The 230,686-nt window shown below is 61.7% G+C and carries 200 protein-coding genes, 2 tRNA genes and 3 pseudogenes (1 of these 205 running past the window's edge); 97 read left to right on the top strand and 108 right to left on the bottom strand.

Annotated elements, in window-relative coordinates:
- The 3 genes from QMK50_RS26230 to QMK50_RS26220 form a co-directional block, all read left to right on the top strand.
- Positions 1 to 147, top strand: partial view of a hypothetical protein gene (locus QMK50_RS26230; protein ID WP_159995600.1) — the 3' portion only. Its footprint begins 18 nt before the window's first position; only the last 147 of its 165 coding nucleotides appear in the window; the start codon falls outside the window, past its left edge; its stop codon occupies positions 145 to 147.
- Positions 148 to 522: 375 nt separating this feature from the next.
- Positions 523 to 2,112 (top strand): ABC-F family ATPase, encoded by a 1,590-nt coding sequence (locus QMK50_RS26225; RefSeq protein WP_095168355.1) that lies wholly within the window; start codon positions 523 to 525, stop codon positions 2,110 to 2,112.
- A gap of 285 nt (positions 2,113 to 2,397) precedes the next feature.
- Positions 2,398 to 3,600 (top strand): MFS transporter, encoded by a 1,203-nt coding sequence (locus QMK50_RS26220; RefSeq protein WP_095168357.1) that lies wholly within the window; start codon positions 2,398 to 2,400, stop codon positions 3,598 to 3,600.
- Positions 3,601 to 3,603: 3 nt separating this feature from the next.
- On the opposite strand, the gene pssA is transcribed toward QMK50_RS26220, so the two are convergent.
- A complete protein-coding gene (gene pssA, locus QMK50_RS26215) occupies positions 3,604 to 4,947 on the bottom strand; it encodes a CDP-diacylglycerol--serine O-phosphatidyltransferase (protein WP_095168358.1) in 1,344 nt (447 codons plus the stop codon).
- A gap of 115 nt (positions 4,948 to 5,062) precedes the next feature.
- Between pssA and QMK50_RS26210 the strand changes: the two genes are divergently transcribed.
- From QMK50_RS26210 to QMK50_RS26170, 9 genes are all read left to right on the top strand, one after another.
- A complete protein-coding gene (locus QMK50_RS26210; protein WP_095168360.1) occupies positions 5,063 to 5,641 on the top strand; it encodes a TetR/AcrR family transcriptional regulator in 579 nt (192 codons plus the stop codon).
- A 39-nt stretch (positions 5,642 to 5,680) separates the two neighbouring features.
- The gene (locus tag QMK50_RS26205) at positions 5,681 to 6,160 is read left to right on the top strand and encodes a DUF1348 family protein (RefSeq protein ID WP_095168362.1); all 480 of its coding nucleotides are present in this window, start codon (positions 5,681 to 5,683) and stop codon (positions 6,158 to 6,160) included.
- Positions 6,161 to 6,340: 180 nt separating this feature from the next.
- Positions 6,341 to 6,958: a DUF3313 domain-containing protein gene (locus tag QMK50_RS26200; RefSeq protein WP_320334405.1), complete on the top strand. Its 618-nt coding sequence runs from the start codon at positions 6,341 to 6,343 to the stop codon at positions 6,956 to 6,958.
- A gap of 87 nt (positions 6,959 to 7,045) precedes the next feature.
- On the top strand, positions 7,046 to 7,849 hold the full coding sequence (locus tag QMK50_RS26195) for a transcriptional regulator (RefSeq protein ID WP_320334404.1): 804 nt from the start codon (positions 7,046 to 7,048) through the stop codon (positions 7,847 to 7,849).
- Positions 7,846 to 8,328 (top strand): hypothetical protein, encoded by a 483-nt coding sequence (locus tag QMK50_RS26190; RefSeq protein WP_320334403.1) that lies wholly within the window; start codon positions 7,846 to 7,848, stop codon positions 8,326 to 8,328. The genes QMK50_RS26195 and QMK50_RS26190 overlap by 4 nt, the downstream gene beginning before the upstream one ends.
- 240 nt (positions 8,329 to 8,568) lie before the next feature.
- Positions 8,569 to 9,036 carry an EAL domain-containing protein gene (locus tag QMK50_RS26185; protein WP_320334402.1) on the top strand — a complete coding sequence of 156 codons (468 nt, stop codon included), beginning with the start codon at positions 8,569 to 8,571 and terminating at the stop codon, positions 9,034 to 9,036.
- Between the two features lie 109 nt (positions 9,037 to 9,145).
- Positions 9,146 to 9,646 carry an outer membrane beta-barrel protein gene (locus QMK50_RS26180; protein ID WP_095168372.1) on the top strand — a complete coding sequence of 167 codons (501 nt, stop codon included), beginning with the start codon at positions 9,146 to 9,148 and terminating at the stop codon, positions 9,644 to 9,646.
- A gap of 102 nt (positions 9,647 to 9,748) precedes the next feature.
- Positions 9,749 to 10,687, top strand: a complete 939-nt coding sequence (locus QMK50_RS26175) for a helix-turn-helix transcriptional regulator (protein ID WP_159995590.1) — start codon at positions 9,749 to 9,751, stop codon at positions 10,685 to 10,687.
- A 96-nt stretch (positions 10,688 to 10,783) separates the two neighbouring features.
- Positions 10,784 to 11,563 carry a TSUP family transporter gene (locus tag QMK50_RS26170; RefSeq protein WP_095168375.1) on the top strand — a complete coding sequence of 260 codons (780 nt, stop codon included), beginning with the start codon at positions 10,784 to 10,786 and terminating at the stop codon, positions 11,561 to 11,563.
- On the opposite strand, the gene nudC is transcribed toward QMK50_RS26170, so the two are convergent.
- The 3 genes from nudC to QMK50_RS26155 all read right to left on the bottom strand — a co-directional run bounded on the left by nudC (position 11,531) and on the right by QMK50_RS26155 (position 14,381).
- Complete coding sequence (nudC, locus tag QMK50_RS26165) at positions 11,531 to 12,361, bottom strand: NAD(+) diphosphatase (RefSeq protein ID WP_320334401.1); 831 nt, start codon at positions 12,359 to 12,361, stop codon at positions 11,531 to 11,533. The two genes, QMK50_RS26170 and nudC, sit on opposite strands and share 33 nt — an antisense overlap.
- Before the next feature lie 6 nt (positions 12,362 to 12,367).
- Positions 12,368 to 13,180 (bottom strand): crotonase/enoyl-CoA hydratase family protein, encoded by an 813-nt coding sequence (locus tag QMK50_RS26160; protein WP_159995588.1) that lies wholly within the window; start codon positions 13,178 to 13,180, stop codon positions 12,368 to 12,370.
- A 259-nt stretch (positions 13,181 to 13,439) separates the two neighbouring features.
- On the bottom strand, positions 13,440 to 14,381 hold the full coding sequence (locus QMK50_RS26155; protein ID WP_320334400.1) for a hypothetical protein: 942 nt from the start codon (positions 14,379 to 14,381) through the stop codon (positions 13,440 to 13,442).
- A gap of 322 nt (positions 14,382 to 14,703) precedes the next feature.
- Between QMK50_RS26155 and QMK50_RS26150 the strand changes: the two genes are divergently transcribed.
- Positions 14,704 to 15,387 carry a response regulator transcription factor gene (locus QMK50_RS26150; protein ID WP_095168383.1) on the top strand — a complete coding sequence of 228 codons (684 nt, stop codon included), beginning with the start codon at positions 14,704 to 14,706 and terminating at the stop codon, positions 15,385 to 15,387.
- On the top strand, positions 15,365 to 16,762 hold the full coding sequence (locus QMK50_RS26145) for a sensor histidine kinase (protein ID WP_159995584.1): 1,398 nt from the start codon (positions 15,365 to 15,367) through the stop codon (positions 16,760 to 16,762). Before QMK50_RS26150 ends, QMK50_RS26145 begins: the two co-directional genes overlap by 23 nt.
- On the opposite strand, the gene QMK50_RS26140 is transcribed toward QMK50_RS26145, so the two are convergent.
- The 3 genes from QMK50_RS26140 to QMK50_RS26130 form a co-directional block, all read right to left on the bottom strand.
- Entirely contained in the window at positions 16,752 to 16,970 is a 219-nt protein-coding gene (locus QMK50_RS26140) for a hypothetical protein (RefSeq protein WP_320334399.1), read from the bottom strand. The two genes, QMK50_RS26145 and QMK50_RS26140, sit on opposite strands and share 11 nt — an antisense overlap.
- A gap of 126 nt (positions 16,971 to 17,096) precedes the next feature.
- On the bottom strand, positions 17,097 to 17,342 hold the full coding sequence (locus QMK50_RS26135) for a DUF1652 domain-containing protein (protein WP_095168388.1): 246 nt from the start codon (positions 17,340 to 17,342) through the stop codon (positions 17,097 to 17,099).
- 137 nt (positions 17,343 to 17,479) lie between these two features.
- A complete protein-coding gene (locus tag QMK50_RS26130; protein WP_320334398.1) occupies positions 17,480 to 18,976 on the bottom strand; it encodes a helix-turn-helix transcriptional regulator in 1,497 nt (498 codons plus the stop codon).
- Between the two features lie 249 nt (positions 18,977 to 19,225).
- On the opposite strand from QMK50_RS26130, the gene QMK50_RS26125 reads away from it, so the two are divergent.
- Positions 19,226 to 23,851 (top strand): hypothetical protein, encoded by a 4,626-nt coding sequence (locus tag QMK50_RS26125; RefSeq protein WP_320334397.1) that lies wholly within the window; start codon positions 19,226 to 19,228, stop codon positions 23,849 to 23,851.
- Positions 23,845 to 25,062, top strand: a complete 1,218-nt coding sequence (locus tag QMK50_RS26120) for a glycosyltransferase (protein ID WP_320334396.1) — start codon at positions 23,845 to 23,847, stop codon at positions 25,060 to 25,062. The genes QMK50_RS26125 and QMK50_RS26120 overlap by 7 nt, the downstream gene beginning before the upstream one ends.
- Before the next feature lie 53 nt (positions 25,063 to 25,115).
- Here the strand turns inward: QMK50_RS26120 and QMK50_RS26115 are convergent, their stop codons facing one another.
- Both QMK50_RS26115 and QMK50_RS26110 read right to left on the bottom strand, forming a co-directional pair.
- Positions 25,116 to 26,417 carry an ATP-binding protein gene (locus QMK50_RS26115; RefSeq protein ID WP_320334395.1) on the bottom strand — a complete coding sequence of 434 codons (1,302 nt, stop codon included), beginning with the start codon at positions 26,415 to 26,417 and terminating at the stop codon, positions 25,116 to 25,118.
- A 4-nt stretch (positions 26,418 to 26,421) separates the two neighbouring features.
- Positions 26,422 to 27,123: a response regulator transcription factor gene (locus tag QMK50_RS26110; protein WP_095168397.1), complete on the bottom strand. Its 702-nt coding sequence runs from the start codon at positions 27,121 to 27,123 to the stop codon at positions 26,422 to 26,424.
- A gap of 262 nt (positions 27,124 to 27,385) precedes the next feature.
- On the opposite strand from QMK50_RS26110, the gene QMK50_RS26105 reads away from it, so the two are divergent.
- The 3 genes from QMK50_RS26105 to QMK50_RS26095 all read left to right on the top strand — a co-directional run bounded on the left by QMK50_RS26105 (position 27,386) and on the right by QMK50_RS26095 (position 32,423).
- Entirely contained in the window at positions 27,386 to 28,543 is a 1,158-nt protein-coding gene (locus QMK50_RS26105) for an efflux RND transporter periplasmic adaptor subunit (RefSeq protein ID WP_320334394.1), read from the top strand.
- Positions 28,544 to 28,559: 16 nt separating this feature from the next.
- Positions 28,560 to 31,658, top strand: coding sequence for an efflux RND transporter permease subunit (locus tag QMK50_RS26100; RefSeq protein WP_320334393.1), 3,099 nt, complete (start codon positions 28,560 to 28,562; stop codon positions 31,656 to 31,658).
- Between the two features lie 123 nt (positions 31,659 to 31,781).
- On the top strand, positions 31,782 to 32,423 hold the full coding sequence (locus QMK50_RS26095; RefSeq protein WP_320334392.1) for a DUF1345 domain-containing protein: 642 nt from the start codon (positions 31,782 to 31,784) through the stop codon (positions 32,421 to 32,423).
- 4 nt (positions 32,424 to 32,427) lie between these two features.
- Here QMK50_RS26095 and QMK50_RS26090 read toward each other — a convergent pair whose 3' ends face one another.
- Complete coding sequence (locus QMK50_RS26090) at positions 32,428 to 33,489, bottom strand: fibronectin type III domain-containing protein (protein ID WP_320334391.1); 1,062 nt, start codon at positions 33,487 to 33,489, stop codon at positions 32,428 to 32,430.
- Between the two features lie 257 nt (positions 33,490 to 33,746).
- Here QMK50_RS26090 and QMK50_RS26085 point away from each other — a divergent pair, with 257 nt between their 5' ends.
- From QMK50_RS26085 to QMK50_RS26055, 7 genes are all read left to right on the top strand, one after another.
- Positions 33,747 to 34,784 (top strand): LacI family DNA-binding transcriptional regulator, encoded by a 1,038-nt coding sequence (locus QMK50_RS26085; RefSeq protein ID WP_159995564.1) that lies wholly within the window; start codon positions 33,747 to 33,749, stop codon positions 34,782 to 34,784.
- A gap of 106 nt (positions 34,785 to 34,890) precedes the next feature.
- On the top strand, positions 34,891 to 35,673 hold the full coding sequence (locus tag QMK50_RS26080; RefSeq protein ID WP_320334390.1) for a TIM barrel protein: 783 nt from the start codon (positions 34,891 to 34,893) through the stop codon (positions 35,671 to 35,673).
- On the top strand, positions 35,666 to 36,631 hold the full coding sequence (locus QMK50_RS26075; RefSeq protein ID WP_320334389.1) for a sugar kinase: 966 nt from the start codon (positions 35,666 to 35,668) through the stop codon (positions 36,629 to 36,631). The genes QMK50_RS26080 and QMK50_RS26075 overlap by 8 nt, the downstream gene beginning before the upstream one ends.
- Positions 36,632 to 36,680: 49 nt before the next feature.
- Entirely contained in the window at positions 36,681 to 37,982 is a 1,302-nt protein-coding gene (locus tag QMK50_RS26070) for an MFS transporter (protein ID WP_159995558.1), read from the top strand.
- Between the two features lie 20 nt (positions 37,983 to 38,002).
- Positions 38,003 to 38,995 carry a D-glycerate dehydrogenase gene (locus QMK50_RS26065; protein WP_320334388.1) on the top strand — a complete coding sequence of 331 codons (993 nt, stop codon included), beginning with the start codon at positions 38,003 to 38,005 and terminating at the stop codon, positions 38,993 to 38,995.
- 345 nt (positions 38,996 to 39,340) lie between these two features.
- Entirely contained in the window at positions 39,341 to 39,625 is a 285-nt protein-coding gene (locus QMK50_RS26060; protein ID WP_320334387.1) for a helix-turn-helix domain-containing protein, read from the top strand.
- Positions 39,626 to 39,677: 52 nt separating this feature from the next.
- Positions 39,678 to 40,412 (top strand): response regulator transcription factor, encoded by a 735-nt coding sequence (locus QMK50_RS26055; protein ID WP_320334386.1) that lies wholly within the window; start codon positions 39,678 to 39,680, stop codon positions 40,410 to 40,412.
- Positions 40,413 to 40,462: 50 nt separating this feature from the next.
- On the opposite strand, the gene QMK50_RS26050 is transcribed toward QMK50_RS26055, so the two are convergent.
- The 5 genes from QMK50_RS26050 to QMK50_RS26030 all read right to left on the bottom strand — a co-directional run bounded on the left by QMK50_RS26050 (position 40,463) and on the right by QMK50_RS26030 (position 47,473).
- Positions 40,463 to 41,821: an RHS repeat-associated core domain-containing protein gene (locus QMK50_RS26050; protein ID WP_320334385.1), complete on the bottom strand. Its 1,359-nt coding sequence runs from the start codon at positions 41,819 to 41,821 to the stop codon at positions 40,463 to 40,465.
- A 124-nt stretch (positions 41,822 to 41,945) separates the two neighbouring features.
- The gene (locus QMK50_RS26045) at positions 41,946 to 42,440 is read right to left on the bottom strand and encodes a hypothetical protein (RefSeq protein WP_320334384.1); all 495 of its coding nucleotides are present in this window, start codon (positions 42,438 to 42,440) and stop codon (positions 41,946 to 41,948) included.
- 451 nt (positions 42,441 to 42,891) lie between these two features.
- Positions 42,892 to 44,886: a hypothetical protein gene (locus tag QMK50_RS26040; protein ID WP_320334383.1), complete on the bottom strand. Its 1,995-nt coding sequence runs from the start codon at positions 44,884 to 44,886 to the stop codon at positions 42,892 to 42,894.
- A gap of 198 nt (positions 44,887 to 45,084) precedes the next feature.
- On the bottom strand, positions 45,085 to 46,227 hold the full coding sequence (locus QMK50_RS26035; RefSeq protein ID WP_320334382.1) for a glycerate kinase: 1,143 nt from the start codon (positions 46,225 to 46,227) through the stop codon (positions 45,085 to 45,087).
- Positions 46,228 to 46,351: 124 nt separating this feature from the next.
- Positions 46,352 to 47,473, bottom strand: coding sequence for a sugar diacid recognition domain-containing protein (locus QMK50_RS26030; RefSeq protein WP_320334381.1), 1,122 nt, complete (start codon positions 47,471 to 47,473; stop codon positions 46,352 to 46,354).
- A gap of 166 nt (positions 47,474 to 47,639) precedes the next feature.
- On the opposite strand from QMK50_RS26030, the gene QMK50_RS26025 reads away from it, so the two are divergent.
- The 3 genes from QMK50_RS26025 to rarD all read left to right on the top strand — a co-directional run bounded on the left by QMK50_RS26025 (position 47,640) and on the right by rarD (position 51,034).
- A complete protein-coding gene (locus tag QMK50_RS26025) occupies positions 47,640 to 48,950 on the top strand; it encodes an MFS transporter (protein WP_095168434.1) in 1,311 nt (436 codons plus the stop codon).
- 113 nt (positions 48,951 to 49,063) lie between these two features.
- Complete coding sequence (locus tag QMK50_RS26020; RefSeq protein WP_159995534.1) at positions 49,064 to 50,077, top strand: aldo/keto reductase; 1,014 nt, start codon at positions 49,064 to 49,066, stop codon at positions 50,075 to 50,077.
- 75 nt (positions 50,078 to 50,152) lie between these two features.
- On the top strand, positions 50,153 to 51,034 hold the full coding sequence (gene rarD, locus QMK50_RS26015) for an EamA family transporter RarD (protein ID WP_320334380.1): 882 nt from the start codon (positions 50,153 to 50,155) through the stop codon (positions 51,032 to 51,034).
- A gap of 59 nt (positions 51,035 to 51,093) precedes the next feature.
- On the opposite strand, the gene hppD is transcribed toward rarD, so the two are convergent.
- Both hppD and QMK50_RS26005 read right to left on the bottom strand, forming a co-directional pair.
- A complete protein-coding gene (gene hppD / locus QMK50_RS26010; RefSeq protein ID WP_159995530.1) occupies positions 51,094 to 52,170 on the bottom strand; it encodes a 4-hydroxyphenylpyruvate dioxygenase in 1,077 nt (358 codons plus the stop codon).
- A 247-nt stretch (positions 52,171 to 52,417) separates the two neighbouring features.
- Entirely contained in the window at positions 52,418 to 53,359 is a 942-nt protein-coding gene (locus tag QMK50_RS26005) for a DMT family transporter (protein WP_320334379.1), read from the bottom strand.
- Positions 53,360 to 53,437: 78 nt separating this feature from the next.
- On the opposite strand from QMK50_RS26005, the gene QMK50_RS26000 reads away from it, so the two are divergent.
- The 3 genes from QMK50_RS26000 (at position 53,438) to QMK50_RS25990 (ending at position 56,570) form a co-directional block, all read left to right on the top strand.
- On the top strand, positions 53,438 to 54,310 hold the full coding sequence (locus QMK50_RS26000; protein ID WP_320334378.1) for a LysR family transcriptional regulator: 873 nt from the start codon (positions 53,438 to 53,440) through the stop codon (positions 54,308 to 54,310).
- Between the two features lie 115 nt (positions 54,311 to 54,425).
- Entirely contained in the window at positions 54,426 to 55,985 is a 1,560-nt protein-coding gene (locus QMK50_RS25995) for a cyclic diguanylate phosphodiesterase (RefSeq protein WP_320334377.1), read from the top strand.
- A 222-nt stretch (positions 55,986 to 56,207) separates the two neighbouring features.
- Positions 56,208 to 56,570 carry a histone-like nucleoid-structuring protein, MvaT/MvaU family gene (locus QMK50_RS25990; RefSeq protein ID WP_095168446.1) on the top strand — a complete coding sequence of 121 codons (363 nt, stop codon included), beginning with the start codon at positions 56,208 to 56,210 and terminating at the stop codon, positions 56,568 to 56,570.
- Between the two features lie 198 nt (positions 56,571 to 56,768).
- Here the strand turns inward: QMK50_RS25990 and QMK50_RS25985 are convergent, their stop codons facing one another.
- Entirely contained in the window at positions 56,769 to 57,329 is a 561-nt protein-coding gene (locus tag QMK50_RS25985; protein ID WP_320334376.1) for a DUF4946 domain-containing protein, read from the bottom strand.
- Positions 57,330 to 57,528: 199 nt separating this feature from the next.
- Between QMK50_RS25985 and gloA the strand changes: the two genes are divergently transcribed.
- Complete coding sequence (gene gloA / locus QMK50_RS25980; protein ID WP_095168449.1) at positions 57,529 to 58,056, top strand: lactoylglutathione lyase; 528 nt, start codon at positions 57,529 to 57,531, stop codon at positions 58,054 to 58,056.
- An 810-nt stretch (positions 58,057 to 58,866) separates the two neighbouring features.
- Here gloA and ahpF read toward each other — a convergent pair.
- Together ahpF and ahpC are read right to left on the bottom strand one after the other, a co-directional pair.
- Positions 58,867 to 60,429 (bottom strand): alkyl hydroperoxide reductase subunit F, encoded by a 1,563-nt coding sequence (gene ahpF / locus QMK50_RS25975; protein ID WP_320334375.1) that lies wholly within the window; start codon positions 60,427 to 60,429, stop codon positions 58,867 to 58,869.
- 121 nt (positions 60,430 to 60,550) lie between these two features.
- Positions 60,551 to 61,114: an alkyl hydroperoxide reductase subunit C gene (ahpC, locus tag QMK50_RS25970; protein WP_095168453.1), complete on the bottom strand. Its 564-nt coding sequence runs from the start codon at positions 61,112 to 61,114 to the stop codon at positions 60,551 to 60,553.
- 260 nt (positions 61,115 to 61,374) lie between these two features.
- Between ahpC and QMK50_RS25965 the strand changes: the two genes are divergently transcribed.
- Positions 61,375 to 62,427: a DNA-binding protein gene (locus tag QMK50_RS25965; protein WP_320334374.1), complete on the top strand. Its 1,053-nt coding sequence runs from the start codon at positions 61,375 to 61,377 to the stop codon at positions 62,425 to 62,427.
- On the opposite strand, the gene gorA is transcribed toward QMK50_RS25965, so the two are convergent.
- Positions 62,424 to 63,782 carry a glutathione-disulfide reductase gene (gene gorA, locus QMK50_RS25960; RefSeq protein WP_320334373.1) on the bottom strand — a complete coding sequence of 453 codons (1,359 nt, stop codon included), beginning with the start codon at positions 63,780 to 63,782 and terminating at the stop codon, positions 62,424 to 62,426. The two genes, QMK50_RS25965 and gorA, sit on opposite strands and share 4 nt — an antisense overlap.
- A gap of 129 nt (positions 63,783 to 63,911) precedes the next feature.
- On the bottom strand, positions 63,912 to 64,751 hold the full coding sequence (galU, locus tag QMK50_RS25955) for a UTP--glucose-1-phosphate uridylyltransferase GalU (RefSeq protein ID WP_095108460.1): 840 nt from the start codon (positions 64,749 to 64,751) through the stop codon (positions 63,912 to 63,914).
- A gap of 211 nt (positions 64,752 to 64,962) precedes the next feature.
- Between galU and QMK50_RS25950 the strand changes: the two genes are divergently transcribed.
- Together QMK50_RS25950 and QMK50_RS25945 are read left to right on the top strand one after the other, a co-directional pair.
- A complete protein-coding gene (locus QMK50_RS25950; protein WP_159995516.1) occupies positions 64,963 to 65,151 on the top strand; it encodes a hypothetical protein in 189 nt (62 codons plus the stop codon).
- Positions 65,152 to 65,288: 137 nt separating this feature from the next.
- A complete protein-coding gene (locus QMK50_RS25945) occupies positions 65,289 to 65,570 on the top strand; it encodes a hypothetical protein (protein WP_159995514.1) in 282 nt (93 codons plus the stop codon).
- An 11-nt stretch (positions 65,571 to 65,581) separates the two neighbouring features.
- Here QMK50_RS25945 and QMK50_RS25940 read toward each other — a convergent pair whose 3' ends face one another.
- The 4 genes from QMK50_RS25940 to QMK50_RS25925 all read right to left on the bottom strand — a co-directional run bounded on the left by QMK50_RS25940 (position 65,582) and on the right by QMK50_RS25925 (position 68,074).
- Complete coding sequence (locus tag QMK50_RS25940; protein ID WP_095168462.1) at positions 65,582 to 65,812, bottom strand: hypothetical protein; 231 nt, start codon at positions 65,810 to 65,812, stop codon at positions 65,582 to 65,584.
- 103 nt (positions 65,813 to 65,915) lie between these two features.
- Entirely contained in the window at positions 65,916 to 66,839 is a 924-nt protein-coding gene (locus QMK50_RS25935; RefSeq protein ID WP_320334372.1) for a c-type cytochrome, read from the bottom strand.
- Positions 66,836 to 67,483 (bottom strand): c-type cytochrome, encoded by a 648-nt coding sequence (locus QMK50_RS25930; RefSeq protein WP_095168465.1) that lies wholly within the window; start codon positions 67,481 to 67,483, stop codon positions 66,836 to 66,838. The genes QMK50_RS25935 and QMK50_RS25930 overlap by 4 nt, the downstream gene beginning before the upstream one ends.
- A gap of 240 nt (positions 67,484 to 67,723) precedes the next feature.
- On the bottom strand, positions 67,724 to 68,074 hold the full coding sequence (locus QMK50_RS25925) for a hypothetical protein (RefSeq protein WP_095168467.1): 351 nt from the start codon (positions 68,072 to 68,074) through the stop codon (positions 67,724 to 67,726).
- 209 nt (positions 68,075 to 68,283) lie between these two features.
- On the opposite strand from QMK50_RS25925, the gene QMK50_RS25920 reads away from it, so the two are divergent.
- The 5 genes from QMK50_RS25920 to ada all read left to right on the top strand — a co-directional run bounded on the left by QMK50_RS25920 (position 68,284) and on the right by ada (position 71,480).
- Positions 68,284 to 68,586, top strand: a complete 303-nt coding sequence (locus QMK50_RS25920) for a DUF1883 domain-containing protein (RefSeq protein ID WP_095168468.1) — start codon at positions 68,284 to 68,286, stop codon at positions 68,584 to 68,586.
- A 34-nt stretch (positions 68,587 to 68,620) separates the two neighbouring features.
- Positions 68,621 to 68,791, top strand: coding sequence for a hypothetical protein (locus tag QMK50_RS25915; protein WP_095168470.1), 171 nt, complete (start codon positions 68,621 to 68,623; stop codon positions 68,789 to 68,791).
- Positions 68,792 to 68,901: 110 nt separating this feature from the next.
- Positions 68,902 to 69,666: a 2OG-Fe(II) oxygenase gene (locus tag QMK50_RS25910; protein ID WP_413787309.1), complete on the top strand. Its 765-nt coding sequence runs from the start codon at positions 68,902 to 68,904 to the stop codon at positions 69,664 to 69,666.
- Entirely contained in the window at positions 69,656 to 70,333 is a 678-nt protein-coding gene (alkB, locus tag QMK50_RS25905) for a DNA oxidative demethylase AlkB (protein ID WP_320334371.1), read from the top strand. Before QMK50_RS25910 ends, alkB begins: the two co-directional genes overlap by 11 nt.
- Positions 70,334 to 70,418: 85 nt before the next feature.
- Positions 70,419 to 71,480, top strand: a complete 1,062-nt coding sequence (ada, locus tag QMK50_RS25900; protein WP_320334370.1) for a bifunctional DNA-binding transcriptional regulator/O6-methylguanine-DNA methyltransferase Ada — start codon at positions 70,419 to 70,421, stop codon at positions 71,478 to 71,480.
- Here the strand turns inward: ada and QMK50_RS25895 are convergent.
- Entirely contained in the window at positions 71,477 to 71,935 is a 459-nt protein-coding gene (locus tag QMK50_RS25895; RefSeq protein WP_320334369.1) for a GyrI-like domain-containing protein, read from the bottom strand. The two genes, ada and QMK50_RS25895, sit on opposite strands and share 4 nt — an antisense overlap.
- A gap of 165 nt (positions 71,936 to 72,100) precedes the next feature.
- On the opposite strand from QMK50_RS25895, the gene QMK50_RS25890 reads away from it, so the two are divergent.
- From QMK50_RS25890 to QMK50_RS25860, 7 genes are all read left to right on the top strand, one after another.
- Positions 72,101 to 73,165 carry an NAD(P)H-dependent flavin oxidoreductase gene (locus tag QMK50_RS25890; RefSeq protein WP_095168478.1) on the top strand — a complete coding sequence of 355 codons (1,065 nt, stop codon included), beginning with the start codon at positions 72,101 to 72,103 and terminating at the stop codon, positions 73,163 to 73,165.
- A gap of 247 nt (positions 73,166 to 73,412) precedes the next feature.
- Positions 73,413 to 74,180 (top strand): molybdate ABC transporter substrate-binding protein, encoded by a 768-nt coding sequence (gene modA, locus QMK50_RS25885; protein WP_095168480.1) that lies wholly within the window; start codon positions 73,413 to 73,415, stop codon positions 74,178 to 74,180.
- Complete coding sequence (gene modB, locus QMK50_RS25880; protein ID WP_159995503.1) at positions 74,181 to 74,861, top strand: molybdate ABC transporter permease subunit; 681 nt, start codon at positions 74,181 to 74,183, stop codon at positions 74,859 to 74,861. It abuts the gene before it with no gap.
- 3 nt (positions 74,862 to 74,864) lie between these two features.
- The gene (gene modC, locus QMK50_RS25875; protein WP_320334368.1) at positions 74,865 to 75,953 is read left to right on the top strand and encodes a molybdenum ABC transporter ATP-binding protein; all 1,089 of its coding nucleotides are present in this window, start codon (positions 74,865 to 74,867) and stop codon (positions 75,951 to 75,953) included.
- Positions 75,954 to 76,020: 67 nt separating this feature from the next.
- On the top strand, positions 76,021 to 77,058 hold the full coding sequence (locus QMK50_RS25870; protein WP_320334367.1) for a DNA topoisomerase IB: 1,038 nt from the start codon (positions 76,021 to 76,023) through the stop codon (positions 77,056 to 77,058).
- Between the two features lie 144 nt (positions 77,059 to 77,202).
- Positions 77,203 to 78,855: an ABC-F family ATP-binding cassette domain-containing protein gene (locus QMK50_RS25865; RefSeq protein ID WP_320334366.1), complete on the top strand. Its 1,653-nt coding sequence runs from the start codon at positions 77,203 to 77,205 to the stop codon at positions 78,853 to 78,855.
- Between the two features lie 245 nt (positions 78,856 to 79,100).
- A complete protein-coding gene (locus QMK50_RS25860) occupies positions 79,101 to 79,331 on the top strand; it encodes a hypothetical protein (protein WP_095168489.1) in 231 nt (76 codons plus the stop codon).
- 45 nt (positions 79,332 to 79,376) lie between these two features.
- On the opposite strand, the gene QMK50_RS25855 is transcribed toward QMK50_RS25860, so the two are convergent.
- The 9 genes from QMK50_RS25855 to QMK50_RS25815 form a co-directional block, all read right to left on the bottom strand.
- Complete coding sequence (locus tag QMK50_RS25855; RefSeq protein ID WP_320334365.1) at positions 79,377 to 80,348, bottom strand: XdhC family protein; 972 nt, start codon at positions 80,346 to 80,348, stop codon at positions 79,377 to 79,379.
- Position 80,349: 1 nt separating this feature from the next.
- Positions 80,350 to 81,597 (bottom strand): c-type cytochrome, encoded by a 1,248-nt coding sequence (locus QMK50_RS25850; RefSeq protein ID WP_095168493.1) that lies wholly within the window; start codon positions 81,595 to 81,597, stop codon positions 80,350 to 80,352.
- Between the two features lie 2 nt (positions 81,598 to 81,599).
- Entirely contained in the window at positions 81,600 to 82,139 is a 540-nt protein-coding gene (locus QMK50_RS25845) for a (2Fe-2S)-binding protein (protein WP_095168494.1), read from the bottom strand.
- Complete coding sequence (locus QMK50_RS25840; protein WP_159995493.1) at positions 82,132 to 84,963, bottom strand: xanthine dehydrogenase family protein molybdopterin-binding subunit; 2,832 nt, start codon at positions 84,961 to 84,963, stop codon at positions 82,132 to 82,134. The genes QMK50_RS25845 and QMK50_RS25840 overlap by 8 nt, the downstream gene beginning before the upstream one ends.
- A 253-nt stretch (positions 84,964 to 85,216) precedes the next feature.
- A complete protein-coding gene (locus QMK50_RS25835) occupies positions 85,217 to 85,915 on the bottom strand; it encodes an alpha/beta hydrolase (RefSeq protein WP_095168497.1) in 699 nt (232 codons plus the stop codon).
- 14 nt (positions 85,916 to 85,929) lie between these two features.
- The gene (locus QMK50_RS25830; protein WP_095168498.1) at positions 85,930 to 86,163 is read right to left on the bottom strand and encodes a hypothetical protein; all 234 of its coding nucleotides are present in this window, start codon (positions 86,161 to 86,163) and stop codon (positions 85,930 to 85,932) included.
- A 95-nt stretch (positions 86,164 to 86,258) separates the two neighbouring features.
- Positions 86,259 to 86,492 carry a hypothetical protein gene (locus QMK50_RS25825; RefSeq protein WP_095168500.1) on the bottom strand — a complete coding sequence of 78 codons (234 nt, stop codon included), beginning with the start codon at positions 86,490 to 86,492 and terminating at the stop codon, positions 86,259 to 86,261.
- Between the two features lie 644 nt (positions 86,493 to 87,136).
- A complete protein-coding gene (locus tag QMK50_RS25820; RefSeq protein ID WP_320334364.1) occupies positions 87,137 to 87,316 on the bottom strand; it encodes a ribbon-helix-helix protein, CopG family in 180 nt (59 codons plus the stop codon).
- A gap of 180 nt (positions 87,317 to 87,496) precedes the next feature.
- A complete protein-coding gene (locus QMK50_RS25815; protein ID WP_143501192.1) occupies positions 87,497 to 87,802 on the bottom strand; it encodes a hypothetical protein in 306 nt (101 codons plus the stop codon).
- 252 nt (positions 87,803 to 88,054) lie between these two features.
- On the opposite strand from QMK50_RS25815, the gene QMK50_RS25810 reads away from it, so the two are divergent.
- From QMK50_RS25810 to QMK50_RS25800, 3 genes are all read left to right on the top strand, one after another.
- Complete coding sequence (locus tag QMK50_RS25810) at positions 88,055 to 89,392, top strand: MFS transporter (protein WP_320334363.1); 1,338 nt, start codon at positions 88,055 to 88,057, stop codon at positions 89,390 to 89,392.
- Between the two features lie 236 nt (positions 89,393 to 89,628).
- Positions 89,629 to 90,105 (top strand): hemerythrin domain-containing protein, encoded by a 477-nt coding sequence (locus QMK50_RS25805; RefSeq protein WP_320334362.1) that lies wholly within the window; start codon positions 89,629 to 89,631, stop codon positions 90,103 to 90,105.
- Positions 90,106 to 90,398: 293 nt separating this feature from the next.
- On the top strand, positions 90,399 to 90,599 hold the full coding sequence (locus tag QMK50_RS25800) for a hypothetical protein (protein ID WP_159995486.1): 201 nt from the start codon (positions 90,399 to 90,401) through the stop codon (positions 90,597 to 90,599).
- Positions 90,600 to 90,627: 28 nt separating this feature from the next.
- Here the strand turns inward: QMK50_RS25800 and QMK50_RS25795 are convergent, their stop codons facing one another.
- Complete coding sequence (locus QMK50_RS25795; RefSeq protein WP_320334361.1) at positions 90,628 to 90,990, bottom strand: hypothetical protein; 363 nt, start codon at positions 90,988 to 90,990, stop codon at positions 90,628 to 90,630.
- Positions 90,991 to 91,095: 105 nt separating this feature from the next.
- Positions 91,096 to 92,466, bottom strand: a complete 1,371-nt coding sequence (locus QMK50_RS25790; RefSeq protein WP_320334360.1) for a PLP-dependent aminotransferase family protein — start codon at positions 92,464 to 92,466, stop codon at positions 91,096 to 91,098.
- 136 nt (positions 92,467 to 92,602) lie between these two features.
- Here QMK50_RS25790 and QMK50_RS25785 point away from each other — a divergent pair, with 136 nt between their 5' ends.
- The 6 genes from QMK50_RS25785 (at position 92,603) to QMK50_RS25760 (ending at position 98,466) form a co-directional block, all read left to right on the top strand.
- Entirely contained in the window at positions 92,603 to 93,892 is a 1,290-nt protein-coding gene (locus QMK50_RS25785; RefSeq protein WP_320334359.1) for a hydroxymethylglutaryl-CoA reductase, degradative, read from the top strand.
- A gap of 2 nt (positions 93,893 to 93,894) precedes the next feature.
- Positions 93,895 to 94,812 carry a hydroxymethylglutaryl-CoA lyase gene (locus QMK50_RS25780; RefSeq protein ID WP_320334358.1) on the top strand — a complete coding sequence of 306 codons (918 nt, stop codon included), beginning with the start codon at positions 93,895 to 93,897 and terminating at the stop codon, positions 94,810 to 94,812.
- Positions 94,813 to 94,870: 58 nt separating this feature from the next.
- The gene (locus tag QMK50_RS25775) at positions 94,871 to 95,341 is read left to right on the top strand and encodes a hypothetical protein (protein ID WP_320334357.1); all 471 of its coding nucleotides are present in this window, start codon (positions 94,871 to 94,873) and stop codon (positions 95,339 to 95,341) included.
- A complete protein-coding gene (locus QMK50_RS25770; RefSeq protein WP_159995476.1) occupies positions 95,338 to 96,726 on the top strand; it encodes a tripartite tricarboxylate transporter permease in 1,389 nt (462 codons plus the stop codon). The genes QMK50_RS25775 and QMK50_RS25770 overlap by 4 nt, the downstream gene beginning before the upstream one ends.
- Before the next feature lie 113 nt (positions 96,727 to 96,839).
- Entirely contained in the window at positions 96,840 to 98,114 is a 1,275-nt protein-coding gene (locus QMK50_RS25765; RefSeq protein ID WP_320334356.1) for an OprD family porin, read from the top strand.
- 142 nt (positions 98,115 to 98,256) lie between these two features.
- Positions 98,257 to 98,466, top strand: a complete 210-nt coding sequence (locus tag QMK50_RS25760; RefSeq protein ID WP_159995472.1) for a hypothetical protein — start codon at positions 98,257 to 98,259, stop codon at positions 98,464 to 98,466.
- 29 nt (positions 98,467 to 98,495) lie between these two features.
- Here the strand turns inward: QMK50_RS25760 and QMK50_RS25755 are convergent, their stop codons facing one another.
- Positions 98,496 to 98,822: an AzlD domain-containing protein gene (locus tag QMK50_RS25755; protein ID WP_095168521.1), complete on the bottom strand. Its 327-nt coding sequence runs from the start codon at positions 98,820 to 98,822 to the stop codon at positions 98,496 to 98,498.
- Entirely contained in the window at positions 98,819 to 99,559 is a 741-nt protein-coding gene (locus tag QMK50_RS25750; protein WP_320334355.1) for an AzlC family ABC transporter permease, read from the bottom strand. Before QMK50_RS25750 ends, QMK50_RS25755 begins: the two co-directional genes overlap by 4 nt.
- Before the next feature lie 114 nt (positions 99,560 to 99,673).
- On the opposite strand from QMK50_RS25750, the gene QMK50_RS25745 reads away from it, so the two are divergent.
- Positions 99,674 to 100,324 (top strand): histidine phosphatase family protein, encoded by a 651-nt coding sequence (locus QMK50_RS25745; protein WP_320334354.1) that lies wholly within the window; start codon positions 99,674 to 99,676, stop codon positions 100,322 to 100,324.
- Positions 100,325 to 100,415: 91 nt separating this feature from the next.
- Here the strand turns inward: QMK50_RS25745 and QMK50_RS25740 are convergent, their stop codons facing one another.
- From QMK50_RS25740 to QMK50_RS25725, 4 genes are all read right to left on the bottom strand, one after another.
- The gene (locus tag QMK50_RS25740; protein WP_095168525.1) at positions 100,416 to 101,183 is read right to left on the bottom strand and encodes an amino acid ABC transporter ATP-binding protein; all 768 of its coding nucleotides are present in this window, start codon (positions 101,181 to 101,183) and stop codon (positions 100,416 to 100,418) included.
- Positions 101,180 to 101,839, bottom strand: a complete 660-nt coding sequence (locus tag QMK50_RS25735) for an amino acid ABC transporter permease (RefSeq protein WP_320334353.1) — start codon at positions 101,837 to 101,839, stop codon at positions 101,180 to 101,182. The genes QMK50_RS25740 and QMK50_RS25735 overlap by 4 nt, the downstream gene beginning before the upstream one ends.
- Before the next feature lie 10 nt (positions 101,840 to 101,849).
- Positions 101,850 to 102,497, bottom strand: coding sequence for an amino acid ABC transporter permease (locus QMK50_RS25730; protein ID WP_159995468.1), 648 nt, complete (start codon positions 102,495 to 102,497; stop codon positions 101,850 to 101,852).
- A 63-nt stretch (positions 102,498 to 102,560) separates the two neighbouring features.
- Positions 102,561 to 103,349: an ABC transporter substrate-binding protein gene (locus QMK50_RS25725; protein WP_095168529.1), complete on the bottom strand. Its 789-nt coding sequence runs from the start codon at positions 103,347 to 103,349 to the stop codon at positions 102,561 to 102,563.
- A 370-nt stretch (positions 103,350 to 103,719) separates the two neighbouring features.
- Here QMK50_RS25725 and QMK50_RS25720 point away from each other — a divergent pair, with 370 nt between their 5' ends.
- Positions 103,720 to 104,970 (top strand): aspartate aminotransferase family protein, encoded by a 1,251-nt coding sequence (locus QMK50_RS25720; protein ID WP_320334352.1) that lies wholly within the window; start codon positions 103,720 to 103,722, stop codon positions 104,968 to 104,970.
- Positions 104,971 to 105,877: 907 nt separating this feature from the next.
- Here QMK50_RS25720 and QMK50_RS25715 read toward each other — a convergent pair.
- On the bottom strand, positions 105,878 to 106,408 hold the full coding sequence (locus QMK50_RS25715; RefSeq protein WP_320334351.1) for a glyoxalase superfamily protein: 531 nt from the start codon (positions 106,406 to 106,408) through the stop codon (positions 105,878 to 105,880).
- A 250-nt stretch (positions 106,409 to 106,658) separates the two neighbouring features.
- A complete protein-coding gene (locus QMK50_RS25710; RefSeq protein ID WP_320334350.1) occupies positions 106,659 to 109,706 on the bottom strand; it encodes an aminotransferase class III-fold pyridoxal phosphate-dependent enzyme in 3,048 nt (1,015 codons plus the stop codon).
- Between the two features lie 139 nt (positions 109,707 to 109,845).
- Between QMK50_RS25710 and QMK50_RS25705 the strand changes: the two genes are divergently transcribed.
- Positions 109,846 to 110,280, top strand: a complete 435-nt coding sequence (locus tag QMK50_RS25705) for an Lrp/AsnC family transcriptional regulator (RefSeq protein ID WP_095169736.1) — start codon at positions 109,846 to 109,848, stop codon at positions 110,278 to 110,280.
- Positions 110,281 to 110,287: 7 nt separating this feature from the next.
- Here QMK50_RS25705 and QMK50_RS25700 read toward each other — a convergent pair whose 3' ends face one another.
- From QMK50_RS25700 to QMK50_RS25685, 4 genes are all read right to left on the bottom strand, one after another.
- A complete protein-coding gene (locus QMK50_RS25700) occupies positions 110,288 to 110,788 on the bottom strand; it encodes a DUF2867 domain-containing protein (protein ID WP_320334349.1) in 501 nt (166 codons plus the stop codon).
- A 115-nt stretch (positions 110,789 to 110,903) separates the two neighbouring features.
- Positions 110,904 to 111,335 (bottom strand): carboxymuconolactone decarboxylase family protein, encoded by a 432-nt coding sequence (locus QMK50_RS25695; RefSeq protein WP_320334348.1) that lies wholly within the window; start codon positions 111,333 to 111,335, stop codon positions 110,904 to 110,906.
- A gap of 28 nt (positions 111,336 to 111,363) precedes the next feature.
- Positions 111,364 to 111,984, bottom strand: coding sequence for an FMN-dependent NADH-azoreductase (locus tag QMK50_RS25690; RefSeq protein WP_320334347.1), 621 nt, complete (start codon positions 111,982 to 111,984; stop codon positions 111,364 to 111,366).
- Positions 111,981 to 112,427, bottom strand: a complete 447-nt coding sequence (locus QMK50_RS25685; RefSeq protein WP_320334346.1) for a GNAT family N-acetyltransferase — start codon at positions 112,425 to 112,427, stop codon at positions 111,981 to 111,983. Before QMK50_RS25685 ends, QMK50_RS25690 begins: the two co-directional genes overlap by 4 nt.
- Before the next feature lie 87 nt (positions 112,428 to 112,514).
- Between QMK50_RS25685 and QMK50_RS25680 the strand changes: the two genes are divergently transcribed.
- Positions 112,515 to 113,915 carry a PLP-dependent aminotransferase family protein gene (locus tag QMK50_RS25680; RefSeq protein WP_320334345.1) on the top strand — a complete coding sequence of 467 codons (1,401 nt, stop codon included), beginning with the start codon at positions 112,515 to 112,517 and terminating at the stop codon, positions 113,913 to 113,915.
- Positions 113,916 to 113,973: 58 nt separating this feature from the next.
- On the opposite strand, the gene QMK50_RS25675 is transcribed toward QMK50_RS25680, so the two are convergent.
- Positions 113,974 to 114,198: a hypothetical protein gene (locus QMK50_RS25675; protein ID WP_095169730.1), complete on the bottom strand. Its 225-nt coding sequence runs from the start codon at positions 114,196 to 114,198 to the stop codon at positions 113,974 to 113,976.
- Between the two features lie 104 nt (positions 114,199 to 114,302).
- Complete coding sequence (locus QMK50_RS25670) at positions 114,303 to 115,019, bottom strand: class I SAM-dependent methyltransferase (protein WP_320334344.1); 717 nt, start codon at positions 115,017 to 115,019, stop codon at positions 114,303 to 114,305.
- A 223-nt stretch (positions 115,020 to 115,242) separates the two neighbouring features.
- Between QMK50_RS25670 and QMK50_RS25665 the strand changes: the two genes are divergently transcribed.
- Positions 115,243 to 115,791: a YdeI/OmpD-associated family protein gene (locus QMK50_RS25665; RefSeq protein WP_320334343.1), complete on the top strand. Its 549-nt coding sequence runs from the start codon at positions 115,243 to 115,245 to the stop codon at positions 115,789 to 115,791.
- Between the two features lie 27 nt (positions 115,792 to 115,818).
- On the opposite strand, the gene QMK50_RS25660 is transcribed toward QMK50_RS25665, so the two are convergent.
- The gene (locus QMK50_RS25660) at positions 115,819 to 117,033 is read right to left on the bottom strand and encodes an aldose 1-epimerase family protein (protein WP_320334342.1); all 1,215 of its coding nucleotides are present in this window, start codon (positions 117,031 to 117,033) and stop codon (positions 115,819 to 115,821) included.
- A 106-nt stretch (positions 117,034 to 117,139) separates the two neighbouring features.
- Positions 117,140 to 118,039, bottom strand: coding sequence for an alpha/beta hydrolase (locus QMK50_RS25655; protein WP_320334341.1), 900 nt, complete (start codon positions 118,037 to 118,039; stop codon positions 117,140 to 117,142).
- A 238-nt stretch (positions 118,040 to 118,277) separates the two neighbouring features.
- Here QMK50_RS25655 and QMK50_RS25650 point away from each other — a divergent pair, with 238 nt between their 5' ends.
- On the top strand, positions 118,278 to 118,736 hold the full coding sequence (locus tag QMK50_RS25650; protein WP_320334340.1) for a GNAT family N-acetyltransferase: 459 nt from the start codon (positions 118,278 to 118,280) through the stop codon (positions 118,734 to 118,736).
- Between the two features lie 123 nt (positions 118,737 to 118,859).
- Here QMK50_RS25650 and QMK50_RS25645 read toward each other — a convergent pair whose 3' ends face one another.
- From QMK50_RS25645 to QMK50_RS25595, 11 genes are all read right to left on the bottom strand, one after another.
- Positions 118,860 to 119,591, bottom strand: coding sequence for a CPBP family intramembrane glutamic endopeptidase (locus QMK50_RS25645; RefSeq protein WP_320334339.1), 732 nt, complete (start codon positions 119,589 to 119,591; stop codon positions 118,860 to 118,862).
- Between the two features lie 130 nt (positions 119,592 to 119,721).
- Complete coding sequence (locus QMK50_RS25640; protein WP_237234988.1) at positions 119,722 to 120,102, bottom strand: hypothetical protein; 381 nt, start codon at positions 120,100 to 120,102, stop codon at positions 119,722 to 119,724.
- 120 nt (positions 120,103 to 120,222) lie between these two features.
- Positions 120,223 to 121,641: an aldehyde dehydrogenase family protein gene (locus QMK50_RS25635; RefSeq protein ID WP_320334338.1), complete on the bottom strand. Its 1,419-nt coding sequence runs from the start codon at positions 121,639 to 121,641 to the stop codon at positions 120,223 to 120,225.
- Positions 121,642 to 121,655: 14 nt separating this feature from the next.
- Entirely contained in the window at positions 121,656 to 122,981 is a 1,326-nt protein-coding gene (locus QMK50_RS25630; protein ID WP_320334337.1) for an aminotransferase class III-fold pyridoxal phosphate-dependent enzyme, read from the bottom strand.
- Complete coding sequence (locus tag QMK50_RS25625) at positions 122,978 to 124,495, bottom strand: serine hydrolase domain-containing protein (protein WP_320334336.1); 1,518 nt, start codon at positions 124,493 to 124,495, stop codon at positions 122,978 to 122,980. Before QMK50_RS25625 ends, QMK50_RS25630 begins: the two co-directional genes overlap by 4 nt.
- Before the next feature lie 67 nt (positions 124,496 to 124,562).
- Positions 124,563 to 125,843: an OprD family porin gene (locus QMK50_RS25620; RefSeq protein ID WP_095169720.1), complete on the bottom strand. Its 1,281-nt coding sequence runs from the start codon at positions 125,841 to 125,843 to the stop codon at positions 124,563 to 124,565.
- A gap of 130 nt (positions 125,844 to 125,973) precedes the next feature.
- Entirely contained in the window at positions 125,974 to 127,605 is a 1,632-nt protein-coding gene (locus QMK50_RS25615; protein ID WP_159995432.1) for an ABC transporter ATP-binding protein, read from the bottom strand.
- A gap of 2 nt (positions 127,606 to 127,607) precedes the next feature.
- Complete coding sequence (locus QMK50_RS25610) at positions 127,608 to 128,477, bottom strand: ABC transporter permease (RefSeq protein WP_320334335.1); 870 nt, start codon at positions 128,475 to 128,477, stop codon at positions 127,608 to 127,610.
- Positions 128,474 to 129,415, bottom strand: a complete 942-nt coding sequence (locus QMK50_RS25605) for an ABC transporter permease (protein ID WP_320334334.1) — start codon at positions 129,413 to 129,415, stop codon at positions 128,474 to 128,476. The genes QMK50_RS25610 and QMK50_RS25605 overlap by 4 nt, the downstream gene beginning before the upstream one ends.
- A gap of 11 nt (positions 129,416 to 129,426) precedes the next feature.
- Positions 129,427 to 130,995 carry an ABC transporter substrate-binding protein gene (locus tag QMK50_RS25600; protein WP_159995428.1) on the bottom strand — a complete coding sequence of 523 codons (1,569 nt, stop codon included), beginning with the start codon at positions 130,993 to 130,995 and terminating at the stop codon, positions 129,427 to 129,429.
- A gap of 126 nt (positions 130,996 to 131,121) precedes the next feature.
- Positions 131,122 to 132,000, bottom strand: a complete 879-nt coding sequence (locus QMK50_RS25595; RefSeq protein ID WP_320334333.1) for an alpha/beta hydrolase — start codon at positions 131,998 to 132,000, stop codon at positions 131,122 to 131,124.
- 131 nt (positions 132,001 to 132,131) lie between these two features.
- Between QMK50_RS25595 and QMK50_RS25590 the strand changes: the two genes are divergently transcribed.
- Complete coding sequence (locus tag QMK50_RS25590) at positions 132,132 to 133,010, top strand: LysR family transcriptional regulator (RefSeq protein WP_095169714.1); 879 nt, start codon at positions 132,132 to 132,134, stop codon at positions 133,008 to 133,010.
- Positions 133,011 to 133,432: 422 nt separating this feature from the next.
- On the opposite strand, the gene QMK50_RS25585 is transcribed toward QMK50_RS25590, so the two are convergent.
- Entirely contained in the window at positions 133,433 to 134,701 is a 1,269-nt protein-coding gene (locus tag QMK50_RS25585; RefSeq protein ID WP_320334332.1) for a glycosyl hydrolase family 28-related protein, read from the bottom strand.
- Positions 134,702 to 134,940: 239 nt separating this feature from the next.
- Between QMK50_RS25585 and QMK50_RS25580 the strand changes: the two genes are divergently transcribed.
- The 3 genes from QMK50_RS25580 (at position 134,941) to QMK50_RS25570 (ending at position 138,276) form a co-directional block, all read left to right on the top strand.
- A complete protein-coding gene (locus QMK50_RS25580; protein ID WP_320334331.1) occupies positions 134,941 to 135,525 on the top strand; it encodes a hypothetical protein in 585 nt (194 codons plus the stop codon).
- A 19-nt stretch (positions 135,526 to 135,544) separates the two neighbouring features.
- Positions 135,545 to 136,924 (top strand): ATP-binding protein, encoded by a 1,380-nt coding sequence (locus QMK50_RS25575; RefSeq protein WP_320334330.1) that lies wholly within the window; start codon positions 135,545 to 135,547, stop codon positions 136,922 to 136,924.
- Between the two features lie 299 nt (positions 136,925 to 137,223).
- Positions 137,224 to 138,276, top strand: a complete 1,053-nt coding sequence (locus QMK50_RS25570; RefSeq protein ID WP_320334329.1) for a hypothetical protein — start codon at positions 137,224 to 137,226, stop codon at positions 138,274 to 138,276.
- 102 nt (positions 138,277 to 138,378) lie between these two features.
- Here QMK50_RS25570 and QMK50_RS25565 read toward each other — a convergent pair.
- Positions 138,379 to 138,513, bottom strand: a pseudogene (locus QMK50_RS25565) (Presumed portal vertex protein); the annotation flags it as partial.
- Between the two features lie 12 nt (positions 138,514 to 138,525).
- Between QMK50_RS25565 and QMK50_RS25560 the strand changes: the two are divergent.
- Entirely contained in the window at positions 138,526 to 138,792 is a 267-nt protein-coding gene (locus tag QMK50_RS25560) for a hypothetical protein (protein WP_413787330.1), read from the top strand.
- A 60-nt stretch (positions 138,793 to 138,852) separates the two neighbouring features.
- Here the strand turns inward: QMK50_RS25560 and QMK50_RS25555 are convergent.
- The 7 genes from QMK50_RS25555 to QMK50_RS25525 all read right to left on the bottom strand — a co-directional run bounded on the left by QMK50_RS25555 (position 138,853) and on the right by QMK50_RS25525 (position 145,729).
- Positions 138,853 to 138,939: transfer RNA gene (locus tag QMK50_RS25555), tRNA-Leu, on the bottom strand.
- Between the two features lie 193 nt (positions 138,940 to 139,132).
- Positions 139,133 to 139,206, bottom strand: a tRNA-Cys gene (locus QMK50_RS25550).
- A 225-nt stretch (positions 139,207 to 139,431) separates the two neighbouring features.
- A complete protein-coding gene (locus QMK50_RS25545; RefSeq protein WP_320334328.1) occupies positions 139,432 to 140,778 on the bottom strand; it encodes a glutamine synthetase family protein in 1,347 nt (448 codons plus the stop codon).
- A gap of 23 nt (positions 140,779 to 140,801) precedes the next feature.
- Positions 140,802 to 141,359 (bottom strand): helix-turn-helix domain-containing protein, encoded by a 558-nt coding sequence (locus tag QMK50_RS25540; RefSeq protein WP_095169638.1) that lies wholly within the window; start codon positions 141,357 to 141,359, stop codon positions 140,802 to 140,804.
- A gap of 25 nt (positions 141,360 to 141,384) precedes the next feature.
- Entirely contained in the window at positions 141,385 to 142,674 is a 1,290-nt protein-coding gene (locus QMK50_RS25535; protein WP_320334327.1) for an FAD-binding oxidoreductase, read from the bottom strand.
- Positions 142,675 to 142,756: 82 nt separating this feature from the next.
- Positions 142,757 to 144,595 carry an amidohydrolase gene (locus QMK50_RS25530; protein WP_320334555.1) on the bottom strand — a complete coding sequence of 613 codons (1,839 nt, stop codon included), beginning with the start codon at positions 144,593 to 144,595 and terminating at the stop codon, positions 142,757 to 142,759.
- A 90-nt stretch (positions 144,596 to 144,685) separates the two neighbouring features.
- Positions 144,686 to 145,729: an AraC family transcriptional regulator gene (locus QMK50_RS25525; protein ID WP_320334326.1), complete on the bottom strand. Its 1,044-nt coding sequence runs from the start codon at positions 145,727 to 145,729 to the stop codon at positions 144,686 to 144,688.
- Between the two features lie 176 nt (positions 145,730 to 145,905).
- Here QMK50_RS25525 and QMK50_RS25520 point away from each other — a divergent pair, with 176 nt between their 5' ends.
- From QMK50_RS25520 to QMK50_RS25510, 3 genes are read left to right on the top strand one after another with little or no spacing between them, the layout of a single operon-like run.
- The gene (locus QMK50_RS25520) at positions 145,906 to 147,090 is read left to right on the top strand and encodes an acetyl-CoA C-acyltransferase family protein (protein ID WP_159995322.1); all 1,185 of its coding nucleotides are present in this window, start codon (positions 145,906 to 145,908) and stop codon (positions 147,088 to 147,090) included.
- Between the two features lie 14 nt (positions 147,091 to 147,104).
- A complete protein-coding gene (locus QMK50_RS25515) occupies positions 147,105 to 147,956 on the top strand; it encodes a 3-hydroxybutyryl-CoA dehydrogenase (protein ID WP_095169739.1) in 852 nt (283 codons plus the stop codon).
- On the top strand, positions 147,943 to 148,551 hold the full coding sequence (locus QMK50_RS25510; RefSeq protein ID WP_095169634.1) for a TetR/AcrR family transcriptional regulator: 609 nt from the start codon (positions 147,943 to 147,945) through the stop codon (positions 148,549 to 148,551). Before QMK50_RS25515 ends, QMK50_RS25510 begins: the two co-directional genes overlap by 14 nt.
- Before the next feature lie 1,003 nt (positions 148,552 to 149,554).
- Here QMK50_RS25510 and QMK50_RS25505 read toward each other — a convergent pair.
- From QMK50_RS25505 to QMK50_RS25470, 8 genes are all read right to left on the bottom strand, one after another.
- Positions 149,555 to 150,823 (bottom strand): OprD family porin, encoded by a 1,269-nt coding sequence (locus QMK50_RS25505; protein ID WP_095169932.1) that lies wholly within the window; start codon positions 150,821 to 150,823, stop codon positions 149,555 to 149,557.
- A gap of 86 nt (positions 150,824 to 150,909) precedes the next feature.
- Positions 150,910 to 151,914 (bottom strand): branched-chain amino acid ABC transporter permease, encoded by a 1,005-nt coding sequence (locus QMK50_RS25500; RefSeq protein ID WP_095169931.1) that lies wholly within the window; start codon positions 151,912 to 151,914, stop codon positions 150,910 to 150,912.
- Positions 151,915 to 151,916: 2 nt separating this feature from the next.
- Positions 151,917 to 152,804, bottom strand: a complete 888-nt coding sequence (locus QMK50_RS25495) for a branched-chain amino acid ABC transporter permease (RefSeq protein WP_095169930.1) — start codon at positions 152,802 to 152,804, stop codon at positions 151,917 to 151,919.
- A 73-nt stretch (positions 152,805 to 152,877) separates the two neighbouring features.
- Complete coding sequence (locus tag QMK50_RS25490) at positions 152,878 to 154,092, bottom strand: ABC transporter substrate-binding protein (protein ID WP_095169929.1); 1,215 nt, start codon at positions 154,090 to 154,092, stop codon at positions 152,878 to 152,880.
- Positions 154,093 to 154,200: 108 nt separating this feature from the next.
- Entirely contained in the window at positions 154,201 to 154,923 is a 723-nt protein-coding gene (locus QMK50_RS25485; RefSeq protein ID WP_159995316.1) for an ABC transporter ATP-binding protein, read from the bottom strand.
- Positions 154,920 to 155,696, bottom strand: coding sequence for an ABC transporter ATP-binding protein (locus tag QMK50_RS25480; RefSeq protein ID WP_159995314.1), 777 nt, complete (start codon positions 155,694 to 155,696; stop codon positions 154,920 to 154,922). The genes QMK50_RS25485 and QMK50_RS25480 overlap by 4 nt, the downstream gene beginning before the upstream one ends.
- A 236-nt stretch (positions 155,697 to 155,932) precedes the next feature.
- Positions 155,933 to 156,523 (bottom strand): peroxidase-related enzyme, encoded by a 591-nt coding sequence (locus QMK50_RS25475; protein WP_159995312.1) that lies wholly within the window; start codon positions 156,521 to 156,523, stop codon positions 155,933 to 155,935.
- A gap of 140 nt (positions 156,524 to 156,663) precedes the next feature.
- Entirely contained in the window at positions 156,664 to 157,737 is a 1,074-nt protein-coding gene (locus tag QMK50_RS25470) for a sigma-54 interaction domain-containing protein (RefSeq protein WP_159995310.1), read from the bottom strand.
- Between the two features lie 332 nt (positions 157,738 to 158,069).
- On the opposite strand from QMK50_RS25470, the gene QMK50_RS25465 reads away from it, so the two are divergent.
- From QMK50_RS25465 to QMK50_RS25440, 6 genes are all read left to right on the top strand, one after another.
- Complete coding sequence (locus QMK50_RS25465) at positions 158,070 to 159,143, top strand: ABC transporter substrate-binding protein (RefSeq protein ID WP_320334325.1); 1,074 nt, start codon at positions 158,070 to 158,072, stop codon at positions 159,141 to 159,143.
- 21 nt (positions 159,144 to 159,164) lie between these two features.
- Positions 159,165 to 160,388, top strand: a complete 1,224-nt coding sequence (locus QMK50_RS25460) for a lipase family protein (RefSeq protein ID WP_320334324.1) — start codon at positions 159,165 to 159,167, stop codon at positions 160,386 to 160,388.
- 15 nt (positions 160,389 to 160,403) lie between these two features.
- Complete coding sequence (locus QMK50_RS25455) at positions 160,404 to 161,612, top strand: LLM class flavin-dependent oxidoreductase (protein ID WP_320334323.1); 1,209 nt, start codon at positions 160,404 to 160,406, stop codon at positions 161,610 to 161,612.
- A gap of 4 nt (positions 161,613 to 161,616) precedes the next feature.
- Positions 161,617 to 163,200: an ABC transporter substrate-binding protein gene (locus tag QMK50_RS25450; protein ID WP_159995303.1), complete on the top strand. Its 1,584-nt coding sequence runs from the start codon at positions 161,617 to 161,619 to the stop codon at positions 163,198 to 163,200.
- A 120-nt stretch (positions 163,201 to 163,320) separates the two neighbouring features.
- The gene (locus QMK50_RS25445) at positions 163,321 to 165,903 is read left to right on the top strand and encodes a TonB-dependent receptor (protein ID WP_159995301.1); all 2,583 of its coding nucleotides are present in this window, start codon (positions 163,321 to 163,323) and stop codon (positions 165,901 to 165,903) included.
- 20 nt (positions 165,904 to 165,923) lie between these two features.
- A complete protein-coding gene (locus tag QMK50_RS25440) occupies positions 165,924 to 167,015 on the top strand; it encodes an LLM class flavin-dependent oxidoreductase (protein WP_095169918.1) in 1,092 nt (363 codons plus the stop codon).
- A gap of 396 nt (positions 167,016 to 167,411) precedes the next feature.
- Here QMK50_RS25440 and QMK50_RS25435 read toward each other — a convergent pair whose 3' ends face one another.
- The 8 genes from QMK50_RS25435 to QMK50_RS25400 form a co-directional block, all read right to left on the bottom strand.
- Positions 167,412 to 168,440, bottom strand: a complete 1,029-nt coding sequence (locus QMK50_RS25435) for an IS110 family transposase (RefSeq protein WP_320334322.1) — start codon at positions 168,438 to 168,440, stop codon at positions 167,412 to 167,414.
- 2,145 nt (positions 168,441 to 170,585) lie between these two features.
- Positions 170,586 to 172,394, bottom strand: coding sequence for an ABC transporter ATP-binding protein (locus tag QMK50_RS25430; RefSeq protein WP_320334321.1), 1,809 nt, complete (start codon positions 172,392 to 172,394; stop codon positions 170,586 to 170,588).
- A complete protein-coding gene (locus QMK50_RS25425; protein WP_320334320.1) occupies positions 172,391 to 173,230 on the bottom strand; it encodes an ABC transporter permease in 840 nt (279 codons plus the stop codon). Before QMK50_RS25425 ends, QMK50_RS25430 begins: the two co-directional genes overlap by 4 nt.
- Before the next feature lie 10 nt (positions 173,231 to 173,240).
- Positions 173,241 to 174,299, bottom strand: a complete 1,059-nt coding sequence (locus QMK50_RS25420) for an ABC transporter permease (protein ID WP_320334319.1) — start codon at positions 174,297 to 174,299, stop codon at positions 173,241 to 173,243.
- Entirely contained in the window at positions 174,292 to 175,857 is a 1,566-nt protein-coding gene (locus QMK50_RS25415) for an ABC transporter substrate-binding protein (protein ID WP_159995293.1), read from the bottom strand. The genes QMK50_RS25420 and QMK50_RS25415 overlap by 8 nt, the downstream gene beginning before the upstream one ends.
- Positions 175,858 to 175,868: 11 nt before the next feature.
- On the bottom strand, positions 175,869 to 177,062 hold the full coding sequence (locus QMK50_RS25410; protein ID WP_320334318.1) for an LLM class flavin-dependent oxidoreductase: 1,194 nt from the start codon (positions 177,060 to 177,062) through the stop codon (positions 175,869 to 175,871).
- Between the two features lie 109 nt (positions 177,063 to 177,171).
- Positions 177,172 to 177,903 (bottom strand): class II aldolase/adducin family protein, encoded by a 732-nt coding sequence (locus QMK50_RS25405; RefSeq protein ID WP_095169058.1) that lies wholly within the window; start codon positions 177,901 to 177,903, stop codon positions 177,172 to 177,174.
- A 15-nt stretch (positions 177,904 to 177,918) separates the two neighbouring features.
- Positions 177,919 to 178,974, bottom strand: a complete 1,056-nt coding sequence (locus tag QMK50_RS25400; RefSeq protein WP_320334317.1) for an ABC transporter substrate-binding protein — start codon at positions 178,972 to 178,974, stop codon at positions 177,919 to 177,921.
- 331 nt (positions 178,975 to 179,305) lie between these two features.
- On the opposite strand from QMK50_RS25400, the gene QMK50_RS25395 reads away from it, so the two are divergent.
- From QMK50_RS25395 to QMK50_RS25345, 11 genes are all read left to right on the top strand, one after another.
- On the top strand, positions 179,306 to 180,553 hold the full coding sequence (locus QMK50_RS25395; protein ID WP_095169057.1) for an acyl-CoA dehydrogenase family protein: 1,248 nt from the start codon (positions 179,306 to 179,308) through the stop codon (positions 180,551 to 180,553).
- A gap of 111 nt (positions 180,554 to 180,664) precedes the next feature.
- On the top strand, positions 180,665 to 182,446 hold the full coding sequence (locus tag QMK50_RS25390) for an ABC transporter ATP-binding protein (protein ID WP_320334316.1): 1,782 nt from the start codon (positions 180,665 to 180,667) through the stop codon (positions 182,444 to 182,446).
- Complete coding sequence (locus QMK50_RS25385) at positions 182,439 to 184,289, top strand: ABC transporter ATP-binding protein (protein WP_320334315.1); 1,851 nt, start codon at positions 182,439 to 182,441, stop codon at positions 184,287 to 184,289. The genes QMK50_RS25390 and QMK50_RS25385 overlap by 8 nt, the downstream gene beginning before the upstream one ends.
- A 1,324-nt stretch (positions 184,290 to 185,613) precedes the next feature.
- On the top strand, positions 185,614 to 186,774 hold the full coding sequence (locus QMK50_RS25380; protein WP_320334314.1) for an LLM class flavin-dependent oxidoreductase: 1,161 nt from the start codon (positions 185,614 to 185,616) through the stop codon (positions 186,772 to 186,774).
- A gap of 20 nt (positions 186,775 to 186,794) precedes the next feature.
- A complete protein-coding gene (locus QMK50_RS25375) occupies positions 186,795 to 187,838 on the top strand; it encodes an ABC transporter substrate-binding protein (protein WP_320334313.1) in 1,044 nt (347 codons plus the stop codon).
- Between the two features lie 67 nt (positions 187,839 to 187,905).
- A complete protein-coding gene (locus QMK50_RS25370) occupies positions 187,906 to 188,964 on the top strand; it encodes an ABC transporter substrate-binding protein (RefSeq protein ID WP_095169052.1) in 1,059 nt (352 codons plus the stop codon).
- Positions 188,965 to 189,227: 263 nt separating this feature from the next.
- On the top strand, positions 189,228 to 191,504 hold the full coding sequence (locus tag QMK50_RS25365) for a TonB-dependent receptor (protein WP_320334312.1): 2,277 nt from the start codon (positions 189,228 to 189,230) through the stop codon (positions 191,502 to 191,504).
- A gap of 156 nt (positions 191,505 to 191,660) precedes the next feature.
- The gene (locus QMK50_RS25360) at positions 191,661 to 194,132 is read left to right on the top strand and encodes a TonB-dependent receptor (RefSeq protein WP_320334311.1); all 2,472 of its coding nucleotides are present in this window, start codon (positions 191,661 to 191,663) and stop codon (positions 194,130 to 194,132) included.
- 283 nt (positions 194,133 to 194,415) lie between these two features.
- The gene (locus tag QMK50_RS25355; protein WP_320334310.1) at positions 194,416 to 195,177 is read left to right on the top strand and encodes an ABC transporter permease; all 762 of its coding nucleotides are present in this window, start codon (positions 194,416 to 194,418) and stop codon (positions 195,175 to 195,177) included.
- A 9-nt stretch (positions 195,178 to 195,186) separates the two neighbouring features.
- On the top strand, positions 195,187 to 195,948 hold the full coding sequence (locus QMK50_RS25350) for an ABC transporter permease (RefSeq protein WP_320334309.1): 762 nt from the start codon (positions 195,187 to 195,189) through the stop codon (positions 195,946 to 195,948).
- A gap of 11 nt (positions 195,949 to 195,959) precedes the next feature.
- On the top strand, positions 195,960 to 196,754 hold the full coding sequence (locus QMK50_RS25345; RefSeq protein ID WP_320334308.1) for an ABC transporter ATP-binding protein: 795 nt from the start codon (positions 195,960 to 195,962) through the stop codon (positions 196,752 to 196,754).
- A gap of 1,150 nt (positions 196,755 to 197,904) precedes the next feature.
- Here QMK50_RS25345 and QMK50_RS25340 read toward each other — a convergent pair.
- The 4 genes from QMK50_RS25340 to QMK50_RS25325 all read right to left on the bottom strand — a co-directional run bounded on the left by QMK50_RS25340 (position 197,905) and on the right by QMK50_RS25325 (position 205,288).
- Positions 197,905 to 198,093 carry a hypothetical protein gene (locus QMK50_RS25340; RefSeq protein WP_237234985.1) on the bottom strand — a complete coding sequence of 63 codons (189 nt, stop codon included), beginning with the start codon at positions 198,091 to 198,093 and terminating at the stop codon, positions 197,905 to 197,907.
- A gap of 153 nt (positions 198,094 to 198,246) precedes the next feature.
- On the bottom strand, positions 198,247 to 199,617 hold the full coding sequence (locus QMK50_RS25335) for a DUF1552 domain-containing protein (protein ID WP_320334307.1): 1,371 nt from the start codon (positions 199,615 to 199,617) through the stop codon (positions 198,247 to 198,249).
- Positions 199,618 to 199,619: 2 nt separating this feature from the next.
- On the bottom strand, positions 199,620 to 203,747 hold the full coding sequence (locus tag QMK50_RS25330) for a DUF1592 domain-containing protein (protein ID WP_320334306.1): 4,128 nt from the start codon (positions 203,745 to 203,747) through the stop codon (positions 199,620 to 199,622).
- 377 nt (positions 203,748 to 204,124) lie between these two features.
- Positions 204,125 to 205,288: a DUF1624 domain-containing protein gene (locus QMK50_RS25325; RefSeq protein ID WP_320334305.1), complete on the bottom strand. Its 1,164-nt coding sequence runs from the start codon at positions 205,286 to 205,288 to the stop codon at positions 204,125 to 204,127.
- 157 nt (positions 205,289 to 205,445) lie between these two features.
- On the opposite strand from QMK50_RS25325, the gene QMK50_RS25320 reads away from it, so the two are divergent.
- A complete protein-coding gene (locus tag QMK50_RS25320; RefSeq protein ID WP_320334304.1) occupies positions 205,446 to 206,792 on the top strand; it encodes an OprD family porin in 1,347 nt (448 codons plus the stop codon).
- Between the two features lie 17 nt (positions 206,793 to 206,809).
- Here QMK50_RS25320 and QMK50_RS25315 read toward each other — a convergent pair.
- The 7 genes and pseudogenes from QMK50_RS25315 to QMK50_RS25285 form a co-directional block, all read right to left on the bottom strand.
- A pseudogene (locus QMK50_RS25315) lies at positions 206,810 to 206,956 on the bottom strand (histidine kinase); the annotation flags it as partial.
- A complete protein-coding gene (nirD, locus tag QMK50_RS25310) occupies positions 206,953 to 207,330 on the bottom strand; it encodes a nitrite reductase small subunit NirD (RefSeq protein ID WP_095169042.1) in 378 nt (125 codons plus the stop codon). The gene nirD and the pseudogene QMK50_RS25315, both read right to left, overlap by 4 nt.
- On the bottom strand, positions 207,330 to 209,891 hold the full coding sequence (nirB, locus tag QMK50_RS25305; RefSeq protein WP_320334303.1) for a nitrite reductase large subunit NirB: 2,562 nt from the start codon (positions 209,889 to 209,891) through the stop codon (positions 207,330 to 207,332). The genes nirD and nirB overlap by 1 nt, the downstream gene beginning before the upstream one ends.
- Positions 209,892 to 211,156: 1,265 nt before the next feature.
- Entirely contained in the window at positions 211,157 to 211,624 is a 468-nt protein-coding gene (msrA, locus tag QMK50_RS25300; protein WP_320334302.1) for a peptide-methionine (S)-S-oxide reductase MsrA, read from the bottom strand.
- Entirely contained in the window at positions 211,621 to 212,541 is a 921-nt protein-coding gene (locus QMK50_RS25295; protein ID WP_320334301.1) for a homocysteine S-methyltransferase family protein, read from the bottom strand. The genes msrA and QMK50_RS25295 overlap by 4 nt, the downstream gene beginning before the upstream one ends.
- The gene (locus tag QMK50_RS25290) at positions 212,538 to 213,587 is read right to left on the bottom strand and encodes a glycine betaine ABC transporter substrate-binding protein (RefSeq protein WP_401130464.1); all 1,050 of its coding nucleotides are present in this window, start codon (positions 213,585 to 213,587) and stop codon (positions 212,538 to 212,540) included. The genes QMK50_RS25295 and QMK50_RS25290 overlap by 4 nt, the downstream gene beginning before the upstream one ends.
- 14 nt (positions 213,588 to 213,601) lie before the next feature.
- Positions 213,602 to 215,674 carry an ATP-binding cassette domain-containing protein gene (locus QMK50_RS25285; protein ID WP_320334300.1) on the bottom strand — a complete coding sequence of 691 codons (2,073 nt, stop codon included), beginning with the start codon at positions 215,672 to 215,674 and terminating at the stop codon, positions 213,602 to 213,604.
- A 284-nt stretch (positions 215,675 to 215,958) separates the two neighbouring features.
- Between QMK50_RS25285 and QMK50_RS25280 the strand changes: the two genes are divergently transcribed.
- Positions 215,959 to 216,120, top strand: coding sequence for a hypothetical protein (locus QMK50_RS25280; RefSeq protein WP_174244572.1), 162 nt, complete (start codon positions 215,959 to 215,961; stop codon positions 216,118 to 216,120).
- Between the two features lie 53 nt (positions 216,121 to 216,173).
- Positions 216,174 to 216,764 (top strand): helix-turn-helix domain-containing protein, encoded by a 591-nt coding sequence (locus QMK50_RS25275; protein WP_413787329.1) that lies wholly within the window; start codon positions 216,174 to 216,176, stop codon positions 216,762 to 216,764.
- Between the two features lie 184 nt (positions 216,765 to 216,948).
- Here QMK50_RS25275 and QMK50_RS25270 read toward each other — a convergent pair whose 3' ends face one another.
- A complete protein-coding gene (locus QMK50_RS25270; RefSeq protein WP_162530200.1) occupies positions 216,949 to 217,458 on the bottom strand; it encodes a hypothetical protein in 510 nt (169 codons plus the stop codon).
- A gap of 428 nt (positions 217,459 to 217,886) precedes the next feature.
- Here QMK50_RS25270 and QMK50_RS25265 point away from each other — a divergent pair, with 428 nt between their 5' ends.
- The 6 genes from QMK50_RS25265 to QMK50_RS25240 all read left to right on the top strand — a co-directional run bounded on the left by QMK50_RS25265 (position 217,887) and on the right by QMK50_RS25240 (position 224,603).
- Positions 217,887 to 218,786 (top strand): ABC transporter substrate-binding protein, encoded by a 900-nt coding sequence (locus tag QMK50_RS25265; protein WP_237234984.1) that lies wholly within the window; start codon positions 217,887 to 217,889, stop codon positions 218,784 to 218,786.
- Entirely contained in the window at positions 218,786 to 219,949 is a 1,164-nt protein-coding gene (locus tag QMK50_RS25260; protein ID WP_320334299.1) for a phosphotransferase enzyme family protein, read from the top strand. The genes QMK50_RS25265 and QMK50_RS25260 overlap by 1 nt, the downstream gene beginning before the upstream one ends.
- Entirely contained in the window at positions 219,946 to 220,818 is an 873-nt protein-coding gene (locus tag QMK50_RS25255) for a sulfurtransferase (RefSeq protein WP_320334298.1), read from the top strand. Before QMK50_RS25260 ends, QMK50_RS25255 begins: the two co-directional genes overlap by 4 nt.
- A gap of 127 nt (positions 220,819 to 220,945) precedes the next feature.
- Entirely contained in the window at positions 220,946 to 223,135 is a 2,190-nt protein-coding gene (locus tag QMK50_RS25250; protein ID WP_320334297.1) for a TonB-dependent siderophore receptor, read from the top strand.
- Between the two features lie 35 nt (positions 223,136 to 223,170).
- Entirely contained in the window at positions 223,171 to 223,797 is a 627-nt protein-coding gene (gene pnuC / locus QMK50_RS25245; RefSeq protein WP_095170411.1) for a nicotinamide riboside transporter PnuC, read from the top strand.
- Between the two features lie 71 nt (positions 223,798 to 223,868).
- Positions 223,869 to 224,603: a UTRA domain-containing protein gene (locus QMK50_RS25240; protein WP_320334296.1), complete on the top strand. Its 735-nt coding sequence runs from the start codon at positions 223,869 to 223,871 to the stop codon at positions 224,601 to 224,603.
- Between the two features lie 9 nt (positions 224,604 to 224,612).
- On the opposite strand, the pseudogene QMK50_RS25235 reads toward QMK50_RS25240, so the two are convergent.
- The 6 genes and pseudogenes from QMK50_RS25235 to QMK50_RS25210 form a co-directional block, all read right to left on the bottom strand.
- Positions 224,613 to 224,711: pseudogene (locus tag QMK50_RS25235) on the bottom strand (GNAT family N-acetyltransferase); the annotation flags it as partial.
- A 181-nt stretch (positions 224,712 to 224,892) separates the two neighbouring features.
- Positions 224,893 to 225,741, bottom strand: a complete 849-nt coding sequence (locus QMK50_RS25230) for an ureidoglycolate lyase (protein ID WP_095170408.1) — start codon at positions 225,739 to 225,741, stop codon at positions 224,893 to 224,895.
- A 39-nt stretch (positions 225,742 to 225,780) separates the two neighbouring features.
- Entirely contained in the window at positions 225,781 to 226,521 is a 741-nt protein-coding gene (locus tag QMK50_RS25225) for an SDR family oxidoreductase (protein WP_320334295.1), read from the bottom strand.
- The gene (locus QMK50_RS25220; protein WP_159995254.1) at positions 226,518 to 227,900 is read right to left on the bottom strand and encodes an MFS transporter; all 1,383 of its coding nucleotides are present in this window, start codon (positions 227,898 to 227,900) and stop codon (positions 226,518 to 226,520) included. The genes QMK50_RS25225 and QMK50_RS25220 overlap by 4 nt, the downstream gene beginning before the upstream one ends.
- A gap of 91 nt (positions 227,901 to 227,991) precedes the next feature.
- A complete protein-coding gene (locus tag QMK50_RS25215) occupies positions 227,992 to 229,572 on the bottom strand; it encodes an aldehyde dehydrogenase (NADP(+)) (protein ID WP_320334294.1) in 1,581 nt (526 codons plus the stop codon).
- A 97-nt stretch (positions 229,573 to 229,669) separates the two neighbouring features.
- Positions 229,670 to 230,650 (bottom strand): LysR family transcriptional regulator, encoded by a 981-nt coding sequence (locus QMK50_RS25210; protein WP_095170404.1) that lies wholly within the window; start codon positions 230,648 to 230,650, stop codon positions 229,670 to 229,672.
- Positions 230,651 to 230,686: the final 36 nt, after the last annotated feature.

The following is a 230,686-nucleotide window of genomic DNA, read 5'->3' as shown; positions in this document are numbered from 1 at the left end:
ATCGGAATCAGTGGTGGTCGCGCTAGCGGGCACATGGTCTACAAGGTCCTCGAAGCCCAAGGCGGATCCTTGCTGAAGAGTGGCGGTGATCGCTTGGTCCTGCTCAATGAACGAGCATCGCACGCGCTGGCATTCACCAAAAAATAGACAAACCGTCGGAGAAAACCACCAGGAAGAGTCCTTGAAGCACCTTGTTTTTTCCCGCCATCAAACAACAGCGGGCACCTTGGACAGACGCCTGCAGCACGCGCACCGGGCAAATCGGCGACGAAAACACTGCGATCGCAATACAGACCGCCATACAACTGTCGTCACGTCTATGCGACAATATGCGTTATGTCTGGCATGAACCCCGCATTCATTTCCCAGCAACTCGGCCAACACCCGCCGATGTTGCTGTCTACTTATGCGCGATGGATCAACTCACGCTCAGGCTGGAGTGCAGCGAAACATACTCCAGATGGGTCAGAAATTGCTCCCGGCTGCAAAATGCGCAACCTAAGCTATTGAAAGGTAAAGTAATTGATCTCCACAGCAAATATCACGATGCAGTTCGGCGCCAAGCCGTTGTTCGAGAACGTCTCGGTCAAATTTGGTGCAGGTAACCGCTACGGCCTGATCGGCGCCAACGGTTGCGGCAAGTCGACCTTCATGAAAATCCTCGGCGGCGACCTCGATCCGTCCGGCGGCCAGGTCATGCTCGAGCCGAACGTGCGTCTGGGTAAATTGCGCCAGGACCAGTTCGCCTACGAAGAATTCAGCGTGATCGACACCGTGATCATGGGTCACGAAGAGCTGTGGAAGGTCAAGGCCGAGCGCGATCGCATCTACTCGCTGCCGGAAATGACCGAAGAAGACGGCATGGCCGTTGCCGAGCTGGAAACCGAGTTCGCCGAGATGGACGGCTACACCGCCGAATCCCGCGCGGGTGAACTGCTGCTGGGCCTGGGTATTGGCATCGAACAACACTTCGGCCCGATGAGCGAAGTCTCGCCAGGCTGGAAACTGCGCGTGCTGCTGGCACAGGCCCTGTTCTCCGATCCGGAAGTGCTGCTGCTCGACGAACCAACCAACCACCTGGACATCAATACCATTCGCTGGCTGGAAAACATCCTGACCCAGCGTTCGAGCCTGATGATCATCATCTCTCACGACCGTCACTTCCTGAACAGCGTCTGCACCCACATGGCTGACCTGGACTACGGCGAGCTGCGCCTGTTCCCGGGCAACTATGACGAGTACATGACCGTGGCGACCCAGTCCCGCGAGCAACTGCTCTCGGACAACGCCAAGAAGAAAGCGCAGATCTCGGAACTGCAATCGTTCGTCAGCCGCTTCTCGGCCAACGCCTCGAAAGCCAAGCAGGCCACCTCCCGTGCCAAGGCGATCGACAAGATCCAGCTGGCCGAGGTCAAGCCTTCGAGCCGGGTCAGCCCGTTCATCCGTTTCGAGCAGACCAAAAAGCTGCACCGCCAGGCGGTCATCGTCGAGCGTATGGCCAAAGGCTTCGACGGCAAGCCGCTGTTCAAGGACTTCAGCTTCCAGGTTGAAGCCGGCGAGCGCGTCGCGATCATCGGCCCTAACGGCATCGGCAAAACCACCCTGCTGCGCACCCTGGTCAACGAGCTGAGCCCGGATGCCGGTAGCGTGAAATGGACCGACGCCGCGGAAATCGGCTACTACGCCCAGGACCACGCGTCGGACTTCGAAGACGAATCCAACCTGTTCGACTGGATGGGTCGCTGGACCACCGGTGGCGAGCAACTGGTACGCGGCACCCTGGGCCGCATGCTGTTCTCCAACGATGAGATCCTCAAGTCGGTCAAGGTCATCTCCGGTGGTGAGCAAGGTCGCATGCTGTTCGGCAAGCTGATCCTGCAAAAGCCAAACGTGCTGGTCATGGACGAACCGACCAACCACTTGGACATGGAATCCATCGAAGCGCTGAACCTGGCGCTGGAGAACTACCCGGGCACGCTGATCTTCGTCAGCCACGACCGTGAATTCGTATCGTCCCTGGCCACTCGCATCATCGAGCTGAGCCCAAGCGGCGTGACCGACTTCAGCGGCACCTACGACGACTACCTGCGCAGCCAAGGCGTGGTGTTCTAAGGTCAGCTGTCAGTTTCAAGTGAAACGCTACAAGTAAAAGCCCTGTCCTGGTGACGGGGCTTTTTTATTTCTTTTGTCCCGAAGTGCGAGGGCCTGCGAGGCTGCTACGGGGGATTGGGGTACTCCCGAGATCCAGGATGAGTCAGAGGCCGCCATCGCGGGCGAGCCCGCTCCCACATCTAATCAGCCATCACCACAGCAACGGATTTTCACTCCGACCTATGTGGATCGTGAGCATTTGGCTACCATCACCCACGCTCTCGACTTTCACGGATGATGTTGCCCATGACCACGCCCACCGCCAGTGCCGATACCGCACTGACGCACAGTACTTTTGACTTGCGCCCGCTACTGGTCGCCAACATGGCCTGCACCATGGCGATGATGGCTTTTGTTTCGCTGATCGGCCCGATTTCCCGGGTGCTGGGCATGGCCACCTGGCAAGCCGGGGCTGCGGTGACGGTGTCCGGCGTACTGTGGATGATCCTTGCCCGACCCTGGGGCGAGTACAGCGACCGCCGTGGACGCCGGCATATCCTGTTGCTCGGCGTCGGCGGTTTCACCCTCGCCTACTGGGCGCTCTGCGTGTTCATCGACCTCTCCCTGCAATGGCTGCCGTCGGCCCTGGTGGGGTTTATCGGGATCATGCTCGGACGCGGGATCATTGGCGTGTTCTACGCGGCGATTCCGGTGGGTTGCAACGCCTTGATCGCCGACAACCTCGAACCCCGTCTTCGCGCTCCCGCCATGGCCTCACTGGGCGCCGCCAACGCCTGTGGCCTGGTAATCGGCCCGGCGATTGCTGCCCTGCTGTCGCGCTATAGCCTGAGCCTGCCGTTCTACGCCATGGCCCTGCTGCCGTTGCTGGCGTTCCTGGTGCTGCGGTTCAAGCTCAAGGGCCAGGAACTGCACCTCAAGCAAGCCCCGCGCAGCGTACGCCTCAACGACCCACGCCTGCGCCGGCCAATGGCCGTGGCCTTCGTGGCCATGCTCTGTGTGTCGATCGCCCAGATCACTGTCGGCTTCTACGCCATCGACCGCCTGGGCATGGGCCCGGCCGAAGCGGCGCAAACCGCCGGCATCGCCCTGACCATGGTCGGCCTGGCGCTGATTTGTGCGCAGTTGATCGTGCGCAAACTGGATTGGTCGCCGCAGCGCCTGATTCGCATCGGCGCGCTGATTGCAGCATGCGGCTATGCCGGCAGCATGTTGGCCGACACGGCCTGGGGCCTGTGGTTGTGCTTTTTTGTCTCTGCGGCGGGCATGGGCTGGATCTTCCCGTCCTTCGCCGCCCTGGCCGCCAATGCCGTGGAGGCCGGCGAACAAGGCGCCACGGCCGGCAGCATCGGTGCCGCCCAGGGTTTTGGCGTGGTCATCGGGCCCTTGGCCGGGACCCTGATCTATGCCCTGGAACCGCGCCTGCCCTACCTCTGCGCTGCCGCCCTGTTGGTGCTGGTGGCGGTGTGGCCGTCGCGCAAGCCGCGCTGAGCCTCAGAGGATGCGATAAAGCAGACGCTCGATCCGTACCCGGCTGACCCGACGCAGAAACTTGCTGACGTCCGGCGGGTACTCCAGCAGCGTCTCCAGTTGCTGATAACGCTCGATACGGCTGGTATTGCGGAAAATCTGCGCCAGCTCGCGACGACGGGGCTCCTGCAGCTCGGCCTTGGGATCATCGATCAACAAGGCGTTTTCCAGGTCCAGGCGAAATGCCCGCGGGTTGAGGTTGTTGCCGGTCAACAGGGTGTAGCGCTCGTCGACCCACATGCCCTTGAGGTGATAGGTGTTGTCACCGTCACGCCACAGGTGCAGGTTCAACAGCCCACTGTCGATCACCCGCTGGTGTCGCTTGGCGAAGCGCCGCAGGCTGATCTCGTAGAGGTATGGCAGCGCCGCGATGACCCGGAATGGCTCGCTTGGCGGGATATAGAAGTCATTGGCGGTCTTGTCGCCGACCACGATATCGACCTTCACCCCACGGGCCAGGGCCCGGTTGATCTCGCGGGTGACCGGCAAGGGCAGGTTGAAGTACGGCGTGCAAATGGTCAGTTGTTGTTGGGCACTGGCAATCAGTTCGCAAATCACCCGGTTCAGCGGGTTGTTCTTGCCCACTCCCAGCAGCGGACTCACCGACAGGCCACCCTTGACCACCTCACCGGCGGCGGTGTCGTAGGCCGCATGCTTGAGGCGGCTGCGCAGATCGCCAATGTCGTGGCGCAGGCTACGGGTGCTCGGCAGGTTCGGCAGGTCCAGGCGGTGCACCGCCTTGGAGGTGATCAGCCCGTGTTGCACCAGGTGTTGCATGGAGTCGGCCAGCGCGCGGTTGCGCAGCAGGTGATAACGATCAAAGCGGTACTTGTCGAACTTGTGCAAGTAAACGTTGTTCAGGCTGGCGCCGCTGTAGATCACACAGTCATCGATCACGAAGCCCTTGAGGTGCAACACCCCGAACAATTCGCGGGTCTGGACCGGGACGCCATACACCGGCACTTCGCTGGCGTGGTCGCGGGTCATCTGCTGGTACCAGGCCGAGTTGCCCGGCTGTTTACCTGCACCGATCAGGCCGCGCTGGGCCCGCAGCCAGTCCACCACAACCACCACATCGAGTTCCGGACGTGCGGCTTTGGCGGCGTGCAGGGCATCGAGGATTTCCTGGCCGGCTTCATCCTGTTGCAGGTACAGCGCGACAATGTAGATGCGCCGGGTCGCCTGGGCGATCTGCTCCAGCAGGCAACGACGGAACTCGGCAGCGCCATCAAGGATGGTGACCGCATCGGCGGTCAGCGGGAAACTGCGCAGTTTTGGCAGCAGGGAACGTTTGAAAAGCGACGGCATAGGGCTCGCAAATGGGTCGAATCCGAAGAACCCACGAGCTTACACCATGTCCGAAAAAATAGACATTTCGAATCTAGCATTGACCAAGGAGAATGATCGTTCTACTCTTTGCCACATGAACTCAATCACTAGTAACGACACCCGCGATATTATCCTCGACGTCACCGAAAAGTTAATCTACCGAAGTGGCATTGCCGCCACGGGCATGGACTTGCTGGTGAAAACCGCCGGGGTCTCGCGCAAGAGCATCTATCGCTACTTCGCCAACAAGGACGAGTTGATCGTTGCCGCCCTGCAGCGTCGCGATCAGCGCTGGATGCACTGGTTCACCAGCCAGGTGGACCAGGCCCCGACTGCTGGCGAGCGCCTGCTCAAGCTGTTCGACGTGCTCAAGGCCTGGTTCGCCAGCGAAGGCTTTCGCGGCTGCGCATTCATCAACACCAGTGGCGAGACCGGCGATCCCCAGGACCCGGTGCGCCAGGTCGCCAAAGCGCATAAAGACAAGCTGCTCGACTACCTGCACACCCTGTGTCTCGACCATGCCGTGCAGGACCCGCACGCACTGGCCAGGCAGTTGCTGATCCTGATCGATGGCGCCATTACCGTCGCTCTGGTGACGGGTGATCAGAGTGCCGCTGATACTGCGCAAGACATGGTGCGCAAGCTGTTGCAGCTCGAATGCGTCAATCCGTAGACACCTGCTGTTTTTACCCCAACTGCCCGGAGCCACTTTATGTCCTCTGCTGCCGAAGTTCGTCCGCCCTTGCCTCCCTTCACCCGCGAGTCGGCCATGCACAAGGTGCGCCTGGCCGAAGACGGCTGGAACTCCCGCGACCCACAGCGGGTGTCGCTGGCCTATACCCTGGACACCCAATGGCGCAACCGCGCCGAGTTCATCAACGACCGCGAGCAAGCCAGGGTTTTCCTCACCCGCAAATGGGCCCGGGAGCTGGATTACCGGTTAATCAAGGAGCTCTGGGCGTTCAGCGATAACCGCATCGCCGTGCGGTATGCCTACGAATGGCATGACGACTCGGGCAACTGGTACCGCTCCTACGGCAATGAAAACTGGGAGTTCGATGAACAGGGCCTGATGGCCAAGCGGTATGCCTGCATCAACGACCTGCCGATCGAGGAGCACCAGCGTCTGTTCCATTGGCCCCTGGGCCGGCGGCCGGACGACCATCCCGGGCTGTCTGAGCTGGGCCTGTAGAGCTTGATCTTGAGCCGCCTGGGGTAGCGCTTTCGGGCCTCGCAGTTTTCGGATAGCGCCACCCCCGGGCGCCCTGCACCATGCGCGGCTCATTCGCCACAGCCCATGGGTAATCCAGTGATACGCCTCTTTCGCCTGCTTCCAGTGGTCCTGCTCCTCGCCGTGACCGGTTGTACGACAATGCCCGACGCTGACACACGCCATTCCGGATTCCTCAACGACTACGCAAGGCTGAGCAAGGATCCGCAATGGCCCAAGAGCGAAATGTGGGTCAAGCCTGGCCTTGAAATAAACCAGGCCTACCAGAAACGGGTCTACCTGGAGCCGCCGCGCTTTTACTTCACCGGCAAGGACCTCTCGCGCAGCCCGGCGGACACCACCGCCATGCTCAAGTACCTGAACCAGGCGCTGCAGCATCAGTTCCTGACGGCAGGCTACGAAGTAACCCGTCGCCCGGAACCCCATGCTCTGATGCTGCGCACCGCCATCACCGGCACCGAACGCACCCCGCGTGACCTGTCGATTCCCGAATACCTGCCAATCGGGTTTGTCATCGGCGGCGCCATGTACCTGACTGGCACCCGGGATGAAAGCCTGCGCATCTTCTTTGAAAGCGAAATGCGCGACGCCCAGACTGGCGAACTGCTGGCTCAATCCGTCAGCGCCACCACTGGCAAGCAAATCTCGCCATCGGACGCCACCAAGGTCGAGGACAGCTACCCCGCCCTCGATGCCTGGGCCAAACAATTGCGCGAGCGCGCTGACCTGGCCTTCGCCAAACAAACCACCACCGACTGATCCGACACCTGGCAACAGTCCCCTGGTTGGCCAGACCGTGGCTGACCAGCAGAACTTCGCGAACACGAGCACCCAAGAGGACGAACCATGAGCCATTCTTTCACCTTGAAAAACGGCTCGAAGGCCCTGTTCAATCCTGAGGACTCCAGGTTATCGATCACCACGCCCCTGGGCGAAGTTCAGCACAGCACCCTGGGTCGAGCCGAATCACGCCTGCTGGATCTGATGCTCGCTGAACCTGGGGTGATCAAGTCCCGCGAGCAGATTATCGAGCACACCTGGAATGATCGGGTGGTCGCCTCGGGCAGCTTGAACCAGGTGGTGTTCTCCCTGCGCAACTTGCTCAACGACAGCCGCGATCACGAAATCCTGATGACCATTCCGCGCCGTGGCTATCGCTTCAACCCGGCGTATGTCAGCGCCGGGACCACCTTGCAGGCTCAGCCGACGCCGGCGCCGGTCGAGCTGGAACCCATCAGTGTGACCACCCCAACCGCTGATACAGCGCCTACTGTCGAACCGAAACAGCCCATTGGATGGCTATCGATTGCCTGTGCCGTGACCCTGCTCACATGCCTGGCAACCCTGGCCCACTACACGTTCTCGACCAAGGCGCCGAGCATCGAAGTGGCCAGCTCCCAGCGTGAGCAGTTGACCATCAATACCCTGGGTAGCAGCCTCGATTCGGCCCGGGCACTCAACACCGCGGTCGAGCAACAACTGCAAGACCTGCCGAAGAACCTGGTCGGCCAGGTCTGGATCAACCAGTCCCGGTCCAACTACTCGATCTCCTGCATTCGCGCCGATCAAAGTACCCGCAATATGCTGTTCAACCCCCAGCAAAAGCCACTCGCCAGCATGCTTGCGCAATGCCTGGAGGTGACCCTGTGAACCGCCAGACAAAAACCCTTGTGCAGTGGCTGTTGCTGGGGCTGATCAACCTGGGCTGTATCGGAGTTTGGCTCTATTCGCCGGTGCCGTTCGAGAACAACAGCAACTTTCACACCCAGAGCCAGCAGTGGCTGGATGACCAGAGCCAATTGAACACCGAGGAATACCTCACGGTGAACGCGCATCGAATGACCCACTCGACCATCGAAAGTCTCAATGGCAAGTTCCGTCATGCCACCTTGACTGCCGACATCACCCAATCGGGCAATGATGCCCTCCAGGTACAAGTGGTGCGCGCCAAACTGAGCCATGATCGCGAACTGTTTGCCATCGAAAAAACCCCGGAGCTGTTTTTTCGTCGCCAGTACGTCGTCCAGGAAGGCTCCACGCTCAACTACAGCCTGCTGGCGACGCCCAGTGAAAACACCCTGTGTTTCTTCCTCCATGAAATGGACCGCCTGCGCTGCATGAACCACTGAAATCCCGGCAAATGACAATCAATCATTTCCATTGCGCGCCTGGCATTCCCACCCTGCTCCATTTCCCTGTCCCTAGGAGGTCAGCATGCTCAGCCGTCGCTTGAATCGCTTGCCACTCAAACAAAAGATCCTGCTGTGCACCTTCGCCTACCTGTGCGGAATCACCCTGGCCTGGCTAGTGGACGTGTGACCAGCCGCCACCGGTTGCAACAGCCGATTTGAATACACCAGGGTCAAACCATGATGGCGCACTATTTGGCGTGGGCGAGACAACAGGACTTGTCGAGCTGTGTAAGTAACCGATGGCTTGAAATCAACTACCTGCCCATCACTGATCGGCGCACGGGCCGCCTGGTCGGCGCCAGGGCCCTGTCACGCTGGGCCCGGGGCGGCGTCAGTATCGCACCCCAGGTAGCGCAGCAACTGACAGGCGCCGTGGTCCGCCAGGTTGCCGAGGACTACAGCACCTACCTGTGGGCCTGCAAAGACTTCTCCATCTGCCTTCCCCTGTCCCCATTGGACATCCTCGACCCTGATTTCCCGGACTTTGTTGCCGACGTACTGGAGCGGTACGCCATCCCCGCCTCGGCGATCATGCTCGATGCCTGCGCCAGTTCCCCTGGCAATCAGCCAGCCGCGCTGCCCATTGCCGCGCTGGCCCGCAAGTACTTCGCGATTGCCAACGAAGCGCAGACCCTGGGGCGCTGAACCGCGGCGACGGCAATAAGCATTAATGACTTTTATCCATGATTGGGGCCGGGCAATTTCCCGCCCAACACTTCACACCTGACAAACCCGTACAAGGACTACCCTGCACATGCCATTTCGAAAATTCGCCTTCGTTTCCCTACTGTCGTTGCTGGCGCTGCCAGCGTTCGCCGATGACAAGGGCTTTTACCTGGGCGCCGGTGTGACTAGCATCGAAACCGACGACAGCGCCTTGAGTGATGAAGACAACAGCTACAAGGTCTATGCCGGTTACCGCGCCAATGGTTACCTGGCATTCGAGGGCGCCATTGTCGACCTCGGCAAGTTCAAGGACGACAACCTCGACTTCGAAGGCCACTCGGCCCAGGTCGCCGCCCACGTCGGCTTCCCGCTGGGCGAGCGCATTCGCCTGTTCGGCATCGTCGGCGCCCACGCCTGGGACGCCGATGGCAACGCTGCCGACGATGACACCGGGGTCGACCTGACCTACGGCGCCGGGGTCGAGATGGATGTGCTGCGCAACATTGGCATCCGCGCCGAGTATGAAGTGTTACAGGTCGGTAACCTAGATCTGAACCAGACCACGGCGTCGGCCTATATACTGTTCTGAGTTCCGCCGGTCGGGCGCGCGCAATGCTCGCCCGACCTGGCCACTCAGACGCCGCGAGGCCCACTCAACCCGAGTCTTTTTCAGGTGCCCTTCCTGTACAGCATGTCCGCCCTTCCAACCCCTGCTTTATTGACCCTCGAATCCGTTGCCCTGGACGAACTGTCCACCGGCAATGACCAGTGGCACATCGATTTTTCTTCCGTCGAGAAACACGCGCGCATCCATCGCCTCAAGCACATGCGCGGCCCTCGCCTGCGCCATAGCCGGTTCGATTTCAAGTGCTCCATCAGCGCCGTCAGTTGTGTTCCCGACGGGCACATCACCTTCGCCCTGTCCCAGTCCACCACGGGCCGCCCGACCTGGAACCACCAGCGGCTGTACCCCAATGAAATGGTGGTGCTGTACAGCGGTGAACCGGTGCATTACCTGTGCGAGCCCAACGAAGCGCTGTTCACCGTCACCACCACCCTGGAGCACTACGAGCAGTGCCGCGAACTGTACGGCACCACCGATGTGCTCAAGCAGCGCCAGGGCCAGCGCTATCAGGCGCACGATCATTACTCGGTGCTGAACGCGGTCAACGCCATCAGCGTCTCGTTGAACCAGCGCCATCCACCTGACGTCGTGTCCGGCGCGCAATGGGAAGCGACCTTGCTCAGCTCCTTGCTGCAAGCCCTGAGCCCACGCCATGACTCGGCGCGCGAGGCGCCATTGCGCAGACAAATCGCCAGCCAGGCCATCGAATACCTGCACGCCCATGCGCACACCGCCCTGTGCATGGAGCAGCTCACGCAAACCCTGGGAACCCACGGCCGCACCTTGCACCAGGGTTTCGTCGAGACCTTCGGCACCACGCCCATGGCGTACTTGCGCACCCTGCGTTTGTCTAACGCCAGACACGACCTGCTGACCCAGCGCTGGGCGACCGTGACCGAAACGGCCATGCACTGGAACTTCTTCCATCTGGGGCGTTTCTCCCAGGACTATCAGCGCAGTTACGGTGAATCGCCGTCCCAGACGTTGCGCCGCAACAGCGCCTGAACCTGGCGGCAGGTGGTGTGGCGGTCGCGGCCGCCACAGGTTATGGGTAAGATGGCGCCGGCCTTATCCCACTGCCCCACCGAATAAGTCGACCCCATGCCTTTCGAACTCAGCGTAGACCTCACCACCCTGGCCATTCTGGCCGTTGTCGCGTTCATTGCCGGTTTCATCGATGCCATTGCCGGCGGCGGCGGCCTGTTGACCACCCCGGCCCTGCTCACTGCAGGCCTGCCCCCGCACCTGGTGCTGGGCACCAACAAGCTCAGCGCGACTTTCGGCTCGGCCATCGCCAGCGTCACCTTCTACCGGCGCAAGCTGTTCCATCCAAGGCAGTGGGTGCATGCGATTGTCGGCACCCTGGTGGGAGCGCTGGCCGGTGCGGTCGTGGCGCACTACCTGCCGGCCGAATGGCTGAACAAAATGCTCCCGGTGATCGTGTTTGCCTGTGGCCTGTACCTGCTGTTTGGCGGGACGCCCAAGGCGCCGGTGGACAGCGACGCGCCGATCAAGAAGAAGTGGCAGTCGACCCAGGGCTTCAGCCTCGGCTTCTACGACGGCGTGGCCGGTCCCGGCACGGGCGCGTTCTGGACCGTCAGCAGCCTGCTGCTGTACCCCATCGACCTGGTCAAGGCCAGCGGCGTGGCGCGCAGCATGAACTTCGTCAGCAACGCGGCCGCGCTGTCGGTGTTCATTTTTTCCGGGCAGGTGGACTGGATCATCGGCCTGAGCATGGGCGTGTCGGTGATGGTCGGGGCGTTTTTTGGGGCGCGCACCGCCATCAGCGGTGGGGCGAAGTTCATTCGCCCGGTATTCATCGCGGTAGTGCTGGGCCTGACCGTACGCCTAGCCTGGCAGCACTGGTTCAGTGTGGCCTAAGCGCCGCGCAACGTAGACGTCGATCAGGTAGCGGGCAATCGAGCGCGACGCCGGCAACGGCGGCAGCGCGTGAATGTTGAACCACTGGGCGTCTTCAATCTCGTCGGCTTGTGGGACGATCTCGCCAGCGGCGTACTCGGCATGGAAGCCGAGCATCATCGAATGAGGGAACGGCCAGCACTGGCTGCCCAGGTACTGGATGTTCCTGACCTCGATCTGCACCTCCTCGCGCACCTCGCGAATCAGGCAGTCCTCGGCCGACTCCCCCGGCTCGGCAAAACCGGCAAGGGTGCTGTAGACCCCGCTGACAAACCGCGGTGAACGCGCCAGGAGGATGTCGTCGCCGCGGGTGATCAGCACAATCATGCTCGGTGAAATCCGCGGGTAACTGCGCAAGTCACACGGCTGGCAATACATCGCCCGCTCACGTGGCACCTGGACCATGGCCTGGCCGCAGTTGCCACAAAAACGGTGCTCGCGGGCCCAGGTGCCGATCTGCGCGGCGTAGCCCAGTACCTTGTACAACGTGTGATCGCCTTCAAGCATGAACCCACGCAAGCCTTTCCAGCCACACCCCGGCACCTCGCCTACGGCCTGCAACTCCAGCAGATACACCGGCTCGCCGTCGAGATGGCCAATGCCATGCTCGGCGAGCAGCGACAAGTCCTGGCGCTTGAGCCATTCCCGGGGGAACAGCGCGCCATTGTCATCGAACAAAAAGCCTTCGGGGCTGCGGGCTACTGCCCAGCCGCCGGTTACGTCGGTGTCGAGTACTGCCGTGGTCCAGCGTGAAGTCATGTGGGCTCAATCCAGAAATTCGGGCTTCTGTTTGCTCATATGGGCGGCCATGGCCACGCGCAGATCGTTGGACTGCAGCATGGCGGCGTTCCAGGTGGCGATGTATTCCAGGCCATCGTTGATGCTGTGATCACGCATGTAGCTGATCATTGCCTTGGTACCGGCGATAGCGATTGGCGACTTGGCGGCGATCTCGCGGGCTATGCCCATGACCCCGTCCAGCAGGCTCTCGGTGTCCGGGTAGAGCCGGTTGACCAGGCCAATCTCACGCGCTTGCTCGGCACCAAAGGTGCGTCCAGTGTAAGCCAGTTCACGCAGCATGCCGTCACCGATGATCCGCGGCAAGCGTTGCAGGGTACCGACGTCGGCAGCCATGCCGATGTCGATTTCCTTGATCGAGAATTGCGCATCGGCGGCCGCATAGCGCATGTCGCAGGCGCTGATCAGGTCAATGGCCCCACCCAGGCAATACCCCTGGATTGCCGCCAACACCGGCTTGCGACAGTTGTCGACCGCATTGAACGAGGCCTGCAAGGCGAGAATCTTGCGGCGCAGCAGGCGCGCGTTGCGACCCACGTCCTTGCCCATTTCGTTAGCCACCCCGGCCAGCATCATCAGGTCGATCCCCGAGGAGAAATGCTTGCCGGCACCACTGATCACCACCGCGCGCACCTCGTCGGTGTCGTCGATCCACTGGAAAATCTCGATGATCTCGGTCCAGAACACCGCGTTCATCGCGTTGATCTTTTCCGGACGGTTGATCTGCACATGGGCGATGTTGTCCGCCAGTTCGACGCGGAAGGCTTGATATTCGGGCATGGCAGTAATCCTTGCTGGCACAGAAATGAAGGCCCGAACTATACCAAGCCGATGCCCCCAGCCGTAGGCGCCGCATCGGCCAAAAACAGGACTGCCTTTGCCAAATACCGGGCGCAAAAGAACCGCGCCTGCCAGGGGCAGACGCGGTGGGTTCCGCCTTGTAGCAGGATCAATGCATGAACAAGGCAATCAGGATAATGATCGGGATTGGTACGCCGAGGAAAAACAGCAGGAGTGAGCGCATGGTAGTTCTCCTCAATCAACGAATGGCAGTGGGCGCAGAGACCGGGATATAGCCGGCCGGTTCCAGGTACACCACCGCGTCCCGGCGACGACCGCCAAAGGTAGCGGCGAGGCTCGCAAAAAAAGCACCACACAACAGTGCGACAAACATCCACAGTGCGGTCCAGGCCGCCACTTTGCTGGCAGTATCGGCTGCTTGCTTGGCCGCCAGCTTGGCATCCTCGACCGCCTTGCGCGCCTTGGCGAACACTTCATCGACCCGCCGCTCGGCATCCGCCTGGGTCAGGTTGGTCCGTTGGGCCACCAGTTGGGCCAGGTAGGTACGATCCTCCGCCGCCAGTTGACCGTCATGGGTGAGGGTCTGCACGAAAATCCGGGTCACGGTGGCATGGGCGGCATCGTCGCTCACCGCCGCTGGACGATCATCACGAAACAGGCTGTCGACGAAATAGCCGTAATCATCCGCGCCGCCCTGGCTGGCAGCGGTCCCCGCAGCCATGGTCATGGCACTGGCCGCCCCGCCTGCCACACTGGCACCGGCCTGCACCCCACCACTGACGATGCTGCTGACCGAACCGACCACCAGGGTCGCGGTCACCAGGGTCGCCACCGCCCAAGCCAGAAAGCCATGGGCCGTGTCGCGAAAATACACCTCATCGCCATGCATGTTCGACCACTTCACCCGCAACCGCCCAGCGATATAGCCACCGAGCCCGGAGGCAACAATCTGGGTGAAAGCCAGCCAGACGATAGTGGAAATCCCCAGGCCCTTGGCACTGATCCCGCTCCCGGCCCACGGCGACACCGCCGAAAATCCGAGGCCAAAACCCAGCACCACGAGAATCAGCGACAGCGCTGCCGCAGCCGCCGCCCCGGCAAAAATCGCCGCCCAGGACACCCCCGACAGCGCACTCGACGCTGGCAGATCGGCCGGATACATATCAGAGGTTCTATTCATTGTTGTAGTGCTCCAGGCATGAGGAAGACTGTTGCAACGCTTCAGACCTGATATTGCAGTCAACATGCCAGCGACTAACTTTGAATAAATTCTTCTATTTCAATCGGTTGAAAACTTCAGCGATTTTCCACCCATGCAATTTGCAACAACCGCCCCAGTGGAGCGGGCTTAATGCACTAATTACGCTTGTAGCTCTTGCTGCCAGTGGGCGTTAGGCAATAACCCCCCCGCCCCTCAACCCTACATAAACTTTAATTTAGCAACCCAACCCCCATTTCTTGGCACACTACGCCAGGCAACTCACCCACCCTCAGGCAACCCCATGACCCGAATCCTGACCATTGAAGACGACGCAGTCACCGCCCGGGAGATCGTCGCCGAACTGAGCAGCCACGGCCTCGACGTAGACTGGGTAGCCAATGGTCGCGAAGGCCTGGCTCGCGCGGTCAGCGGCGACTACGACCTGATCACCCTGGACCGCATGCTGCCCGAACTCGACGGCCTGGCCATCGTCACCACCCTGCGTACCATGGGTGTGTCCACCCCGATCCTGATGATCAGCGCCCTGTCCGATGTCGACGAACGTGTGCGCGGCCTGCGCGCCGGAGGCGACGACTACCTGACCAAACCCTTCGCCACCGATGAAATGGCCGCCCGGGTCGAAGTCCTGCTGCGCCGCCAAAACACCGTCAAGAGCGTGGAAACCACCCTGCAGGTGGCCGACCTGGAACTCAACCTGATCAGCCGCGAAGCCACCCGCGCCGGGCAACTGCTGATCCTGTTGCCCACCGAATACAAACTGCTGGAATTCCTGCTGCGCAACAGCGGGCAGATCCTCTCGCGGATGATGATCTTCGAAGAAGTCTGGGGTTACCACTTCGACCCCGGCACCAACCTGATCGACGTCCACATCGGCCGCCTGCGCAAAAAAGTCGACCCACCGGGGCTGCTGCCACTGATCCGCACCGTGCGAGGCTCGGGTTATGTCATTGCTGAACCCGTCTAAAGGCTGGCGGTCCTCCAGCAGCCGCCTGCTGGCGCTCTACAGCGCACTGTTCGTGGTCTGGAGCTGCCTGCTGATGGGCGTGATGTACTACGAGGTGTCGAGCTACCTGGATAACCTGTCCCGGCATTCGATCATGCAACGCCAGCACCTGTTCTCGCGCTTTCACGGCGAGCAACTGGATGAAGCGCTGATCGCCAGCACCACCTTCGACCAACGCGGCGTTGATGCCTACGGCCTGTTCGACGCCTTTCACCGACCCCTGCACGGGCTGATCCAGCAGATCCCCGAGGGTCTGCCGCTGGACGGCAAAGTGCATGAACTCGCCAACTGCGCCGACCCCCATGACCCACGCCTCCCCCCGGACAGCTGCGACGCCGTGGCGACGCCGACCCTGGATGGTCGCTGGCTGGTGCTGGCGCGCGACAACGGTTCACTGTTTGCCGTGAACCGAATCATCCTGCATGCGCTGCTCTGGGGCGTATCGCTGACCATCATTCCCGGCATTGCCGGCTGGTACCTGTTGCGCCGCCGCCCCCTGCGCCGCATCCACGCCCTGCAGGCCAGCGCCGAAGCCATAGTCGCCGGCAACCTCAACCACCGGCTACCGCTGTCCAGCCGCCGCGACGAACTGGACATGCTGGCCGCCATCGTCAACGCCATGCTCGAACGCATCGAACGCCTGGTCAACGAGGTCAAGGGGGTGTGCGACAACATCGCCCACGACCTGCGCACCCCGCTCACCCGGCTGCGCGCCCAGTTGTACCGGATCCAGCAGCAAGCAGCCGAAGGCTCGACCGAGGCGGCGCAACTGGACCAGGTGATTGCCGAGACCGACACCTTGATGGCGCGTTTTCGCGGATTGCTGCGGATCTCCGAGCTGGAGGATCAACAGCGGCGTTCCGGCTTCCTGCTGTTCGACCCGCTACCGCTGCTGCAGGAACTGCACGACTTCTACCTGCCCCTCGCCGAAGAAGGCCAGTTGACCTTGAGCCTGCAGGCACCGCCCAGCCTGCCGGCGTTGACCGGCGACCGGGCGCTGCTGTTCGAGGCCTTGTCCAACCTGCTGAGCAACTCGATCAAGTTCACCCCGGCCGGCGGTCAGGTGCAGGTACGGGCCAGCGACAATGCCGGCAGTTGCCGGATCGAAGTACACGATTGCGGCCCCGGCATTCCCGCTGACAAACGCACGGCCGTATTCCAGCGCTTCTACCGGGTCGACGACAGCGCCCAGAACGGTGGGTTCGGCCTGGGCCTGTCGATTGTCGCCGCCATCGTCCACCTGCACGGGTTTAGCCTGGACGTCGGGGTCAGCGAATTGGGCGGTGCGCGCCTGACACTCGATTGCCGCCAGCGCTTGTTGCCAGCTACTGAGTGATGCAGCGGGTGGTGGTAATGACCCGGGTCACTTCCCCCTCCGCCCGGGCCTGGCCCAGCACCTGGGTATCTTGCGCGGTGTTGCAGGTCTTGACCGGCGGGGCTTGCACCACCACTGGCGGTGGTGGGCTGGCGCAGCCACTGAGGATGGCAACCGCGCAGAGTGGCAACAGCAATGGCGCAAAAGCAGATCTCAAAAAAGTGTGCATGAGGTGGCCTGCGAGTCGGGTTAAGAGGAATTCAGCCCAATGTAAGCCACAGAGGGCCTGATCTGTAGAGCCGCAAGGGTTCCAGATAGTTCAGCACTCGATGGTTCCTCAACGGCAAACCCAGGCTCAAGCGCTGTCGGCCTGCCCCAGGCGGGTAGCGCTTAGCTCATAGCGCAGCTCTTCGAGCATTTGCGCCAGGTCGCTGGCGCTGGTCAGCCGGCCGGGCTTGATCCCGGTCACCACCAGGTGCACCCGACCGTCTTGCGCTTCGAACACTCGCAGCGTCAGGCAACCATCGGCATCCACGCTGAAGTCACAGGCCAGCGGGGCCAGGGCTTGTTCGATGTAACTGCGCAGTTGCGCTTGGGTCATCACGGCAGGCGTCCATTGGGCTGGGCTGAAAGGAAGCGGCAAACGTCCGATGAACGATGCGCACCCTGACAGCCTATGAACTGGCGAGCCGTTGCAGAAGCTCAATTTGCACTGTCGCAACTAGTGCATTTGCACCTTTATTTCGGGCTTTTCAGCCGCCGCTCGCCAGCAAACAACCCACGTTCACGGGCCCAGACAATAGCCTCGCTACGGCTGTGCACGGCCAGTTTGGAGTACAGCGTAGCCACGTGATTACGCACGGTATTGGGCGCCAGTTGCAGCCGCGCGGCGATCTCTTTGTCAGCCAGGCCTTCGCAGATCAAACCCAGCACGTCGCGCTCACGGGCGGTAAGTTCGGTAAACGCCACGCTCGGCCGGTGGCTGCGATGGGCACTCTTGGCGTTGGCCAGCTTTTCGATCAGGGTCTGGCTGAACCAGGAGGCGTCCTGCATCACCTCCTCGATCGCCGCCACCAGTTCAAGCTCGGTGCGTTTGCGTTCCGTGATGTCCATCAGCACCAGCAAATAGCAAGGATGGTCCTGGATGCTCACCGTGTCGGCCCAGACCGCGCAGTCGATCAACACCGCGTCCTGCTTGCGCACTTGCAGGTCGACGCTTTCCACGCTGCCGAGCCTCTTCAACGTAGCAAACAGTTGGCTGGCGGCATCCCGGGTGGCGAAGAAGCCAAGCTCATCGATGGTCTTGCCCAACAGCGTCTCACTCGCGTACCCGATGCTGTTGAGAAAGGCATCGTTGACGTCTACCACCTGCAGACTCTCGGCGCTGCAGATCAGGGTCGGCACCGGACTCATGCGAAACGACTTGGCGAACCGCTCCTCGCTCTGGCGCAGCGCGGTTTCGGCCCTGCGGCGCAATTCCAGGTCGACGAAGGAAAACAGCATGCACGGTTCTTCGTTGAGGTCCAGCGGCTGCCCGGCCACCACTACCAATTTGCGGCTGCCATCGGGCAGGCGCAGGTCGGCCTGCATTTGCGGAACGGTAATGCCCTGGCTCAGGCGTTCGATGGCCAGGTCGCGGCGCTCGGCGTCCTCCAGCACGTCCAGTTCGTACAACGAACGGCCAATGATCTGCTCGCGTGAGTAGCCGGTCATTTCCACGAAACCCTGATTGACCTTGAGGTAACGCAGGTCGCTGAGGCGGCAGATCACCGCCGGGGCCGGGTTGGCGTTGAAGGTTTTTTCAAAGCGCTGCTCGGCGCTGGCCCATTCAGTGGCATCGCTGAGGATCAACACCAGGGATTCCGGCGCACCCTGCTGATCGGTGAGGATCATGCTGCGGATGCGGTGCACCCAGGTACGCTCCGGGTCGCCGGTCGGCGTGACTTCGACCACCACATCGCTGAAGGTCTCACCATTGGCAACCCGGCTGATGGGGTAGTTTTTCACCAACACCGGATGGTTGTTGCGATAGCGCAGGGTGAATCGCCGGGCATACTCGCGGGCGTTGGACCCCAGATCGCTGATCCGCTCGACCCCGTGCATGGCCAGCGCCGCGTCATTGGCCCACAGCAGGGTCTTGTCGGCATCGAGCAGAATCACCCCATCGGACAGCCCGGCGATGATTTGCTGCAACTGCCGGCGATTGGTTTCAGTGGCAAGTACATCCTGGCTCATTACGTCTCCCCGTTGCGCTGGGCCTGGGCCCTGTGAAGGGTACGACCGCGACGCACCGCATTCGTGCGCAAAAGACTACGCGTGTATTCAGGCAATACGCGTCATCGTTAGCGACCATCGCGAGCAGGCTCGCTCCTACAAAGTGCTGTGCAACACCACGCAAAAACACATTGGCAAGCGATAACTATGTACCGCATTACCGGGTTCGGTTCTTTTGATAGTGAAGCTCACAATTAACGGGAGCCCACTATGCAACCCTTCACTCCGCTCACGATCCGCACCTACCTCACCCACCTCGATGATCCGTCCATCAGTAGCCTGGAAAGCATGCAAGCCCGGCAGATGCTGGGCTACCTGACGAGCGTCGATGTTCATCGCGCCCTGAGTGCCACGGCGCCCGACAGTACAGGCCAATGGACCGACGGCAGCGTGCTGCCACTGCTGCTCAACCTCAAGGCAACCCGGTTGATCGCGGCCCGGGCCACGGGCCGCGCCCTGGATACCATCGGTCCCGAGTGGATGCTGGAGTTCATGTACCAGTTGGCCTCGACCATCTGGCGGGACTTTGCCGACCGTGCGGCTTATCCCGATTCGCTCCCGGATAGCGAAGCGCGACGCCAGTTCCGAGCCAGCTTTTTTGCCCGGGCCCTGGAGCACAACCACAACGCCTATGTACTGGATAACGATCAGATCAGCCTGCTCGCCAGCATCGTCGATGCTCACCACGTACGCGGACTGCAACGCCAGCAGATTGGGCGAATGCTGGGTAACCGCTTCGAGCAGATCGGCTTGTTTGCCCAGCAGCCGAGCGCGCAGGCAACGCTGATCAAAGCGCTCACCGAGCTGATCGGCGAAGTTGCTCCGACCCTCGATCCGACAACGATTTACTCGATGCGGGTACACGCTGCAGAAGAAGATGACCCGGCCCTGATCATGCTCGACCCGGTCACGCAACGTCCGGCTGTCGCGCTGTCGTACAACCAACCGGTTGCCCAATTGATCACCGAGATGCTGCGCGCCAACACGACCCCGCCTGAGGGTCTCGAATGGAAAACCCTCTGGATATCCCTGTATCAGGACCTTCACGTCCAGCAGCAGGACGGCCCGTCGAGCCCAGTCAGCAGCGCGGACTTGCTCAGGGAAGCACCGGTCAACTACAGCAATTTCAAACTCCACGCCTTCCTGCCCGTCAGCCGCACCCTGTTCGATGGTCTCCTCGAGTTCCTGCGCAACTGGACGGCAAGGTGGCTAGACGACCTCAAGCACTACTGGAACACACCCAGAAAACAGGCATGGGGTAGCCAGCTGACGGCACGCTTGCAGGATGCTGCACACCTGGGCGTACTGGATGGCACGCTGGAAACTGCGCACTATCAATTCCTGTCCACAACGCTTGAAGACCCGACCACCGCGCGCATCCATACCCTGGCATTGCAAGACCGCGCGAGCTTTCGTACCTGCGTACTCAATCGCTGCTTCCTCATCACGCCCGCTCTGGCGGATGCGCCAGACGTCGAGCAACTGCAAGGCCCGATCATCTGTGTGACGCCGACCAGAGGGCTGCAGGTATTTACCGGGTGGACAGCGCTGAACCGCGACGTCACTGAGCAATTGGCTCAGGCGCCAGGAGCAGGTCCATTACTGGGATGCCTGACCAGGCACGACGCCCTGCATCTGGCCAGCGCGCTGCGTGACAGCATCGAGCGAGTATCCCTTCACGCGTACCCGCTTGCCTCGGACCTGGTCGGCGAACTGATCGACGCCACGCTGGCAATGCAAGATAAAAACCTCAACTTTGCCGTTGAAACCGGCAAGGGGTCGGTACTGGACCAAGGCCTGCTCGCATTCCTCGGACATTTGGATGCCGCCCTTGAGACATCCCGCGTCCAGGATCTGGCCCCATGGGTGGCCGAACGTAACCTGCGGCTCGTCGAAAAGATCGCCGACCAACAGTTGTTCAATGCCTGGACGGCGCACCGCAACGAAGCCGATCACGACGGCAATACCCTGGCCTTGACGTTTTTCGACATGCCTCCTCTAAGGACTGGAGCACTGACAGACACCGAACGTCGTCAACTGATGCTTGAAGCACTGGCCAGCCCGCAAACGATCGAGCGTGTTGGCCAAGTGCTGAACCGAACGCCGTATTATTTTGCCCAGGGCGCCATCACCCCAGCGCTCGCCTTCAGCGTCATCGAAAAGATCTACCGCCATCAATTGCATCGGCTGAATGCGCAGTGGGAGGTTCCCGATAGCCGTGGCTACAAGTGTTTCGTCATGGAGCAACTACTTGCTCGCGACGCGACCCGCGAACAGGCACGACATACCGCCGACCTGGTGACTCCAGGCTTGCTGGGCCTGAATCCCGCCGCCTCCGAGCGCCTGGACCTCAGCTATAGCTCCACCGTGCTGGACGAAGCTCAGGCCCGCGTACGGGCCGCCAGCTTGATGATTGCTTCAATCATCGGCGCCAGGAGCACGCCTCCCGACATCGATGCCCTGTGCGATTACTTGCAGGTCAGCCTTGTGTACCCAGCAGCAACCGCCCCTTCCCACACGGATCCTTACCTGCTGACCCACGGGCTGTTCCTCGACTTACTGTGTGACTTTCCGGGTTTTCACCGGCTCGAACGGGCAATGGATCCCCAGCACCGCCAATCGCCCCCACTGCGCAGGGCCATGGCGCTCGAGGCGTTGACCAACTATCTCGAGCCGGTGGCCAGCCGCTCCCTGGGGCATGTCTGCGGGCTGAACCTGTTAACCGTGGCGCTGGGAGAGCGTACCCATGAGCAGGTACGTCTACACCTGCGCCAGCACCTGCAGGCCACGTTTGGGCAAAGCAGCGCCCGTGGGGCAGGTGCGTTGACCTTTACCTTGCTGTGTCGTGAGCATGCACCGGAGTTGCTGGTCCGCAATGTGCCTGACACTCTGCTGTTCGGACAAAGCCTGAGCGCCATCCAGTTCCGTCATGCGGTCAACCTGGCAGAACAGCTTCGCCCCGGCTCTTCGCTGATTCAGCGTTATCAGGAGCTGATGAGCTTCTACAGCCAATGCCCGTTCGAGCAATTGCCTGAGCCAGCACAACTGGCGATTGCCGTCAGTGGCCAAGTCGCCACCTTGCACTTTGCGATGTGCCGGGGCGTCATTGCGCAGACTAGCGCTGACCAGGTCGGGCCGGATCAGTCATTGGCAGCCTTGCTGCATTTGCAACAGCAACAAATGCTTGAGGCCAGAACCTTTACCCAGCTGGCACAAGTGCCTCCCGTGCGCAAATCCATGGCCCTGGAACGTCTGAAGTCGCAACCGGAACTGAACCTGCAACGCCGGTCGTCATTCACTGAAAGCCAGGTACTGCGATTTTTTGTGAAGGGTTATCACGAGCTTGGTCGCTCGATGCGCATGACCGCGCTCGAACGCTATATGACCTGTGGTGTAGAGCGTGCATTCGGTGTCAGCGAATTGGGTTTTGTCCCTGATATCGACGGCGGCTGTGCGCTTCAAGCAGCGTTCGAGGAGCGCTACCAGGACTTCAAGCAAAACTACCTGCAAGGCCAGGTAGAGCGCATGGTCCTGGCCTTGCACGACTTGCCAGCGCTGGACCGTGACAGGATCCTTGGGGCCTACAAATTCATCAAGGTGTCCTTCAAGGATCCCCAGGGGCAACGCCAGACCGCCTGCCACGGGTTGATCGCACTCTACAAGAAGGATGACCAGGAGTACGCCTACGAAATCTTTTCTGCATCGGGCACGATTCGCCTGCTGGGACGCAACGGCACGCGAAGAATTCGCGTCAACTACAAGTTCTCGCCCCCTACGGCCGACGCCATCTATCACGAATCGCCCTACATGAGCGCAGTGCCGGATCTGGACCAGGATGCCTACCTTCAAGGGCGTCCCGGCAAGGTTCTCGCGGAACCCGAACTGGACGTTAGTTTCTACACAGTAGCTCGCCAGGTCAGCGCACTGGATCGTGATGGAAAAATCCGCTTTCTCAGCCAGAAGATGGTCGACGAAGTCTTTGGCAAAGCCGTCGAGCAGGCCTATGACGTCTTGCGTGAGCCGACACCCTATGAGCGCTACCGCGAGAGTCTACTGGCGAGCAACGAGCGCCTGGCGAGCTTCTTCGTGCCCGGCTATTCGGTATACCTGGACATCAGCCGCGGCACCGTAACCCCCGGAACCTTCCTGTTCGCCGGGTTGGAAGCGCTGAGCTACCTGGTGCCTTTTGGCAGTGCCGTATTGCATGCCGTGAGGGCTTACGTCCAAGTGGGACGCCTGGTCGTGCGTTCGACCTCCTTCGGGATTTCCCGGTTGGCGCTCAAAGCGGCGCAAAGCGCCCAGGGTGCCCGGGAGTTTGGTGCAGTGCTGGCCAAAGGTTTTGCTCAGGCCGCCAACCCCCTGGGACCGGCGATATTCCTGTTTCAAGGGGGTATCAAAGGCGTGGCGCTGGCACGCGCCGGCTCGCGTTTCGTTCGTGGGCAACTCCATGCATCGCAGCTTGCCAACGGCCTGAACCTGCCGCCCCTGGGGGGCACCTCCGGCGACTTGTTGCGCTCACAGGACCTGACCACCCTGGCCGCATTCAGGCAGGCCGACGCGCTGGCTTTCTTCAAGCCAAACCTGTCTGTCACCCACAACGCTCTGACTATCCCTCAACAGCGCCAATTGGTCGCCCACGGCATTGATCTTTCGGACGTCCCCCCCGTCATGAACCTTTACACGATAAACCGGCACACCTACATCCTCATGCAGGGCCATCCCTACGCTGTAAGCCCGCTGCCCGATACCACGCAATGGCGGGTCCACAGCGCTGAGATGCAGGGGCCGGTAGTCACCTTCAACGCCTCGCGCCAGGCCTGGGAGGTCACATGCTGAGCGTCAGCGGCCTGTGCCGCCTGCCACGCACGCCGCAACAACAGCTGGCACCTGTGCATGAGGTCGCCATTCCTGCCGATGACATGCCCAACATCGGCTGGGTTCACCTGGGGCCAGAGCAGGATTGCCAAGCGATTTTCATGGTGCAGCAAGGTTGCTGGTGGTTGATCGATTGGCGCGGCCAGCCGACTACACCCACCTGGCGCAATGCCCAGGGCCAATGGGTCACCGGTCCTGTCGCGCAATGGCGCGCGGTCAAGGACAGCCTGCCGGCGCCTGCAAGAATGCAGACGGTGCAACTGCCCAGGCTCCCGGTCTTTCCAAGCGACCTTGCGCCGATTCCTGCGAACATTCACTACCTATGGCTGGGCCATGCCGTGCCGTCGCCTCGACTGATCGAGAACATCGCCCATAACTGCCGGCTCAGCAGTCGTTATGTGTCGACCCTGCATGTCGATATACAAGACGCCGAGGTACTGGCACAAATTCGGGAGCAGCTGCAACGGGCCGCGCCCTCGCTGGTGATAGCGCCCTTACGGGACACCGCGTTTTTCAGCATGTTCTCGCAATCGGACAACTACCAGCAGTACACCACCGTCATGCACGGGCCCGGGCGTAATTACTCGGCAGCCTCCGATGTGTTGCGCTATCCCTTGACCGACCATCATGGTGGTATCTACATGGATGTCGATGACACCTTTCAGGTGGATATCAACGATATCGAATTGCTGGCCGCACCTAACGATTTGCTGCTTGGGCCCAAGGTCACTGAGCAGATGGCAGGGTTTTCAGGCTACAACAGCAGCATTTTCGCGTCCCATCCCAACAATCCGGTATTGCAGGAAATTTCCAAGGAGATGCAGCTGCGCTTTGTGCAAAGCCCAGGCTTTTTTACCCAGGTCCGGCCCTATGTCGATGCCCAAGGCATCCTCGGCAACCCCAGGGAAGCGGCCATGGACATGCCGACCTACGCACGTGAACTGTTCCGCCTCACAGGCCCCGGTGTGCTCAACGATGTGGTCGCCGTCGAGCGCGCCGACTACTATCGGCTTTGCTTCAATGCCGAGCCGGGCGCCAACATTTCAAACACTCATCACCTGTGGGATCAGGCTTATGTCGACCAGCAAATGGCCCTGATCGATCATTACTTTCCGTTCAATCGCCGAGCCGTGGTCGATATCGGACATGAACACTCCTGGTTCAATACGTGAGTGTGCGCACCTGGGGGGCGAGTTGGCCACTGGGCTAAGTCGCCGCTTCGCAATCAGACTGGGGTGGGCAACCACAACCGGAACCGCGCCCCGCCCAGTGGCGACGCTTCGACCGTGAGGGTGCCGCCCTGGGCTTCCAGGGCCCGGCGGCTGATGGCCAGGCCCAGGCCGAAGCCGCCCGTGGCGCGGTCACGGCTGCGGTCGAGACGGTAGAACGGTTCGAAAATCCGCTCGCGCTCGTCGTCTGGGATACCGATGCCGTCATCGTCGACCCAGATTTCACAGCCTTCGGGCCGCACTTGCACACCAATCTGGATGCGCTTCTCGCAATAGCGCATGGCGTTGCGCAGCAGGTTCTGGATAGCCCGGGCGGTCAGGCGCGGGTCGAGGCTGAAGCGTTCGAGATGGCCGTGCAGCAGCACGTCGATCACGATTTCCGGCGACTCCAGTTCTTCATCGACGCTGCCCAGGATGCTGTCGATGAACTCGTCCAGTGCCACCTCGACCTGCTCCGGCAAACGTGCCGGGTTTTGCAGGCGGCTGTAGGACAGCAACTCGAGGACCAACTCGTCCAGCTCACGAATGTGCGCCACCAGGCCTTGCAAACGCTCACGGCTGGCGGCCGGCAAGTCATCGGATAACGCCAGGGCCAGGCCGAAATCCAGGCGAGTCAAGGGCGTGCGCAGCTCATGGGATACCGCGTTGAGTAGGTCGCGCTGCTGGTTCAGCAAGTTCTCGATGTCGCCGGCCATGGTGTCGAAGACGTGGGCCAGGCTGCCGATGTTGGAGCTGGCAGCAATCTGTGTGCGTTCGCCCAGGTGACCTTTGCCGAAACGTTCGGCGGTGTTGCGCAGGCGCTCCAGATCGCGCCAATGCGGGCGCAGCCAGATCAGCAGGCAGGCGAGCAGCGCCGCACCGATCAGCACATTGATGCCCCAGTACAGCAGACTGACGTCCAGCGGATCCGGCGGCACCACCAGCTTGACCGCCTGCGACTCATTCAATGGCGCCGCGGCCAACGTGCGCCAGCCCCAGTCACCGGTGCGCACGGTCATTTCACCGCGCTGCAAACGCTCGCGTTCATGGGCGGTGAAACCCTCATCGCTGATCGGAACCACGGCGATTTGCAACGGACTGAACTGTTGATCCAGCTCAGCGGCCAGCGCCGGCCATTGAGCGCTCGGCACGCCTTGAAACTGTTTGACCAGCAGGTTCTGCACGCCCCGGGAGTGGTCCAGGTTATAGCTGGAAAAGCGCTCGTGAAAGACCTTGACCACCAGGTCTGGCACCAGGTAGATCGCCGCACTGAAGGTGACGATGGTGATCAGGTACAGGCGGACCAGGATGCGCAGCATGGCGTCAGCATTCCCACTCGGAACGGCTGAACAGATAGCCCTTGCCCCACACCGTCTTGATCTTGCGCGCTTCGCCGGCGTGGTCGTCGAACTTGCGCCGCAGCTTGGAAATCGCCACGTCCACCGAGCGATCGGTGCCATTGAACTCGATGCCGCGCAGGCGCTGCAGGATCTGGTCGCGGCTCAGCACTTCGCCGGCATGCCGGGCCAGGACCACCAGCAGGTTGTACTCGCCGCTGGATAGCTCCACCGGCTGCTCGCGCCAGGTCACGGTGCGCTCCGACAGGTCGATGCACAGGTTGCCCATGAGGATCCGGTCGCTGGCGCTTTGCGGTTCGTTGAGGCTACTGCGGCGCAGCAAGGTGCGCACCCGCGCCAGCAGGACCCGGGGCTCGCAGGGTTTGGTGACGTAGTCGTCGGCGCCCATTTCCAGGCCCAGCACCTGGTCGTGGCTGTCATCACGGGCGGTCAGCATCAGGATCGGCAGGCTCGCCGAATCGGCGCGCAACAGCCGGCACACCTGCAGGCCATCGAGCCCGGGCAGCATCAGGTCGAGGATCACCAGGTCCGGCGGGTTGACCCGCGCTCGTTCACGCACCTGATCGCCACGGCTGATCACATTGACCTGATAGCCATTACGTTCGAGGTAGCTGGCAATCAGCTCGGAGAGCGCAGAGTCGTCTTCGACCAGGAGGATGTTGGGCATGGGTGTTTCCAGAAATAGCGATGGCGTCTGGACGGGTCCATCGCGGGCGAGCCCGTTCCCACAGGGGATTGCGCACCACAGATCATGTGGGAGCGGGCTTGCCCGCGAAAGCGGCTGAACAGACACAAAAGAAACCAAGGATATACGCCCTCACGCATGCAGGAGCAAAACCTTCACACAATTTCACACAGCCACTACAAAGCTTCACCGCTACCCTGGCCGGCTGCCCGTAGCATGCCTGGGTCATTATTGGGGTATTTACATGTCCAAGAACCTGCTTGCACCGCTCAGCCTGATAGCACTGGCATTGATGCTGAGCGCCTGTGACAAGTCTTCCAGCGTCGAGGAGGCCGCGCCGCTGGCCAGCGTGCGCATCGAAACCATCGAAGCCCGTCCCCTGTCGATCAGCAGCGAGCTGAGCGGGCGGATCGCCGCGCCACGCATCGCCGAAGTGCGCGCCCGGGTCGCCGGGGTAGTGCTGCAGCGCACCTTTCGCGAAGGCAGCGACGTGAAACAGGGCCAGGTGTTGTTTCGCATCGACCCGGCGCCGTTCAAGGCCGACCTCGACAGCGCCGACGCGGCGCTGCGCAAGGCGCAGGCGAATGCGTTCCAGGCGCGCCTGCAGGAAAAACGCTACGCCCAGTTGATCAAGGACCAGGCCGTCAGCGCCCAGGATTACGACAATGCTCGTGCGGCCACGCTGCAGGCCAATGCCGACGTCGCCGCCAACCAGGCTGCCGTGGCCCGTGCCCGGCTGAACCTGGGTTACGCCACGGTCACCGCGCCGATTTCCGGGCGCATCGGCCGCGCGCTGGTCACCGAAGGCGCACTGGTCGGACAGAACGAAAGCACGCCCCTGGCGCTGATCCAGCAACTGGACCCGATCCACGCCGACCTGACCCAGTCGACCCGCGAGCTCAACGAGTTGCGCCGCGCCTTCCGTGCCGGGCAGATGCAGCAGGTTGGCCAGGACCAGGCCAAGGCCACGCTGATCCAGGACGACGGCAGCCACTATCCGTTGCCGGGCAAGCTGTTGTTCTCGGAGATCAGTGTCGACCCCGGCACCGGCCAGATCATTGTGCGCAGCGAGTTCCCCAACCCCGACCTCGACCTGCTCCCTGGCAGTTTCATTCGCGTGCGCCTGGAGCAAGCGGTCAACCAGCAAGGCATCAGCGTGCCGCAACGGGCGATCCAGCGCGACAGCGCCGGCATTGCCCAGGTGTTGCTGCTCGACAGCGAGGACCGGGTCAGCCAGCAAGCCGTGCAACTGGGCCAGGTGCAACAGGACCGCTGGATCGTCAGCGCCGGCCTCAAGCCCGGCGACCGCATTGTCATCGAAGGCCTGCAGCACGCCCGTCCCGGCGACAAAGTAGCCATCGACGCCACCCCTCTTGAGCACGCCCTGGTCACCGGGCAGTAGGCAGGACGCAGATTTTATGCCGCATTTCTTTATTGACCGCCCGGTGTTCGCCTGGGTGGTTGCACTGTTCATCCTGTTGGCCGGCGCCCTGGCCATCCCGCAACTGCCGGTGGCCCAGTACCCGGATGTGGCGCCGCCACAGATCGAAATCTACGCGGCGTACCCGGGTGCCTCGGCGCAAACCGTCGATGAAAGTGTGGTCAGCCTGATCGAGGAAGAGCTCAACGGCGCCGACCATCTGCTGTATTTCGAATCCCAGAGCAGCCTCGCTTCGGCCACCATCACGGCCACCTTCAAGCCGGGCACCAACCCGGAGCTGGCCCAGGTCGATGTGCAGAACCGCCTCAAAGTGGTGGAGTCGCGCCTGCCGCAAGCAGTGATCCAGCAGGGCTTGTCGGTGGAGAAAGTGTCTTCCGGCTTCCTGCTGATGATTACCTTGACTTCCAGCGACGGCAAGCTCGATGAAGTGGCGCTCAGCGATTACCTGGCGCGCAACGTGATGAACGAGATCAAGCGCCTGGATGGGGTCGGCAAGGCTTCGTTGTACGGCGCTGAACGGGCGATGCGGATCTGGATCGACCCGCAGAAACTGATTGGCTTCAACCTGACCCCGGCCGACGTCAACGCCGCGATCGTCGCGCAGAACGCCCAGGTTTCCGCTGGCAGCATCGGTGATTTGCCGACCCACAACAGCCAGGAAATCACCGCCACCGTGCTGGTCAAGGGGCAACTGTCGACGCCCGAAGAGTTCGCCGACATCGTGCTCAAGGCCAACCCCGACGGCTCCATCGTGCGCATCGGCGATGTGGCGCGGGTCGAGATCGGCAGCCAGGAATACCAGTTCGGCACCCGCCTCAACGGCAAGCCGTCCACCGCGGTCGCCGTGCAGTTGGCACCTGGCGCCAACGCACTGAACACCGCCACCCTGGTGCGCGAGAAGATGGACGAACTGGCCCGCTACTTCCCGGCGGGTGTGGAATACAAGATCCCCTACGACACCTCGCCCTTCGTCAAAGTCTCGATTACCAAGGTGGTCTACACCCTGGGCGAGGCAATGCTGCTGGTGTTCGCGGTGATGTACCTGTTCCTGCAGAACATCCGCTACACGCTGATCCCGACCCTGGTGGTGCCGGTGGCGCTGATGGGCACCTTCGCGACCATGCTGGCGCTGGGCTTTTCGATCAACGTGCTGACCATGTTCGGCATGGTGCTGGCCATCGGCATCCTGGTGGACGACGCCATCGTGGTGGTGGAGAACGTCGAGCGGATCATGGCCGAAGAAGGCCTGTCGCCCAAGGAAGCGACCCGCAAGGCCATGACCCAGATCACCGGGGCAATCATCGGCATCACCCTGGTGCTGGTGGCGGTGTTTATCCCGATGGCGTTCATGCAAGGTTCGGTAGGGGTGATCTACCAGCAGTTCTCGCTGTCGATGGCCACCTCGATCCTGTTCTCGGCGTTCCTCGCGCTGACCCTGACCCCGGCGCTCTGCGCGACCCTGCTCAAGCCAGTGGCCAAGGGCGAGCTGCATGCCAGGAGCGGATTCTTCGGCTGGTTCAACCGACGTTTCGAGCAGTTCACGGATCGCTACCAAGGCTGGGTGGCCTATGCGCTGAAACGCAGCGGCCGCTACCTGCTGATCTACGGCGTGTTGCTAGTGGCGCTCGGCGTGCTGTTCAGTCGCCTGCCCTCCTCGTTCCTGCCGACCGAAGACCAGGGCTACACCATCACCGACATTCAACTGCCGCCGGGCGCCAGCAAGAACCGCACGGTGCAGGTGGCGCAACAGATCGAGGCGCACAACGCCAGCGAAGCGGGAATCGGCGACAGTACGGTGATCCTCGGCTTCAGCTTCTCCGGCAGTGGGCAGAATGCGGCGCTGGCCTTCACTACCCTCAAGGATTGGTCGCAGCGTGGCAGCGATGACTCGGCGGCCTCGATTGCCGACCGCGCCAATATCGCCTTCAGCCAGATCAAGGACGCGGTCGCCTACTCGGTGCTGCCGCCGCCAGTGGATGGCCTGGGCACTTCCAGCGGGTTTGAGTTCCGCCTGCAAGACCGTGGCGGCCTGGGGCACAGCGCGTTGATGCAGGCGCGTACGGCCTTGCTGGACGCCGCTGAAAAAAGTCCGATCCTGGCCAATGTGCGCGAAAGCGCCCTGGCTGAAGCGCCGCAAGTGCAATTGATCGTCGACCGCAAGCAGGCCAATGCCTTGGGCGTGTCGTTTGCCGACATCGGCAGCGTATTGTCCACCGCGGTCGGCTCCAGCTACATCAACGACTTCCCCAACCAGGGACGGATGCAGCGGGTGGTGGTGCAGGCCGAGGGTGATCAACGCAGCCAGGTTGAAGATTTGCTGAAGATCCATGTGCGCAACAGCAACGCGAATATGGTCCCGCTGTCGGCCTTCACCCGGGCCGAATGGACCCAGGGGCCGACCCAGTTGACCCGCTACAACGGCTACCCGGCCGTGAGCATTTCCGGTGAGCCGGCCCCTGGCTACAGCACCGGACAAGCCATGGCGGAAATCGAGCGTCTGGTGGCCCAGGGGCCAGCGGGGCTGGGCCAGGAATGGACGGGGCTGTCATTGCAGGAACGCTTGTCGGGCAGCCAGGCGCCGATCCTGCTCGGTTTGTCGTTGCTGATCGTGTTCCTGTGCCTGGCGGCGCTGTACGAAAGCTGGTCGATCCCGACGTCGGTATTGCTGGTGGTGCCGCTGGGAGTACTCGGTGCGGTACTGGCGGTGACCTTGCGCGGCATGCCCAACGACGTGTTCTTCAAGGTCGGCTTGATCACCATCATCGGCCTGTCGGCGAAGAACGCGATCCTGATCATCGAGTTCGCCAAGAGCCTGTACGACGAAGGCCACGACCTGCTCGACGCCACCCTGCAAGCCGCGCGCTTGCGCCTGCGGCCGATCATCATGACCTCGCTGGCATTCATCCTCGGCGTGGTGCCGTTGGCGATTGCCACCGGCGCCAGCTCGGCGAGCCAGCAAGCGATCGGCACTGGCGTGATTGGCGGGATGATCACCGCGACCCTGGCCGTGGTGTTTGTGCCAGTGTTTTTTGTGGTGGTGATGAAGCTGGTGCGCAAGCGTCACAAGGACATCTGACCAACGTCACTGGTGGGAGCTGGCCGGCCAGCTCCCACACCGGACCTCATCAGGCTCACCGGTGTGGCCACACTAGACTGCGCTGCGCTATGGTTCTTTGAAGTCCCATTGCAGTGAGCCCCCATGCCCCACCTCGTGCGCACCCACCCTCGCCTCACCTGTGCCAGCCTGATTGGCATCACGGCAGGTATTCTGGCTCCCGCCGACTCCTTCATCAGCAACATACTCATTGGCTGGAATGCCGGCGTCTGGACCTACCTGGCCCTGATGCTGTGGCTCACCGTCCGTTCCCGGGCCGATCAGGTCAAGCGTATCGCTGAGGTCGAGGATGAAAACGCCGGGCTGGTGCTGTTCATCGTCAGCATTGCCGCCATCGCCAGCCTGGTCGCGATCACTGTCGAGCTGGCAGGCACCGGCGATCTCGGCACCTCGCAAAAGCTTGTGCGCTACGGTTTTACCGGGGTGACGGTGATCGGTTCCTGGCTACTGATCGGGATGATTTTCAGCGTGCACTACGCGCGACTGTTCTACACCTGGGACGGCAAGGAACCGGCGTTGCGCTTCGCCGAAGGCCTGCGAACCCCCAACTATTGGGACTTTCTGTACTTCTCCTTCACCATTGGCGTGGCCGTGCAAACCGCCGATGTCGGCGTGGCGAGCCGAGGTCTGCGCAAAATTGTCCTGGCCCAGTCGTTGATTGGTTTTGTATTCAACACCGCGATATTGGGGTTTTCGATCAATATCGCGGCGGGACTGTTTGGCTGAGCGATCAACCACGGATCGAAGCGGGATCCGAGAGCACACCATTGCGTATGGCACGCACCTCAAACAGGTGTTCAGTGCCGGGCGTCAAATTGTAGAGGCTGATAAACGTATCGCTCAGTTCACGGAGAAAGGTTCCATCCAGGAATACTTGGTACCCGGTGACACCACCACTTTGTACCGGTGGCCTCCAGGTCAGGTCACCCCGGCCCAGTTGACGGAACAATCTGAGTTCAGTCGGTGCGTTGCTCTCGGCGGATGTGGTTACCCAGATCACGGTTCCATCCGAGCGATTACCGGCAGCATCCAGGGCGATCACCGAAAAGCTGTAATTGGTGTTACTGCTCAACCCTGCAACCTGATAGCGAGTATCCCTGACCGTATCAAGCAGCCAACTGCCATTACGCAGCTCATACCCACTCACTCCGACATTGTCTTGCGAGGCGTTCCACTCAAGGACGACGGAGCTGTTGGTGATAGCGCTCGCCCTCAAGTTTCCAGGCGTGGAAGGGGCTGTCCAATCTGGGGTGGAGACCGTCAAGGGGTCGGAATCGGCATAGTTTCCATCGGGATCCCTCGCCCGCACCATGAAAATATAAGTCGTCATATCATTCAGATCGGCGACCGAATAACGAGTACTATCTGTATTGCCGACAAGTTTCCCGTCGCAGAAAATCTGATACCCAACCACCCCACCATTGTCGACCGACGCCACCCACGCCAGGTTGACTCTATTGCCAACCACACTTTCAGTGCGTAAGCCCGTTGGCTTACTCGGTGGCGTCCGATCCGGCACATACCGCCCTATGCGAGCCCGACTCGGGTTGGAGCGGATGTTGCCCGCCGCCTTGGCATAGAGATAAAAAAAGTACTCCTGATTAGGGTTCAATCCGTTGATGACGCACGGTGGTCGGCTCACGGTAATGGTGGCAATCCCCTCGGCCATGACCTCATAACCCGAGGCGTTATACGGGCAATAGACGCACCGGGTGTAGGGCTCATCCCACGTCAGGAGCGCGGTTGTCGCGCTGGTTCTTTCTCCTCGAATTCCACCGGGACTGCAAATCATGATTGAAGCTCCTGCGCACGTTAACCTTGCGTCACACAGTGTCAGGCGAAACCAACCTGTCGCGCACCTGACAGATCTGCCAGTTGCCTTTGTGCCCACGTCGTGATCCGGACGATGGCGCACGCGCTTGATCAACTTTTTTCGATACGGGCATTTTCGAGCTTGACGGCCCAAGGGCTTTTGGTATCTTCTGAAACCGGTTTCAGCGATAGTTAACCTACGCTGCTGCCGATAATTCCAAAAATAAGGTCGTCGCCGTGAACAGTTTTTCCGCCGCCCAACGCAGCCGCGTGACCATGCTCGATGTCGCCGAACGTGCCGGGGTGTCCAAAGCCAGCGTGTCGCGTTTTATCGGCGAGGACCGCGCTCTGCTGTCAGATGCCATCGCCTTGCGCATCGCACAGGCGATCGACGAGCTGGGTTATCGCCCGAATCAGATGGCTCGCGGTCTGAAACGCGGGCGCACCCGCCTGATCGGCATGCTGGTGGCCGATATCCGCAACCCCTATTCGATTGCCGTGATGCATGGCGTGGAGACCGCCTGCCGCCAGCACGGCTACAGCCTGGTGGTGTGCAACACCGACCGCGATGACGAGCAGGAAAGCCAGCACCTGGCAGCGTTGCGCTCGTACAACATCGAAGGCCTGATCGTGAATACCCTCGGCCATCATCCAGAACAACTGCGTGAGCTGCACCGGGAAATGCCCATGGTGCTGGTGGATCGCAAGGTCGAGCAGCTGCACAGCGACCTGGTCGGCCTGGACAACCCCGCTGCCGTCCACACCGCCCTGAGCCATCTGCAGGAGCAGGGTTATCGCCAGGTGCTGCTGGTCAGCGAGCCCTATGACGGCACCAGCTCGCGGATCGAGCGGGTCAGCAGCTTCACCGCGCAAATCGCCCAACGCCCGGCCTTGTCGGGGGCGGTGGTGGAAACCGGCAGCGAGCTGACTGCACGTATCCAGGCCTTCCTCACTGACGCCCCTGATGTGCCTAAAGCCCTGTTCTGTGCCAACGGCATTGCCGCCCTGGCGGCAACCCGTGCGCTGCGTGAACTTAGGTGCGACTTGTTCGCCGACGTCGGCCTGATCGCCCTCGATGATCTGGACTGGTACCCGCTGGTGGGCAGCGGCATCACCGCCCTCGCCCAGCCGACCGAAGCCATTGGCGCCAGTGCGTTCGACTGCCTGCTCAAGCGCTTGCGCGGCGACGATGGGCCCGTGCGAACCCTGGATTACCCTGCGCAATTGATTGTGCGCGGGTCGACGCACCCACGATCCTCCAGCACTAACGGCTAATCCGCACAGGCACTTGCTAGGCAACCAAACGCAGCCTGCGCAGTTGCTACAGGTGTGTGCAGATTTTTTTGAACAAAAATGAAACCGGTTTCAGAGGTCAATAACAATGAGTAAATCACCTGTTTCCATCAGCTTGTCCAGCTACGGTGCCGACCTGGTTCGCCAGGTCGGTCAACTGGCATTCGTCGAGATCCTGGCCAAGGCCGGGGCCCAGCGGATCGAATGGCGCGAAGAATTGCTGACCAGCGAGGACCCGCGGGAACTGACCCACGCCATCGAACAACAGGGGCTTGAGGCGGTATTTTCCTCGCCGCTGGAATTGTGGGTGGCCGGTCGCTCGCAGCCCAACCCATTGCTGGCGGCGACCCTCAAGCGCGCCGCGAGCTTCGGCGCCCGGTGGCTCAAGGTGTCGCTGGGTTACTTCACCGACAACAACGACCTGCACAGCCTGGCCGCGTGCCTGGCCGAGCATCCGGTGCAGTTACTGGTGGAAAACGACCAGACCCTGCACGGCGGACGCATCGAGCCGTTCCAGCGTTTTTTCGCGCAGGTGGAGCAACACGCGTTGCCGGTGCGGATGACCTTCGATATCGGCAACTGGTCATGGCAGGACCAGAGCGCCACCACCGCTGCGCGCCTGTTGGGCCGGCATGTCGCCTACGTGCATTGCAAGGCGGTGACCCGCCGTTCCGACAGCAAGCTGGTGGCGATCCCGCCGGCCGCCGACGACCTGCTGCAGTGGGAACAGATGCTACGGCACATGGCACCGGGCATCTCCCGTGCCGCGGAATACCCATTGCAGGCCGATGACCTGCAGCAACTGACCACCGAACACGTGGCCGTCCTCGCCCGCCTGGGTCAACCACGCCTGGAGCACGCCCATGTCTGAAGTCGATATCCTGTCGTTTGGCGAAACCATGGCCATGCTGGTCGCCGAGCAAACGGGTGATCTGGCGCAGGTCGCGAACTTTCACAAACGCATTGCCGGGGCCGACAGCAATGTCGCCATCGGTCTGTCGCGATTGGGCTTCAAGGTGGCCTGGCTGAGCCGGGTCGGCGCTGACTCCCTGGGGCGCTTTGTCCTCGACGCTTTGCAACGTGAAGGCCTGGACTGCTCCCATGTCGACGTCGATCCGTTGCACCCAACCGGCTTTCAATTCAAGTCCCGCGAGGAAGCCGGCGCCGATCCCCAGGTGGAGTACTTCCGTCGGGGTTCGGCCGCCAGTCATCTGTCGACCCAGGCGATCCAGCCGCAGTTGCTGCAAGCCCGGCACCTGCATGCCACCGGCATTCCGCCTGCGCTGTCGGCCACGGCTCGCGAGCTGTCCTTGCAACTGATGACGCAAATGCGCGCCGCCGGCCGCACCGTGTCGTTCGACCCCAACCTGCGCCCGGCGCTGTGGGCCAGCGAGCAGCAGATGATCACCGAGATCAACCGCCTCGCCGCCCTCGCCCATTGGGTGTTGCCGGGCTTGGGCGAAGGCCGCCTGCTGACTGGTTTCGACGACCCGGCGGACATTGCCGCGTTCTACCTGGATCAAGGCGCCCAGGTCGTGGCGATCAAGCTCGGCGCCCACGGTGCCTACTACCGCACGGCGCTGGACCAGGGCTTTGTCGCCGCCGTGCCGGTGGCGCAGGTGGTCGATACCGTCGGCGCCGGCGATGGTTTTGCCGTCGGCCTGATCAGCGCATTGCTCGAATGCCACAGCGTCAACGACGCGGTGCGACGCGCCAACTGGATTGGTAGCCGCGCGGTGCAGAGCCGTGGCGACATGGAGGGTTTGCCGACCCGCTGCGAAATGGTCACCGAATTTGAGGCCGCCATCGCGAGCAAGCCCAGTCACTGAAGATTCCGATACCTGCTGCGACAAAAACAACAAGCTCAGGAGCACTGCCATGCAAACGCCCAAACTCGCCACCCGCCGCTGGTGGTACATCATGCCCATCGTGTTCATCACCTATAGCCTGGCGTATCTGGACCGCGCCAACTATGGCTTCGCCGCCGCCTCCGGAATGGCTGCCGACCTGATGATCACCCCGGGGTTGTCGTCGTTGCTCGGCGCCCTGTTCTTCCTCGGTTACTTTTTCTTCCAGATCCCCGGCGCGATCTACGCGCAGAAAAACAGCGTGAAAAAGCTGATTTTCGTCAGCCTGATCCTCTGGGGCAGCCTGGCGACCTTGACCGGAGTCGTCTCCAACGCCTACTGGCTGATCGTCATCCGCTTCATGCTCGGGGTGGTCGAGGCCGCCGTGATGCCGGCGATGCTGGTGTACCTGTGTCACTGGTTCACCCGCGCCGAACGCTCGCGCGCCAACACCTTCCTGATCCTCGGCAACCCGGTGACCATGCTCTGGATGTCGGTGGTCTCCGGTTACCTGGTGCAGCACTACAGCTGGCGCTGGATGTTCATCATCGAAGGCCTGCCGGCGGTACTCTGGGCGTTTATCTGGTGGCGCCTGGCCGATGATCGTCCGTCCCAGGCCAAGTGGCTCAACGACCAGGAAAAACACGACCTGGAAAGCGCCCTGGCCGCTGAACAGGTGGGCATCAAGGCGGTGAAGAACTACGCCGAAGCCTTCCGTTCGCCAAAAGTGATCATCCTCGCCCTGCAGTTCTTTTGCTGGAGCATTGGGGTCTACGGCTTCGTATTGTGGTTGCCGTCGATCCTCAAGCAAGGCGCGCAGATGGACATGATCGAGGCCGGCTGGTTGTCTGCCCTGCCGTATCTGGCGGCGGTGATCGGCATGCTGCTGGTGTCCTGGGGCTCGGACAAACTGCAGAAACGTAAACGTTTTGTCTGGCCGCCGTTGCTGATTGCCTCGGTGGCGTTCTACGGCTCCTACGCCCTGGGCGCCGAACACTTCTGGTGGTCCTATACCTTGCTGGTGATTGCCGGCGCGTGCATGTACGCGCCCTACGGACCCTTTTTCGCCATCGTCCCGGAAATCCTCCCGGCCAACGTCGCTGGCGGCGCCATGGCGCTGATCAACAGCATGGGCGCGCTGGGTTCGTTCGGCGGCTCCTACCTCGTCGGCTACCTGAACAGCTCCACTGGTTCGCCCGGCGCTTCGTACCTGTTGATGAGTGGCGCGTTGCTGCTGTCGGTGCTGTTGACCCTCTGCCTCAAGCCCGGCGCGAGCGACCGCGCGCCATCCAAGCAGACCGCGAACCAACCGCTGCTGGCGACCCACTCCTGAATTGAATGGAAGGTATACCCATGAACAAGCACATCGTGCTCTACAAAAAACTGTCGCCCGCGCTGATGACCCGCTTGCAGGAACGGGCACAGGTGACCCTGATCGACACGCTCGACAGCGACGGCCTGCAGCGCCTGCGCGCAGCCCTGCCGAGTGCCCACGGCCTGCTGGGCGCCAGCCTGCGCCTGGACGCCGAACTGCTGGACCTGGCACCCCGACTGGAAGCCGTCTCCAGTGTCTCGGTGGGAGTCGACAACTACGACATCGACTACCTGAGCGGCCACAATATCCTGCTCAGCAACACCCCGGACGTGTTGACCGAAACCACCGCCGATACCGGTTTCGCGCTGATCCTGGCCACGGCGCGGCGGGTGGTGGAGCTCGCCAATCTGGTCCGCGCCGGACAATGGAACCACAACATCGGGCCGCTGCATTTTGGCAGCGACGTGCACGGCAAGACCCTGGGCATCATCGGCATGGGGCGGATCGGCGAGGCATTGGCGCAGCGTGGGCATTTCGGCTTTGGCATGCCGGTCATTTATCACAGCAACAACCCGAAACCGGCGGTGGAGAAACGCTTCAATGCCCAATACCGCAGCCTGTCGCAGTTGTTGCAGCAAGCGGACTTCATCTGCCTGACCCTGCCCCTGACCGCCCAGACCCAAGGCCTGATCGGTGCCGAAGAGTTTGCCCTGATGCGCCCCGAGAGTATTTTCATCAATATTTCCCGGGGCAAGGTGGTCGACGAAAACGCCATGATCGCAGCCCTGCAGCAGCGGCAGATTCGCGCCGCCGGTCTGGATGTATTCGAGCGGGAACCGCTGCAGCACGATTCACCGTTGCTGCATTTGGACAATGTGGTGGCGACCCCACATATCGGCTCGGCCACCCATGAAACGCGTGAAGCGATGGCGCGATGTGCGGTGGACAATCTGCTGGCGGCGCTGGCGGGTGAGCGGCCAGCGAATCTGGTGAACGAGGTGGTATGGCGCCAGAGGCTGGAAAGGGTCTGAAATCAGGCGCGCTTCGACCGATAACCCCAAGCGTTGAAAATGTGATGAACGGCAGATCCGCAACGGTCTGCCCCGTACAAGGGCTCGCGATGGCCTAAAATCGGACTAAACCAGAGAATCCTCCTACACAATCTAGAGAAAAAACAGACAGAAATTTCTCACCTCGCTGCATTAAGGTGCTGCACCTGTTAGTTCTTACAGGTTTCAAGGCGTTGGATCCGCGTTATAACTGAGCCGAACCTACAGCGCCCTGAGCGGCGTCTGTCAGCAGGACGCAGGAACCACGCCCAGATTCAGGAAGGATCCTTCGCCCACCTCATTGATTGATAAATGGGAGTGCCTGTCATGAACCATTCAGCCCCGATCGCCATTCGCGCTCGCAACCTCCAGCCCGGGCTTGAGCTGCAAGCAACCGGACAGCTGCAGGGCATCACTCTGACCAACCGAGAAAAAGAAGTGCTGCTATGGAGTGCCAAAGGCAAGTCGTCCTGGGAAATCGGCCAGATCGTCAATTGCAGCGAATCCGGGGTGAATTATCACTTTGGCAATATCCGCCGGAAATTCGGCGTCAGTTCACGCTGGACCGCAGTGTTCAAGGCACTGGAGCAAGGTTTGATTCAACTGTCTTGAACCTGGCTGACTGCGGTGTACGGCGCGCCGTTGGCCCCTGTCGAGACACCGCATGAACCCTGCGCAATCGTTGTCCCCAACTGCCCCGAACCACTGCGGCGAGATGCCTGAAACAGCTGTACACCGAACGCTGAACACAGCACGCATCATTCTCGCCGACGACCATCCCGTGGTGCTGATGGGCGCTGAAATGGCCCTGTGCCACGCCTCCAGCCAGGGGTTCGCGGTTGTCGCCCAGGCCAACAGCGCCGATGAGCTGATTGACCGCCTGCAATGCATCCCCTGTGACATCCTGATCAGCGACTATGCGATGCCCTACGGGGACTTCCCCGATGGCCTGGCGTTGATGGGTTATGTGAGACGCCACTTCGGCCATGTGCGCTTGATCGTCATGACCATGCTGCGCAATCCGTCCCTGTTGCAGGCGTTGCTCAACCAGGGCGCCTGCGCACTGTTCGATAAACGTAGCCCGTTGAGTGAACTCAGGCACGCGGTACAGAGCGTGGCCAGGGGGCGTCGCCATCTCTGCCCGACGTTCGCCAGGATCCTCGAGGCCCAGGCCTTGCCGACCGACAGTACCGAAGCACCGCTGGTGAGCCTGTCCGAACGGGAGCTGGAAGTGGTGCGCTTGTTTGTTCAGGGCCTGTCCGGCCGGCAGATCGCCGCACATCTGAACCGCAGCGAAAAAACCATCAGCCGACAAAAACGCACCGCCATGGACAAGTTGGGACTTGTGCATGACGGTGGGTTGGTGGAGTTTGCGCGGGTGAGTGGGTTGAAGGGATAGTTGGCTACTCCTTGCCCACTCCACTTCGGACCCAAGGCAGCGCAATTGCGTTAGAACAAGACATCATCTCGTAATACAGCCACTTTCCGAAGAAGGTCCGGATCCACAAGACTTCTTGGATCAACATTTTTCTTCCTTTGGTTCGCCACTACACCGCCAGAGGGATTAAAAGCTGTTTTATTTGCATCATATACAGCCTCGATGTGTTTTTTCTTGACCCCCCAAGTGACTTCCCTCTCAACCTTTTTTCTCTCTTGCACCAATTTTTTTCGTTTATCTGCTGCTTGCTGGATTTTTTGCGGCTTCGGATTCTTTCTTGTCCTTTGATCCATAAAATCAATATTGGCCTGGTACCCTTTCTCCGTTAAATCATCCACCCTCTTGGATACATTCTTTTCTCCCGAACTCTGTGCCGGACCAGCAGACCCCCCTATTTTGGTGCTTTTATCCATAGTATTTTTTTGTGCGACACCACTAGTTGGGCTTCTCCGAAAGGGCGCTGAAATACGCTGCCATAGAGCTGAATACCATTTATGCCCATCCAGATCCACATTGCCCATTGGATTCCCCCCACAAAACACATAGGCATTAAGCCCCCCCGCCCCAAACGGACTCCAACTATCCGGGCAATGAAACCGCATCAAACTCGGGCTGTACGCGCGATAACCATTGCCCAACAGATACACCCCGTTTTGCGTTTCCCGTAATACTCCGTTGTACGCCAATGCTGTTGCTACTGGCTGTTCGGCACTTTGGTTTCCATAGGCCGAATACGCGAGGGTATTGGTTGTGCCAGCGCTGACTTCATTGAATACCGTGCTTTTGAAATCACTGGCCAGCAACAGGGACTTTGGGTCAGCACCTGCCTGGTGCTCGGCGAGCACGACTCCATCTGCCCGCACGAAGGTGCTGCTCTTGGCGCCTTGAATCCGGTTCGCCAGTTCGCCGCCGCGGTAAAAACGTTGCTCTGATCCTTCTCCGCCCTCCAGGCTGGTGAGGGTGTCCAGCGGATCGTATCCGAGGCCGCTGGGCGGCTCACCCGGCAGGCCGCTGATTTCGGTCAAGCGACCCAGGGCGTCGTACTTCAGGACGCGCTGCTCTTCGTCACGGATCAAATGTCCATCGGCGTCATACGCAAGCAGGATCACGGCAGGGTAAGGGCTACCCGCGTCATTCTCGACCTTGGTCAACTGCGCAGGGTCCTGTTTATTTCCGTAGCTGTAAGTCGCGCGATTGATTACGCCATCCACTGAGGTCGTGGTCACCGAGATGAGGTTGTCCAGGGCATCAAATCTGAATACCTGCCGCGCGATGGCCTTGCCATAAGGATCGACCGGCGGTTGGCTGCCACTGCACGTGTAGAGTATGAGCCGACCACGTGGGTCATAACTATATTTCTCGTCGCGCAACGGTACAGCAGGTAACGATCAGCCTGCAGTACGACGAATTTGGTCGCGAGATCAAACGGATCTTTGATCTCAATGGTACCGAGCAGCAGCTGACCCAAGTTTACAATGTAGTTGACTTACTGGTTCAGCGGACGTTATGTGAGGGCGATGTCAGTGCACCTGCCTGGCCTTGTGGTGAGGGGACTACGGTGCTGTCCTTGCGGTTGCGGATAAAGCCTTCCGGGTCGGCCGGGCAGCCATCGCTGGCCTCTTTGGGGTAGTAGGTGTGAACAGTCTTGACGCCGCTGGGGTCGACTTCCTCAATCAGGTTACCGTTTTCGTCAAATGCGCTGGACGCAACTTCTGCACGGTATCGGGTCGAGTCTCCTTCTATCTCCCAACTGGTCTTGGTCGCTTTGGGCATCTGAAACTGGGGAACCTGGCGCTCGAAGGGAATGTCTTCGGCGTAATAAGTGGTCGCCTCCCGAATCACACAAAGATCCTGGGTGGTTTTTTCTTCGGTCAATAAATGAAAACGGTTGTAGGTGCGATCGACCCAACGCACGGCTTTGTCGCTGACAGTCTGGGTGGAGGTACTGCCGTACTCGTAGGTGTGAGCGACCGTATACAAGGGGTCCATCCCCTCTTCCCAACTGACCGTTTCCCCTACGTGCATCGATTGCGGTCAGGCTGGACTGGTTGCGAAGTAGATAATTGTCCGGAGAGTTACCTGCACCAATCGTTGCATTTTCATTGTTCATATCCCGCGCAAGCGCGTGCGGACTGACCCATAACAACGGTGCAATGGACAATAGTTTGATCGCGCCAGCCAGTTGGCGCACAGCAAAAGGAGTTATCGAAAACATCAAAGGATCACCACGAAATTAGAGTCGCCAGTAGAACGAGTTCATTGCTTCTCACGACGAACTCGGCTTGTACTTACAAAGGCGGCGAACAATATCGAGATAGAGCCCCACCGAATGTAGGACTAATCCTGCAATGGAACGGAATCATCCACAGAACCAGACATCCAGCCGTTCAGGTGCAAAAAAGGGGCTGCACGCCCCTCTTGCATCGACTCATCTACCCCATTACGGTCTTGGGGGTATCGGGCAGGTGCCTGTACCCGTGCCCAGCGCGACATTCAGCGTGGCGTCCGGCGAAGGTGGCGTTACGCCGCTAACCGTATAGCTGACGATGCCCCGACCAATCTGGTCCGACTCGCCGCCGTACAAGGGCAGGATTTTTGTCGCATACGGCCGCACGATCCAGTCAAGACCGTTAACCACTTGCGCCGCAGTCAGGGGTGGGAAGGTATGTTGCAAATCAGTGCCCGCAATGGGGTCGGCAGGGAGCGGACCCGAAGGATCGTAGCCTTTATGCCCCTGCCACTTGACGGTGACTACCACCCCTAACTTCAAGTAGCGGGCGTTGGCCGGAATATGCACCTTGATCCCGAGGCCCTCCACCGGATCCCAGTCCAACAAGTGACAGAACATGAAGCCACTTGCATTCCCGGGAAACTCCACGACATCCGGGACAATGGTATGAACTTCCACCTTGACCGGCTTGGGCTTGGAATGCTCGGCGTTGATATAGCCAGCACGACGCAGCCAGTAAAACACTGGCAACCCAGGAGCCGTACTGTTACTGCGTTCATCAATCACATCCCACAGGATTGGAAGGACCATCGCCTGACCCTCAACCTCAGTTGTGATGACGTGTACGGGTAACACAGGCAAGTTGTCCCACATCAAGTGGATTTCATCACTCGCCGCTGGCGAGTCGTACAACGCAAACCGGGCCTCGGCGTTCTCCCCCGCATCCGAAAGATTCAGTTCGTCCTTAAGGCCCGAGCGACCCCACACTTCAACTTCGTGCAGGTTCGGATTGGTAATATCCGGCCAATCAGGGTTAACGGGGCCGATCTTGGAAAAATTGACCTGGACGGTAATGCCCGGCGCATCGAACGGCCTCAACCCACGGCGAACCTCATACTTCACCGGTGTAGTTTGCTCGCCGGTGGTCTGGGTGTATTGCGCCTGCAACACCGCCAGCGGGACCTTGACCAGCGTTTCGGCCCGAGGCACGAGCGGATGGGGCTCCAGCTCCTGCGTACCCCAGGTGATATGAATTTTGTCGGAGCTCTTGCCGTTGGTCACTTCAGGAATCACCACGGTGACCTCTCGAGTGGCGGCATCTAGCTGATCGATCAAGCCATCATCGTCCGCCAGAGGTACCCTGGGAGGACCCAAGGGGGTAATGGGTAGCGCCCCGAGGGCGACGTTGCGTAAGCGCATCCGGGACAAACGGCCCGGATTGCCGGCTTTGTCGAACAATCGGTAGGCACAGAAGATCGGGCCATCGCCGGCATCCTGAATCCATGTCAATGGGATTTCGAATTTGCGATCGGCAGGAATAACGACCGGAACCGGGGTAATCGGTACGATGTCTTCGGGATTGATCGGTTCGATTTTTTGCCAGCCGTAGGAAATCGTGTCGCCCGGCTCATAATCCGCATAAGCGGGTAACTCGACGATCACTTGGTTGCCGTTGGCAGCCAGGTAGGCATCGTTGATTTCATTGGTAGCGAGTATGAATTCCGGCGGATTTTGCAGGTCGTGCGGAGGCGTGCGGTCAATTCTCAGCGGCGTGGTCGTTGACTCTTCGACGAACCCCGGAGCACTCCAGATTTTCAACCTCCATCGAAGATTGAATTTGCCTTCAATCTCCTTATCGAACACATCGAGCGTGACCGCCTTGGGGAAATCCGGACGGTTTTGCGGGTAGGGAAACGGTTGCTCCTTGAGCACTTCCCAGACGCCGCTGCCAACCCTGGCCATTTCAATACGAACCGTGTCAGCCTGGCCGGGGATCGGCACAAGATTTTCCCAAGCCGGAATGTTCACCACCAGCGGCTGGTCATTGCTCGCCGCCGGTCGTAGTCCCTCGGTATCTCCCGGCATCAAGCCGTTCACGGTAAGGGGGTCGAGCGGCCCCGCAGTTGGAGCGTCTCGCTGGGCCAACCGTTCGCGATTGGCCCAGCGCACCTGCTCGGCATTTAGCTGCTTGTCTGAACGTGCCATGTGCTTTCTCCAGTACTGTTCATAGTCAACCGTGACCTGAGCCAAGGCGATGAAACCTGTCTGGCAGTTCGAACTTCGAAAGCACTGCACACTACGCCTTATCGTTCTGCCGGACCTGAGCGACCCGGAGCAAATTAGGCACTAGTTTTTTATCTGCCGATAGCTGTCAGAGTTGACAGGTACCCGCTGTGTGGAGGGTCATGCCTGGCGCAACGCCAACCGCCAGACCCGGGCAATATCCCGTGCCCGCTCACGCAATAGTTGCGCGGCATTGGCACACGCCCGAGCCAGGCTTGTTGGCCCGGAAGGTAACGCAAAGGCGGCATCGACCCCCTGTTCATACATCTGCTCGTAACCCTCGCCCAGGGTGCCGGCGATCACGATCACCGGTACACAGTTTTGGCGGGCGATACGCGCCACCCCGAAGGGGGTCTTGCCCCTTAACGTCTGCGCATCAAAGCAACCTTCGCCGGTGATCACCAGATCGGCTCCCCGCACGGCGTCCGCCAACCCGACCAGTTCAGCCACGACTTCCACGCCAGGACGAAATTGCGCGTTCAAAAACGCCTTGGCCGCAAACCCCAAGCCCCCCGCCGCACCGCTGCCGGGTTCGTCACGCAGGTCCTTGCCCAGCACGTGCGCACAATGATCGGCAAAATGCCCCAGGGCAAGATCGAGTTGGTGCACCTGCTCAGGCGAAGCACCTTTCTGTGGGCCGAAAATCGCTGAGGCGCCATGGGGGCCGCAGAGTGGATTGTCGACGTCGGCGGCGATCTCGAAACGGACCTCGGCCAGGCGCGAGTCGATGCCCTTGAGTTCAATACGGGCCAGGTCTTCGAGCGCCAGGCCACCGTGACGGATCGCTTGCCCCTGGGCATCGTTCAAGCGCACGCCCAAGGCGTGCATCGCGCCCGCTCCACCGTCATTGGTGGCACTGCCGCCGATGGCCAGGATGATACGTCGGGCACCCGCATCCAGCGCCGCACGAATCAACTCGCCGGTGCCAAAGGTGCTGCTGATGCACGCATCACGCTGCTCCAGCGGCACCAATTGCAGACCGCTGGCTTCGGCCATCTCGATGATTGCAGTGTGGCTGTCGGGCAACCAGCCCCAACGGGCCTCGACCGGCTCGCCCAGTGGCCCTTGCACCCGGGTACTGCGCAACTCGCCAGCGCAGGCCGCGAGAATCGCCTCGACCGTGCCTTCACCGCCGTCGGCCATCGGGCATTTGACCAACTGTGCATCTGGCCAGACCTCGGCCAGCCCCTGGGCAATGGCATCCGCCACCCCAATAGCACTCAGGCTGTCCTTGAACGAGTCGGGGGCGATGACGATCTTCATGTGATTTCTCCGGTTGTTATGCAGAGCATGCTGCCAGTTGCCCCAGACGATGACGCCAGTCCGCTGCACAAGGGTGGAGGGGGTTTATTGTTCATTTCTACAAAACCCAACTCAAGCCCTGCTCCTACACGTCTGCGCAGGGTTGGGGCAACAGCTGCACACCGAGGTACAGCGCCAGCATGCCGTCCAGCCGCAGGGGATCGACTCCGCTGAGTTCGGCCACCCGCTCCATGCGATAGCGCAGGCTGTTGCGGTGGATCCCCAGGGCATCGGCACAGGCCTGGCTTTGACCATCGTGCTCGCACCAACTGCGCAAGGTCGCCAGCAACTGCCCATTGCTGTCCTTGGCGATGACCTTGCGCAAAGGGCTGAGCAGCTCATCCAGCGCATCATCGTTGCGATGGCGCCAGAGCATCACCGGCAGGCGGTAGCGGTTGAAGGTCAACAAACGACTGTGCGGCAATACATCGCGACCGTAGGCCAGCAAGTCGCCAACCCGCCGATAGCAGCGGCGCAAGCCCTGCAGACCGTCGGCCTGGCCACCGACCGCAATGCGCAGGATGTTCCAGCCCAGGCCTTGGAGTTTTTCCAGCAAGCGCTCGTTGTCCACGGCCTGGGTCGTTGGTCGGCACCACAGCAACGAGGACTTGGCCGAACTGACGCACCAGCTATCGGGGTAGCGCGAACTCAGCCAGGCACTCAAGGCTTCGGCGGTCTGGCCGTTGCCGTGTTCCAGGCCCAATTCAAACAAATAGGGGGTACGTGCCAATTGCGGCTTGAGGCCCATTTGCTGGGCTTCGTCGATCAACCGCGGCGAGTCCCCCGCCTCACTGAGCAATAGCGCCAACAGATCATCGCAGCGCTGGCGGCGCCATTGCTGCTCGGCCTGCTGGTTGCGCTGGGCCACCAGCATTTCGGCGGTCATGCGCACCAACTCGGCGTAGGTACGCAGTTGCTCGGGTTCACCGGTGATGCCGAGTACGCCGATCAGGCGCTGATCGAGGAGCAACGGCAGGTTGATCCCCGGCTGCACGCCCTTGAGGTGCACTGCCGTCTGGGCGTCGATTTCCACCACCCGACCATTGGCCAGCACCAACTGCGCGCCTTCATGCCGGGTGTTGACCCGCTCCGGCTCGCCACTGCCCAGGATCAGCCCCTGGCTGTCCATGACGTTGACGTTGTAGGGCAGAATGGCCATCGCCCGGTCGACGATATCCTGGGCCAGGTCGTGATCAAGTTCGAACATGAGGCGTATTCCTGGAAAAGCTGGGGCTTTGGTTGTTCACCCGCACAGGCGCTTGGCGTAATCGCTGTGCTCAGGCACAAAGACATCCGCCAATGGGTGACCGAGACTCTGCATGCGGTCACGTTACCCTCGCACCGCAAAAAATCATAATAAAGAGAGACCCGCCATGTCACAGAGCGCCGCTGCCACCCTGGCCACCGATGACGATAAAAACGCCGTCTACAAGCGCATTACCCTGCGCCTGATCCCCTTCATCTTCATTTGCTACCTGTTCAACTACCTGGACCGGGTCAACGTTGGCTTCGCCAAGTTGCAGATGCTCGATGCGCTGAAATTCAGCGAAACCGTGTACGGCCTCGGGGCCGGGATTTTTTTCATCGGTTACGTGCTGTGCGGCGTACCGAGCAACCTGGCGCTGACCCGCTTCGGCCCACGGCGCTGGATTGCGCTGATGATGATCACCTGGGGCACGTTGTCCACCTGCCTGCTGTTCGTCACCACGCCCACCGAGTTTTATACCCTGCGCCTGTTCACCGGCGCCGCCGAAGCCGGGTTCTTCCCGGGCGTGGTGCTGTACCTCTCGCAGTGGTTCCCGACCTTCCGTCGTGGCCGCATCATGGCGCTGTTCATGTCGGCGATCCCGGTCTCGGGTCTGCTCGGCAGCCCGTTCTCCGGCTGGATCCTCAACCACTTCGCCGCGGGCCAAGGTGGCCTCGCCGGCTGGCAGTGGATGTTCCTGCTGCAGGGCATTCCGACGGTAATCCTCGGTGCACTGGCGTACTTTCTGCTCAGTGACGACTTCGCCAGCGCCAAATGGCTCAAGCCGCACGAGCGTGCGGTGCTTGAGGCGGACCAGGCAATCGACCGCGCCAACAAGCCGAAGACGGCCACCGACTCGCTGCTGGCCGTGTTCAAGAATCCGGCGATCTGGGCGTTCGGCCTGATCTACTTCTGCATCCAGAGCGGCGTTTACGCGATCAACTTCTGGCTGCCGTCGATCATCAAGAACCTCGGTTTCAGCGACAACCTGGTGATCGGTTGGCTCAGTGCGATTCCCTACCTGCTGGCGGCGGTGTTCATGCTGCTGGTCGGACGCTCGGCGGACCTGCACAAGGAGCGCCGCTGGCACTTGGTGGTGCCGATGCTGATGGGCGCGCTGGGCTTGCTGATCGCGGTCAACTTTGCCGCTCACCCGGCCATCGCGATTCTCGGCCTGACCATCGCCACCATGGGCGCCCTCACCGGCCTGCCAATGTTCTGGCCGGTGCCAACCGCCATGCTCAGCGCCGGTGCCGCCGCCGGTGGTCTGGCGCTGATCAACTCCATGGGCCAGATGGCCGGCTTCCTCAGCCCGTACCTGGTGGGCTGGGTCAAGGACACCAGTGGCTCCACCGATGCCGCGCTGTATGTGCTGGCAGCGGTGATTGTCGGCGGTAGCCTGCTGGCGTTACGCATGACCCGCACCCTGCGCGTCTGACCCCAGCCACGGTGGGAGCGGGTTGCCCGCACCCACCATTGGATAATTGCGGTTGCCCACATCGCCCTTCTGGTATTTGATTGAGCCTTTCCCACCGGTAAAAGGAATTCGTCATGAGCTACCGCACACTGGGCCATTCCGGACTGCAAGTGTCTACGCTGACCCTGGGCACCATGATGTTTGGCGAGCAGACCAGCACCGAAGACTCGCTGCGAATCATCGACAAAGCCTGGGATCAAGGCATCAATTTCATCGACACCGCCGACGTCTACACCAATGGTCGCTCCGAGGAAATCGTCGGCGAGGCGATTGCCGGCAACCGGCATGAGTGGGTGGTGGCGTCCAAGGTCGGCTTTGGCCCGGTGGACGGCCTGCCGAATCGCAGCGGCCTGAGCCGCAAGCACATTTTCAACGGGATCGATGCCAGCCTGACCCGCCTGGACACCGACTACCTGGACATCTATTACCTGCACCGCGAAGACCACAACACCCCGCTGCACGTCACGGTGTCGGCCATTGGCGACCTGATTCGCCAGGGCAAGATCCGCTATTGGGGCCTGTCCAATTATCGTGGCTGGCGCATCGCCGAGGTGATTCGCGTGGCCGAGCAACTGGGCGTCGACCGGCCGGTGATCAGCCAGCCGCTGTACAACATCGTCAACCGCCAGGCCGAAACCGAACAGATCACCGCCGCCAACGCCTACGGCCTTGGGGTCGTGCCCTACAGCCCGCTGGCTCGTGGCGTGCTCAGCGGCAAGTACGCCCCCGACATTCGCCCCGACGCCAACAGCCGCGCCGGCCGCCAGGACAAACGTATCCTGGAGACCGAATGGCGGGTCGAGTCGCTGCGCATCGCCCAGCAGATCCAGGCCTACACCGAGCAACGTGGCGTCGGCATGGTCGAGTTCGCCATTGCCTGGGTCCTGAACAACGCCGCGGTGACCTCGGCCATCGTCGGCCCACGCACCGAAGAACAGTGGGACGCCTACACCAAGGCCCAGGACGTGAAGATCAGCGCCGAGGACGAAGCCTTCATCGATTCACTGGTGACCCCAGGGCATGCCTCGACACCGGGGTTCAATGATGTGAGCCATTTTGTCTCGGGGCGCAAGGCACTGAGTAGCTGAGGCCATTGCAACGATATTCGTCGCTCAAACCACGTATCCTTCCCCTCTGTTTATGTTCAGTGTCGCGAGGACAGCTTGTCTAAAGGAATTGCTCTATCGGTGTCGGCCTCGGTGCTGTTTGCCGTCATGTATTTCTACACCTCACTGCTATCGCCGCTCGACGGTGTGGAAATTTTCGGCTGGCGCATGCTGCTGACGGTGCCGTGCATGACGGTGTTCATGCTGGTATCCGGTGAGTGGCAGCGGGTCGTGGAGATCCTGCGGCGGCTGGCAGCCAAACCGCTGCTGCTCGGTGGCTTGCTGGTGTCCTCTGCCCTGCTGGGCGTGCAACTGTGGCTATTCATGTGGGCACCGTTGAACGGCCATAGCCTGGATGTGTCCCTGGGGTATTTCCTGCTGCCACTGACCATGGTGCTGACCGGCCGCATCGTCTACGGCGAGCGCCTGTCGTACCTGCAGAAAATTGCCGCGAGCCTGGCGACCCTGGGCGTGCTCAATGAGTTGTACCAGGTGGGCAGCTTTTCCTGGGCGACCATGCTGGTGGCCATTGGTTACCCGACTTACTTCGTGTTGCGCCGACGCCTGGCGGCCGACAACCTCGGCGGCCTGTGGCTGGACATGGCGCTGTTGCTGCCGGTGGCGTACTGGTTCGTGCACAACGGCGCACAAGGCTTCGGCGTGTTCGACCTGCACCCTTGGCTAACGCTGCTGATTCCCGTGCTCGGGATCATCAGTGCCTCGGCCCTGGTGGTCTACATCATCGCCAGCCGCCTGCTGCCGTTCAGCCTGTTCGGGCTGCTCAGCTATGTCGAGCCGGTGCTGTTGCTGGGGGTGGCACTGCTGCTGGGAGAAAGCATCAAGGCGGGGGAATGGCTGACCTACATCCCGATCTGGCTGGCGGTGCTGGTCCTGGTGTTCGAGGGCTTCAAGCACCTGGTGCGCCAACGCAGGCCTTAAGCACACCTGAAACAACTGTGGGAGCGAGCTCGCTCCCACAGTTTTATCGGTGTAAGGGCTTAGTCCGTGGAGAGAACACCACGGCGCACCTGGTCACGTTCGATCGACTCGAACAGCGCCTTGAAGTTGCCTTCACCAAAACCATCGTCACCTTTACGCTGGATGAATTCGAAGAACACCGGGCCCATCAGGGTTTCCGAGAAGATCTGCAACAACAGGCGCTTGTCGCCGGCCTCGGACGAACCGTCCAGCAGGATCCCGCGGGCCTGCAACTCGCCGACCGGTTCGCCGTGGTTCGGCAGACGGCCTTCGAGCATTTCGTAGTAGGTATCTGGCGGCGCAGTCATGAAGCGCATGCCGATGCTTTTCAGGTGATCCCAGGTCTTGATCAGGTCATCGGCCAGGAAAGCAACGTGCTGGATGCCTTCGCCGTTGAACTGCATCAGGAACTCTTCGATCTGCCCGGCACCCTTGGAGGACTCTTCGTTCAGCGGGATGCGGATCATGCCATCGGGAGCGGTCATGGCCTTGGAGGTCAGGCCGGTGTATTCGCCCTTGATGTCGAAGTAGCGGATCTCGCGGAAGTTGAACAGCTTCTCGTAGAAGTTCGCCCAGTAGGCCATGCGGCCGCGGTACACGTTGTGAGTCAGGTGGTCGATGATCTTCAGGCCGGCACCGACCGGGTTGCGGTCGACACCTTCGATGAACACGAAGTCGATGTCATAGATCGAGCTGCCTTCACCAAAACGGTCGATCAGGTACAACGGCGCGCCGCCGATGCCCTTGATGGCCGGCAGGTTCAGCTCCATCGGGCCGGTCTCGATGTGGATCGGCTGGGCGCCGAGTTCCAGGGCCCGGTTGTAGGCCAGTTGCGAATCCTTGACGCGGAACGCCATGCCACACACCGACGGACCGTGTTCGGCGGCGAAGTACGAGGCGACGCTGTTGGGTTCGTTGTTGAGGATCAGGTTGATCGCGCCCTGGCGATACAGGTGCACGTTCTTGGAGCGGTGGGTAGCGACCTTGGTGAAGCCCATGATCTCGAAGATCGGCTCAAGGGTGTTCGGGGTTGGCGATGCGAATTCGATGAACTCGAAGCCCATCAGGCCCATTGGGTTTTCGTATAAATCTGCCATGGTTGACGCCTCATCATGCTTTTAATAATTAACTGATCGTTAGTCGTGAGCACTGCTGAGACGCGCGGGTGGCGCGCAGGAGATGCCTCGCACACTGCGGGCGAGAAAATCACCGTAGATCAATTGGAACCCAAATATCTTCATTGTCGACCCAAGGCTTTTGTGGGCGAGGCTTCTGCTGTCAGAAGACTTATTCTTATATGCGTAAACCGATTCTACACAGCGTAAAACAATTTGTCCGCCTTCTCTATAAAATCCGCCTTTTTGCCGTCGCTGCAAAGGCTTTGTTGCACAGGTAGATACCCAGCAGGATGACCGCCCCGCCCAGGTACATCGCGCCCGTCATCGGTTCGCCGAGCAGCAGCGCGCCGAGGATCACCGCGGTCAGTGGGTTCAACGCGATAAACGCGCCACTGCGGGTGGCGCCAATCCGGCGAATGCCGTCGTAATACCAGATATAGGCCAGCGCCGAGCCCAGCACACCCAAGTACAGCAGGCTGATCACTTGCCCCGGGGACAACTGCGCAAGGACCTGCCACTGGACTTCGCCGCGCACCGCGCAAGTCAGCCATAACATCAAGGTGCCCAGGACCACCGAGTAAGTCACGGTGTGCAGCGGGCCCAGCGCTTGGTTCAGCCCCCTGGAGAACAACGAATAGACACCCCAGCCCAGCACGCAGCCGAGCAGCAGCAGGTCGCCAAGCCAAGCCCCGCCGGTGAACACCGACTGATCGCCACTGACGATCACCAGCCCCGCTCCGCCGAGACACAGGAGGATGCCGACGACCTTGCTGGCACTAAGGCGCTCCTTGAACAGCAACCAGGACGCCAGCCCGATCACTGCCGGGTTCAAGGCGACAATCAGCGATGCGCGGGACGCGTGGATATACTGCAGGCCGTAAAAGAAACACAGGTTGTAGACGTAGATGCCGAAGAACCCCAACAGCCCCAATTGCAGCCATTGCCGGCCGCTCGGCCGAGCCAGGGGGATGCGGGCCAACCCCATGAACAGCAGCAGCGCCAGGCTCGCCAGCGCAAAGCGCAAACTCGCGGCAAACAATGGGCTCAGCGAACCCGCCAGGTAGCGTCCGGCGACAAAAGTTCCGCCCCAGAGCATGGTGACGCTGGCGAGCTTCAGGTACACCGGGACATCCGCACCACGCCAACCACTCTGGACAAGACTTTTCATGCAGGCTCCTGGGACATGACAGGGTTGATGGCTTATTCTTCCCGTCATGATCGATCATCGTAAAATGAGTCTTTACTCATGACCCTGAGCCAACTCGAGATCTTTTCCCTGGTCGCCGAGCTGCAAGGCTTCACCAGCGCAGCCCACCGCCTGGGCATCAGCCAGTCGGCGGTATCCCATGCTATCAAGGCCCTGGAGCAGGAACTGGGTGTCGAGCTGCTCAGGCGCCAGCAGTCCCAGGTCGAACTCAGCGACATCGGCCAGCAGTTACTGGTGCGTGCCCGCGCCATGCTCGGCCTGGCCAGCACCCTGCGCCAGGAGGCCGCCGACGCCCGCGGAATGAAAAGTGGCACGCTGCGCATCGGTTCTTTTGGCCCGACGGCGTCGATCGGCCTGCTGCCGAAAATCCTGCCGCAGTACCGGGCGGCCTATCCCGGCATCGAGGTGCACATCGATGAAGGCCCCGACCGGCAAGTGTTGCAGTGGCTGGATGAGCGGCGGATCGATGTCGGTTTCGTGGTGCTACCCGAAGAGCGTTTCGACACCTTCCCCTTGGTCGAGGACCAGATGGTCGCGCTTATCCCCGTCGGACATGCCCTGGCCAGTCGTGACAGCCTGACGCTGCGCGAGCTGTGCGACGATCCGTTCATCCTCACCGAGGCCGGTTCTGCAGAACTGGTGACACGTCTGTTCAGCGCGGCACGGCTGAGACCCGACATCCGTTTTCGCTGTTCGCAACTGCTCAGCACCCTGGCAACTGTGAGTCGGGGCGAAGCGCTGACCCTGGTTGCCGAACGCTCGCTACCCGACACCCCGCAGGCGCATTACGTGAAGCGACCGCTGTCTCCGATGGTCAAGCGCCAGGTGGGTCTGGCGGTGCTGGATCAACGCCAATGCTCGCCCGCCACCCTGGCGTTCATCAAACTGGCAAAGGGATTGTCCTTGAATTGAGCAACACAATCGCCCAGTGCCATCTATCATCCCCGCTATGCAATCTCTTCATGGAAGGCAAGGCGTTGCCGCACCTGCATTTGAGAGCCCATCCCCGCAGTCCCAGGTTTGCCCAATGCCATTGACCTTAAAGCGCCGGCGTAAAAGTGCCTACCGTAACGCCATCACCGTGCTGGTGGCCCTGGTGCCCGTGGTGCTGGGCGGCGCCATTTTGTACATGCAAGCCGAAAGCCGACTGAGCCAGAGCACGCACCAGACCGCCGAGGAAGCCGTTCGCCAGTTTGACCTGATGCTCGACAACACCGCCCACGCGGCCCAGCTCCTGCTGCCGCTGGCCGGGCAGCCCTGTGCGGACGTCAAGCTGGCCCTGCGTGAGCAAGTGACCCGCCGGCCCTTCGTGCGCTCCACCAACCTGGTGTGGGATAACAATCTGTACTGCAGCTCGTTGTTTGGCGAGTTCGAGGAGAAGGTCGACCCGGGCGAGTACACCCACGGCAAGTTGTGGTTGATGAACGGCAATCCGGTAACGCCCAACACCGCCCTGTTGGTGTACCGCCAGAGCGAGGGCCGACAAGGCGCACTGACCACGCTCGATGGCTACCACCTGAGCAACGTGCTGCGCCTGATCGGGCGCCAGACCCTGTTGTTGCTGCAGGTAGGTGACAATTGGTTGTCGGCCGACGGCCAGGTCCATGAGGGCGCCCTGCCCGAACTGCCGGTGGCACGCAATTACCTGGAATCGTCACGCTATGCCTTTAAAGTGGAGGCCGGATTCCCCGAAGGGGAAACCTGGCGCTACATGGTCAGCGAGTACCCACCACTGTTCAGCCTGCTGATATTTTTTGGCGCCATCGCCGGCACCCTCGCCCACTGGCTGCAAAAACGCTCGACATCACCCAGCCTGGAATTGCAGCGGGCCATGGAGGCCAGGGAGTTTGTGCCGTACTTTCAACCGGTGGTGCATGGTGACAGCAAGGGTTGGGCCGGCACCGAGGTGCTGATGCGCTGGAACCACCCCAAGGATGGCCTGGTACGCCCGGACCTGTTCATTCCCTTTGCCGAGCACTCGGGGCTGATCGTGCCGATGACGCGCTCGTTGATGCAGCAGACCGCCGCAGTGCTCGGCCCGCAGGCCCGTCATTTCGGCGAACGCTTTCATATCGGCATCAACATCACCGCCAGCCATTGCCAGGACCTTGACCTGGTGGCTGACTGCCGCGAGTTCCTGGCGGCTTTCCCGCCCGGCAAGGTCGCGCTGGTCCTGGAGCTCACCGAACGCGAGCTGATCGAACCCACGGCCATCACCCACCAACTGTTCGAACAGTTGCATGGACTGGGCGTGATGATCGCCATCGATGATTTTGGTACCGGCCACTCCAGCCTCGGTTACTTGCGCCAGTTCAATGTGGACTTCCTGAAAATCGACCAGAGTTTTGTCGCAATGATCGGCGTGGACGCGCTGTCGCGGCATATTCTGGACAGCATCATCGAACTCTCCGGCAAACTCGACTTGGGGATAGTCGCCGAAGGGGTCGAAACACTAGAACAGAGTGAATATCTTGCAGGTCATGGGGTGAACTTCCTGCAGGGCTACCTGTATGGCCGACCGATGCCCGCTGGCGAATTCATTATCGAACTGAACAAACACTTGGCGGTTGAGCAAAACGCCCTGTAAAAACCATTACTGAGCGGTCGGCGCACCAAATTGCATCAAACAGCGGAGCTGCGTTACATAAATAAAAAGACATGATTTACTCGGAGTGAATTAACTACTACAATTTTTCCTGCCTGCGCAAGATTGCCAGGTGCGCCACTCTCACCGAGTCGCTTCAAGGCTCTTGGCTTATAGCTTTGTTTGCGGTTGGTCTCAGCCAAACACACTATTGGAGTAAAGATATTGTCCAGACTCGCTGAATTTCGTGCAGCTGAAAAGGCCCTTCAAGAGCAGCTTGCGCAGCTGGAATCACTGAAGAACGACGCCGGGCTGAAGAAAGAAATCGAATTCGAAGAGAAGCTTCAGGGCTTGATGAAAACCTATGGCAAGAGCCTGCGCGACATTATCGCCATCCTCGACCCCAACGCCAAGGCTAGCCTGCAGCCAGCCGCGGCACCCAAGACCCGCCGCGCCCGCGTGGTCAAGGTGTACCAAAACCCGCACACTGGCGAACTGATCGAAACCAAAGGCGGCAATCACCGCGGCCTGAAAGCCTGGAAGGAACAATACGGCGCCAGCACCGTTGATTCCTGGCTGCGTGCTTGAGGGCCATGAACCTCACCTTGAAAAGCCCTGCCAACGCAGGGCTTTTTTTATGCCACACGAATTTTAAGTAACGAAGCTCGCCGATCTAGCGAAAAAAACCGCTAACTACCATGGGTCGGCACAATTAACTTTGTAGTTAGTCCTTCCGGCCAAAGAACTGGAAGCCCGCCATTGCGTCGTGAACACTGCAATCGGGAACTAAAGTTTCAAACTTTCACGCAGCGCCTGTATTTCTTTCTGACTTGCTGCGTACGCATCGGCTTGTCCGGCGTAGGAAAAAACATAGGCTTTATCTGCCTCTACCGCGGCCACTAGTGTTTGCGACAATACATGACGCCCGTTCTGGGTAATGGTACAGGTGGTTTCCAGGGCAGCCAGGCGACTCAATGTAGCCGGATGAATCTTGTTGCACACACTCTGGTAGCCGCCCTGAAAGAAGTCCTTCTGGATCGACTTGCGCATTTCCAGCAACACCCCCTGCAAGTTGACCACATGCCCGGCCTCAACCTGGGTCATGGTCAACTCCATGACCAGTATCGTGTCACCGTTCTCATCGTTTTTCACTGCGCGCTGGCGTGAAACCTTCGCCGGCGCCTCGCTCGGCGCGGTTTCCGGCACGGTTTCCGGCGCGGCTTCTGGCTCCAGGGCCTGGGCCTGCCATCCATCAGGCCAGGTGATCTCGGCGAGCTGGGGTTGCGCAGCAGCAGCGGCGGCAAACAGACCGGTTAACAGCAACAGGGATCGAATGGTTCGGATCATCAGGCAAGACACTGGCGAGGAAAGGCCCAAAGTCTGACCCCGACCGGGCCCGCAGGCAATAGCCGGAGCTTTGTGCATTGGCCCGGCACCGCCCCTTGCGTATCATTGGCCCACTGCATGGAAGCCTCGAGCACCGCAAGCCCAAGGACAGCTCTATCTGCTGGAGCGTCGTTTGCCCCACTTATTTTCCGGAGGGCCCATGAGCCTGCACGACCTGAACACCTTCCCCGGCGTCACTGCCCAACCTGACACTGCCACCCAGCAATTCGTGTTCAACCACACCATGCTGCGGGTCAAGGACATCACCAAGTCCCTGGACTTCTACACTCGTATCCTCGGCTTCAGCCTGGTGGAAAAACGCGATTTCCCGGAAGCCGAGTTCAGCCTGTACTTCCTGGCCCTGGTCGACAAAAACCAGATCCCGGCCGACGCGGCGGCTCGTACCGAGTGGATGAAGTCGATCCCGGGGATTCTCGAGTTGACCCACAACCACGGCACCGAGAACGACCCGGATTTCGCCTACCACAATGGCAACACCGACCCGCGCGGTTTTGGCCACATCTGCATTTCGGTACCGGACATCCGCGCCGCCTGCGAGCGCTTCGAAGCCCTGGGCTGTGATTTCCAGAAACGCCTGAATGACGGCCGCATGAAGAGCCTGGCCTTCATCAAGGACCCGGATGCCTATTGGGTCGAAATCATCCAGCCAGCGCCACTGCTGGCGTAGGAACAAGCTCAAGCATGGGGTGTAAGGGAAGTCTGCTCGCGATGGAGGTCGGTACATCCAACATTGAGGCTGCCGCCATCGCGGGCTGTGAGCTGGCCTCATCGCGAGCAAGCCGCAAGCGGGCGCTCGCTCCCACACTGATTTTGGCTACTCACAGATTCTGTATACACCACATCAAACCTGTGGGAGCGGGCTTGCCCGCGATGGCGGTGTGTCAGGCAACATCAATGTTGGCTGTGCTGGCCTCATCGCGAGCAAGCTCGCTCCCACACTGATTTTGGCTGTTCACAGATTCTGTATACACCACATCAAACCTGTGGGAGCGGGCTTGCCCGCGATGGCGGTGGGTCAGGCAGTATCGCGATTGGATGGGCTGACCCCATCGCGGGCAAGCTCGCTCCCACAGTGGTTTTGGCTGTTCATAGATTCTGTATACACCACATCAAACCTGTGGGAGCGGGCTCGCCCGCGATGGCGGTGTGTCAGGCAACATCAATGTTGGCTGTGCTGGCCTCATCGCGAGCAAGCTCGCTCCTACAGTGAACTTGGTTGCTCACAGATTCTGTATACACCACATCAAACCTGTGGGAGCGGGCTTGCCCGCGATGGCGGTGTGTCAGGCAACATCAATGTTGGCTGTGCTGGCCTCATCGCGAGCAAGCTCGCTCCTACAGTGAACTTGGTTGCTCACAGATTCTGTATACACCACATCAAACCTGTGGGAGCGGGCTTGCCCGCGATGGCAGTGGGTCAGGCAACATCGATTTTGGACGGGCTCACTCGCAAAAGACAGAGGGGCAGCGCTGTGGTTTAAGCCGGGGCCGAGGTGCGGATCAGGTGGTCGAAGGCGCTCAACGAAGCCTTGGCGCCCTCGCCTACTGCAATCACGATCTGCTTGTACGGCACGGTGGTCACGTCCCCGGCGGCAAACACCCCGGGAATCGAGGTTTCACCGCGGTTATCGACGATGATCTCGCCTCGTGGTGACAGTTCGACAGTGCCTTTGAGCCAATCAGTGTTCGGCAGCAGGCCAATCTGCACGAAGATACCTTCGAGCTCGACATTCAAGGTCTCACCGGACTGACGATCCTTGTAACGCAAGCCGTTGACCTTCTGGCCGTCGCCAGTGACTTCAGTGGTTTGCGCACTGGTGATCACGGTGACGTTCGGCAGGCTGTGCAACTTGCGTTGCAAGACCGCATCGGCGCGCAACTGCACGTCGAATTCCAGCAGTGTCACTTGGGCAACAATTCCTGCCAGGTCAATGGCTGCCTCGACCCCGGAGTTGCCGCCGCCGATCACGGCCACGCGCTTGCCCTTGAACAAGGGGCCGTCGCAGTGCGGGCAGTAGGCCACGCCCTTGTTGCGGTATTGCTGTTCGCCCGGCACGTTCATTTCGCGCCAGCGGGCGCCGGTGGCCAGAATGACCGTCTTGGCCTTGAGGGTGGCGCCACTGGCGAATTTGACCTGGTGCGGTTCGCCGTTCAGGCCTGGCACCAGGGCATCGGCCCGCTGCAGGTTCATGATGTCGACGTCGTACTGCTTGACGTGTTCTTCCAAGGCCACCGCCAGTTTTGGTCCTTCGGTTTCCTGTACGGAAATGAAGTTTTCAATCGCCATGGTGTCCAGCACCTGACCGCCGAAACGCTCGGCGGCAACGCCGGTGCGAATGCCTTTACGGGCCGCGTAGATCGCGGCCGACGCGCCGGCTGGGCCACCGCCCACCACCAACACATCAAAGGCTGGCTTGGCGCTGATTTTCTCGGCCTGGCGCTCAATGCCGCTGGTATCGATTTTCGCGAGGATTTCTTCCAGGCCCATGCGGCCCTGGCCGAAGTTCACACCATTGAGGTAAACGCTGGGCACGGCCATGATCTGGCGCTCGTCGACTTCGGCCTGGAACAGCGCGCCGTCGATGGCGACGTGATGAATATTGGGGTTGAGCACTGCCATCAGGTTCAACGCCTGGACCACGTCCGGGCAGTTCTGGCAGGACAGCGAGAAGTAGGTCTCGAAGTGGAACTCACCCTTGAGCGAGCGGATCTGTTCGATCACTTCGGCACTGGCCTTCGAAGGGTGGCCGCCGACTTGCAGCAGGGCCAGCACCAGGGAGGTGAATTCGTGGCCCATCGGGATGCCGGCAAAACGCAGGCTGATATCGGCCCCTGGGCGGCTGATCGAGAACGATGGCGTGCGTGCATCGGCACCGTTGTCGAGCAAGGTAATTTGGCTGGAAAGACTGGCAACGTCTTGCAGCAATGCGAGCATTTCCTGGGATTTCGCACCGTCATCGAGGGAGGCAACGATCTCGATCGGCTGGGTGACCCGTTCCAGGTATGACTTCAACTGGGCTTTAAGATTGGCGTCCAACATACGGGCGATCTCCTTTGTTCAATTCTAAAAAAAACGCCCGAGCGAATCTCGCCCGGGCGTCTTGAGGGCGGTGCAGCTGACTTAGGTGCGGCGTACCGCCCGGGTATCGCGAGTCACTGACTCAGATCTTGCCGACCAGGTCCAGGGACGGTGCCAGGGTGGCCTCGCCTTCTTTCCACTTGGCTGGGCAGACTTGGCCCGGGTGAGCGGCGACGTACTGGGCAGCCTTGATTTTGCGCAGCAACTCGGAAGCGTCACGACCTACACCGCCATCGTTGAGCTCGACGATTTTGATCTGGCCTTCAGGGTTGATCACGAAGGTGCCACGGTCTGCCAGGCCAGCTTCTTCGATCAGCACGTCAAAGTTGCGGGAGATGACGTGGGTCGGGTCGCCGATCATGGTGTACTGGATCTTGCCGATGGCTGGCGAAGTGTTGTGCCAGGCTGCGTGGGCAAAGTGGGTGTCGGTGGACACGCTGTAGATCTCGACACCCAGCTTCTGGAATTCGGCATAGTTGTCGGCCAGGTCTTCCAGCTCGGTTGGGCAAACGAAGGTGAAGTCAGCCGGGTAGAAGAATACGACAGACCATTTGCCTTTCAGATCGGCGTCCGACACTTGTACGAAATCGCCATTTTTGTAAGCGGTAGCGGTGAAGGGTTTAACTTGGCTGTTGATGATAGGCATCGTTGACTCTCCGTCAGGGTTGAAAAGTTGATGAGGTGAATCCTACCCAACCGATCGCCTGATGGCTCATTGGCAAACCTGATGCCGCTCATTGGTTTTCGCTATTAGCCACCACTCTTAATAGAAGAAAACCGTCTCAGCGACGAAATGCCCTCGACCCGCTACACCGAGGTCCGGCGCCGCCAATCGGTACCTAGCCGCGTGATACACTCCGCCCCCATACAAAGTACGTACTACATTACGCAATGGCAGGAGAAAACATGGCTCGGGGCGGTATAAACAAGGCTGTAGTGCAGGCGGCACGCCTGGCGATCCTGGCGCGCGGCGACAACCCCAGCATTGATGCAGTACGTATCGAGATGGGCAACACCGGTTCGAAAACCACTATTCATCGCTACCTCAAGGAGCTGGATGACGAGGTTGCGGCCCGTCAGAGCGAGCCGCAAGAACAGATCGATGACGAACTGACCGGGCTGGTAGCACGCCTGGCGCAACGCCTGAGGGAACAGGGCCAGGAGCGCATCGATCACGCCCAGGAAGGTTTCGAGCAAGCGCGCAAGGCGCTCGAAAGCCAATTGGCCGAAGCCCTGCAACTGCAGGCACAACTGACTCGCCAATTGGAGACCCAAGGCGCGACCCTGGCCAGTGAGTCCGCAGCCTTGCAAGACACCCGCGCGTCGCTACAGGGCGAACAGACTCGCAATGCCAGCTTGAGCCAGGCCCTCAGCGATTTTGAACTGCGCTTGAATGACAAGGATGAGCAGATCCGCTCACTGGAAGAAAAGCACCTGCACGCTCGCGACGCCCTGGAGCACTATCGCGAGGCCATCAAGGACCAGCGCGAGCAGGAACAGCGGCGCCATGAAGGCCAAGTGCAGCAGATCCAGATGGAACTGCGCCAGGCCCAGCAAAGCGCCATGGTCCGCCAGGACGAGATCACCCAGCTCAACCGCGATAACGAACGCCTGCTGACCGAGAACCGCGGCACCGTGCGTGAGTTGCACCTGTTGCAGGATCAACTCAAGCACAGCGAGACCCGCCAGGCCCAAGCCCAGGAACAGATCCGCCGCCACGAAGCCGAAGCCACCCTGTTGCAGGAACGCCTGCGGGTCGCAGTGCTGGAAAGCACCAGCGCCAAGCAGGCAGCCACCGAGCAACTGCACGCCAACGCGGAGCTGGAACTGCGAGCCGCTAGCGCCGAAGCCAGCCTGCAGGCACTGCATCTGGCGGTGGCCACGCAAGCTGCGCTGGAGCCGGAGCCGGCGCCGGTCCCGGTCCCAAGCCCGGCTTCTAAGCAGTCGAAAAAACCTTAACCGGCCACTGGCGTGCGCATGGTGACGAACTCTTCGGCGGCCGTCGGGTGCACGCCGATGGTTTCGTCGAAGTCGCGCTTGGTGGCGCCGGCCTTCAAGGCAATCGCCAGGCCCTGGACGATTTCGCCCGCCTCCGGACCGACCATATGGCAACCCAGGACCTTGTCGGTCTTGGCGTCGACCACCAGCTTCATCAGCGTGCGCTCCTGACACTCGGTCAGGGTCAGCTTCATCGGCCGGAACCGGCTTTCAAAAATCTGCACCTCATGGCCTGCCTCGCGGGCCTGTTCTTCCGTGAGGCCAACAGTGCCGATGTTCGGCAAGCTGAACACGGCGGTCGGGATCATCTGGTAATCCACCAGGCGATACTGCTCGAGCTTGAACAGACGACGCGCAACAGCCATGCCCTCGGCCAGGGCCACCGGCGTCAGTTGCACGCGACCGATGACATCGCCAATCGCCAGGATCGACGGCTCAGCGGTCTGGTACAGCTCGTCGACCTCGACGAAGCCTTTCTGGTCGAGCTTGACCGCGGTATTTTCCAGCCCCAGGTTATCCAGCATCGGCCGCCGGCCTGTGGCGTAGAACACGCAATCGGTTTCCAGCTTGCGGCCATCCTTAAGGGTCACGCTCAGGCTGCCATCGGCTTGCCGGTCGATGCGCTCGATGTCGGCATTGAACTGCAGGTCCATGCCACGCTTGGTCAGCTCCTCTTGCAGGTGCTTGCGCACCGCACCGTCGAAGCCGCGCAGGAACAGGTCACCGCGATACAGCAAGGACGTCGACGCGCCCAGGCCGTGGAAGATCCCGGCGAACTCGACGGCGATGTAACCGCCACCCACCACCAGCACACGCTTGGGCAGGGTCTTGAGGAAAAACGCCTCGTTGGAACTGATGGCGTGCTCGGCCCCGGGGATCTGCGGGATCTGCGGCCAGCCGCCGGTCGCGATCAGGATATGCTTGGCACTGAAGCGCTCACCATTGATCTCTACGGTATGGGGCGCGACGATCCGGGCGTGGCCTTCATGCAGGGTCACGCCGCTGTTGACCAGCAGATTGCGATAGATACCGTTGAGACGGTTGATCTCGCGGTCCTTGTTGGCGATCAGCGTCGCCCAGTCGAACTGCGCCTGGTCCAGACTCCAGCCGAAGCCCGCAGCCTGCTCGAAGTCTTCGGCAAAGTGTGCGCCGTACACCAGCAATTTCTTCGGCACGCACCCCACGTTGACGCAGGTGCCGCCCAGATAGCGGCTCTCGGCCACGCCGACTTTCGCGCCAAAACCGGCGGCGAAGCGTGCCGCGCGTACTCCGCCGGAACCGGCGCCAATCACATACAGGTCAAAATCGTAGGCCATTTCTATCTCCTCGGCAGGGCACCAGCATACCTGCTGGCGCAGTGCGGGTCAGCGCCGCGAACAATACGCGCTTGAAAAATGAAAAAGCCACCAGAAGGTGGCTTTTCAGAACGGGACGCCCAGACGTTATCAGTACGCCTTGCCCGTCTTGTAGAAGTGCTCGAAGCAGAAGTTGGTGGCTTCGATGTAGCCTTCGGCGCCGCCGCAGTCAAAACGGGTGCCCTTGAACTTGTAGGCAATCACGCAACCGTCTTGCGCCTGTTTCATCAGGGCGTCGGTGATCTGGATCTCGCCCCCCTTGCCCGGCTCGGTTTCTTCGATCAGCTTGAAGATGTCCGGGGTCAGGATGTAACGACCGATGATGGCCAGGTTCGACGGCGCATCTTCAGGTTTTGGTTTTTCCACCATGTTGCGCACGCGGTACAGGTCGTCACCGATCAGGTCACCGGCGATCACCCCGTACTTGTGGGTTTCCTGCGGGTCGACTTCCTGGATCGCGACGATGGTGCAGCGGTACTGCTTGTACAGCTTGACCATCTGGGTCAGGACGCCGTCACCTTCCAGGTTGACGCACAAGTCGTCCGCCAGCACTACGGCGAAGGGTTCGTCGCCGATCAATGGACGACCGGTAAGGATCGCGTGGCCCAGGCCCTTCATTTCGGTCTGACGGGTGTAGGAGAACGAACATTCGTCTAGCAGTTTACGGATACCGACCAGGTACTTCTCTTTGTCAGTGCCCTTGATCTGGTTTTCCAGCTCGTAGCTGATGTCGAAGTGGTCTTCCAGGGCGCGCTTGCCGCGACCGGTGACGATCGAGATTTCGGTCAGGCCAGCGTCCAATGCTTCTTCGACGCCGTACTGGATCAGTGGCTTGTTCACCACCGGCAGCATTTCTTTAGGCATGGCCTTCGTCGCTGGCAGGAAGCGAGTACCGTAACCGGCTGCTGGGAACAAGCATTTCTTGATCATAAAAGTCCTTGAAAGGGCTGTGTGTACGAGTTTCGGCGCAGTCTAATCAGGCGGCGCGCACCTTACAATGCCCCGCACTGGCTAACCGATGCCATCATAGAGAAATAATCTTGAGGATAGTTCCGCAAAGGCTTCACTTTAGACCAGGGAAGACCCTCAGGCACATTTACCGCTATCATTGAGCAATTGAACCAGCCAACGAGGCAGATAGATGTCGGCAGCAAAAAGCGTGAACGGTTACCTGATCAACAAGGCCAAAGACGGTCAATGGTGGGTCGACAGCGCCGGTGGCGAAAACATCGCCGGGCCTTTCCCCACTGAAGCCATGGCCATTGAAGTGGCGTCGGTGCTGCAAGACACCCCGCCGGCTCCCAAGCGTCGAGGGGCCAAGCCCGAGTAAGGTGCCTGGTCAAACAGCCCTGCCCTGTGCAGGGCTTTTTTGTGTTTGGCTGTACCGAAATGGCCATTCGCTATAACCTCTCGCTACCAGGCCTTCTCTGCGCCTGACGCCCCTCCCCCCCTGATGGCAACGATCCGATGAAAATAACCCTGGCTGTGATGGCGGTACTGGTCTTGAGTGGTTGTGCCACGGCGTCCAAGACGTATCTGGACGATGGCCAGCAAGGCTTGTCGATCGATTGTTCGGGCGAAGCCAATTCCTGGGCCACCTGCTACGAAAAAGCCGATGCGTCCTGCGCCGGTACTGGCTACAAGATTGTCGGCACCGAGGGTACGCCAGCGCTCAAGGAAAGCGACAAGACCCTGGGTGCGGATGTCGGCAACTACAAGAGTCGCAGCGTAGTGGTGGTGTGTAACTAGGCTCTGGGCCGTTACATGTGAATTTCCGCGAACTTGATGCCCAGGCCGCGCACAGTCTCGACCAGATCATCCAGATGGGTGAAGGACTCGACCTCGTCGTTGTCGTCCACCAGGAAAAAACTGCGTCCTGCACTTTTCTTGAAAAACACGATCCATTCCCCCGGGGTCGCCGGATTCTGGATCACATGGGTGGCAGAGATGTGACCCTCTGCATGCCGCTCTCGGACTTGCTCACGCTTCATTGCCTGCTCCATTGATGCCAATGCCGCCCAGGGCCCGATGCTGTTCAGTGTGTCTGGTTGAACAGCCGCGGGCCCGGGACGGCACTGTGTCGATGCAGACAGTTTACCGGATGCCTTGGCCAATCAGTACGCCATCAACGGTTTGCCCATACAGATTGACCCCATCGTTGGCATGGAACTTCACTCGGGTCTTCTCTACGGAGCCGTCGATCAGCCGTGGGTCCTGAGGCCGTTCATGGCTGTTGATGAACGCCGCCACGTCCCACGCCTGCTGATCGCTGAGGCTCTGCGCCTTGCCCAGGGGCATGTTGTATTGAATGAACGACGCCGCGGTATTGATGCGGTGCATGCCCGCTCCCCAGTTGTAGGAGTCCTTACCCCAGAGCGGCGGCATCACGTAGTCCTGGCCGACTTTCTGTCCCTGGCCGCTGTCACCGTGGCACACAGCACACTGGGCCTTGTAGACCTGTGCGCCCTGGGCGATGTCATAACCCTTGGCCGGTTGCTTGACCTCCGGATAACCGCGCCCGGGCAGTTCGACGCCAATCGGTGCCTTGGTCGCCAGCCAGTAGGCATAAGCCGACAACGCGCTGATTTCCGGGCCGTCGGCCGCTGGTGGCTTGCCGTTCATGCTGAACTCGAAACAGCCTTGCAGGCGCTCGGCGAAGGTATTGACCTTGTCGTTTTTCTTGCGATACGCCGGGTACATCGGGTAAGCCCCCCACAACGGCGCAGAGTTGGGTAAACGGCCCTGGTCCAAGTGGCAGTTGCTGCAATTGAGGCCATTGCCGACATACGCCGGGGCCTGGCGCTTGGTGTCGACAAACAGGCTGTGGCCCTGGCGCACCAGCTTGCCAAAGGCGTTGTCCGGCAACTCATGCTCGGCCGGTGCCTGGAAATACTCGACTTTTGCGCTAGTGGCTGCCGGGATCTTCAGTTCGGACTGATCGTCCATCACGGTCTGGGCGGCATACCCGTTGAGACTGGCCAGTGCCAGGGCCAATGGGGCGAAGGATAGGAATTTCATGGCTTGGCCTCCTGGCTGCCCAGTGTCGCAAAGTAGTCGGCGACCGCCTTGATTTCGTCCGGGGTCAGGGATTTGGCGATATGCCCCATCAGATCATTGGGGTCGTTGTGCCGGGTGCCGTCACGCCAGGCGTTCAATTGCCCGACCAGGTAACTGGCCGACTGCCCGGCCAGTGGCGGAAACGCCGTGCCCACGCCCACCCCACCGGGGCCGTGACACATCACGCACTCGGGAATCTGCCGGTCCCAGGCACCGCGCAAGGCCAGCCGCGCGCCCGGTTCTGTCGGCGTGGTGTTGCGTGTCACTTGCGGGGTGGCCGGCGCGGGCATGGCCGCCAGGGTGCTGGTAACCGCCTGGATCTCGCCTTCGCTCAGCGCCTTGGCCAACGGTTGCATCACCGGGCTGACCCGAGAACCACTGCGAAAGTCCGCCAGTTGTTTACTCAGGTACCCCGCCGACAAACCGGCCAGCCGGGGAAATCCGGCGGCCGGCATGCCCATGCCATCGGCACCATGGCAGGCAAAGCAGGCAGTAGCGGCAGGCAACGCACCACCCTGGGTATAGATTTTCTGTCCGTCGTCGGCATTCACGACGCTGACAGCAATGAGCATCAGGCTGCCCAATACGGTCGGTTTGAAATCCATCTCTAACCCTCTTTTTCTAGTTATAAGCTTAGACTTAGTTTGCATAAGCATATAAAGAGTAAGTGATTGTGACGGCTATCTCAACCGCCCAGGCAATGTGCGTCATCGTTGACGATCATCGCGAGCAGCCTCATTCCACAGGGTGTTCGGTGTCCGTCAATTATGTCCGGGCATAAAAAAGCCCGAGCCGGGAGGGTCCGGGTCGGGCTTGTGGGTGGCATGGCCGCTGGCTGTCCGGTCTTAGCCGGAAATGCACTCGTTGGCGGCAACCCCGATGTCACCCGGACGCATCGGCACATTGGACAGACTCTCGTGCAACTTGATGCTGCTGCCGCCGGAACGCTCTTCGATGTCGAACACCGCTGCCGGGTCGGTTGACAGCTTGCCGGGGACGATCACCCGCACCCCATCCTTGTGCGGTTCCATTTGCACCGCGCCCCGGCTCTTGGCCAGCTTCTCGGCGACACAGTTGGCATATTCCTGCGGCTTCTTCCCTGAAATCACGTTCATGGTGGGCGGGGTCTGATTGATGTCCGAGACTGTCGCACATCCACTCATCACCAATGCCAGCAACAAAACGCCCTGCTTCATACAAATCCTCCAATAAAGACCCTCGGACAGCGCAAATGCGCTTTTTCTCCGGCCTGCCGTGCTTTATGGCGCAAATAATTGCGGATAACTGTTTTTAATTGTCAAACCGGCTCTCAGCGGTCCGCTTTTGCACAGGCTTCGCTGATAAACTGGGCCATCGTCCATGCTATCGTTTTGATTTGCTAGAAAAAGCCCTTCTGGAGGCGCCCATGAAATTTATCCACCAGCGCGAGCACCTCAACGAAGATGACATCGTCGTCATTCAATGCTCGCAAACCTGCAACATCCGCCTGATGAGCGACGCCAACTTCCGCAGCTTCAAGAACGGCGGTCGTCACTCTTACCACGGCGGCGCATTCGACACCTTCCCGGCGAGAATCACCGCACCCAGCACCGGTTTCTGGAACATCACCATCGACACGGTCACCAGCCGGGCGATCAGCGTGACCCGCAAGCCAACGCTGACCCACTCGATCAAGATCGTTCGCCGGTCCAGCTCCAAGTTCAGCTGACACCCCGCCCGCTCCGCGACAGACAGGTACACCCGTGACTCCAACGACCAAGTACGTCATCAAGTACAAACTCAACGGCGAGCGTCGCTTCGAGTTCGCCCAACTGGTAAATGGCACCGAAGACGAGGCCAAGGCCGCGCTGGCCGCGATCCATGGCGACAGCCCGGACGTGATCAGCGATATCAGCGTGAGCAAGGCGCTGTAAGCCGCCCGGCGCTCGGCAATACCTGCACAATTTGACCGCAAGCTGCGGAGTGTTGCCTCGTGTCGAGCGGCCCAGACTGGCCCTCCTCGACCTAGGCCCTGGAGCCGGCAATGCGCGCCTCTTCCCTGCATCCCCCTTTGCCCAACGACCTCGCCGCAGCGCACCAACCGTCGCTGCTCGAACGTATCGACAACCTGCCCTGGCCCTCACTGGAGCACAGTCTCGATCAGGACGGCTGTGCCATCGTCCCCGGCCTGCTGGGTACCCGTGAATGCCAGGACCTGCGGGCGATGTACGACAAGCCCGGGTTGTTTCGCTCCCGGGTGGTGATGGCCAGGCACGGTTTCGGCCGTAGCGAGTATCAATACTTCGACTACCCGTTGCCCGAGCCGGTGCAGCCATTGCGCAGCGCCCTGTATGCGCGACTGGTGCCTTTGGCCAATCGTTGGCAGGTGCGCATGGGCTTGCCCGGCCGCTTTCCCCAGGCACATCCGGCCTTCCTGCAACGCTGCCATGACGCCGGCCAGCGACGTCCGACACCGCTGTTGCTGCAATACGCTGCAGGGGACTACAACTGTTTGCACCAGGACCTGTACGGCGAGCATGTATTTCCCCTGCAAGTGGCGATTCTGCTGTCAGCGCCCGAGCTAGACTTCACGGGAGGCGAGCTGGTGCTCACTGAACAACGCCCGCGGATGCAGTCACGCCCCATGGTGATGCACCTGGAACAAGGTGATGCGCTGATTTTTGCGGTGCATCAACGACCCGTGGCCGGGGCTCGCGGCGACTGCCGGGTCAACCTGCGCCATGGCGTCAGTCGCCTGCACAGCGGTCAACGACATACCTTGGGAGTGATCTTCCACGATGCACAGTGAGCCCTTGGGCCCGACCACTCTCGACCTGTTTGCCGACGCCGACCAGCAACCGGCGCGAACCGAACAGCTCGGCCCCCAGGCATTCGTGCTGCGCGGCTTCGCCCTGCCCTGGGTGCCGCGGCTGCTCGCGGCACTGGAGCAAACGCTGAAGGCAGCGCCGTTTCGCAACATGCTCACCCCCGGCGGCTTCACCATGTCGGTCGGCTTGAGCAATTGCGGCGCACTCGGCTGGACCACCGATCGCAGCGGCTACCGCTACACCCCGCTCGACCCTGTCAGCGGCCGGCCCTGGCCACCGATGCCGGAGGTGTTCCGGGAGTTGGCACAATGCGCCGCGAGCGAGGCCGGTTTTGCCGATTTTGCCCCCGATGCCTGCCTGATCAACCGCTACCTGCCAGGGGCGAAGATGTCGTTGCATCAGGACCGTAACGAAGCTTCCTACGAGCCGCCCATCGTCTCGATCTCCCTGGGCCTGCCGGCGATGTTCCTGTTCGGCGGCATGCAACGCAGCGACAGGAGCCAGCGGGTGCCGTTGTTTCACGGCGACATTGTGGTCTGGGGCGGCGGCGATCGTTTGCGTTATCACGGGGTGCTGCCGCTCAAGGACGGACTGCATCCGCAATTGGGTGCCCAGCGCATCAACTTCACCCTGCGCACTGCCGGCTGAAACCACGAATTCGAGCGCAAGCCGCCGGGTGCCCTGTGTCGTCGCAGCGGTTACCCTGAGGCAAATCTTCACAGGGTGGCGCGTGATGTCCCAAGCCAAACACAGTATCGAGCAAGACCCGCGCTGGGCAGCGGTCGTGGCCCGCGACCCGCGCGCCGACGGGCAGTTCGTCTACGGGGTCAAGACCACTGGGATCTACTGCCGCCCCAGCAGCCTGGCGCGCCTGCCCAAACCACAGAACGTGGTGTTCTTCGACACTGAGGAGCAAGCCCTGGCCGCGGGTTTTCGCGCCAGCAAGCGGGCCGCGGCGGACCAGTCCCTGGTCGCCACCCAGCATGCGACCCTGGTGGCTGCTGCGTGCCGGCAGATCGAGCAGGCCGAGAGCCCACCCAGCCTCGGCGAGCTGGCGGCCAGCGCAAACCTGAGCCCGTTTCATTTTCATCGGGTGTTCAAGGCCGTCACCGGTCTCACGCCCAAGGGCTACGCCACCGCCCAGCGTTCGCGGCGGGTGCGTGAACGGCTGGAGTCCGCCGACTCCGTGACCGCGGCGCTATACGACGCCGGCTTCAACTCCAACAGCCGCTTTTATGAAACTGCCGACCATTTGCTCGGCATGAAACCCAGCGACTACCGCGCCTCGGGGCAGAACACCGAGATCCGCTTTGCCGTCGGCCAATGTTCCCTGGGAGCAATCCTGGTGGCGCGCAGTGAACGTGGGGTGTGTGCGATTCTCCTCGGCGACGACCCCAATGCACTGGTCGAAGACCTGCAGCAGCGCTTTAGCCAGGCAACGTTGATCGGCGCCGAGCCGGACTTCGAGCATTGGGTGGCCCAAGTCGTCGGGTTTATCGAAGCGCCCGCCCTCGGCCTGGACTTGCCGTTGGATGTGCGTGGCACGGCCTTTCAGGAGCGAGTATGGATGGCCTTGCGCGAGATTCCGCCAGGCAGTACCGCCAGCTACGCCGAAATCGCCCAGCGGATTGGAGCGCCCAAGGCCTTTCGCGCGGTGGCCCAGGCCTGCGGCGCCAACCACCTGGCGGTGGCGATTCCCTGCCACCGGGTGGTACGCAGCGACGGCGAGCTCTCGGGCTACCGCTGGGGGGTGGAACGCAAGCGGCAATTGCTCGCGCGGGAAAACCAGCCCTAGAAAATCCCGATGTGCACCGCCACGCTGTCGGGACCGGTGTAGGCCTCGAAATCAGTGGCGAAGCGGCGCTTGATCTGTGGATGCGCCTCAAAGTACTCCCACACCCGGCCCCAGGCCTCGATCACTGCGCCCGGCATCGCACCCTGGGCATCGAACACCAGGTATTGCCCGCCTTGCACCTCGATGCTTGGGTATTCAGTCGCGGGCTCATTGACCCTGACCCCGGCCAGCACATCAAACGAGCCGCTCGCGTCCGACTCATAGTTGCTGTACACGCCATACACCAGGGAGTCGGGGGTTTTACCCGGTATTTTTTCGTACAGGCCTTCGCTAAAAAAACGCCCCCACATCGGTCCGATACGTGCAGTTGCCGTCTGTTGCTCGGCCGCATTGAGCGTGCGCACGCGCAAACCCGACACACTAAATGGCAGCACTTCCAGTTGTTTGATGCTCATGAACCCATCCTCCTTGATCAAACTGTTAAAAAATTCATCACCGACGTTACACGAGAAGTTTATGATTTTCGCCCTCGGCGACGGCTTCTACCCAAAGACCGCCAATGGCTGGCAGTTGAAGATGCCAAGCCCTCCCACCCGATTTTCAACCGGAGCGCACTGCTGATGAGCCAATGGCCAGACACTCGAATTCTTGACCTGCTCGGCATCGAGTTGCCGATCATCCAGGCCCCCATGGCCGGCGCGACCGGCTCGGCCATGGTCATCGAGGCCAGCAACGCCGGCGGTCTGGGCTCGATGCCGGCAGCGATGCTGAGTGTCGAGCAGTTGCGCGAAGAACTGACGATCATTGGCCAGCACAGCCAGCGCCCGTTCAATGTGAACTTCTTCTGTCATCAACCGCCGGTTGCCGACGAGTTACGCGCGCAGCAATGGAAGCAACTACTGGAACCCTACTACCGTGAACTCGGGGTGGATTTCGAGGCGCCGACGCCGGTCTCCAACCGCGCGCCCTTCGACGCTGCCGCGTGTGCAGTGGTCGAGGAGTTTCGCCCGAAAGTGGTGAGCTTTCACTTCGGCCTGCCGGAAAAATCCCTGCTCGAACGGGTCAAGGCCACCGGCGCCAAGGTGCTGTCGTCGGCGACCACGGTGGATGAGGCAATCTGGCTGCAACAGCATGGCTGTGACGCGATCATCGCCATGGGCTACGAGGCCGGCGGCCATCGCGGGATGTTCCTCAGCGAGGACCTGAGCAGCCAGGTCGGTACCTTGGCCCTGGTGCCGCAGGTGGTCGACGCGGTCAGCGTGCCGGTGATCGCTGCCGGCGGCATTGGCGATGCCCGCGCGATTGCGGCGGCGTTCGCCCTCGGCGCCTCGGCCGTGCAACTGGGCACCGCCTACCTGTTCACCCCGCAAGCCAAGGTCAGCGCCTCGCACTACCGCGCCTTGCGGACCGCCAAGGACAGCGACACCGCGCTCACCAACATTTTCACCGGGCGCCCGGCCCGCGGCATTATCAATCGGGTGATGCGCGAACTCGGCCCCATCTGCGCCCAAGCCCCGGCCTTCCCGCTGGCCGGTGGCGCGTTGCTGCCGTTGCGCGCCCAGGGCGAAGCGGACTTCAGCAACCTGTGGGCCGGCCAAGCCGTGCACCTGGGCATCGAACTGCCCACCGGCGAACTGACCCGGCGCCTGGCCGAAGAAGCGCTGGCCCTGCTGACCCGCCGCTAAGGTCCCGTAGCAGCTGCCGCAGGCTGCGTTGGGTTGCGCAGCGCCCCCCAGCGGGTATTGCCAACTCCAACGAACGGCCTGCGGCCGTTAACGCAGCCTCGCGGGCTCGGCAGCTGCTAAAGGCGCGGCGCGGCAAGAAAACTGTATACAACTTCGTGATCATCGCGACTTGGAGAGTTCCGTTCGTCGTTGATTCGCTATATATTCCGCTATATAGCGTTTCACCATCCCCTCTCGGAGCCGCTTCATGACTATTCGTGTCTCACGTTTCGCACCTACTTGCCTGGCGTCCCTGATCGCCGTGTTGGCCCTGGGTTCGGCACACGCCGATGAGGTCCAGGTGGCGGTGGCGGCCAACTTCACCGCGCCGATCCAGGCAATTGCCGCCGACTTCGAGAAAGACACCGGGCACAAGCTGGTGGCCGCTTATGGCGCCACGGGCCAGTTCTATACCCAGATCAAGAACGGCGCGCCGTTTGAGGTGTTCCTGGCGGCGGACGACAGCACTGCGCAAAAACTCGAAAACGAAGGCGACATCGTCAAGGGCTCGCGTTTCACCTACGCCATCGGCACCCTGGCGCTGTGGTCAGCCAAAGCGGGTTACGTCGACGCCAAGGGCCAGGTGCTCGCCGACAACCAGTACCAGCACCTGTCCATCGCCAACCCGAAAGCCGCGCCCTACGGCCTGGCCGCGACCCAGGTCCTGGCCAAACTGGGCCTGACCGACAAGGTCAAGGCCAAGATCGTCGAAGGCCAGAACATCACCCAGGCCTACCAGTTCGTCTCCACCGGCAATGCACAAATCGGCTTCGTCGCCTTGTCGCAGATCTATAAAGACGGCAAAGTCACCGGCGGTTCGGCGTGGATCGTGCCGGCCGAGATGCATGATCCGATCAAGCAGGACGCAGTCATCCTCAACAAAGGCAAGGACAACCCGGCCGCCAAGGCCCTGGTTGACTACCTCAAGGGCCCTAAAGCCGCGGCCATCATCCAGTCCTATGGTTACCAGCTCTAAATGACCTTATCGAGTGCCGATTTCGCCGCCATCTGGCTGACCTTCAAGCTGGCGTCCCTGACGACCGTGATTTTGCTGATCATCGGCACTCCCATCGCGTTATGGCTGTCGCGCACCCGCTCCTGGTTGCGCGGCCCGGTCGGGGCAATCGTCGCCCTGCCCCTGGTGCTGCCCCCCACCGTCATCGGCTTCTACCTGCTGCTGACCCTGGGTCCCAACGGTTTTCTCGGCCAGTTCACTCAGGCCCTGGGCCTGGGCACACTGACCTTCAGTTTTACCGGCCTGGTGATCGGCTCGGTGATCTACTCCATGCCCTTCGTGGTCCAGCCGCTGCAAAATGCCTTTTCAGCGATCGGCACTCGCCCGCTGGAGGTGGCGGCGACCTTGCGCGCCAACCCTTGGGACACCTTTTTCACGGTGATCCTGCCCCTGGCGCGCCCCGGCTTCATCACCGCCGCAATTCTGGGTTTTGCCCACACCGTGGGTGAGTTCGGCGTGGTGCTGATGATCGGCGGCAACATCCCGGACAAGACCCGGGTGGTGTCGGTGCAGATCTACGACCACGTCGAGGCCATGGAGTATGCCCAGGCCCATTGGCTCGCCGGGGCAATGCTGGTGTTCTCGTTCCTGGTGTTGCTGGCGCTGTATTCCAGTCGCAAGACCAAAGCCGGCTGGAGCTGACCGATGAGCGACGCGATTCACGTACGCCTGCAACTGCACTACCCGGACTTTTCCCTGGATGTCGACCTCGACCTGCCCGGGCGCGGCGTGACTGCACTGTATGGCCACTCGGGTTCCGGCAAGACCACCTGCCTGCGTTGCATCGCCGGGCTGGAACGCGCCGAACAGGGCTTTGTGCAGATCAACGACGAAGTCTGGCAAGACAGCCACAACCAACGGTTCGTGCCACCCCACAAGCGCGCGCTGGGTTATGTGTTCCAGGAAGCCAGCTTGTTTCCCCACCTGTCGGTGCTGGCCAACCTGGAGTTCGGCTGGCGGCGCATTCCTCGTGCGCAACGCCGGGTCGACATGGCCCACGCCACTGAGTTGCTGGGGATCGCCCACCTGCTCGATCGCCATCCGCAACACCTCTCCGGCGGTGAGCGCCAGCGCGTCGGCATCGCCCGGGCGTTGCTCACCAGCCCGCGGTTGCTGCTGATGGACGAGCCCCTGGCGGCCCTGGATTCCCAGCGCAAAAGCGAAATCCTGCCGTACCTCGAACGGCTGCACGACGAACTGGAAATCCCGGTGCTCTACGTCAGCCATTCCCAGGATGAGGTCGCGCGCCTGGCCGACCATATCGTCCTGCTCAGTGCCGGCAAGGCCCTGGCCAGTGGCCCTGTGGGCGAAACCCTGGCGCGGCTCGACCTGCCGCTGGCCCTGGGCGACGATGCCGGCGTGGTGATCGACGGCCAGGTCAGCGATTACAACCTCGACTATCAACTGCTGACCCTGCAACTGCCCAACAGTCAATTGAGCGTGCGCGTGGCCCATCTACCGCTGGCCCTGGGCAGGCAACTGCGCTTCAAGGTCCAGGCCCGCGACGTCAGCCTGAGCCTGCACGCCGGCGAACAGAGCAGCATCCTCAATCGCCTGCCGGTGACGGTGGTCAGCGAAATTGCCGCCGACAACGCCGCCCATGTGCTGGTGCGCCTGGACGTCGCCGGCACACCCCTGCTGGCGCGCATCACACGCTTTTCCCGGGACCACCTGCAGCTGCATCCGGGCCAGGCGTTATGGGCGCAGATCAAGGCCGTGGCCGTACTGGCGTAAACCCTTTGGCACGACCGCCGACGCCCGCGGTCAATGGCTATACCAGCCCGCCCAAGGACCCTGCGCCATGCCGGATCTCACCCCAGCCGACTCGCTGCCACCGGACCTGCACTATGTCGATGACACGCAGCCCGGCATCCGCCGCAAAATCCTGCGCGGCAAGTTCTGTTATCTCGATGTGGCTGGCCAGCGCATTACCGACCCTGCGCAAATCAAGCGCCTCAACGCCCTCGCCGTGCCTCCCGCCTACACCGACGTGTGGATCTGTGCCGATCCCCAGGGCCATCTGCAGGCCACCGGCCGCGATGCCCGGGGGCGCAAGCAATACCGCTATCACCCGCGCTGGCGCGAAGTGCGCGATGGCGACAAGTATTCGCGCCTGCTGGAGTTCGGCCTGGCACTGCCCAAGCTGCGCCGCCAGCTGGAGGCGCAACTGGCAAGCCCCGGCCATGGCCGCGACAAGGTCATGGCCACGGTCATCAGCCTGCTCGACACCACCCTGATCCGCGTCGGCAACAGCCAATATGCCCGGCAGAACCGCTCCTACGGCCTGACCACCTTGCGCACCCGGCACGTGTCGCTGAACGGCAGCGCGATCGCCTTCCAGTTTCGCGGCAAGAGCGGCATCGAACACCAGATCACCGTCAAGGACCGGCGCCTGGCACGAATCATCAAGCGCTGCCTGGAACTCCCCGGGCAAGACCTGTTCCAGTACCTGGACGAACAGGGGCAACGGCGCACCGTGACCTCCTCGGACATCAACGCCTACCTGCATCAACTGACAGCGGGCGACTTCACCGCCAAGGATTACCGCACCTGGGCCGGCAGCAGCCTGGCCCTGTCAGCGCTGCGCGAGTTGCCTTGGGAGTCGGCGACCGACGCCAAGCAACACATCGTCGAGATGGTCAAGCGCATCGCCAAGGAGCTCGGCAACACCCCAGCCGTGTGCCGCAAGTGCTACATCCACCCGGCCGTGCTCGACAGTTTCCTGCTCGGCACCCTGGCGCAACTGCCCAAGCCGCGCCAACGCAAGCGCCTGAGCCGCGAAGAGGTCGGGCTGATGATGTTCCTGCAAACCCTCTCGCAAAAGCCACAAAACTTGTAAGGCCTTGCCGATCTACGCTAGGCTGGCCACCTTTCCTACCGCAGGACGATCGTTCGCCGTGAACAACTAAGCCTTTCAAAAATGTATGCGCAACAAGCCGCCTCGGGCACTTGTTGGCCTTTTTCGACATTTTTTGGAGGTGCTATGACTCACGTCACGCGTCTGCCTGCACTCGTTACCCTGAACCAACTCAGCTTCCAGTTCGCCGATGGCGAGCACCTGTTCGACGCCCTGGATTTATCCCTCGACCAACGCCCGACGGCCATTGTCGGCCGTAACGGCAGCGGCAAATCGGTACTCGCCCGATTAATCAGCGGCCTGCTGCAACCCAGCGCCGGAACCTTGAACTGCCACGCCAGCGTCGCCTATGTGGCGCAGGAACCCCTGTGCGTCGACGGCCAGACCGTCGCCCAAGCAGCAGGCATCGCCAGTACACTCGATGCGCTGGCCCGCCTGGCTGCCGGCAATGCCTGCGCCCAGGACCTGGACGACGTCGCCGAGCGCTGGGACCTGGCCGAGCGCTTTGCCTCCATGCTCGCCCAGGCCGGCCTCAGCGGGCTGACTGCGCAACAGCCGATGGCCGCCCTCAGTGGTGGTCAACGTGCACGGATCGCCCTGATCGGTGCCTTGGTCAGCCAGGCCGAGTTGCTGGTGCTGGATGAACCGAGCAACCACCTGGACGCTTCCGGACGGCGCTGGTTGATGGCGCAACTGGCGGCCTGGCGCGGCGGCCTGATCCTGGTCAGTCACGACCGAAGCCTGCTCGACAGCGTGCAACGCATCGTCGAACTGTCGCCCTTGGGGGTACAGGTATTCAGTGGCAACTACACGGCCTACCTGCAACAGCGCACGGTGCTGCAAGCGGCGGCGCACGCGGCACTGGAGCACAGTCGCAACCAGCGCCGTCGAGAACTGCAACGCCTGCAGCGCGAACACGACACGATTTCGCGGCACGCCGCCGGGTCGCGCAAGCATGCGCAGACCGCCAACGTCTCACGCTTCGAACGGGCCACCATGAAAGGCCGGGCCAGCGAGATCATGGGCCATGTGCGACAGGCCCACCAAGCCTGCAAAACCGAGCTCAACGCGCAGGTCCGCGAGGCCCATGCCCGAGTGATTCACGATGAGCCAGTGCTGATCCCCTTGCCGGGCACCGCGCTGCCCAACAGCCGGCGAGTCATTACCCTGGTGGCTGCGCAGTTGCCATGGCTGCCCCGGCAAACGCCGGGCAGCCGGCTCGACCTGACGCTGGCAGGGCCGGTGCGGGTGGCGCTCAGTGGCCCCAACGGTTGCGGTAAATCGACCCTGCTGAAAATGCTCGCCGGTCACTGCGCCGCCGTCAGCGGCCAGTGCCAGACCCACGTACCCAGCGCCTACCTGGATCAACACCTGGGGTTGCTGGACCCCGAGCGCTCGGTGGTCGAGCAGTTGAATCTGCTGGACACCCCGCTGTCCGAAGGGGCGGTGCGCAGCCGCCTGGCTCACTTGCAGCTGGATGCCCGACGCGTGCACCTGCCCACGGGCCAGCTCAGCGGTGGCGAGCGCCTCAAGGCCGCCCTGGCGATCGCGTCGTGGGGCAATACCCCCGCGCAATTGCTGCTGCTCGACGAACCCACCAATCACCTCGACCTGGACTCCGTGCAGGCCCTGGAACAGGCCTTGCGCGGTTTTGTCGGGGCGCTCATCGCCGCCTCCCATGACGCCGAGTTTCTCCAGGCCCTGCAGCCCACCCACCACCTGCACTGGACCGCGCACGGCTGGCAGTTGCAAGACGGCGGCCCGGTGCTGCCGGGCTGAATCAGGCGACGAACAGCACGTGGGGTTTTTGCAGGTTTGCCAACGGGATCTATAGTTGATGGGGGCAACGATCCAGTTCCAGGGCGGGGTCTATACTTGGAGCGATGAGCCCGAGAACAACGCGGTTGATCAAGCCCCGCGCGTTATCGTTGACGTCCATCGCGAGCAGGCCGCAAGCGGGCGCTCGCTCCTACAGGGGTTGTGTTGTCCTTTGCCAACCTTCTCGACTAATGGAGGTGTTTTCCATGTCCGAAAAAGAGTCCATCACCACCCTGCTGACGTTGCTCGACTCGCGCCAAACGCGCCTGACGGCGGCGTGCAAGGAAATCGCCGATTGGGTCGACAAACATGACGGCCATCCGACGGCGATGAAAATCCGCGACCGCCTGCAAGATATCGAGAAGGACGCGCCGCTGATCCAGAACGCGCTGACCTCGCTCAAACCGCTGGATCGGCCCCTGCCACGCTTCCGCTGAGCCGAGCGCTTTGAGGGCCGTGTGTCGTTGGCTGACTGCCCTGGATCAGAGTTGATCGCGGGCAATACCGCTGCGAATCCGCAGAATGTCGGCCAGCACCGCCAAGGCGATCTCCGCCGGAGTCTTGCTGCCCAGGTTCAGGCCGATGGGTGCGTGAATCCGCGCCAGCTCGGCCTCCCCCAGACCACCGATCCGGCGCAGGCGCTCGAAGCGTTTCCGCGAGGTTTGCAGGGAACCCATGACCCCGATGTAAAACGCCTCGGTGCGTACGGCTTCCATCATGGCCAGGTCGTCGATACGCGGATCATGGGTCAAGGCGACCACCGCCGTGTCGCTGTGGCAACCGCCCTGGGCAATGAACACCGATGGCAACTGACGGCGAATCTCCACATGCTCCAGCACCACTCCCTCCAGCACTTCCTCGCGCGGATCACAGAGGATCACCTCGAACCCCAGGCCGACCCCGAACTCGGCGCACGCATGCGCGACGCTCGAGTAACCGGCGAGCAACAGCCGTTGAGCCGCCCCGACACGCAACCGCACCCGATCGATTTCGCGCTCGATGCGTGGCCCGTGCTCACGGTCGACCAACAGGCCGCGGGCACCACTTTGCAGGTCGACTTCACGGATCAGCCGGCGCTGGCCCAATAGCGCGGATTCCAGTTCACGCAGGTGCGCCTGGACTTCGCAATCGGGTTCGAGCCTTTCCACCAGTACATCCAGCAGTCCGCCACAGGGCAGTTTGACCTGGGAGCGCGGATCATCGCCCTCGCCGTAGCGCACCACGCTCACGGCCTCGGCAAACAAGCCTTCGGCCATGCGCTCGAGAAAATCGTCCTCGACGCAGCCACCGGACAGCGAACCGATCCAGTGCCCGCTGTCGTTGACCGCCAGCATCGAGCCCGGCGCGCGAGGCGCCGAACCGTAGGTGCTGAGCACACTGCACAACCACACACGCTGGCCCGCGCTGGACCAGGCCAGCGCGCGCCGTATCACTTGCAGGTCAAGATGCTGCATGTCAGTGCGCCTTGTGCTCCGCGGGAGCCTCTGCCTTCAGTTGTTCGATCTGACTGATCAGCAGGTCAGCCGGTTGCCCGCCCCAGGCCTGACGCAGGTAGTTGATCAGGTCGGTGGATTGCTGCGTGCTCAACTTGTCGGCAAAGCCCGGCATCGGCTGCATGCGCTCGAAACCCGAGAACTGCTGCTCGCCAATCCCATCCTCGATCACCCGCAACAGGTTGCGTGGATCTTCCAGGCGCAAGGTGGTGTTGCCTTGCATCGCCACGGCGATGTGCGGTTTACCTTCACCATTGCCGCCGTGGCAGCCGGCGCAGACGTTCAGGTAGTCCTGGCGACCGCGCTGGGCGCTGGCAGTGAGCTGGTCCGGCGTGACCTCGCTGAGCACCTTGGGTTGCGGTGGCAACTCGCCCAGCAGGAAGGTGGCCATGGCCTTCAGGTCCGGGTCGCTGAGGTGCTGGGTGCTGTTGTGGAACACCGGGAACATCTCGTTGAACATCGTGCCCTGGGCGCTCATGCCGTGCTTGAGGAACGAGCTCAGGTCCTGGTGGTTCCAGCCGCGAGCCGCCAGGTCATCGGCCAGCAGGCTCGGCGCCAGGTAGCCGTTGAGCAGGCCGCCGGTCATGCGTTTGTCCTGCTGCATGGCGCCGGGCAAGCCGCGCGGGGTGTGGCATTCGCCACAGTGACCGAGCACGTCGACCATGTACTGGCCGCGCTGCCACGCCTCGCCCTTGCCTTCGGCCGGGGCCAACTTGACGTCCTTGCCATAGAGCATGTTCCAGCCCATCAGGCCCAGGCGCACGTTGAACGGGAAGCTCAGGCTGGTAACCGGTGCCGCGCGATTGATCGGTGCGATGGTCTTGAGGTACGCGTGGATCGCGTCGGAATCGGCACGGGGCATCAGGTGATAGGAGGTGTACGGCATCGCCGGGTACAGATTGGCGCCATCGCGCCGCTTGCCTTCGGTCAAGGCGGCGAAGAACTCGTCATCGCTGTACAGGCCGATACCGTGCTCTTTGTCCGGCGTGATGTTGGTGCCATAAATGGTGCCGAACGGCGAGACGATCGGCAGGCCGCCGGCATACGGCGCGCCACCGGGTGCGGTGTGGCAGGCCATGCAGTCGGCCGCCCGCGCCAGGTATTCGCCCTGCTTGACCTGCTGTGGGTCTGCTGCCAGGACCGCTTGGCTGGCCAGCAGCGCAACCGCCAGGCCCACGGCACTGGCAACGCCGCTAAGTAGTCGGTTCATGCTCAACCCTCCTTGACCAGGCCAAGATCGTTGAGCACGTTGCGCGTGGCGCTGTAATAGCGCACGTAGCCGGTGCAGCGGCAGATGTGGTGACCGAGGCTGTCCTCGATCACCGCTTCCAGCTGGCTTTGCTTGATCGGCTGGCGCTGCAGTTTTTCCACCAGCACCGTCGCGGCGTTGACGAACCCCGGCGCGCAGTAGCTGCACTGGAACGCGAATTCGTCGACGAAGCGCTGCTGGATCGGGTTCAGCTCAGTGACCTTGCCCGCCTCGTCGCGGGTCGCATGGCCCTCGATAGTGCGGATCTTCTTACCCTCGAAGTAGTGCGCGCCAGTGATACAGGTGCGCACTTCCTCGCTGGTGCCGTCGGGGTTGTCGACGATCACCACGCAGGCGTGGCAGATGCCCTGGCCGCAGCCCAGGCGCGAGCCGGTAAGGTTTCGGTATTCGTGCAGGTAGTCGATCATCGGCAGATCATCAGGGACCTCGACGGGACCGACGGTTTGACCATTGAGGGTCATTTGGAGCGGACGGTTAGCCATTGAGGGCCTCCTTGATGCGCGCTGGAGTGATAGGCAGGTCACGGACCCGTTTGCCGATGGCGTGGGCCACGGCGTTGGCGATGGCGCCCACTACCGGGATCATCACCACCTCGGCGATGCCCTTGGAGGGGTCGCTCGGCGACAACGGTGGGAGGATTTCCGAGGTCTGTTTCCACACCGCGACATCCTTGGCCCGCGGCAGACGGTAACGGTTGAAGTTCCAGTCACCCTCCCCTGGCCCACCTTCGTACAACGGCATTTCTTCCAGCAACGCGTGGCCGATGCCCATGGCGATCCCGCCCTCGAGCTGGCCCTTGACCAGTTCTGGCACCAGCACCCGGCCGCATTCCAGCCAGGAGTGATGGTTGAGCACTTGCACCTCGCCCGAACCTTTGTTGACTTTCAGCTCGACGATGGTCGCCACAGGGCTGTAATAGGTAACGGCGGCGTTGTTCAATTGCGTGGCCGGGTACACCACGTTCTGGCGGTCCAGCAGGTGGAAACCAGCGGTCTTCATCTGCGCCTTGATCGCCTGCGGCGCACCATCGCCGTACTTCACGGCCAGCGCATCAAGCGGCAGGCGTTCGCGCACACCGTTGATGTTGTACTCGGCCTCGGCCCAGCTCCAGCGGTTGAAACCATGCACCGTGGCGCCGGTCACCAGCCCACGTTCATGGGCACGCTTGGCCAGTACTGCCAATGGCAGCGGTTCCATGCCGTTGGCCGTCAGCTTGCCGTCGACCCAATGGGCATCTTCACGGCGTACCACGTAGGGGTTGGCCTGGCCGCCAAACGGTCCCTGGCGCCAGATTTCCACAGCGGCGGGCCACAGGCCGTGGTTGAACAGCACGCGCGCCGCTTCGCGGGTGGCGTGGCTGAAGTAGTAGGCCGAGTTGGTGGCCGACGATGCCGAGGCAATCTTGCCGACCCAGCGTGGGTTGCGCAGCACGCTATCCTGCTCGGCCTGGCTCATGATGTAGGGGTTGCCGCTGCTGGTCAGTTGCAGCTCGTCCCACTCGGTTTCACCGGTCTTCACTTCGCTGGCCGGGCTGCCGAGGAAGTCGGCGACCACCAGGGCCTGGGAGGTGGACATGCCAGTGCCGATCTCGATGCCGATGTGGCGCAGGGTGATATGCCCTTGGGCGGTGAACTCGATACTGGCCATCGGCGCTTCCGAACCGGTGCCGAAGTCTTTCTGGCAGATGGCAAAGCCGATGCCGTACCAGTTGTCAGGGTCCTTGGCATCTTCGGCCAGTTTCAAGGCCTTGCGGTTTTTCCACAGGTCGAAACCGGCAGCCTTCTCGAGAATCTCGTGCAGGCGCAAGGCCCCGGCCGGCACTGCGCCCTGGGTGTTTTTCATGCCCGAGAGCAACACGTTTTTCTTGCGCAGGTCGATGGCATCGATGCCGAGGCGATCGGCGATTTCGTCGACCATCATTTCGGTCGCGGCCATGCTCTGCAAGGTGCCGTAGCCGCGCATGGAGCCGGCTTCAACGCCGCGCGAGTGGTAGGCAGTCACTTGCAGGTCGTTCTGTGGCATGTAATAGATCGACTGCGCCGCCGTGGCACCGACTGCCGCCACTGAAGGGCTGTAGTTGATCCGGCCACCGCCGTCGACGGTCATGTCGGCGCGGAAAATCTTGAAGCTGTGATCCTGCTTGTCGACCGCCAGTTGGTAGCGGATGTCGAACGGGTGGCGCTTGATCCCGCTCTGGAACTGCTCGTAGCGGTCGTTTGCCAGGCGCACCGGCACACCGTTGCCATACAACGCTGCCAGGGCCGCGTAGTAGACAAAGATGTTGTGGTCCTTGGAGCCATAACCCACGGTGTAGCCGGGGTGCATGTTCAGCGCGGCAAGGCCGAAACGCGACGGCGCGATCATCTTCGCGGTTTCCGAGGCGGCTTCCAGCGGGCACTGGGTCGCGACCACAAAATGCAGGGTCTTGGTCGCCGGGTCGTACCAGCCATTGCCGTTGTCCGGTTCCAGGGCCGCAGGCTCGATGGACGGCGTCTTGTAGCGCTCGTCAAAGACCATCCAGCCGTCCGGCGGGGTTTGCAGTTGCTGCTGCATGCGGTCGGCATAAAACAGCCCGCGCTCGGTCAGGTTGCCGTGCACGTTGGGCTGGGCATTCCATACCGGGCGGCGTTCGCGAATCATCGGGAACAGGATCGAGTCCTTGAGGCTGGCGAATTCGTCTTCGTCGGCCGAAGTCGCACCGCCCACCCGCACGTAGCGGAAGCTGCCATAGGGGTCGCGGGTATAAAGCGGCGCCTGGGCACCGTAGCGGATTGCTTTGTCATTGAACTTGAGCTTGTTCTTGGCCTGGCGGAAACGCTCGAAGTCGTTCCAGATCAGAATCGCCACCGGGTGGCCGATGAACATCGGCACCTTGCCCGTCGGCAACAATGGATCGGGGGCGTGGTCTTCCGGGAAGACAATGCCGTCCTGCTCCAGGTCCTGGGCGGTGACGATGCGATCGGGTTGCAGGTCGGCGCCCAGCAGCGCCAGGTCGAACCCTTCATAGATGCGGTCGGCACGAATGGTCTTGAGCAGCATCGCGTGGCCCTGCTGCTGGGGCCAGCCCGGCATGTCCTTGGCACGGATGTCGCGGGCAAAAACCTTGCTGCCGCAGACCTTGGACAGCGAGTCGTTGCGCATGCGGGCCTTGCCGTTATTGCCAAGCCATTGCTCGGACGGCACGGTCACGCTGTTTTCCATCAAGGCAGCCAGCGCCTGGGAGCTGAGCGGTGTCAGCGTCACGCTGACGCCAGCGATCAACCCGCCCTGCAGGAAGGAGCGCCGGGATATGTCACGGTTGGACATGGATCATCCTCTGGACGGCTATGAAATCCGTCCATGTCGTTATGGTGTTCTGGAAAATTCAGGTCATACAGAAACCCTTCCTGAAGATGCGAAGGGCCGACAAACCGAAAAAGTTGACCTAATGGTTAACTTTATCGAATTTGTCCGGCCTGGGCAAAAGTAATAGTAGTTGCAAGCTGAAATTTGTCCGGGCGTGGGACATGGGGGAGCAGTCGGGCGCCGCAAGCGGGGGACCACTCCTGCGGGGGAAGTCTCAGTCTTGACTGATGGTGCTGGCGGCCTGGTCGATCAACGCGGCTACTTCGACTGGCATCGAGGCCAGCGAGGCGTGACTGGCCTTGAGGGTGATCACTGCCTTGGCGTTCAAACGCGCCGCCATGCGCGTCTGGTTTTGCGGCGAGATCATCCGGTCCTCGCTGGAAATCTGATACCACGAGGGTTTGTGTTGCCAGGCCGGATCAGTGACGGTGTCGCCGAAGGTACTGGCCAACGGGGCCTTCTGCGTGATGCCCATGACCAGGCCTTCGCTGGCCGGCAGGTCCTGGCAGAAGCTCTGGTGATACAGCTCAGGCTTGACCCACAGGTAGCCATCGCTGTCGGGGGCCAGGTTGGCCGCAGCCTCTGGCAAGTGTTCCTGGGTGATGCCGCCGGGGCTCTCACCCGCCTGCGGGGCAAAGGCGGCGATAAACACCAGGCCGGCGACATTCGGCTGGTTGCCCGCCTGGGAAATCACTGCGCCGCCGTAGGAGTGACCCACCAGCAACACCGGTCCCGGCTCCTGCGCGATCATCTTGCGAGTGCGCTCGGCATCGTCGGCCAGTGACGTCAGCGGCAGTTCCACCGCGCGAATCCGCGTATGCCCCAGGCGCAACAGCTCGCCAATGACTTTGTTCCAATGTGCCGCACCACCCCAAAAACCATGGACCAGCACAATCGTCGGTTTAGCGCTCATCAGGTAACCCCCGCTCAGGTGCTCAGATTGATTTTGTGAGCCTTGACTTCATTGGCGTAGCTGACGAGCCGCGCCTCGGTTTTCTCGAATACCTCGCACATCCTCAGCAACGCCTGCGCATCCACCGGGTTGCCGGCCTGGTGCAGTCGCTCGGCAATGGCCTTGATGTCCACCGCTGACCAGCGCAGGTCCGATGCAATGCCTTGCAGGTCGCGCCGCAGTTGCTGTTCCGGCTTGTTGAGTAACATGACAATGACCTCCGTCTCTGGGTACGACTGGATAAGGTGCACGGGAAAACTGTAGCACCTTAATCGCCCGACTTGATCGCGGCTGGATACGCGTGTCATTGCGCTTGGATTCGGAAATCGCGGAACAACTCTTCCTTGATGATCAACAGGGCATCCTCGTAGTACCGCTCGCCGCGGGCTTCGCTCAAGGGTACGCGCCTGATGCTCATCTCAGCACCGGCGGGCCGGTGCTCGCAGGTGAGGAAGAACTGCGCAGTCTGCGGGTCGAATTCCAAGTAATAGAACAGCTCGCGCCCTTCCCGGTGCCAATAGCCAATTTCTCTGCGCATCAATGACCCATCCACCTGTTCAAGTGCGGTCATTCTAACGGGAGAGCTGGCTGAGGAAGGGCGACGGGAGAGAAAGTGATCAATGAGCCCTTTGCGCGTTGCGCGAGCAGTTGGCCAGAGGCGCAGCAATTGACCCGAAGGGTGGCATCGGACTCATTGATCGTTGCCCAGCACAATGTTGGGCGATTTCCATTTGAGCAAATGGACATGCAGTGCACGTCGCGACGTCGACCCACTGTGTGCGGGGCGACTGCCGTGCAGCTACTTTTTTAGCAGAGGGCCATGGGACGGTCTAATAACCTTTTGTCCTGGCCTTATGGAGCCTGGGAATATCAACCACCGGGTTTGAAGGTCAAATTTCAGGCAAAAAAAAGCCCAAGTAGCTGATGGAAACTTGGGGCTTAAAAATGCATAAACCGTGGTGGTGAACGCGGGGCAATATTAACCCGACCTGACGACTTGTAACAAGATATTTACATGTAGAAAAATGAAATAATTTTTAGCTAAGTGCTTAAATAACCACATTTTTTTTACGTAAAAGACGGATTGCCGATCGTCAAAAATGCCAGGGACACGCAACGCCGGGCAGCGGCTCGGTGGTCAAGACAAGACCGCGGCCACGGCTGTACGCCGAACCCAACGAACTACTGGATAGAATGTCTCGGTGTTGTTACCGGATGGCCGTTGGACTCTTCCAGATAGTCTTTTATGAGCTTACGAATGACTTGCGAAGTGGTCAGGTCAGAGAGCGCAGCAAGATCTTCAAGTTCTTTCTTGGTCGGCTGGTCAATCAATATGGTCAGGCGTGCAGTTCTATTGGGCATTTTACGATCCTTGTGACCTGCGCAGCGATGTGAAGGCCGCGAGCGGAATTCCAGTTCCTGGTTTAAATGATAAATACAATATTCTTAAGCCCAGTGGACCATAGTCCAAACCTCGGGTATTGCCCAACTTTCTGCGCGAAACACCGGACCGGTGCCCGCACCCTCAGACGCACTGTGGCTTCAACGCTTGGTGCAGATCGGACTGTTGGCGTGAGTCATCGCGCGTTCGGCACCCATGCTGTAGTAATGCATGGGACCTGCGCTGCAGAGCGTTTCCGGCAGGCCCCAAGGGTCTTCAGTGATACGGCTTTCGACCACCAGGCAGCCAGTGGCTTCGTAGGTCCCGACAAAAACCACCTCGACTTTGCCCTCGCGCTTGCCAGAGGCAATTTCCGAAACACGGCCGTTTTCATGGTAAACCGTCACAAAATGCGCATCCGGGTATTGCTGCATGAACAGCTGATACACATTGGATCTTATATACATCTAACAACTCCTGGCTCAACCACCCACTAGTTGCCAACAGTAGCGCGACTTCGCGGTTAATTTCCACCCACTAACTTTGCTACTAACTGACAAAGTAGAGTAACCAGGCCTTATTCAACCCTAACAGCATCATACCCACAGGGTATGGTACTGCACCCATTTGATATTAGACGCCCGCCCCCTCGGGCTTTAGCGTGACGCTCAGCAGGTGCGCCTGAAAAAACTACAACTAGAAAGCACTCGGAGCCCCCCATGAGCAGTCACTACTCAATACCCGAACTGATCGATGACTCGCGCCTCAGCGCCTTTCAGTGGCGGATTTTCACCCTGTGCTTCCTGGTGGCGATCCTCGATGGATTTGATACCCAGGCCATTGCCTTCACCGGGCCGTCGATTATCCAGGCCTTTGGGCTAGGTCCCGGGGCCCTGGCGCCGATTCTCACCGCGGGCATCGTCGGCATGGTGCTGGGCGCCATGTCGCTGGGGCTGCTCGGCGACAAGCTGGGCCGACGCCCGACCATCATCGGCGCCGTGGCGCTCTTTGGCTGCGCCACCCTGGCAACCGCATTTGCGCAAACCACCGAGCAGATCCTGGTCCTGCGCTTTATCGCCGGTCTCGGCATGGGCGGTGCAACCCCAGTGGTGCTGTCGCTGGCGGCGGAATACGGACCGGCGAAAAACCGCGGCACCATCATGACCACCGTCCTGCTCGGCCTGCCTGCCGGCGCGATTCTCGGTGGATTGCTGGCGGCCAAAATGCTCCCGGTGATTGGCTGGCAGGGGATTTTCCTGGTCGGTGGGATCACCCCGCTGGTGCTGCTGGCAGTACTGATGATCTGGCTGCCGGAGTCGCTGCACTTTCTCACCCGCCATCGCCTTGGCAGCCAGCGCACGCGGATCGAACGTATTGTCGCCACCATCAGCGGACGTCAAACGCCGGCAGACAGCACCTTCAGCGTGCCCGAAGTCGAGGTCAAGACCAGCGTCAACTCATTGTTCAGCGGCGGCCTGGCGCGCACCACCTGCGGCATCTGGACCATCTACCTGTTCAACTGGGTCGCCTGGTTCATGTTCCTGTCCTGGTTGCCAACCGTGCTCAAGGCCACCGGACTCCCCGCCGAACAGGCGCCCATGGGCACTGTGGCGGTGAACACGGTGTTCGTGGTCTGTGCGATTCCGCTGGCGATCATCCTGCCGAAAATCAACGCTCGCCTGTTGCTGCTGGCGCTGTTCCTGTTCGGCATAGCCATCAGTTGGGGCCTGGCCAACAGCGGCACCAACTGGTCGCTGGTGTTCATCCTCGCCGGCGCCGCAGGCCTGGGCATCGGCGGGCAGCAGATCGTGCTCAACTACATGGTCGCCCAGGCCTACCCCACCGCCTTGCGGGCCACCGCCACCGGCTGGGCGATTGCCCTGGGTCGGGTCGGCGCCATCATTGGCTCGGCGAGTGGCGGCTGGTTCCTCGAACATGGCGGTCCATCGGGCTACTACAGTGCGCTGATCGTGCCACTGGTGATCGCAACCGCCGGGTTGCTGATCATCCGCAGCCAACCCCAGGCCGTGTCCGCTCATTCGCCAGTGTCACACTGACTGACGTAGGGCGTGACGAACATCCAGTCCCAGACGACAGGTGGGCTATTTGCATGGCGCAACCCACTATTTCGTGCAAGCTGCATGGCATCGCGCGCCCAGCCGACACATAAACCTTTGATTTTACATGACTAATTAATTCATCCCGCTGGCACAGGCCCTGCAACCTCTATTGGGAGTTTGCGCGTTAGGCACAGACCTACCGCAATGCCCCCGTGACCAAAGAGGTGACCTGCATGAACGCCATTGACCTGTTGCAAGCTGACCACGAACGCGTCAAAGCCATTCTCACCCAACTCAGTGAGTCGACCGATCGCGCCGTGAAAAAACGCACCGAACTGGTGGCCAAGCTGGAGATGGAGATCGCCATCCACACCCGCCTGGAAGAGGAGATCCTGTACCCGGCGTTCAAGAAAGCCGGGGGCAAGGAGCAGGACGAAATGTACTACGAAGCCAAGGAAGAACACCGCACAGTCGATTCCCTGGTATTGCCCGACCTCAAGCTGACCGACCCCACCACCCCGGAATTCGCCGGTCGGGCCAAGGTGGTCAAGGAGCTGCTGGAGCATCACATCGAGGAGGAAGAAACCGAGATGTTTCCCCAGGCGAAAAAGCTCTTGGGCAAGGCCACACTCGAAGAACTGGGTAAACAGATGGAAGCCATGAAGGCCCAGTACAAAAAAGACCTAAGCGCCGGCAAAATCGCCGCCTGACCGCCTGACCGCCGGCAGTGCTGGCCCAGCCGTCATGCGCTGGGCCAGACTGCCCCTCTGTGCGCGAACAGTTAATAGGGTCGCATGCAATTCAGTCACAATTGTTTAACGCAACTCCCCCACCATTCGTCGCGTAGCGATAAGTCATGGGGTTAGCCCTATACTGTCTGGCTTAGGGATTGCACAGGCCCGCACTAGCGCCGCACAACGTCGAAATTCTGACGCGCAGGGCTAATTCAATCTAACGTTCAAGGACACCAGCGAAACGCTTGGTCAGTCATCGGAGATGTATCGTGTCAACTCTTTCTGAAATCGCAGCGAACCACGCGAAAATGGCCAAGGAACTGGAACAAGAGTCGACCCGACTGAGTGAGCGCGCGCCCCAAGTGGTGGGCAACCTGGAAATTACCTGCACCGATGAGCAACCGCCGATACCGCTGCACCTCATGGCCGGCGCACAGGACAACACACTCGGCCAGGCCGCCAGCTACTGACGCACAGGCGTCAGCAATCAGGTGCTTTTCAGTCCTGATCCAAACCCCCCATGCATTGCGCGGTGCTGGCAAAGGAAGTACCCGCCTGCTGGACAAGCGCGCGCCACTCATCACTGCTGATCAGTTGGGTGCGCTCCATGTGGTCGGCGGCGAGCAGCAGTTTGTCGTAACGATCCTCGGCGTTGATCAGGCTTGGCGGCATCAGGAACAACCTGCGCCAATTGGTCAGCGCCTGGTTCCTCAGGTCATCTTTCATAGGCTCCCCTAAATTGCCTGTACCGGTCGCGACTAGCCGAAAGTCAGCATGCTGAACAGATTGAAAACCGTATAGGCCGTGGCAGCCATCAAGATCAATGCCGCGAAGATTTTTTGTTTTATCAAGTGCAAACATCCCTGTCCCGACGGCGTGGTGGCACGCTGATGTGCCGCTCGAGAGTATGCCGACAGCAATATCAATACGCTATCACCCTCGACAAAAAAACCTGCCCGCCCGCACTCAGCCTCGCAACACCGCCTTGAGCAACGGATCATTCAGATACGCAACGTTCAATCGGGTCCATGGATTGATGCGCGACTGCTCTGCGGAAAAAATGTGCCCCGGGGCGATCATGAAGCCCTTGGGCAGCAGTTGCCGAGTCAACTCCCGGGCGTCCTCGATGTGGGGAAACCTGACCCACAGATACAGGCTCTGCTCTGGGCAGACGAAGACCTCGGCGCCGATCTCCTCCAGCATCTGCAAGCCCGCGGCGGTGGCGTTTTTCAAGCGCTCCTGGAGTCGAATCAGATGCCGCAGGAAATGCCCTTCCGTCAGGATCACGTCGACGGTGCGCTCACACAGCTCCGAAGTGCTGGTGTGCAGGAGCATTTTCAGGTCGCCCAGTTCGTCGATCATCTCTTTGCTGCCGGCGATAAAGCCAACCCTCAATGCCGCCGATACCGACTTGGAAAAGCTGCCCACGTACAACGAGCGTTGCAACTGATCCAGCGCAGACACCCGGATCGCCGACGCCGGTTTGAAGTCGGCCAGGGCGTCGTCGTCCACCAGAATAAACTGGTGTTGTTGCGCCAGCTGCACCAGCCGATGAGCCTTGCCAGGGGAAATATCGGAGCCAGTGGGGTTGTGCCCAAGCGACTGGATGAAAAACAACTTGGGCTTGTGCAGGAGCAGGTGTTGCTCCAGCACGTCCATGTCCGGCCCATCCACCAACCTGGGCACCGATAACATCCGCGCGCCTTGCAACTGCAGCTTGCCGAACAGCGGGTAGTAGCCTGGATCCTCGACCAGCACGCCATCGCCCGGGGCAATGAAGCGGCGGATGATCAGGTCCAGTGCGTGATTGGCGCCGTGGGTGGTGACAATCTGCCGCGCACTGGCGCCGATCGAATAGCTCGCCAGTTTCTGCACCAGGTGCTGGCGCAGACTGGCATTTCCCAGGCGGTTGCCATAGCGAAACAGCGTGGTGACTCCGGTGCGCATGATTTGCCGGGTGAACTTGTCCAGGCGCATGTCCATCAACCACTCCACCGGTGGAAACCCCTCACCCAGCGGTGAGTGTCCCGGTTCCCGCACGAACTGCTGGCGCATCAGCCAGATGGTGTCCATCGCCCGCGTGAACGGCAGGGGTTCTTCCGGCTCGCTGCTGCTGGTTGCGCCCTGTTTGACGAAAAACCCCTGACCGTGCCGGGCCTCGACCAAGCCTTGCGAGGCCAGCGCTTCATAGGCGTTGATCACCGTGTTTTTCGAATGACCGAACAAGCGCATGCACTCGCGCAGCGAAGGCAAGCGATCCCCCTCGCGGTAGGTGCCATTGCTGATCTGCTCGACCAGCGATGCGCTCAGTTGTTCAGCCAGTGTCAGTCGCGCCATAGTCGCTCATCCGCCATCAATGATCACCGAGGGTACAGCTTAGGTACTGTCTGTCCAAACTGTACCTTTTTTACCGGAACACATGCGCTTAGGGTGACGGCAACTTAAAAACAATAACTGCAAGAGGCCTCCTCCCATGAGTATCGACTCCCGTCTTCCCATGTTCCGCAGCATGTCGCCGGCCGCTCGCCTGGAGCATTTGCAAGAGCTGCTCGGGCTTGGCGAGGATGATGTGACCCTGCTGCGCGATGCCGGCGCCCTGCCCCTGGACATCGCCGACGGCATGATCGAAAACGTGATCGGCAAGTTCGAACTGCCCTACGCCGTGGCGAGCAATTTCCAGATCAATGGCCGCGACGTGATAGTGCCGCTGGTGGTGGAAGAGCCTTCGGTAGTCGCCGCCGCATCGTTCATGGCCAAGCTGGCCCGCGAGGCGGGTGGATTCCAGACCTCCAGTTCGCTGCCGCTGATGCGCGCCCAGGTGCAGATCGTCGACATCGCCGATCCGTTCAACGCCCGCCTGAGCCTGTTGCGCCACAAAGAGCAAATCATGGAGCTGGCCAACCGCAAGGACCAACTGCTCAACCAACTCGGTGGCGGCTGCCGCGACATTGAAGTGCACACCTTCGCCCAGAGCCCACGCGGGCCGATGCTGGTGGCACACCTGATTGTCGACGTGCGCGATGCCATGGGGGCCAACACCGTCAACACCATGGCCGAGGCGGTGGCGCCATTGCTGGAAGAAATCACCGGCGGCAAGGTGCGCCTGCGGATTCTCTCCAACCTGGCGGACCTGCGCCTGGCCCGGGCCCAGGTGCGCATTGCCCCCGAGCTGCTGACAACCGCCGCCTATCAGGGCGAGGAAGTCATCGAAGGCATTCTCGACGCTTACAACTTCGCCGTGATCGATCCCTACCGCGCCGCCACCCACAATAAAGGCATCATGAATGGCATCGACCCGCTGATCGTCGCCACCGGCAACGACTGGCGCGCCGTGGAAGCCGGGGCTCACGCCTATGCCTGCCGTAACGGCCATTACGGCTCCCTGACCACCTGGGAAAAAGACCGCCAGGGCCATCTGGTCGGGACCCTGGAAATGCCGATGCCGGTCGGACTGGTCGGCGGCGCCACCAAGACTCACCCGCTGGCACAACTGTCGCTGCGCATCCTCGGTGTGAAGACCGCCCAGGAGCTGGCGGAGATCGCCGTCGCCGTTGGCCTGGCGCAAAATCTGGGAGCGCTGCGGGCGTTGTCCACCGAGGGCATTCAACGCGGCCACATGGCCCTGCATGCCCGCAACATTGCACTCTCGGCAGGCGCCAAGGGCGAGGAAGTCGGCTGGCTGGTCAAGCAAATGGTCGAGTCCCGCGATGTGCGTGCCGACAACGCGGCGCGCCTGCTCGAACAAAAGCGTGGGCAGTGCTGAGCATGCCCTTGGATCATGTACGCCTGGTGGAAGTCGGTGCCAGGGACGGCCTGCAGAATGAGCGACGCACGTTGCCGGCGTCGGTCCGGGTGCAGTTGCTGGAGCACCTGGCCGACGCTGGTTTGCGGACCCTGGAAGCCGGCGCGTTTGTATCAACGCGCTGGGTACCGCAGATGGCGGGCACCGACCAGGTGCTCAAGGCCCTGCCTTCGCGCGCCGGTGTCAGCTGGACCGCGCTGGTGCCCAACGTCCAGGGGCTGGAAGCCGCCATCGCCGCTGGCTGTCGCGAAGTCGCGGTGTTCGCTGCGGCTTCAGAGGCGTTCTCGCAGCAGAACATCAACTGTTCTATCGAGCAAAGCCTGCGCCGTTATCAGGAAGTGATCGTGCGTGCCCGGGATGCCGGCATCCGGGTCCGCGGCTACGTGTCGTGTGTCATGGGCTGCCCTTTCACTGGCCAGGTCAAACCCGAGGCTGTCGCGGCCGTCAGCGCGGCACTGTTTGGCATGGGCTGTTATGAGATCAGCCTGGGCGACACTATCGGTACCGGCACGCCCGCGGTGACAACTCGCTTGATCGAAGCCTGTAGCCAGGTGGTGCCGGTCAGCGCGCTGGCCGGGCACTTTCATGACACCTATGGCATGGCGATCGCCAATATCCATGCAGCACTGGCAAGCGGAGTCCGGACATTCGACAGCTCGGTTGCCGGCCTGGGCGGCTGTCCGTATTCGCCAGGGGCCACCGGCAATGTGGCGACCGAGGAGGTGATTTACCTGCTGGACGGCCTGGGCATGAGCCATGGCGTCGATCTGGATGCGCTGATCGAAGTCGGTGAATTCATCAATGCCGAGCTCGGCCGGGAGACCGCATCCCGTGTGTCCCGCGCGCTGCTGGCGAAGCGTGGCAGGTTGCACATCCAGTAAGCCGCATCTCTTCACGTTCATAACAATAAAAGCCCGCAAGGGCAGTGGGAGAACCTCCATGAAACAAGAGCTCTACGAAGTCTGGGGCGACACGGTCGACGCCCGTCACCTGGTCTACGCCATTGGCATTGGCGCCACCGTCAGCCTCGGCACCTTCTTCATCGCGCAACACCTGCTGGTGGGCTGGGTCGAGTCGGCACAGATGGCCCGCGCCTACGCGATGCTGGTGGGGATCCTTGGCTGCCTGGCCGGTGGCGCCATCAGCGCGCGGCTGTTCAAGCCCAAGCGGCATGTGATCGAGCACGTGGCGGATCCGGCATGGCGAGCAAAAATCCTCATTGAATTGCAGAACGAGTACGGCCCCCTCGGCCGCCTGTCCGACCTGCCGCCGGCGACGATCGCGGAACTGCGGGAAATGGACCTCTACGAGCTGTTTGCCGATTACGAGAAAGGCCTTGCCGCGCCAGATGTCCCGGCAGCCCCCGGCGCATCCATCAGCGCAGTACGCAGCCATGGGAGTCGGTCATGATCGCTCCCCTGTTGGATCAGATTCTCATCGCCTTGGGCATGGGCATCCTCGGCGCAGTGATTTTTGCCGGGATCGGACTCATCTCCGGCAGCGATGAAACCACTACCCTCGCCCCCTTGACCTTGCTGGTGGTGCTGCTGGGCGTACCCGCCGCCGGGGTGCTGACCTTCTTCCTCGCGGGAGCGGTGGCCAAGCACATGACCCATGCCGTGCCCACGGCGCTGCTGGGGATTCCGGGCGACACCATGGCCACGCCACTGATGCGCGAAGCCAACTTCCTGCGCAACCTGGGCGTTCCGCACATCGCCCTGCGCAAGATGATTTCCGGGGCAGTGATTGCGGCGTTGATCGCGGTGCCGATGGCCGTGCTGTTCGCCCTGATGCTCGCGCCCTTCGGTGACATGATCAAGCATGCCGCCCCCTGGGTATTCCTGCTGGCGGCAATCGCCATCGCCTGGTTCTCCAAAGGTCGCCTGGCGGCCGTGCTGACGCTGATCCCCTTCGTCATGGTGATTGTCGGCCTGCAAAGCATTACCGGGCAGTACGGGGTCAAGCTCAGCGTCAGTTACTTCCTGGGCATAGCCATCGGACCGCTGATCGCCGCGCTGTTCTCCATGCTTGCACCGGCCGAGCGGGCAACCATGCGCCGTGAGGAAGTGCGCACGTTCTCGCTGTCGCCCGACGTCAAAAGCTGGGGCGGGTTTTTCCCCAATCCTCTCAAGGTGCTGGACAGCAAGCAGAGCATGTGGACGGCGATTACCGCGGTCGTCTCCAGCGCCACCTTTGTGTTCAGCCCGGTCGCCATGACCGTGATCATGGGCGAGGTCGTCGGCTCGCGGATCAAGCACGTCTACCATCGCCTGACCACGGTCATTACCGCGCGCAATGGGGTGACCGAATCCACCTACCTTGCCGAGGCACTGATCCCGCTGATCGCCTTTGGCCTGCCCCTGAGTCCTGTCGCTGCGGGCCCGGCTGCGCCATTGTTCAATGCGCCTCCGCGTTTTAGCGTCGACACCGCAACGGGCCAGGTCAACAACCTGCACACCCTGCTCAACACCTGGGAGTTCCTCGGCTACGGCATGTTGGCGGTGGTGGTGGCGATCCTGATCGCTTACCCGTTCACCATGAATTACGCCCACAGGGCAGCGTCCTATGTGTCGCGCAAGATCAGCCACGAGGCAGTGATCTCGACCTTCGTCGGCCTGATCCTGGTGATCGGCATCTGGGAGGGCGGCCTCCTGGGCTTGGCGGTGATCGTCACCATCGGCCTGCTGGGCGGTTTTCTCTCACGCTTCCTGGGCTTCAACATCGGGGTGCAGTTCATGGGCTACTACACCGCCGTGCTCACGGTCCCGGCCCTGGTTGCCCTGTTGCACAGCTAGGGCTTGGCGGCACCTCGTCCCGTCGTAAGCCACCACTACTCAAACAGCGCAGTTTTTTCGCAGGCCTCGCCCTGCGGGGGAGTCCTGCGCTTTAAAAAAAGGAAATAACAATAATGAAGATCCTTGCACGCTCAAGCGCACCCCGCCTGGCCACCCTCTTGCGACCTGCAGCGTTGGGGATTGTGTGCTCGACCGCTGCGGCCGGGGCATCGGCCGAAGGTTTTGTCGACGACGCCAGCGCCACCCTCAACCTGCGCAACTTCTACCACAACCGCAACTTTGTCGACCCGACCTATCCGCAAGGCAAAGCCGAAGAGTGGACGCAAAGTTTCATCCTCGACATGCGTTCAGGCTATACCGCCGGCGCAGTCGGCCTTGGGGTCGATGTGTTGGGCCTGTACTCGCTCAAGCTCGATGGCGGGCGCGGGACTGCCGGCACCCAATTGCTGCCGACCCATGACAGCGGCAGGCCCGCAGACGACTTCGGCCGCCTCGGCGTGGCGCTCAAAGCCAGGTTCTCCGCCACCGAACTGAAGGTCGGAGAATGGATGCCCCTGCTGCCGATCCTGCGCTCCGATGATGGCCGTTCCTTGCCCCAGACCTTTCGCGGCGCACAGCTGACTTCAAGGGAAATTACCGACCTGACCCTCTACACCGGGCAGTTTCGCGGCAACAGCCCGCGCAACGACGCCAGCATGGAGCGCATGTTCATGGCCGGGCGGCCCAGCGCGACCTCGGATCGCTTCAACTTCGCCGGGGGTGAATACCAGTTCAATGACAAGGCCACCCAGGTGGGCCTGTGGCATGCCCAACTGGAGGATATCTACCAGCAGCAATACCTGAATGTGCTGCATAGCCAGGTGCTGGGAAGTTGGAAACTGGGGGGCAACCTGGGGCTGTTCCTGGGCGACGAGGATGGCGCGGCCAAGGCCGGCGAGATGGACAACAAGACTGTGTCACTGCTGCTGTCCGCCAAGACCGGCGCCAACACCTTCTACCTGGGCCTGCAGCGAGTCTATGGCGAGACCGGCTGGATGCGGGTCAACGGCACCGCCGGCTACCCCTTGGCCAACGACACCTACAACTCGAGCTATGACAATGCCCGGGAGCGCTCCTGGCAACTGCGTCACGACTTCGATTTCGCGGCGCTGGGGGTACCAGGGCTGACGATGATGAATCGCTACCTGTCCGGCGACCATGTCCAGACCGCCAACACCCGCCAAGGCAAGGAATGGGGCAGAGAGTCCGAGCTGGCCTATGTCATCCAGAGCGGCCCGCTCAAGGACCTCTCCGTGCGCTGGCGCAACTCCACCCTGCGCCGGGACTTCAGCAACTACGACATTGATGAAAACCGCCTGATCTTCAACTACCCCATCAAGTTCCTGTAGTCGCAGGCCCCTGCGTCGGCAAGCCAACGCCTGCAATCGGCGCAGCGCAAAAAAATTGCGCTGCGCCCCTGCCGACGCACACGCGTCCGGCCTCCTCCCGCTGATGTGGCTGCTACGCTGAAACCACCACGGAGGATTCACCATGCCCAATTCCGACCTGCTGCCTTCCCTGCTCTTCAAGCTCAACGAAAACCAGCTCGCCCTCGAAGCGGCCATCCTGGAGTTGTCGAACTGGGTCGAACTGAGCGGCTCGGCCGATGTCGCCGACCACGTGCGCAGCGCCCTGGACACCATCGACCACAACGAGGAATTCATCAGCCTGACGCTGGCGGTGCTGATGACGCCCGAGTGAGCCAGTGCCTGCCCCCGGCACAGGTGCCGCTACCCGGCAAAATACTTCAACAACCACAACGCCCCCATCCCGACCGCCAATGTCAGGAGCGTGTTGCGCGTCTTCCAGGCGACCCAGGCCGCCAGGATGGCCGCGGGTATCTGCGCATTAGCCAGGACAAATTCACCCTGGCCACCGGGGTACACCACGGCGGGCAGCACCAGGGCCGCCAGCACACTCGCCGGCACGTAGAGCAAGGCTCGCCTGAGCAGCGCCGGGATGCGCAAACGGCCATACAGTTCGACAAAGGAAAGACGCATCACGAACGTGCCCAGCCCGACCGCCAGGAACAGCCCCCACAAGCTCAGGTCGCTCATCGTGGTTGCCCCTCGGCATCAGCGACCGGCGCTTCGCTCGATGGCCGCTTGCGCATACTCTCGAGCAACACACCCGCCACCACACCACCAATGGATGCACTGACCAGCCCCAGGTTGTAAGGCATATCCACCGCAAACACCGCGATCAATCCGCCCACCGTGGCGGCACCCAGACTCGGTGCACTGCGTATACCGGGAACCAGCAGCGCGAGAAACGACAGCGGTATGGCAAAACTCAGCGACCAGCTTTCAGGGATATTGGCGCCCAGGTAAATGCCCGCCAATACCGACAGCTGCCATACCAGCCACATCGCGACGGCGGTGCCGGCATAGTAATACTGGGCAAACCGCCCGAGTTCACCGGAGGCCAGCTTGAGGCTGCAGAGGGCGTAAGACTGGTCGGAAAGCATGTACGACAATGGCCAGGTCCAGCGTCGGGGCAAATGATGCAGATGGGGCGCCAGTGACGCGCTGTACATGATGAAGCGCAAGTTGATCACCAGGGCCGTGACCACAATCGCCACCGGCATGACACCGGTATGCAGCAATTGCAGCGCGACCATCTGCGCCGATCCCGAGTAGAACAGCAGCGTCATGCCCATGGTCGTGCCGGGCGACAGGCCCAGGCTGATCGCCATGACCCCCGTCAACAAACCAAAGGGCACGACCCCGGGACTCAATGGCATGAGTGCCCGCACACCGTGCATGAACGCTTCCCTTGCTGTGCGGTAAGACATTTGGACTCCTTCTATTGTGTTCGCGCCGCCAGGTATCGAGACCATAAAGCTTACAAAGCCTTGCCGGGGGATTTATCGTGTGCGGATGGATTATTGAGTGAGAGGTGGGACCTGGTGCTGACCGTAACGTGGATAAGACATGGCGAGAGCGCCGCCAATGCTGGCGGAGCATCATCGGACCCGGCCCTGATTCCCCTCACCGAGCGCGGCAGAGCCCAGGCCCAGGCCATTGCCGAGTCTATTGAGGCCGCACCGGACTTGATCGTTATGTCGCCGTTTACCCGAGCCCAGGATACCGCGGCCCCCACCCTCCGAAAATTCCCGGCGACCCCGGTGCAGGTGTGGCCGGTCGAGGAATTCACCTACCTCTCGCCCGTGGACTGCATGAATACAACGGCGGCGCAAAGACGTCCATGGGTTCAGGCGTATTGGCACGCGGGTGAGCCGGATCACAGCAACGGACCCGGGACAGAGTCATTCCATGGCCTGGTGCTGCGCGCGCAAACAGCGCTGCAGCAACTGCAGGGCAAGACCGGCTCGGTACTGGTGTTCGGCCATGGGCAATTCATGCAAGTCGTACGCTGGCTGATTCTGCTGGCGCCCCAGCGAATCGATGCCGCTGCCATGGGCTCGTTTCGCGGATTCGATGAGGTCAATCCCATCGTTAATGGTGAAGCGGTTTGCTTCACCTTTGATGGAATGCGCTGGTCGAGCGCAGGTGTATTTTGTAGGAGCGAGCTTGCTCGCGATGAACGTCAACGATGACCCGCCACGCCTGACTCAACGCGGCGTCCTTACGTCCATCGCGAGCAAGCCGCAAGCGGGCGCCCGCTCCTACAGAGAGAACCCGTACACGCTACCGATCGTGCAGATGCTTTTTCAGGAATGACCGAGTCCGCTCATGAACGGGGTTTTGCAGGATGTCCTGCGGCGCGCCCTCCTCCACTACCACCCCTCCGTCCATAAACACAATCCGATCCGCCACTTCGCCGGCAAACCGCATTTCGTGGGTGACGATCAACATGGTCATGTGCTCGGCAGCGAGCTGCTTCATGACCTGGTTGACCTCCTCGACAAGCTCGGGGTCGAGAGCCGATGTCGCCTCATCGAAGAGCATCACCTTAGGCTGCATCGCCAGCGCCCTGGCAATCGCCACGCGCTGCTTCTGACCACCCGACAGCCGCGAAGGATACTCATCGAACTTGTTGGCCAAGCCCACTTTTGACAAATATTCCATTGCCAGTTCACGCGAGGCTTTTTTCGAAAGGCCTTTGAGCTTGATCGGGCCAAGGGCAATGTTTTCAAACACGGTCAGGTGCGGAAACAGGTTGAAGTGCTGGAACACCATGCCCATCTGCTGGCGCACCGCGTTGATATGCTGCTCATAAGCGCGGCCTTTCAAGGGTCGATTGACTTGTTCACCCTCCAGCCAGATCTCGCCATCGTTAAGCACTTCCAACTGATTGATTGACCGCAACAGCGTGCTTTTACCCGAACCACTGGGGCCGATGATGGCGACGATTTGTCCGCGCGAGACCGAAAGATCGATGCCCTTGAGTACTTCGAGTGCGCCGTAAGCCTTACGTGCACCCTTGACCTCAACCATGAATTTTTCACTGTTCATCGTGACATCTCTACCTTTTTTTCGAGAAGGTGCAGGCCGACTTCCAGAACCAGATTGGCTGCATAGTAAATAACCGCAACAGTCAGATAGAACTCAAACGGGCTGTAGGTTTCACTCACGGCAAGCTGGGCGCTATACACCAACTCGGCAATACCGATGATGGAAACCAGCGACGTGTCCTTCAGCAGGACAATCAGGTTGTTGCCCAGGGGGGCAATGGTGCTGCGCAGCGCTTGCGGGACGATGACGTAACGCTGGGTCTGGCCACGGCTCAGGCCAATGGAGCGGGCCCCTTCGATCTGCCCAGGGTCCACTGACACCACGCCGGCGCGAATCACGTCGGAGTTGTAGACCGCAAAGTGCAGGCTTAAACCAATGATGCCTGCCCCCAATGCGGGAATGTCGATACCGACCTGCACCAGGCCGTAATAAATCACGTACAACTGCAGCAGCAGTGGCGTGCCCATCAGTAGCCAGGTAATAAAACGCACCGGCAGCGCCATCAGTTTTGGCGCATACAGCACGATCAGCGCAAAGGCGATCCCCGCCAGCAAACTCAAGATGCTGGAACTGACGAACATCACGACCGTCCACCACAGACCCGTCGCCAGCAACTCGGAATAAGGTGTAACTATGCTTAGATCCAGACCTTGCATGGGTATGTTCTCACCTTGCCGCGAAACGATTATCGAGATAGTCGACGACAAATCGAACCGAGTAGACCATCACGATGTACAGCAACGCTGACACCATGAAAATTTCAAAGGGTTTGTAGGTCGAGCTGATAAAACGTTGCGCGGTATAGGAAAGTTCAACCACCGAAATAGTCGATACCAGGGCCGAGCCTTTGATCAGTGCGACCGCGTTGACCCCCAGCGGGCGAATCATCAACTTGGCAGCCTGGGGCAGCGTGACCAGCCACAACGTCTGGCGGCGCCCGAACCCAATGGAGCGAGCGGCTTCTTCCTGGCCCGGGTCGACGTTGCTGATGGCGCCGCGAATGGACTCGGCCATGTAGGCCGCAATGTTCAGGCCCAGGCCAATCACCCCTGCGGCGAACGGCTCCAGCTCAAGGCCGATCTGCGGCCCGCCGAAGTAAATGATGAACAATTGAACCAGGCACGGCGTGCCGCGAAAAACGCTGACGTAGATTCTTGCCAGGCACCGGAACAGGAACACCGTGGACAACCGCGCAGCCACCAGCACGAAAGCCACCAGCAAACCCAGGAGCAGAGCCAACACCGAGATTTGCACGGTAATCCACGCCGCTTCGAGGAAAAACGGGAATGTGCGCTGTATGAGTGTCAGATCCATGGGAACCCTCGGAAAAGTCGGATTGACTGGCCCGACCCGAGGTCGAGCCAGGCCTGCGATGAATCAACGGATATCGTTGCCAATCCACTTCATCGAGATCTTTTCGTAGGTGCCGTCGGCGAGCATGTCCTGCAGGGCCTGCTGCATCGTCGCCTTGAGCTCAGGGTTGTTCTTGCGCAGCGCAATGCCCATGCCTTCAATACCACCGTCGCTCTCGGGCGGGGTAATGATGCGCACCTTCTGCCCGGTTTCCTTGACGGCCACCAGCACCGGAACACTGTCCATCACCAGCGCGTTGATCCGCCCGGCCTCGAGGTCGACCAGCATTTCCGGCAGCCCTTTGTAGGTCCTGACCTTGAGGTTGCCACGCGCCCGGGCCCACTTGTCGTGGGCATCGCCGAGCGTGACGCCGACGGTCACATCCTTGAGGTCATCCAGGCTCTTGATGGGTGAGTCTTCCTTGACCACGATCGTGCGGCCCGCATGGTAATAGGGCCCGACAAAATCCACGGCCTTCTGGCGTTCCGGGGTAATGGTCATGGAGGCGATGATGGCGTCGTATTTCTTCGCCAGGAGACCGGCGATGATCCCGTCGAATGGCGTGGTGACGATTGTCACCTTGACCCCCATGCGCTCGGCCAGGGCCTCGCTGATGGAGGCGTCGAAGCCGACAATCTGGTTCTGTTCATTGGCAAAGCTGAAGGGGGAGTACTGACCGCTCATGGCGATCCGGATCTCCTTGGCCTCCTGGATCTTCTGCAGATCGTCAGCCAGAACAGAGGAGGTGGAAAGTAGCGCCGCGGCCGCCACGGTGGAAGCGACAATCAAGCCTTTGAGCTTTCTGGTTAGCATCGGTTGGCACCTTCGAAGAATTATTATTTATTTTTCAGGGGTTGTTCACCCAGCCTTCACGAAAAGTCTTGCATAGGCAATTTTGGAATGCACCAGGCAAGGTGTCAGCCTGCCTGACACATTGCCGGAGTTGGCCGACACTATGCCGGGTGGAGCGCGAAACGCTCGCTGCAAACCTCTGCCTCGCGCGCCATGGCACAGCGCCGTGGCTGCTGAATGCGAGGTCGACGCAGCGTTGCGCCGGGTTGAAAAATCCGGCGCCGAAATACTTCAAGAGTTTATGGAATGACCGCGGCATTTCTTTTCGCTTGTGGTAGCCAGGCGATCCTCGCTTTCATTGGAGAAAATCCATGCAGCCAGGGGCCACCCAATGACCGCGTCATCCATCAGCGAGTCCATCGCCATTGTCCACCCCATAACCTTGAGCCACGGTCTCAATGCCCATGTCTGGGACACGGACGGCAAGCGCTACATCGACTTCGTCGGTGGCATCGGCGTGCTCAACCTGGGCCATTGCAACCCACCGATTGTCGAGGCGGTGTGCACGCAAGCCAGCCGGCTGACCCACTACGCCTTTAACGCCGCGCCGCACGAACCGTACAAGCAGTTCATGGAGCGCCTGGCCAGGTTCATCCCGGTGTCTTATGCGGTCAGCGGCATGTTGACCAACAGCGGCGCGGAGGCGGCAGAAAACGCGCTGAAAATCGTCCGCGCGGCGACCGGTCGTACGGCGGTCATAGCCTTTGATGGCGGCTTCCATGGACGGACCTTGGCCACCCTGAACCTGAACGGCAAAGTCGCGCCCTACAAACAGCGGGTCGGCACCTTGCCAGGCCCGGTCTATCACCTGCCCTACCCCAGTAAAGACAACGGGGTCACGACTGAGGAAGCACTCAAGGCCCTGGACCGGCTGTTCAGCGTCGAGATCGACGTTAATGAAGTGGCCTGTTTCATTCTCGAACCGGTGCAGGGCGAAGGTGGGTTCCTGGCGCTCGAGCCGCCCTTTGCACTAGCACTGCGCAAGTTTTGCGATGACCACGGCATCCTGCTCATCGCCGATGAAATCCAGTCTGGATTCGGGCGTACCGGGCAACGTTTTGCCTTCACCCGACTGGGCATCGAACCGGATTTGATCTTGCTGGGCAAAAGCATTGCCGGTGGCCTGCCGCTGGGCGCGGTGGTGGGTAAAAAAGCACTGCTCGACACCTTGCCCAAAGGCGGATTGGGCGGCACTTACTCCGGCAACCCGATTGCGTGCGCAGCGGCGCTGGCCACCCTGGACCAGATGACCGATGCCAACCTGGCGGCCTGGGGCGAGTCGCAGGCACAGGCCATCCTCAGCCGCTATCAGGCCTGGCAGCAAGACAAGCTGTCGCCCTATCTCGGTAAGTTGACGGGTGTCGGGGCCATGCGCGGCATTGAGCTACTCACACCCGAAGGCGCGCCCGCCACCGCGGTATTGGCACAGCTACTGGAAAGCGCCAGGCAGCAGGGACTTTTGCTAATGCCCAGCGGAAAATCCCGGCACATCATCCGCCTGCTGCCACCACTGACGATCGAACCGCAAGTCCTGGAAGCAGGCCTGGATATTTTCCAAAGCTGCCTGGCGGCCATTCGCTAAAACGCGCTGGGCCCTGCATAGGTATCTACACAACTGTGGTGTGACATTGCACCTGTGGAGAGAGAACCTGTTTGGGTCGTGACCTCTGGGCCTCTGGGGTGTTGGATTAGACCGAGTACATATCCATTTTTGCGGTAACGGCTTCCTATGGTTCCGCTTTTACAGCGGCTCACTTTTGAACAGCGCAAAAGTAAGCAAAACGCTCTTACCCCACCACTCGGTGCCTCGCTTAGGCTCGGCATGCCCGTACTCCGACATTGATTTGGGGGGCCGCCGCAATGGGCCATCCCTGGCCCAGTGCGGCTAAACCGGCGTCCTGCCGGTTTACCCCCAAATCAATATCGAAGTACGGCCAGCGTGGTTAACGGGGCGCCCAGGATCAAAAACAAAGCGAGGCGGCCTAAAAGCCGACCTGATCGCTAGGGCATGCGCGGTGTGGCTTCTACTTCCTAAGACGCTGACGAAGTCAGCAATCTTTTGATCTCGCTCTGGCTCTGGCTCTGGCTCTGGCTTTGGCTTTTGATCCTGGGCGCCCCGTTAACCACGCTGGCCGAACGCAGGCTTGAAGCCGTGGGTAACCCGGCAGGACGCCGGGTTAGCCGCCCCGCGCCATGGATGGCGCGTGGCGGCGGCCCACGGATTCAAGCCGGAGTGAGGGCACACCGAGCCCAAGCGAGGTGCCAAGTGGTGGGGCAAGAGCCTTTTGCTTACTTTTGGGCTCCTCCAAAAGTGAGCCGCTGTAAAAGCGGAACCATAGGAGGCCGTTACCGCAGAAATGGATATGTACTCCGCCTAATCCAACACCCCAGAGACCGCCACGGCAGCAAGTTCCCTCGCCACAGGCCACTACAAAGTTGTGTAGAAACCTATGCTGGGCCCTGGCTATAGCTCAGGGCCCAGCATCCCATCAGCTTTGGCAGAAGCGAATCCGGTTGCCGAACGGGTCGTACACTTCCAGAACCTTGCCCCAGCCCTGCTCGACTATCTCCGGACGCCCGTAACCGTAGCGTTTGCCCTGCAACTCATCGCGGAGCATGTCGATGTTGTGCATCGGCACGAATATCGTCGCCCCGGGGCTCGCATCGCCATGGTGTTCAGACAGGTGCAGTTGCAGGCCGTTACGGCTGATGCCCAGGTACAGCGGCAGATCCGCTTCGAAGCGATGTTCGAATTCGACGCTGAACCCCAGGAAATCCAGATAAAACTCCCGCGCCTTGGCTTCGTCGAACATTCGCAGGATCGGAATGGCTTTGTCGAAGGTCACAGCGGGCTGGGGACTTTCTTCTGGCAGCAGTGCCGAGGCGGTGTTCCAGTCCTTGTAGCCCAACTGCTGGGCGACCAGTTCAAGCGCGGTGGAGTGGGACACTGGTTGATGGTGCTGCTCGAGCGAAGCACGCAGGTGCTTGGCCATTTGCTTGGCTTTGAGGATAGACAGCATTGTGACTCCCGGAGTCGAAGCATTCTGGTGCTCGCGTTGCCAAACCTCGACTATCAAGAGTGATACAGGAGAGTTTGAAAAAAACCTGCTTTCACCTTTCCCAACGGGAGCGAGCGGCGGGCAGCAGCGGCCAGCGCCGATAGTACACAACCGCTCGCGAAGCTGCCAACCGCTTGATCACCCCCAGGCTTTACGCCAGCCGCAAACGACGTGCGACACCGTGGTTGTCGCACGCCCGCTTCCCGGGGATTTACTGGAGTGCTGCCCGGAAGCTGTCGTCCAGCACTTCCAGCAGGAAGTCCGCATTGGCCTGGCTGAAAATCATCGAGGGACGCATTTTCAGCACGTTGTCATACGGCCCTTCGGTACCGATCAGAATCCCGCGCTCGCGGGCACCATCGGCCACCAGCTTGGCCATGTGCGTGGCGGGCACCTTGGTCTTGCGGTCGGTGACCAGTTCAATCCCAAGGAACAGACCCTGTCCGCGCACGTCGCCGATCACCTCGTAGCGCTGCTGCAATTTGCGGAAGCCATCGAGCAGATAGTTACCCATGGTCAACGCATTGAGCTTGAGGTTATCGCGCTCAATCACCTCCAGTACCGAAAGCCCCACCGCACAAGACACCGGACTTCCGGCAAAGGTATTGAAGTACTCCATGCCGTTGTTGAAGCTGTCGGCGATCTCCCGGGTGGTCACCACCGCCGACATCGGATGGCCGTTGCCAATCGGTTTGCCCATGGTCACGGCGTCGGGCACCACACCCTGGGTTTCAAACGCCCACCAATGGCTGCCGACCCGACCAAAGCCGACCTGGACCTCGTCCGCCAGGCACAGGCCGCCCTCGGCGCGAACCATGGCATAGACTTCCTTGAGGTAGTTTTCCGGGAAGAACAATTGCCCGGCGACGCTGGGAATCGACTCTGCCAAGAAAAATGCCGGGGCCCTGCCCTGCTTGCGCATGCAGTCAATCTGCTCCGCCACGCTTTGCGCAAAACGCTTGCCCAGCTCCTCGAACGGCCAATCGTCCGGCGCACGGTAGGCATCCGGCACGATCGCTTCAAACACGTGTTCGGCCCGGCCCTTGCCGGCCTTGCGCTTGTACTTGTAGGGGCTGAGGTCAATCAGTTCCTGAGTGGTGCCGTGGTAAGCCCAATCCAGCACGATGGCATCGTTGCGCCCAGTGTGGTTGCGCGCCATGCGCAGCATGAGGCTGTTGGCTTCACTGCCGGAACAGCCAAAGGACGCCACCGCCAAGCCTTCCGGCAAGGTCGCGGTGAGCCGCTCGGCATACTCCACGATATTGTCGTGCAGGTAGCGGGTGTTGGTGTTCAGGCGTCCTGCCTGGCGCGACAGCGCTTGCACCACATCCGGGTGGGAGTGGCCGAGGTGGCACACGTTATTGAAGCAGTCCAGATAGGCCCGGCCAAAGTTATCGATCAACCAGACCCCATCGCCGCGCACGAACTTGATCGGGTCCGAATAGGAAATCGACAGGTTGGGCAGCAACAGCTCCTTGCGCTTGGCGACAATCTCAGCCTTGGTGCGGCCATCCTGGCTGTAGGTTTCTGGCGGGATCCCGGCCAGCGTCGAGGTGTCGGGGAACACATCGGCCCAGACCTCACGATAGGCCCGTTCACCGACCCCGATGAACTCGCTCGCTTTCAGGCCGATGTCCGTGGACATCTGGAAATGCACGTGGGGAATCCACCCGCCGTTTTCCTGATCCGCCCCCATGTGCCCGACCAGCGCCCCCGCTTCCAGCTGGTCACCGGGCTTCAGGCGACTTAGCGCTTCATGGGCCATGTGGCCCCACAGGGTCAGGAATGGCGGGCACCCTTCAGGGGAGTGCTTGAGCATGATCAGGCCGCCGTAGCCCAACGGCTCCCACTCGACCTCGACGCTCTGCACCACCCCGGCGACCGGCGTATAGAGCGGCGTGCCAGCGGGCATGATCAGGTCGACACCGACGTGCACGATGCGCCGTTGCCCCTGGATGAAGCGCGACTCGAACGCAGCGTCGGTGTAGATGGTTCTTTCCTCCCCCCACGGCCCGATGCCCAGCGGCACCTTGTGCTCGGCCGCAAAGTCTTCCCACCACTGGGTGGCCTCTGCCGGACGCTGCTCGGCGGAAGCGACAGTCATCACATGGGCGGCATCGCCAAACGGCGCAATAGCCTTGTTCATGCTCGCCGCCGATGGCCGCACGATATCCGCGAAGGACTGGCTGTTCTGCGCCACCCAGCGGCGAATCGCCCCCGCGCCTTCGACCGCGTCAAACCCACAGGCCTTGCGCAGGATTGCTGTCGCCAGACGTGGGTTCATCGCGTCCATCCGCTCCAGCAGGCGCCAGGCCGGTGCTTCGCTGATGGCAAGGTAAGGGTTGTCTTGCGTCTGGTCGTGGCGCGAGGCCGACAAGGTCACGCTGGTTACCAGGCGCATGGCGATCAGGTTGAACAGGACGTCCAGTTCCTCCGGCTGCAGCGGGTACTTCTCATGGAACCCGGCAGCCAGGGCGGCGGCCGCGCCGATGGGGTCCTGCATGTCGAGAATCGAATAGGCGCAGGTGATGGCTACTTCGGCGATCAGAATCGTGTGCACCGCATCGCCAAAATCGATGATGCCCGAGACTTTCTGGTGATTGCCGGAATCGACGAGGATGTTCCAATCGTTGCCGTCATTGTGAATGACCTGGGCACGCAGGCGCGCAAGCCGGGGCTGGACCTGTTGTTCGAAGGTCTCGATGAAGCGCTGCAGAATCGCCCTTTTGGCCGGGTCCTTGACGAAGTGCAGGCGTGCCCGCGAACGGGCGGCGTGGCGCAGATCCCAGTCCAGATCGCGCACCGCGCCGGGGTGCATGAAGCCCTGCAGCGCCCGATCGATCTCACCGAAGGACTGGCCAAGGCTGCGCATCAATTCGAAGGTACGCTCGACCTCGGCCATCGGCGTGCCGTGCAGCCAGCTGACCAGGCGCACCGCATGGGTCTCGCCGGAGGCCGCCACTGCCGTGGCGAGGAAATCGCCGGCCAGGCTCTTCTTCAGGAACGGCACGGTCAGTTCGGGATTGTGACTGGCGAGGTGGCTGAGAATGGCCGTCTGGAACTCGCTTTCAACCCGTGGCTCGGTGGAGTTGACGACTTTCAGGATCCACCCCGCATCGCTTTGGGTCTGCAACCGATAGTTGCGATCTCGTTCACCGTCCAGCGGCGTGGCGGTACCGATTACGTTGAAAAGCTGCGCGCCCAGCTTTTCGGCATCGCCTGTCGAGAACTGCGGGGCAGGATGCGAAAGATTAGTCATAGTAATTGTTTTCCAAGCCATTTTTTTCAGATAGCTTGGCACGCGAAACCAGGGAAGGCAGTAAGTATACGGTCGGCTTTGGCCTGCATATTGTCGGAATCGACCGGCACAAAATCGGCAGCAAAAATGGGGAGTTGATATGCGCGACCTGGACACCAAAGACCGCGAAATCCTGGAAATCCTGTCGAAAGAAGCACGCATCGCCCTGAAGGCCCTGGCCGCGAGGATTGGCCTCTCACGCAGTGCTACCAGCGAGCGCGTGATCAATCTGGAACGCAACGGCGTGATCCGCGGCTACCGCGCCGACATCGGCGAAATCGACGCCCACGTGATTCGCGCCATCTTGCTGGTCAGCCTGAAACGCACCCCCGCCATCGGCCTGCTCGACCTGCTGGCCCAGAACTCCCAGGTACGGCGCGTCTCCTCGGTCAGTGGCCAGCTCGACCTGGTGATCGAGGTTGAATCGCGCACCATCGATGACCTCAATCGAGTCAGGGACGCCGTCGCGATTCACGAATCCGTTGAAGACATCACCACCGCAGTGGTCCTGCGGCGCGACATTGATCGGCAGTGATCCGCTGCTAGTCCGTGAGCGCTGATGCGCGCTCTGCCAGCGTGCGCTGCAGTTGCCGCAGATTGCGCTTGATGATCACCTTGTGCGCTGGACCGACCGGCACCATGTAGGCGCGGCCGAAGGCGTTGTGGGTGATCACCGATGAGGTGATCGTCATCACTCGAGCGCTTATCGACAGGCAAATCATCACATCCAGGTGCCGGTCCCGCTCGGTCAAAACCAGCACGTCGGGGGCACAATGCTCCACCAGGAAAAAATCCAGGTAGTCCCCCACACTGACTGTCTCGCGCTGGGTAGCGGAAAAACCGCCGATGCGCTTCACCCCGAACAGCGAGGAAATCCAGTCCCTCACCCGGAACGCCAGGCGCATGAACCACCCGGTTTGCGCGGTGATGATGTTCCATGCCTCAAGCACACTGATATCCGCAGCCAGCGCGGCCGAGCGACAGTCGTAGTAATCCAGTTCGGACAGCGGACGCAGGGTGTGAACAGCTGATGTGCTAACCAAGGATAATCCCTCAACCTGGGTGAAAAGTTGTAGGAGCAGGCACCCGCTCCTACAGTGCGCGCGGTTGCGCGGATTATCAGGCTCACCCAGAATTTTGAGAATAGGATTTTTGCCCTTAGAGCTTCATCCCCACCGCCAATCGGTTGAACGCATTCATCAAGGCCGCAGCCAACGTCAGGTCGCTAATCTCGACATCGCTGAAGTGCGCTTTCAATGGCTCGTACAATTCGTCTGGCGCGCCCTTCTCACTGACGTAGGTGAGTGTCTCGGCCCAGGCCAGTGCGGCGCGTTCGCGGGCGTTGAACAGTTCGCTGATGCGCCAACCCGCCAGGCAATCCAGCTTCTCTTGCGCCACCTCACTGTCGCGCAAGGTCTGCGCATGTTTACCCAGGCAGAACGCGCAGCCGTTGATCTGCGAGATGCGCAAGTACACCAGCTCCAGCAGCGGCAAGCCGAGGGAACTGGTAGCCAGCGCCGAGTTGGTGGCGAGCAGGCCCTGGTAGGCGGCAGGCGACAGGGAAGGAAACGGCAGTCTGAGTTGGCTCATGGTGAAACTCCTGGATAGAAAAAATGGCTCAGGCACAAACGAGATGATTGAACAGTGGCTCCAGTGCCAGGCGGGCGCGGCTATCGTCGAGCGTTGCGCGGACGGCCTCCTCACCCAACACCAAGCCCTGAAGATAAGAAAAGTGCAGGTCGAACAGCCCAAGGGTATTCAGCACATGGCGCAGGTACGAGGTCAGGAAATCCGCTTGCCGGGCCCGCTCGCCCTGGTGAAAACCACCGGAACCGACAATCACGTACACCGGGCGATCGCGCAGCAGACCGGTCTTGCCCTCGGGGCCCGAGCTGAATGTGCGGCGAATGCGCAGGACGTAGTCGATCCACAGCTTGAGCGCGGCCGGCAGGGTAAAGTTGTGCATCGGCGTGGCTATCAGCAGCATATCGCTGCGCTCCAATTCGCTGATCAACGCCTCGGATACGTCGAACGTTGGTGAGTCGAACGGCGTGGCCGTAGTCAGCGCACGCGCGTAGTCCATATCCAGCGGGGGCAACGGCTGCGCGCCGAGGTCACGCTCGACCAGTTCGAGTTGCGGATAGCGATTGCGCAGGGAGGCCACCAGCTCCAGTGCCAACTGATTGGCGTGGGACACCTGCCCCTGCGGGCTGGCATTGAGCAACAACAGATTATTCATGCCGGATTTCCTGCCCGCAGGCTCTGGGTGAAATGCATGCCACGGGCCAACAGCCCCTGGCGAAAATAGAAGCGTTGGGCCAACGGCATATGCAGGCCGGTATCCAGCACCAGGTGATCACAATCGCGCTGCATGGCCTGCTCGCGAACCGCGTTCAACAGTTGCGCGCCTACGCCGCTGCGCTGCAACTGGGGACTGACCACCAGATCATCAACGTAGATGAAACGCCCGTAGAGCAGGTTTTCCAACACGCGGTAACCGGCCAGGCCGACCAGGCGCTCGCCCTCCTGCGCGGCCAGCAAACGGTAGCCCTGCTCCGCCTGCCGAACCAGTTGCGCCACATAGCGGTCCTGGTCATTGAGGTGCGGGCGCAACACGCCCATCAGCGCAAAGCTGGCCGCCAAGGCCTGCGGGTCGTCGAGGTGTTGAAAGGTGTAAGGCATGTGCGTTGTCCGCCGTGAAGAGATGGCTCACTTTAGGGCGGTAATGGCTTAAGCTACAGGGCCGAAAAATGCATAAATGACTAGGCCATGATTCCGTCCTTTCAACTGGACCGCTGCCAACCAGCCCCCATCTATCGCCAGCTGTATCAGCGATTTCGTGAATCGATCGCCGACGGTCGCCTGCGCCCGGGAGACCGGGTGCCTGCCGTTCGCGCACTGGCGGCGGAGCTGAACCTGGCGCGCGGCACCGTCGAAGCGGCGTACCAGTTACTGATTGGCGAAGGTTATCTGATGGCTCGCGGGGCCGCAGGGACGGTGGTCACCCCTCACCTGGCAGCCGTTTCCTCGCCCATCCATCAGCCCCCGCTGGCATCAACCACGTACCTGGCCACCCACAGTGGGACGCAGCCGCTCGCCCTGCAGATGGGCCTGCCAGCGCTGGATGCCTTTCCGCGCAAGCTCTGGACCCGGCTGGCGGGCCGCCAGTTGCGCCAGGCCGGCCTCGAGGGGCTGGTCTACCCGGACCCACGTGGCCATGCGCCGTTGCGCGCGGCCATCGCCACCTACCTGGGCATCTCCCGCGGCATCACCTGCCGCCCTGAGCAGATATTCGTCTGCGCCGGTTATCGCGCGTGCCTGGACCTGATCAGCCACACCCTCATGCAGCCTGGCGATAGCTGCTGGCTGGAAGAACCCGGCTACTTCATGGCCCGCAACGCCCTGCTGGAAGCCGGCGCACAGTTGGTGCCGGTGCCCGTGGATGACCAGGGACTGGACGTCGCACAAGGCATCCGCCGCGCCCCGGATGCCCGCTTCGCCGTGGTCACGCCGACCCACCAGAGCCCGCTGGGAGTGTCGCTGTCACTGCCACGGCGCCTGGCCCTGCTGGACTGGGCCAACAGCCGGGGCAGTTGGATCATCGAGGACGATTACGACAGCGAATACCGCTACCAGGGCAAACCCCTGCCCGCCCTCAAGAGCCTCGACCAACAGGGTCGCGTGCTCTACACCGGGACCTTCAGCAAAGTGCTGTTTCCAGGCCTGCGCCTGGCCTACCTGGTGGTACCGGCCGACCAGAGCGAAGCGTTCGCCCGCCAGGCAGACCGACTGCATAACCACTGCCCGCACCTCCTGCAGGCAACCGTCACGGCATTCCTCAACGAGGGGCACTTCGCCCGGCACCTGAAAAAAATGCGCAGCCTCTACGCCCACCGCCGCCAATGGCTGGTGGAGGCACTGCAACAACAAATGGGTGACCGCCTGTTGATCAACCCCCAGGCCGGCGGCATGCACCTGGTGGTGGGCCTTCGCGAAGGTGATGACAACCAGTTGGCACAGCGTGCCCGGGCCGTGGGTATAGCCGTCGAGCCGCTATCGCAGTGGTACCTCGAAGTCGAGCCCAGGCATGGCCTGGTGCTCGGCTTCACCAACATCACCAGTGCCGAACAGGCAACAGCGGTGGCGCTGCGCCTGGCGCAAATTATCTAGAAGGATGGAGTCAAAAGCAGCGGCGTCGCCGACGTTGAGCGTGCGCAGTGCCAGCCATTCATGACTCGCTCTCGGCGCTCTTGGCAGAATGAAATCCCGCGAAAATCATGCCGAACAGCCAGCCACCGATCATGGCTAGATAGATGGACCTGTACCCTGGGACGGTATAGGCCAGCAAATAATTGAGTGCCGTCACCGCAATCGCGGCAAAGAGAAACTGCTTGCGCGTAAACCTGCTTAGAAAACGCTCTGCGGCGGCGTTCAGGGCCTTGAGGTACTTCATCGGTTTCATCCTTGAAAAACCCGGCAATCCTAACCCAAGCCCCACTGACACACCAAGGCGCAGGCTCCCTCGATTGGCAAGAAACCACAACCTATCGCTGCCGTTCAAATAGTTTTACGTGTTAGCCAGGCACCCCAGAACAGACTACTGAAGAAGCGCGTAGCGTCTGCGAATCCGGCGTCAAACATCAATTGTTGAACCGCCGCCTCGGAATGGGGTGGGTCGGCACCCTGAAGAATTTTCCCCAGCTTGGCCTTCACTTCATCCGCGCTGGCGCCATGCTGTCGCCACCGTTGCCCCCAGGCGGTAAGCAATAACGGTTGGCTGGCATAAGCATATTGATTGCCGGCGACAATCAACGGCGCACCCGGCTTTAGATGGGCCCCAATGGAGCGTAAAATCTGTCGCTTCGCAGCATCCCCCTCGAGATGATGGAGCACCCCGATCAAGGTCGCTGCGTCGTATGACTCATCCGCAACCAGGTCTTCAACATGGCCGAGATGCAGGCTGGTTCGCTCAAGCAGATTGTTTGCCTGCAACTGCTGCGCCGCAGCCTCGAGCATCGGCTCGGATGGATCAACGGCAGTGAAGCGCCAGGTCGGCTCCAGCGCTGCCATCGCAATAATCTCCTGAGCCGTACCACCCGCGCCAACCACCAGTATTTTCGCCGAACGCGCATTGCCCAGGCTTGCCGCCAGCATGCACGCAGCAAGATCCTGGCAGGCGTCATACCCGGCTAATGCGATACGGCTCTGGCGTGCGTACTCATTAGCCCGTGAAGTATCGAATTTTTCAGCTGAATTCAGAGGGGATGATTTCAAGGCAGTTCTCCGTGTCCTTGAATCAAGCTACGCCAGATAATCCGATAAGAAAAATTCATTAATTTTATAAGAGGCATTCCTCAAAGGAATGTTCGGGACGGGTTCTTGTGAGGCGTTAGTTGCACGATGCGAAGGCCAACCAGCGACCATCAGCAGCCGCTGGACAGCCTCGTGACGAGTCGGTAGCGTCGACTTTCCAGACGCATCAGTTGGAGGCGTGGCAATGACAACAGTCGATGTGAAATCCCGATTCGAAGCAACGCTTCTTCGTCCGGCGAAGCCTGGCAATGATACGTCTTGGGCGTTCTTGGTACTGCCAAGAGACGCGAGTGAACAGCTGCCGAGGCGAGGAAGGACGACAGTTGAAGGCACAATCAATGGGCACCCTTTCCAGGCAACCCTTGAGCCGGATGGTCAACTGAGCCATTGGCTGCAGGTCAGTAGAGCGTTACTCAAAGCTGCAGGCGCGGCCGTTGGGGATGTCGTTACACTCGAGCTAACCCCTGTGAAGAAGGAACCCGAGCCTGACATCCCGGCAGATTTCCAGGAAGCACTGGCAGCCGCTCCAGAGGCTCATAAAGTCTGGAAGAATACGACGACCATCGCCCGAGTCGACTGGATACACTGGATCACTTCAGCCAAGCAACTCAAGACGCGCGCAAAACGAATCAGTGATGCCTGCGACATGCTCGCGTCCGGCAAGAAGCACGTTTGCTGTTTCGACCAGTCCGGCTATTACAGTAAGGCCTTCCGCGCGCCCGAGGCCGTCTAAAAGGGGACGGATTTATTATCCCTGGCGTCAGCCCTTGGTCAGATCAACCAACGGCGTCTGCCGCAGCTCAGTCTCCCGCCCACCCTGAATCTCGCTCACTTGCTTCAAGGCCTTGTCCACTGCCGCCTTATCCGCCAACAAGCTGTAGCTGATGCGGAACTGCTTGTGCTCCTTCGGCGCAATTGTCGGGACCAGGTTCAGTGGCCGCTGATAACGACGGTTGTAGGAAAAACTTGTCCCCGGCTCCAGCCCCGTGACATAGCCCTGGCCCTGGGTATCGGTGTTTTTCCACAGGGAAAACACCGGCAGTGTCTGAGTATTGAAGCCGACCGCAACGCCCAGGCTGCCGGCCTTGTTATGCAACACAGTCAACGTATCGCCCTTGGCATCGGCATACGGCACCACGTTGTAAACCGTTTCGTCGTAGTCCTTGGTTGGTGCGCGGTAGGTTTGCCAATCGGGCAGATCGCCCTTGGCCTTGTCGTTGAACGGCGACACCTGTTTTACCGGCGCGGCGAAACGAGCGCCCTGCTCCAGGAACGGCGTACTGAAGTTACTGTGATACAGCGCCTGGTATTCCTTGGGATAGTCGCCGTTGTTGGTCAGGGTGTCGTTGAGGGCGAACACTACGCTGGCGGGTTCGGTGACCAGTTCGGTCGCGACCGAGAAGTCGACCTTCTTGAACGCCTGCTCTTTCAGTTCACCGCGCAGGGTGATGGCGTACGGTGGTTTCTCATCGATGTGCAGGGTGACTTTGTTCGCAGGAATGTTCGCGGCCCGACCGTGCAGGGTCAGCAGCTCGCCGTTGTCGACGCCGGGGTGGCCGACCCATTCGTATCCGCAGCGGGTAACCAGTTCATTGAAACCTTCCAGCCAGCCCAGGCCACCGCGGCCATTGAGTTCGATGAAGGACGGATTGACCACTTCCTTGACCGGCGAATCCCAGCCCATGCGCACATCACCGACCGAGGCCTGCAAGACGTTCATGCCGCGAGTTGGTACTACCGAGAGTTTCATCGTGCCGTTATCGATGTCGACGATGCTGACACCCTCCTGCCGACCGCCGTGCAAGGTGCGCAGAGTAACGCTGAAGGGTTTGTCGGTTTTTATGCCGAGCTGCTGGCTGGTGATCTGCCAGTTCTGGGCGGCTTTGTCGGTGTCGAGCAGAACGTAATCCCAGGCCATGGCGTGGGAGGCAGCGGACAGTGCGCTGAGGGCAACAACGAGTTTGAGCGGGGTCATGGCGGCAGCCTTTCTTGGAGTTGTGCCTTTTTATAAACTTGATGAATCGTTTCAGCAAGCTTAAAAAGGGACAGATTTATTATCCCTGACAACCCACTGCCGCCGCTTACTGGTCCAGGAACTTGATGACAGCACTGGCGAACAGTTCTGGCTGGTCAAGCATGACGAAGTGAAAGCTGCCATCAATGCGCCTGAAACTGATGTTTGGGGTCGACACATAGGCGTTACGGAACATTGCATCAACCTGGGTCGCATCTATGCCGTAAAGCAAATCGTAGGCATAGATGACCTCGACCGGCACCCTGATGCGTCCAAGCTCAGGCCGCAGGTCGGTGACCATCAACTCATGCATGGCATTGGCCACGGTCTTGCGGTCCGAGCGTGTTCCCGCCACGGCCAAGCCTGGCCTGACCGCTTCAGTTTTGGCGAGACGGGCGATGGATGCATGCTGCATGACTTCCGCCTGTTCAGCCGTTGCCGCTAACATTGCATCGCGCATCGCAGCAGCCTGCGGGGTCGCCGCTTCACTGGTCGCCGAAGGGTCAAACAGCAACGCATAAAAGGGCAGCGCATCGACAATCATCAGACGTCCAACTTGGTCGGGATGACGAGCACCTAGCATCAGTGCCACCTCACCGCCCAACGAATGGCCAATGATGGCCGGGGCCTCGATGCGCTGGCTGCGGATATACTCAGCGATCGCCTCGGCCGTCGGCGCTACTACTTTCCCGCCTGGATCGGATACGGCAGGCGAGCCGGCAAAGCCAGCTACCTGTACCAGATGAAGACGGTGGCTCTGCTGTAGTCTGGAGGCCAAATCAGCCCACACTTCGTAAGACGACGCCAATCCCGGAATCAATATGATGTCTGGTCCCGACCCTTGGACCAGCACCGAAATACCACCTTGTTTGATCGCTCCTGGCGGCAGGGGCGCAGCCTGGGCTGGCGATGCAGACACCAGCGCCAACGTTGTGCCGATCCCGGCAAGGATCATTCTCAAACGCATGGCGTTGCCCTTTTAGCGCAATGCGAAAAATAAGCGATATCACAGTCGCCAATCACACCGACGAGTAGGCAGCTTGAGGGGTACATAGCCATTCCTTTGACCGACAAAATTTCGTCACTATACGGAGCACGAAGGCGCCGGGAAACTATCCTCTCATGCAATCATTAGCATCAAAAAGGGGACAGATTTATTATCCCCAAACCCTACCTGCAGGACGAATACATAAGGAGTGTTTCAGATGCTGCGAGTGGATTGGCTCGATAATCAGATGGACAAATGCGGCGTCATGGCCGAATGGATTTATCGGGAATTCAGTTACGAGTTTGCGCAGCAATCTCTTTCGAGTTGGCAACGCGAATTCTCTGATGGACAGCGTGATGGCCGTTGGAAGTGCCTGATCGCAACGGAACGAGGCCAGTTGCTAGGCGGCGCTTCGCTTGCCAGTAGCGACCTAGCTGACCGGCCAGATCTAGGCCCATGGCTTGCGTGTGTTTTCATCACGCCTGAAGCTCGACGCAGAGGGCTCGCTACGCAGTTAATCGAAGGCATCTGCGGCCATGCAAGGGATGCAGGATTCACTACTTTGTATTTGCACACCCACAGCCAGAGCAATTATTACACCAAGCTCGGTTGGGAGGTGTTGGAGCGCTTTGAGGTTTGGGGGAAAGAGCACTGCCTCATGTCACGGAGTTTATAGTTAAAGCCGACTTCGAATTTCCGCCGCTGCTTTTTCATCAATAGTAAAACGCTGGCGTGACGCTGCGTTTTCCCCACAGTCCGGGTCGCTTGCTGGCTATCAGCACTCCCCCTCGACAATCAACTACATGGGCACGGCAATCAGCACTATCGCCGTCCCATGTGCGGCTATGGCAGCACTTACGCCATAGCGCATGCGCACCAAAGCGCAGACCAGCCCCTCAACCAGCGTGAACAGTAAAATCGGCCAGCCAATCCGGGTAACGCTCAGTGCCAGGAACGAATGGCAGGCGGCGAAGGCGATAGCACTGATCAGGGCTGCTCGTAGTGCACAAGTGTGCTGTTCGAGGTGTCCTTGCAGGAACCCGCGAAACAGCACCTCTTCCAGCGCGTTGCCGCCGTAGGCCAGCACGACCATGCCCAGCAACCAAGGCCAGTACCCTGCTATCTCGCCGACATCGGTGCCTTGATAGAGCCGCAGTGGGACACCGATCGCACAGCCGGCAGCGATGCCCAGGGCAAGTCCCGCGGCCAGGTTGCCCTTGCGCCAGACCACGAGTTTCCATAACTCGGGGGCGATCCGTGCCAGAGCGGCGATGATCGCCAGCGACAGAACGCCTAGCGTGGCCAGGACCAATGGATTTGAAATAAAGCCGATCTGCACGCCGCCACTCAGGGACCATAAGCGCAGCGGGGTCATCACATCGCGCATCAGTACGAAGGTCAGCAGCAGGATCACAATGCGTAGACCTGGCTGCGTCTTTGGTGTCAGCCAGAACCACAGGGCACAGAGGCAAAGACCTGGAAGCAGGTAAATGCCGTAGTCGATGAGTAGCGAAAGTCCTTCGGCGATCATTTGGCCGTCCATGGGATGCGAAGCAAATGCTGAGGGTAGGCGCTGCGCAGCAAGCTGAGACTGTGTTTATCCCTGCCTGGTTATTAACGGAGTGAACCGTCGCAGCGTTTGTCGACGAGGTACCAGCTGGCTATTGCTCCTTCGCCTGCCGGAACTCCTCCCGGGTAGGCATCGTCCAGTCCTCGGCTGTTCTTTCATGCACCGAGTCATCGCGCAGCGCGCCATCGTAGGTGAACGTCAGCAAGTAAAATGCAAATGCGGTTGCGGCTAACGCGGCTCGACCCATGGGGTTCGCATCTTTGGATAATCCACCTGGGCCAAGCGCGACCCAACCGCCGCGACAGTACGCAAAGACTGCCTGGATAAGCCATCCGTGCACCAGCAGCGCGCCAAAGAAATTCGGTCCATCCCCGGCAAAACGCACAAAGGCGTTTACCAGTGCGGCCGCGATCATCAACGCCAGTAACCAGTACCGATAGCGCCTCAAGAATGCCAAGACGGTGCTTTCCATTCCCATACAACTCTATCCCTACTAACGATGGCCTGGACTTGCCATTTAACCATAAGGGTTGCAGGCAAGAAGGTTAATCAGGACCTTGATAGTCCCCCCCTTGGCACACGCCTCAAGCCGCTAGTAGCCGAACATCGACTTGCTCTCCAGGTACTCGTCAAACCCCTGCTCACCCCACTCACGTCCATTGCCCGACTGTTTGTATCCGCCAAACGGCGCGGCCTGGTCAGCACGCGCGCCGTTGATGTGGACCATCCCGGTACGCAGTTGGCGGGCCACCGCGCGACTGCGATCCAGGCTCGCCGAGGTGACGTACCCCGACAAACCGTAAAGGCTGTCGTTGGCAATGGCTATGGCCTCGGCTTCGCTGTCGTACGGCATGATCGCCAAGACCGGACCGAAGATTTCTTCACGTGCCACCCGCATATCCGCGGTGACGTCGGCAAATATCGTCGGTTGCACGTAGTAGCCGCGCTGAACCCCTTGCGGCCGGCCCAGCCCTCCGGCGACCAACCGCGAACCCTCGGTCATCGCCTGCGCGATCATCGCCTGTACACGCTCGAACTGCACGGCGTTCGCCACCGGGCCGATGGCTGACGCCGGGTTACTGTCGTCGAAGCACACCTGCGCCAGCACGTCCCTGGCGAGATCAATCACCGCCTGTTGCTGGGCGCGGGGCACCAGCAGCCGCGTCGGCGCATTGCACGACTGGCCACTGTTGCGGATACACCCCAAGACCCCGTGACGCACCGCGTCGGGCAGGACGGCATCGTCCAGCAGGATGTTCGCCGATTTTCCGCCCAGCTCCTGGGACACCCGCTTGACCGTATCGGCCGCCGCCTTCGCCACGGCAATGCCAGCGCCGGTCGAGCCGGTAAAGGACACCATGTCCACGTCGGCATGGCGTGCCAGCGCGGTACCCACGCCAGGGCCGTCGCCGTTGACCAGGTTGAACACGCCTTTGGGCACCCCGGCCTCATGCAGGATTTGCGCGAGGATCAGCGCCGACAGCGGCGCGCGCTCACTCGGCTTGAGGACCACGGTGCAACCCACCGCGAGGGCGGGCGCGAGCTTGCAGGTGAGTTGATTGAGCGGCCAGTTCCAGGGCGTGATCAGGGCGCATACGCCAATCGGCTCGCGCACCACCAGCGTATTGCCCAGGCGCCGTTCGAAGCGGTACTCGCGCAACACCTGCAGCGCCTGCGTCAGATGGCCCAGCCCCGCCGGCACATGGGCACTGCGGGCCAGGGACAGCGGCGCGCCCATCTCCAGGTGAACCGCTTCGATCAACGCTTCGCTGTGGCGTTGGTAGCCTTCGATAATGCGCTGCAGCAGGTCGATACGCGCTTGCAGCGAACTCGCGGCAAACGCCGGGAACGCCTGGCGGGCCGCACTGACTGCACGGTCCACATCCTGCGCGTCACCGAGGATGATGCGCGCCACCGCCTGCTCGGTGGACGGGTTCACCACTGTTTCGACGGTTTCGCCATGGGGTTTGACCCAGGCGCCGTCGATGTAGAACTCAAACAAATCGGACATGCCATCGACTCCCATCAGGCGACCTGTTGCAACGCATCCGCCAAGGTGTCGAACACCTGGGCGATCTCCTGCGGGCTGATCACCAGCGGCGGCGAAATCACGATGGTATCGCCCGAGCCGCGCACCAGTACGCCGTGCTCGAAGCACCACTGCGCCACTTCGCTGCCACGTGCACCGGCGGCACCGGGGCGCGGTTCGAGTTCGACGGCGCAGAGCAAACCGACGGTGCGTACGTCGAGCACCGGGCCAACACCGCGGAGCGTCAGCGCGGCTGACTGCCAGAGCCCGCTGACCGCGTTGACGTGTTGATTGATGCCCAATTCACGATGCAACTCGATGGTCGCCAACCCGGCCGCACACGCCAATGGATGCGCCGAATAGGTGTAGCCGTGCATCAGCTCGATGACATTGGTTGGCCCGGCCATGAACGCTGCATACACCGCGCCGCTGACCAGCACACCGCCCATGGGTACGGCGCCGTTGGTCAGGCCTTTCGCCGTGGTGATCAGGTCCGGTGTCACGCCGAAGGCTTGAGCGGCAAAGCTGGCCCCGACACGGCCAAAGCCGGTAATCACTTCGTCGAAAATCAACAGCACGCCGTGCCGGGTGCAAATCTCGCGCAGGCGTTGCAAGTAACCCTGGGGCGGCGGGTAGACACCGCCGGAGCCAGTCACCGGCTCAACGATCACCGCGGCCACGGTGCTCGGGTCCTGGATCTCCAGCAGCTGTGACAGTGCATCGGCATAACTGGCGCCCTGCTGTGGCAGTCCCGCGCTGAAACGCATCTGCGCGTCATAAGGCAGCGGCAGGTGTGACACCTCCCCCAGCAGCGGGCCAAACTCACGTTTCTGCCGGCCGATACCCGACACCGACAGCCCGCCAAAGCCCATGCCGTGGTAACCCTTGGCCCGCCCGATAAACTTGGTCCGGCGGCTGTCGCCCCGGGCCTGGTGATAGGCCCGAGCAATTTTCAGCGAAGTGTCGACCGCCTCGGAACCTGAGTTGGTGAAGAACACCTGCTCGATGCCGGCCGGGCTGATTTCGATCAAACGCTCGGCCATCTCCAGGGCGTGGGGATGGCTCATCTTGAATGAGGAGACAAAGTCCAGGCGCCCCGCCGCTTCGCGAATCGCCTCGACGATTTTTGCCTGGCCATGTCCGGCGTTGACGCACCACAACCCCGCCATCGCATCGAGTACCCGCCGGCCATCGGTGGTGGTGTAGTACATGCCGTCGGCGCTGGCGAACATCATCGGTTGCTGCTGGAACTGGCGCATCGGGGTAAACGGTGCCCAGAACGCGCTGGACCGGGAACCTGATGGGTTGGACAGATCGTTCATAGCGACTCCTGCAAAGTACTGGTTGGATGGCCGGTCAGCGTCGGGCGCTGCAACGGGCCAGCGTTAACGTTGACGCGGCGGTCCACAGACAAGCTGCCGCGCTCGATGCGGCAAGTGACGTGGTCACAAAAGGCGGTTTCGACAAATTGCCAGGTCATGCTCAACGCGCCGTCCTCGGTCCAGCGCGCCTGCGCCACCACCGGGGTGATTTGCGGCTGGTATTGGTGATGTAGATAGTGTCCGGTCATGCTGGTCTGGCTTTCGATACCGTCGGCCAGGCCTGCGCGAATGCAGTGGGTGCCACGCGGGTCGGTGAGGTAAAAGTCGCAATGGTCGGGGCCAAACTCCAGGCGTATCGTGCTGACCTGATCTTCATTGGCCTCCATCACAAACGTGCCGCTGAACTGCGCCTGACGCGGCGAGGCCGACGCACCAGTCATAACCGGCCGCCGTTGATTGGCCAACTTCGCGGCAAGATCGGCATCTGCCGCGCAGTCGCCGGGCACGCCCAACGCCGGCACCAGGTGCTCCCACAGCAGGCTATGCAGGCGCCTTTCACCCAATGGCAGCCCTGCGGTAAACGCAATCACCGCGTTGTGTTGCGGCAGCACAATGCACTGCTGGCCAAACACCCCGGAGGCGTAATAGCCACCGTGCAGGGTCATCCACCACTGGTAGCCATAGCCCTCGCGGCGCGTCACAGCTGCGTTGCTCGACTCGTCGCGACCCAGGTAGCGCTTGCCATCGAAGGCACCCATCCATACATCGTCGACGTGCCCGCGCGTGGCCTGCGCCACCCACTCTCTGGAAAGTAATTGTTGCCCCTCCCAGTTACCTTGCTGCAAGTGCAGCACGCCGAACTTGAGCAAATCCTCGGTGCTGCAACTCAAGCCATTGCCACCCGTGTTGAAGCCACCCGGTGCCAGGTCCCACTCGATGCGGCCCATGCCCATGGGTTGGAACAGACGGGTGTTGCACAACTCGAACGCAGTTTGGCCGCTGACCACGCTGACAATGGCCGAGAGCATGAAGCTCGACGCGCTGCTGTAGATGAAGTGCTGCCCTGGCAGGTCTGCAACCGGCTCATTGAGGAACAACTTCACCCAACTTTCACTGCGCCCCCGCCAGGCCCCGCCAGAAATACCCTGGCGATGCCCGGTGCGCATGGTCAGCAAATCGCCCACGGTCATGGCGGCCAGGTTGGCGCTGACCGGTTTCGGGCAGTCGGCGGCGAAAAAATCCACCACCTTGGCGTCCAGTGACAGCACGCCGTCATCAACCAATAGCCCAATGGCCATGGACACCCAGCTCTTGGTTGCCGAATGCTGCACATGGAGTCGGTCGGCACGGTAAGGCGCCCAAAATGCTTCAGCCACCACCGCACCGTCGCGGTACAGCATGAAACTGTGCAACTGAAGGCCCGCAGCGTTCACCGCATCGATGAACTCACTCACGCCACGCGCCGATACGCGTTGTTGGCTGGGCAATGCCCGCCGCAACGGCAAACTCGTCATCTGATCTATCCCCTCATTTCCATTGCCAGGGCGTGCACCAGGCTGACCCTGCTGCACGCCGTCACTGCTACCAGAGCGCCACGGTGTAGCCGACGATCACTCGGTTTTCATTGGTGTCACGGGCGAAGTTGCTGGTGGCGCTAGCGTTCTGCCAACGCAGCGACACGTCCTTGAAAGTGCCGCTCTGCACGACATAGCCGAGACTCAAATCGCGTTCCCACTCGCGCCCTTCGCCGTCGAAGCCAATGACCTTGGCGTTGTCGCCCTTGGCATAACGGGTCGAGAACAGCAGGCCGGGAATGCCCAGCGTGGCGAAGTCATAGTCATAGCGGGCGTGCCAGACGCGCTCGCCGGTCTGGGAGAAGTTCGCCAGTTGGTACTCGGTGAACAGGTACGTGTTGGTGCCGTCGACATAGGTGAACGGCGTCGAACCGTACTGCTCCTGGTAACCGCCACTCAGGTTGTGGCCATGCAGGCCATAGCCCACACGCGTACTCAACGCACGGTTATCGACTTTGCCGGCCAGCCCTGCGGCATCTTCGCTCGCGTCGAAGTAGCGGACGTCCGTCTTGAACGTGCCGGGGCCCCACTTGAAGCTGTTTTTCAAGCCCAGGTAGTGCTGGCGGTACAAGCTCTCCAATTGCGCGAACTGGTAGGTGGCGATGGTGTTAGGCGTCAGCTTGTACTCACCGCCGGCGTAGCGGAACTCATCGCTTTTGGCGCTGCTTTTGTACGCGCCGTACTGGCTGGTGAGGCCCATGTCTTCGTAGTTGGTCGAATCGCGCTGCTTGACCTGGTCCAGTTGCCCCACGGTCAGGGTCAACTGGTCGATGTCCCTGGAGGTCAGCGCGGTGCCGCTGAAACTCTGCGGGAACAGACGACTGAGGTTCGGTTGCAGGGTGGGCAGGTCAGGCACCATATAGCCCACACGCAGCTCGCTTTGCGCCAGGCGCGCCTTGCCGGTGACGCCGAGCTTGGAGTAGTTGTCGTGGGCACGGCGGGCATAGCTGGGGGCGCCCGGTTCGGCGACGCTTGAGCGGGACAACAGCCCGGTGCCCGAGTTGTCCGGGCTCGAATCGAGCTTCATCCCGAACATGCCAACCGCGTCGAGGCCAAAACCGACGGTGCCTTCGGTAAAACCCGATTGGACGTTGAGGGTGAACCCCTGTGCCCACTCGGCGCGCTTGCTCTGGCCGCTGGACTCGCGATAGTCGCGGTTGAAGTAATAGTTCTTCAGTTCAAGCGCAGCCTTGCTGTCGGCGACGAAGTCAGCCTGGGCAAACAAGGGCATGAAACCGGCGCCCATGACACTGGCACTGGCGAGGACTGTGTTGAAGCGGATATTCATGTGTAGGTTCCTGGCAGACAGGTTGAGTGGAGTTGTTTTTGTTTTCTTCGGCCATGGCTTCGCCTGCTTCGCCAATCAGCGATTGACGAAGGGTGGGTTTGCACAGCACAGGCCTGGGGTGTTGCAGTACCTAAATCACGCTGGCACGGAGGCGGTAACTGCCATCCGCACGTTTTTCCAAGGGGCTGGCCGCCGCGAGCAGCCGGCGGGTGTAAGGGTGTTGTGGAGTGTCGAAAATCCTCTCGCGCGGGCCCATTTCCACCACCTCACCCTGGTTCATCACTGCCACGCGATGGGCAATGCGCTCCACCGCCGACAGGTCGTGGGAGATGAACAGGCAGGCGAACCCGTATTGACGCTGCAGGCGCTCGAACAACTCCAGAATCTGCTTTTGAATGGTCATGTCCAACGCCGAAATCGGCTCGTCGGCAATCACCAGTTTCGGCCGCCGGACCAGCGCTCGGCCAATCGCCACGCGCTGGCGCTGGCCACCCGAGAGTTGATGGGCAAAGCGCTCACGGAACTGCTCGGGCAAGCCTACGTCGAGCAGTGTGTCGGTGACCCGCTGGCGTTTTTGCGCAGCCGTCAGGCCCGGTTCATGGCGCAGTGGCTCGGCGATGATCTGGCCCACGGTCATGCGCGGATCGAGGGATGAATACGGGTCCTGGAAAATCATCTGGCATTGCAGGCGGTGCGCACGGTTGGCGGCCTTGAGGATATCCACGCCCTGGAACAGGATCGACCCGGCGCATGGCGTAACCAACCCGACCACGGCACGGCCGAGGGTGGTCTTGCCCGAACCACTGCCACCGACCAACGCCAGGGTCTCGCCCGGTGCGATGCTCAGGTTCACCGAATGCACCACCCGCTTGGGCACGCTGCGCCCCCAAAAGCTGCGCGGCCCCGGATGTTCGATGCACACATCCTGGACCTGCAACAGCGCACTTTCGGCCGCTGGCAATGGCACCAGCGCGCCGCGCCGTGGCAGCGCTTCAAGCAACTGGCGGGTGTAGTCGGCCTTCGGCGCGAACAGGATGTCTTCGATTCGGCCCTGCTCCACCGCCTTGCCCGCACGCATCACCACCACCTTGTGGGCATAACGCGCCACCAGGGACAGGTCATGGCTGATGAACAGAATGGCGGTGCCCTGCTCGCGGGTCAGCTCCAGCATCAACTCGATCACGTCCAGTTGTGCCAGGCAATCGAGTGCCGTGGTCGGCTCGTCAGCAATCAACAGCGCCGGGCGCAGCAGCATCACCGAGGCGAGCATAATGCGTTGGCGCATGCCACCGGAGAACTGGTGCGGATAGGATGCCAGGCATTTCTCGGCGTCCTTGATACCGATGCGCTGCAGCATATCGCTGCAACGCTGACGGATCGTCGCCGCGTCCAACTCGGTGTGCAACTTGAGCGCCTCGCTCATCTGCCGGCCAATGGTCAGCGCGGGGTTGAGCGAGACCATCGGTTCCTGGAACACCATGCCGATCCGCGCGCCGCGCACCCCACGCATCGCCTTGGCATTGCCGGGCTCCAACGGTTCACCCTGGAAGATGATTTGCCCGCCACACACGTTCATCGGCGCTGGCAGCAAGCCAATGGCCGCGCGTGCAGCCATGGTCTTGCCACTGCCGGACTCACCCACCAGTGCAACGATTTCCCCGGGAGCCATGGTGAAGCTGAAGTCGTCGACAGCCAGCGGACCGTCTGTACCGACACGAATCTGTAGATTTTCAACGGCCAGTAGTGGCACTGAAACGCTCATGCTCATTTCCTCATGCGCGGGTCGAGACGATCGCGCAAGGCATCGCCGAACAGATTGATAGCCAGCAACGTCAGGCTGATAAAGATGCCCGGGAAGATCCCCAGCCACGGTGCCGTCGAGATGTAGGTGCGGCTTGCCGAGAGCATGCTGCCCCAGGTGGCAGCCGGCGGTGGCACGCCCAGGCCAAGGAAGCTCAGCGCGCTCTCCGAGAGCAAGGCCCAGCCGAACATGCTGGTGGCCAACACACACAACGGCGCCAGGCAGTTGGGGGTGATGTGGCGGAACATGGTGTACAGCTCTGAGTTGCCGATCACCCGTGAGGCCTCGATGAACTCCAGCTCACGCAACGACAACACGCTGCCACGCACCACCCGGACCACCGAGGGGGTGTAGGCGATACCCAGGGCGAGCACGATTCCGTACTGGCTGGCCCCCACGATCGCCATGATGCCCAGGGCCATGAGGATCCCGGGAAACGCCAGCAGCGCATCGTTGAGCATCATCAGCACGCGGTCGGTCCAGCCGCGCAGGTAACCGGCGAGCATGCCGATCACCGTGCCGCAGATAACCGCCACGCTCACCGAGAGCAGGCTGATCCACAGGCTGGTGCGTGCCCCAATGATCAAGCGGCTGAACACGTCACGGCCGAACTCGTCGGTGCCCAGCCAGTGTGCAGCGCTCGGCGCGTGCAGGCGCGACAACAAGTCCAGCTTGAGCGGGTCATAAGGTGTCCACACCACGCCGAGCAACGCCAGCAATACCAGTGCCGCGAGTAAACTGCCGCCGATCAAGGCATTCAACGGCGGGTAACGCCAGCTCCGTCGAGGCCGGGTATCCAGCCCGCTCGGCAAGGCAGGAGTCTTGAGGTTCATAGCTTCACCCTTGGATCGAACAGCGGATACACCAGATCCACCAACAGGTTGACCAACACATAGATGCAGGTGATCAGCAGCAGGCAACCCTGCAGCACCGGATAGTCGCGGGAGAAGATCGCATCGACCATCAACCGGCCGATGCCGGGCAAGGTGAACACGGTTTCCAGGACTGCAATGCCGCCGAGCAGATTGCCCAGGATCAGGCCGATCAGGGTCCAGGTCGGCGCAAACGCATTGCGCAGGGCGTGGTTCCACAGCACCGCGCCCTCTGACAATCCCTTGGCCCGTGCATGGGCGATGTACTCCAGGCGCAACACTTCAATGGTGCTGGCCCGTGCCATCCGCGCAATGGCGCCGAATTCCACCAGGGTCAGGGTAATGATCGGCAGCACCACATAGGTCACCGCCTTCATGGGATCGCTGGCGAAGCCAACGTAGCCGATCACCGGCAACCAACCCAACTGGATGCCGAACACATACAGCAGCAACAAGCCCAGCCAGAAGCTCGGCACCGACAACAGCAAGGTCGCCGTTGCCACCAGGCCCAGGTCCATCGCGCTGTTTTGCTTCCAGGCCGCGAGCAAGCCCACCGGTACCGCGAGCAGGGTCGCCAGCAACACCGCGACGAGCACCACCGTGGCGCTGACGCTGAAACGCTCGACCAGCAACTCCAACACGGGCTGGCGACTGCTGATGGACACCCCAAGGTCGCCACTGAGCACCGACTTGATCCAGGTCAGGTACTGGGTCGGCACCGAGTGGTCCAGCCCCAGGCTGCTACGCATGTCGGCGAGGCTTTGCGGGTCGGCCATGTCGCCCAGCATCAGCAAGGCGGGGTCGCCGGGAATCAGGCGGATCAAGGCAAATACAATCACCGAGATCAGCAGTAGGGTCGGCACCGCCATGCCGAGCCTGTGCAAGATGAATCGAAACATAGTGGTACGCCTTACTTGGAAGTGTCGGCCAGCTTCACGCCCCACAGGCGCGGCTTGGCAACGGGCCAGGAGCGGTACCCTTCAACGCGCTTGCCCATCGCGCCGATGGCGGTACCGTTGTAGATGGCCACCATTGGCACATCCTTGAGCATCAAGGTATGCAGCTTGTCGAACAGCGGCTGGCGCTTGGCAGGGTCGACCTCGCGCTGGACCTCACGCAATATCGCCAGGGCCTCGGGGTTGTCCCAGACTTTGCGCGGTTCCTTGTGCTTGTCGCCGATCACCGATTCATAGCTTTGCGCCGCGTCGAAACGCCCAGAATAAGAGAACGACATCATCTGGTAGCTGCCGGTCTGGTAGCGCTCCAACTGCGTGCCCCACTCCAGGGTCTCCATCTCGATATTGAGCCCCGCCGCCTGGGTCATGGCCTGGCTGAGCAAGCCCATGTCGAACATCTGCGGGTAGCGCTTGTTGACCAACATGCGGATCTTTTCACCGGCGTAACCCGCCTCTTTCAACAGGCGCCGGGCCTCGTCGAGGTTGTAGCTGTAACCCTGGTGCGCAGTGGCGTCGTAGTACGGGCTGGCGGTCGGAATCACCGAGTTGTTGACCACCGACAAACCATCGGACAACGCCGCCACCATCTGCGCGTAATCCAGGGACAGCGCCACCGCACGACGAATGCGCACGTCCTTGAGCAGTGGGTCACGGGTCTGGAACAACAGGCCGCTGATGGTCATGATCGGGCTGACCTGGATCTGCAGGTTCTTGACCTTCTTGAGTTCTGCGGCATCCATCGCCGTCACGTCCGGCAGCAGGTCCACGCCACCCGACAGCAGCGCAGCCTTGGCCGACGCCGAATCGGGGATCACCTCGAAACGCACCTTGTCGACAAACGCCTGCTTGTTGCCGGTGTACCCGTCCGCCTCGGCCTCGGCCCGCGGGGAGTAATCCTTGAAGCGATCCAGCTCGACGTACTGGCCCTTTTGCCATTTGCCCAAGGTGAATGGACCGGTACCAATCGGGGCGCGCCAACTGCCATCGGCCGCCAGGGAGTCCGGATGCAGAATGCCGCTGCCGGTGCAATCCGGGCGGGCCATCGCAGCCAGGAACAAGCCATTGGCCTGGTCCAGTTGGAACACCACGGTCTGCGCGTCGGGGGTGGAGACATCGACGATCTTGGCCGCGCCACGGCCATCGAACTCCGCCAGGCAGCGCCACTGGGTCTTGGGGTCAAGGTAGCGCTGCCAGGTCCATTGCACGTCCTTGGCCGTCAACAACTGGCCATTTTGAAAGTGCACCCCATCGCGCAGGGTGAAGGTGTAGCGCAGGCCGTCCGGCGAGACATCCACCGCGCTGGCCAGCATCGGCGCGATGCTGGTGTCTTCGCGATACGCCACCAGCCCTTCGACGATATGCATCATGACCGCATCGGTATTGTCGTCGCGGTTGACGCCTGGGTCGGTGCTGCGGATATCGCCATTGAGGCCCACATTGATGACCTTGTCTTGCGCAACGGCAAGGGACACTGTGCATGTCGACATCGCGACGACGAGCGCGGTCTTTACGTAATTATTCACGGGAGAACGACTCCTTGAAGAAGTATTCCGGTCAGTGGCGAAGGCCAAGGCAGGACCGGCATCAGAATGAGTGAATCCTTAGTTATTGTTATACGGCCTGTTCTGAGTGCATCTGGCAGTGCTGTATCAGCCAAGGCTGCGCTTGTGCCGCAGCACCTTGGCGAAAAAGTCCTGGGCCGCCGGCATGGCCTTGATGCCCTGGTGAGCCACGTTGGGTAACAGGTCGAAGTGCACCTGTACGCCAGCGGCTTGGAAACTTGCCTGCAAGCTGGCCAGGCGTTCCGGGCGTGTACGTCCGGCGGCGTTGGCACCGGCCATGTAGTGTTTGCCACCTTCGCGGTGGGTGATCTCCCAGGTCTCGAGGTCCGAGTCACCCACCACCATGTGCACCGGCAGTTGCTGCAAGGCTTGCAGGTTCAGCGGTTTGCCGAATCGCGCCGCGAAGTCCCGCACCCCTACCCACCAATCCTGATCGGCATCCAGCAAAGTCACCGATCCCGGCGCACCGATGGACGCTGCCCAGAGTTTCTCGGGGTGCAAGTAGCAGAATCGATGAGTGAATTGTCCGCCACCGGAATAACCAAACAGCGCAAAGGTATCGAAGCGCCGACCATAACGTTTACCGACGCCGGCGATCATGTCGAGCAGGACCTGGTCGTAGCGGATATCGCCCTCGACCAACTGCTTGTAGCCGTCCCCATTGTTGTCACCCAGGACGCCGACCGGGAACAGTGGGGACAGAATCACGCAATCGTTCCAACGGCCAAATTCCGCGAAGCCATTGCGATAGATCTCCATCGCCCGGGTCGAGCCGTGCAGCGAGACCACCAGGTCCACTGGCCGGCTGCTGTCCTCAATCGCTTCAGGCACGTAGAGGGTGTAGGCAAAACGGCTGTCTTCGGTGTGTGAATACACGGTGGTAGCACCGAGGTGATACACGCTCTTGGCAGCACGCAGGGCCAGTTGTTCGGGGTTGTTATCTAACGTGGAATCTAAATTGCTCATGTGGAAAGTTCGCCGAGTCAGTTCGGGAATGAGTATTGGGCGGAGGCTATAAAAAGAAAAACTAATTAAACTTTAGTTTGAGTAAACAAAACCTTTACGATGCAGCGATACCCCTGACTACGGCCCTTTCCATGAGCAGTATTCGTTTTTTCAAGACCTTTATCGCCGTCGCCGAATACGGCAGCTTTGCCGCCGCCGCCGACCGCGTGGCCCTGACCAATGCCGCGGTCGGCCAGCAAATGCGCGCCCTCGAAGAAGAGATGCGCCGACCGCTGTTCGACCGCAGTCATCGGCAGATCAAACTGAGCCGCGACGGGGTGTTGTTGCTGCCCAAAGCCAAGCGCCTGCTGGCGGACTACGAGCAAATGATCGCCGAAGCGCCCGAAGGCGTGGCAATGGAAGGTGAAGTGTCCATCGGCGGCATTACCTCCGGCATGGGCCTGCTCGCCAATTGCCTGGTGCAACTGAAAAAACTGCACCCGAGGATATCGGTCAACTTGATGACTGCCCGCTCCGACGAAGTGGTCAACCTGGTGCATGCCGCCAAGCTCGACGCCGCGCTGTTGATCGAGACCGCGCGGCAAAACTTCGATGGATTGAGCTGGACCCTGCTCTACAACGAACCGATCGTCATGCTCGCCAATGCCACGCAAACCGCCGGCATTGACGACGCCGTGGAACTGTTGAGAACCCAGCCGTTTATTCGCTACGACAGGTCCACGGCAGTCGGGCGCAAGGTACAGGCAATCATCAAGAGTGAGTCCGTCGAGCCGTTGGAAATTCTCGAACTGAACTCCATCATCGGCATCGCCGACCTTGTTCGCCAACAAGTCGGCGTGGCAATCGTGCCCTTGCTGAAAAACTTCGACTGGCACAAGGACCCCAGCCTGCGAGTGCTGCCGCTGCCCGGCGACTTGGCGGTACGCCGGGTGGGGATATTGGAGCAAGGCACCAAAAGCGCGATTACCGGGGAGATTCGCAAGCTGCTGATGACGGCGGTGGCGAAGTGACCCTAAACAAAAAAAGCCGCTAAGGGCGTAATGCTGCTCATTTAAGCGAGCACAGCACTTTGGAGCGAGCGCCCGCTTGCGGCTTGCTCGCGTTGGACGCTAACGATGACGCGTACTACCTGAATAAATGCGAAAAACTCCCGGAAACTTCCTAATCATTCCCCTCGACGGCAGGCTGCCTATCGACCAGCCCCAGCCGTTCGACGCTCACGCCTCGATTGTTGACGATCAGGAATTACATATACGAGTGCCTGCGCAAACTTTTTCCACGGCTACTGAGCGCAGACTGTCAGGCGCCTCCGGGGTCTTGGGCTTGTCCGATCGCACTTGGTACCGTGGATTTCGAGCTGTTGTACTGCGACGATACTTCCTCCGGGCAATAAAAAGCCGCTCGTTCTGGAGCGGCAATACACTTTTAATATTTAACTGATGAGCGAGCTCATATCATTACACACTGCCTTCACATATGGGCGCCCCGCACCAGGAGTGGCCTCATAACTTGCAGACCACACCAAATTTTTCGACAGATCGGAATAAACAAGATAGGCGGCACGCTTTGACGTATTTGTTGAAACAAAACAATTATTCATAAACGAGGAGCCCTTTAGGTTTTTTGAAAAAATGTGTGCATACGTATCATCAACAGAGGCCGAATTATCTCTGAAGATATTACCAGAAATAACATGTCGAGTCCCAGGCGAACCATTCCCTTCCACATAGACACCATTCATAGCATGACTGTCTATGTAGCACCCACTGATCATACATGGAGCATTCACATTAGCTGAAATCACTAGCCCGCTATCGTTTGAACTCATATAAACATTCGTTCCGATAATGTGGGTCGCCCCAGCCATAAACTGCCAATAGGCAGGCCCAGACGAATTGCCAAAATCACAATCGGTTATCCGCCAGTCATACGCATTGTTCTGCACACCGATCCGGCAATAAACAACTGCCACGCACCTCATCGCCCCATAATTACGGTTAATTCCGATGTAAATCCCAACATCTTTTGTCGCCCTAACAATTACATCTTCAATCAAAGCAGAACCGTCATATCGGGCGCTGATATCGTAACTGCTATTCTCTATATATATGCCGTTGCTAGTTCCCGTCTGCCCCCCGGCGTTCCCGTTAATTGCAAAACCTTTCAATCTTGCCGAGTAACGAAACGTATCGCTTACAGGAATCTGCGCTTCAGGGGCTTTTAGCGTGACGACGTTGGCGTTCGAGCCGTTTAGAAGGCTGATAGAGCATGATTGCGCGCCAGCCCCGCCAAAAACGATGGGCCGCTTTACTACCAAACCGGTCACCGGATAGTCACCACTTGGCAGAACGACCTCTCCGAAGTAGGTGCTCCAGTAATTCCCCACCCCGAGGCTCTCGACCAGATTGATTGCACCCTGGATCGCTTGGGTATCATTACCCACCCCAGTACCCTTTGCGCCAAACCACTTCGCTGAAACCGGTCCTTCATATGCTCTGACCCAAGCACCAGAAACCGCAGAGTTACTGGACTTTACATAAACCCCTTCAAGAGGGTCAGCACTAAACCGCGCGCTGAAGTCGCCGGGTCTCCAGGAAAAATTACCCTCCCTTCCTGATTCATTTAGAAACGCCGCACCAACAGTATTGATGTCGATGGATTTCAGTTCAGTACGATCACTCACCCAAACAACTGACTTCATAACTCTCTCCCTTTAGAACAACAACTCCTGCACCCGCATGAGCTTTCACATTAGATGTGAATCGACGTTACCGCCAAATTTCCACCAAAACCTAAATTTGATCGTCTGCGTAGATCGCGGTGCTGGCGATCAGCCCGCCACAGCGGTGCTCGCCGTAGTGACGCGGTAGCACCATAGAGAAGTGCACCAAACGGTGTTGCTGATCGAGACGGATCGGCACTGCAAACGGAGGATGCACCGTGTCTATCGCAATCACTCAAACGAAGCTTCACTGGAACTACTTTTTAGCTCTGGAACGCGACATGGATGTTCTTTCTCGCTATATCGAATTTTGCGAAGCAAACCTTTCCGTGTTCTCCCTAGAGCTCGCTCATCTACTTTTTGCGGCTGCGTCTGAGGTGGATGTTGTCGCTAAGCTCGTTTGTGCACAAATTTCCCCGGATGCCGCGAGAGGAAACATCAACCACTACAGAACTGCACTCTTGCAAGCGCTTCCCGACCTGCCGGCGACTGAAGTTTTTGTTCCTCGCTACGGTCTTTCATTTCGTCCGTGGTCTAACTGGGCTGACGGCCAGAACCCTTTGTGGTGGCGGAGCTACAACAATGTCAAGCATCAGAGAGACACCTGCTTTTATGAAGCAACGCTAAAGAATGCACTCAATGCTCTTGGAGCTCTATTGGTGTTAGTCATGCATCATTACTCTCGAAACCTGTCACTATCTGGCGAAGTTCTGAGCACGAGGGACACTACACAATTGCTTTTACCAGAGTCGACATTATTTAGACTCGCAGAAGAGAATTATTACTCCAACCTCATCGTCTAAACTTTATTACGGACACCAAATGGACTTAGATCAGTTTTTACTAGCACCTAGAGAAAGTTTGAACATTGAACTCAAGGCGTGGATTGATCCTTCAACGCCAGAAGGAAAGTCGAAAATAATCAAGGCCGCTATCGCATTAAGAAATCTAAATGGTGGATACTTAGGAATTGGGATTTCCGACGATGGAATCCCACTAAAGCCGGACGTCCCGGATAATATAGACGAGAGATTTCATCAAGACACAATTCAGGCACTTATTACAAAATATTCGTCAGAGACTTTCGAAATAGTTGTTCAATTCGGAAATTTTCAAGGGGCTCGCTTTCCATTTATAGTTATTCCCCCAGGAGTACTCACACCCGTTGCGGCAAAATGCCGTTTGCAAGACATGAGTTCACCACCACGAGATTTAGTAAAACAAGACACGGTATATGTTCGCACCCTACGAGCAAATAATACGCCCAGCACCGCTGCTGCACTTTTTAGCGATTGGCCGCAAATAATGAATGTATGCTTCGACAATCGGGAAGCTGACATCGGAAACTTCGTCAGACGCCATCTTACGGGATTAGATATTCCTGGACTGCTCGCACACCTCGGCGGTCAGCCGATTGAGCCTGAAACAGCGGTAGTTGATGCATTCATGAACCAATGCCGCCAACGATTTCTAGATGCTCCAAAAGCTGATAATGCCCGCGATTTAGGCAATGGACGTTTTGAGGTAGCTTTTATCATCAGCAGTACACAAGAAAGGGATACAGTTCGATCAGACGATAATTTCTTGTCTTCTTTTATGTACGCTAACCCTCATCATTCGGGCTGGCCACTTTGGATGGATACTCGTGGCTTCCAAGTGGCGACTGACAGACCCAGGACACGTGCAAATGGATGGGAAGCTCTCATTGAAGACTACGTTGGAAATTTCATTAGACCGCATTTAGATTATTGGAGGGTTGAACCTCCAGGTAGTTTTTACCATACTCGAGTTCTTTGGGAGGATGCTATTGCCGTTTCGAAAGGCAACCCACCGAATTCGGCCTTCGGCATGGACATTGCGATCATAAATATAGCGGAAGCTATTTCCGTTGCAATTTCATTCGCAAAATCTATGGGCTTTGAGGGTGATAAAACGTATTTAGAATTCGCCTTTCGTTGGAGCGGACTGGCGGATCGAAATCTGACGTCTTTTGATGTTGGACGCTATATTTCCCCTGGAAGGATCTGTGGCGACAATGAGATTGTCAGCCATATAAATATCCCATTAGACGTGGCACCTTCTTCAATACCCTCTTTGATTCCTGAAGTAGTAGGAGAACTATTTAGCTCTTTTAACGGAATGGCATTCTCGAAAAACACTATTGAAGAAATAGCTAGTGAACAATTGAAAAAGAGATATTAAAGTACCGACCTGCACTAACCACTCCCTCAGGCTCAATTCGTTTTCAGCTCCCAAGCAGATAACGAGGGTTCGATTCCCATCACCCGCTCCACTATTTTCAAGGCCTCCAGCGGTGCAGGTACGTGACTGCAATCAATTGGGGGCTGTATTGGGGTCCGTTTGTGTGTTTGTACGCACAAAACAGCAGAGCGACTGACGCAATGAAGATGGATGCAGAAAGCTCGACACATTTAGCCGGCAGGTGTGGCGGGGAACGAGGGGTTTTAGGATGCTGAATACTCAGTCCTACGAGACGCACAATGACTAGCAAAAAAATCAAAATAGCCGACTTAATAATTGAAACCGGGCTCACCTACAGTGGAATACCCGGAGCAGACAAAATATATACTTTTGCAAAAATTGGCGCATCATTTGTTCGAGACTACATAAGTGAACAAAGCGAAAAGAAAGCATATAAATTTCACCGCCGCCTTCTTCTGAGTGACGACAAGAGTCAAAGCGAAACTCCAGCCGATGCGGATTTAGACGCTGCAGACTACCATGCTCTTTTTAGCGCATGCCTTGCAGATATTGAGGAAGAAAAAAGTGAACTGTACGGGAATCTGGCAAAGTCAATAGCCACAAATAAAACACCAAAAGAATACAAGAGATTATTTATCTTAAAACTCAAAGAAATAACTTGGGACCAACTCGACCTACTTGCCAACATACACGTTATCGAAAGCCACAGAATCATGCCCACACTCGGCAACTGGGACATGACGACAAAAGAACTATTAAAGAACCACGACCCTTTTAGCGCACGAGGGATGGACATCCACTTCTTGTACCAGAACAAATTCATCGCCGAAGAAAAAATCACACGCATTGGAAAGCAATTTATCGAATCATGCATTCCAAGCGAGATGCTGCAACCAAGTGCTTATGATTACAAGCAATGGCTTGGTGCCACTTTCGCAATGCTCACCCTTCAGGAGAATGGATCGGCCTTTCATGGTTGCCACAGTATTGCCGATCATTTCCGAAAAATGAGAGTTAAAGGAAGTACAGGGCTTATGGAAGGTTTCCTCGAACGGGACAATGAGATCCCATTCATAGACTTTTTAATTATAGGCTTTCAAAACGGAAAAGAACTACCGCCGAGCAGACTGAACAACCTAGAAAAACTTATTTCGCGCAAGGTGGCACTGCAAGTTATCTTCATGAGTGATGAGCGCGATGCAGTAGTCCCACTCACCCCCAACGCCCCATACATTGCTATCAGTCAAAAAAACATCGACCACGCAGGCCAGATAGCATATGACGAGATTGGTCGATTACTTATGGAGCGAAAAGCTAACCGAGGCCATTAATTCAAGCACACTGCACGGTCTTACCAACAATACGAGCGTGATCGAAAAACATCACGCTTGGCATTGAGATTACTTATGACCCTATTGAAACATCAGTTGCTTTTATGCTTCGGGGATATCGTAAGACTTAAAGCGGACCACCTCTTCTCCGAGCCATTCATTAATTCGGAGCAATTTAGCCTGCTCCGGCTCAAGCTCATTGATCGCCCAAACTGCTGACGCATCGCGGATAGGTCCACTCGTTTGGTCGTGATCGACACCGGCCAACCACTGACCTATCCGATGCTCAGAGGTGGCTTTGATCTGGCCAGGGAGAAAGCCGGGATCGACAAGGCGCAATTTCAGATGCGTGATTTGCGGGCCAAAGCAGCCACAGACAAGGCCGGATCAAGCGGCGATATTTTGCAGGCCCGGGATCAACTTGGGCATACGACCGTCGTGATGACCGAACACTACAACCGCACCGAAAGAGGAAAAAGTCTCGCCAACCAAGTGAATTGCGGACCAATCCAATAATTGCGGACCAGAAACGAACAAGGGCCCGCGCGATAAAATCACGCAAGCCCTTGATATATATGGTGCCCGAAGCCGGAATCGAACCGGCACGCCCTTACGAGCGGGGGATTTTAAGTCCCATGCGTCTACCAATTTCGCCATTCGGGCGGTAGCGCGGTGTCGCGGTCAATCACGACCTGAAGCCAACCAGTCGTTTTTGCTACTAGTGCGACAGGGGAGGAAATATATACACCCCTACCCTGCTAAGCAAGTTCATCCAAGGCAATTCCAGGACAAAACATTGCGCACCAGCTTAAATAAAAAAGCCCTGTAGATCGTTGATCTACAGGGCTATTTATAGTGGAGGCCGAGGTCGGAATCGAACCGGCGTAGGTGGATTTGCAATCCACTGCATAACCATTTTGCTACTCGGCCTCAAACGTCGGATGCCTGAAAAACAACACCAAACGCAAACAAACTGGAGAAGGAAACTAGATTTTCATCTACTCCCAACCCTTTGAAATCTAAAGGGTTTTTCTCGTTCCCTAAGCAGGAATGGACGCAATTCTGGACTGCTTCCGATGTCCTGTCAAGGACGCAAAGTAAAAAATCTCAAGGTTTTCAATTCCCTGGCCCGGGGCGAGCCGGGCCAGGGGGTGATTATAGATACCAGCGGTATTCCCGTGCGCTTATTTCCTGTTGGAAGGCCAAGTGATCCTGGCGCTTGTTTTCGCAGTAGACGTCGACGAACTCGGCGCCCAGCCCTTCGCGCAGTTGTGGCTGGTATTGCATCTGGCGTACGGCCTCGAGCATGTCCAGGGGGAAGTCGATGCCACTGTTGCGGTCTTCGTTGAGCGGCGGGATGGGTTCGCGGCCAGCGTCCAGACCCTGCTCCAGGCCGACCAGGATCGCGGCCAGTACCAGATAGGGGTTGGCGTCGGCACCGGCCAGGCGGTGTTCGATGCGCAGGTTCTTGGCGTCGGACTCAGGGATGCGCACGCAGGCGTCGCGGTCCTCGAAGCCCCAACTGGCGCGGGTGGCCGCGTTGACGGTGCCGCCCAGGCGGCGGTAGGCGTTCTGGTTGGGGGCGAAGATCGGCATGCAGTGCGGCAGCAGTTCCAGGCAGCCGGCGACGGCATGGCGCAGGGCCTGTTGCTGGTTGGCCGCCAGCAGGTTCTGGCCAGCGCCGTCGTACAAGCTGACGTGCACATGCATGCCGCTGCCGGGATGTTGCAGGTACGGCTTGGCCATGAAGCTGGCGCGATAGCCGTGCTTGAGGGCCACGCCACGGGTGCTGCGGCAGAACAGTGCGGCCCAGTCGGCGGCTTGCAGGCCGTCGTCGAGGTGGCCGAAGTTGATTTCGAACTGGCCTGGGCCCAGCTCGGCAGTGATCACCGTGGTGTCGATGCCCTGGATGCGGGCGGCCTCGACCATTTCATCGAGCACCGGAGAAAACCGCGACAGGCGCTCGATGTGCATGTTCGGTTGATCGTCGGTGTCATCGGTCAGGCCATCGCGGGGGAACTGCGGCAGACCGTCACGCAGTTGCTTGTCGAACAGGTAGAACTCCAGCTCGAAGGCCACCACCGGGTGAATGCCTTTGCCGCGCAGGCGCTGCAGCACCTGGGCGAGGACTTCCCGGGGTTCGAATTCGATGGGCTTGGCGGTGCCGTCGGAGGTGATCAGCATCTGCCCCAGGGGTTGGGACTCCCAGGTCACGGGTTTGAGTGTGCCCGGTACCAGGCGCCGCACGGCATCCGGGTCGCCGTCGTGGAAGCAGTAGTCACCGATCTTGAACAGACCACCCTGCACACCCAGCAGCACGCAGTTCTGCGGCAACTTGAGGGCCGTGCCGGCGGCGACTTTTTCCAGCATGTCGATCGGATAGCGCTTACCGTAGAAGTGCCCCGGAATGTCCAGGGAGATGAGGTCGACATAACGCACCTCAGGGTAGCGTTGGCGAAAAGCCCGTACTTCGGCCAACAGATCAGAGCAGGCAGCGTCCATCTTCAAGGTTCCCGTTGTAGTGATCAGGTGTAAACCCACAGCACACGCGTGAGTTGGTCAGTGAGGTTGCCGTAGCGGCAGCGGGTGTGACTGTCGAGCTGGAAACTGTCGCCGGCCAGCAAGGTGACGGGCTCGTCGTCCTCGTCCAGCCACAGGGTCAACTCGCCTTCGAGCACGTAACCGCCCTGCTCCGAGCTGTCGCTCAGGTGCCGCTCACCGCTGTTGGCCCCGGCCTCCAGGCGGCTTTCGAGCATCGAGAAGGTGGCGCGCATTTTCGGCGAGACCAGGATGTCGGTGATGCCGTTGGCGTAGTACAGGGTGCGGCGCTCATCCGGCCGGGTGACCCACGGCAGGACCTTGGGCTTGGGCAGGCTGTAGAAATAGGTGGTCGGCACCCCCAGGGTCTCGCTGATCGCCGTCAGGTCAGCCACGGTCGGGCGGGACAGGCCACGCTCGACTTGCGAAAGGAAACCCACGGAACGCTCGATCTTGTCCGCCAGCTCCTTGAGGGTGAATTTCTTGTGCTTGCGCAGGTCGTGGATCAGGATCGCCAGCGCGGCAATTTCTTCTTGCTTGTTCATGCCTGGAATTCCGGAAGAGGATTGATCAAATGCTGTCGCGCAGTCGGTACCAGACCTTGCCGATGGCTTCCAGCGGCGCGGCCAGGTATTTGCCGCCGGGAAAGCTATCGTTTTGCAGACCTTGGTACAGGGCTAACTCGTCGGTCTGGCCGAGGATGGCCGCCGACACCGCGCGTGCGGCGGCCAGGGTCGGCAACACGCCGTGTCCCGAATAGCCCTGCAGCCAGTAGAGATCGCCGCGCCGGCCGATGTCCGGGGTGCGCTTGAGGGTCAGGTCGATGTGCCCGCCCCACGCGTACTCCAGCTCGACGCCCTGCAACTGCGGGAACACCCGCTCGAGAAACGGCCGGGTTGCCGCGCCGATGTCCCTGGGCATGCCGCCCAGGTAGGTGCAGCCGCCACCGAACAGCAGGCGGTGGTCCGGGGTACGACGAAAGTAATCGAGGACAAACTGGTTGTCGGTGACGCACACATTGCCCGGCAGCAACGCCCTGGCCAGTGCCGGCGCCAGCGGCGCGGTGGCGACCTGGTAGGTGCCCACCGGCAACACGCAACTGGCCAACTGCGGATCGAGTCGATCGAGGTAGGCATTGCAGGCCAGCACCAGCACATCGGCGCGCAGGCTACCCTGCTCGGTCTCAACCACGTAACGATCGCCCACCTGGCGGTAGCTCAGGGCCTTGCTTTGCTCGTAGATGCGACCGCCTGCGCTTTCGATGGCGGCGGCCAGGCCCAGGGCCAGTTTCAACGGGTTCAGGTGCCCGCCTTCGGGATCAAACAACCCGGCCTGGTAACGCTCACTGGCGACCCACTGCGGCAACTGTTCGCGGGGGATGAATTGCAGGCCATCGTGACCCCACTTGTGGCTGGCCTCGTGCTGCCACTCGGTCAACAGGCTGACCCGCCGGGGCATGACCGAGGTCCACAAATGCCCGGGGCGATAGTCACAGTCGAAACCGTGGCGGGCCGGCAGTTCACGCAACTCCCGGGCGGCCCAGCGCATGCTGTCCCACAGGCGGCGCGCGCGCTCATGGCCGAGCGCCGCTTCCAGGGGCGGCATGTCGCAGGACCAGCCGAGAATCGCCTGGCCGCCATTGCGTCCGGACGCGGCCCAGGCCACCCGGCTGGCTTCCAGCACCGTCACGCGCTTGCCGGCCAGGGCCAGGCGCAACGCGGTGTGCAGGCCGCTGAAACCGGCACCGATGATCACCACCTCGGTGTCCTGCTCGCCCGCAAACACCGGTCGTTCCAGCAATCGATCGGCGCAACTGTGGGCGTAGTAGCTGGCGACATGTTGTGTGGATTGCTGAAACATCTGTCTACCCATGAAATTATGTTTTTATAATTTCATGAAAAACTACAGCATAATTTTCATTAGCGCAATCGCCGGCCAGCCCTCAAAAGGCGAAACACGAACAACCGAAGGCGCCCCAGAATCCCTGGAAATCACTCACCGGGACGTTCGACAGCCGCGCGCGCTGGTGACCATGGGCATGCACGCCACAAGGTCCGCGGCACTGGTGCACCTGAGCCTGCAGCGGCGCAGCCGGGCGCCAATGCCCCGGGACCTTGACCACCGGCGACCAGTCCGGGGTCACCGGCAAGGTGGGTGGCGCGAGCCGCTGAAAATCCCCCGCCGCGTGCACCACCTTGCCGCCGACCACCGTCAGCAGCGACTCGATCCACTTGATCGCTTCGTCCTCGACCGTGAAATAGTCCGCCGACAGCGCCACCAGGTCCGCCAGTTGCCCGACCTTGATCTGGCCTTTCTTGCCCTGCTCCGAGGAGAACCAGGCGCTGCCGTGGGTGTACAGTTCCAGCGCGGTGTCCCGGGGCAGCCCTTGCGGATACAGCGCCAGCCCGCCCACCGTGCGCCCGCTGACCATCCAGTACAGCGAGGTCCAGGGGTTGTAGCTCGACACCCGCGTGGCATCGGTGCCCGCCCCCACCGGCACGCCCTCGGCGAGCATGCGCTGGATCGGCGGGGTCAGCTCGGCGGCCTTGGCGCCGTAGCGTTCGACGAAGTACTCGCCCTGGAACGCCATGCGATCCTGGATCGCGATGCCGCCGCCGAGCGCCCGCACCCGCTCGATGTTTTTCGGGCTGATGGTTTCGGCGTGATCGAAGAACCACGGCAAGCCATTGAACGGTATATCCCGATTGACCTTCTCGAACACGTCGAGCATGCGCGATATCGATTCGTCGTAGGTGGCGTGCAGGCGAAACGGCCAACGTTGCTCCACCAGGTGCCGCACCACCGGCTCCAGCTCCTGCTCCATGGTCAAGGGCAGGTCCGGGCGCGGTTCGAGGAAGTCCTCGAAATCCGCTGCCGAGAACACCAGCATTTCCCCGGCGCCGTTGTGGCGCAGGTAATCATCGCCCTGGTGCAGGCTGACGCTGGCGGTCCAGTGTTTGAAGTCGTTGAGCTCCTCCTTGGGTTTCTGGGTAAACAGGTTGTAGGCGATGCGGATGGTCAGTTGATCCTTGGCCGCCAGCTCGTTGATCACCGCGTAGTCATCCGGGTAGTTCTGGAAACCACCGCCGGCATCGATCGCGCTGGTGACCCCGAGGCGGTTGAGCTCGCGCATGAACTGGCGGGTCGAGTTGAGCTGGTATTCCAGCGGCAGTTTCGGCCCCTTGGCCAGGGTCGAATAGAGGATCATCGCGTTGGGCCGAGCCACCAGCATGCCGCTCGGCTCGCCATTGGCGTCACGCACGATCTCGCCGCCGGGCGGGTTCGGCGTATTGCGGTCGTAGCCCACCACCCGCAAGGCCGCGCGGTTGAGCAAGGCGCGGTCGTAGAGGTGCAAGACAAACACCGGCGTATCGGGGGCGGCCTTGTTCAATTCGTCGAGGGTCGGCAGGCGTTTTTCGGCGAACTGGAATTCGTTCCAGCCGCCCACCACCCGTACCCACTGCGGGGCTGGTGTGCGTTCGGCCTGGTCCTTGAGCAGGCGCAATGCGTCCACCAGCGACGGCACCCCTTCCCAACGCAATTCCAGGTTGTAGTTCAGGCCACCACGGATCAAGTGCAGGTGCGAGTCGTTGAGCCCGGGGATCACCGTGCGCCCCAGCAGGTCGATCACCTGGGTGCCCGCGCCGCGCAAGGCCATGGCCTGGGCGTCGTTGCCGACCACCACGAACCGCCCGTCCTTGATCGCCACCGCGCTGGCCCGGGGCTTGGCCCGATCCACTGTGTGCAGGCGACCGTTGTGCAGAATCAGATCGGCAATCACGTTATTCATCACAGGCACTCCCCAATCATGGCGACTTTCAACAGTAGTTGAACAACGCCCAGGGCATGCCGGATTACTCAGCCGAGACGATCACCGGTCATGCTCGTCCACCGCCGGCAACGCCTGCGCGCCCTGGAACCGTGCCCGATAACGCCCCGGGCTTTCCCCCGTCCACTTCTTGAAGGCGCGGTGAAACGCGCTGGGCTCCTGGAAGCCGATCTGCTCGGCAATCGTGGTGATACTGGCCTGGGTGCGGCGCAATTGTTCGATCGCCACCGCGCGGCGCACCTCGTCCTTGATCTCCTGGAACGCACAGCCTTCGCGCTCGAGCTTGCGCCGCACGGTGCTGGGGCTCAGGTGTTGCTCGCGGGCAAAGGCTTCCAGGGTCGGCCATTGGCTGTAATCGCTGTTGCGCAGCCGCTGATGGACCTGCGCCGCCAGGCCGTGCTGGTTGCGGAAGCGAATCACCAGCCATTGCGGGGCACTGCGCAAAAACGCCTTGAGCGACGCCAGGTCCTGGGTCACCGGCAGTTGCAGGAAGCGGCTGTCGAACTCGATTTGCGTGCGTGCCGCGCCAAAGGTCAGATTGGCGCCCCAGAGCAAGGCATCGTCGTCCAGGGACAGACGCGGGTGCTGGAAGTCGGCGCGGTCGATGGCGATCCGTCGTCCGCCCAGCCAGCACAGCAGGCTGATCATCAGCACCAGGAAGGTCTCTTCACCAAAACGCGCCAGCTCAACGCTGTGCGCCTGGGTCTGCAGGCTGATCAGCGCGCGCTTGCCGCGCACGGTCAGGGTGCCGCGAAAGTCCCGCAGGAACAGGGCAAAGTTGGCCAGGCACTGGCGCATGGCTTTTTCCAGGGTCGGCTCCTGGATCAGCGCGCGGCAGATCAGGGCGAAGCTGCCGGGTGGCATGCCGTGGGAATCGAGGCCGAAGAACTCGTCCTGCAACTCACCAATCTGCGCCAGCCACAACGCGGCAAACGCCGAGGCCGGGACCCGCGCCGCCGGCTGCTCCAGCAGTTGCGGATCGATCCCCACTTGGCGCAGCACCGCGTGCAGGCGCTGTGGGTCCGCGCGCAAGGCCTGGATCATCGGGTACACGAAGTACACCGCTACCGAATCCGTCTCCCGCATGTATTTCCCTGGCTCCCGATCATCTGAACATGGCAAAAAACGCCACCACCCTTGCGCAGTTTTGGCATAGGCGCCGCGGCGCGGCTGACTCTAGACTCAGCGCCATAAACCAGCCTCCTCCAGCGCCGCCCATATTACGTGAGCCGCGCGCTGCCCACGATACCCAGGGAACATTCATGAAGCCTTCCGATATTTTTGTCCTCAGCGCCGTCCGTTCCGCCATCGGTGGTTTTGGTGGTTCCCTCAAGGACGTTTCGCCGATCGACCTGGGCACCGCCGTGTGCCGCGCCGCCATCGAGCGCTCGGGCCTGGCCCCCGAACACATCGGCCACACCGTGATGGGCCACGTGATCCCGACCGAAGCCCGCGACGCTTACATCTCCCGGGTGATTTCGATGAACGCCGGCCTGTCCAAGGAAACCCCGGCCTTCAACGTCAACCGCCTGTGCGGTTCCGGCCTGCAAGCAATCGTCAGTGCCGCCCAGAGCCTGATGCTCGGTGACGCCGGCGCGGCAATGGCCGGTGGCGTGGAATCCATGAGCCGTGGCGCCTACCTGCTGCCGCAGGCACGTTGGGGCGCGCGCATGGGCGATATCCAGGGCATCGACTACATGCTCGGCGCCCTGCATGACCCATTCGCCGGGATCCACATGGGCATCACCGCGGAGAACATCGCCGAGCATTTCGGCATCAGCCGCCAGGCCCAGGACCAACTGGCCCTGCTCAGCCAGCAGCGCGCTGCCCACGCCATCGCCGAAGGGCGTTTCGAGGGGCAGATCGTGCCGATCGAGATCGCTACCCGCAAAGGCACCGTGACCTTTGCCACCGATGAACACGTGCGCGGCGACGTCAGCAGCGAACAGCTGGAGCGCATGAAGCCGGCATTCAAGAAAGACGGCAGCGTCACCGCCGGCAACGCCTCGGGCCTCAACGACGGTGCCGGCGCACTGATCATGGCCACCGGCAAAGTCGTGCAGGAACAAGGTCTCAAGCCGATGGCGCGGCTGGTGGGTTACGCCCACGCCGGTGTCGAGCCGTCGATGATGGGCCTGGGTCCGATTCCCGCGACCCGCCTGGTGCTCGAGCGCGCCGGCCTGACCGTGGCTGACCTGGACGTGATCGAGTCCAACGAAGCGTTCGCCGCCCAGGCCTGTGCCGTGGCGCAGGAACTGGGCTTCGATCCTGCGAAGGTCAACCCTAACGGTTCGGGGATTTCCCTCGGTCACCCGGTGGGCGCTACCGGCGCGATCATCGCCACCAAGGCCATTCACGAACTGCACCGCGTGCAGGGCCGTTACGCCCTGGCAACCATGTGCATCGGCGGCGGCCAAGGCATCGCCGTGCTGTTCGAACGCGTATGAGCAAGGACATCGACATGAATCTGCAGCACATCGGCGTGATTGGCGCCGGCACCATGGGCAACGGCATCGCGCAGGTCTGCGCGGTGGCAGGCTTGCAGGTGACCCTGATCGACATCGCCGAGAGCGCCTTGCAAAAGGCCCTGGCCACCGTCGGCAAGAACCTCGATCGCCAGGTAGCCAAGGGCAGCCTGAGCCAGGAACAGAAACTCGCGGCCCTGGGGCAGATCCGCACCAGCACCGACTACGCCAGCCTGCACGGCGTGCAGATGGTGATCGAGGCCGCGACCGAGAACCTCGAGCTGAAATTGCGCCTGTTGCAACAAGCTGCGGCCCAGGTCAGCGCCGAGTGCGTGATTGCCTCCAACACCTCGTCGTTGTCGATCACCCAGTTGGCGGCCAGCGTCAGCCACCCCGAGCGGTTCATCGGCCTGCACTTCTTCAATCCGGTGCCGGTGATGGCGCTGATCGAAGTGATTCGTGGCCTGCAGACCAGCGACGCGACCCACGCCCTGGCCCTGGACATGGCCCAGCGCCTGGGCAAGACCGCGATCACCGCGGGCAACCGTCCGGGGTTTGTGGTCAACCGGATCCTGGTACCGATGATCAACGAAGCAGTGCTGGTGCTGCAGGAAGGCCTGGCCAGTGCCGAAGACATCGACGCCGGCATGCGCCTGGGCTGCAACCAGCCGATCGGCCCGTTGGCCCTGGCCGACCTGATTGGCCTGGATACCTTGCTGGCGATCATGCAAGCCTTCTACGACGGCTTCAACGACAGCAAGTACCGCCCGGCCCCGTTGCTCAAGGAAATGGTCGCGGCCGGCTACCTGGGTCGCAAGACCGGACGCGGCTTCCATGTCTACGACTGAGCGCTGCTCGCGCTTTGCCCAAAGCCGGGACAAGGCCCTGGAGCTGTTCGCCAGCAAGGGCTTTGGCCAGGTCGGCATGCGTGAACTGGCGGCGTACCTGGGGCTTACCCCAGGTTCGCTGTATCACCACTACCCGAGCAAACAGCACCTGCTGCTGGATTTGATCGAAGAATTCTACGAAGAACTGCTGGCCACCCTCACCCGCATCGAACGGCGCTCGCGCACCTCCCAGGACCGCCTGTTGCCGCTGATCCAGGCACACCTGAAACTGCATCAGGACATGCCCTGGCACTTTCGCCTGGTGGAGCGCGACAGCAGTTGCCTGAACGACGACCAGCAAGTGCGCGTCCGTCAGTTACAGCAACGCTACGAGCAACAACTGATGCGCATGCTCTGCCCCGCGATCCGACTCGGCGACCAAGCCCTGCTGGCCGCCGGACACACCATCGCCTCCCTGCTCAACAGCGCCCCCGGCTGGCTGGGCCAACACCCCCTGCCCCCCCGCGAGCGCGACCGCCTGTTGCACAGCCTGTTGGTCGGCGCCATCGAACGCATCCTGGCCGACAACACCCCACTACAAGCCAACGTCGCCTGAGGGCTCCACAGGTTTGGCGGGTGTATGGATAATCTGCGAACGACCTGGATTAATGTGAGAGCGGGCGCCCGCTTGCGGCGCCTGCTTGCGGCGCCCGCTTGCGGCTTGCCCGCGATGGCCATAGGTATCTACACAACTTTGTAGCGGCCTGTGGCGAGGGAGCTTGCTTGGCGGCCTCTGGGGGGTTGGATTAGGCGGGGTACATATCCATTTCTGCGGTAACGGCCACCTATGGTTCCGCTTTTACAGCGGCTCACTTTTGGAGGAGCCCAAAAGTAAGCAAAAGGCTCTTGCCCCACCACTTGGCACCTCGCTTGGGCTCGGTGTGCCCCTCACTCCGGCTTGAATCCGTGGGCCGCCGCCACGCGCCATCCATGGCGCGGGGCGGCTAACCCGGCGTCCTGCCGGGTTACCCACGGCTTCAAGCCTGCGTTCGGCCAGCGTGGTTAACGGGGCGCCCAGGATCAAAAGCCAGAGCCAGAGCCAGAGCCAGAGCCAGAGCCAGAGCCAGAGCCAGAGCCAGAGCCAGATCAAAAGATTGCTGACTTCGTCAGCGTCTTAGGAAGTAGAAGCCACACCGCGCATGCCCTAGCGATCAGGTCGGCTCTAAGGCCGCCTCGCTTTGTTTTTGATCCTGGGCGCCCCGTTAACCACGCTGGCCGGAATCCGATATTGATTTGGGGGTAAACCGGCAGGACGCCGGTTTAGCCGCACTGGGCCAGGGAGGGCCCATTGCGGCGGCCCCCAAATCAATGTCGGATTACGGGCATGCCGAGCCTAAGCGAGGCACCGAGTGGTGGGGAAGAGCGTTTTGCTTACTTTTGCGCTGTTCAAAAGTGAGCCGCCGTCAGGCGGAACCATAGGAGGCCGTTACCGCAACAATGGATATGTACTCGGTCTAATCCAACACCCCAGAGGCCCAGAGCCCCAGAGCCCCACACGCGAGCAAGCTTTGCTCCTACAGGGCCAAATATACGCAAGGCCCTGCAGGCGCCAGCCTCTGTTACCAAAGCGCCAGGGTATAACTGACGATCAACCGGTTCTCGTCGATGTCGCTGGCGAAGCTGGACCGGTAAGTCGCGTTACGCCATTTGAGCCCGACGTTCTTCAGCGCGCCACTCTGGATCACATAACCGATGTCGGTGTTGCGCTCCCACTCCTTGCCTTGCCCTGGGGCGGCGCCCAGGTTGATTTCATCACCCTTGACGTAACGGGTCATGAAGGTCAGGCCGGGAATACCGAGGCCGGCGAAGTTGAAGTCATAACGCGCCTGCCACGACTGTTCGTCCTGGTTGGCGAAGTCGTTGATCTGCAGCAGGTTGACCAGGTAAGGGTCAGTACCGTTGACGTTGGCAAAGCCGGTGTCGCCGCTCATATCCTGATAGGAGAGGCCAAACGCATGGGCCCCCAGCGAGTAGGTGAACATGGCACCCAGCATGCGGTTGTCGACGTTGCTGTTGCCGTCATCGGTGGCGCTGGACCAGCGCAGATCGGACTTCAACGACTGCCCCTCCGTCACCGGCAAGGTGTGGGTCAGCGTCAGGTAGTGCTGTTTGTACAAATCGTCCAGGTGCGCATAGTGGTACCCGGTGGTCAGCGCGCTGTTCCATTTGTAGTCGGCGCCGATGAAGTCGAACTGGTCGGTAAAGGGGTTGGCACCGGTGATGATGTTGCGCCGCGGCCCCTTCATCAGCGTCATGTCTTCGCGGTTGCTGGAGTTGCGCTGGCTGACCTGGGTCAGGCGGCCGCCGTTGAACGACAGGTTCTCCACGTCCAGCGAGCTCAACTGCCCGCCCTGGAAAGTCTGGGGCAACAAGCGCGATTCGTTGGGTACCAGCACCGGCAACTTGGGCATCAGGGTGCCCAGCTTGAGGGTGGTTTTCGAGACTTTGAGCTTGCCGGTCAGACCCAGTTCACTGTAGTCATCCGGGGCCCGCTTGGACACCGGTCCCTGGGGCAGCAGCCCGGTGACCCCGGCACGATCCGGGCTGGAATCGAGCTTGATCCCCAACTGCCCAAGGGCATCGATCCCGACGCCCACCGGCCCTTCGGTGTACCCCGACTCCATGCGCAGGATAAACCCCTGGGCCCACTCCTCGCCCTTGCTTTGCGGAGCGCCGGACTGGCGGAAATCCCGGTTCATGTAGAAGTTGCGGGTTTCCACACTGGCCTTGCTGTCGTCGACAAAGGCCGCCGACGCTGGCGCGCACACCCCGATGACCCCGGCGATACCAGACAACTGAACGATACGGACAGAACGTTTGACGTACATAAGGCTCTCTTTTTTATTGTTGTTGTGAAGCGCACCCGCGCACCCTGCGCGGGCTCCAGACAGCAATCGCGGCGAATCAGCTACTACTAGAAGTTGCGGCGGCTGAGCTTGAGTACCCAGCCGACAATGCCGACCCGGAACAGCAGCACGCAGATGACAAAAATCAGCCCCAGGATCACGTGCACCCATTCCCCCAGCGGGCCGTTGGACAGGTAGCTCTGCAGCGTCACCACCACAGTGGCGCCCACCAGCGGCCCGAGCACCGTGCCGACACCGCCCAGCAAGGTCATCAGGATCACCTCGCCGGACATGTGCCAGTGCGCATCAGTCAATGACGCCAGCTGGAACACCACCGTCTTGGTCGAGCCAGCCAGGCCGGTCAGCGCCGCCGAGATGACGAACGCCAGCAGCTTGTGGGCATCGACGTTGTAGCCCAGGGAAATCGCCCGTGGCTCGTTCTCGCGGATCGCCTTGAGCACCTGGCCGTAGGGCGAATGAATGGTGCGCTGGATCACCGCGTAGCCGAACACGAACACCGCCAGCACGAAGTAGTACAGGGTCAGGTTGTTGTTCAGGTCGAACAGCCCGAACAACTGGCCGCGCGGTACCCCGTGCAGGCCGTTCTCGCCGCCGGTGAACGGCGCCTGGACGTAGATGAAGAACACCAACTGGGCCAATGCCAGGGTGATCATCGCGAAGTAGATCCCCTGTCGGCGGATCGCCAGCAAGCCGAACAGCAGCCCCAGCACCGCCGAGGTCAGGGTGCCGGCGAGAATCCCCAGCTCGGTGCCCAGGCCACTGTAGTGACTGAGCAAAAAGCCGGTGACATAGCCACCGGTGGCGAGAAACGCCGCATGCCCGAACGACAGCAGGCCGGCATAGCCCAGCAGCAGGTTGAAGGCACAGGCGAACAGGGCGAAACACAGCAGTTTCATCAGGAACACCGGGTAGATCGCCATCGGCGCCACCAGTGCCACAGCGAACAGGGCCAGGTAGAACCAGCGCTTGCGGCGAGTCGCCGCCTGCTGCCGTTCCAGCACCACCTGAGGTTGCAGGCGCGTTGCGCCCGTCTTGATCTGCAGACTCGTCATCTTCACGCCTCCTTACCGAACAGTCCTGCCGGACGTACCAGCAGCACCAGCACCATCACCAGGAACACCACGGTGTTGGCCGCCTCTGGATAAAACACCTTGGTCAGCCCTTCGATCAGGCCCATGGCCAAACCGGTGACGATGGCGCCCATGATCGAGCCCATCCCGCCGATTACCACCACCGCAAACACCACGATCAACAGGTTGGCGCCCATGGTCGGGGTCACCGAATAGATCGGCGCCGCCAGCACTCCGGCGAAGGCCGCCAGGGCCGCACCGTAGCCATAGGTCAGGGTGATCAGCAGCGGCACGTTGATGCCGAAGGCCTGCATCAGCTTGGGGTTCTCGGTGCCGGCGCGCAGGTAGGAACCCAAACGCGTGCGCTCGATCATGAACCAGGTCACCAGGCACACCGCCAGCGCCGCGACAATCACCCACGCGCGGTAAGTCGGCAGGAACATGAAGCCCAGGTTGTAGCCGCCCTTGAGTTGCTCCGGCATCGGGTAGGAAGAACCGGACACCCCGAACAGCTTGACGAAAGAACCTTCGAGGATCAGCGCCAGGCCGAAGGTCAGCAGCAAGCCGTAGAGGTGATCCTCCCCGGCGATGCGCCGCAGCAGGAAGCGCTCGATCAGCACCCCGACCACCCCCACCAGCAACGGCGCCAGTACCAGCGCCATCCAGTAGTTGACGCCCAGGTAGTTGAGCCCCATCACCGCGGCGAAGGCGCCGAGCATGTACTGCGCGCCGTGGGCGAAGTTGATGATGCGCAGCAGGCCAAAAATGATCGCCAGGCCAAGGCTGAGCAAGGCGTAGAACGCACCGTTGATCAGCCCCAGGAGCAACTGCCCGGACATGACGCTCAGGGGGATACCAAAAATCAAAGTCATGATTCACCACTCGCAGGAAATCCGTGACACCCGGCTGCCAGCAGCCGGGCAACAAGCGTGTGCAGCGCCGCGGTCAGCCTTTGGTCAGCAGCTTGCACTTGCTTTCGGATTCCGGGCGATAGGCCTCATCGCCGGGAATGGTGCGCACGATCTTGTACAAGTCCCACTCGCCCTTGGACTCGGCCGGGGTCTTGACCTGGGCCAGGTACATGTCGTGGACCATGCGGCCATCGGCGCGGACCTTGCCGTTCTTGGCGAACATGTCGTTGACCGGCGTCGCCATCATTTGCTTGCGTACAGCCTGGGCTTCGTCGGTGCCGGTGGCCTTGATCGCATTGAGGTAGTTGGTGGTGGCCGAATAGATGCCCGCCGGTACCATGCCCGGCATTTTGCCGAAGCGTTTGTGGTAGCGCTGCGCCCAGGCACGGCTATCGTCGTTCATGTCCCAGTACCAGCCGGTGGTCAGCATCAGGCCCTTGGTGACATCCAGGCCCATGGCATGGATATCGTTGAGAAACACCACCATGCCGGCCAGCTTCTGCCCAGACTGCGCGACGCCGAACTGGCTGGCGGTCATCAGCGAGTTGACGGTATCGGAGCCGGCGTTGGCGAAGGCGATCACGTCCGCACCGGAGCCCTGGGCCTGGAGAATGTAGGAGGAAAAATCGCTGCTTGGGAACGGGTGGCGGACCTTGCCGACCACCTGGCCGCCATCGGCTTCGACCACCTTGGTGATGTCCGCTTCCATCGCATGGCCGAAGGCATAGTCGGCGGTGAGGATGAACCACTTCTTGCCACCTTCGGCCAGCACCGACTTGGCCGTACCGTTGGCCAGCGCGTAGGAGTCGTAGGTCCAGTGGATGTGGTTCGGCGAGCAATACTCATTGGTCAGGCTCGAAGCCGCTGCGCCGGAAATCAGCGCCAGCTTGCCGGACTGCTCGACCACCTTGCTGGCAGCCAGCACCACCGAGGACGCCACCATGCCGGTGACCATGTCGACGTTGCGCTCATCGACCCACTGGCGCACGGTGTTGGCGCCGACGTCCGGCTTGTTCAAGTCATCGGCGCTGAACACCACGATCTTCTTGCCGTTGACCTGCCCACCGAAATCCTCGATGGCCATGTTCAGGGCTTCCAGGCCACCGGGGCCGGACAGATCACGATAGGTGCCCGACATGTCCGCCAGGTAACCGATGCGAATTTCGTCGTCACTGATCTGCGCCTGCGCCGCACCGGCGATCAGGCTGGAAACCAGGATGGCGCTTGCTGTGTGCTGAAAAACCTTCATGTAGTTCACCCACTGTCCGAAGTTATTTTTATTGTTCCAGGCAAAGCGGCCCCGTGCCGTCGAGCCGTGAGACTCGGCGGCCTGCGTGATGCGCGGGGTAAAACGGGTTCAGACGCCCAGGCAGCGGTGCAGCAGTTCCTGCTTGGCGTCCAGTTCAGCGGCACTGATCTGCTCGATGATCTGACCGTGCTCCATCAAGTAATGGCGGTCAGCCAACGGCGCAGCAAAACGGAAATTCTGTTCCACCAGGACGATGGTCAGGCCCTTGTTCTTGAGCTTGATCAACACCTCGGCGAGCTTCTGCACGATCACCGGGGCCAGGCCTTCGGTGATCTCGTCCAACAGCAACAGGTTGGCGCCGGTGCGCAGGATCCGCGCCATCGCCAGCATCTGCTGCTCGCCGCCAGACAGGCGCGTGCCCTGGCTGAAACGGCGCTCATAGAGGTTGGGGAACATCTCGTAGATTTCATCGAGGCTCATGCCGTCGCTGCGCACGGTCGGCGGCAACAGCAGGTTTTCCTCGACATTGAGACTGGCGAAAATGCCCCGTTCCTCCGGGCAGAAACCGACACCCAGGCGCGGGATCAAGTGGGCCGACAGGCCGATGGTTTCGGTGCCGTTGACCACGATGGAACCGGTACGGCGCCCGACCATGTTCATGATCGCCCGCAGCGTGGTCGAGCGGCCGGAGCCGTTGCGCCCCAGCAGCGTGACCAACTCGCCACGGCGCACTTGCAGGTCGATGCCATGCAGGATGTGCGACTCGCCGTAAAAAGCATGCAGGTCATTGACCCGCAGTTGTTCGAACTCAGGACTGTGCAGCGCGTTCATGCTTGCGCCCCTTCAACCGCCACCGCCTCGCTGCCCAGGTACGCCTCGCGCACCTGCGGGTTGGCGGAGACACTGGCGTAGTCGCCCTCGGCCAGAATCGCGCCACGGGCCAGCACGGTAATGCGGTCGGACAGTTCACTGACCACGCTCAGGTTGTGCTCGACCATCAACACCGTACGCCCCACCGCTGCGCGCCGCACCAGCTCAATCACCATGTTCACATCCTCGTGTCCCATGCCCTGGGTCGGTTCGTCGAGCAACAGCACACTGGGGTCCAGCGCCAGGGTGGTGGCCAGTTCCAGCGCGCGTTTACGGCCATAAGGCAGTTCGATGGTCTGGGTGTGGGCGTAGTCGAGCAGGCCCACCTCGTCGAGCATTTGCATGGCCCGTTCATTGAGGGAGTCGAGGCTGCTTTCGGCTTTCCAGAAATGGTAGGAGTCGCCGCGCTTGCGTTGCAGGGCCACGCGCACGTTTTCCACCACACTCATGTGGCCGAACACCGCGGAGATCTGGAACGAGCGCACCAGGCCCAGGCGCGCAATCTCGTTGGGCTTGAGGCGGGTGATGGGTTGGCCCAGGTAGAGGATCTCACCGCGGGTCGGCGGGAGAAACTTGGTGAGCAGATTAAACACTGTGGTTTTACCGGCCCCGTTAGGACCGATCAAGGCGTGGATGTGGCCCTTCTGCACACGCAGATCAACTGAGTCTACGGCGGTAAAACCGCGAAACTCCTTGGTCAGGCCGCGTGTTTCCAAGACAAACTCTGGTGACATGTGGAGCCCTCTAACCTTGATTGTTTTTATTGGTTATGGCGCTGCTGGCACACTCTACTGCTTGTTTACGCTTACGTAAACGTTACGGAATATACAAAAGTCCTACAGGGACTACAGAAACAACTTGTGAGCAAATGTATCAGCGCTCCAACAGGTACTGGCCAGAGGCTCAAGCGCGGGCCTCAGCGGGCTGATCGAGGCCCTATAAACGCGTTTATAAAGGCCTTGTACTCCGTTCATTTCGCACTTCTTGGCACACGGCCCATCAGGTAGAACTCCGGGTTGGGTGGCGTTCCGGCCAAGGACACCAGGCGGTTGGAAAGGCTGAAAAAGGCCGTCACCGCGCCGATGTCCCAGATGTCCTCGTCACTGAAGCCCACTGCCTGCAGGCGCTCGCGCCAGCTATCGTCGAGCGCGCCGCCAGCGGCGCCGAGGTGAAAGGCAAAATCGAGCATCAGCCGCTGGCGCTCGCCAATCGGCGCGGTGCGATGGTTGATCGCCAACTGATCGGCCAACAGCGGGTCCTTGCTGTAGATGCGCAGGATCGCGCCATGGGCCACCACGCAATACAGGCAACCGTGGCGCGCGCTGGTGGCGACCACGATCATCTCCTTCTCCGCCGCCGTGAGGCTCTCGGACTCACGATCCATCAGGGCATCGTGGTAGGCAAAAAACGCGCGAAATTCCGCCGGCCGGTGGGCCAGCATCAGGAACACGTTTGGCACAAAACCGGCTTTCTCCTGCACCGCGAGAATACGCTCGCGCAGGTCGGCGGGGAGTTGCTCGAGGGTATGTGGAACCGGGAAATGACTGATGCCAGAAGACATGGGACGTCCTTGATCGATGACCACGATGAGCGAAAGACTCAGGCGCACAACGAACATCAGAACCCGAGCCGGGTGTTACGCGACCTTTACGTTAACGTAAAGGTAACGCAGCCACAACCGGCTTTTTCTTCGGCGCAGGGTTACTCCTCCAAGGTCACCGGCTTGTTCAGTTCGCCGATCTTCTCCAGCCGCGCGCGCACGATGTTGCGGCTGATGTTCAGCAGGCGTCCGGTCTGCAACTGGTTACCGTGGCAGTAACGGTAAGCGGCGCGAAAGATGGTCTCTTCGATGTGCTCGTAGAGATCAGGGATGTTCTGCTCGAACAGCGCCTGCAACGCCGACTCCAGGTCCACCGGGCCGCTGAGCGCAGGGTGGGCATGACTCGCCTGCTCCTGGCGAATGCCCGAAGAGCGCATGTCCACCAGGTGCAGGTCGGCCGGCGCCACACGCTGGTTACGGCACACCAGCAAGGCATGGTGGATGGAGTTTTCCAGCTCGCGGATGTTGCCTGGCCAACTGTGATCCAGCAGCTTGCGTTCGGCCTCGATACTCAGGGTCGCGCGGTTGTAGCCCAGGCGCTGGCAGTGCTCCTCGAGGAAAAACTCGGCCAGCGGCAGGATGTCGCCGGGACGTTCGCGCAGCGGTGGCAGGCGGATGGTCGCCACGTGCAACCGGTAGAACAGGTCTTCGCGAAAGTGCCCCGCCACCACCGCGTCCGCGAGGTTGACGTTGGTCGCTGCCACCAGGCGCACATTGATCGGTATCGGTGTGCGCGAACCCAGGCGCACCACTTCGCGCTCCTGCAATACCCGCAGCAATTTCACCTGCATGTTCAGCGGCAAGTCACCAATCTCGTCGAGAAACAGCGTGCCGCCGTTGGCCGCTTCGAACCAGCCGGCCTTGTTGCTGGTGGCGCCGGTGAACGCGCCCTTTTCATGGCCGAACAGTTCGCTCTCCACCAGGGTTTCGGCAAAGGCACCGCAGTTCACCGCCACGAACGGTTCGCGGCCACGGCGGCTGAGGTTATGGATGTGGCGGGCGACCAACTCCTTGCCGGTGCCGGTCTCGCCGATGATCAGGGTGTTGGCTTCACTGGGCGCCAGGCGCTCGATGCGGCTGAGCAACTCCTGGGAGCGCGGGTCCTTGAAGACCAGCACGGTGGCGCGCACCGACTTGGTCAATTCGCGTGCGTGGGGATGAGTGATCAGCGACATGGTGCATTCCTGGCAGTAAAAGCGCGGGTTCAATAGTGCACGAAGATAGTTAGACTAAAAAATTATTAATTAATCTTTATATATTCCATAAAAACATATACCGCAGCATTGCTCCTACCCTGCTGCTGGAGCAGCAACAGGCACGCACCGACCTGTTGGTGCATCAGCAACACGCCGGCGACCGAACCTTGCGCCAAACCGCGAAAGCCTTGCCCAGCAAGGGCTGCAGAGCATTTCTCCGACACTGGCATGCTATCTGCTCTGTCCCTCCAGACATCCGGTCAGCAACCGCCAGGCGCTGTTGCTGGCGCGGTCATTCAGGGGGAAATTCAATGAAACGTTTATGGCGCAACAGCCTGGTCGCCTTGACCGGATTACTACTCACCGCCACGGCCTTGGCCGAACAGGCGCCGGCTTCGGTGAAGATCGCCATCGTCGCGTTCACCCAGGGTGGCAAGCCGGTGTTCGGTGGCATCGCCGGGCGAGTCATCGAGGACGGCTGGCTTGAGCAGCAACTGAGCCAACGCGGGATCAAGCTGGAGTGGATCGCCCTGCCCCACGCCGGCGCCGGCCCGCAGATCAACGAAGGCTTCAGCAACAACAGCATCGACTTCGCCGTGCGCGGTGACCTGCCCTCGGTGATCGCCGGTGCGGGCGGCGTGCCGGGCAAATTGATCGTACCCGGCGGCAGCGGCAACAACATCTACCTGGTGGTGCCGGCCAACTCGCCAGCCAAGAGCATCGAGGACCTCAAGGGCAAGCGCCTGGCCCTGCACCGTGGCCGTCCGTGGGAATTCGCCTTCAGCAACTTCCTCGCCAGCCAGGACCTCAAGCTCAACGACTTCAAGATCGCCAACCTCAACCCGCAAGTCGGCGCGGCGGCGGTATCCGCCGGCAAAGTGGATGCGGCGGTCCTGCTCAGCGAAGCCTATGCCCTGGAAGACAAGGGCGTCGGCAGGATTCTCTGGTCGAGCAAACAAGGCGCCAACGACTGGCGGCTGATCTCCGACCTCTGGGGCACCGAACTGTTCGTGCAGCAGCACCCGGACCTCACCCAACTGCTCGCCACCGCCTGGGTCAAGGCCGCTTGGTGGATCTCCCAGACCCAGAACCAGGACGCCTACTACCAGCTCTCGTCCCGCGCCGGCACTGCCGAAAGTGTGTTGCGCCGCGACGACCAGAACGACCCGGTGGCCTGGAAAGAGCGCTGGGCGCCGAAAAGCGACCAGCAACTCAAAGCCCACTACCAGGCCCTCACCGCCTACGCCCTGGCCAACCAGCTGATTCGCGACAACTACGACATCAGCTCATCGCTGGCCACCGGCTTCACCAACCAGGCGCTGATCGACCTGCAACTCACCGACTACTGGCCAGCGCTGCGCGGCCAGGTCACCCGTAATCCTTGAACCTTCGATAAGGACATCCCGATGAAACTCAGCCACCGCTTCACCTTCGGCCTCAGCGTCCTGGCGCTGTCCATGAGCGCCCTCGCCGCTGGCACCCATGCGCCCAAGCCCGATCCACTGCAAGGCGACGGCCGCGTCTCGGCGTTCTACACCTGGCAGGAAGTGATCCCGGCCACGCCCGGCAAGTTGCTGCGCAGCGAGCCGCTGGAAAAAACCCTGAGCCTGCCCAATGCCGCCAGCGCGCAGCGCATTCTCTACAGTTCCACCGACGGTATCGACAACAAGACCCCGATCGTGGTCTCCGGCACCCTGTTCCTGCCCAAGGGCAAGGCCCCGGCCGGTGGTTGGCCGGTGGCCAGTTGGGGCCACGGTACCGTGGGCATCGCCGATGTCTGCGCGCCGTCCTGGCAGGGCCGTTCCTACCGCGACGTGCAATACCTGAGCCGCTGGCTGGATGAGGGCTACGCGATTGTCGCCACCGACTATCAGGGCCTCGGCGTGCCCGGCGGGCATCCGCTGCTGAACAACCGCATGGCCGCCTACGGCATCCTCGACGCCGCCAAAGCGGTGGTCGCCGGCGTGCCGGGGCTGGCCAACAAGGTGTTGATCGTCGGCCAATCCCAAGGTGGCGCCGGGGCCTTTGCCTCGGCCGCCTATGCGCCGACCTACGCCCCGGACCTGGGGGTCAAGGGCAGCATCGGTACCGGGGTGATCTACACCGTCGGCGCGAAAAACGTCGGCGAGCAGGACCTCAACAAAGTCGATGCGTCCCTGGCCTACGGCTTCTACACCCTGCTGGCGGCCCAGCAATACGACCCGACCATCAACCCCAAGGACTTCTACACCGACAAGGCCCTGCCGCTGTTCGAACAGGCGCGCACCAGTTGCCTGGCGTCCCTGGTCAGCGACGTGGTCGGCGTCGGCCTGACCCCGGCCAATGCGAAGAAGGACTACCAGGGCGATCAACTCGCCGCCTGGCAAAAGCAAGTGTCCTACCCGACCTTGAAACTGGCCCAGCCGATCTTCATTGGCACCGGCGCCGAGGACAAGACCCCGGCAGCCGCGACCCAGGTGGCACTGATGCAAGACGCCTGCAAGACCGGCTCGGTAGTCGAGGGCCATCTGTACAAGGGCCTGGGCCACAGCGAAACAGTCAACGCGTCGCTCAAGGACTCGGTGCCCTTCGCCCACAAGGTGATCAACGACCAGCCTGTCACCCCGATCTGCAACCCCAGCGTGCAGTAAGCCGGAGCCTTCGTCATGAGCATTGAATTCTTCACCCGCCTGCCCCTGCATGGCGAAACCCAATACCTCCCCGGCGACCCGCGCAACCGTGGCGACTGGCATCGCGGCGGTCCGAGCACCGGTGCCGTGTCGGCGTTCAGCGTCGGTGATCACTTCACCTACATCGACTACCTCGGGCAGATCGCCAAGGCCGCCGAGATCAACGGCTTTGGCGGCGCACTGATGGTCAACGCACCGTCCGGCGAAGAGCCATGGACAGTCTGCTCGCTGCTGGCCCGCGAGACCCGCACGCTGAAATTCGTCACCGCGTTCCAGCCCTATCACTACACGCCCTGGGTCGCGGTGCAGCAGGCCGCGACCTACCAGCGCGCCACCGGCAATCGCCTGGTGTGGAACATCATCAATGGCGGCTCGGATGCGATCCAGCGCCAGGTCGGCGACTTCAGCGATCACGATGAGCGTTATGCACGGGCCATCGAGTTCATGGACGTGGTCAAGGGCTATTGGCACAACGAAAACTTCCACTACGACGGGCGCTTCTACAAGGCCGAGGGTGGTGGCCTGCGCGGGCCTTTGAAGAAAGCCGAACTGCCGCTGATCTGCACCGCCGGCTCGTCGATTGCCGCGCGGGAATTTGCCGCCAAACACGCGGACTTCTACCTGATGCGGGCCGAGCATCCGGATCAAATCGCCGCGTTGATCGCCGACATTCGCCAACGCGCACTGCAGTACGGGCGCAGCGACATTCGTTTCGGCCTGTCGATCGACGTGATCACCCGCGAGACCGAAGAACTGGCGCGCACCGAGGCCAAGCGCTTCTTCGACGAAGGCCTGGCCAAGGGTGCGGTCAAGGCCGTGGCCGCCCATGCCGGGCTGCGCACCGCGCGCAAGCTGAGCTATGAAAGTGACTTCGCAGAGAAAGCCCAGACCCAGGACTTCGAAGACTTTTTCATTCACCCCAACGTCTGGACCGGCTTTGGCTACATCGGCATCCCGCCGGGCTGCGCGCTGGTCGGCAGCTACGAAAACGTGGTGGCGCGGATCCGCGAGTACCACACGCTGGGCATCGACCTGTTCTTCCTCGCCGGCTACCCGCACCTGGAAGAAGCCTATCGCCTGGGCGAGCACATCCTGCCGCACTTTCGCAACGAACGCGCCGCCCTGAGCCGCACGCCCGAACCACTGCTGCAACTGCGCTCGGCCAACGGCCCGACGGGAGCCTGAGGCCATGGACAACGATCATGCATGGCTCAGCCGCCGCGACTTTCTCGGCCACAGCGCCCTGCTCGGCGGCGGTCTGCTGTTGGGCGGTGGCCTGCTGAGCGGCTGCGGCCCGGACAGTCAACCCGCCGCCACAACCACCGCCAGTGACCAACCGCGCTATGGCGGTCGCCTGCGCCTGGGCATTCTCGACGGCAACCAGAGCGGCAACCTCGACGCCCATAAACCCATCGGCAGCGGCATCGTTCGCGGCTTTGCCCTGTACAGCAAGTTGTGGGAGTGGGACGAACAGATGCAGCCACGCCTGGCCCTGGCCGAGTTCGCCGAACCGAATGCCGACGCCAGCAGTTGGACCCTGCGCCTGCGCCCGGGCCTGGAGTTCCACCACGGCAAGACCATCGATGCCGACGACCTGATCTTCTCCATTCGCCGCCTCACCGATCCGCAGCTGGCCTCGCCCTACGCCGCGCTGCTGCACTGGGTCGACCGCGACAACCTGGTCAAGCTCGACCAACGCACCGTGCGCCTGAATTTCCGTGAAGGCCGCAGCTACATGCCGTTGGCCGAGACCTGGGTCAACTTCGGCGGCATCGTGCCCGTGGACTATCACCCGGTCAGCAACCCGGTGGGCGCCGGCCCCTACAAACTGAAAAGCTTCACCCCCGGCCAGCGCTCGTTGTTCACCCGCTTCGAGAACTACTACAAGGAGGGCAAGCCCTACGCCGACGAACTGGAGATCATCGACTTCAAGGACCAGGTCTCACGCCTGGCGGCCCTGCGTTCCGGGCAGATCGACATGGCCAACGTGATGCCCACCGAACAGTTGCAAGTGCTGCAGCGCGACCCGCGACTCAGGGTGCTGAAATCGGTGACCGGCAACTGGTTGTCGTTCGACATGAACCTCGACAAGCCGCCGTTCAACGACCCCAGGGTGCGCGAGGCGTTTCGCCTGCTGGCCGATCGCGAAGAACTGGTGCGCCGCGCCCTCAACGGCCAGGGCCGGGTGGCCAACGACCTGTACGCGCCGAGCGATCCGACCTTCAACCACAGCCTCGGCCCGCGCCCCTACGACCCGCAACGCGCGGCGCAATTGCTCAAGGAAGCCGGCCATGAACACCTGGAACTGGAACTGGTGACCACCCCGGGACCGGGGCTGACCTCGGCACTGGTGCTGGCCGAACAGGCCAAGCGCATAGGCGTCACCTTGAAGGTCAGGCAGGTCGACCTGGCCACCTTCCAGGGGCCCCAGCGCAGCGACTGGACCCTGAGCACCGGCGGCAGCATCGGCGCGCCGTTCCTGGCCAGCGCGATCCACACCGACGCGCCCTTTGCCGTGGCGAACAAGACCCACTTCAACGACCCGCAGTTCAGCGCGCTGTTCCTGCAGGCCATGGCCCAGCCCGACCTGGAGAAGCGCAAGGCCCTGGTGCACCAGGTCCAGCAGATCCAGTACGAGCGTGGCGGCATGCTGATCTGGGGTTATGCCGACCTGCTCGACAGCGTCTCGACCCGGGTCGGTGGCGCCACGCCGGAAGAGTCTCTGTTCAGCACCTGGCGCTTTGAACGGCTGTGGTTGAACGACACCGCTTGACGCTCCCCCGCACAAGCCTTGTGGGAGCGGGGCTTGCCCGCGATGGCGTACTCAAGGTCGCTATCGCGAGCAAGCTTTGCTCCTACCACCCCCTTTGGATTTCAATCAGGCTCATTCGCCATGCCCTCTATCGCCTTTCGTTTGCCGGTAAAACGCTCTGCCCTGGCCATCGCGGTGCTGTCGACCCTGTCGATGCCCGCCTTCGCCGCCGACACCCAGTTGCAAACCGTCACCGTGCAAGCCAGCGCCAGTGACCCCGAGGACGATGCCCTGCCCACCCGGCCGTCGACCTCGGTCTACGGTGGCACCGAAACCAAAATCATCGACACCCCGCGCTCGGTCACCCAGATCAACCCCGAGCAACTGGCCAACGACCCGATCCGCAGCGCCGACGACCTGGTCAAGTACGCCCCGGGCATCACCCGCGGTGGCGGGCAGAACGCCGGGATCGCCCCGCAGTTCCGGGCCCAGGGCTCCGAGGTTTTCCAGGATGGCCAGCGCGCCTACGGCGTGCGTCACCCAGCCAACTTCAACGCCTACGAAGGTGCCGACATCGTTGCCGGGCCCTCCTCGGTAACCTACGGCTCGGTGTCCGGCAGCGGGGGCTACGTCAACTACCTGAGCAAGAAACCCAACTTCAACGAATTCAAGACCCGCCTCAGTGGTGAACTGGGCAGTTGGGTGCCGGACGGCGAGTCCCGCGACTCAAGCAAGTTCAGCGTCGACAACACCGGCCCCCTCGCCGACAACCTGGCCTACCGGCTGAGTATCACCAAACAGCGCCAGGAAGATTTCTACGACAACGTCGACAACAATTTCGACGCCTTCTATGGCGCCCTCGCCTGGCGCAACGACAACGTGCGGGTGGACTGGAACGCCAGCTACGACGACTACTACGACTACAACATCACCCACGGCTGGAACCGCGCCAACCAGGCCCTGGTGGACCACGGCAAGTACTCTGCCGGCCGGGCGACGCCGATCATCCAGAACGGCAGCAACTTGTGGTCGCCGGTGCTGGCGTCCGGCGCGGCCGATGCGCCGACCCTCGGCTGGGTCAAGCGCCAGCGTAACGCCCAAGGGCAGTACAACGTGGTCGACGGCAGCTTCCAGGCCGCCTCGCCCAACACCCAGGCCAACCCCGGCAGCCTGCGCGGCTGGGTCTATGACCCGAACCTGGCGGGCAACGGTCGCCAGTCGCTGTCGTCGCAGACCGGTCAACGCGACGAAGACCAAAGCAGCTCGCGACGCTTCACCACCCAGTTGCATGTCGAGGCCGACCTGTCGCCGACCGTGACCCTGGCCAACAGCAGCTTCTATCAGCGCTCGCGGGACAATACCGATGCCGTCGGCGCGTTCCAGGTGCAATCCAAGGACAACCTGTTCGACAACCGCTTCGAGTTACGCTCGCGCAACGAGCTCAGCCTCGGTGGCTGGACCCTCAGCGACGAGAGCAACAGCGGGCTGATCTACCGCCGCGAGTTCAACCAGTCGATCGCCGCCAACAACAGCTTCGGCTCGACCATCAACGCCTACGACCTGACCCAGGACCCCTCCGGGAAAAACCCCGGCGACCTGCTCGGTCTGGACAACCGCAACCCCGCCGGGGGCAACGCAGCGTGGATCGGCCAGCCGGGGGTAGCGCAGTTCTCCAACTACTACGGCTGGCTCAACCTGCCGCCGATGTACCCGGCCGGGCATGGCCTGTACGCAGAATCGGTGGCGCCCTACACCGCCGAAAGCACCTGGACCACCCAGACCCTGTTCAGCCAGCACAACCTGCGCTTGGGCGACCGTGTGGGCTTGAACATCGGTGCCAGCCGTAGCTGGATCGACGCCGAGATCGACAACCCCTTCGTCCTCGCCGGCGGCAACTCGCGTAAGGACAGCGACAACTACCGGCTGTTCTCGTTCCAGGTCAGCCCCTACGTCAAGCCCACTGAAAACAGCACCCTGTACTACACCTTCGACCGCTCGCTGGCAGTCAACACCGGGTTCTTCTCCAACGGCCTGGGCTGGGGCAGTGGCACCGGGGCCAACCAGCTCAATCCGCTGGCGTTCGAAAGCCTCAGCGTGCTGCATGAAGTGGGGCTGAAAGTCGAGGCCGTGCCCGACCAACTGTTCATGACCCTGGCGGCCTTCAAGCAGGAACGTGACCAGTCCCCCGACAGCAACAACAACATCGCCCGGCTGGTGATCAAGGGCGTCGAGTCGACCTTGCGCTACCAGCCGGACGATCACCTGCGCAGCGCCTTGAACCTGACCAAGCTCACCGCCTACAACGAGTTCACCACCCAGACCGGCTTCGCCTCGGCTGGTTTCGTGGCCGACAACGGCACCGTATTCGGCGACAACAACAGCCTCAACCAGCGGCCGTCCGGGCGTTTCGATGCGGTGCAGATTCCCGAGTACACCGCCAGCGGCTATCTCGACTACCGCTTCGATTCCGGCTTCGGCGCCGAACTGTCCGGCTGGTGGACCAGCAGTTGGTACCTGAACCTGAGCAAGACCGTAAAGATCCCCGACGAATACAACCTCGACCTCGCGGTGTATTACCGCCAGCCGCAATGGAGCACCACGCTACGGGTGCTCAACCTCACCGACGAGCTGAATTTCGTCAGTGGCCTGGCCGGCTCCACCAACACCTTCCTGCAACCGATGCCTGGCCGCACCCTGCTGGCCCAGGTCGACTACCAGTTCTGACCTCACCTTGGAGTAACCCTATGTCCATTGAATTTGTCGGCATGATTTTCCCCCGCCAGTGGTCCGAGACCCGCGGCGTGCGCAGTGCCGATTTCGACCTGGAATTCATCCGCCATCACGCCCGCGCCCACGAACACGCGGGGTTTGACCGGGTACTGATCGCCAGCGGACCCGGCAGCGCCGACAGCCTGCAGATCGCCGCCTACGCTGCCGCCCACACTGAGCGCCTGGGGTTCATGATCGCCCACCGCCCCGCCCTGAGCGCCCCCACGGTGGCGGCGCGCGCGTTTGCCACCCTCGACCACACCACCGGTGGCGGGCGCATCCGCCTGCACGCGATCACTGGCATCACCGCCGAGCCCCAGGAAGGCGACACCCTGCTGGACAAGACCGCGCGTTACCGGCGCACCGATGAGTACCTGGAGATTGTGCGGCGCACCTGGACCTCGGACGAACCCTTCGACTTCGTTGGCGAGTACTTCAACATCCAGGGTGCGTTCTCGCCGGTCAAACCGCTGCAACAGCCACACATTCCGATCTCCTTTGGCGGCTCTTCCGATATCGCCTACCAGATCGCGGTCAAGCATGCGGACTTGTACGCCTTGTGGGGTGAGCCGCTGAGTGGCGTGGCCGAGCAGATTGCCAAATTGAAGGCCGCGGCCCGGGTGGCAGGTGTGACGGCGCCGCGGGTGAGCCTGTCGGTGCGCCTGATTCTCGGCGCCACCGAAGCGCTGGCCTGGCAACGTGCCGAGCAGATCCTGGCGCAGATCAAGGCCAACCCACAGTTCGCCGCCGGCAGCCCCTGGCAAAAGCGCCTCAAGGGCACCGGCTCCGAACGCCTGCTGGCCGCCGCCGCCCTGGGCGACCGCCACGACCGCGCCCTGTGGATGCCCACCGCCACCGCCGTCGGCGCCTACGGCGACACCACCGCCCTGGTCGGCACCCCGGAAACCGTGGCCCAGGCCCTGCTCGACTACGTCGACCTGGGCGTCACCACCTTCCTCAACCGCGGCTACGACCCGCTCTACGACACCGTCGACTACGGCCGCTGGATCATCCCCGCCGTCCGCGAAGCCGCCGCCCGCCGCAATCCAGCAGCGAACAGCGCATAACCCAAGCCCCCCCCGTAGAAATTGCGCCAACCTTTGTGGGAGCGAGCGCCCGCTTGCGGCCTGCTCGCGAAAAGCCTGAGGGCGCCGCTGGGTGTCAGACTGCACGCGTCATCGTTGACGACCATCGCGGGCAAGCCCGCTCCCACATCTATGGTTACCCCCTTTTCTGCAATACTGTTTTTGATGTCGTGTTTGGCTTGCTTTCATCTATCCGGCGTCTGAGTGGGGGTGCTACCCCGCGCCTCGATGAGAATCGATGCCCAACGATCCTGATTAGTGAAACGGCCTTTCAGCCGTGTGGGAGCCCAGGGTTGTCGTCAGGCCGGTTGGCCGTTCACGTCATCAGTTATCCAGCATCGCAAAACCAGGTGGGTTGGTGCTCGGGTGACAGCGGGGTCAGGCGTTCATCGTGCTTGGCCCCGCATCGAATACAGTGTGGTGTGCCGCAATTGCCCAAGCGATCCTCGCCAATTTGTTGGCTAGCGCGCAGACCACGTGGTTGGAGTGATGGTGGGTCGCGATCAAATGACGGACCCACTCCGCCAGCGCGCCTTTCTGTCGATCCAGATGCATCAAGTAAACCCGGGCGCACTGGATCAGCAGCCGTATCTGGTTTCTGTCGCCACGTTTGCTGATACCTAAAAGTACAGTTTTCCCGCCCGTTGAATGCTGTTTGGGGACCAGGCCGATCGAGGCTGAATAGCCTCGGCCACATTTGAACTGCTTGCCATCACCCAACTCGGCAGCCAAGGCGCTGGAGGTGATCGGGCCGACGCACGGGATTGTCATCAAACGAGCAGCCAGATCATCTTCAGCGGCTTGGCATTCCAGTTCTTTGTCTAAGGATTTGATCTGTTCGTGCAAGTAATCAAAGTGGTCATGCATCCGTATCAGCAGCTTTTTGATCGGATCGGGAAGTGAACTCGCCTCAAGCAGCGCCGTGAGCTCGTTGATCGACTTGAACCCCGGAGCCAAGCTGATCCCGACTTCCAGGAGTGCTGCGTGAATCCGATTGACGGTCGCGGTACGGTCTTTGATGAACGAATCACGCGTTGAATTGAGCATGGCTAGCGCCTGTTGAGCCTGTGTTTTGGCAGGAACAAAACGCATCGTTGGACGGGTTGCCGCCTCGCAAATCGCCTCGGCATCGGCGAAGTCGTTTTTGTTGCTTTTGACATAAGGGCGCACAAGATGCGGCGCAATCAGCTTTGCCGTGTGTCCAAACCTTGCAGCCTGCTGCGCCATGAAGTGAGCGCCGCCACAGGCCTCCATCACAACTGTGCAGGGCTCGAGATTGGCCAAATGTTGGACAAGTGCTACGCGAGTGAATTTTTTGCGGTAAAGCTCATGACCTCGTTCATCCTGGGCGTGAAGATGAAAGGAGTTTTTACCCAGGTCAATGGCGGCGATAGCTACTTTGTTCATGACAATGGTCTCCGGTGAGCCCCCAGTGAAAGCTTAGTGGGCTATCACTGGGGGCGGCGGGGGTAACCATTTCATTAGTAATTTGCAGTGCTTGCAGATCCTGCATGCACCCACAGAACCTGTAGGAGCGAGCCCTGCTCGCGAAAAGCCTGAGGGCGCTGCTGGGTGTCAGACTGGGCGCGTCATCGTTGACGACCATCGCGGGCAAGCCGGCTCCCACAGTAATTTGCGGTGCTTGCAAATCCTGCATGCACCCACTGAACCTGTGGGAGCGGGCTTGCCCGCGAAAAGCCCGAGGGCGCTGCTGGGTGTCAGCCTGTACGCGTCATCGTTGACGACCATCGCGGGCAAGCCCGCTCCCACCGTTATTTGCGGTGCTTGCAGATCCCGCATGCACCCACTGAACCTGCTCGCGAAAAACCTGAGGGCGCCGCTGGGTGTCAGACTGTACGCGTCATCGTTGACGACCATCGCGGGCAAGCCGGCTCCCACAGTAATTTGCGGTGCTTGCAAATCCTGCATGCACCCACTGAACCTGTGGGAGCGGGCTTGCCCGCGAAAAAGCCTGAGGGCGCTGCTGGGTGTCAGACTGTACGCGTCATCGTTGACGACCATCGCGGGCAAGCCCGCTCCCACAGTAATTTGCAGTGCTTGCAGATCCCGCATACACCCACAGAACCTGTGGGAGCGGGCTTGCCCGCGAAAAGCCTGAGGGCGCCGCTGGGTGTCAGGCTGCACGCGTCATCGTTGACGACCATCGCGGGCAAGCCCGCTCCCACAGTAATTTGCAGTGCTTGCAGATCCCGCATACACCCACAGAACCTGTAGGAGCGAGCCCTGCTCGCGAAAAGCCTGAGGGCGCCGCTGGGTAGCAGCCTGTACGCGTCATCGTTGACGACCATCGCGGGCAAGCCCGCTCCCACAGTAATTTGCAGTGCTTGCAAATTCTGCATGCACCCACAGAACCTGTGGGAGCGGGCTTGCCCGCGAAAAGCCTGAGGGCGCTGCTGGCTAGCAGACTGTACGCGTCATCGTTGACGACCATCGCCGGCAGGCCGGCTCCCACAGTAATTTGCAGTGCTTGCAGATCCCGCATACACCCACTGAACCTGTGGGAGCGGGCTTGCCCGCGAAAAGCCTGAGGGCGCTGCTGGGTGTCAGACTGTACGCGTCATCGTTGACGACCATCGCGGGCAAGCCCGCTCCCACCGTTATTTGCAGTGCTTGCAGATCCCGCATACACCCACTGAACCTGTGGGAGCGGGCTTGCCCGCGAAAAAGCCTGAGGGCGCTGCTGGGTGTCAGGCTGCACGCGTCATCGTTGACGACCATCGCGGGCAAGCGCGCTCCTACAGTAATTTGCAGTGCTTGCAAATCCTGCATGCACCCACTGAACCTGTGGGAGCGGGCTTGCCCGCGAAAAGCCTGAGGGCGCTGCTGGGTGTCAGACTGTACGCGTCATCGTTGACGACCATCGCGGGCAAGCCCGCTCCCACAGTAATTTGCAGTGCTTGCAGATCCCGCATGCACCCACAGAACCTGCTCGCGAAAAGCCTGAGGGCGCTGCTGGGTGTCAGACTGTACGCGTCATCGTTAACGACCATCGCGGGCAAGCCCGCTCCCACAGTAATTTGCAGTGCTTGCAAATCCTGCATGCACCCACTGAACCTGCTCGCGAAAAACCTGAGGGCGCCGCTGGGTGTCAGACTGCACGCGTCATCGTTGACGACCATCGCGGGCAAGCCCGCTCCCACATTAGTAATTTGCAGTGCTTGCAGATCCCGCATGCACCCACTGAACCTGTGGGAGCGGGCTTGCCCGCGAAAAAGCCTGAGGGCGCCGCTGGGTGTCAGACTGTACGCGTCATCGTTGACGACCATCGCGGGCAAGCCCGCTCCCACAGTAATTTGCAGTGCTTGCAAATTCTGCATGCACCCACTGAACCTGTGGGAGCGGGCTTGCCCGCGAAAAGCCTGAGGGCGCTGCTGGGTGTCAGACTGTACGCATCATCGTTGACGACCATCGCGGGCAAGCCCGCTCCCACAGTAATTTGCAGTGCTTGCAAATCCTGCATGCACCCACTGAACCTGTGGAGCGGGCGCCTGCTCGCGATGGCGGTGGGTCAGGCAGCATCCAAGCCCACGCCTACAACACCCCCGCCAGCGTCGGCGAGTTTTCCAGCAGCGTGCGGGTGTAGGCTGCCTGCGGTTGGTCCAGCACCGCATCAACCCACCCCTGTTCCACCACTCGCCCGTGCTGGAGCACCACCACCCGGTCGGCGATGGCGCGAACCACACCCAGGTCATGGGTAACGAACAACAGAGTAAGCCCTTGCGCCTGCAACTGACGCAACAACGCGAGGATCGATGCCTGCACCGAGACATCCAGCGCCGACGTGATTTCGTCGCAGATCAGCAGGCGCGGCTGGCAGATCAGCGCCCGGGCGATAGCCACCCGTTGCCGTTCGCCGCCCGACAGGCTATGGGGGTAGAGCGCGCCGACCGAAGCCGGCAGCGACACCCGCTCAAGCACCGCCGCTACCCGCTGACGGGCCTCGTCACCCTTGATCCCGAAGAAATGCGCCAAGGGCCCGCTGAGGGTCTGTAGTACCGTCTGCCGGGGGTTCAACGCCCGGTACGGGTTCTGGAAGATGTACTGGATCTGGTGCCGGGACCCGGCCTCACGCTGCCGCGCCGCCAGGCTCAACTCCTGCCCGGCATAATACATCCGGCCTTGGGCGTTCTCCCCCAAACCCGCTACCGCGCGGGCCAGGCTGGTCTTGCCGGAACCAGACTCGCCGACCAACGCCAGGCATTCCCCGGGCGCCACGCGCAACGAGACATCGAACAACACCTGGCGGTCGTAGGCCACGTTCAGCCCCTGAATGTCGAGCAACGCCGGTCGCTCAACCACCTCCCCGACCCGCTGCGCGCCCTGACTGGCAATCAACTGCAACGCCTGCCGATGCGGGTCCAGGCACGCCACCTGCTGTCCTGGCGCGACCTCGTGCAACGCAGGCTCGGCCAGCGCACAGGCGGCAGTGCGCCGCGGGCAGCGTGCGGCGAAACCACAGCCGACTGGCCGCTGCCCCGGCGCTGGGGCGTGCCCGGCAATCGCCGCCAGTTCGCGGCGCTGCGCCACATCCGGAATCGCCGCCAGCAAGCCCCGGGTATAGGGATGGGCCGGCCGGCTGAACAGCGCTTCACGGCTGGCGGTCTCGACGATGCGCCCGGCGTACATCACCATCACCCGGTCCACCAGGTCCTTGATCACCGCCAGGTCGTGGGACACATACACCGCCGCGACCCCCAGGCTTTTGCACAGCCGGCGCAAGGTGGCGAGGATGTGGGCCTGGGTGCTGACGTCCAGGGCGGTGGTCGGTTCATCCAGTACGATCAACTTCGGGCGCAGGACAAACGCCAGCGCCAGCATCACCCGTTGTTGCTGGCCGCCGGACAGTTGGTGGGGAAAGCGCCGCAGGAAGTCCGGATCATCCGGTAGGCCGACGTCGCGCAAGGTCTCGCTGATGCGCTGGCGTTGCGCGCTGCGGTCCAGTTGCACCTGGTGGGCGCCGAGGGTTTCGCGCAGCAGGTTGCCGATGCGCAACGCCGGATTCAACGCCGTGGCCGGGTCCTGCGCCACATAGCCGATCAGGCTGCCCCGGGCCCGGCGCAAGGCATCGCCCTGCAAGGTCAGCAAGGCCTGCCCCGCCACCTCGACCCGACCGCCAACAATCCGCGCACCGCGTCGGGCGTGGGCCAGCAATGCCGTGGCCAGGGTGGTCTTGCCGGAACCCGACTCCCCCACCAGGCCGAGAATTTCCCCAGCCTGGACACTGAACGACACCCCGGACAGCACATCGACCTGCCCTTGCAGCTCGACGCGCAAGTCGCTCACCTGCAGCACCTGGGTGCTGAGCTTGTCTGGTGATTCAAAGCCTGCGAGCGCATTCATGGCTTTTCTCCAATCCGTGAGCTGCTGCGGCCGATGCCCTCGGCCAGGATGTTGATGCCATAGGCAAAGATCCCGATCAGCACCGCCGGCGCCAGTACGGCCCAGGGCTGCACCAGCAATCCGGCCTGGTTTTCATTGATCATCAAGCCCCAGTCGGCAGTCGGCGGCGCCACGCCGTAACCGAGGAAGCTCAGGCCCGACAGCATGCCCACGCCCCAGGTCAGCATGTTGCCGAAGTGCACCAGCAGCGGCGTGAGGATGTTCGGCAGGATCTCGCGGAACAGGATCCGCCAACGCGAATAGCCCATCATCTGCGCGGCCTCGACAAACTCCTGGCCGGCCACCGCCACCGCGCTGCCCCGGGCCAGACGGATCACCCCAGGGGTGAAGGCAATCGCCACGGTAAGCACGATCAGCCACGGCGCGCGGCCGAGCATCGAGACGATCAGCAGCACCAGGATCAAGTCCGGAAACGCCAGCGAGACATCCGCCAGCCAGGTAATCAACTGGTCCAGCCGACGCCGGGAAAACCCCGCCAGCAAGCCCAGGGTGCTGCCCACCAGCAGGGCGATCGCAGCGGCGGCCACGGACATCCACAGCACCGACCGACCGCCATTGAGCAGGCGCGACAGCACATCGTGCCCGAGGAAGTCATAACCCAGCCATGCCCCGGCCGTCGGCGCCCCATAGACCGTGCCGAGCATGTCGGTCGGCCCATGGGGCGCCAGCCAGGGGCCGCACAGCGCGAGGGCAATCACCAGCAGCGTGATCACCGCGCCTTTGCGGGTTTGCGTGTGTGCCAGCCAGTGCCAGCGAGTCGCGGATAAGTCACGCATGCAGCACCTCTCATGGAGCCTTGGAAGTGGAGCGCCGCCACCAGGGCTGGATGCCCCGACGGTTGTGCTGGATCAGGGTCACGCGCCGGGCCGTGCGCAGCTTGGGGGTGAGCAGCACGGTCAGCAGGTCGGCACACAGGTTGATCAGCACCACGCCCAGGGTGATCAACAACACGATGGCCTGGATCATCGGCAGATCGCGCATCTGGATCGCCGAATTCAGCGAGGTGCCGATGCCGGGGTAGCTGAAAATCACCTCGGCCAGCAACGCCCCGCCGATCAACGTGCGCAGGGTCAGCGCCACGCCCTGGATGGCCGGCACCAGGGCATTGGGCAAAGTGTGGCGCCAGACGATGCGCCACTCGGCGATCCCGCGCAGTCGGGCCGCGATCACGTAGTCGGACTCCAGTGCCTCGATCATCGAGGCCCGCACCATCCGCGTCAGGTACGGCAGCGCCGACAGGCTCAGGGCCAACACCGGCAACACCAGGTACTGCAACTGCCGCCACAGCGAACGGTCCGGGTCGATCAGCGACACCGCCGGCAGCACGTCCATGTGCGGCATGGAAAACAGCAGCACCAGGCCGATGGCCAACAGAAACCCCGGCGTCGCCTTGAGGAAGATCAGCCACGACAGGCTAATGCGGTCCAGGCGACTGTCGCGGCGCAACGCCAGGCTCACCCCCAACAGCAGCGCCGTCGGCACCACCAGGGCAATCACCCCGGCCAACAACGCCAGGGTGTAGCCAAAACGCGTGAAAAGGATGCTCGCCACCGGCGCATTGGAGTCCAGCGACACCCCCAGCTCACCGCGCACGGCGTGCCCCAGCCAGCCCAGGTACTGCTCGAGGATCGGCCGATCCAGGCCCAGTTGGCGTTGCAGGGTGAGGATGCTTTCCAGCGGCGCATCCGGGCCGAGAATCACCCGGGCCGGGTCCGAGGGCAGCGCCTGCGTGGCGATGAACACCACCAGGCTGATCACCCAGGCCGTCAGCAGGCCATAGCCGAGCCGGCCGATGAACCAAGCCAGCCACGCCGGTGTACGCGGTTGCTTGGAGGATTTATCCATGGTTCAACCACAGCTCGTCAAAGCGCCAGGAGGCGAACGTGGTTTGCTCGGGCAGCAGCCCGCCAACCCGGGTCGATGCCGCATCGAGCACGTCGTTGAAACCCCAGATCAACAAGCCACCGCGCTCGTGCTGGATACCCTGGGCTTCGTGCACCAGCACTTTGCGCTGGGCCAGGTCCGGTTGCGCCAGCGCTTGTTGGTACAGCGCACTGAAACGCTGGTCATGGAAATTGCTGCGGTTATAGATCGCCTGCGGTGCATCGTTGTGCAAGGCCGAGGCGAGAAAGCCGCGGGCCGGGGTCGAACCCGGCGACAGCAGCCAGTTCTCGCGCTGCGGCCCGTTGAACACCGAGCCGTCGACCTGGGTGACTTTGATCTGCACCCCGGCCTGTTTTGCCTGCTGGGCAAACACCAATGCCGCATTGACCCCCGGCCCAGGCGTGGTGGTCAGTTCGACCCGCAGGTCATCCTGCCCAGCCTGGCGCAGCAGCGAGCGTGCCTGCTCCAGGTCATGGGGACGCTGGACGATGGCGTGGTTGTAGGTCGGGTCGTGGGGTGAGTACAGGTCATTGGCGATCCGCCCGAATCCGTTGAGGCCACGGTTCACCAGTTCCTGCCGGTCGGCCAGCAGGCGAAAGGCCTGGCGTACACGCACGTCCTGGAACGGCGCCTTGGCCAGGTTCAGGTTGAACCCGGTAAACGAGGTGCTGGGCGACACGCAGAGCTGCAACCGCGAGTCGGCCTTGAGCAGCGCGCTGTGTTCAGCCTGCACACCGCTCGCGAGGTCGATCTGCCCGGCACGCAACGCCGCCGAGCGTGACACCTGGTCCTTGAACTCGATGATCTCCAGCTCGTCGGCATACGGTTGATTGGGCTTGTAGTAGTGCTCGAACCGGCTGTAGAGCGAGCGCTGGCCGGGGATGAAGCTCTTGAGCTTGTAAGGGCCCGCGCCCACCGGATTGCTGATCGGGTGGTAGTCGGTGGGCACGATGCCGCCAAAGCTGATCAGGGTTTCGTCCAGCGGGAAGAAGCTCTGGCCTTCCTTGAAGCGGATCTCGATGGTCCGCTCGTCCAGCTTGCGCAAGGCATTGCGGTCGATGGCCCCGACCAGACCGGCAAACGGCGAAGCCAGCTTGGGATCGGTCAGGCGCAACAGCGAGAACAGCATGTCGTCGGCGCCGATGGTCTTGCCGTGGTGGAACTCCAGCCCTGGCTTGATACGAATGGTCCAGGCGCTGGCATCGGCATTCGGCTCGGCAAATTCGGCCAGGGCCAGGCGCGTGCTGACATCGCTGTTCCACTCCCAGAACTTGCTGTACAGCGCCCAGCCACGAATGATCCCGCCGCCCACCGGTTTGTGCGCGTCAAGGTTGCCGGACTGGTCGCCATCGATGATGCCTACCCGCAGCCGACCGCCGCGCACCGGGGTGCTGGAAAGCACGCTGGGCGTATCCGCGGGGCTGTCGCAGCCACTGAGCAGACTGCTGCCCAGCAGCAAACCGCCGCCAACCGCCAGACTGTTGCCGAGAAACACCCGGCGGGAAAAATCCTGATTCATGACGCGCTTCCTTATGCCTGCTCGGTGGTGCGCGGTGCTGCCCGGCGGCTGACGCCCAGGCGCGGCACGTCGAAGCCGTGGTCCAGGTCCAGCAGTGGGAACAGCAGGTCAGCCACTCGATGGGCTTCGTCGATCAGCGGGAAACCCGAGAGGATGAAGGCCGAGGTGCCCTGGGCCTCGTACTCGTGAATCCGTTCGGCCACTTGCTCGGCGCTGCCCACCAGGTAGGTGCCGGCGGCCGGGCCGAGGATGTTGAAACCGAACAGGCTGGGGCCGAGCCAGACGTTGGGGTAGATCTCCAGGTCCCGGGCCTTGGGCAGGCGCCCGGCGCGCAGGGTATCCAGGTTGTGTTGGGTTTGTGGGTCGTCGCTGTGGAAGCTGTCGAAGGTTTCACCGGCCGGCAACTGGCGCTCGACCGCGTTGCGCGCGGTCTGCAACGAAGTGCGTTGCAGCAGCTTCTCGGCGTGGGCCCAGGCCTCCTCCTCGGTTTCGCGGACGATGATCTGCAGGCGGGTACCAAAGGTCAGTTCGCGGCCGATCTTCGCCGCTTCGGCGGCCACTTTGCGGAACTTGTCGCCGAGTTTTGGCGGGGTGTTGGCAAAGCTCAGGTAGACGTCGAGCAACTGCACTGAGTGAGCCACGCCGGGACCGGATGTCCCGGCGCCCCACAACGCAATACCGGGCTTTTGCCGGGGTGGATGCCAGCCGCCCAATGGATGGTTGGCGGCACCCGCCGCGCGGGGCGCAAGCTTGACGTATTGGCCGTCGTAGCCGCTGGTATCGCCGGCGTAGAAACCCTGGAAGGCGCGCCAGTATTCCAGGCTGAAGTCATAACGTTGATCGTGCGGGTAATGCACGCCGAGGGTGGCCAGGCCAGCGTCGTTGCCGTTGACTACGTTGAACAGCAAGCGACCATTGGAGAACAGGTCGAAGGTCAGTGCCCACTTGGCCAATACCGCCGGCGACAGTTCGCCCGGGTGCTGCGCCACGAGGAAGCGCAAGCGCTGGGTCGCATCGATCAGGGCGGCGGACACCGCCAGGCTTTCGTTGGGACTGGAGCCCAGCAATGCGCCGTAGTAACCCAGGCGATCGCTGGCCACGGCCAATTGCTTGAGGTGCTCGAAATCAGTCTGCCAGCGGCCCTCGGGCTCCCACGGATAAGGGCCGTCGGGGGTGGTGAGGTACCAGAGAATCTTGACTGCCATGGGTGTGTTCCTTTCGATGAGGTAGGAGCAAGGCTTGCCCGCGATGGCGCCCGTGAGCCCAGCATCGCGGGCAAGCCAGCGCAGACAGGGGTGAGGGGTAATCAGCGGCTCAGCTACGCCGATCAATCGCCGGCACCAGTCCCAGTTCCGTGGCCTGGTCATACAGTCCGCTCATCTTCCATTGCTGGGTCAGTACGCCCGGGCCGTAGGCACGCGATCCGCCCAGGGCATCGGCGAGCAACTGCAGTTGTGCGCCCTCCTCCAGCAACAGAATGAACTCGGCGGTGGCCCGTAGCCCCTGCTTGCCCCACACGGTGGAACCGCCGTTGGCTTCGAGGATCGCCAGGTTGAAGGGGTTCTCGGCGATCTTGTCGAGGATAAAATCCACTTCCGGCTGACGCCGGTCGATGTACACCGGCAGCTCGCGCGCCAGCTGATAACGCTGCACCGGCACGTAATGGAACGGCAGCGTGCGATGGGTCTGGGCCCAGGCGCCGAGGTACGGCGAATGCACGTGGGACACGGTGGTGACATCGGGGTGGGTCTGGAACAACTTGGTGTAGCGACCCAGGCCACCCTTGCCCTTGCCGTAGATCACCTTGCCAGCGAAGTCGGTGACGGTGGCCTGCAGCGGTTGGCGGTAGTTCCACGGCCCGCCGTAGTTGACCGAGACCAGCAATTCCTCGCCCGGCACCCGCTCGATGAAGCCGACGGTACCGTTGGCGGTGATGGTGTTGGTTTCACGGAACACACTGAAGGCTTGTTCGGCCTCCAGCAGCACCTTGTCGATGAAAGCTTGCAGTTGTTCGCTGATCAGTTGTTCGTGGATGAGCACAGTCATGGCAGTTCTCCGGGTTCAGGCGCGGCGCTTGGCCAACAGTTCATGGGCGGCTTGCAAGGGGCGCGGGTCGACCCAGTCGGCGATGTCGAAATCGCCTTCGAGGAAGCCGTGCAGGTACAGGAAGTTTTTCTGGATCTGCAGGAACTCCAGGCGTTGCGCCGACAGGTCCGGGGCCAGGGTGGTATGGAAATCGCCACGATAGGCTTCGGCCACACCAGCGCTGCCGGCACGGGTCTCCTCTTCGAGAATGGCGTGCAGGGCTTCGCGGTTGTCGGCGGCCCAGTCGGCAGCACTGAGGGTTTGCGCGAGGAACCGCACCACCAGCTCGAAATGGTTGTCCAGCAGGCTCTGGTGCACGGTGATCGGTCGTGGCGTGCCGTTGTTGATGCGGTAGCGCGGATCAGTGATCTGGTCCAGGTCAATCCCCACTACGAGCCCCAGCCGGCGCGCGGCGTCGGCTGCGGAAGCGCCCTTGACGTAGACCGCATCGACCTCGCCGCGCACCAGGTAATCCAGGCCCGACCACAGGCGTTGCAAACCTTCCTGCGGGTTGGCCGCCTGCTCCTGGTCCTGCAGCGCCACCTCCACCAGCTCGACGTCGTCAAAGCCCAGGCCAGCCAGGCTCAACGCGCCTTTGTAGCCGTGCAGGCTCATGGCCCGGGCGATGCTGCCGGGACGACTGTCGCCCCAGGCCGGCAAGGCCAGGCGCTTGCCCTTGAGGTCTTGCGCACTGCGGATACCGGAGTCCGGGCGAACCAGAATGGTCTGCCACTCCTCGATCCAGGTCAGGCCGATCAACCGGCTCGGCGCCCCAGCGGCACGCGCCGCCAGTGCCGGAACGTTACCGCCTTCGCGAAACAGCCCCGGCAGTTGGTGATCGTAGTGATGCCGGACCAGTTGCCGGGCCTCCTGCAAGGTCGAGACCGGCAGGCCGTCGGCGGCAAACTCTGCGCTGAGCCAGCCGAGTTTGTAGGCGATGCCCGAGGCGGTCGGCACCGGGCAGCGGGTGAACCAGATCTGCGCCAGCTCGGTCTCGGCAAGCGGGCTGGGGTGTTGGGCAGCAAGCGTCATGGGCAGCTCCATCGGGTTTTGCGAGTCAGTTGCCAAGGCCAGTGCAGCGTCCGTGCCAAGAGCGCCAAGCCCCGGTTTACCTGGGCTGGCGCCGCGCAGCGGGTTAACCACGGGGTTGGATTGCTGGCCTGTCAGCAGCATTGCGCGAGCACTGCTGCTGGCTGCGCAGTCGCCTTCCGTGCACTGCTGCCCCAGCAACACCCTCGCGACCAAAGCCACGCCGGGCAAGGGTTTGCCGACCTTGGCGCACAACTTGCTCAAGGCAGTTGCAGCGCCTATCAACCACGCCCCCTCCTGCAGGAGCTGGCAATCCATTAGCCGAGGAATCGCTATGAGCAAGATCGAACCCCTACCCCACACGCTGGCCCCCGTACGCCAGTTGACCAGCGAGGCCGAGGCCATTGCCGTGGCCCGGGAGATTGCCCGGGAAATCGCCGCGATCGCAGCCGACGCCAGCCAGAACGGTCAGTTGCCCCGGCGCCAGGCGCAGTTGCTGTCGGACAGCGGCCTCACCGCCATCGGCGTGCCCAAGGCCTTTGGCGGGCTGGGCGCATCGGTGCAGACCATCGTCGAAACCGTGCGCCTGATTTCCGTGGCCGATGGCGGGGTCGGCCAGTTACTGCAGATTCACAACGTGATGCTGCGGGGGATTTTCACCGGTTACCCGGACGCCGTGCGCGACCGCCTGGTCAGCGACGTGTTGGCCGGCAAGCGCTTTGGCAATGCCCTGGCGGAAGTCGGTGGCAAGAACAAATTCGCCCTCAAGACCCGGGTCGAGCGCCGTGCGGACGGCAAGCTGATCCTCAATGGCAGCAAGTTCTACTCCACCGGATCCTACCTCGCCGAGTGGATCTCCCTGACGGCAGCTTCCGACGATGGCGGTGCCGGGGTGCTGCTCAATCGCAACACCGAGGGCTTGACCCTGGTGGATGACTGGGAAGCCTTCGGCCAGAAAAACTCAGTCAGCGGCACGGTGATTTTCGACAACATTGAGCTCGACGAACGCTTCGTGTCCCAGCGCAAAGGACCGATGAAGCGCACCGGCCTGACCTTCCCGCAGATCCTCCACGCCGCCATCGACACCGGCATTGCCGCCGGCGCCCTGGCCGCTGCCGTGGACTACCTCAAGCACAATGCCCGGCCGTGGGTAGAAAGCGGCGTCGAACACGCCAATGAGGAACCGCACATCATCAAGCAGATCGGCGAGTACGCGGTGGCCCTGCGCGGCGCCGAAGCACTGCTGCGCGAGGCCGCACAGGTGTTCGACCAACACGAACTGGACCCGGACAATAAAGAGCTGCAGGACGAACTGATCCTCTCGGTGGCCACCGCCCGCGCCCATTCGGACCGAGCATCGCTGCAGATCTCCAGCGACATCTTCTCCCTGCTCGGCGCCAGTTCGTCCCTGAGCAAATGGAACCTCGACCGCTTCTGGCGCAACGCCCGGGTGCACACCACCCACGACCCGATCCGCTGGCGCCTGCACCACGTCGGCAACTATTACCTCAACGGCGTCGACCCGGGCGAATACACCGCGATCCTCAATGCCAAGGAACAACAGGGCGCGACCCGCCGCTAACCCCCCCACCCCATACCCGTAGGAGCAAGGCTTGCCCGCGATGGCGTGCTGGTGATCGCCATCGCGGGCAAGCCTTGCTCCCACAAGCCCCGTGACGCTAATGAGCTCTCCATGATCGAAAAACACCCCCTTCTGCGCTGCCTGGCGATCTACCGGGAAATGCCCTGGCGCTTTGCCCTGGTGGCGGCGCTGTACGTTGCAATCAACCTCGGCCTGGTCTGGCAGCAGTGGCTGATCGGCCATGCGGTGAACGACGTCAGCGCCGGCCGCGCGGTGGTCCACCAGGCCGATGGCAGCCTGGACGCCAGCCTCGGCTGGTACTGGCTGTGGTTGATGCTGGCCGTGGCCCTGGGTCGTGGCGTCTTGCAGTACGCCGCCAGCGTGCTGTCGCTGGTGCTCAGCCAGGAACTGCTGACGCGCCTGCGCGAGCGCATCCTGCAGCAGGTCCAGGACCTGCACTTGGGCTACCACTGGCAGCACGGCATGGGCGAGATGATTACCCGCACCACCCGCGATGCCGACAAGGTTCGCGACGCGCTCATCAGCTTCTGGCGCCAGGTGGTGGAAACCCCGCTGGTGGTGCTGGCCACGGTCGGCCTGTTGAGCTGGTACAACCCGCTGCTGGGGCTGGTGCCGCTGTTGCTGACGGTCCTCGGACTGTGGATTTTCGTGCGCCAGACCGAGCGCCTGGTCAGCCTCGACCGGGCCGTTGGCGCCGCCTACGACCGGGTCAACCAGGACTTGAGCGAGGGCATCGGTGGTGTGCGGGTGATCAAGTCGTTCGGCCTCGAACACCGCCGCACCCAGCGCTTCGCCGCACAGGTGGCGCTGTTCGCCGACCACGCACGCCTGGCCCTGGCCTACTCCAGCTCGCGGATTCCCCTGCCCCAGGCCGTGGTCGCCCTGGGGCATGTATGGATCCTGGTGTATGGCGCCCACCTGGTGGCCAACGCGCAGCTGGGGATCGGCGAGCTGGTGACCTCGCTGCTGATCGCCACCACCCTGGTGTTTCGGATCGAAGGCATCGGTCGAGTGATGCAGACCTTCGCCGACGCCCGCTCCAGCGCCGAGCGCATCTGGCAGCTGCTGGATGAGCCAGCGGCGATCCGCAGCGGCCCGGCCAGCCTGCCCGAAACGCCCCTGGGGCTGAAACTGGAGCACGTCAGCGTCAGCCCGCCCGGCGGTGGCCAGGCCATTCTGCGCGACTGCTCGCTGACCCTGCAGCCAGGGGAAATCGTCGCCTTGGTGGGCGCGACAGGCACCGGCAAAAGCCTGCTGGCCAGCCTGTTGCCGCGCCTCAGTGAGGTCACGAGCGGACGTCTGCTGCTGGGCTCGGACGCCGCCGGCTGGCAGGACATTCGGCAACTGGACCTCAATCAACTGCGGCGCCGGGTGCACGTGGTGCCCCAGGAGAGCTTTCTGTTTTCCGACACCCTGGCCGCCAACCTGCGCCTGTGCGCGCCGACGGCCAGTGAACAACAGTTGCGCCAGGGCTTACGCCTGGCTGCCGCCGAAGACGTGCTCGAACGCCTGCCCCATGGCCTGGCCACGCCCCTGGGTGATCGCGGCGTGACGCTCTCCGGCGGCCAGCGCCAGCGTCTGTGCCTGGCCCGCGCCCTGCTCGGCGAGCCCGACATCCTGTGCCTGGACGACGCCACCAGCGCCCTCGATGCCATCAGCGAACGCCAGGTCCTGGACAACATTCGCCAACTGCGCCGCGACCAGGGCCGGGCCACCAGCGTGTTGGTGATCTCCAGCAAGCTCTCGACCATCCTCCTCGCCGACCGCGTGCTGATGCTCCAGGACGGCCGGATCGTCGCCAGCGGCCAGCACTGCGAACTGCTGCAAACCCACCCCGACTACCGCGACCTGCTAGGGATCGACCATGGCTAATCCAATCGCCGGCACAGCCTTGAGCGATATTGAAATTGAAGAAGCACTGGCAAAAAAGGCTCTCGACCGCAGCATGTTGACGCGCCTGCTGCCGCTGCTCAAACCGATACGCGGGTCGATCGCCGCGGTGATCGGCATCGAGCTGCTGCTGGTGTTCACCGTGTTCCTGCGGCCCTGGTTCGTGCGCGAACTGCTGGACCGTGGGCTGATCCAGCAGCAGGATCATTGGTTGCTCGATGAGCGCCTGGTGCTGTGGCTGGGTCTCGGCCTGGCGGCGAGCTGGCTTGGTCGGTTCCTGCTGGCCGGGGTCTCGCAGTTCGTCGCCGGCGGCGCGGCGATCCGTGTACTCAATGACCTGCGAGTGCGGGTGTTCGCCCACGTGCAGAGCCTGAGTGTCAGCTACTTCGACCGGACCAAGGCCGGGCGCATCATTTCCCGCGCCGACCGCGATGTCGACAGCCTCGAACCGCTGCTGATCCAGGGCCCGCCGGAGCTGCTGGGCGCACTGCTGCGCTGCGGGCTGGCGGCCGTGATGCTGTGGCGGATCGACCCGCGTTTCTTCCTCAGCCTGGTCGCCACCGTGCCCTTGCTGGTGCTGGCGACCTGGAGCTTCAAGCGCATCTCCCAACGCAACTGGGCCAAGGTCGCGGAGAACCGCAGCCGCTTCACCGCGCACCTGGTGGAAAGCGTCAGCGGCGCGCGGATGTTGCAACAGTGCGCGCAACAGACTCCGAACCTGCGGCGCTACCGTGGTCTGCTCGAGGACTTCAACCAGGCACTGATCCGCGGCAGCCTGCGCTCCAGCTGGTTCGCGCCGTTCACCGCGCTGCTCAGTTCCGCCGGCATGGCGCTGCTGTTGCTGGTGGGGGCCTATGGCCTGGCGCAAGCGGATGTCAGTGTGGGCCAGATCGCTGAAAGCCTGTTCTACGTGTTCCTGTTTCTTGGGCCTTTGCAGGAACTGTCGGACCTGTTCGAGCGCTACGCCACCGGTTCGGCGTCGGCGCAGCGGATCTTCCTGTTGCTCGACACCCGCCCGCAGATCACCGACAGCCCTACCCCACGCCTCCTGGACCGGGCGCGTGGCGACGTGAGCTTCGAGCAGGTGAGTTTCGCCTACGACCCCCACAGCCCGACGCCGGTGATCGATCAGTTGGATTTGCAGGTTCGCGCGGGAGAAGTGCTGGCGATCGTCGGCCCTTCAGGCCATGGCAAGAGCACCCTGGTGCAGTTGTTGACGCGCTTCTACGAGGTGCAGGCGGGGGCAGTCCGACTCGACGGCATCGACGTGCGCGAACTGACCCAGCAGGCGCTGCGCCGCAACGTTGGCGTGGTGCTGCAGGACAACGTGTTGTTCAGCGGCACCATCCTCGACAACCTGCGCCTGGCCGCTCCCGACGCCAGCGATGCAACACTGATCGCCGCGGCCCGCGAGCTGGGGGCCGACGAGGTGCTGGAGCGCCTGCCACACCAGTACCACAGCGAAGTCGGGCCTTTGGGCGGGCACCTGAGCCATGGCCAGCGGCAACTGGTGTGCCTGGTGCGGGCCTACCTCGCCGACCCGGCGGTGCTGGTGCTGGACGAGGCCACCTCGGCGGTCGACATCCATACCGAGCGGCGTATTCAGCGGGCATTCCGGCGCCTGTGCGAAGGCCGTACGGCGATCATCATCGCTCACCGCCTGGCGACCATTCGCGACGCCGACCGGATCGCGGTGATTCAACGCGGCCGCCTGGTCGAACAAGGCCCGCACCGCCAGTTGATTGCCCAGGGTGGAGCCTATGCGGCGCTGTACCAGACCTATTTGCGCAGTGCCTCCCTCGAGGAGATTGGCCAACCGGCCTGAATTGATTGGGGGAGCTAGCGCCCGCTTGCGGCCTGCTAGCGATGGGGCCAGAACATTCAACATCGCTGGTGCCTGACACACCGCCATCGCGGGCAAGCCCGCTCCCACAGGTTGAGTGGGTGTACCCAGAATCTGCGAACACCCAGAACCACTGTAGGAGCGGGCTTGCCCGCGATGGGGCCAGAACATTCAACATCGATGGCGCCTGACCCACCGCTATCGCTGGCAAGCCAGCTCCCACAAGGTTGAGTGGGTGTACCCAAAATCTGCGAACACCCAGAACAACTGTGGGAGCGGGCTTGCCCGCGATGGGGCCAGAACATTCAACATCGATGGCGCCTGACACACCGCCATCGCGGGCAAGCCCGCTCCCACAGGTTGAGTGGGTGTACCCAGAATCTGCGAACACCCAGAACAACTGTGGGAGCGGGCTTGCCCGCGATGGGGCCAGAACATTCAACATCGATGGCGCCTGACCCACCGCTATCGCTGGCAAGCCAGCTCCCACAGGTTGAGTGGGTGTACCCAAAATCTTCGAACACCCAGAACCACTGTAGGAGCGGGCTTGCCCGCGATGGGGCCAGCACATTCAACATCGATGGCGCCTGACCCACCGCTATCGCTGGCAAGCCGCAAGCGGGCGCCAGCTCCCACAGGTTGAGTGGGTGTACCCAGAATCTTCGAACACCCAGAACCACTGTGGGAGCGGGCTTGCCCGCGATGGGGCCAGAACATTCAACATCGATGGCGCCTGACCCACCGCTATCGCTGGCAAGCCGCAAGCGGGCGCCAGCTCCCACAGGTTGAGTGGGTGTACCCAAAATCTGCGAACACCCAGAACAACTGTGGGAGCGGGCTTGCCCGCGATGGGGCCGGTCCATTCAACATCGATGGTGCCTGACCCACCGCTATCGCTGGCAAGCCAGCTCCCACAAGGTTGAGTGGGTGTACCCAGAATCTGCGAACACCCAGAACCACTGTGGGAGCGGGCTTGCCCGCGATGGGGCCAGCCCATTCAACATCGATCGCTCCTGACCCACCGCTATCGCTGGCAAGCCGCAAGCGGGCGCCAGCTCCCACAAGTTGAGCGGGCGCATGCCAAATCTGCAGGCAACGCCAGTCGCCGCACGCTCGGGCTGTTGCCGCTTCAACAACCACTGCTGACGGGCTGCTGCTACAGACGCAGCCCTGGCGCAACTGTCCGCACCTTCAGCGCCCAATCCCCAGCCCCTGCGGCCCGCAAGCCGTTCCAGGCGCCATGGCATGTCCGTTGCAATCATCCCTGCAAGGCGTCCTCGCACGCGTTACTGAATCAGGAGCACCCATGAGCACTGAATTTTTCTGGCGTCTGCCGCTGGGCACCGACGGGCCGCAGTTGAGCACCGACAAACACAATCGCGGCACCTCCCACCATCGCCCTGGCAACATCGCGCCGGGGCGCTTGCCCAACGGCGAGCCGGACGACTTCACCTACATCGACTACATCGCCCAGGTGGCCAAGGCCGCGGAGCTGGCCGGGTTTGAAGGCGCGCTGCTACCCACCGGGCCCGAGCCCTGGATCGCCGCGTCGGCGCTGGCCCGGGAAACCCGGCGCATCAAGTTCCTGATCGCCTTCCAGGCCACCTGGACCCTGCCGGCCTACGCCGCGCAACAGGCGGCCATCCTGCAGAACCTCAGCCGTGGCCGCCTGGAGTGGAATATCATCACCGGCGGCAACCCGGCCAGCCAACGCGCCAACGGTGACTTCCTCGAACACGACCTGCGCTACAAGCGCACCGGCGAGTTCCTCGACATCATCCAGGGCCTGTGGCAGAACGAGCGGTTCTCCTACGACGGCGATATCTATCAACTGGAGAACGGCGCCCTGCCCCACGGCCTGCATCAGGAACGCAAGCCCGGCGTGTACTTCTCCGGTTTCTCCGACGCCGCGCTGGACGTCGCCGCCAAGCACGCCGACGTCTACCTGAACTGGGCCGAGCCGATCGACAAGCTCAAGCCGCACATCGAACGAGTGCGTGAGCTGGCCGACAAACAGGGGCGTAGCGTGCGCTTCGGGCTGCGGGTCGACCTGTTCGCCCGGGAAACCGAAGAACAGGCCTGGGCCGACCTGCGCCGCCAGTTCGACAAGCTCGAGGGCCAGAGCAGCGTGGTCGCCAAGGGCTTCACCAGCGGCTCGGACTCGGTCGGTGGCGCACGGCAGACCGCCTACCACCAGAATGTCGATCGCTTCGACGACCTGATCATCGGCCCTAACCTGTGGGCCGGTTTCGCCAAGGCCAAGCCAGGGCCGACCGTGGGCCTGGTGGGCAGCCACCAGAACATCGCCGAACGCCTGGTGGAATACCGCGATGCCGGTTTCTCGACCTTCATCCTCGCCGGCAACCCGCACCTCGAAGAGGCCTTGCGCATCGGCCAGGAAGTCCTGCCGCTGGTGCACCAGCGCCCCGCTGCCAGCCCGGCAACCGCACTCAAAGCCAGCGCCTGAGCGCTGAGGGAGACGACTTGATGAGCCATCCACTCGATACGCTCTGGTACACCCGCTGCCCGGTCCCCACGGGGTTGGGGATCGCCGTGCAAAAAGGCTGGTTGCAGGACACCGTAGGCGCCCTCGGCACCCGGGTGCAATCGCTGCGCGAGTCCACGGACAAGGCGGTGCGCGAGTCGCACTTCGATCACAGCTTGCAGAATTCGGTGCGCCACGGCGGCAACATCCCGGCGATCTGGGCCCGCGCCCAGGGTCGCGAGACCCGGGTGATCGGCCTGTCGTGGGCCGACGAAGTGCAACTGATCCTGACCCTTCCTGACAGCGGCATAAAAACCGTCAAGGACCTCAAGGGCCGCAGCTTCGGCCTGCCGGACTGGGCCGGCGCGCAGATCGATTTCACCCGGGCCCAGGCCCTGCGTGGCCTGGAGAACGCCCTCAAGCTCGAAGGCCTGCAGGTCGGCGACGTGCGACTGGTGAACTTTGTGTATGGCGGTACCTTCAGCGACCCGCAGGTGCATACCGTCAATGGCACGCCGGTAGCGACGCAACGGGTCGAGGGGCGCAACCTGGAACTGATCGGCCTGCTGCGCGGCGAAGTCGACGCGATTTTCCTCAAGGGTGCCAGCGCCGCCCAGTACGCCCACGACTTTGGCCTGCACACGGTGATCGACACGGGGGCCCACCCCGACCCGCTGATCCGCAGCAACAACGGCACGCCACGCACCCTGGCGGTCGACCTGCACCTGCTGGAGCAGCATTTTGACGTGGCCAGCGGCATTCTCGACGCGGTGCTGCGGGCCGAACAGTGGGCTCATACCCACCCGGATGAAACCCGCCGCTACCTGGCGCGGGAAACCAACAGCAGCGAGTACTGGGTCAGCGCCGCCTACGGCGACAACGCCCACCAGCGCCTGCACACCGCACTCGACGAACAGGCCATCGACGCCCTGCAGGACTTCACTCACTTCCTGCACCGCTGGCGCTTTATCCCGAACAGTTTTGACGTGCGCCAATGGATCGACCCGCGTCCGCTACAAGCCCTGCAGACCGCCCTCGCCGGCTAACCCTACCGCACGATCACCCTAGCGCGGCGGGGTGATCGGTTTCATGGACTCGAACGAAGATCCCTTTATGAGCAAACCACTCGATACCCTCTGGTACACCCACAGCCCGGTGCCCACCGGGCTTGGCATTGCGGTGCAATCCGGGCGCCTGGCCGAGGCTTTCCAGCCATTCGGCACCAATATCCAGTCATTGCGTGAGTCCAGCGAGCGGGAAGTTCGCGAGGCCCACTATGACCATCACCTGAAAAACTCGGTGCGTCACGGCGGCAATATCCCGGCTATCTGGGCCTACGCCAGTGGAGTGCAGACCCGGGTCCTGGGATTGTCCTGGAGCGATGAGGTGCAACTGATCCTGACCACCGCCGAAAGCGGGGTGAAGAGCATTCGCGACCTGAAGAACCGCCGCTTCGGCGTACCGAAATGGGCCAACGTGCAGATCGACTTCACCCGCGCCCAAGCGTTGCGCGGACTGGAGAACGCACTCAAGTTGGAGGGCCTGAATGTCAGCGATGTCGAGCTGGTGGACTACCCCTACGGCGGCACCTACAGCGACGATCAGAAGCAACATGTGTATGGCTCGGAAGTCAGCCTCGGCACCAGCCGCTTCAGCCAGCGCAATAACGAGCTGATCGGCCTGCTGCGCGGCGACATCGACGCGATTTTCCTCAAGGGCGCCCACGCCGTACACCTGGCCAACGAATTCGGCCTGCAGGTGGTGGTCGATACCGGCTCGCACCCCGACCCACTGATTCGCTCCAACAACGGCACGCCGCGCACCCTGACCGTCGACACCCACCTGCTGCACGAACACTTCGATGCCAGTGTGAAAATCGTCGACACCGTGCTGCGCACCGAGCAATGGGCGTGGGCCAACCCGGATGAAACCCGGCGCTTTCTCGCCCGCGAGCTGAACACCAGCGAATACTGGGTGGCCGCCGCCTATGGCGAAGACGCACACCGGCGTTTGCGCACCACCCTGGACAGCCGCTCGATTACCGCCCTGCAGGACTTCACCGATTTCCTGCACCGCTGGGACTTCATTCCACGGCGGTTCGATGTACGCGAGTGGATCGACTTCAGCGTGCTGGAAACGGTGATCGGCTCGACCTCGAGAGTCGCGGTCTGATGACCCTGTAGCAACACAACGGTTGGCAGTTGTGTTGCTACAGCAGCAGCCTCACAGCAACCCATGCTGAATAATCGACAGGGGATTTCCCGGCAACTTTTACCCGAACTTTTCGAGGCTTTAACAACAAACAAAATACCAATTTTATCCTTTATCAATCAGCTACTTAGCAAAAGTAAGTAACCACCAATACCCCCCTCAAAGCTATTGGCACGATCTCTGCTCTACCCCTGTTAGTGAAACTTTATCGGGGGAGTACCAACATGCATAAGCTTAATCCAATCACCAAGAGTATCTGGCTCACCTTGCTGCTGGCCGGGGGGGCCGTCAGCGAGGGATTGCTGGCAGCCGAGACAACAGAAAGCGACGCCGGCAAGACCAGCACCGAGCCGGCGCTGAAGACCGTGACTGTCACCGCCCAGCACAAGGAAGAAACCCTGCAGGAGATCCCGGTGGCGGTGTCGGCGATTCAGGGCACCAGCATCACGGCCGACGGTGTGCGGTCGATGGGCGACATCACCACCTTCGTGCCCAACGCCTCGGCAAAGAACCCCGACGGCGATGGTCGTCCGCGCTGGTACATCCGCGGCCTGGGCACTGGCGATACCGGCGCTGCCACCGTGTACCCGGTGGGGATCTACTCCGACGACGTCTACCTCAACGCACCCCTTGCCGGTGGCGGCCCGCTGTATGACCTGGAGCGCATCGAGATTCTGCGCGGGCCCCAGGGCACCCTGTACGGCAAGAACACCACGGCGGGCGCGGTCAACATCATCTCGCAAAAACCGAGCCTCGATGCCCAGACCAACGGCTACGGCACGCTAGGTGTCGGCAGCAAGGATGAACGCATCGTCAGTGGCGCCCTGGGCGGTGTGCTGGTGGACGAAAAACTCGCCGCGCGGGTGGCGCTGTACTCCGAGGAGCGCGACGGGTTCGCCGAGAACCTCACCGACGGCCACACCTACGGTGACGTCAACAAGAAAGCCGTGCGCGTGCAGTTCCTTGCCCAGTTGAACCCTGACCTCGAAGCCCTGCTCAAGGTCCACGCCCGCCAGCACAATGGCGACGGCAGCAACGGCTCGCTGCCGGTGGGACGTTACTACAACGTCGGCTACCAGCGCCCGAACGGCCGCGACATCGAACTCAACGTCAATGAAGATGCCAAGCTCGACCATGACGGCACCTCGCTGACCTTCAACTGGAACCTGGGCGACTACACCCTGACCTCGATCACCGCCTACGACTACATCCGCGGCCAGTCCACCAGCGATGCCGACTACACGCCATACGAAGTCAACGGCGCCGCCACGGCCGACAACAAGTACAGCCAGTACTCCCAGGAACTGCGCCTGGCCTCGCCCCAGCAGGAAACCCTGCGCTGGCTGGCCGGCGCTCACTACTTCCACGAGACCCTCGACAGCTCGGCCACGCGCTTTATTACCCCGGGCCCGACGCCCAATGGCAGTGGCTCCAACCAGATTGGCGGGGTCACTGACCTGCGTGACCTCAACTACGACCACAAGACCGACAGCTACGCCCTGTTCGGCAACCTGACCTATGACTTCACCGACAATTTCACTGTCACCGGCGGTCTGCGCTACACCCAGGAAAAGAAAGACATCGACCTCGACCTGACCCAACTGACCCGCGCCAGCGCCAACGGCCCGCTGATTCCACTGAGCGGCGTCGGCACCAACGGCAACCGCCAGGAAGCCAATACCTGGGAAGCCTGGACCTACGACCTGACCCCCGAGTACCGGATCAACGACAACCTGCGGGTGTTCTTCCGCTACGCCCACGGCTTCCGTTCCGGCGGCTTCAACACCGGCTTGTCGACCAGCCTGGCGCAGTTGACCACGGTCGATCCGGAACAACTCGACGCCTATGAAATCGGCCTCAAATCCGAGTGGTTCGACCGTCGCCTGACGGCCAACGCGAACATTTTCTACTACGACTACTCGGATATTCAGGTCAACCTGCTGACGGTCAACAACGGCGTGCTGACCACCGCCTTGACCAACGGCGCCGCGGGCAAGGTCAAGGGTGCCGAGCTGGAACTCGAAGGCCAGCCCACCGAGTACCTGCACCTGCGGGCGGCGATCTCGTTCCTCGACACCGAGTACACCGACTTCAAGAACACCAACCCCAATACGGGTGCGGTCACCGGCGACTACAGCGGCAACAGCTTCGTGCGCTCGCCGCGCAACGTAGTTTCGCTGGGCGGCGACTACACCTTCCCACTGGAGATCGGCGGCAAGCTGGTGGCCGGTGGCGACGTGAGTTTCCGCGACAAGGAATACTTCCTCGCCGACCGCCAGAGCAGCGCCGACAAGACCCTGAGCCAGGCGCACTACACCTTGGCCAACAGCCGCCTGACCTGGTTCAGCCCGGATGAAAAACTCAGCGTCACCGGCTTCGTCAACAACCTCACCGACCGCCGCTACCAAGTCCACGGACGGCCCAACGGCACCCTCGGCCAATACGTGATCACCTACGGCGACCCCCGCACGGTGGGCCTGAGCGTCACCAGCCGATTCTGACCCACCACCTGTAGGAGCGGGTGCTCGCTTGCGGCTTGCTCGCGAAAAACGTCAACAGTGACGCGTGCATTCAGTATGCACGCGGCGCCTGCGAGTTCTTCGCGAGCAAGCTCGCTCCTACAGGTTGATCCTCTTGCCCTAGAAAGGAATCCGCCCATGTTCCACCACAACCCGTTGGCCAGCGCCGTGGCGCTGGTCATTGGCAGCCTTGCCCTGCCGGTAATGGCCGCCGAAACCCGCCCGGCCCCGGCCGGTGCCAGCAACGATCACCTGGACACCGTGGTCGTGCTCGGCACCCGGCGCAGCGACGTCACCGCCCTGCAAAGCGCCGCCCCGGTGGACGTGCTGTCCAGCGAGCAACTACAGGACACCGGCGCCAGCGACCTGTCCGGCGCACTGACGGCACTGTCGCCGTCCTTCAGTTACCCGCAATCGCCCCAGGGCGCGTTCTCCGGCTCCATTGCCCAGGGCGCGTCGTTGCGCGGGCTGGCCTCCGACCAGGTGCTGGTGCTGGTCAACGGCAAACGCCGGCACACCAGCGCCAACGTCACCCGCCAGGGCCTGGTCAACGGCCGGGGGGCGGCGGCGGTCGACCTCAGCCTGATTCCGTTGGGTGCGATCCAGCGCGTGGAGATCCTGCGTGACGGCGCGGCGGCCCAGTACGGCTCCGACGCCATCGCCGGGGTGATCAACATCGTGCTCAAGGAGAAGGATGACGGCGGCAACCTCGGCTACCGCTTCGGTGGCTACGACAAGGGTGACGGCATCCAGCGCAAACTGGGTGGCTGGAAAGGTTTCACCCTGCCCAACGACGGCTTCCTGACCTTGAGTTTCGACGCCGGCAGCCAGGACCCGGCCAGCGACACCAACCCAGACAACCGGATCTTCTACCCCGGTTCCACCAGCATCAACACCGCCAAGGAACAGAACAACCGCTACCGCACTTGGCGCTGGGGCTCGGGCAACGTCTCGGACCAGTACAACCTGGTCGCCAACAGCGAAATCGGGGTCGGCGAAGGCTTGACCGCCTACGGCTTCGCCACCTACTCGCACAAGAACACCGATGCCGAGGGCTTCTTCGACCCGCCCACGACCTTGCGCAACAATTACGGGAGCAACGCTTTGCAGCGCTTCCCCGATGGTCGCTTGCCGGTCACCCGCTACTCTCTGGAAGACTATGCCGTGACCGGTGGCCTGCGCCTGGACGACGAGCAACTGGGCAAGTTCGACCTGGCACTGAATTACGGCGACAACCGCCTCACCTCCGACGACCGCAATGCGATCAACCCGAGCTGGGGCGCCGGCAGTCCGCAGAACATCTACACCGGCAAGCGCCAGGTCGACCAGACCAACGCCACCCTGGACTGGGTGCGCGACTTTCCCACCGACCTGCTGTTCAAGCCCCTGACCCTGTCGGCGGGCCTGGCCTGGCGCCAGGAGAACTACGAGCTGAGCGCCGGGGAAGCGGCCGGTTGGCAGAACGGGCCGTTGTTCAACACCGTCGACCCCTTCACCAACCGGCGGATTCCCGGGTATTACTCGGGCATCACCCAGGTCGACGCGGCGTCCCTGGACCGCCGGGTACTGGGGGCCTATGTCGATGTCGAAGCCCAGCTCACCGAGCAATTCCAGGCCGGGGTAGCGCTGCGCAGCGAGCACTATTCGGACTTTGGCGACACCACCAACGGCAAGTTGTCGCTGCGTTACGACTTCACCCCAGAGATCGCCGCGCGGGCCACCGCCAGCACCGGTTACCGCGCACCGTCGCTGGTGCAGAGCGGCCTGTCCTCGTTCAGTGTGCAGGTGGTCGAACAGCCGCCGGGCAGCGGTAACTATGTCGAGGTCCAGCAACGCACCCTGCGCGCCAACAGCCCGGAAGCGGCGCTGCTGGGCGGTACCTCGCTGAAACCGGAAGAGTCCACCAACTACTCCCTGGGCCTGGTATGGCGGCCGCTGCCCAACGCGTCGGTGACCATCGATGCGTACCGGATCAACATCGACAACCGCATCACCCTCTCCGACCAGTTACCGGCCTCGGTGGTGTCGCCGATCTTCGCCGGTACCCCGTACGCCAATATCCAGAGCGCAGCGTTCTACACCAACGTGGCCGACACTCGCACCGACGGCATCGAGCTGACCGGCAACTATCAGTTCGACCTGGCGCAATGGGGCCGGCTGAACCTGAGCAGCGGTTTCAGCAAGAACCATACGGACATTACCCAGCTGCGGGACGTTGGCAACATCAAGGGTGAGCAAATTGTCGGCCGGGCGACCCAGGGCCTGATCGAGGAAGGCACTCCCGAGAACAAGCTAGTGCTCAGCGCCAACTGGCTGTACGCCAACTGGGGCGTGACCATTGCCCAGCGCCGCTACGGCGAATGGAAGAGCTTGAACGCGAGCAACCCGGACCTGGACCAGACCTACAGCTCGCAGTGGGTCACCGACCTCGACCTGTCGTACACCTTCGACAAGGCGCTGAAAGTCTCGGTAGGCGCGATCAACCTGTTCGACACCCACCCGGACGAGGCCGATGGTACGCAGCTGTACGGCGTGCCCAAGTACTCGATCACCAGCCCCGAAGGTGCCCAGGGCGCGTTCTACTACACCAGCGTCAGCTACGAGTTCTGACCGCCACTGCTGCCGGGGTGTTGCCCTGGCAGCAACGGGTGCGTCTGTAGGAGCAGGTACCCGCTTGCGGCGCCTGTTTGCGGTGCCGCTTGCCGCTTGCCGCTTGCGGATTGCGGCTTGTCCGCGATGGGCTCAAGAACACCGTGTTCATCCTGGTTTCGCGCGTTATCGTTGACGTCCATCGCGAGCAAGCTCGCTCCTACAGGGGGGGGCGGGGTTGCGACGAGGATATGGCACAGCTCTTGCGATAGCCCTCGGGTACTTCGCCGAAATAAGACCCGCCATGCGCCCACACTCCTTGCTGACCGCTCTCACCTGGCTTATCTCGCCCCTGGCCCTGCTGGTGCTCTGGGCCGGGGTGGCCGAGGCCGGGATTTTTCCACGTAACCTGCTGGTGCCACCCGCCCAGGTGGTGCAAGCCTTCGCCGAACTCTTGGCCAGCGGCGAGCTGCTGGAGCATCTGGGCAATAGCCTGTCCCGCCTGGGGCTGGGGTTTGGCATTGGCTCGCTGTGCGGCCTGGCCTTCGGGGTGCTGATGGCCCTGTCCAGGCAGGTCGAGATCTACTGCGCGCCGCTGTTCCACACCTTGCGGCAGATCCCCAGCATCGCCTTGATTCCGATGTTCGTGTTGCTGTTCGGCATCGATGAAACCTTCAAGATCATCATTGTCGCCAAGACCGCGTTCTTCCCGGTGGCCCTGGCCGCCAGCGAGGGGGTCAAGGCCATCCCGCGCAGCTATTTCGAAGTCGCCGACGTGTATCGCCTGCGTTGGCCGACCCTGGTCCGCGAGATCGCCCTGCCTGCCGCTGCGCCACCGATCATCACCGGCTTTCGCATCAGCCTGACCCGCGCCTGGGTGGTGCTGGTGGCCACCGAGTTGCTCGCCGCCGACAGCGGCCTGGGACAGATGATCGAGATGAGCCGGCAGATGCTGCGCATCGACGTGGTGATGGTCGGTGTGGTGGTCACTGGGTTGATCGGCTTTGCCCTGGACTTTTCCTTTCGCCAACTCGAACAGCGCCTGTTCCGCTGGCAAACCCGCTAGGAGCCTGCCATGCCCCCTTTACTCGGAAAATCCCGCGGCCTGTTGCTGCCGCTGCTACTGATCGGCGGCTGGGAATACCTGTCGCGCCAGGATGCCGCCGGGGCCTATGCCTTCGTGCCGCTGTCGACCATCGGCCAGGCCTTGCTCGAGCTGCTCGGCAATGGCGAGTTGCTGGTCAACCTGCTGGCCAGCCTGGCGCGCACCAGTACCGGCCTGGCCCTGGGTATCGTCTTTGGCGTCGCGCTGGGGGTGCTGATGGCGCTGTCGAGCGTGGCCAACCGATTGATCGGCCCGCTGTTTCATTCGATTCGCCAGGTGCCGATGCTCGGCTGGATCCCGCTGATTGCCATGTGGTTCGGCAACGGCGAGTTCTCCAAGGTGTTGATCGTCACGCTCGCGGCGTTCTACCCGATGGTGCTCAACACCTATCAAGGTTTCAGGCATGTCGAGGGACGCTACCGCGAAGTCGGCCAGGTGCTGGTGCTCAGCCGCTGGCAACAGTTCTGCCATGTGCTGCTGCCGGCGGCGCTGCCGAGCCTGGCCACCGGCGTGCTGCACGCCCTGGCGTTTGCCTGGGTCACCGCCGTGGGCAGCGAACTGTTTTTGTCGTCCGGGGCCGGCCTGGGCAACCTGATGATGAACGCCGAAGCCGGCGCGCGCATGGAGATCATCGTCCTGAGCGTGCTGTGCATCGGTCTGTGCGGTTACCTGATGACCCTGCTGTTTACCCTTCTGAGTCGCCACCTGCTGCGCTGGCGCAACATTCGTTGAAAGGCCACCCCATGAACGCCATTGCCCATCACGCTCTGCCCCACAGCACCACACTGCCCTGCGGCGCCCTGGAAGTCCGCGGCCTGAGCAAGGCCTATCGGATCGAAGGCCAACCGCTGCCCGTACTGGACAACATCAACCTCAAGGTCCGCCCTGGCGAATTCATCAGCATCGTCGGCGCCAGCGGCTGCGGCAAGTCGACCCTGCTGCGGCTGATCGTGGGCCTGGAGGGCGACTACCAGGGCGATATCCTGCTCGATGGCAAGCCCGTGGTCGGCACCAGCCTGGAACGCGGCATCGTGTTCCAGGACCACCGCCTGTTTCCCTGGATGACCCTGAGCAAGAACATCGCCCTGGCCCTGAAAAACCACCCACTGTCCCAGGCCGAAAAGGACCGCCTGGTGGCCGAGCACATCGCCCTGGTCAACCTCGAGGGATTCGAGAACGCCTACCCGCACCAACTGTCCGGTGGCATGGCCCAGCGGGCCGCCATCGCCCGCGCCCTGATCAACCGCCCCAAGGTGCTGCTGCTCGACGAACCCCTGGGCGCCCTCGACGCCCTGACCCGGGTCCGCCTGCAACACGAACTGCAGCGCATCTGGGTCCAGCAACGCTGCACAGTGATCATGGTCACCCACGACATCGAAGAGGCCCTGTACCTGGGCGACCGGGTGATCGTCATGGACGCCCACCCGGGGCGGATCAAGCATCAGATCCAGGTCAACCTGCCCCACCCCCGGGACCGGAGTTCGCCCGTATTGCAGGGCTACAAAGAGCAACTGCTGGAGGAATTGGTGGGGCATTGAGCGCGATATGCAATCTTTTGATCCTGGTTTTGTGGGCATATCCAGCCAAAGGTCCAGCGTGCACCCTGCACAAATTCTGTAGGAGCGGGTGCCCGCTTGCGGCTTGCTCGCGATGAGCATAGGTATCTACACAACTTTGTGGCGGCCTCTGGGCCGACCGGGGTGTTGGATTAGGTCGAGTACATATCCATTTTTTCGGTAACGGCCTCCTATGGTTCCGCCTGACGGCGGCTCACTTTTGAACAGCCCAAAAGTAAGCAAAAGGCTCTTTCCCCACCACTTGGCACCTCGCTTGGGCTCGGTGTGCCCTCACTCCGGCTTGAATCCGTGGGCCGCCGCCACGCGCCATCCATGGCGCGGGGCGGCTAACCCGGCGTCCTGCCGGGTTACCCACGAATTCAAGCCTGCGTTCGGCCAGCGTGGTTAACGGGGCGCCCAGGATCAAAAGCCAGAACCAGAGCCAGAGCCAGAGCCAGAGCCAGAGCCAGAGCCAGAGCCAGAGCCAGAGCCAGATCAAAAGATGGCTGACTTCGTCAGCGTCTTAGGAAGTAGAAGCTACACCGCGCATGCCCTAGCGATCAGGTCGGCTTTTAGGCCGCCTCGCTTTGTTTTTGATACTGGGCGCCCCGTTAACCACGCTGGCCGGAGTCCGATATTGATTTGGGGGGTAAACCGGCAGGACGCCGGTTTAGCCGCACTGGGCCAGGGAGGGCCCATTGCGGCGGCCCCCCAAATCAATGTCGGAGTACGGGCATGCCGAGCCTAAGCGAGGCACCGAGTGGTGGGGTAAGAGCGTTTTGCTTACTTTTGCCTGGGCCGGCATTCCGGCTGTTCAAAAGTAAGCCGCCGTCAGGCGGAACCATAGGAGGCCGTTACCGAAGAAATGGATATGTGCCCGGTCTAATCCAACACCCCGCCCGGCCCAGAGGTACAACGTCGCACCACAGTTGTGTAGATACCTATGTCGCGATGAGGCCAGCACAGTCAACATCGATGCTGCCTGACACACCGCCATCGCGGGCGAGCACGCTCCCACAGGTTTGATGTGGTGTATACAGAATCTGTGAACAGCCAAAATCAGTGTGGGAGCGGGCGCCCGCTTGCGGCTTGCCCGCGATGGTCGTCAACGATGACACGTGCATTCAGGGTCTCAACCCGGCGTTTTTGCGGGCTTGGCGAGCAAGCTCGCACCTGCAGGTTTGTTTGCCCGTCGTGCTTCGAGCAGTGTCCTGGGCAAGGCGAACCCTTCGAAGCTGCGCTGGGTGATCGGGTTGTTGGCCTTCTGCGCCCCGATGCGATAGCGCATTAGCCCATCGGCAACGGCGAAGGTCAGGTCCACGCTGGTGTCGGTGCGTCCGTTAAGGTGCCCACGACTTCTGCAGTTGCTCCAGCACGTCGCGCCGCACCAGGTAGCCGCCGTGGCTGTCCGAGTAGAGGGCGTCCAGATACTACTTCCAATTGCTCGGCAACCTCAAAACCGCCGAACGCTCCTTCACACATTGCTGAAAATCCCGCTGACCGGCTCGATGTTCCCACCATAAGGCACAGTGGTTCCGGCGGCCTTGGCGATGGTTGCCCATATGCGTTGCATATCGACCATGTATTGACCGATAACCGGATTGCCCGTGTGGTGCTTGCGATCGGCCTGCGACGTCACATCAAGATAGCGTCCGGCGCCATCACCACTTTTAAGCAATCCACTCGCCCCGCCCATCAACAGCAGCGGCATGTCGATCATGTGCTCCGGCGCGCCGTCCGCCATCTCACTGGTCAGCACCACGAGTGTATGGTCGAGCAGACTGTCGCCTGGCACATGGGGGTCCTGATAGCGGGCCAATTCATCCATCAGGAATTTGACCCGCTGGACATACCATTGACGTGTTCCCTTCCACAACTCCTTCTGGTGAAGTCGGTGGGCACACTCATGGGGATTGTTGCCCGGGCTGACGTCGAGGATGTTCAGCGACTCCGCCGAACGGCCAATCTGAATCGTCGCCACCCGAGTGATCCCGCAACTCAAGGCCGTTGCCACTACCTGGTGATGGTTGGCCTGAATTCGGGTGCGGTCCTTTGCCGAACGGTAATCCAGCGGTTCCACGGTCAATGGCTTGCATTCGCCAATCGGTGGCTGGCTCAAGTCGAGGTCCTTGATCACCTGTTCCACTGAATCCAGATGGGTATCGAGTTTCTGCCGCTCAGCGCCGGATAGCTTGCCTTTGATTTCCTGGATATCCGCCAGGGAGGTCTGCAATAGAGTACTGCCGCCGGGCTGCCGACTCGATGAAGCAAGACCGGGTTCCTTGAACAACGCCTGCGCCATGAGCACCGGATCACGATAAGGTGTGCGGATCGCATTGCCCTGATAGGACACGAACCAGGGCGTACCGTCGACACCGGCATGGGGACCGGCAAACAGACTGCGGTGAGACGGCTCGGTGCCCGGCAACGCCTGACCCAGCAGTATGTCGATGGATGATTGGCTCCCCGCACTGTCGCGCAACACAAATGTCCAGCCCAAATGACCTACGTTGGCGCCTTCCGGCCCCAGGATAAGTCCACGCAAGTAGAGTGATTGGTTGCGATAGGCTGCCAGCTCGGCACTCACCTCATTCAAGGTAAATGCCGTGGTATCACTGCTTTGCACCTGTGGATGCCACAATCCGCGACCATCGCCAAAACCATCTCCGGTATAGGAGTCCACCGCCAGGCCATCGGGCACGACCACAAACACAATCTTCAGCTTGGCCTGCTGGCTTTGCCCCGCCAACGCCATGCGCGCCAGGCCAAACTGAGTCAACGGACCATAGACACTCGCTGCAGCCAGGCCCGCCAGAAAACGCCGACGACTCTTCAGGATGCCCATGCTCAGTTCCTCTCAATCTTGTAGGTGAACGCTTTGGAAGTGCCCAAGGTTTTCAGTATGTCGGCCAGCGAGCCCGAAGTTTTCAATCCATCGGCCACTGCCTTGACGGTTCCTGACGTCGACACATCGGATTTATTGCCGAAGACAAACCGGAAGTAACTGTCGGCCATGCAGAACTGCGATGCCGGGTTGCGCGGAATGATTTTGGCGATATCGCGTACGTCATTGATCGGCTCGGTGCCAGTCGCCATGAGGAATGGACCGGAAGCCTTGATTGCCACCATCTGTGGGTACTGATTGAAGTTGTAGGCTTTTTCCTCGAGGCGATAGCGCCCCGCCGCGTCGTAGTGCTCCATCGAGGACCCGGTGTCGTTCATGTATTGATGACACCGCCAGCAACGCCCCTCTGACGCCTGCTCGCCGTTGGACGCGTCCCAGTGCTCACGGGTGGTAATCGCCCGCGCCGGGTAGGCAGGTGGCGTGGGATCCGCCTCCACCGGTGCACCAAAATCGCGGCAAAACATCTGCTCGCGGATCATGATGCCGCGCTTGACCAACGAGGTGGCCTGGTAGTCCGAAGTAGCGGCCTGCGTCAGCCCTAGATGCAGCAGCCCACCGCGTTTATCGTCGACCGCGACCTTCTGCAAGGTGCTGCCAGAAACCCCATCGATGCCGTAGTGCGCGGCCAGGGCCTGGTTGAGGTAGGTGTAGCGTGGATTGAACAACTCCTCGAAAGTGCCTGCGTTCAACATCAGGTTGCGGCTCAACAGGTACTGTTCCTGCGCCATGAGCTGGATCATTTGTGCACTCAGCCCCGGCTTTTCCTGGACGCCGCGAATGGTCTTGGCGTAGTAGCTGACAAACCGGTTGAACTGCTCGATGCCCTTGTCCGTGCGCATCATGCGCTCGATCTCTGTCGAGATCTGTTGCGCAGTTTGCAGTTCGTTGCGCTGGGCCTTGGCCAACAATTCGGCGTCCGGGGTGGTGCCCAGGAACCCGTAGGACAGCGCCGTCGCCAACTCGAACGGTGTCAGCTTGAACACACTGCCCCCCTCTGTCGTCGCCAACCCCAACTCGGAGCGATAGAGGAAATGGGGCGACAGCAGCAGCGCGGCGATCAGTCCAGTCGCACCTTGTTCGTCGAACAATGCCTGGTAGCGCAGACGCTCGGCATCACTGACTGGACGGCGAAACAGCTGATACCCCAGCGATGTCACCAGATCCGACCCGAGCTTCGATTGCGCCAGGACGCTCAAGCGCGACGGCGCAACCTTGTCGGCCACCCACAGCGCCATGTCATAGAACTGCTTGACGTCCTCTGCCTGCGCAATGCCCTTGTCCGCCTCACCGGGGTACTTGAAGTCTTTCTCAGACTTGTCGGCCGGTAGCTTCTCGGGATTGATCTCGACCGCCAGGATGTCCCTGACGCTGGCGGCGTATTCATCCGGGGTCAGCAAGCGCAGCTGCCGCACCCCATGGGATTCCGACGGATCCAGGTAAGGCTTCCACACCACATTAATCAGGTGCTTGCTGATTTCGCTGGCACACGTAGTGTCGCAATGCCCGGACACCGGCATGCTTTTTATCTGTTTGACCAGCGCGTCCTGCCCCGCCACGCTCCAGGCCAGGGCCATGCGCAAGCTGTCGAAATACTCGACCGCGTGACATTTGGTACAGGCCTGGGCCAGCACCGTCTCCCCCAGGTTCTCGACAGGACGGTACGCGACCGCTGGCAATTGCCCGTCCTCGCTGGACTCATCTATCACCACCTGCTCCAGTTCCGGCTCAGGCTTGGCCTTCGAATAAAACGGGTAGATGACCTTGTACTTGCCGTAGTCCAGGATCTGCGTGGTGCTGGCGCCCCAGGGCACCTGGATCACCTGCGGCTCGGCACCGCTCTGCGCTTCGTTGACCAGGCTGAAATGCCACTGCGCATCGCTCACCGACGCCGGTTTGCTCGGTGCCTTGATCGTCACCTTGACCTCAAGCTTTATCGGCCGCTCACGGTAGCGCAGGCTGATGGTCTGGGCCTTGTTGGTGGCAGACAGGGTGACGGTCGTGTTGCGAACCTGGGGAATCCAGTCTTCTACATCATTGAGCCTGAGCTGATAGTCGCCATAGGGCAGTCCGTTGAGGACCAATCCGGCGTCACTGTCCTCGGGATTCCACGACACCTGAACCAACCGACGATTGCCGTCGGGGGCAGTCAGGAAGCCACTGATCATTTTCTTTTCGTAACCCGCTGGAGGCAGCATGGGCCGTAACGCCAACTGCGTGGCCGGCAACTCGCTGGCATCGTAGCGCACGCGATAAATCACCCCGGCGACGTCGTCGCTGATCAGCAGGCTGCCATCGGCCAACTCAAGGAATTCCGCGGGCCGACCAATACACGAGTTATCCAGGCAGTACACATCGAAACGATCGGGGTCCTGCACAAATCCGTTGATCAAAGGGATCTGATTGACCACCCGCGTACCGCCCTGGATCGTCAGCATCTGCACATCCATCCCTGGACTTGCCGCAGAACCGGCACCGTGCACGGCCACCAGCAAACGCTGGCTTCCACTGGTGGTGGGATAGCCCCGCCAGAACTTGACCCCAAGCGGTGCGGTGTTGGTTCCCAACTCGAACGCAGCGGGCACATAGTCCGCCGGATTGACCTGGGCCGGGGATTTGTCCGAGACAATGGCACCAGGCACCAATGGCGGCTGGATCACACCTGGGTTCTGGTACTCCTCCTGGGTGAACCCGGGTGTGCCCTTGCCAAACCGGTACGGCACCCCAAAATGCAGGCCGGGGCCACTGATCCAGTTGATCTCATCGGGGTTGGGGAAACCCTGGCGATTGTTGTCGCTGAACCACAGGCTGGCGTTTTGCGGGTTCCAATCGAAGCCCACGGAGTTGCGCACGCCCTTGGCCAGAACTTGTGATTCACCGGTCTCCAGTGAATAACGCAACAGCGTCCCGTAGCGCTGATCGGCGGGAATCATGCACAGGTTGCAGGGAATACCGACCGCCGTGTACAGCCACTTGTCCGTCGGGTCCAGCGGGTTGAAGCGCAAAGGGTGTTTCATGTGCCAGATCCGGGTGTTGGAACCGGAGGCCAGGGGCGGCAGGGGAAACAGCTTGTCGTCGGCCGGGAAGTTGAAGACCCGCTCCGGCTTGGGGTCCTTGTAATGGTTATCGGCATCGCGCAAGCGATACAGCCCGCCCGTGGTCGAGTAATACAGGTCACCGTCGCGCCAGGCCACGCCGTGAGGCTCTTCCAGACCGCTGGCGAGCACATGGATGGCCGTCGGTTTACCCGCAGCGTCCAATGGCAACGCATAAATCATGTCGGCAATCTTGCCTTCATAGATATACGAAGGAATGGCGCTGGAACCCACATACAACACATTCTTGCCCATGGCCATTTGGCGAGGCTGGATCAGGCCCTGGGCGAACAGTTCGATCTTGATTCCAGGCAGGCCGCTGAGCTTGGCGACCTCCACCGGTGGCCGGTATTTCACCGTCACCGCTTGTTCGTCTCCCTCTGCTTGCTTGAACGAGATAATGCGCGGGGTGTTCAACGGGACAAAACCGCCAGCGGAATTCATCACCAGTTGATAGTCGCAGGCTTTCAAATTATCGAGGTGGAGGGTGTCGCTGGCCTTGACGCTGATCGGAATTTCTTCGGCCTTGCAGCGCAAGACCCCGGTCAGCACCTCATCGGCTCGCACGACACCGGGCACTGCCGGTTTCAAGGGGCCCTTGCCACTCAAGGTGGCGAAACTGAGGGTCAGGCGATTGCCTGCGAAACCACCGCACTCACCGAGCTCTTTCCAGGCATCTTTCCAAGGACCGCCCTGGAGCAACGGCTCATAGGCAGGTACTTGGCACCACGCCCAACTGCCTATCCCCAGCGGCGGACCGTCCTCATCTTTCCAGCACTCGAATTGCTGGTCTTTATGCTGGACCTGGTCCCCCTGTTGATAGACCTTGCCCTTTTCATAGGCCGGCGCGGTACAAGCCTGAGCCTGTACCGGGGAAGATTCGGCGGTAAGTGGAAACAAAACCACGCCAATGATCACACCGAAAGCAACCAGCCCCACCATCAACAGCCAGCGACACACACCGACAGACTTATCCATGACTCAAGCCTCATGCGTCAGCCAAGTGCTTCGTTGCCTCGCAAGATCTGCTGATCGAGTTGCGCTGCGAACCACCTGACCCAGGGCTGGCGCCACGGTATGACGAGTCTAGCCCGGTGTTGTGATTGGAATGTCTTCCAATGCGGTTCCACTGCATGACCACAACATGGCAGGACAGCCATAGAGACAGGAACTGACAGACACTCATCCTTGCACAGCCACCCGCGGGTACGGGCGCTGCAATCTACAAACGCTTTTATCAAAGCGCCAATGGACCGGACGTGTCTACTGTCAGAGTTGACAGGTACTTGCTTCTCTAACCGCCCGCAGACTTGCACGCTGCGGGACGGCCCCCAGCAGAAAATCAGCAAGTGCGACTAAAAATACTTGAGCCAAACCAAATCCCGGCGACGGCTCTTGAGCCTTGAAAACCAGCGCACCGGCAGGTACAGGGTCAACGCCAACAGCCCCGCCGCCAACCACACCGCCCACACGGAATCAAACCCGTAGTAGCTGCCCTGATTCAGGCCAAAACACGCCACTGCCAACAGGTAGGCGAACTTCAAGACGTACAGGTGCAACAGGTAAAAGAACATCGGTGCCGAGCCGAACACGCTCAACACCAGGATCCAGCGGCTGCCCTGGCGCCGTTCGAACCCGCGCAACAGCAGCAGGCCGAGGCTCAGGGTCAGGGTGATGAACAGCAGGGACGGCGGGTACTTGGTGATGTTGAAAAAGCTCATCAGCGTCTGCAGGGTACTCTCGCCCTGGACCCAAGGTTTGTCGCCGTAGCCGTTGAGCAAGCGCAACCCGACAAAACCCGCCAGCCCGGCGATACCGCCGATCCAGAGTGCACGTTGGCGCCAGGCGGCATCACTGGCCTGGGCGAACCAGGGGCCGATGGCATATCCCAGGCCGATCACGCCGATCCACGGCAGCACCGGGTAGGAGGTACGCAGGCGCAGGCCTTCGCTGAACTCGATCCAGCCGCGGTCATGCAGCACCGCCCACGGCACATGCAGCGCCGACTCCAGCGCAAAGTGCAGGCCGTCCAGCAGGTTGTGCCCGGCGATGATCAGCAGGCTCAAGCCCAGCAACAACGGGCGTGGCAGCCAGACCAGCGCCGACAGGGCCAGCATGCTCAGGCCGATGGCCCAGATCACCTGCAGGTAGATCACAGTCGGCGGAATCTGGAAGGTCCAGGCGAAGTTCACCAGGGTGATTTCCAGCAGCACCAGGAACAACCCGCGCTTGAACAGGAACCCGCAGACATCCGCCTTGCCCGCGTATTTTTCGCCATACAGGTAGGCAGACAGGCCCGTGAGCAGGACAAAGATCGGCGCACACAGATGGGCCAGGGTGCGGCTCAGGAACAGCGCGGGTTCGGTCGTGGCAATGTCCATGGGGTCGCTGACCTGGCGGTGCAGCAGAAAGGTTTCGCGCACATGGTCGAGCAACATGAACAGAATCACCAAGCCCCGCAGGGCATCGATGGACAGCAACCGGCCAGCGCCGGCGGGTCGGACAACAGCATTTGTCATGGGGGGTTCGCAACGCAGAGGGTGGAGGAAACGGCCTGTCTTGGGCCTTTGGGCTTGATATTTTGTGTAATAGTATTACATTACGCAACCCGTTCGAAACCCCGTTGCACAGGCATGCGCTGTCAGCCTGCCCAAGGTGTATGCAAGGACCCCATACATGATCAGATTCAAGCGTCTCGCCCTGCCCTTCGCCCTCGCCGCGCAGTCCACCACGTTGCTGGCTGGCTCGGCCCAGGAAGAGTCTCGCGGGCTGGTCGAGGACAGTCGCTGGAGCCTGCTCAACCGCAGTGTCCTGGACCACCGCGAATACCAGCACGGCGCGCGCAACAACGCCGCACGCAATGCCTACAAGCCGCGCAACGAACGCAGTGGCAATGCTCAGGAGTGGGGATACGGATTGATGGGCAGCCTGCAGTCCGGGTTTACCCAGGGCCTGGTCGGGGTGGGCGTCGATGCCCATTCCTATGCCGCCTGGCAGTTGGACAGTGGCGGCGGTCGGGCCGGCAAGGCGCGTTTGCTCGGGCTCGATAACGCCGGTCATCCCAAGGACCAGTTCGGCCGTGGCGGCGCGGCGCTCAAGCTGCGCACCTCCTCGACCACCCTCAGTTACGGTGAGCAACGGGTCAAGACCCCGGTCTTCAGTTCATCCGACAGTCGCCTGCTGCCGGAAACCTCCACCGGGTTCTTTCTCAACAGCCAGGAGTTCGCCGGCTGGAAAATGCTGGGTGGTCACTTCAACGAAAGCACCGACCGCAACGCCAGCAGCCACGACCAGGGGTTTGTGGTGAATTATTCCAACGCCAGGCAAGGCAACAATTTCGACCTTGCCGGGCTGGTCTACGACGGGATTGAAGGGCTTTCCACCAGCCTGTACAGCGCACACTACGAAGACAGCTGGCGCCAACATTACCTGGGCAGCACTTACAGCCATGCCCTGGGGCTCGACCAGACGCTGACGCTGAACCTCAACCTGTACCGTACCCTCGACACCGGGCAGGCCTGGTCGGGCAAGATCGACAACACCACCTGGAGCCTGCTCTCCAGCTACCGCAACGGTGCTCATACCTTCAGCCTGGGCTACCAGAAAGTCGATGGCGATACGCCCTTCGACTACGTGACCCGGGGTGCGATCTACCTCACCAATGCCGTGCAACTCTCGGATTTCAACGCCCCCAACGAGCAATCCTGGCAGGCCCGTTACGACCTGGGCTTGCAGGCGCTCGGCTGGCCCGGCCTGGTGCTCAGCGCCGCCTATGTGCGCGGCAGCAACATTGATGGGCGCCACGTCGACCCGGCAGGCGGCTATGCCTACCTGGGCTACGGTGAGGGCGGCAAGCATTGGGAGCGCGACCTGGAAGCCCGCTATGTGGTGCAAAGCGGCCCGGCCAAGGACCTGGCCCTGTCACTGCGGCACAACCTGCACCGCGGCAACACCGCCCAGGCAGAACTCGACACCGAGCAGATTCGCCTGGCCGTCGAGTACCCCCTGAACGGACGCTTCTGAGTCAGCCAATCACAGGCTCAGTGCCCGCGAATGTAATGCTCCAACTGGCGGATCAGATCGGCCTGTTCGACGATGGCCTGCTTGACCAGATCGCCAATCGACAGCAGCCCGATCAATTGCCCCGCCTCCAGCACCGGCAGGTGACGCAGGTGGCTGTCGATCAATCGTTGGCCACGTCCACTTGCACCTGCCCACCTTCAAGGCGCACCGGCCAGACTCGCAGGCGCTGTTGCGGATACTCCAGGCAATACCCGTCCTCGAGTCGAAAGTGCTGTTTGTACAGGGGCGACGCCACCACCAGCTCGCCCTTGAGGCTGCCCACCAGCCCGCGACCGATGACGTAGGCGCCCGATTGCGGATCGTGGTTGTCGATGGCATACAGCGTCTTGCCCTCGGCCTGCGGCAGGTAGAACAGCGCCACTTGTGCGCCGTCGAGCCACACCACCACCCCCGAGTTGTCGACCAGATCGTGCTGGCTGCACACCGATTGCCAGAGGGGTGAACGGGCGGCGGCGCGCGGGGAATTGGACAGGTTCATCAGGCAAGCTCCTCGGTGACAGGGATAAGGTTGAGTTCGGCGGCCATGATGGGCCGGCGTTGCCCACGCTCCTCGACAAAATGAATGCTCGGGTCGGGACGCTCGTCGTTGACGAAGGTACGGAAGCGCTTGAGTTTGTCCGGGTCCTTGAGGGCATTGGCCCACTCGCACTCATAACGGTTGACCACCAGTTGCATCTGCGATTCCAGCTCCTCGCCCAGCCCCAGGCTGTCGTCGATGACCACCTGCTTGAGGTAATCCAGCCCGCCCTCCAGGCTCTCGCGCCAGACCGAGGTGCGCTGCAATTTGTCGGCGGTGCGGATGTAGAACATCAGGAAACGGTCGATGTAGCGGATCAGGGTCGCGTCATCCAGATCGGTGGCAAACAGCTCGGCGTGCCGCGGACGCATGCCGCCGTTGCCGCACAGGTACAGGTTCCAGCCCTTCTCGGTGGCAATCACACCGACGTCCTTGCTCTGGGCCTCGGCGCACTCACGGGTGCAGCCGGAGACCGCGAACTTGAGCTTGTGCGGCGCGCGCAGCCCTTTGTAGCGATCCTCGATCAGCAAGGCCATGGCCACGCTGTCCTGCACCCCGTAGCGGCACCAGGTGCTGCCGACGCAGGACTTCACCGTGCGGGTCGACTTGCCATAGGCATGCCCGGTTTCAAAACCGGCTTCGATCAGCTCGCCCCAGATCTGCGGCAACTGGTGCAACTGGGCGCCGAACAGGTCGATGCGCTGGCCACCGGTGATCTTGGTGTACAGCTGGTACTTCTTCGCCACCTGGCCGATCACGATCAGCTTCTCGGCGCTGATCTCGCCCCCGGCGATACGTGGCACCACCGAATAGGTGCCGTTTTTCTGCATGTTGGCCATGAAGGTGTCGTTGGTGTCCTGCAACGGCACCAGCGAGGCGTCCATGATCGGCTGGTTCCAGCACGAGGCGAGGATCGAGCCCACGGCCGGTTTGCACACATCGCAACCGGTGTGTCCACGGCCATGCCGGGCCAACAGTTCTTCGAAACTGTGCAGCCCTTCGACCCGCACCAGGGCGTAGAGCTCCTGCCGGGTAAAGGCGAAGTGTTCGCACAGGCTCTTGTCGACACTCACACCACGGGCGATCAACTCGTGCTCGAACACCTGCTTGAGCAGGCCGGAGCAACCGCCACAGCCGGTGCAGGCCTTGGTTTGCGTCTTGAGCTGGGCAAGATCGCTGCAGCCGCCGTCGATGGCCGAACAGATCGCGCCCTTGCTGACGTTATGGCACGAACAGACCGTGGCCGACTCGGGCAAGGCGCCCGGACCCAGGGTGGGCGCGCCGGTCGAGGATGGCAGGATCAGGCTGGCCGGTTCGGCCGGCAGGGCAATGCCGTTCTGGGCGTACTGCAGCAAGGTGTCGTAGTAGCTGTTGTCGCCCACCAGCACCGCCCCCAGCACCTGCTTGCCGGATGCGTCGACCACCAGCCGGCGGTAGCTGGCGCTGGCCTCGTCGATGAACTGGTAACTACGCGCGCCCGGGGTGTGGGCATGGGCATCGCCGATGGAGCCGACGTCGACCCCCAGCAGCTTGAGCTTGGTCGACATGTCCGCGCCGATGAAGGGCTCAGCGTCCTGCTCGCACAACTGCGCGGCGACACTGCGGGCCATCTGGTAGCCCGGCGCGACCAGGCCGAACAGGCTGCCGTTCCACGAGGCACACTCGCCGATGGCGTAGATATGCGGGTCGCTGCTCAGGCACTGGTCGTCGATCACCACCCCGCCACGCGGGCCGATGTTCAATGCGCATTGGCGAGCCAGGGCATCCTGGGCGCGGATCCCGGCGGAGAACACGATCAGGTCGGTTTCCAGGCTTTCTTCGTTGGCAAAGTTCATCCGATAGCGGTACTGCTCGCCGGCACTGATCGATTGCGTAGCGCGGGACAAGTGCACGCCGACACCCAGCCGTTCGATTTGCGACTTCAGCGCCAGGCCACCCAGCTCGTCCAGTTGCACCGGCATCAGGCGCGGGGCAAATTCCACCACATGGGCTTCCAGGCCGAGGCTTTTCAGGGCATTGGCCGCCTCCAGGCCGAGCAGCCCCCCGCCCACCACCACACCGCGCTGTGCATTGCTGGCAGCGCGGCGGATGGCGTCGAGGTCTTCGAGGGTGCGATAGACCAGCCGCGAGTCGCCTTCGGCGCCTTCGATGTCCGGTACAAAGGGATAGGATCCGGTGGCCAGGACCAGGGTGTCGTAGGCGACGCTGCCCTGGGCGGTGATCACCTGGCGCCGGGCACGGTCGATTTCCAGCACCGGCACTCCCAGGTGCAAGGTGACCCCCGGCGTCTGGTACAGCGCCGCGTCGGACAATGCCAGTGACTCGGCATCACGTCCGGTGAAGTATTCGGACAGGTGCACCCGGTCATAGGCCCGCACCGGTTCCTCGCTGAAGACATGCAGCTGATAGCGCCCAAGGGCGCCGCGCTCGATCAACTGTTCGACACAATGATGGCCGACCATGCCGTTTCCGATCACGACCAGGGTTTGCAAGGTGTTCAACGCGGCAACATTGGAGTTCATAAGTAGCACCCGATCACTGTTCTAAAAGCAAAAAAAAACGCCTGAAACCTTACGGTTCCAGGCGTCTTTGCCTGTTCATTTGCGCTGTGCAAACCCGACTGCTGTGCCCGGTTCAACGCTGCTGCCCACGACCTGTGCGGCCAATCGATCGTCGTTGACCGAGGGGGCTGCCTGGACGACGGTGTTGCTGCGCGCCAGGCCTGCGAGATGTATTGCAGCCTTTGTGCCAGGATCGCGGTCAGCCCCGCTCAGCCGCGATTCAGGGCGCTTGCAGGCCATGTACGGCGGCGCCCGGACTGGCTCGACCAGCCTGCGGCGTGACTTGGCTTAGTGCACGGAGGGTGGCGCGGGCTTTATAACAGTGCATCGCCGGGCGACGTTCCGCTTGCCCGCGATGGGCATCGGTATCTACACAACTTTGTAGCGGTCTGTGGCGAGGGGGCTTGCTACCGTGGCGGCCTCTGGGGGGTTGGATTAGACCGAGTACATATCCATTTCTTTGGTAACGGCCTCCTATGGTTCCGCTTTTACAGCGGCTCACTTTGGAGGAGCCCAAAAGTAAGCAAAAGGCTCTTGCCCCACCACTTGGCACCTCGCTTGGGCTCGGTGTGCCCTCACTCCGGCTTGAATCCGTGGGCCGCCGCCACGCGCCATCCATGGCGCGGGGCGGCTAACCCGGCGTCCTGCCGGGTTACCCACGGCTTCAAGCCTGCGTTCGGCCAGCGTGGTTAACGGGGCGCCCAGGATCAAAAGCCAAAGCCAGATCAAAAGATTGCTGACTTCGTCAGCGTCTTGGGAAGTAGAAGCTACACCGCGCATGCCCCAGTGATCAGGTCGGCTTTCAGGCCGCCTCGCTTTGTTTTTGATCCTGGGCGCCCCGTTAACCACGCTGGCCGGAGTCCGATATTGATTTGGGGGGTAAACCGGCAGGACGCCGGTTTAGCCGCACAGGGCCAGGGAGGGCCCATTGCGGCGGCCCCCCAAATCAATGTCGGAGTACGGGCATGCCGAGCCTAAGCGAGGCACCGAGTGGTGGGGTAAGAGCCTTTTGCTTACTTTTGGGCTGTTCAAAAGTGAGCCGCCGTCAGGCGGAACCATAGGAGGCCGTTACCGCAAAAATGGATATGTACTCGGTCTAATCCAACACCCTGGCCGGCCCACAGGCGCAACGTCACACCACAGTTGTGTAGATACCTATGCCACGATGGCGCCGCCACTACCAACATCGATGACACCTGACACCCACGATGCTTTCAAGGCCGCCCTCAGATCGAACAACTGCTGGCACCGTGTTTTTCCAGGTAGCGCTGGTGCGCTTCATCTGCCAACTGGAACTCCCCCAGGGGCACTATCACCGTTGCCAATGGCTTGCCCAAGCGCCCGGACGCGTCCAGTAGCTGTTTCGCGGCCTGGGCACTGGTCGCCTGTTGCGCCGAGCTGAAAAACAACGCCGAGCGGTATTTGACCCCGATATCCGCCCCCTGGCGGTCGACCGAGGTCGGGTCGTGCAGGGTCCAGAAATGTTCGATCAGGTGCGTATAGGAAATCACCCGGGGATCGAAGTCGACCTGCACCACTTCAATCAACGCCGGCTCGCCATCGGCCGAACGTGCGAAGCCGACCCGGCTATCGAGTACCCCGGGCAGCGCCCGCAAGTATGCCTCCGCGCCCCAGAAACAACCGGCGCCAAAGGTCGCCTGTTCCAACAACACGGACTGCTCCACCTCACTCATGCTTCTACCTCCAGTTCCTGCTCGATCAAATGCTGGTGCAACTGGGCGATGTGTTCCGGGCCGATGCCACAGCAGCCGCCGACGATGTTGGCGCCAACGGCCACCCAGGACTTGGCCCAGTGCAGGTACGCCTGGGGTCCCAGGTCGGAACGAATCTCCAGCAGGGTGCTATTGGCTTTCGCCTCGGCGTCCACCGCCGGGAAGGCATTGGCGTAGACCCCCAGCTCAATGGCCAGGCCCAGGCCGCGGATGACGTCGGCGGCCTCACTCAATGCCGCGGCCATGACTTCTGGCTGACTGCAATTGAACAGTACCGCTTGTGCTCCCAGTCCGGCCGCCACGCGCACCGCCTCGGCCACCGGTTCGGCGGAACGCAGGCGTGGCGGCTGGCCCACTTCATCGAGCAACGTGAACGATAGCCACAACGGTTTGCTGTCGCCGGCCAGTGCTTCGGCTACCGCCTGGATTTCGGCAATGGAACTCTGGGTTTCCGCCAGCCAGACGTCGACATGAGCCTGCAAGCCGGCGATCAACTGGCGATGAATTGCCACCGAACGCGAGTGGTCGAACAGGTCCGGTCGATAGGAGCCCAGGGCTGGCGGCAGCGAGCCGGCTACAGTGACCGCTTCGCCACTGGCCGTCGCCGCCTGCCGCGCCAGGCGCCCGGCCCGCTCGGCAAGCGCCAGGCCATGCTCGGCAAAACGCGCCTCGCCAATATGAAAAGGCACCACCGCGTAGCTGTTGCTGGTGATGACCCGCGCACCGGCGTCGATGAAAGCCTGGTGGGCCCGCAGCACATACTGCGGTGCCTCGATCAGCGCCAGTGCCGACCATTCCGGCTGCCGGAACGGCGCGCCAATGCGCTGCAGCTCGCGCCCCATGCCACCATCGAGCAATCGCAAGGAAGGCCGGCTCATGGGATCGCACTCACGGTCGGTGCCGAAGCCTGCAACCACTGGTCCACGGTGCTGGCATGGGCTTGGACCCAGGCCTTGGCCGCTACGTCAGCCGGTTGCTGTTCCTTCTCGATCTTCAGGATCAGTTCGTTGAGCTGCGCCGGTTCGATCGCGACATTGCGCAGGAACTCGGCAATTTTCGGTGCCCGCTGCTGCAACGCGGCCGAGGCCAGCACATGGACCTTGGCGTCCGGGAAGGCGCAGGTGATCTGGCTCTTGTTCAGCCAATCCGGGTCGACGGTCGGGCTGATGAATTTCCAGCAACCATCGGCCTTGTACAGCGGATCGCCTTTTTTGTTGTCCTGGGCATAGCCATCGAAGGCCGGTTCTTCCAGGCGGCGCAGATCGAAGGCGGAGAAAATCCAGTCCGGGGTGTAGGCGTAGAACACCACGCCGCGCTCGGCCTTGTAGGCGCTAGCCAGTTTGGCGTAGGTCACCGAAGCCTCGGTGGAGACCGCCTCGAACTTGTCGGCAAACCCGTAATCCTTGGCCTTGATCTGGCCGATGTAGGTGGACTCCCAACCCGCCGGCCCCACCAGCAACTGCGCCTTGCCACCGCCCAGGGGTTCGAAGAACTTCGCCACTTCCGGTTTTTTCAGGTCGTATACCGATTTGACGCCGTACTTGTCCTGCAAGTACCCGGGGATGTAGAAGCCCTGCTCGCCAGCATAGGGGTGGGCATTGGGCACCAGCGAACGGGTGCCGCCGGTGACGTATTTGGCCCAGGCGGCCGATTGGTTCGGCAACCAGATGTCGGTCAGCACGTCCACCGATCCATCGCCCTTGGACGCGGCGCTCAACAGCACCGCGACGTCCCCCGCCAGGTACGAGACATCACCATCGAGACGGCTGCTGATGACTTCGCCGAGGATGTGCTGAATGGCAATGGCACCGGTCCAGTTCTGTTCGCCGATGACGATTTTTTCCTTGGCCAGCAATGCCGGTGGAGCAATCAGCGAGGCCAGCAATGCCACTGCGCCCAGGGTGCGCGATAAGGGTTTGTTCACGATAAGCCTCACGTTCAGTTGTAGGTCGGGTCTTGCTTGCGCAAGCTCGATTGAATGATTCGATCCGGGATCAGCGCGCACAGGACAATCGCCGCGCCGGCGAGCATGCCTTCGCCACCCTTGATGTTGCGCAACGCCGTCATCACGTCGTAACCGAGCCCGCCGGCCCCGATCAGGGCGGCCACGACCACCATCGACAGGCTCATGACCAGGGTCTGGTTGATCCCCAGCAACAGCGAGCGCCGGGCCAGTGGCAGTTGCACCTTGACCAGGGTCTGCCAGCTACTGGCGCCATGAGCCACAGCCGCTTCGACGGCATCCTTGGGCACCTCCTGGATACCCAGGGAGGTCAGGCGGATCATCGGCGCCAGGGCGAAAATCACCGTGGCAATCACCGCCGGGGTCTTGCCCACGGAAAAGAACGCCACGGCCGGGATCAGGTACACGAAGGTCGGCAGGGTCTGCATCACATCCAGCAGCGGTGTGACCACGCGGCGCACCCATGGTCGGCGCGCCAGCAGGATGCCGGTGGGCACGCCGATCACCAGAGCAATCAGCACCGAGGACCCCACCAGCGCCAGGGTGGCAATGGTGCGCTCCCAGAAGCCGAACAGGCCGATGTACAGCAGTGCGGCGCTGCTGGTCAGCGCGAGTGCCAGGCCGGCCGATCGCCAGGAGAGCAACACCAGGGCCAGGGCCGAGACCGGCCAGGGCAGCCAGCCCAGCAGACTCTCAATGCCTTCGATGACCGTGCGCACCGCGACTATCACCCCGACAAAGGCGCCTTCGAAAGTCACCTGCGACCAACTGATGAACTGGTCAATGCTCTGCGCCGTCACCAGCAGCAACTGGCGATTGGCCGGGAACTGCAGCAACGCGCTGCTGGTGTCGGCAGTGATCACCCGCCAGATCACCAGGACCTGGCAGACCAACAACAGCGTCAACGGCAGCGCCCAATCCGAGCCACCGCCGCGCACCGGACGGGCGCTGAGCGTCAGCGCGCTGTAGCGACTGGCAACCAGCACCAGCGTCGCCAGCAGCACCGTCAGCCAGGCCGAGCTAAGCAATCCTTGGCCGAGGGCTGCCAAGGCGCCCAGTTCACTGGCAAAAGCCAGCCAGAACAGCCCGCCCCTACCCCGCGCCGCCAACGCCGCTGGCCCCAGCAACAACGCTTGCCAGGCCGACAGACCGGGACTATAGGAAGGCGCGCGTGGTTGGCTGGGCAGTCGGGCCGCGACCTTGGTCGACGTTTTTGCAGGGGCGCTGGCCGGCGCGCAGTCACGGAAAAAGTCCGCGACTTCGGCGTCGGCCGGCTGCTCCAGCAATTGTTCAGGCGTGCCCAGTTGCACCAGGCGGCCATGGCGCAACACCGCAATGCGGTCTGCCAGGCGCAAGGCTTCGGCCGGGTCGTGGGTAACCAGTAAAGTGCTGATCCCGCGTGCGCGGGCCAGGGCCAGGAAATGGCTCTGCAGGTCGCGGCGGATGGTCGGGTCGAGGGCGCTGAACGGCTCATCCATCAACAGAATGTCCGGCTCCGTCACCAGCGCCCGGGCCAGCCCGACGCGCTGGCGCATGCCGCCCGACAGTTCATGGGGATAATGCTCGCCCCAGCCTTGCAGCCCGACCGCCTGCAACTGCACGGCTGCCGCCGCATGCCGCTGCGCCTCGGGCTCGCCACGCAACTCCAGGGGCAAGGCCACGTTGTCCAAGACCGTGCGGTGCGGCAACAAGCCAAAATGCTGGAACACCATGCCAATGCGCCGCGAACGCAACTCACGCAGGGCCTTGTTGCTCAAGCCACTGATCGCCTGGCCGTCAATCAGCACTTCGCCGCTGGAAGGCTCGATCAAGCGGTTGATGTGCCGCAGCAAGGTCGACTTGCCACTGCCGGAAGTGCCCATCAGGCACAACACTTCACCACGCAGGACTTTCAGGTTGACGTTGCTGACCGCCGGCGCTGCGTCGTTCTGCCCGTAGGCCTTGGTCACGTCGCGCAACTCAAGCACCACGTCCGCTTCGAGTGCGGGCGCATCCGGGGCTGGGGTCTCGATCCGGGCGCTGGCCAGAGAGGATTGGATAAGGGTCACAGGCGTTCTCGACAAGCAGGCCCGAGCGCGACACAGCGCACCCGGGATGGAAAAAGGGACGAGGCGGCAGGCATGGCTTGGCGCCGTGACATAAAGCTAATCGATCTTAAAAAGTACAAATAAATACTTTTTTGGAATTAGCTTAGGCGTCTATTTCCCGTTCTCTTGCTTACACCTTTAAGAACCAAAACGAATTAATAAATAGAAAATCATTATTTATCGATATAACAATTTCCGCGTAGGCTCAGTCCATCCCGTCATTCATCACCACAGTGAAGTGCCCCATGAATCCGACTGACAACCTCATCGACTTCGCCAGCTACCGCAAACGCAAACAGGCTCAACAACGGGCACGGGCCATGTGGGATATGTACACGCTGCAGGCCGGCCTGCAGACCTTCACCACGGCCCGGCCGACGGCCAGCACCGAGACCCGCCACGCGTGAACGCCCAGGGTCCCGTGCGCTTTCTCGCCAGCGCCGACGAACCGGTGCTCGATCTGAACCACTTGCAGCCTCAGGAAGAAGATCCGATTTGTCAGCGGGTCGCGCAAAACCTGCAGCGCCTGCGGGGCAAGCGCCACCTGTCCCTGGACGCACTGGCCCGCCAGTGCGGCGTGAGCCGGGCGATGCTGGCGCAGATCGAATCCGGCCGCAGCGTGCCCTCGATCAAGGTGCTGTGCAAAATTGCCAAGGGCTTGAAAGTCTCGGTCGCGGCGTTTCTCGAACACCGCGCGTTCGAAGGGGTCGCGGTCTTGTCGGCCAACCAGAGCAAACGCCTGGTCAGCGCCAATGGCGCCTTCGTCAGCCGCGCACTGTTCCCGTTCGACGTGGCACGCCAATCGGAATTCTACGAACTGCGTCTGAGCCCCTTGGGCGAAGACCAATCCGCAGGCCATGGCCCGGGCGTGCAGGAAAACCTGGTGGTGGCCCAGGGCGTGCTGGAAATCAGTGTCAACGAAGAACGCTACCTGCTCTCCACCGGCGACTCAATCCTGTTCTACGCCGACCAGCCCCACCGCTATCGCAACCCAGCGGACAGCGAAGCAGTGGCGTATCTGGTAGTGACGTATCCGGAACGCCTGGACTGACCGGCCAACAGCGGCTTGCTCGCGAAAACCTCAAGTACGACGCGTGCATCCAGGCAGCACGCGTCATCGTTGACGACCATCGCGAGCAGGCTCGCTCCCACAATGAGGCTCCAGGTGTTCGCAGGATTTGCAGACACCCAGGGGCGAATGCTGAGGATCCACCCCCGCCCTCAAAAGCCCCCAATCAGCAAGTGCAGCACATCATCGGCATGCCATTGCAGCTCATCATCATCGGCATGCTGCAATCGTTCATCATCTTCATCATCAACCCACAGCAGTTCTTCATCATGTCCATGTTCATGCCCGCCATCGGCATGATCTTGCACATCATGCTGTCAGCCTGAAGGCTGCACTCCATCACGCACTTCATCGACGGCATCGGCATGCCCATCACCGGCATCGGCATCATGGCGCCCATCATCGGCATGGCCATGCTCGCCTGGGACATGCACATCATGCTCATGTTGGCGCAATGCATCATCATCGGCATGCCGCAGTCCATCATCATCTGCATCATCTGCGCGCTGTTCTTGAACATCGCCATGTCCATGCCAGCGGCCGGCATCATCTTGCACATCATGCCGTCTTCGAGCATTTCGCAGCTCATGGTCGCCATCATCATCGGCATGCCCATCATCGGCATCATCGGCATGCTGCTGTTCATCGACATTGGCATCTGCATGGCATTCATCATGGTGGAGCTCCCGCAAGGATTAAATAGTTGGGTGAAGCGATGGCGCCGATTCTAAGGACTGGCTCTCCCACGACAAGACGCCCCCACAACAGCGAAAAACGCTGCGCCAACTCCATTAGTGCGGCACCGAGTGCCAATGCCGCTGTTACAACCCACTTAACGACGCAATCACAGATATAACCACCACTTCTGCACCCGTTCAGCGGTCATGGATATTCGACTGACAACTATCTAAATAACCCAAAGAAATAATCGTTCTAACAAGGACTCGATTATTTTCAGCAAACCGCTCTGGTGCAGGCTTCAGCGGGACTATCGGGTATATCCATAGTGATAAAAGATATTGGTATATACCAGATTCAGACCTTATAAATCGGCGCATTAAACGTTTGCACTGGAGTAGCAAATCGATGGTTGGTGTAAGGGTAATGCTCGAATACTTTCACCCCTGGCCTAATTCGGCAGGCCTGTACTTGGCCCGCGAACGCGGTTGGTACGCCGAGGCTGGGTTGGATGTCGAACTGGTAGTGCACGACCCTTGGCGCGGTGACACTCTCGAGCATCTGTTGACCGGGGCCGTGCACTTCGGATTGTTCCCCAGCAACCGCCTGCTGGTACGCCGCGCCCTGGGGCAACCGTTGCTGGGGGTAGCGGCGATCAACCATGCGGGCCTGGAATCGATCCAGACCCTCAGCGACTCCGGCATCCAGCGCCCACGGGACCTGGCGGGTCGGCGCCTGGCGCTCAATCCGACGCCCCGCGGCGTGGCCATGGTCCGGCATCTGATGCGGGTCGATGGCGGTGATCCCGACGCGCTGATCCTGGTGGACAGCGGCACCCGCGAGTTGCGGCCCGAGCAACTGGCCGCCGGCCTCGCCGATGCCAGTTTTGGCGGCTACTGGGCCTGGGAAGCACTGATGGACAGCCCGATCGCCGCCGAGCGGCGCGTGGTCTGGCCGGTCGACGAGCTTGGCGCCCCGGCCTATCACAGCTACCTGCTGGGAGCCCATGAACAGACCCTGCTGGACCAGCCCGAACTGACCCGCGCCTTTCTCGCCGCCACCGCCCGTGGCTACCTGGCTGCGGCCGCCGACCCGGCCAGCGCGCTGCAGGCCTATGAAAGCGCCACCCCGTACTTCCCCCGCGAGCTGCTGGCGCAATCGCTGCACGCCATCGCGCCGACCTGGCTGCACCAGGGAACCTGGGGCCAACAACGCGATGCCTTGCTCGAACCCTACGCCCACTGGCTGCACGCCAACCACGTGCTGTCCGATGCCCAGGCCTGGCGCCAGGCCACCAGCAACGCCTTCCTGCCGGAGCCGCTGTGATGGCCGCACACGAACCCTTCAGCGCCCACGGCCTGGGCCTGGAACCGGTGGCGGCGCAGTGGCCGCCGCTGCAGGCGGACGATGTCGCGCAACTGCTGCGCGGCTACCCGCAACTCGGCGCGCCGCTGCAACTGGACTGGCACAGCCCACGGCCGTTCTCGGCCGCCAGCCTGGTCCAGACCCAAAACACCCGGGTGTTCGTCAAACGCCACCCACAACAGGTACGCAACCCCGCCTGGCTGCGCGAAGAACACCGTTTCATGGCCCATCTGCGGCAACGCGGGGTGCCGGTGACCGAAGTGCTGGCCGACCGCGACGGCGACACGGCGATCGCTCAGGGCAAGTGGACCTACGAGGTGCATGCCCTGGCCGAAGGTCAGGACCTGTATCGCGACGCCTTGTCCTGGACGCCGTTTCTCAGCCAGCACCAGGCCTGGTCGGCCGGTCAATCGCTGGCCCGCTTGCACCGTGGCGCCGCGGACTTCCAGGCCCCGCCGCGCCAGGCCCAGGTGCTACTGGCCAACTTCAAGCTGTGCAGCGGTCCGGACCTGGCCGCCAGCCTGCATACGTTCATCCAGCGCGACCCGGCACTGGCGGCCTATATGGACCGCCAGCCATGGCGCGACGAGTTGCTGCCCCTGCTGCTGCCCTGGCATCGCCCACTGCAACCGCTGCTGGCCCGGCAACCCGGGTTATGGACCCATAACGACTGGCACGGCTCCAACCTGCTGTGGAGTTCCAGCACCGCCGACGCCCAGGTCAGCGGCGTGCTGGACTTTGGCCTGGCGGACCGCACCTTCGCCCTGTTCGACCTGGCCACCGCCATCGAACGCAACGCCATTCCCTGGCTGGAACTGGACAGCGGCGGGTCTGCCCCGGCGGCCCTCGACGACATCGACGCCTTGCTGGCCGGTTATGCCAGTGTCCTGCCGCTGTCGGCGGCCGAGCTTCTGACCCTGGCCGCCCTGCTGCCCCTGGTGCATGTGGATTTCGCCCTGTCGGAGATCGCCTACTTCAACGGCGTGGTCGGTTGCGCTGCGAGTGCCGACATCGCATACAAGGCTTACCTGATCGGTCACACCCGCTGGTTTTCGACTGACGCCGGCCACTGCCTGCTCGAACATCTACGGCGTCGTGCCGCCACCCGGAGTCAAGGTTCATGAACCCACTGATCAGCCCCCAGCAACTGGCCAGCCTGATGGCCGAAGACGCCAACCTGCTGATCCTCGACGCCAGCGTCGAACTGCCGGCACCGCGTTTCGACCGCGACTACCAGGTCGCCAGCGGGCGCGACGGTTGGTATCAGGCCCACATCCCCGGTGCCCTGCACGCCGACCTGCTGCATGACTTGGCCCTGCCCGACGCCTCGTTCAGTTTTGCCCTGCCCGGTGTCGAACACCTGGCGAGCGCCCTGGCCCGGCTGGGCCTGGATGGCGCTCGCCAGGTGGTGATCTACGATCGCAGCGAAGGTTTCTGGGCCGCACGCCTGTGGTGGATGCTGCGCAGCGTCGGGCTGGCGGCGCAGGTGCTCGACGGTGGTTTCAAGGCCTGGTGCGCAGCGGGTTTGCTCCAGGCACAGGGTATTGAACCGGTGCTGCCGGTGGCCGCCATGTCGCTGTCAGCCCGGCCAGGCTTGTGGATCGAGCGTGACGGTGTGCAGGCGATGGTGTCCGGTGAGCGACCGGGACTGCTGGTGTGCGCCCTGTCCCAGGCATTGTTCGAAGGCAGTGCCGCGAGCCGTTACGCGCGGCGCGGGCACATCCCCGGCAGTCGCAACCTGCCAGCGCGGCAATTGCTCGACGCAGATGGCCGGTACCTGTCACGCGACCAGTTGCAACAGCAACTCGCTGCGCTACTGCTCGACGTACCAGGGCCCTTGGTGCTGTATTGTGGCGGCGCAATTTCTGCGGCGGCCCTGGCCCTGGCGTTAACCCTGGTCGGCCGCGACGACGTGCTCTTGTATGATGGCTCGCTGCAAGAATGGGCCGCGGATTCAAACTTGCCGATGACCACCGGAGCAACTCCGGACTGATGCCCTCGGGGGCACGTATTTAACCTGATTTCCTGTTTTTTACCGCACAGCGCTTTCCTGGAGCGCACCTGGGCCCCTATGCCCGGTGTTCGCCTGCCCCGGGCTCGCAGTCATCAAGGAGTTTCACATGGATAGGCTTTACCGGACGTCCCCCCAGGACGGCTGCGCCCCGCGCTTTGCCTTCAATCAACTGACCCTCGGGCTGTTGCTGGCCAGCGCCCTGCCCTCGGTCCACGCTGCCGAGACCCTGCTGCCGGCCGTGACCGTGAATGCCGAGGACCACTCCGGCTACCAGGTGTCCGAGGCCGCTGTCGGTGGGTTCGACCCCGCGCCCTTGCTCGACACGCCGGCCTCGATTGCGGTGATCAACGAAGCCCTGATCAAGGACCAGCAAGCACGCCTGCTCAGCGAGGTGTTGAAAAACGACGCCTCGGTGGGTGAAAGCTACGCACCGGTCGGCTACTACGAAAACTTCGTGGTGCGCGGCTTCTCCCTGAACGCGGCCAGCAGCTACAAGATCAACGGCCGCACCATCACCGGCGAGCAGAACGTCGGCCTGGAAAACAAACAGCAGGTGGAACTGCTCAAGGGCCTGGCGGGCCTGCAAAGCGGGGTCAGCGAGCCCGGCGGGCTGATCAATTATGTGACCAAGCGGCCGACCGATGTGCACTCGGTCACGGTGTCCACCGACGATCGCGGCAGCGGTTACCTGGCCACCGACGTCGGTGGTTTTTTTGGCAGCGAACAACAGTTCGGCCTGCGCGCCAACCTGGCCCATGAAGACCTGCACTCCTACGTCGAGCACACCAACGGCCAGCGCGACTTTGCCTCCCTGGCGCTGGACTGGACCCTGAGCGACGCCGCGCTGCTGCAACTGGATGTCGAGTACCAGACCAAGCAACAGCGTTCGGCACCGGGCTACCAGTTGCTCGGCGGCACCGAGTTGCCGCACCACGCCTCGCCCAAGCAGTTGCTGGCGCATCAGAGCGGCACGAAACCGGTGACCACCGATGCGCTGAACCTCAACGGCAACTTCGAGTACCGCTTCAGCGACACCTGGAAAGGCAACCTCAGCGCTTCGCGCAGCCGGGTGGTGATCGATGACTACAGCTCGTTCGCCTGGGGCTGCTACGGCGCCGCCAGTTGTGCCGGTGCGGCGGTGCCCAACTACTTCAGTCCCGAGGGTGACTACGACATCTATGACTTCCGCAGCCCCGACGACACCCGGCGCAACGACGAAGCCCAGGCCACCCTCAGCGGCACCTTCGACACGGCAGGCCTGGGCCACGAACTGACCGTCGGCAGCAGCGCATTTCGGCGGATCGTCGACAAGCGCGAGCCGATCAACGAGTGGATCGGCAGCGCCAACATCGCCAGCGAACCGGCCGATTTCCCGCGCTACGCGGGGCCGCTCAATGATTCGTATCGAAACCTGGACAGCCGCCAGTACGGGCTGTTCTTCAACGACCGGATCAGCTTCAACGAACAATGGCAGACCGTGCTCGGCGGGCGCGAAGTGCGCCTCGATGAAGAGACCTTCGACAGCGAGGGCGACACCACCCGCCACACCCAGCGCTACGAGTTCCTGCCCCAGGCCGCGCTGATCTACAAACCGCTGCCGAACCTGGCGTTGTACAGCCGCTACAGCAAGGGCCTGTCCCTGGGTGGCGAGGCTCCGTGGTTTGCCAGCAATGCCTTCGAGATCCTCGCACCGACCGTGTCGCGGCAGATCGAGGCCGGGATCAAGTACGACTGGCAACGCCTGAGCCTCGGCGCAGCGCTGTTCCAGATTCGCCAGGGCTATCAGTATTCCCGGCCCAATGCCGACGGCAGCTTCACCTACACCGAGCAGGGCGAGCAGAAGAACACCGGCCTGGAGCTCTCGGCCAATGGCTGGGCCAGCCAGCGCCTGCAGATCTCCGCCAGTGTCGCGGCGATCCGCTCGCGAGTCAGCGGCAGCGACACCCCGGCCTACGAAGGTCACCAGACCATCAACGTACCGAACCTGCGCGCCAGTCTTTATGGCGACTATGCCCTGCCTTGGGTCGACGGCCTGGCGCTGCTCGGCGGGGTGCAATACAGCGCCAGCAAATACGCCAGCCAGGAAGGCCAGGTCGAGGCCAGCGCCTACGCCGTGTTCAACATCGGCAGCCGCTACAGCACGCGCATCGACGGCTACGACACGGTGTTCCGCCTGACCGTCGATAACCTGTTCGACAAGCGCTACTGGCGCGATGTCGGGGAGTACATGGGCGACAACTACGTGTTCCAGGGTGCACCACTGACCGCCCGCTTGAGTGCATCGGTCAACTTCTGATCCGGCCCGCCAAGGCCACGCTTGAGGAAACCGTTATGTCCGATCTTGAAATCATCGCTGTCATTCTCAACCTCCTCGGCGTCTGGCTGACCGCCCGGCGCATCCGCTGGTGCTGGCCGGTCAGCGTGCTGGCGGTGCTGCTGTATGCCTGGATTTTCTACGACGCCAAGCTCTACTCCGACACCCTGTTGCAGGGCATCTTCGCCCTGCTGCAAGGCTACGGTTGGTGGCGCTGGAGCCAGGGCCACCTGGAACAAGGCAAGGTACGGGTGGCGCGGCTGCCCCTGGGCGAAGGCCTGCTCGGCTTGCTCTGCGGGGCCCTCGGTGCCGGGCTGCTCGGCGCCCTGATGCACACCTACACCGATGCTTCCGTGCCCTGGATGGACGCGTCGCTCACTGCCTTCAGCCTGGTCGCCAGCGTCTGGGCGGCACGCAAGTACGTGGTCAGCTGGTGGTTGTGGATCGTCCTCGACTGCCTGTATGTCGGCCTGTTCCTGTTCAAGGACCTGCGCCTGACCGCCGCGCTGTACGCCGGTTTTGTGCTGCTGGCGATCTACGGCCTGCGTGCCTGGCAGCAGGACCTGGCGCGCCAGGAGCGGCCAGCGCCAGGGATTGCGGACGGCGGCGCGCAGCCCTCGACGGCTGGCCGGGCGATTGGTTAGTGTAGGTAACCCGTCGATGGTGTCCCCGGGCGCCATCGTCCTCTTCGATCCGCCATCGGGCGTCCCACGTCATGCCTTTTGACCCAGTCTCACCGCACTACCAGCGGATCCGCGAGCAGATCGCCCAGGACCTCGCCAACGGCATCCCCCAGGCCGACCAGAAGTTCCCTTCCGAACGGGACATGATCGAACGTTTCGGCTGCACCCGGGTGACCCTGCGCCAGGCCTTGCAGCAGTTGGAAGCCGAAGGCCGGGTGTACCGCGAGAATCGTCGCGGCTGGTTCGTCAGCCCGCAGCGCATCCGCTACGACCCGACGCGCATCAGCGGCTTCATGGACTATGTCAGCGCCCAGGGCCGCACGCCGCGCACCGAATGCCTGCAGGCCGAATTGCGCCCGGCCGGCAGTTGGCTGGCCCGACGCATGGGGCTGGAGTCGGCACAAGAGCCGGTGTTTTTTCTCCAGCGCCGGCGCTGGATCGACCGGCGTCCGGTGCTGCTGGAATTCAACGCGCTGCTCGCCAGTTGGTGCCCGGGCCTGCTCGACGTCGACCTAGACACCTCTCTGACCCGGGTCCTGCGCGAGCGTTTTGCGCGGGTGCAATCGCGTTGCGAATTGCAGATGCACATCGGCACGGTCAACGAGCAACAGGCCGAACTGCTGCAACTGTCGCCGGGCTCCACCAGTGTCTACCTGGAGCGCCTGAATTTCGGCGAGACCGACCAGCCGGTGGAGTTCGACCAGGAATTCTGGCGCCCCGACGCGCTGTCGGTGGTGATGGAGACGCGGTATCCCGGCAAGGATTGACGGCCGGGTTCACTGCAACTGTTTCACCATCGGCACACAGGCCAGTTGCAGGCCCGAGGGTGAATGGTAGATGGACGTTTGCTCACCCCGGTAACCGCAGCGCCGGTAAGCCCCGTCCATTGCTGGCGGGGCCTTGGGTCATAACGTCATATCCTGAACGCGCCTGACCTCATGACCCGCCAGCGGCGGTCATGGAGCAGCACATCATGTTCAGGCGGTGGGTTCTGGTCATGGCTCGATACTGTTGGCCCAGCCCCCCACCTGTCAATCCCACGGTGAGGGGTGAGGCTCAATCCGCCTGTACCGTCACCTGCAGCTGTTCGCCCAAGCCGGCGATGCCCAGGCGCATGGTCTGGCCGGGGCGCAGGTAGACGGGGTCGGGCTTGATGCCCAGGCCGACGCCCGGTGGGGTGCCGGTGGAGATGATGTCGCCAGGTTGCAGGCTCATGCAACGGCTCAGGTAGGCGATCAGTTGCGGCACGCTGAAGATCAGCGTGCGGGTGTTGCCTTTCTGGTAACGGTGACCGTCGACCTCCAACCACAAGTCCAGCGCATGGGGGTCGGCGATTTCATCGCGGGTGACCAGCCACGGACCGATCGGGCCGAAGGTGTCGAAGCCCTTGCCCTTGTCCCAGGTGCCGCCGCGCTCCAACTGCCAGGCGCGCTCGGAGACATCGTTGATCACGCAGTAACCGGCGACGTGATCCATCGCATTAGCCTCATCGATGTAGCGCCCGCCCTTGCCGATGACCACCCCCAGTTCGACTTCCCAGTCGGTCTTGAGCGAACCACGGGGGATCTCGATGTTGTCGTTGGGGCCGCAGATGGCGCTGGTCCATTTGCTGAAGATGATCGGCTCCTTGGGCACTTCCATGTTCGACTCGGCGGCATGGTCGGCGTAGTTCAGGCCGATGCAGATGAACTTGCCCACCTGGCCGACGCAGGCGCCGATCCGTGGCTGGCCTGGCACCCGCGGCAGGCTGGCGGGGTCGATCGCCGCCAGGGCCGCCAGGCCCTGTGGAGTCAGGGTCTGCCCGGCGATGTCGGCAACGTGGCCCGAGAGATCGCGAAGCTGTTGGTTGGCATCCAGCAGGCCCGGTTTTTCCGAACCCTTGTCGCCATAACGCACTAATTTCATGTGTCGCTCCTGCTGCTAATTAAAGGTGCCGGGTGGCGCTCAGATACTCATGCCGCCATCGATGACATGCACGCCACCGGTGGTGTAGGCCGAGGCGTCGCTGCCCAGGTACACGGCCAACTGGGCGATCTCCGCGGCGCTGCCGATACGGCCCATGGGCTGGCGGTCGAGGAACTGCTGGTACACCTGCGCCTCGGCGACGCCCTGCTGCGCCGCCTGCTCGGCGATCCGCTGGCGCAGCGACGGCGACTCCACGGTGCCCGGGCATATTGCGTTGCAGCGAATGCCCTGGCCGATAAAGTCGGCGGCGACCGCCTTGGTCAGGCCCACCACCGCTGCCTTGCTCGCGGCATAGGCAAAACGCTTGGGCACACCCTTGACGCTGGAGACCACCGACGACATGTTGATGATCGAACCGCCGCCACGCTCGAGCATGCCCGGCAGCACCGCGCGGATCATCCGGTACATGGCGGTCACGTTGATGTCCATGGACCGGGCCCAGGCCGTTTCATCGCACTCAAGGATGTTGCCGCTGTGCACATACCCGGCGCAATTGAACAGCACATCCAGGCCGCCGATCCGCTGGCAGGCCTCGCTGATGGCGCCAGCCGAAGTGACGTCCAGGGTCAGGGCTTCGATACCCGGAATCCCTTGCAGCCCGCGCACCTCGATATCACTGGCGAACACCTGCGCACCCGCCTCGGCAAAGGCGATGGCACTGGCCAGCCCGATGCCCTGCCCGGCCGCCGTCACCAGCACCCGCTTGTTGTGCATCTTCATACTCGCTCCACGTTAGCGCTGCTGGCCGCGGTTTTCGCCGTCCGGCCGAGCATCGCCGCAGGGATCGCCAGGATCAACGCGCCGCTGATGAACAGACACACCGCCAGCACGTAAGTACCGTTGTTGATGTTGCCCGTGAGGTTCTCGGCCACGGCGGTGATCATCGAGCCGGTGAAGCCGGACAGGTTGCCGATGGCGTTGATCATGCCGATCCCGGCTGCGGCCGCCACACCCGACAGCACGGTGCCTGGCAAGGTCCAGAAAATCGGCATCAGGCTGAGGATCCCCGAGGCGGCGACGCTGAGGAACAGCACGGAGAGCATCAGGTTGTCGGCAAAAAAGGCACTGAGGATCAGCCCGGCGCCGCCGATGAAGGCCGGAATCGCCGCATGCAGCCGGCGCTCGCCGGTACGGTTGGAGTGGCGTGCGTTGAGCAGCATCGCCACCGTGGCCACTGCATAGGGAATCGCGGTCAGCAGGCCAATGTGCAGGCTGTTGGTGATGCCGGTGCTCTTGATGATCGATGGCATCCAGAACGCCAGGCCATAGAAGCCAGTGTTGAAGGTCAGCAGGATCAGCACCAGCAACCACACGCGCGGGTTGAAGAACACCTCGCCCAGGCGCGACACCTTGCCCTGGTTGTCGGTCTGCAGGTTGGCCTTGAGCATGGCTTTCTCGGCGGCTGACAGCCACTTGGCCTTGTCGATGTTATCGGCCAGGCAAACGATGACCACGAAGGCCATGATGATCGAAGGAATGCCTTCGATGATCAGCATCCACTGCCAGCCCGACAGCCCATGCACCCCTTGCATGCTGTTCATCAGCCAGCCGGAGAGGATTCCGCCCAGGGTCAGGCTGATCGGCATGGCCATCAGGAACCCGGACATCACCCGGCTCTGGCGATGGGTCGGGAACCAGTAGTTGAGGTACAGGATCACCCCGGGAAAGAAGCCCGCTTCACAGATCCCCAGCAGGAATCGCAGCACATAGAACATGGTGCTCGACTCAAGCCCGAAGAACCCCGCCAGCGGCACCGTATAGGCCACCGCCATGGAGATCACCGCCCAGCTGAGCATGATCCGCGCGATCCAGAAGCGCGCGCCGAAGCGATGCAGCAACAGGTTGCTGGGTACTTCAAAGAGGAAGTAGCCCCAGAAGAACATGCTGGCGCCAAGGGCGTAGACGGTATTGCTGAATTGCAGCTCGTTGAGCATGTCGAGCTTGGCGAAGCCGATGTTGACCCGGTCCAGGTAGGCGGCCATGTAGCACAGCAGCAGCACCGGCAGGATGCGCCAGATCACTTTGCGGTAGGTGCGGTCTTCAAAGTCGAGTTCGCTGGCTTGCGCCTGCGCGGGCAGATGCTCGGATATCGTTTGCATGGAGATAACCCCTGGGCATGTGGACATGCCTGATTGTTTTTATCGAATGGGTCACGCCGGGCGAGCAATTCACCCGGCGATGCAGCGTGGACTAGAGTGCCTGGGTGGTTTTTTCTCCGTTGACCAGGCGCGTCAGCCCCAATGGATTGCTGTTGCGCAGCGCTTCGGGAAGCAAGGCATCCGGGAAGTTCTGGTAGCACACCGGACGCAGGAAACGGTCGATGGCCAGGGTGCCCACCGAGGTGCCACGGGCGTCGGAAGTCGCTGGCCAAGGGCCGCCGTGGACCATGGCGTCACACACCTCGACGCCGGTCGGGTAACCGTTGACCAGCACCCGGCCGACTTTCTGCGCCAGCAACGCCACCAGGTCGGCAGCGTGTGCCAGCTCGTCCGGCTCACCCAACAGGGTGGCGGTCAGTTGCCCGCGCAGGCCCTGCAAGGCCGCCAGCAATTCAGCGCGATCGGCCACTTCCACCACCACGGTGGCCGGCCCGAAGATTTCTTCCTGCAGCAGTTCATCACCACTGAGCAGCAATTGGACGTCGGCCAGGAACAGTTGCGCCCGGGCTTGATTGCCCTCCTGCGCCTGCCCGGCCAGGTGCGTGACCTGGGGATGGGCGCGCAAGGTGGCGCAGCCTTCGACGTAACTGCGCAGGCCGCCCGTGTTGAGCATGGTCTGCCCCGGTTGTTCGGCGATCAGCACGCTGAGCGATTGCAGGAAAGCGCTGAACGCTGGCGAACGAATGCCGATCACCAGGCCCGGATTGGTACAGAACTGTCCGGCGCCCATCACCACCGAGGCGGCCAGTTCGCGGGCGATCTGCTCGCCGCGCACCTGCAGCGCCTGCGGCAGCACCAGCACCGGATTGATGCTGCTCATCTCGGCGAACACCGGGATCGGTTGCGCCCGGGCAGCAGCCATGTCGCACAGCGCCCGGCCGCCCTTGAGCGAACCGGTAAAGCCGACTGCCTGGATCAGCGGATGCTTGACCAGCGCCTCACCGACGCCGGCACCGAAGATCATGTTGAACACCCCGCCCGGCATGCCGGTCTTCTCGGCGGCGCGAATGATTGCCAAGGCCACCTGCTCGGCCGTCGCCATGTGCCCGCTGTGGGCCTTGAACACCACCGGGCAGCCAGCGGCCAGGGCCGCAGCGGTGTCGCCACCGGCGGTGGAAAAGGCCAGGGGAAAGTTGCTGGCACCAAACACCGCGACCGGGCCGACGCCCAGGCGGCACTGACGCAGATCGACCCGTGGCAGAGGCTGGCGCTGGGGCAGCGGCAAATCGATCCGCGCACCGAGGAAGTCACCACGGCGCAAGGTCTGGGCGAACAGGCGCATCTGCCCGCTGGTGCGGGCCCGTTCGCCTTGGATGCGCGCCGCTGGCAAGGCGGTTTCGCTGCAGACCAGGGCGACGAATTGCTCGTCCAGGGCATCCAGCTCGCTGGCGATGGTGTCGAGGAATTCGGCCCGGCGCTCGGCCGGCAAATTGCTGTAGATCGCGCTGGCCTGATGGGCCGCCGTGGCAGCAGCGTGCACTTCCTCGGCCGTGGCCTGGATAAAGGCGATGGGCAGCGGCTGCCCGGTAGTCGCATCAACGCTGTGCAGGACCACGGAGCCGGCGGCGCTACGGCCACCGGCGATGAAGTTGTGACCAGACAGTTCGGGCATGACAGTCTCCTGACCCAGAGTGAAATCTGGTCGGTACTCTACTGCCGCGAATCGATTCTTTCCCAATGGCATTTTTGGATTAACCGATAACCAAGCGTTATCGAGTTTCACCTGCGACTGCCGCATTTTCAGCCACCTGGTCCCTGGCCAGGCGGGCGTTGTCCGTGAGGATCTGCGCGAACTCCAGGGCCGCCCCCACCAGTTGCTCGCCCTTGCGGGTGAGGATGCCGTAGTCCTGTGGCGCCAGGTGCAGCGGCGTGTCGAGGGCTTTCAACTGGCCGTTTTCCAGGAGTGGATAGACCATGGCATCCGGCAGCATGCCGATCATCGGCCCGCGCTGCAGGACCTGGAGGAAGGTCTGCATCGAGATGGTGTCGACGGTATTGCGCGGCAGCGCCACCCCAGCCTCGGCGAAGGCCAGTTCCATGCGCGCACGAATCGGCGTGCCCACCGGGTACAGAATCCACGGCAGGTCCACCAACTGCTGCAAGGAGATCGGCCCGGCGTCTGCCAGCGGGTGGCGGCTATTGACCACGATGCAGAACGGTTCCGGGGCCAGCGGCTGGAAGTCGTAGCGTTGCTCCTGGCTGTGCTCGGTGAACCGGGCCACCGCCAGGTCGAGTTTTTTCTCTTCGAGCATCTCCATCAGGTGGTTGCTGGTCTGCTCCACCACCTCGATCGACAACAGCGGCCAGCGCTGCTTGATCTGCAGAATCGCCTCGGGCAGGGCGATGGCGGTGGCGGCAAAAATCCCGCCGACCTTGAGATGACCATGGCCGCCCTCACGCAGGCTGCCGATCTGCTCGACGAACGAACGTGCGTCATTCAGAGCGATCTGCGCATACCGCAAGACATGCTCGCCCAGCGCCGTGGGCGGCATGCTGCGCGGCTGGCGCTCGAACAAGGCAAACCCCAGCAGGCTTTCGATTTCCTTGAGCATCTTGCTGATAGCCGGCTGGCTGAGGTTCATCTGCTGCGCCGCCAAGTGCATGTTGCGGGTGCGGCCCAGGGTGTCGATCAGCAGCAGATGGCGGAATTTGAGCCAGCCGCAGAAGCTGGAGAATGACAGTTCGGACATGGGTGTGCCTCGTCAAACAATAACCAGGAGTTATCG

Origin of the sequence: Pseudomonas sp. P5_152 (assembly GCF_033989915.1) — a bacterium.
Classification (GTDB): Bacteria; Pseudomonadota; Gammaproteobacteria; order Pseudomonadales; family Pseudomonadaceae; genus Aquipseudomonas.
Note: the sequence above shows the minus strand (reverse complement) of the source record. Positions and strands in the feature narration are given on the sequence as shown.

Coding starts and splice junctions, on each gene's coding strand:
- QMK50_RS25895 (WP_320334369.1), bottom strand. CDS start 71,935: ATGAGCATCAAACAACTGGAAGTGCTGCCATTTAGTGTGTCGGGTTTG.
- QMK50_RS26035 (WP_320334382.1), bottom strand. CDS start 46,227: ATGAAGATCGTCATCGCCCCCGACTCGTTCAAGGACAGCCTGAGTGCT.
- QMK50_RS25655 (WP_320334341.1), bottom strand. CDS start 118,039: ATGCGTTTGAGAATGATCCTTGCCGGGATCGGCACAACGTTGGCGCTG.
- QMK50_RS25485 (WP_159995316.1), bottom strand. CDS start 154,923: ATGAACGCGCTGCACAGTCCTGAGTTCGAACAACTGCGGGTCAATGAC.
- QMK50_RS25675 (WP_095169730.1), bottom strand. CDS start 114,198: ATGAAGTACCTCAAGGCCCTGAACGCCGCCGCAGAGCGTTTTCTAAGC.
- pssA (WP_095168358.1), bottom strand. CDS start 4,947: ATGCCGTCGCTTTTCAAACGTTCCCTGCTGCCAAAACTGCGCAGTTTC.
- QMK50_RS25415 (WP_159995293.1), bottom strand. CDS start 175,857: ATGAATCAGGATTTTTCCCGCCGGGTGTTTCTCGGCAACAGTCTGGCG.
- QMK50_RS25770 (WP_159995476.1), top strand. CDS start 95,338: ATGATCGCTCCCCTGTTGGATCAGATTCTCATCGCCTTGGGCATGGGC.
- QMK50_RS25775 (WP_320334357.1), top strand. CDS start 94,871: ATGAAACAAGAGCTCTACGAAGTCTGGGGCGACACGGTCGACGCCCGT.
- QMK50_RS25790 (WP_320334360.1), bottom strand. CDS start 92,466: ATGGCGCGACTGACACTGGCTGAACAACTGAGCGCATCGCTGGTCGAG.
- QMK50_RS25945 (WP_159995514.1), top strand. CDS start 65,289: ATGAAAATAACCCTGGCTGTGATGGCGGTACTGGTCTTGAGTGGTTGT.
- QMK50_RS25720 (WP_320334352.1), top strand. CDS start 103,720: ATGACCGCGTCATCCATCAGCGAGTCCATCGCCATTGTCCACCCCATA.
- QMK50_RS26210 (WP_095168360.1), top strand. CDS start 5,063: ATGAACTCAATCACTAGTAACGACACCCGCGATATTATCCTCGACGTC.
- QMK50_RS25685 (WP_320334346.1), bottom strand. CDS start 112,427: ATGCCTTACACCTTTCAACACCTCGACGACCCGCAGGCCTTGGCGGCC.
- QMK50_RS25845 (WP_095168494.1), bottom strand. CDS start 82,139: ATGGCTAACCGTCCGCTCCAAATGACCCTCAATGGTCAAACCGTCGGT.
- QMK50_RS25940 (WP_095168462.1), bottom strand. CDS start 65,812: ATGAAGCGTGAGCAAGTCCGAGAGCGGCATGCAGAGGGTCACATCTCT.
- QMK50_RS25535 (WP_320334327.1), bottom strand. CDS start 142,674: ATGTTTCAGCAATCCACACAACATGTCGCCAGCTACTACGCCCACAGT.
- QMK50_RS26060 (WP_320334387.1), top strand. CDS start 39,341: ATGAACCATTCAGCCCCGATCGCCATTCGCGCTCGCAACCTCCAGCCC.
- QMK50_RS25610 (WP_320334335.1), bottom strand. CDS start 128,477: ATGAACCTCAAGACTCCTGCCTTGCCGAGCGGGCTGGATACCCGGCCT.
- QMK50_RS26135 (WP_095168388.1), bottom strand. CDS start 17,342: ATGACCCAAGCGCAACTGCGCAGTTACATCGAACAAGCCCTGGCCCCG.
- QMK50_RS25465 (WP_320334325.1), top strand. CDS start 158,070: ATGAAACGTTTATGGCGCAACAGCCTGGTCGCCTTGACCGGATTACTA.
- QMK50_RS26115 (WP_320334395.1), bottom strand. CDS start 26,417: ATGCTGCGCATCCTGGTCCGCCTGTACCTGATCACCATCGTCACCTTC.
- QMK50_RS25730 (WP_159995468.1), bottom strand. CDS start 102,497: ATGGATCTGACACTCATACAGCGCACATTCCCGTTTTTCCTCGAAGCG.
- ahpF (WP_320334375.1), bottom strand. CDS start 60,429: ATGTTGGACGCCAATCTTAAAGCCCAGTTGAAGTCATACCTGGAACGG.
- QMK50_RS25495 (WP_095169930.1), bottom strand. CDS start 152,804: ATGACTTTGATTTTTGGTATCCCCCTGAGCGTCATGTCCGGGCAGTTG.
- QMK50_RS25680 (WP_320334345.1), top strand. CDS start 112,515: ATGATTCCGTCCTTTCAACTGGACCGCTGCCAACCAGCCCCCATCTAT.
- QMK50_RS25810 (WP_320334363.1), top strand. CDS start 88,055: ATGAGCAGTCACTACTCAATACCCGAACTGATCGATGACTCGCGCCTC.
- QMK50_RS25350 (WP_320334309.1), top strand. CDS start 195,187: ATGCCCCCTTTACTCGGAAAATCCCGCGGCCTGTTGCTGCCGCTGCTA.
- QMK50_RS25690 (WP_320334347.1), bottom strand. CDS start 111,984: ATGAATAATCTGTTGTTGCTCAATGCCAGCCCGCAGGGGCAGGTGTCC.
- QMK50_RS25440 (WP_095169918.1), top strand. CDS start 165,924: ATGTCCATTGAATTTGTCGGCATGATTTTCCCCCGCCAGTGGTCCGAG.
- QMK50_RS25860 (WP_095168489.1), top strand. CDS start 79,101: ATGTCCGAAAAAGAGTCCATCACCACCCTGCTGACGTTGCTCGACTCG.
- QMK50_RS25740 (WP_095168525.1), bottom strand. CDS start 101,183: ATGAACAGTGAAAAATTCATGGTTGAGGTCAAGGGTGCACGTAAGGCT.
- QMK50_RS25725 (WP_095168529.1), bottom strand. CDS start 103,349: ATGCTAACCAGAAAGCTCAAAGGCTTGATTGTCGCTTCCACCGTGGCG.
- QMK50_RS26205 (WP_095168362.1), top strand. CDS start 5,681: ATGTCCTCTGCTGCCGAAGTTCGTCCGCCCTTGCCTCCCTTCACCCGC.
- gloA (WP_095168449.1), top strand. CDS start 57,529: ATGAGCCTGCACGACCTGAACACCTTCCCCGGCGTCACTGCCCAACCT.
- QMK50_RS25515 (WP_095169739.1), top strand. CDS start 147,105: ATGAATCTGCAGCACATCGGCGTGATTGGCGCCGGCACCATGGGCAAC.
- QMK50_RS25815 (WP_143501192.1), bottom strand. CDS start 87,802: ATGTATATAAGATCCAATGTGTATCAGCTGTTCATGCAGCAATACCCG.
- QMK50_RS25950 (WP_159995516.1), top strand. CDS start 64,963: ATGTCGGCAGCAAAAAGCGTGAACGGTTACCTGATCAACAAGGCCAAA.
- QMK50_RS26020 (WP_159995534.1), top strand. CDS start 49,064: ATGAGCTACCGCACACTGGGCCATTCCGGACTGCAAGTGTCTACGCTG.
- QMK50_RS25640 (WP_237234988.1), bottom strand. CDS start 120,102: ATGGAAAGCACCGTCTTGGCATTCTTGAGGCGCTATCGGTACTGGTTA.
- QMK50_RS25375 (WP_320334313.1), top strand. CDS start 186,795: ATGAGCCATCCACTCGATACGCTCTGGTACACCCGCTGCCCGGTCCCC.
- pnuC (WP_095170411.1), top strand. CDS start 223,171: ATGTCCGATCTTGAAATCATCGCTGTCATTCTCAACCTCCTCGGCGTC.
- QMK50_RS25510 (WP_095169634.1), top strand. CDS start 147,943: ATGTCTACGACTGAGCGCTGCTCGCGCTTTGCCCAAAGCCGGGACAAG.
- QMK50_RS25425 (WP_320334320.1), bottom strand. CDS start 173,230: ATGCGTGACTTATCCGCGACTCGCTGGCACTGGCTGGCACACACGCAA.
- QMK50_RS26055 (WP_320334386.1), top strand. CDS start 39,678: ATGAACCCTGCGCAATCGTTGTCCCCAACTGCCCCGAACCACTGCGGC.
- QMK50_RS25795 (WP_320334361.1), bottom strand. CDS start 90,990: ATGTTTGCACTTGATAAAACAAAAAATCTTCGCGGCATTGATCTTGAT.
- QMK50_RS25220 (WP_159995254.1), bottom strand. CDS start 227,900: ATGCAAACGATATCCGAGCATCTGCCCGCGCAGGCGCAAGCCAGCGAA.
- QMK50_RS25330 (WP_320334306.1), bottom strand. CDS start 203,747: ATGGATAAGTCTGTCGGTGTGTGTCGCTGGCTGTTGATGGTGGGGCTG.
- modC (WP_320334368.1), top strand. CDS start 74,865: ATGAGCGACGCGATTCACGTACGCCTGCAACTGCACTACCCGGACTTT.
- QMK50_RS25930 (WP_095168465.1), bottom strand. CDS start 67,483: ATGGATTTCAAACCGACCGTATTGGGCAGCCTGATGCTCATTGCTGTC.
- QMK50_RS25395 (WP_095169057.1), top strand. CDS start 179,306: ATGAGCAAGATCGAACCCCTACCCCACACGCTGGCCCCCGTACGCCAG.
- QMK50_RS25570 (WP_320334329.1), top strand. CDS start 137,224: ATGACTAGCAAAAAAATCAAAATAGCCGACTTAATAATTGAAACCGGG.
- QMK50_RS25435 (WP_320334322.1), bottom strand. CDS start 168,440: ATGAACAAAGTAGCTATCGCCGCCATTGACCTGGGTAAAAACTCCTTT.
- QMK50_RS25325 (WP_320334305.1), bottom strand. CDS start 205,288: ATGACAAATGCTGTTGTCCGACCCGCCGGCGCTGGCCGGTTGCTGTCC.
- QMK50_RS25765 (WP_320334356.1), top strand. CDS start 96,840: ATGAAGATCCTTGCACGCTCAAGCGCACCCCGCCTGGCCACCCTCTTG.
- QMK50_RS25240 (WP_320334296.1), top strand. CDS start 223,869: ATGCCTTTTGACCCAGTCTCACCGCACTACCAGCGGATCCGCGAGCAG.
- QMK50_RS25460 (WP_320334324.1), top strand. CDS start 159,165: ATGAAACTCAGCCACCGCTTCACCTTCGGCCTCAGCGTCCTGGCGCTG.
- QMK50_RS25840 (WP_159995493.1), bottom strand. CDS start 84,963: ATGTCCAACCGTGACATATCCCGGCGCTCCTTCCTGCAGGGCGGGTTG.
- modA (WP_095168480.1), top strand. CDS start 73,413: ATGACTATTCGTGTCTCACGTTTCGCACCTACTTGCCTGGCGTCCCTG.
- QMK50_RS25785 (WP_320334359.1), top strand. CDS start 92,603: ATGAGTATCGACTCCCGTCTTCCCATGTTCCGCAGCATGTCGCCGGCC.
- QMK50_RS25380 (WP_320334314.1), top strand. CDS start 185,614: ATGAGCACTGAATTTTTCTGGCGTCTGCCGCTGGGCACCGACGGGCCG.
- QMK50_RS25835 (WP_095168497.1), bottom strand. CDS start 85,915: ATGAGCGCTAAACCGACGATTGTGCTGGTCCATGGTTTTTGGGGTGGT.
- QMK50_RS25625 (WP_320334336.1), bottom strand. CDS start 124,495: ATGACGAGTTTGCCGTTGCGGCGGGCATTGCCCAGCCAACAACGCGTA.
- QMK50_RS25750 (WP_320334355.1), bottom strand. CDS start 99,559: ATGTCTTACCGCACAGCAAGGGAAGCGTTCATGCACGGTGTGCGGGCA.
- QMK50_RS25230 (WP_095170408.1), bottom strand. CDS start 225,741: ATGAAATTAGTGCGTTATGGCGACAAGGGTTCGGAAAAACCGGGCCTG.
- QMK50_RS25320 (WP_320334304.1), top strand. CDS start 205,446: ATGATCAGATTCAAGCGTCTCGCCCTGCCCTTCGCCCTCGCCGCGCAG.
- nirB (WP_320334303.1), bottom strand. CDS start 209,891: ATGAACTCCAATGTTGCCGCGTTGAACACCTTGCAAACCCTGGTCGTG.
- QMK50_RS26130 (WP_320334398.1), bottom strand. CDS start 18,976: ATGAGCCAGGATGTACTTGCCACTGAAACCAATCGCCGGCAGTTGCAG.
- QMK50_RS25445 (WP_159995301.1), top strand. CDS start 163,321: ATGCCCTCTATCGCCTTTCGTTTGCCGGTAAAACGCTCTGCCCTGGCC.
- QMK50_RS26185 (WP_320334402.1), top strand. CDS start 8,569: ATGATGGCGCACTATTTGGCGTGGGCGAGACAACAGGACTTGTCGAGC.
- QMK50_RS25270 (WP_162530200.1), bottom strand. CDS start 217,458: ATGATGAATGCCATGCAGATGCCAATGTCGATGAACAGCAGCATGCCG.
- QMK50_RS26170 (WP_095168375.1), top strand. CDS start 10,784: ATGCCTTTCGAACTCAGCGTAGACCTCACCACCCTGGCCATTCTGGCC.
- QMK50_RS26175 (WP_159995590.1), top strand. CDS start 9,749: ATGTCCGCCCTTCCAACCCCTGCTTTATTGACCCTCGAATCCGTTGCC.
- modB (WP_159995503.1), top strand. CDS start 74,181: ATGACCTTATCGAGTGCCGATTTCGCCGCCATCTGGCTGACCTTCAAG.
- QMK50_RS26080 (WP_320334390.1), top strand. CDS start 34,891: ATGAGTAAATCACCTGTTTCCATCAGCTTGTCCAGCTACGGTGCCGAC.
- QMK50_RS25475 (WP_159995312.1), bottom strand. CDS start 156,523: ATGTCTTCTGGCATCAGTCATTTCCCGGTTCCACATACCCTCGAGCAA.
- QMK50_RS25470 (WP_159995310.1), bottom strand. CDS start 157,737: ATGTCGCTGATCACTCATCCCCACGCACGCGAATTGACCAAGTCGGTG.
- QMK50_RS26150 (WP_095168383.1), top strand. CDS start 14,704: ATGACCCGAATCCTGACCATTGAAGACGACGCAGTCACCGCCCGGGAG.
- QMK50_RS25255 (WP_320334298.1), top strand. CDS start 219,946: ATGAACCCACTGATCAGCCCCCAGCAACTGGCCAGCCTGATGGCCGAA.
- QMK50_RS26140 (WP_320334399.1), bottom strand. CDS start 16,970: ATGCACACTTTTTTGAGATCTGCTTTTGCGCCATTGCTGTTGCCACTC.
- QMK50_RS25260 (WP_320334299.1), top strand. CDS start 218,786: ATGGCCGCACACGAACCCTTCAGCGCCCACGGCCTGGGCCTGGAACCG.
- QMK50_RS26030 (WP_320334381.1), bottom strand. CDS start 47,473: ATGTTCGAACTTGATCACGACCTGGCCCAGGATATCGTCGACCGGGCG.
- QMK50_RS26160 (WP_159995588.1), bottom strand. CDS start 13,180: ATGCCCGAATATCAAGCCTTCCGCGTCGAACTGGCGGACAACATCGCC.
- QMK50_RS26100 (WP_320334393.1), top strand. CDS start 28,560: ATGCCGCATTTCTTTATTGACCGCCCGGTGTTCGCCTGGGTGGTTGCA.
- QMK50_RS25870 (WP_320334367.1), top strand. CDS start 76,021: ATGCCGGATCTCACCCCAGCCGACTCGCTGCCACCGGACCTGCACTAT.
- QMK50_RS25575 (WP_320334330.1), top strand. CDS start 135,545: ATGGACTTAGATCAGTTTTTACTAGCACCTAGAGAAAGTTTGAACATT.
- QMK50_RS25410 (WP_320334318.1), bottom strand. CDS start 177,062: ATGGCAGTCAAGATTCTCTGGTACCTCACCACCCCCGACGGCCCTTAT.
- QMK50_RS25545 (WP_320334328.1), bottom strand. CDS start 140,778: ATGGACGCTGCCTGCTCTGATCTGTTGGCCGAAGTACGGGCTTTTCGC.
- QMK50_RS25215 (WP_320334294.1), bottom strand. CDS start 229,572: ATGCCCGAACTGTCTGGTCACAACTTCATCGCCGGTGGCCGTAGCGCC.
- QMK50_RS26195 (WP_320334404.1), top strand. CDS start 7,046: ATGAGCCATTCTTTCACCTTGAAAAACGGCTCGAAGGCCCTGTTCAAT.
- QMK50_RS25615 (WP_159995432.1), bottom strand. CDS start 127,605: ATGAGCGTTTCAGTGCCACTACTGGCCGTTGAAAATCTACAGATTCGT.
- QMK50_RS25985 (WP_320334376.1), bottom strand. CDS start 57,329: ATGATCCGAACCATTCGATCCCTGTTGCTGTTAACCGGTCTGTTTGCC.
- QMK50_RS25585 (WP_320334332.1), bottom strand. CDS start 134,701: ATGAAGTCAGTTGTTTGGGTGAGTGATCGTACTGAACTGAAATCCATC.
- QMK50_RS26145 (WP_159995584.1), top strand. CDS start 15,365: ATGTCATTGCTGAACCCGTCTAAAGGCTGGCGGTCCTCCAGCAGCCGC.
- QMK50_RS25265 (WP_237234984.1), top strand. CDS start 217,887: ATGCTCGAATACTTTCACCCCTGGCCTAATTCGGCAGGCCTGTACTTG.
- QMK50_RS26125 (WP_320334397.1), top strand. CDS start 19,226: ATGCAACCCTTCACTCCGCTCACGATCCGCACCTACCTCACCCACCTC.
- QMK50_RS25590 (WP_095169714.1), top strand. CDS start 132,132: ATGAGCAGTATTCGTTTTTTCAAGACCTTTATCGCCGTCGCCGAATAC.
- galU (WP_095108460.1), bottom strand. CDS start 64,751: ATGATCAAGAAATGCTTGTTCCCAGCAGCCGGTTACGGTACTCGCTTC.
- QMK50_RS25345 (WP_320334308.1), top strand. CDS start 195,960: ATGAACGCCATTGCCCATCACGCTCTGCCCCACAGCACCACACTGCCC.
- QMK50_RS25780 (WP_320334358.1), top strand. CDS start 93,895: ATGCCCTTGGATCATGTACGCCTGGTGGAAGTCGGTGCCAGGGACGGC.
- QMK50_RS26120 (WP_320334396.1), top strand. CDS start 23,845: ATGCTGAGCGTCAGCGGCCTGTGCCGCCTGCCACGCACGCCGCAACAA.
- QMK50_RS25385 (WP_320334315.1), top strand. CDS start 182,439: ATGGCTAATCCAATCGCCGGCACAGCCTTGAGCGATATTGAAATTGAA.
- QMK50_RS25605 (WP_320334334.1), bottom strand. CDS start 129,415: ATGTTTCGATTCATCTTGCACAGGCTCGGCATGGCGGTGCCGACCCTA.
- QMK50_RS25525 (WP_320334326.1), bottom strand. CDS start 145,729: ATGCGGGAGACGGATTCGGTAGCGGTGTACTTCGTGTACCCGATGATC.
- msrA (WP_320334302.1), bottom strand. CDS start 211,624: ATGAGTGAGGTGGAGCAGTCCGTGTTGTTGGAACAGGCGACCTTTGGC.
- QMK50_RS25760 (WP_159995472.1), top strand. CDS start 98,257: ATGCCCAATTCCGACCTGCTGCCTTCCCTGCTCTTCAAGCTCAACGAA.
- QMK50_RS25865 (WP_320334366.1), top strand. CDS start 77,203: ATGACTCACGTCACGCGTCTGCCTGCACTCGTTACCCTGAACCAACTC.
- QMK50_RS25335 (WP_320334307.1), bottom strand. CDS start 199,617: ATGGGCATCCTGAAGAGTCGTCGGCGTTTTCTGGCGGGCCTGGCTGCA.
- QMK50_RS25715 (WP_320334351.1), bottom strand. CDS start 106,408: ATGCTGTCTATCCTCAAAGCCAAGCAAATGGCCAAGCACCTGCGTGCT.
- QMK50_RS25450 (WP_159995303.1), top strand. CDS start 161,617: ATGGACAACGATCATGCATGGCTCAGCCGCCGCGACTTTCTCGGCCAC.
- QMK50_RS26155 (WP_320334400.1), bottom strand. CDS start 14,381: ATGAATAGAACCTCTGATATGTATCCGGCCGATCTGCCAGCGTCGAGT.
- QMK50_RS25620 (WP_095169720.1), bottom strand. CDS start 125,843: ATGAATATCCGCTTCAACACAGTCCTCGCCAGTGCCAGTGTCATGGGC.
- QMK50_RS26090 (WP_320334391.1), bottom strand. CDS start 33,489: ATGATTTGCAGTCCCGGTGGAATTCGAGGAGAAAGAACCAGCGCGACA.
- QMK50_RS25400 (WP_320334317.1), bottom strand. CDS start 178,974: ATGACGCTTGCTGCCCAACACCCCAGCCCGCTTGCCGAGACCGAGCTG.
- QMK50_RS25890 (WP_095168478.1), top strand. CDS start 72,101: ATGAGCCAATGGCCAGACACTCGAATTCTTGACCTGCTCGGCATCGAG.
- QMK50_RS26095 (WP_320334392.1), top strand. CDS start 31,782: ATGCCCCACCTCGTGCGCACCCACCCTCGCCTCACCTGTGCCAGCCTG.
- QMK50_RS25280 (WP_174244572.1), top strand. CDS start 215,959: ATGAATCCGACTGACAACCTCATCGACTTCGCCAGCTACCGCAAACGC.
- QMK50_RS25850 (WP_095168493.1), bottom strand. CDS start 81,597: ATGAACCGACTACTTAGCGGCGTTGCCAGTGCCGTGGGCCTGGCGGTT.
- QMK50_RS25360 (WP_320334311.1), top strand. CDS start 191,661: ATGTTCCACCACAACCCGTTGGCCAGCGCCGTGGCGCTGGTCATTGGC.
- QMK50_RS25365 (WP_320334312.1), top strand. CDS start 189,228: ATGCATAAGCTTAATCCAATCACCAAGAGTATCTGGCTCACCTTGCTG.
- QMK50_RS25635 (WP_320334338.1), bottom strand. CDS start 121,641: ATGTCCGATTTGTTTGAGTTCTACATCGACGGCGCCTGGGTCAAACCC.
- QMK50_RS25480 (WP_159995314.1), bottom strand. CDS start 155,696: ATGTCACCAGAGTTTGTCTTGGAAACACGCGGCCTGACCAAGGAGTTT.
- QMK50_RS25820 (WP_320334364.1), bottom strand. CDS start 87,316: ATGCCCAATAGAACTGCACGCCTGACCATATTGATTGACCAGCCGACC.
- QMK50_RS25920 (WP_095168468.1), top strand. CDS start 68,284: ATGAAATTTATCCACCAGCGCGAGCACCTCAACGAAGATGACATCGTC.
- QMK50_RS25660 (WP_320334342.1), bottom strand. CDS start 117,033: ATGACCCCGCTCAAACTCGTTGTTGCCCTCAGCGCACTGTCCGCTGCC.
- QMK50_RS25455 (WP_320334323.1), top strand. CDS start 160,404: ATGAGCATTGAATTCTTCACCCGCCTGCCCCTGCATGGCGAAACCCAA.
- QMK50_RS25405 (WP_095169058.1), bottom strand. CDS start 177,903: ATGACTGTGCTCATCCACGAACAACTGATCAGCGAACAACTGCAAGCT.
- QMK50_RS26040 (WP_320334383.1), bottom strand. CDS start 44,886: ATGGCACGTTCAGACAAGCAGCTAAATGCCGAGCAGGTGCGCTGGGCC.
- QMK50_RS26005 (WP_320334379.1), bottom strand. CDS start 53,359: ATGAAAAGTCTTGTCCAGAGTGGTTGGCGTGGTGCGGATGTCCCGGTG.
- gorA (WP_320334373.1), bottom strand. CDS start 63,782: ATGGCCTACGATTTTGACCTGTATGTGATTGGCGCCGGTTCCGGCGGA.
- QMK50_RS25420 (WP_320334319.1), bottom strand. CDS start 174,299: ATGGATAAATCCTCCAAGCAACCGCGTACACCGGCGTGGCTGGCTTGG.
- QMK50_RS25490 (WP_095169929.1), bottom strand. CDS start 154,092: ATGAAGGTTTTTCAGCACACAGCAAGCGCCATCCTGGTTTCCAGCCTG.
- QMK50_RS25825 (WP_095168500.1), bottom strand. CDS start 86,492: ATGCGCAGAGAAATTGGCTATTGGCACCGGGAAGGGCGCGAGCTGTTC.
- QMK50_RS25735 (WP_320334353.1), bottom strand. CDS start 101,839: ATGCAAGGTCTGGATCTAAGCATAGTTACACCTTATTCCGAGTTGCTG.
- QMK50_RS26065 (WP_320334388.1), top strand. CDS start 38,003: ATGAACAAGCACATCGTGCTCTACAAAAAACTGTCGCCCGCGCTGATG.
- alkB (WP_320334371.1), top strand. CDS start 69,656: ATGCACAGTGAGCCCTTGGGCCCGACCACTCTCGACCTGTTTGCCGAC.
- QMK50_RS25225 (WP_320334295.1), bottom strand. CDS start 226,521: ATGAAGATGCACAACAAGCGGGTGCTGGTGACGGCGGCCGGGCAGGGC.
- QMK50_RS25935 (WP_320334372.1), bottom strand. CDS start 66,839: ATGAAATTCCTATCCTTCGCCCCATTGGCCCTGGCACTGGCCAGTCTC.
- QMK50_RS26200 (WP_320334405.1), top strand. CDS start 6,341: ATGCCCGACGCTGACACACGCCATTCCGGATTCCTCAACGACTACGCA.
- nudC (WP_320334401.1), bottom strand. CDS start 12,361: ATGACTTCACGCTGGACCACGGCAGTACTCGACACCGACGTAACCGGC.
- QMK50_RS26180 (WP_095168372.1), top strand. CDS start 9,146: ATGCCATTTCGAAAATTCGCCTTCGTTTCCCTACTGTCGTTGCTGGCG.
- QMK50_RS26045 (WP_320334384.1), bottom strand. CDS start 42,440: ATGGACCCCTTGTATACGGTCGCTCACACCTACGAGTACGGCAGTACC.
- QMK50_RS25910 (WP_413787309.1), top strand. CDS start 68,902: ATGCGCGCCTCTTCCCTGCATCCCCCTTTGCCCAACGACCTCGCCGCA.
- QMK50_RS25995 (WP_320334377.1), top strand. CDS start 54,426: ATGCCATTGACCTTAAAGCGCCGGCGTAAAAGTGCCTACCGTAACGCC.
- QMK50_RS25650 (WP_320334340.1), top strand. CDS start 118,278: ATGCTGCGAGTGGATTGGCTCGATAATCAGATGGACAAATGCGGCGTC.
- QMK50_RS25595 (WP_320334333.1), bottom strand. CDS start 132,000: ATGAGCAATTTAGATTCCACGTTAGATAACAACCCCGAACAACTGGCC.
- QMK50_RS25855 (WP_320334365.1), bottom strand. CDS start 80,348: ATGCAGCATCTTGACCTGCAAGTGATACGGCGCGCGCTGGCCTGGTCC.
- QMK50_RS25645 (WP_320334339.1), bottom strand. CDS start 119,591: ATGATCGCCGAAGGACTTTCGCTACTCATCGACTACGGCATTTACCTG.
- QMK50_RS25925 (WP_095168467.1), bottom strand. CDS start 68,074: ATGAAGCAGGGCGTTTTGTTGCTGGCATTGGTGATGAGTGGATGTGCG.
- QMK50_RS25295 (WP_320334301.1), bottom strand. CDS start 212,541: ATGAGCCGGCCTTCCTTGCGATTGCTCGATGGTGGCATGGGGCGCGAG.
- QMK50_RS25805 (WP_320334362.1), top strand. CDS start 89,629: ATGAACGCCATTGACCTGTTGCAAGCTGACCACGAACGCGTCAAAGCC.
- QMK50_RS25390 (WP_320334316.1), top strand. CDS start 180,665: ATGATCGAAAAACACCCCCTTCTGCGCTGCCTGGCGATCTACCGGGAA.
- QMK50_RS25355 (WP_320334310.1), top strand. CDS start 194,416: ATGCGCCCACACTCCTTGCTGACCGCTCTCACCTGGCTTATCTCGCCC.
- QMK50_RS26075 (WP_320334389.1), top strand. CDS start 35,666: ATGTCTGAAGTCGATATCCTGTCGTTTGGCGAAACCATGGCCATGCTG.
- QMK50_RS25210 (WP_095170404.1), bottom strand. CDS start 230,650: ATGTCCGAACTGTCATTCTCCAGCTTCTGCGGCTGGCTCAAATTCCGC.
- QMK50_RS26070 (WP_159995558.1), top strand. CDS start 36,681: ATGCAAACGCCCAAACTCGCCACCCGCCGCTGGTGGTACATCATGCCC.
- QMK50_RS25505 (WP_095169932.1), bottom strand. CDS start 150,823: ATGTACGTCAAACGTTCTGTCCGTATCGTTCAGTTGTCTGGTATCGCC.
- QMK50_RS26000 (WP_320334378.1), top strand. CDS start 53,438: ATGACCCTGAGCCAACTCGAGATCTTTTCCCTGGTCGCCGAGCTGCAA.
- QMK50_RS26105 (WP_320334394.1), top strand. CDS start 27,386: ATGTCCAAGAACCTGCTTGCACCGCTCAGCCTGATAGCACTGGCATTG.
- QMK50_RS25250 (WP_320334297.1), top strand. CDS start 220,946: ATGGATAGGCTTTACCGGACGTCCCCCCAGGACGGCTGCGCCCCGCGC.
- hppD (WP_159995530.1), bottom strand. CDS start 52,170: ATGGCAGATTTATACGAAAACCCAATGGGCCTGATGGGCTTCGAGTTC.
- QMK50_RS25965 (WP_320334374.1), top strand. CDS start 61,375: ATGGCTCGGGGCGGTATAAACAAGGCTGTAGTGCAGGCGGCACGCCTG.
- ahpC (WP_095168453.1), bottom strand. CDS start 61,114: ATGCCTATCATCAACAGCCAAGTTAAACCCTTCACCGCTACCGCTTAC.
- QMK50_RS25630 (WP_320334337.1), bottom strand. CDS start 122,981: ATGAACGATCTGTCCAACCCATCAGGTTCCCGGTCCAGCGCGTTCTGG.
- QMK50_RS26220 (WP_095168357.1), top strand. CDS start 2,398: ATGACCACGCCCACCGCCAGTGCCGATACCGCACTGACGCACAGTACT.
- QMK50_RS26025 (WP_095168434.1), top strand. CDS start 47,640: ATGTCACAGAGCGCCGCTGCCACCCTGGCCACCGATGACGATAAAAAC.
- QMK50_RS25755 (WP_095168521.1), bottom strand. CDS start 98,822: ATGAGCGACCTGAGCTTGTGGGGGCTGTTCCTGGCGGTCGGGCTGGGC.
- QMK50_RS25500 (WP_095169931.1), bottom strand. CDS start 151,914: ATGACGAGTCTGCAGATCAAGACGGGCGCAACGCGCCTGCAACCTCAG.
- QMK50_RS25695 (WP_320334348.1), bottom strand. CDS start 111,335: ATGAGCCAACTCAGACTGCCGTTTCCTTCCCTGTCGCCTGCCGCCTAC.
- QMK50_RS25710 (WP_320334350.1), bottom strand. CDS start 109,706: ATGACTAATCTTTCGCATCCTGCCCCGCAGTTCTCGACAGGCGATGCC.
- QMK50_RS25705 (WP_095169736.1), top strand. CDS start 109,846: ATGCGCGACCTGGACACCAAAGACCGCGAAATCCTGGAAATCCTGTCG.
- QMK50_RS25520 (WP_159995322.1), top strand. CDS start 145,906: ATGAAGCCTTCCGATATTTTTGTCCTCAGCGCCGTCCGTTCCGCCATC.
- QMK50_RS26110 (WP_095168397.1), bottom strand. CDS start 27,123: ATGCCCAACATCCTCCTGGTCGAAGACGACTCTGCGCTCTCCGAGCTG.
- ada (WP_320334370.1), top strand. CDS start 70,419: ATGTCCCAAGCCAAACACAGTATCGAGCAAGACCCGCGCTGGGCAGCG.
- QMK50_RS25430 (WP_320334321.1), bottom strand. CDS start 172,394: ATGAATGCGCTCGCAGGCTTTGAATCACCAGACAAGCTCAGCACCCAG.
- QMK50_RS25540 (WP_095169638.1), bottom strand. CDS start 141,359: ATGAACAAGCAAGAAGAAATTGCCGCGCTGGCGATCCTGATCCACGAC.
- QMK50_RS25665 (WP_320334343.1), top strand. CDS start 115,243: ATGACAACAGTCGATGTGAAATCCCGATTCGAAGCAACGCTTCTTCGT.
- nirD (WP_095169042.1), bottom strand. CDS start 207,330: ATGAACCTGTCCAATTCCCCGCGCGCCGCCGCCCGTTCACCCCTCTGG.
- QMK50_RS25370 (WP_095169052.1), top strand. CDS start 187,906: ATGAGCAAACCACTCGATACCCTCTGGTACACCCACAGCCCGGTGCCC.
- QMK50_RS25830 (WP_095168498.1), bottom strand. CDS start 86,163: ATGTTACTCAACAAGCCGGAACAGCAACTGCGGCGCGACCTGCAAGGC.